Origin of the sequence: Rhizobium brockwellii (assembly GCF_000769405.2) — a bacterium.
Lineage (GTDB): Bacteria > Pseudomonadota > Alphaproteobacteria > Rhizobiales > Rhizobiaceae > Rhizobium > Rhizobium brockwellii.
In genome coordinates, this window is the sequence record NZ_CP053439.1 from 3,530,001 (window position 1) to 3,758,729 (window position 228,729).

The 228,729-nt window shown below is 61.8% G+C and carries 205 protein-coding genes, 2 tRNA genes, 1 other RNA gene and 1 pseudogene (1 of these 209 cut by a window edge); 123 read left to right on the forward strand and 86 right to left on the reverse strand.

Annotation, left to right across the window (positions count from 1 at the left end; all coding sequences use genetic code 11):
- Positions 1-124 precede the first annotated feature (124 nt).
- From RLCC275e_RS17490 to RLCC275e_RS17570, 17 genes are all read left to right on the forward strand, one after another.
- Positions 125-463 carry a hypothetical protein gene (locus tag RLCC275e_RS17490; protein WP_033179791.1) on the forward strand — a complete coding sequence of 113 codons (339 nt, stop codon included), beginning with the start codon at positions 125-127 and terminating at the stop codon, positions 461-463.
- Between the two features lie 139 nt (positions 464-602).
- Positions 603-809 carry a hypothetical protein gene (locus tag RLCC275e_RS17495; RefSeq protein ID WP_003542611.1) on the forward strand — a complete coding sequence of 69 codons (207 nt, stop codon included), beginning with the start codon at positions 603-605 and terminating at the stop codon, positions 807-809.
- Positions 810-969: 160 nt separating this feature from the next.
- The gene (locus RLCC275e_RS17500; protein ID WP_033179790.1) at positions 970-1,776 is read left to right on the forward strand and encodes a pseudouridine synthase; all 807 of its coding nucleotides are present in this window, start codon (positions 970-972) and stop codon (positions 1,774-1,776) included.
- A 14-nt stretch (positions 1,777-1,790) separates the two neighbouring features.
- Positions 1,791-2,477, forward strand: coding sequence for a phosphoribosyltransferase (locus RLCC275e_RS17505; protein WP_033180627.1), 687 nt, complete (start codon positions 1,791-1,793; stop codon positions 2,475-2,477).
- Between the two features lie 103 nt (positions 2,478-2,580).
- Positions 2,581-4,323 (forward strand): SLC13 family permease, encoded by a 1,743-nt coding sequence (locus tag RLCC275e_RS17510; RefSeq protein ID WP_033179789.1) that lies wholly within the window; start codon positions 2,581-2,583, stop codon positions 4,321-4,323.
- An 81-nt stretch (positions 4,324-4,404) separates the two neighbouring features.
- Complete coding sequence (locus RLCC275e_RS17515) at positions 4,405-5,349, forward strand: phosphoribosylaminoimidazolesuccinocarboxamide synthase (protein WP_033179788.1); 945 nt, start codon at positions 4,405-4,407, stop codon at positions 5,347-5,349.
- 107 nt (positions 5,350-5,456) lie between these two features.
- Positions 5,457-6,059, forward strand: a complete 603-nt coding sequence (locus RLCC275e_RS17520; protein ID WP_033179787.1) for a TetR/AcrR family transcriptional regulator — start codon at positions 5,457-5,459, stop codon at positions 6,057-6,059.
- A 168-nt stretch (positions 6,060-6,227) separates the two neighbouring features.
- On the forward strand, positions 6,228-7,439 hold the full coding sequence (locus tag RLCC275e_RS17525) for an efflux RND transporter periplasmic adaptor subunit (protein WP_033179786.1): 1,212 nt from the start codon (positions 6,228-6,230) through the stop codon (positions 7,437-7,439).
- Between the two features lie 46 nt (positions 7,440-7,485).
- A complete protein-coding gene (locus RLCC275e_RS17530; protein ID WP_033179785.1) occupies positions 7,486-10,596 on the forward strand; it encodes an efflux RND transporter permease subunit in 3,111 nt (1,036 codons plus the stop codon).
- Positions 10,597-10,746: 150 nt separating this feature from the next.
- Positions 10,747-12,180: an efflux transporter outer membrane subunit gene (locus RLCC275e_RS17535; RefSeq protein WP_033179784.1), complete on the forward strand. Its 1,434-nt coding sequence runs from the start codon at positions 10,747-10,749 to the stop codon at positions 12,178-12,180.
- Between the two features lie 175 nt (positions 12,181-12,355).
- Complete coding sequence (locus tag RLCC275e_RS17540; protein WP_033179783.1) at positions 12,356-13,399, forward strand: LacI family DNA-binding transcriptional regulator; 1,044 nt, start codon at positions 12,356-12,358, stop codon at positions 13,397-13,399.
- 107 nt (positions 13,400-13,506) lie between these two features.
- Positions 13,507-14,427, forward strand: coding sequence for a nucleoside hydrolase (locus RLCC275e_RS17545; protein ID WP_033179782.1), 921 nt, complete (start codon positions 13,507-13,509; stop codon positions 14,425-14,427).
- Positions 14,424-16,205, forward strand: coding sequence for an adenine deaminase (locus RLCC275e_RS17550; protein ID WP_033179781.1), 1,782 nt, complete (start codon positions 14,424-14,426; stop codon positions 16,203-16,205). The genes RLCC275e_RS17545 and RLCC275e_RS17550 overlap by 4 nt, the downstream gene beginning before the upstream one ends.
- 375 nt (positions 16,206-16,580) lie before the next feature.
- Positions 16,581-17,513: a metal ABC transporter substrate-binding protein gene (locus tag RLCC275e_RS17555; protein ID WP_033179780.1), complete on the forward strand. Its 933-nt coding sequence runs from the start codon at positions 16,581-16,583 to the stop codon at positions 17,511-17,513.
- A complete protein-coding gene (locus tag RLCC275e_RS17560; RefSeq protein WP_033179779.1) occupies positions 17,510-18,412 on the forward strand; it encodes a manganese/iron ABC transporter ATP-binding protein in 903 nt (300 codons plus the stop codon). The genes RLCC275e_RS17555 and RLCC275e_RS17560 overlap by 4 nt, the downstream gene beginning before the upstream one ends.
- Complete coding sequence (gene sitC / locus RLCC275e_RS17565; RefSeq protein WP_033179778.1) at positions 18,409-19,269, forward strand: iron/manganese ABC transporter permease subunit SitC; 861 nt, start codon at positions 18,409-18,411, stop codon at positions 19,267-19,269. Before RLCC275e_RS17560 ends, sitC begins: the two co-directional genes overlap by 4 nt.
- Entirely contained in the window at positions 19,266-20,111 is an 846-nt protein-coding gene (locus RLCC275e_RS17570; RefSeq protein WP_033179777.1) for a metal ABC transporter permease, read from the forward strand. Before sitC ends, RLCC275e_RS17570 begins: the two co-directional genes overlap by 4 nt.
- Before the next feature lie 82 nt (positions 20,112-20,193).
- Here the strand turns inward: RLCC275e_RS17570 and RLCC275e_RS17575 are convergent, their stop codons facing one another.
- From RLCC275e_RS17575 to RLCC275e_RS17600, 6 genes are all read right to left on the reverse strand, one after another.
- The gene (locus RLCC275e_RS17575; RefSeq protein WP_033179776.1) at positions 20,194-21,363 is read right to left on the reverse strand and encodes a M20 aminoacylase family protein; all 1,170 of its coding nucleotides are present in this window, start codon (positions 21,361-21,363) and stop codon (positions 20,194-20,196) included.
- Positions 21,364-21,577: 214 nt separating this feature from the next.
- Positions 21,578-23,083, reverse strand: coding sequence for a tripartite tricarboxylate transporter permease (locus RLCC275e_RS17580; protein WP_033179775.1), 1,506 nt, complete (start codon positions 23,081-23,083; stop codon positions 21,578-21,580).
- Positions 23,084-23,092: 9 nt separating this feature from the next.
- Entirely contained in the window at positions 23,093-23,554 is a 462-nt protein-coding gene (locus RLCC275e_RS17585) for a tripartite tricarboxylate transporter TctB family protein (RefSeq protein ID WP_033179774.1), read from the reverse strand.
- Positions 23,555-23,758: 204 nt separating this feature from the next.
- Positions 23,759-24,742, reverse strand: a complete 984-nt coding sequence (locus tag RLCC275e_RS17590) for a tripartite tricarboxylate transporter substrate-binding protein (RefSeq protein WP_003552420.1) — start codon at positions 24,740-24,742, stop codon at positions 23,759-23,761.
- A gap of 228 nt (positions 24,743-24,970) precedes the next feature.
- On the reverse strand, positions 24,971-26,305 hold the full coding sequence (locus RLCC275e_RS17595) for a sigma-54-dependent transcriptional regulator (RefSeq protein WP_003552422.1): 1,335 nt from the start codon (positions 26,303-26,305) through the stop codon (positions 24,971-24,973).
- A complete protein-coding gene (locus RLCC275e_RS17600; protein WP_317278812.1) occupies positions 26,302-28,098 on the reverse strand; it encodes a sensor histidine kinase in 1,797 nt (598 codons plus the stop codon). Before RLCC275e_RS17600 ends, RLCC275e_RS17595 begins: the two co-directional genes overlap by 4 nt.
- Positions 28,099-28,289: 191 nt before the next feature.
- On the opposite strand from RLCC275e_RS17600, the gene RLCC275e_RS17605 reads away from it, so the two are divergent.
- A complete protein-coding gene (locus tag RLCC275e_RS17605; protein ID WP_033179772.1) occupies positions 28,290-28,952 on the forward strand; it encodes a sulfite oxidase-like oxidoreductase in 663 nt (220 codons plus the stop codon).
- Here RLCC275e_RS17605 and RLCC275e_RS17610 read toward each other — a convergent pair.
- From RLCC275e_RS17610 to RLCC275e_RS17620, 3 genes are read right to left on the reverse strand one after another with little or no spacing between them, the layout of a single operon-like run.
- Complete coding sequence (locus RLCC275e_RS17610) at positions 28,937-29,569, reverse strand: hypothetical protein (RefSeq protein WP_033179771.1); 633 nt, start codon at positions 29,567-29,569, stop codon at positions 28,937-28,939. The genes RLCC275e_RS17605 and RLCC275e_RS17610 overlap by 16 nt on opposite strands.
- Before the next feature lie 50 nt (positions 29,570-29,619).
- Complete coding sequence (locus tag RLCC275e_RS17615; RefSeq protein WP_033179770.1) at positions 29,620-30,366, reverse strand: CbtA family protein; 747 nt, start codon at positions 30,364-30,366, stop codon at positions 29,620-29,622.
- A 26-nt stretch (positions 30,367-30,392) separates the two neighbouring features.
- Complete coding sequence (locus RLCC275e_RS17620) at positions 30,393-30,602, reverse strand: CbtB domain-containing protein (RefSeq protein WP_033179769.1); 210 nt, start codon at positions 30,600-30,602, stop codon at positions 30,393-30,395.
- 233 nt (positions 30,603-30,835) lie between these two features.
- On the opposite strand from RLCC275e_RS17620, the gene RLCC275e_RS17625 reads away from it, so the two are divergent.
- Together RLCC275e_RS17625 and RLCC275e_RS17630 are read left to right on the forward strand one after the other, a co-directional pair.
- Complete coding sequence (locus RLCC275e_RS17625) at positions 30,836-31,390, forward strand: histidine phosphatase family protein (RefSeq protein WP_033179768.1); 555 nt, start codon at positions 30,836-30,838, stop codon at positions 31,388-31,390.
- A 458-nt stretch (positions 31,391-31,848) separates the two neighbouring features.
- Positions 31,849-33,420, forward strand: a complete 1,572-nt coding sequence (locus RLCC275e_RS17630; protein ID WP_033179767.1) for a putative bifunctional diguanylate cyclase/phosphodiesterase — start codon at positions 31,849-31,851, stop codon at positions 33,418-33,420.
- A 70-nt stretch (positions 33,421-33,490) separates the two neighbouring features.
- Here RLCC275e_RS17630 and RLCC275e_RS17635 read toward each other — a convergent pair whose 3' ends face one another.
- Positions 33,491-35,092: an inorganic phosphate transporter gene (locus RLCC275e_RS17635; RefSeq protein WP_033179766.1), complete on the reverse strand. Its 1,602-nt coding sequence runs from the start codon at positions 35,090-35,092 to the stop codon at positions 33,491-33,493.
- A 292-nt stretch (positions 35,093-35,384) separates the two neighbouring features.
- On the opposite strand from RLCC275e_RS17635, the gene RLCC275e_RS17640 reads away from it, so the two are divergent.
- The 3 genes and pseudogenes from RLCC275e_RS17640 (at position 35,385) to RLCC275e_RS17650 (ending at position 39,376) form a co-directional block, all read left to right on the forward strand.
- Entirely contained in the window at positions 35,385-36,563 is a 1,179-nt protein-coding gene (locus tag RLCC275e_RS17640; protein ID WP_033179765.1) for an acetate/propionate family kinase, read from the forward strand.
- Positions 36,564-36,634: 71 nt separating this feature from the next.
- Positions 36,635-39,019, forward strand: a complete 2,385-nt coding sequence (locus RLCC275e_RS17645; RefSeq protein ID WP_033179764.1) for a phosphoketolase family protein — start codon at positions 36,635-36,637, stop codon at positions 39,017-39,019.
- 79 nt (positions 39,020-39,098) lie between these two features.
- Positions 39,099-39,376 (forward strand): annotated as a pseudogene (locus tag RLCC275e_RS17650) (hypothetical protein).
- Between the two features lie 69 nt (positions 39,377-39,445).
- On the opposite strand, the gene RLCC275e_RS17655 reads toward RLCC275e_RS17650, so the two are convergent.
- On the reverse strand, positions 39,446-40,336 hold the full coding sequence (locus RLCC275e_RS17655) for a helix-turn-helix domain-containing protein (protein ID WP_033179762.1): 891 nt from the start codon (positions 40,334-40,336) through the stop codon (positions 39,446-39,448).
- Positions 40,337-40,463: 127 nt separating this feature from the next.
- Here RLCC275e_RS17655 and pobA point away from each other — a divergent pair, with 127 nt between their 5' ends.
- The 7 genes from pobA (at position 40,464) to RLCC275e_RS17690 (ending at position 47,658) form a co-directional block, all read left to right on the forward strand.
- Positions 40,464-41,636 carry a 4-hydroxybenzoate 3-monooxygenase gene (gene pobA / locus RLCC275e_RS17660; RefSeq protein WP_033179761.1) on the forward strand — a complete coding sequence of 391 codons (1,173 nt, stop codon included), beginning with the start codon at positions 40,464-40,466 and terminating at the stop codon, positions 41,634-41,636.
- A 209-nt stretch (positions 41,637-41,845) separates the two neighbouring features.
- Positions 41,846-43,018, forward strand: coding sequence for an ABC transporter substrate-binding protein (locus tag RLCC275e_RS17665; protein WP_033179760.1), 1,173 nt, complete (start codon positions 41,846-41,848; stop codon positions 43,016-43,018).
- Between the two features lie 70 nt (positions 43,019-43,088).
- Positions 43,089-43,952 carry a branched-chain amino acid ABC transporter permease gene (locus RLCC275e_RS17670; RefSeq protein WP_033179759.1) on the forward strand — a complete coding sequence of 288 codons (864 nt, stop codon included), beginning with the start codon at positions 43,089-43,091 and terminating at the stop codon, positions 43,950-43,952.
- Position 43,953: 1 nt separating this feature from the next.
- Positions 43,954-44,958 (forward strand): branched-chain amino acid ABC transporter permease, encoded by a 1,005-nt coding sequence (locus tag RLCC275e_RS17675; RefSeq protein ID WP_033179758.1) that lies wholly within the window; start codon positions 43,954-43,956, stop codon positions 44,956-44,958.
- Positions 44,955-45,719: an ABC transporter ATP-binding protein gene (locus RLCC275e_RS17680; protein WP_033179757.1), complete on the forward strand. Its 765-nt coding sequence runs from the start codon at positions 44,955-44,957 to the stop codon at positions 45,717-45,719. The genes RLCC275e_RS17675 and RLCC275e_RS17680 overlap by 4 nt, the downstream gene beginning before the upstream one ends.
- Positions 45,700-46,416 carry an ABC transporter ATP-binding protein gene (locus tag RLCC275e_RS17685; RefSeq protein ID WP_033179756.1) on the forward strand — a complete coding sequence of 239 codons (717 nt, stop codon included), beginning with the start codon at positions 45,700-45,702 and terminating at the stop codon, positions 46,414-46,416. Before RLCC275e_RS17680 ends, RLCC275e_RS17685 begins: the two co-directional genes overlap by 20 nt.
- 408 nt (positions 46,417-46,824) lie before the next feature.
- On the forward strand, positions 46,825-47,658 hold the full coding sequence (locus RLCC275e_RS17690; RefSeq protein ID WP_033180626.1) for a cadherin-like domain-containing protein: 834 nt from the start codon (positions 46,825-46,827) through the stop codon (positions 47,656-47,658).
- A 446-nt stretch (positions 47,659-48,104) separates the two neighbouring features.
- Here the strand turns inward: RLCC275e_RS17690 and RLCC275e_RS17695 are convergent.
- From RLCC275e_RS17695 to RLCC275e_RS17705, 3 genes are all read right to left on the reverse strand, one after another.
- Positions 48,105-48,181 (reverse strand) — tRNA-Met (locus RLCC275e_RS17695).
- Between the two features lie 135 nt (positions 48,182-48,316).
- Complete coding sequence (gene mnmA / locus RLCC275e_RS17700; RefSeq protein WP_033179755.1) at positions 48,317-49,516, reverse strand: tRNA 2-thiouridine(34) synthase MnmA; 1,200 nt, start codon at positions 49,514-49,516, stop codon at positions 48,317-48,319.
- 447 nt (positions 49,517-49,963) lie between these two features.
- The gene (locus RLCC275e_RS17705; protein ID WP_130712108.1) at positions 49,964-52,117 is read right to left on the reverse strand and encodes a putative bifunctional diguanylate cyclase/phosphodiesterase; all 2,154 of its coding nucleotides are present in this window, start codon (positions 52,115-52,117) and stop codon (positions 49,964-49,966) included.
- Positions 52,118-52,281: 164 nt separating this feature from the next.
- Between RLCC275e_RS17705 and RLCC275e_RS17710 the strand changes: the two genes are divergently transcribed.
- Positions 52,282-52,545, forward strand: coding sequence for a hypothetical protein (locus RLCC275e_RS17710; protein ID WP_033179754.1), 264 nt, complete (start codon positions 52,282-52,284; stop codon positions 52,543-52,545).
- Positions 52,546-52,621: 76 nt separating this feature from the next.
- Here the strand turns inward: RLCC275e_RS17710 and serA are convergent, their stop codons facing one another.
- The 15 genes from serA to ybgC form a co-directional block, all read right to left on the reverse strand.
- Complete coding sequence (gene serA, locus RLCC275e_RS17715) at positions 52,622-54,217, reverse strand: phosphoglycerate dehydrogenase (protein ID WP_003542699.1); 1,596 nt, start codon at positions 54,215-54,217, stop codon at positions 52,622-52,624.
- Between the two features lie 84 nt (positions 54,218-54,301).
- Positions 54,302-55,480: a phosphoserine transaminase gene (locus RLCC275e_RS17720; RefSeq protein ID WP_033179753.1), complete on the reverse strand. Its 1,179-nt coding sequence runs from the start codon at positions 55,478-55,480 to the stop codon at positions 54,302-54,304.
- Between the two features lie 188 nt (positions 55,481-55,668).
- Positions 55,669-56,505, reverse strand: coding sequence for an outer membrane protein (locus RLCC275e_RS17725; protein ID WP_003552497.1), 837 nt, complete (start codon positions 56,503-56,505; stop codon positions 55,669-55,671).
- Between the two features lie 395 nt (positions 56,506-56,900).
- Complete coding sequence (locus RLCC275e_RS17730) at positions 56,901-57,140, reverse strand: hypothetical protein (RefSeq protein WP_033179752.1); 240 nt, start codon at positions 57,138-57,140, stop codon at positions 56,901-56,903.
- A 171-nt stretch (positions 57,141-57,311) separates the two neighbouring features.
- Positions 57,312-58,664 (reverse strand): phosphoglucosamine mutase, encoded by a 1,353-nt coding sequence (gene glmM / locus RLCC275e_RS17735; RefSeq protein ID WP_003552499.1) that lies wholly within the window; start codon positions 58,662-58,664, stop codon positions 57,312-57,314.
- A 241-nt stretch (positions 58,665-58,905) separates the two neighbouring features.
- Positions 58,906-60,837 (reverse strand): ATP-dependent zinc metalloprotease FtsH, encoded by a 1,932-nt coding sequence (gene ftsH / locus RLCC275e_RS17740; protein ID WP_017961979.1) that lies wholly within the window; start codon positions 60,835-60,837, stop codon positions 58,906-58,908.
- Positions 60,838-60,933: 96 nt separating this feature from the next.
- Positions 60,934-62,391: a tRNA lysidine(34) synthetase TilS gene (tilS, locus tag RLCC275e_RS17745; RefSeq protein ID WP_033179751.1), complete on the reverse strand. Its 1,458-nt coding sequence runs from the start codon at positions 62,389-62,391 to the stop codon at positions 60,934-60,936.
- Between the two features lie 11 nt (positions 62,392-62,402).
- Positions 62,403-63,389 (reverse strand): tol-pal system protein YbgF, encoded by a 987-nt coding sequence (gene ybgF, locus RLCC275e_RS17750; RefSeq protein ID WP_033179750.1) that lies wholly within the window; start codon positions 63,387-63,389, stop codon positions 62,403-62,405.
- Positions 63,390-63,552: 163 nt separating this feature from the next.
- Positions 63,553-64,086 (reverse strand): peptidoglycan-associated lipoprotein Pal, encoded by a 534-nt coding sequence (gene pal / locus RLCC275e_RS17755; protein WP_012758849.1) that lies wholly within the window; start codon positions 64,084-64,086, stop codon positions 63,553-63,555.
- A gap of 152 nt (positions 64,087-64,238) precedes the next feature.
- Positions 64,239-65,546, reverse strand: coding sequence for a Tol-Pal system beta propeller repeat protein TolB (gene tolB, locus RLCC275e_RS17760; protein WP_012758850.1), 1,308 nt, complete (start codon positions 65,544-65,546; stop codon positions 64,239-64,241).
- Positions 65,547-65,566: 20 nt separating this feature from the next.
- Complete coding sequence (tolA, locus tag RLCC275e_RS17765) at positions 65,567-65,980, reverse strand: cell envelope integrity protein TolA (RefSeq protein ID WP_033179749.1); 414 nt, start codon at positions 65,978-65,980, stop codon at positions 65,567-65,569.
- Complete coding sequence (gene tolA / locus RLCC275e_RS17770; protein WP_017995085.1) at positions 65,981-67,120, reverse strand: cell envelope integrity protein TolA; 1,140 nt, start codon at positions 67,118-67,120, stop codon at positions 65,981-65,983. It lies immediately after the preceding gene.
- Between the two features lie 8 nt (positions 67,121-67,128).
- On the reverse strand, positions 67,129-67,584 hold the full coding sequence (gene tolR, locus RLCC275e_RS17775; protein WP_003542730.1) for a protein TolR: 456 nt from the start codon (positions 67,582-67,584) through the stop codon (positions 67,129-67,131).
- Positions 67,585-67,602: 18 nt separating this feature from the next.
- The gene (gene tolQ, locus RLCC275e_RS17780; RefSeq protein WP_003552507.1) at positions 67,603-68,322 is read right to left on the reverse strand and encodes a protein TolQ; all 720 of its coding nucleotides are present in this window, start codon (positions 68,320-68,322) and stop codon (positions 67,603-67,605) included.
- Between the two features lie 375 nt (positions 68,323-68,697).
- Positions 68,698-69,153 (reverse strand): tol-pal system-associated acyl-CoA thioesterase, encoded by a 456-nt coding sequence (gene ybgC / locus RLCC275e_RS17785; protein ID WP_003552508.1) that lies wholly within the window; start codon positions 69,151-69,153, stop codon positions 68,698-68,700.
- Positions 69,154-69,272: 119 nt separating this feature from the next.
- Here ybgC and RLCC275e_RS17790 point away from each other — a divergent pair, with 119 nt between their 5' ends.
- The 7 genes from RLCC275e_RS17790 (at position 69,273) to RLCC275e_RS17820 (ending at position 75,729) form a co-directional block, all read left to right on the forward strand.
- A complete protein-coding gene (locus tag RLCC275e_RS17790) occupies positions 69,273-70,493 on the forward strand; it encodes an NAD-dependent epimerase/dehydratase family protein (RefSeq protein WP_033179747.1) in 1,221 nt (406 codons plus the stop codon).
- Positions 70,494-70,677: 184 nt separating this feature from the next.
- Entirely contained in the window at positions 70,678-71,517 is an 840-nt protein-coding gene (locus RLCC275e_RS17795; protein WP_033179746.1) for a glycosyltransferase, read from the forward strand.
- Complete coding sequence (locus RLCC275e_RS17800; protein ID WP_033179745.1) at positions 71,514-72,431, forward strand: NAD-dependent epimerase/dehydratase family protein; 918 nt, start codon at positions 71,514-71,516, stop codon at positions 72,429-72,431. Before RLCC275e_RS17795 ends, RLCC275e_RS17800 begins: the two co-directional genes overlap by 4 nt.
- Before the next feature lie 59 nt (positions 72,432-72,490).
- Positions 72,491-73,192 (forward strand): AAA family ATPase, encoded by a 702-nt coding sequence (locus RLCC275e_RS17805; RefSeq protein WP_033179744.1) that lies wholly within the window; start codon positions 72,491-72,493, stop codon positions 73,190-73,192.
- A gap of 111 nt (positions 73,193-73,303) precedes the next feature.
- Positions 73,304-73,891: a 5-formyltetrahydrofolate cyclo-ligase gene (locus tag RLCC275e_RS17810; protein WP_033179743.1), complete on the forward strand. Its 588-nt coding sequence runs from the start codon at positions 73,304-73,306 to the stop codon at positions 73,889-73,891.
- Between the two features lie 3 nt (positions 73,892-73,894).
- Positions 73,895-74,719: a TIGR00282 family metallophosphoesterase gene (locus RLCC275e_RS17815; RefSeq protein WP_130707859.1), complete on the forward strand. Its 825-nt coding sequence runs from the start codon at positions 73,895-73,897 to the stop codon at positions 74,717-74,719.
- A gap of 164 nt (positions 74,720-74,883) precedes the next feature.
- A complete protein-coding gene (locus tag RLCC275e_RS17820; protein ID WP_033179741.1) occupies positions 74,884-75,729 on the forward strand; it encodes an MBL fold metallo-hydrolase in 846 nt (281 codons plus the stop codon).
- A gap of 137 nt (positions 75,730-75,866) precedes the next feature.
- On the opposite strand, the gene RLCC275e_RS17825 is transcribed toward RLCC275e_RS17820, so the two are convergent.
- The gene (locus tag RLCC275e_RS17825; protein WP_018445919.1) at positions 75,867-76,370 is read right to left on the reverse strand and encodes a pyridoxamine 5'-phosphate oxidase family protein; all 504 of its coding nucleotides are present in this window, start codon (positions 76,368-76,370) and stop codon (positions 75,867-75,869) included.
- Between the two features lie 141 nt (positions 76,371-76,511).
- Between RLCC275e_RS17825 and RLCC275e_RS17830 the strand changes: the two genes are divergently transcribed.
- Positions 76,512-77,258, forward strand: a complete 747-nt coding sequence (locus RLCC275e_RS17830; protein WP_003552534.1) for a YebC/PmpR family DNA-binding transcriptional regulator — start codon at positions 76,512-76,514, stop codon at positions 77,256-77,258.
- Positions 77,259-77,354: 96 nt separating this feature from the next.
- Here RLCC275e_RS17830 and RLCC275e_RS17835 read toward each other — a convergent pair whose 3' ends face one another.
- Both RLCC275e_RS17835 and RLCC275e_RS17840 read right to left on the reverse strand, forming a co-directional pair.
- Positions 77,355-78,356 carry an LLM class flavin-dependent oxidoreductase gene (locus RLCC275e_RS17835; RefSeq protein WP_033179740.1) on the reverse strand — a complete coding sequence of 334 codons (1,002 nt, stop codon included), beginning with the start codon at positions 78,354-78,356 and terminating at the stop codon, positions 77,355-77,357.
- Between the two features lie 126 nt (positions 78,357-78,482).
- Positions 78,483-80,798, reverse strand: coding sequence for a methyl-accepting chemotaxis protein (locus RLCC275e_RS17840; protein WP_033179739.1), 2,316 nt, complete (start codon positions 80,796-80,798; stop codon positions 78,483-78,485).
- A 244-nt stretch (positions 80,799-81,042) separates the two neighbouring features.
- Here RLCC275e_RS17840 and ruvC point away from each other — a divergent pair, with 244 nt between their 5' ends.
- The 8 genes from ruvC (at position 81,043) to RLCC275e_RS17880 (ending at position 86,096) form a co-directional block, all read left to right on the forward strand.
- Positions 81,043-81,552, forward strand: coding sequence for a crossover junction endodeoxyribonuclease RuvC (gene ruvC, locus RLCC275e_RS17845; RefSeq protein WP_033179738.1), 510 nt, complete (start codon positions 81,043-81,045; stop codon positions 81,550-81,552).
- Positions 81,553-81,606: 54 nt separating this feature from the next.
- Positions 81,607-81,870 carry an AbrB/MazE/SpoVT family DNA-binding domain-containing protein gene (locus RLCC275e_RS17850; protein WP_003552542.1) on the forward strand — a complete coding sequence of 88 codons (264 nt, stop codon included), beginning with the start codon at positions 81,607-81,609 and terminating at the stop codon, positions 81,868-81,870.
- Complete coding sequence (locus RLCC275e_RS17855; protein ID WP_017995094.1) at positions 81,851-82,267, forward strand: type II toxin-antitoxin system VapC family toxin; 417 nt, start codon at positions 81,851-81,853, stop codon at positions 82,265-82,267. The genes RLCC275e_RS17850 and RLCC275e_RS17855 overlap by 20 nt, the downstream gene beginning before the upstream one ends.
- A gap of 13 nt (positions 82,268-82,280) precedes the next feature.
- Entirely contained in the window at positions 82,281-82,895 is a 615-nt protein-coding gene (gene ruvA, locus RLCC275e_RS17860) for a Holliday junction branch migration protein RuvA (RefSeq protein WP_033179737.1), read from the forward strand.
- 83 nt (positions 82,896-82,978) lie between these two features.
- Positions 82,979-84,019 carry a Holliday junction branch migration DNA helicase RuvB gene (ruvB, locus tag RLCC275e_RS17865; protein WP_003552548.1) on the forward strand — a complete coding sequence of 347 codons (1,041 nt, stop codon included), beginning with the start codon at positions 82,979-82,981 and terminating at the stop codon, positions 84,017-84,019.
- Positions 84,020-84,922, forward strand: coding sequence for a metallophosphoesterase (locus tag RLCC275e_RS17870; RefSeq protein ID WP_033179736.1), 903 nt, complete (start codon positions 84,020-84,022; stop codon positions 84,920-84,922).
- Between the two features lie 6 nt (positions 84,923-84,928).
- A complete protein-coding gene (locus RLCC275e_RS17875; RefSeq protein ID WP_033179735.1) occupies positions 84,929-85,441 on the forward strand; it encodes an NUDIX hydrolase in 513 nt (170 codons plus the stop codon).
- Between the two features lie 91 nt (positions 85,442-85,532).
- Entirely contained in the window at positions 85,533-86,096 is a 564-nt protein-coding gene (locus RLCC275e_RS17880) for a DinB family protein (protein ID WP_033179734.1), read from the forward strand.
- Positions 86,097-86,146: 50 nt separating this feature from the next.
- On the opposite strand, the gene RLCC275e_RS17885 is transcribed toward RLCC275e_RS17880, so the two are convergent.
- Both RLCC275e_RS17885 and mprF read right to left on the reverse strand, forming a co-directional pair.
- Positions 86,147-87,529: a virulence factor family protein gene (locus RLCC275e_RS17885; protein ID WP_033179733.1), complete on the reverse strand. Its 1,383-nt coding sequence runs from the start codon at positions 87,527-87,529 to the stop codon at positions 86,147-86,149.
- Positions 87,526-90,129 carry a bifunctional lysylphosphatidylglycerol flippase/synthetase MprF gene (gene mprF, locus RLCC275e_RS17890; RefSeq protein WP_033179732.1) on the reverse strand — a complete coding sequence of 868 codons (2,604 nt, stop codon included), beginning with the start codon at positions 90,127-90,129 and terminating at the stop codon, positions 87,526-87,528. Before mprF ends, RLCC275e_RS17885 begins: the two co-directional genes overlap by 4 nt.
- A gap of 237 nt (positions 90,130-90,366) precedes the next feature.
- Between mprF and RLCC275e_RS17895 the strand changes: the two genes are divergently transcribed.
- Positions 90,367-90,744: a DoxX family protein gene (locus RLCC275e_RS17895; RefSeq protein ID WP_033179731.1), complete on the forward strand. Its 378-nt coding sequence runs from the start codon at positions 90,367-90,369 to the stop codon at positions 90,742-90,744.
- 6 nt (positions 90,745-90,750) lie between these two features.
- On the opposite strand, the gene RLCC275e_RS17900 is transcribed toward RLCC275e_RS17895, so the two are convergent.
- From RLCC275e_RS17900 to RLCC275e_RS17910, 3 genes are all read right to left on the reverse strand, one after another.
- On the reverse strand, positions 90,751-92,862 hold the full coding sequence (locus RLCC275e_RS17900; RefSeq protein ID WP_033179730.1) for a mechanosensitive ion channel family protein: 2,112 nt from the start codon (positions 92,860-92,862) through the stop codon (positions 90,751-90,753).
- Positions 92,863-93,068: 206 nt separating this feature from the next.
- Positions 93,069-94,100, reverse strand: coding sequence for a phosphogluconate dehydrogenase (NAD(+)-dependent, decarboxylating) (gene gnd, locus RLCC275e_RS17905; RefSeq protein ID WP_003552565.1), 1,032 nt, complete (start codon positions 94,098-94,100; stop codon positions 93,069-93,071).
- A gap of 136 nt (positions 94,101-94,236) precedes the next feature.
- Complete coding sequence (locus RLCC275e_RS17910) at positions 94,237-94,719, reverse strand: SRPBCC domain-containing protein (RefSeq protein WP_033179729.1); 483 nt, start codon at positions 94,717-94,719, stop codon at positions 94,237-94,239.
- Between the two features lie 69 nt (positions 94,720-94,788).
- Here RLCC275e_RS17910 and RLCC275e_RS17915 point away from each other — a divergent pair, with 69 nt between their 5' ends.
- From RLCC275e_RS17915 to RLCC275e_RS17930, 4 genes are all read left to right on the forward strand, one after another.
- A complete protein-coding gene (locus RLCC275e_RS17915; protein ID WP_033179728.1) occupies positions 94,789-95,121 on the forward strand; it encodes an ArsR/SmtB family transcription factor in 333 nt (110 codons plus the stop codon).
- Between the two features lie 76 nt (positions 95,122-95,197).
- Positions 95,198-95,734 carry a helix-turn-helix transcriptional regulator gene (locus RLCC275e_RS17920; protein WP_033179727.1) on the forward strand — a complete coding sequence of 179 codons (537 nt, stop codon included), beginning with the start codon at positions 95,198-95,200 and terminating at the stop codon, positions 95,732-95,734.
- Positions 95,735-95,831: 97 nt separating this feature from the next.
- A complete protein-coding gene (locus RLCC275e_RS17925; protein ID WP_033179726.1) occupies positions 95,832-96,815 on the forward strand; it encodes an NAD-dependent epimerase/dehydratase family protein in 984 nt (327 codons plus the stop codon).
- Between the two features lie 245 nt (positions 96,816-97,060).
- Positions 97,061-98,548: an esterase-like activity of phytase family protein gene (locus RLCC275e_RS17930; RefSeq protein ID WP_033179725.1), complete on the forward strand. Its 1,488-nt coding sequence runs from the start codon at positions 97,061-97,063 to the stop codon at positions 98,546-98,548.
- 81 nt (positions 98,549-98,629) lie between these two features.
- Here RLCC275e_RS17930 and ssrS read toward each other — a convergent pair.
- The 3 genes from ssrS to RLCC275e_RS17945 form a co-directional block, all read right to left on the reverse strand.
- A non-coding RNA gene (gene ssrS, locus RLCC275e_RS17935) (6S RNA) lies at positions 98,630-98,788 on the reverse strand.
- A 69-nt stretch (positions 98,789-98,857) separates the two neighbouring features.
- Complete coding sequence (locus tag RLCC275e_RS17940; RefSeq protein ID WP_033179724.1) at positions 98,858-99,235, reverse strand: cell division protein ZapA; 378 nt, start codon at positions 99,233-99,235, stop codon at positions 98,858-98,860.
- Positions 99,236-99,250: 15 nt separating this feature from the next.
- Positions 99,251-99,526, reverse strand: coding sequence for a DUF4164 domain-containing protein (locus RLCC275e_RS17945; protein ID WP_012758879.1), 276 nt, complete (start codon positions 99,524-99,526; stop codon positions 99,251-99,253).
- A gap of 322 nt (positions 99,527-99,848) precedes the next feature.
- Here RLCC275e_RS17945 and tkt point away from each other — a divergent pair, with 322 nt between their 5' ends.
- The 8 genes from tkt to RLCC275e_RS17985 all read left to right on the forward strand — a co-directional run bounded on the left by tkt (position 99,849) and on the right by RLCC275e_RS17985 (position 109,919).
- Positions 99,849-101,822 carry a transketolase gene (gene tkt, locus RLCC275e_RS17950; RefSeq protein WP_033179723.1) on the forward strand — a complete coding sequence of 658 codons (1,974 nt, stop codon included), beginning with the start codon at positions 99,849-99,851 and terminating at the stop codon, positions 101,820-101,822.
- A gap of 85 nt (positions 101,823-101,907) precedes the next feature.
- Entirely contained in the window at positions 101,908-102,918 is a 1,011-nt protein-coding gene (gap, locus tag RLCC275e_RS17955; protein ID WP_033180625.1) for a type I glyceraldehyde-3-phosphate dehydrogenase, read from the forward strand.
- A 247-nt stretch (positions 102,919-103,165) separates the two neighbouring features.
- Positions 103,166-103,480, forward strand: a complete 315-nt coding sequence (locus tag RLCC275e_RS17960; RefSeq protein WP_003552580.1) for a hypothetical protein — start codon at positions 103,166-103,168, stop codon at positions 103,478-103,480.
- Between the two features lie 191 nt (positions 103,481-103,671).
- Entirely contained in the window at positions 103,672-103,851 is a 180-nt protein-coding gene (locus RLCC275e_RS17965) for a hypothetical protein (RefSeq protein WP_033179722.1), read from the forward strand.
- Positions 103,852-104,341: 490 nt separating this feature from the next.
- Positions 104,342-106,216, forward strand: a complete 1,875-nt coding sequence (locus RLCC275e_RS17970) for a potassium/proton antiporter (RefSeq protein ID WP_033179721.1) — start codon at positions 104,342-104,344, stop codon at positions 106,214-106,216.
- Positions 106,217-106,286: 70 nt separating this feature from the next.
- A complete protein-coding gene (locus RLCC275e_RS17975) occupies positions 106,287-107,492 on the forward strand; it encodes a phosphoglycerate kinase (protein WP_171816883.1) in 1,206 nt (401 codons plus the stop codon).
- Positions 107,493-107,813: 321 nt separating this feature from the next.
- Positions 107,814-108,839 carry a class I fructose-bisphosphate aldolase gene (locus RLCC275e_RS17980; RefSeq protein ID WP_033179719.1) on the forward strand — a complete coding sequence of 342 codons (1,026 nt, stop codon included), beginning with the start codon at positions 107,814-107,816 and terminating at the stop codon, positions 108,837-108,839.
- Between the two features lie 156 nt (positions 108,840-108,995).
- Complete coding sequence (locus tag RLCC275e_RS17985; RefSeq protein WP_033179718.1) at positions 108,996-109,919, forward strand: PhzF family phenazine biosynthesis protein; 924 nt, start codon at positions 108,996-108,998, stop codon at positions 109,917-109,919.
- Between the two features lie 46 nt (positions 109,920-109,965).
- On the opposite strand, the gene RLCC275e_RS17990 is transcribed toward RLCC275e_RS17985, so the two are convergent.
- Entirely contained in the window at positions 109,966-110,130 is a 165-nt protein-coding gene (locus RLCC275e_RS17990) for a hypothetical protein (RefSeq protein WP_003542801.1), read from the reverse strand.
- Positions 110,131-110,303: 173 nt separating this feature from the next.
- Between RLCC275e_RS17990 and RLCC275e_RS17995 the strand changes: the two genes are divergently transcribed.
- From RLCC275e_RS17995 to rcdA, 3 genes are all read left to right on the forward strand, one after another.
- The gene (locus RLCC275e_RS17995) at positions 110,304-111,602 is read left to right on the forward strand and encodes an MFS transporter (protein ID WP_033179717.1); all 1,299 of its coding nucleotides are present in this window, start codon (positions 110,304-110,306) and stop codon (positions 111,600-111,602) included.
- 41 nt (positions 111,603-111,643) lie between these two features.
- Positions 111,644-111,835, forward strand: a complete 192-nt coding sequence (locus tag RLCC275e_RS18000) for a DUF1192 domain-containing protein (RefSeq protein WP_033179716.1) — start codon at positions 111,644-111,646, stop codon at positions 111,833-111,835.
- A gap of 390 nt (positions 111,836-112,225) precedes the next feature.
- Positions 112,226-112,741 (forward strand): protease adaptor protein RcdA, encoded by a 516-nt coding sequence (rcdA, locus tag RLCC275e_RS18005; protein ID WP_003542804.1) that lies wholly within the window; start codon positions 112,226-112,228, stop codon positions 112,739-112,741.
- A 190-nt stretch (positions 112,742-112,931) separates the two neighbouring features.
- Here the strand turns inward: rcdA and rpmE are convergent, their stop codons facing one another.
- On the reverse strand, positions 112,932-113,153 hold the full coding sequence (rpmE, locus tag RLCC275e_RS18010; RefSeq protein ID WP_003542805.1) for a 50S ribosomal protein L31: 222 nt from the start codon (positions 113,151-113,153) through the stop codon (positions 112,932-112,934).
- A gap of 192 nt (positions 113,154-113,345) precedes the next feature.
- Here rpmE and RLCC275e_RS18015 point away from each other — a divergent pair, with 192 nt between their 5' ends.
- The 5 genes from RLCC275e_RS18015 (at position 113,346) to RLCC275e_RS18035 (ending at position 118,593) form a co-directional block, all read left to right on the forward strand.
- Positions 113,346-115,148 carry an ABC transporter transmembrane domain-containing protein gene (locus tag RLCC275e_RS18015; RefSeq protein ID WP_033179715.1) on the forward strand — a complete coding sequence of 601 codons (1,803 nt, stop codon included), beginning with the start codon at positions 113,346-113,348 and terminating at the stop codon, positions 115,146-115,148.
- A 142-nt stretch (positions 115,149-115,290) separates the two neighbouring features.
- The gene (locus RLCC275e_RS18020; RefSeq protein WP_003552599.1) at positions 115,291-116,283 is read left to right on the forward strand and encodes a Bug family tripartite tricarboxylate transporter substrate binding protein; all 993 of its coding nucleotides are present in this window, start codon (positions 115,291-115,293) and stop codon (positions 116,281-116,283) included.
- A 272-nt stretch (positions 116,284-116,555) separates the two neighbouring features.
- On the forward strand, positions 116,556-116,744 hold the full coding sequence (locus tag RLCC275e_RS18025; RefSeq protein ID WP_003552601.1) for a YegP family protein: 189 nt from the start codon (positions 116,556-116,558) through the stop codon (positions 116,742-116,744).
- 270 nt (positions 116,745-117,014) lie between these two features.
- A complete protein-coding gene (locus RLCC275e_RS18030; RefSeq protein ID WP_003552603.1) occupies positions 117,015-117,353 on the forward strand; it encodes a YciI family protein in 339 nt (112 codons plus the stop codon).
- A 7-nt stretch (positions 117,354-117,360) separates the two neighbouring features.
- Positions 117,361-118,593 (forward strand): RNA polymerase sigma factor, encoded by a 1,233-nt coding sequence (locus tag RLCC275e_RS18035; protein WP_003552605.1) that lies wholly within the window; start codon positions 117,361-117,363, stop codon positions 118,591-118,593.
- A gap of 18 nt (positions 118,594-118,611) precedes the next feature.
- Here the strand turns inward: RLCC275e_RS18035 and RLCC275e_RS18040 are convergent, their stop codons facing one another.
- The 3 genes from RLCC275e_RS18040 to RLCC275e_RS18050 form a co-directional block, all read right to left on the reverse strand.
- Positions 118,612-119,643 (reverse strand): peptidoglycan -binding protein, encoded by a 1,032-nt coding sequence (locus RLCC275e_RS18040; protein ID WP_003552607.1) that lies wholly within the window; start codon positions 119,641-119,643, stop codon positions 118,612-118,614.
- A 3-nt stretch (positions 119,644-119,646) separates the two neighbouring features.
- Positions 119,647-120,753 carry a MotA/TolQ/ExbB proton channel family protein gene (locus RLCC275e_RS18045; RefSeq protein WP_003552609.1) on the reverse strand — a complete coding sequence of 369 codons (1,107 nt, stop codon included), beginning with the start codon at positions 120,751-120,753 and terminating at the stop codon, positions 119,647-119,649.
- A gap of 111 nt (positions 120,754-120,864) precedes the next feature.
- Positions 120,865-121,665 (reverse strand): inositol monophosphatase family protein, encoded by an 801-nt coding sequence (locus RLCC275e_RS18050; protein WP_033179714.1) that lies wholly within the window; start codon positions 121,663-121,665, stop codon positions 120,865-120,867.
- A gap of 218 nt (positions 121,666-121,883) precedes the next feature.
- Here RLCC275e_RS18050 and RLCC275e_RS18055 point away from each other — a divergent pair, with 218 nt between their 5' ends.
- Positions 121,884-122,462, forward strand: coding sequence for a TetR/AcrR family transcriptional regulator (locus RLCC275e_RS18055; protein WP_033179713.1), 579 nt, complete (start codon positions 121,884-121,886; stop codon positions 122,460-122,462).
- 74 nt (positions 122,463-122,536) lie between these two features.
- Positions 122,537-123,277 (forward strand): 3-oxoacyl-ACP reductase family protein, encoded by a 741-nt coding sequence (locus RLCC275e_RS18060; protein WP_003552616.1) that lies wholly within the window; start codon positions 122,537-122,539, stop codon positions 123,275-123,277.
- Positions 123,278-123,358: 81 nt separating this feature from the next.
- On the opposite strand, the gene RLCC275e_RS18065 is transcribed toward RLCC275e_RS18060, so the two are convergent.
- The 10 genes from RLCC275e_RS18065 to RLCC275e_RS18110 all read right to left on the reverse strand — a co-directional run bounded on the left by RLCC275e_RS18065 (position 123,359) and on the right by RLCC275e_RS18110 (position 135,115).
- The gene (locus RLCC275e_RS18065; RefSeq protein ID WP_033179712.1) at positions 123,359-124,456 is read right to left on the reverse strand and encodes a protein-glutamate methylesterase/protein-glutamine glutaminase; all 1,098 of its coding nucleotides are present in this window, start codon (positions 124,454-124,456) and stop codon (positions 123,359-123,361) included.
- Between the two features lie 61 nt (positions 124,457-124,517).
- Entirely contained in the window at positions 124,518-125,375 is an 858-nt protein-coding gene (locus tag RLCC275e_RS18070) for a CheR family methyltransferase (protein WP_003552620.1), read from the reverse strand.
- A gap of 30 nt (positions 125,376-125,405) precedes the next feature.
- On the reverse strand, positions 125,406-125,888 hold the full coding sequence (locus tag RLCC275e_RS18075) for a chemotaxis protein CheW (protein ID WP_003552622.1): 483 nt from the start codon (positions 125,886-125,888) through the stop codon (positions 125,406-125,408).
- Positions 125,885-127,702, reverse strand: a complete 1,818-nt coding sequence (locus RLCC275e_RS18080; RefSeq protein WP_033179711.1) for a methyl-accepting chemotaxis protein — start codon at positions 127,700-127,702, stop codon at positions 125,885-125,887. The genes RLCC275e_RS18075 and RLCC275e_RS18080 overlap by 4 nt, the downstream gene beginning before the upstream one ends.
- A 195-nt stretch (positions 127,703-127,897) precedes the next feature.
- Complete coding sequence (locus tag RLCC275e_RS18085) at positions 127,898-129,820, reverse strand: HAMP domain-containing methyl-accepting chemotaxis protein (RefSeq protein ID WP_003552625.1); 1,923 nt, start codon at positions 129,818-129,820, stop codon at positions 127,898-127,900.
- A 296-nt stretch (positions 129,821-130,116) separates the two neighbouring features.
- The gene (locus RLCC275e_RS18090) at positions 130,117-131,826 is read right to left on the reverse strand and encodes a methyl-accepting chemotaxis protein (RefSeq protein ID WP_130712110.1); all 1,710 of its coding nucleotides are present in this window, start codon (positions 131,824-131,826) and stop codon (positions 130,117-130,119) included.
- Between the two features lie 31 nt (positions 131,827-131,857).
- Positions 131,858-132,370, reverse strand: coding sequence for a chemotaxis protein CheW (locus RLCC275e_RS18095; protein ID WP_033179709.1), 513 nt, complete (start codon positions 132,368-132,370; stop codon positions 131,858-131,860).
- On the reverse strand, positions 132,367-134,424 hold the full coding sequence (locus tag RLCC275e_RS18100; RefSeq protein WP_033179708.1) for a chemotaxis protein CheA: 2,058 nt from the start codon (positions 134,422-134,424) through the stop codon (positions 132,367-132,369). Before RLCC275e_RS18100 ends, RLCC275e_RS18095 begins: the two co-directional genes overlap by 4 nt.
- Positions 134,421-134,789 carry a response regulator gene (locus tag RLCC275e_RS18105; RefSeq protein WP_033179707.1) on the reverse strand — a complete coding sequence of 123 codons (369 nt, stop codon included), beginning with the start codon at positions 134,787-134,789 and terminating at the stop codon, positions 134,421-134,423. Before RLCC275e_RS18105 ends, RLCC275e_RS18100 begins: the two co-directional genes overlap by 4 nt.
- Positions 134,786-135,115, reverse strand: coding sequence for an STAS domain-containing protein (locus RLCC275e_RS18110; RefSeq protein ID WP_033179706.1), 330 nt, complete (start codon positions 135,113-135,115; stop codon positions 134,786-134,788). Before RLCC275e_RS18110 ends, RLCC275e_RS18105 begins: the two co-directional genes overlap by 4 nt.
- A 342-nt stretch (positions 135,116-135,457) precedes the next feature.
- Between RLCC275e_RS18110 and RLCC275e_RS18115 the strand changes: the two genes are divergently transcribed.
- On the forward strand, positions 135,458-137,200 hold the full coding sequence (locus tag RLCC275e_RS18115; protein ID WP_033179705.1) for a methyl-accepting chemotaxis protein: 1,743 nt from the start codon (positions 135,458-135,460) through the stop codon (positions 137,198-137,200).
- Positions 137,201-137,215: 15 nt separating this feature from the next.
- On the opposite strand, the gene RLCC275e_RS18120 is transcribed toward RLCC275e_RS18115, so the two are convergent.
- Both RLCC275e_RS18120 and RLCC275e_RS18125 read right to left on the reverse strand, forming a co-directional pair.
- The gene (locus tag RLCC275e_RS18120) at positions 137,216-138,298 is read right to left on the reverse strand and encodes a tetratricopeptide repeat protein (protein WP_130707861.1); all 1,083 of its coding nucleotides are present in this window, start codon (positions 138,296-138,298) and stop codon (positions 137,216-137,218) included.
- Between the two features lie 10 nt (positions 138,299-138,308).
- Positions 138,309-138,962, reverse strand: a complete 654-nt coding sequence (locus RLCC275e_RS18125; protein WP_033179704.1) for a thiamine phosphate synthase — start codon at positions 138,960-138,962, stop codon at positions 138,309-138,311.
- Between the two features lie 107 nt (positions 138,963-139,069).
- Here RLCC275e_RS18125 and RLCC275e_RS18130 point away from each other — a divergent pair, with 107 nt between their 5' ends.
- Both RLCC275e_RS18130 and RLCC275e_RS18135 read left to right on the forward strand, forming a co-directional pair.
- On the forward strand, positions 139,070-139,834 hold the full coding sequence (locus RLCC275e_RS18130) for a sulfite exporter TauE/SafE family protein (protein ID WP_003552644.1): 765 nt from the start codon (positions 139,070-139,072) through the stop codon (positions 139,832-139,834).
- A gap of 181 nt (positions 139,835-140,015) precedes the next feature.
- A complete protein-coding gene (locus RLCC275e_RS18135; RefSeq protein ID WP_003552646.1) occupies positions 140,016-140,276 on the forward strand; it encodes an ArsR/SmtB family transcription factor in 261 nt (86 codons plus the stop codon).
- A 206-nt stretch (positions 140,277-140,482) separates the two neighbouring features.
- Here RLCC275e_RS18135 and RLCC275e_RS18140 read toward each other — a convergent pair whose 3' ends face one another.
- Positions 140,483-140,656 (reverse strand): YdcH family protein, encoded by a 174-nt coding sequence (locus RLCC275e_RS18140; protein WP_003552648.1) that lies wholly within the window; start codon positions 140,654-140,656, stop codon positions 140,483-140,485.
- Between the two features lie 228 nt (positions 140,657-140,884).
- On the opposite strand from RLCC275e_RS18140, the gene RLCC275e_RS18145 reads away from it, so the two are divergent.
- From RLCC275e_RS18145 to RLCC275e_RS18170, 6 genes are all read left to right on the forward strand, one after another.
- Positions 140,885-141,088, forward strand: a complete 204-nt coding sequence (locus RLCC275e_RS18145) for a YdcH family protein (RefSeq protein WP_003552650.1) — start codon at positions 140,885-140,887, stop codon at positions 141,086-141,088.
- Positions 141,089-141,106: 18 nt separating this feature from the next.
- Positions 141,107-141,601: a 5-(carboxyamino)imidazole ribonucleotide mutase gene (gene purE / locus RLCC275e_RS18150; RefSeq protein WP_003552651.1), complete on the forward strand. Its 495-nt coding sequence runs from the start codon at positions 141,107-141,109 to the stop codon at positions 141,599-141,601.
- Complete coding sequence (locus tag RLCC275e_RS18155; protein ID WP_003552653.1) at positions 141,598-142,674, forward strand: 5-(carboxyamino)imidazole ribonucleotide synthase; 1,077 nt, start codon at positions 141,598-141,600, stop codon at positions 142,672-142,674. Before purE ends, RLCC275e_RS18155 begins: the two co-directional genes overlap by 4 nt.
- 164 nt (positions 142,675-142,838) lie before the next feature.
- Positions 142,839-142,964 (forward strand): type B 50S ribosomal protein L36, encoded by a 126-nt coding sequence (gene ykgO / locus RLCC275e_RS18160; protein ID WP_003542835.1) that lies wholly within the window; start codon positions 142,839-142,841, stop codon positions 142,962-142,964.
- A 112-nt stretch (positions 142,965-143,076) separates the two neighbouring features.
- Positions 143,077-143,712 (forward strand): tetratricopeptide repeat protein, encoded by a 636-nt coding sequence (locus tag RLCC275e_RS18165; protein WP_003552654.1) that lies wholly within the window; start codon positions 143,077-143,079, stop codon positions 143,710-143,712.
- 109 nt (positions 143,713-143,821) lie between these two features.
- On the forward strand, positions 143,822-144,898 hold the full coding sequence (locus RLCC275e_RS18170; RefSeq protein ID WP_033179703.1) for an alpha/beta hydrolase: 1,077 nt from the start codon (positions 143,822-143,824) through the stop codon (positions 144,896-144,898).
- A gap of 49 nt (positions 144,899-144,947) precedes the next feature.
- Here the strand turns inward: RLCC275e_RS18170 and RLCC275e_RS18175 are convergent, their stop codons facing one another.
- Complete coding sequence (locus RLCC275e_RS18175) at positions 144,948-145,664, reverse strand: SDR family oxidoreductase (RefSeq protein ID WP_003552658.1); 717 nt, start codon at positions 145,662-145,664, stop codon at positions 144,948-144,950.
- A 116-nt stretch (positions 145,665-145,780) separates the two neighbouring features.
- Between RLCC275e_RS18175 and RLCC275e_RS18180 the strand changes: the two genes are divergently transcribed.
- The 3 genes from RLCC275e_RS18180 to RLCC275e_RS18190 all read left to right on the forward strand — a co-directional run bounded on the left by RLCC275e_RS18180 (position 145,781) and on the right by RLCC275e_RS18190 (position 149,639).
- On the forward strand, positions 145,781-146,638 hold the full coding sequence (locus RLCC275e_RS18180) for a helix-turn-helix transcriptional regulator (protein ID WP_033179702.1): 858 nt from the start codon (positions 145,781-145,783) through the stop codon (positions 146,636-146,638).
- Positions 146,639-146,772: 134 nt separating this feature from the next.
- Positions 146,773-148,509, forward strand: coding sequence for a gamma-glutamyltransferase (gene ggt, locus RLCC275e_RS18185; protein WP_033179701.1), 1,737 nt, complete (start codon positions 146,773-146,775; stop codon positions 148,507-148,509).
- Between the two features lie 155 nt (positions 148,510-148,664).
- Positions 148,665-149,639: a threonine ammonia-lyase gene (locus RLCC275e_RS18190; RefSeq protein ID WP_033179700.1), complete on the forward strand. Its 975-nt coding sequence runs from the start codon at positions 148,665-148,667 to the stop codon at positions 149,637-149,639.
- Between the two features lie 66 nt (positions 149,640-149,705).
- Here the strand turns inward: RLCC275e_RS18190 and RLCC275e_RS18195 are convergent, their stop codons facing one another.
- A complete protein-coding gene (locus RLCC275e_RS18195; RefSeq protein ID WP_033179699.1) occupies positions 149,706-150,503 on the reverse strand; it encodes an SDR family NAD(P)-dependent oxidoreductase in 798 nt (265 codons plus the stop codon).
- Between the two features lie 127 nt (positions 150,504-150,630).
- On the opposite strand from RLCC275e_RS18195, the gene RLCC275e_RS18200 reads away from it, so the two are divergent.
- Positions 150,631-151,575 (forward strand): GlxA family transcriptional regulator, encoded by a 945-nt coding sequence (locus tag RLCC275e_RS18200; protein ID WP_033180622.1) that lies wholly within the window; start codon positions 150,631-150,633, stop codon positions 151,573-151,575.
- Positions 151,576-151,713: 138 nt separating this feature from the next.
- Here the strand turns inward: RLCC275e_RS18200 and RLCC275e_RS18205 are convergent, their stop codons facing one another.
- The gene (locus RLCC275e_RS18205; RefSeq protein WP_033179698.1) at positions 151,714-152,520 is read right to left on the reverse strand and encodes a phytanoyl-CoA dioxygenase family protein; all 807 of its coding nucleotides are present in this window, start codon (positions 152,518-152,520) and stop codon (positions 151,714-151,716) included.
- A gap of 216 nt (positions 152,521-152,736) precedes the next feature.
- Positions 152,737-153,648, reverse strand: a complete 912-nt coding sequence (locus RLCC275e_RS18210) for a LysR substrate-binding domain-containing protein (RefSeq protein WP_033179697.1) — start codon at positions 153,646-153,648, stop codon at positions 152,737-152,739.
- 117 nt (positions 153,649-153,765) lie between these two features.
- On the opposite strand from RLCC275e_RS18210, the gene RLCC275e_RS18215 reads away from it, so the two are divergent.
- From RLCC275e_RS18215 to RLCC275e_RS18225, 3 genes are read left to right on the forward strand one after another with little or no spacing between them, the layout of a single operon-like run.
- Entirely contained in the window at positions 153,766-154,185 is a 420-nt protein-coding gene (locus RLCC275e_RS18215; protein WP_033179696.1) for a tautomerase family protein, read from the forward strand.
- Positions 154,182-154,586 (forward strand): cupin domain-containing protein, encoded by a 405-nt coding sequence (locus RLCC275e_RS18220; RefSeq protein ID WP_033179695.1) that lies wholly within the window; start codon positions 154,182-154,184, stop codon positions 154,584-154,586. The genes RLCC275e_RS18215 and RLCC275e_RS18220 overlap by 4 nt, the downstream gene beginning before the upstream one ends.
- Positions 154,583-155,140: a DUF4865 family protein gene (locus tag RLCC275e_RS18225; RefSeq protein ID WP_033180621.1), complete on the forward strand. Its 558-nt coding sequence runs from the start codon at positions 154,583-154,585 to the stop codon at positions 155,138-155,140. Before RLCC275e_RS18220 ends, RLCC275e_RS18225 begins: the two co-directional genes overlap by 4 nt.
- Positions 155,141-155,142: 2 nt before the next feature.
- Here RLCC275e_RS18225 and RLCC275e_RS18230 read toward each other — a convergent pair whose 3' ends face one another.
- The 3 genes from RLCC275e_RS18230 to RLCC275e_RS18240 form a co-directional block, all read right to left on the reverse strand.
- On the reverse strand, positions 155,143-155,778 hold the full coding sequence (locus RLCC275e_RS18230) for a LysE family translocator (protein ID WP_130707862.1): 636 nt from the start codon (positions 155,776-155,778) through the stop codon (positions 155,143-155,145).
- A gap of 140 nt (positions 155,779-155,918) precedes the next feature.
- Complete coding sequence (gene pyk / locus RLCC275e_RS18235) at positions 155,919-157,358, reverse strand: pyruvate kinase (RefSeq protein ID WP_033179694.1); 1,440 nt, start codon at positions 157,356-157,358, stop codon at positions 155,919-155,921.
- Positions 157,358-157,843: a DUF1036 domain-containing protein gene (locus tag RLCC275e_RS18240; protein WP_017967841.1), complete on the reverse strand. Its 486-nt coding sequence runs from the start codon at positions 157,841-157,843 to the stop codon at positions 157,358-157,360. The genes pyk and RLCC275e_RS18240 overlap by 1 nt, the downstream gene beginning before the upstream one ends.
- 201 nt (positions 157,844-158,044) lie before the next feature.
- On the opposite strand from RLCC275e_RS18240, the gene RLCC275e_RS18245 reads away from it, so the two are divergent.
- The 3 genes from RLCC275e_RS18245 (at position 158,045) to RLCC275e_RS18255 (ending at position 159,544) form a co-directional block, all read left to right on the forward strand.
- Positions 158,045-158,833, forward strand: coding sequence for an N-formylglutamate amidohydrolase (locus RLCC275e_RS18245; RefSeq protein WP_033179693.1), 789 nt, complete (start codon positions 158,045-158,047; stop codon positions 158,831-158,833).
- A 50-nt stretch (positions 158,834-158,883) separates the two neighbouring features.
- Entirely contained in the window at positions 158,884-159,189 is a 306-nt protein-coding gene (locus RLCC275e_RS18250; RefSeq protein WP_033179692.1) for a DUF1244 domain-containing protein, read from the forward strand.
- Positions 159,190-159,280: 91 nt separating this feature from the next.
- Positions 159,281-159,544, forward strand: a complete 264-nt coding sequence (locus RLCC275e_RS18255) for a DUF2312 domain-containing protein (RefSeq protein ID WP_003542853.1) — start codon at positions 159,281-159,283, stop codon at positions 159,542-159,544.
- Positions 159,545-159,705: 161 nt separating this feature from the next.
- Here the strand turns inward: RLCC275e_RS18255 and RLCC275e_RS18260 are convergent, their stop codons facing one another.
- Both RLCC275e_RS18260 and RLCC275e_RS18265 read right to left on the reverse strand, forming a co-directional pair.
- Positions 159,706-161,553, reverse strand: a complete 1,848-nt coding sequence (locus RLCC275e_RS18260) for a peptidoglycan L,D-endopeptidase MepK (RefSeq protein ID WP_033179691.1) — start codon at positions 161,551-161,553, stop codon at positions 159,706-159,708.
- Positions 161,554-161,731: 178 nt separating this feature from the next.
- Positions 161,732-163,279, reverse strand: coding sequence for a sigma-54-dependent transcriptional regulator (locus RLCC275e_RS18265; RefSeq protein WP_033179690.1), 1,548 nt, complete (start codon positions 163,277-163,279; stop codon positions 161,732-161,734).
- A 311-nt stretch (positions 163,280-163,590) separates the two neighbouring features.
- On the opposite strand from RLCC275e_RS18265, the gene RLCC275e_RS18270 reads away from it, so the two are divergent.
- The 12 genes from RLCC275e_RS18270 (at position 163,591) to RLCC275e_RS18325 (ending at position 175,164) form a co-directional block, all read left to right on the forward strand.
- The gene (locus RLCC275e_RS18270; protein WP_033179689.1) at positions 163,591-165,447 is read left to right on the forward strand and encodes a M3 family oligoendopeptidase; all 1,857 of its coding nucleotides are present in this window, start codon (positions 163,591-163,593) and stop codon (positions 165,445-165,447) included.
- Positions 165,448-165,534: 87 nt separating this feature from the next.
- The gene (locus RLCC275e_RS18275; protein ID WP_033180620.1) at positions 165,535-166,695 is read left to right on the forward strand and encodes an aminodeoxychorismate synthase component I; all 1,161 of its coding nucleotides are present in this window, start codon (positions 165,535-165,537) and stop codon (positions 166,693-166,695) included.
- Complete coding sequence (locus RLCC275e_RS18280) at positions 166,692-167,321, forward strand: aminotransferase class IV family protein (protein ID WP_033180619.1); 630 nt, start codon at positions 166,692-166,694, stop codon at positions 167,319-167,321. The genes RLCC275e_RS18275 and RLCC275e_RS18280 overlap by 4 nt, the downstream gene beginning before the upstream one ends.
- A gap of 2 nt (positions 167,322-167,323) precedes the next feature.
- Entirely contained in the window at positions 167,324-167,608 is a 285-nt protein-coding gene (locus RLCC275e_RS18285) for a YciI family protein (protein ID WP_033179688.1), read from the forward strand.
- A gap of 17 nt (positions 167,609-167,625) precedes the next feature.
- On the forward strand, positions 167,626-167,820 hold the full coding sequence (locus RLCC275e_RS18290) for a hypothetical protein (RefSeq protein ID WP_033179687.1): 195 nt from the start codon (positions 167,626-167,628) through the stop codon (positions 167,818-167,820).
- Between the two features lie 31 nt (positions 167,821-167,851).
- Positions 167,852-169,303, forward strand: a complete 1,452-nt coding sequence (locus RLCC275e_RS18295; RefSeq protein WP_003552702.1) for a homospermidine synthase — start codon at positions 167,852-167,854, stop codon at positions 169,301-169,303.
- Positions 169,304-169,475: 172 nt separating this feature from the next.
- On the forward strand, positions 169,476-169,844 hold the full coding sequence (gene omp10 / locus RLCC275e_RS18300; RefSeq protein ID WP_033179686.1) for an outer membrane lipoprotein Omp10: 369 nt from the start codon (positions 169,476-169,478) through the stop codon (positions 169,842-169,844).
- 32 nt (positions 169,845-169,876) lie between these two features.
- Positions 169,877-170,197: a hypothetical protein gene (locus RLCC275e_RS18305; protein WP_130707863.1), complete on the forward strand. Its 321-nt coding sequence runs from the start codon at positions 169,877-169,879 to the stop codon at positions 170,195-170,197.
- 174 nt (positions 170,198-170,371) lie between these two features.
- On the forward strand, positions 170,372-172,327 hold the full coding sequence (locus tag RLCC275e_RS18310; protein WP_033179684.1) for a bifunctional metallophosphatase/5'-nucleotidase: 1,956 nt from the start codon (positions 170,372-170,374) through the stop codon (positions 172,325-172,327).
- Positions 172,328-172,451: 124 nt separating this feature from the next.
- Positions 172,452-173,486, forward strand: a complete 1,035-nt coding sequence (gene hemH / locus RLCC275e_RS18315; RefSeq protein WP_033179683.1) for a ferrochelatase — start codon at positions 172,452-172,454, stop codon at positions 173,484-173,486.
- A gap of 178 nt (positions 173,487-173,664) precedes the next feature.
- Positions 173,665-174,705, forward strand: a complete 1,041-nt coding sequence (locus RLCC275e_RS18320; protein ID WP_011653489.1) for an SPFH domain-containing protein — start codon at positions 173,665-173,667, stop codon at positions 174,703-174,705.
- Between the two features lie 3 nt (positions 174,706-174,708).
- Positions 174,709-175,164, forward strand: coding sequence for an NfeD family protein (locus tag RLCC275e_RS18325; RefSeq protein WP_003542867.1), 456 nt, complete (start codon positions 174,709-174,711; stop codon positions 175,162-175,164).
- A gap of 28 nt (positions 175,165-175,192) precedes the next feature.
- Here RLCC275e_RS18325 and RLCC275e_RS18330 read toward each other — a convergent pair whose 3' ends face one another.
- Positions 175,193-176,188: a KpsF/GutQ family sugar-phosphate isomerase gene (locus RLCC275e_RS18330; protein WP_033179682.1), complete on the reverse strand. Its 996-nt coding sequence runs from the start codon at positions 176,186-176,188 to the stop codon at positions 175,193-175,195.
- A gap of 157 nt (positions 176,189-176,345) precedes the next feature.
- Here RLCC275e_RS18330 and RLCC275e_RS18335 point away from each other — a divergent pair, with 157 nt between their 5' ends.
- Positions 176,346-177,884, forward strand: coding sequence for an outer membrane beta-barrel protein (locus RLCC275e_RS18335; protein ID WP_033179681.1), 1,539 nt, complete (start codon positions 176,346-176,348; stop codon positions 177,882-177,884).
- A 111-nt stretch (positions 177,885-177,995) separates the two neighbouring features.
- On the opposite strand, the gene galU is transcribed toward RLCC275e_RS18335, so the two are convergent.
- Positions 177,996-178,883: a UTP--glucose-1-phosphate uridylyltransferase GalU gene (gene galU, locus RLCC275e_RS18340; protein WP_003542870.1), complete on the reverse strand. Its 888-nt coding sequence runs from the start codon at positions 178,881-178,883 to the stop codon at positions 177,996-177,998.
- A gap of 204 nt (positions 178,884-179,087) precedes the next feature.
- Between galU and RLCC275e_RS18345 the strand changes: the two genes are divergently transcribed.
- Positions 179,088-180,311, forward strand: a complete 1,224-nt coding sequence (locus tag RLCC275e_RS18345) for a lytic murein transglycosylase (protein ID WP_033179680.1) — start codon at positions 179,088-179,090, stop codon at positions 180,309-180,311.
- A 272-nt stretch (positions 180,312-180,583) separates the two neighbouring features.
- Positions 180,584-181,822, forward strand: a complete 1,239-nt coding sequence (locus tag RLCC275e_RS18350; RefSeq protein ID WP_171816882.1) for an SGNH/GDSL hydrolase family protein — start codon at positions 180,584-180,586, stop codon at positions 181,820-181,822.
- 32 nt (positions 181,823-181,854) lie between these two features.
- Here the strand turns inward: RLCC275e_RS18350 and RLCC275e_RS18355 are convergent, their stop codons facing one another.
- The 3 genes from RLCC275e_RS18355 to gltB form a co-directional block, all read right to left on the reverse strand.
- Positions 181,855-182,487 carry a hypothetical protein gene (locus tag RLCC275e_RS18355; RefSeq protein WP_033179679.1) on the reverse strand — a complete coding sequence of 211 codons (633 nt, stop codon included), beginning with the start codon at positions 182,485-182,487 and terminating at the stop codon, positions 181,855-181,857.
- Between the two features lie 265 nt (positions 182,488-182,752).
- Positions 182,753-184,207, reverse strand: coding sequence for a glutamate synthase subunit beta (locus tag RLCC275e_RS18360; RefSeq protein ID WP_033179678.1), 1,455 nt, complete (start codon positions 184,205-184,207; stop codon positions 182,753-182,755).
- Positions 184,208-184,433: 226 nt separating this feature from the next.
- Positions 184,434-189,158 (reverse strand): glutamate synthase large subunit, encoded by a 4,725-nt coding sequence (gene gltB / locus RLCC275e_RS18365; protein WP_171816881.1) that lies wholly within the window; start codon positions 189,156-189,158, stop codon positions 184,434-184,436.
- A 538-nt stretch (positions 189,159-189,696) separates the two neighbouring features.
- Here gltB and RLCC275e_RS18370 point away from each other — a divergent pair.
- Positions 189,697-190,749 carry a threonine aldolase family protein gene (locus RLCC275e_RS18370; protein WP_033179677.1) on the forward strand — a complete coding sequence of 351 codons (1,053 nt, stop codon included), beginning with the start codon at positions 189,697-189,699 and terminating at the stop codon, positions 190,747-190,749.
- 55 nt (positions 190,750-190,804) lie between these two features.
- Here the strand turns inward: RLCC275e_RS18370 and RLCC275e_RS18375 are convergent, their stop codons facing one another.
- A complete protein-coding gene (locus RLCC275e_RS18375; RefSeq protein ID WP_003552730.1) occupies positions 190,805-191,659 on the reverse strand; it encodes a LysR substrate-binding domain-containing protein in 855 nt (284 codons plus the stop codon).
- Positions 191,660-191,747: 88 nt separating this feature from the next.
- Here RLCC275e_RS18375 and RLCC275e_RS18380 point away from each other — a divergent pair, with 88 nt between their 5' ends.
- Positions 191,748-192,752: a bile acid:sodium symporter family protein gene (locus tag RLCC275e_RS18380; protein WP_003552732.1), complete on the forward strand. Its 1,005-nt coding sequence runs from the start codon at positions 191,748-191,750 to the stop codon at positions 192,750-192,752.
- A gap of 60 nt (positions 192,753-192,812) precedes the next feature.
- Here RLCC275e_RS18380 and RLCC275e_RS18385 read toward each other — a convergent pair whose 3' ends face one another.
- On the reverse strand, positions 192,813-193,283 hold the full coding sequence (locus tag RLCC275e_RS18385; protein ID WP_033179676.1) for an Hsp20 family protein: 471 nt from the start codon (positions 193,281-193,283) through the stop codon (positions 192,813-192,815).
- A 405-nt stretch (positions 193,284-193,688) separates the two neighbouring features.
- On the opposite strand from RLCC275e_RS18385, the gene RLCC275e_RS18390 reads away from it, so the two are divergent.
- Positions 193,689-194,663: an alpha/beta fold hydrolase gene (locus RLCC275e_RS18390; RefSeq protein WP_033180616.1), complete on the forward strand. Its 975-nt coding sequence runs from the start codon at positions 193,689-193,691 to the stop codon at positions 194,661-194,663.
- 27 nt (positions 194,664-194,690) lie between these two features.
- Here the strand turns inward: RLCC275e_RS18390 and hisN are convergent, their stop codons facing one another.
- Both hisN and RLCC275e_RS18400 read right to left on the reverse strand, forming a co-directional pair.
- Entirely contained in the window at positions 194,691-195,464 is a 774-nt protein-coding gene (gene hisN, locus RLCC275e_RS18395; protein ID WP_003542881.1) for a histidinol-phosphatase, read from the reverse strand.
- 276 nt (positions 195,465-195,740) lie between these two features.
- Entirely contained in the window at positions 195,741-196,622 is an 882-nt protein-coding gene (locus RLCC275e_RS18400) for an N-formylglutamate amidohydrolase (RefSeq protein WP_011653502.1), read from the reverse strand.
- A gap of 187 nt (positions 196,623-196,809) precedes the next feature.
- On the opposite strand from RLCC275e_RS18400, the gene cpdR1 reads away from it, so the two are divergent.
- The 4 genes from cpdR1 to RLCC275e_RS18420 all read left to right on the forward strand — a co-directional run bounded on the left by cpdR1 (position 196,810) and on the right by RLCC275e_RS18420 (position 200,092).
- Complete coding sequence (cpdR1, locus tag RLCC275e_RS18405; protein WP_003542883.1) at positions 196,810-197,172, forward strand: response regulator CpdR1; 363 nt, start codon at positions 196,810-196,812, stop codon at positions 197,170-197,172.
- Between the two features lie 84 nt (positions 197,173-197,256).
- Positions 197,257-197,331, forward strand: a tRNA-Val gene (locus RLCC275e_RS18410).
- Positions 197,332-198,116: 785 nt separating this feature from the next.
- Positions 198,117-199,160, forward strand: coding sequence for a porin (locus tag RLCC275e_RS18415; protein ID WP_033179675.1), 1,044 nt, complete (start codon positions 198,117-198,119; stop codon positions 199,158-199,160).
- Positions 199,161-199,597: 437 nt separating this feature from the next.
- Positions 199,598-200,092, forward strand: coding sequence for a hypothetical protein (locus tag RLCC275e_RS18420; RefSeq protein ID WP_245485048.1), 495 nt, complete (start codon positions 199,598-199,600; stop codon positions 200,090-200,092).
- Positions 200,093-200,098: 6 nt separating this feature from the next.
- On the opposite strand, the gene RLCC275e_RS18425 is transcribed toward RLCC275e_RS18420, so the two are convergent.
- Complete coding sequence (locus RLCC275e_RS18425; protein WP_033180615.1) at positions 200,099-200,824, reverse strand: hypothetical protein; 726 nt, start codon at positions 200,822-200,824, stop codon at positions 200,099-200,101.
- 232 nt (positions 200,825-201,056) lie between these two features.
- Between RLCC275e_RS18425 and RLCC275e_RS18430 the strand changes: the two genes are divergently transcribed.
- Entirely contained in the window at positions 201,057-201,569 is a 513-nt protein-coding gene (locus tag RLCC275e_RS18430) for an MgtC/SapB family protein (RefSeq protein ID WP_033179673.1), read from the forward strand.
- A gap of 75 nt (positions 201,570-201,644) precedes the next feature.
- Here RLCC275e_RS18430 and RLCC275e_RS18435 read toward each other — a convergent pair whose 3' ends face one another.
- Positions 201,645-201,821: a hypothetical protein gene (locus RLCC275e_RS18435; RefSeq protein ID WP_164902904.1), complete on the reverse strand. Its 177-nt coding sequence runs from the start codon at positions 201,819-201,821 to the stop codon at positions 201,645-201,647.
- Positions 201,822-201,879: 58 nt separating this feature from the next.
- Positions 201,880-202,110 carry a hypothetical protein gene (locus RLCC275e_RS18440; protein ID WP_033179672.1) on the reverse strand — a complete coding sequence of 77 codons (231 nt, stop codon included), beginning with the start codon at positions 202,108-202,110 and terminating at the stop codon, positions 201,880-201,882.
- Positions 202,111-202,463: 353 nt separating this feature from the next.
- On the opposite strand from RLCC275e_RS18440, the gene RLCC275e_RS18445 reads away from it, so the two are divergent.
- Positions 202,464-203,555: a DUF475 domain-containing protein gene (locus RLCC275e_RS18445; protein WP_033179671.1), complete on the forward strand. Its 1,092-nt coding sequence runs from the start codon at positions 202,464-202,466 to the stop codon at positions 203,553-203,555.
- Between the two features lie 104 nt (positions 203,556-203,659).
- Here the strand turns inward: RLCC275e_RS18445 and RLCC275e_RS18450 are convergent, their stop codons facing one another.
- From RLCC275e_RS18450 to RLCC275e_RS18480, 7 genes are all read right to left on the reverse strand, one after another.
- Complete coding sequence (locus RLCC275e_RS18450) at positions 203,660-203,830, reverse strand: hypothetical protein (protein ID WP_164902903.1); 171 nt, start codon at positions 203,828-203,830, stop codon at positions 203,660-203,662.
- A gap of 260 nt (positions 203,831-204,090) precedes the next feature.
- Complete coding sequence (locus RLCC275e_RS18455) at positions 204,091-205,608, reverse strand: tripartite tricarboxylate transporter permease (protein WP_033180614.1); 1,518 nt, start codon at positions 205,606-205,608, stop codon at positions 204,091-204,093.
- A gap of 88 nt (positions 205,609-205,696) precedes the next feature.
- The gene (locus tag RLCC275e_RS18460; RefSeq protein WP_033179670.1) at positions 205,697-206,188 is read right to left on the reverse strand and encodes a tripartite tricarboxylate transporter TctB family protein; all 492 of its coding nucleotides are present in this window, start codon (positions 206,186-206,188) and stop codon (positions 205,697-205,699) included.
- Positions 206,185-207,129: a Bug family tripartite tricarboxylate transporter substrate binding protein gene (locus tag RLCC275e_RS18465; protein WP_033179669.1), complete on the reverse strand. Its 945-nt coding sequence runs from the start codon at positions 207,127-207,129 to the stop codon at positions 206,185-206,187. Before RLCC275e_RS18465 ends, RLCC275e_RS18460 begins: the two co-directional genes overlap by 4 nt.
- A 374-nt stretch (positions 207,130-207,503) precedes the next feature.
- A complete protein-coding gene (locus RLCC275e_RS18470) occupies positions 207,504-208,550 on the reverse strand; it encodes an ABC transporter substrate-binding protein (protein ID WP_033179668.1) in 1,047 nt (348 codons plus the stop codon).
- Between the two features lie 89 nt (positions 208,551-208,639).
- Positions 208,640-209,152, reverse strand: coding sequence for a GNAT family N-acetyltransferase (locus RLCC275e_RS18475; protein ID WP_033179667.1), 513 nt, complete (start codon positions 209,150-209,152; stop codon positions 208,640-208,642).
- A gap of 183 nt (positions 209,153-209,335) precedes the next feature.
- Positions 209,336-210,205 (reverse strand): ornithine carbamoyltransferase, encoded by an 870-nt coding sequence (locus RLCC275e_RS18480; RefSeq protein ID WP_033179666.1) that lies wholly within the window; start codon positions 210,203-210,205, stop codon positions 209,336-209,338.
- 435 nt (positions 210,206-210,640) lie between these two features.
- On the opposite strand from RLCC275e_RS18480, the gene RLCC275e_RS18485 reads away from it, so the two are divergent.
- The 10 genes from RLCC275e_RS18485 to glgC all read left to right on the forward strand — a co-directional run.
- Positions 210,641-212,509 carry an adenylate/guanylate cyclase domain-containing protein gene (locus RLCC275e_RS18485; RefSeq protein WP_033179665.1) on the forward strand — a complete coding sequence of 623 codons (1,869 nt, stop codon included), beginning with the start codon at positions 210,641-210,643 and terminating at the stop codon, positions 212,507-212,509.
- Positions 212,510-212,602: 93 nt separating this feature from the next.
- Entirely contained in the window at positions 212,603-213,280 is a 678-nt protein-coding gene (locus RLCC275e_RS18490) for a response regulator (RefSeq protein ID WP_033179664.1), read from the forward strand.
- Complete coding sequence (locus RLCC275e_RS18495) at positions 213,277-214,659, forward strand: sensor histidine kinase (RefSeq protein WP_033179663.1); 1,383 nt, start codon at positions 213,277-213,279, stop codon at positions 214,657-214,659. Before RLCC275e_RS18490 ends, RLCC275e_RS18495 begins: the two co-directional genes overlap by 4 nt.
- Positions 214,660-214,766: 107 nt before the next feature.
- Complete coding sequence (locus RLCC275e_RS18500; RefSeq protein ID WP_033179662.1) at positions 214,767-218,093, forward strand: transglutaminase family protein; 3,327 nt, start codon at positions 214,767-214,769, stop codon at positions 218,091-218,093.
- Positions 218,094-218,131: 38 nt separating this feature from the next.
- Positions 218,132-220,549, forward strand: a complete 2,418-nt coding sequence (locus RLCC275e_RS18505; protein WP_033179661.1) for a circularly permuted type 2 ATP-grasp protein — start codon at positions 218,132-218,134, stop codon at positions 220,547-220,549.
- A gap of 5 nt (positions 220,550-220,554) precedes the next feature.
- Positions 220,555-221,433 carry a transglutaminase family protein gene (locus RLCC275e_RS18510; protein WP_033180613.1) on the forward strand — a complete coding sequence of 293 codons (879 nt, stop codon included), beginning with the start codon at positions 220,555-220,557 and terminating at the stop codon, positions 221,431-221,433.
- Positions 221,434-221,549: 116 nt separating this feature from the next.
- Positions 221,550-222,749 carry a pilus assembly protein gene (locus tag RLCC275e_RS18515; RefSeq protein WP_033179660.1) on the forward strand — a complete coding sequence of 400 codons (1,200 nt, stop codon included), beginning with the start codon at positions 221,550-221,552 and terminating at the stop codon, positions 222,747-222,749.
- A 275-nt stretch (positions 222,750-223,024) separates the two neighbouring features.
- Positions 223,025-225,487 carry a glycogen/starch/alpha-glucan phosphorylase gene (locus tag RLCC275e_RS18520; protein ID WP_012758980.1) on the forward strand — a complete coding sequence of 821 codons (2,463 nt, stop codon included), beginning with the start codon at positions 223,025-223,027 and terminating at the stop codon, positions 225,485-225,487.
- Positions 225,484-227,691 carry a 1,4-alpha-glucan branching protein GlgB gene (glgB, locus tag RLCC275e_RS18525; protein ID WP_033179659.1) on the forward strand — a complete coding sequence of 736 codons (2,208 nt, stop codon included), beginning with the start codon at positions 225,484-225,486 and terminating at the stop codon, positions 227,689-227,691. Before RLCC275e_RS18520 ends, glgB begins: the two co-directional genes overlap by 4 nt.
- Positions 227,692-227,710: 19 nt before the next feature.
- On the forward strand, positions 227,711-228,729 hold the 5' portion of the coding sequence (glgC, locus tag RLCC275e_RS18530) for a glucose-1-phosphate adenylyltransferase (RefSeq protein WP_017995188.1). Its footprint extends 244 nt past the window's final position; only the first 1,019 of its 1,263 coding nucleotides appear in the window; its start codon is at positions 227,711-227,713; its stop codon lies beyond the right edge, outside the window.

Consider the following 228,729-nt stretch of genomic DNA (forward strand, 5'->3'; position numbering starts at 1 on the left):
TTAACGGAGGATTAAAGCGCGTCCGACGGCGGACTTTAAATTTCCGTCACAAATCAGCGGCTAAGATTTCGGAACCTATCACCGAGTTGGGTGTTGTCTTTCCCATTGAAGGAAGGAGACCGACATGGCTGCCAATACCGATGATATCAGAGCATCTGTCAGCAAGGACATCGCCGCACTCCAGCAGGAAGTCTCGCGCCTGCAGAAGATGATTTCCGCGCAGGGCGCCGAAGCCTATTACGAAGTGCGCGGCCGCGCCGGCAAGGCTTATGACGAAGCCCTGCCCCGGGCAAAGAACGCCGTCGCCCAGATCCGGGCAGAAGGTGTCGCTGCCGCCGACGCCGCCCGCGAGCATCCGACCGCAACGACCACGGCTCTGGTGCTTGCAGGCGCCATTGGCTTCATTGCCGGATACCTGCTTTCCGGTAGTCCGCAGCCGCAGCCTCGCCATTGGTGGCGCTGAACACGCCACATCCATCATAAACCGGCTTTTACGCACCCGCCGATCCGTTTTTCGGCAGGGTGCGTGAATGCTTATGTCTTAGAAAAACCAATTTTTAATGTGAGCTATGGGAACATAAAAAAATGAAGGGAGGACTACCATGGAAAACAAGCGGGCCAACTGCATTATCGAAGTCAGCGTCGACAGCGCCAATGGCCGCTATGCGGTCGGCATCATGAATATGCGCCAGGCACTCGATTTGCCGGAAATGCCTAGTCTGTCCTACACACATCCGGACCCGGTCAAGGCCGCCGCCGGTATCGTCGTCAGCCGTAAGGAACTGGCCGGCTTCATGGCCTGCCGCTGAGGCAGCGCCACCCTGTCAAGCCGTGACGGCGCTTTATCCCAAAGCGCTGGGCCTTTTTTTGCGGCGCCTGTTATTCCCCCTCGTTTTTCATTTGCCTTGCTGGCATCCTTGCGCCGTTCATGCCAAAAAAGCGGCACCAAAAGCAGGACAAGGATGACAGATGAGGGAGCGGCGCCCACCGCACAAGACGCGTGAGCGGACAAAGCCCGGAGATAACGCAGCGGCCAAGCGGGTCACCCTTCCCCGTGCCCTTTCCAAGCTCGGTTATTGCTCCCGCACGCAGGCCGAACGCCTGATTGCCGAAAATCGTGTTGCCGTCGACGGCCGTATCGTCAGCGATACCTCCGAATGGGTCGATCTTGCCAAGGTAAGCATCAGCATCAACGGCCTCGTCATTGCTGCCGAAGCGAAAATCTATCTGATGCTCAACAAGCCCCGCGGTCTCGTCACCACTCGCCACGATCCAGAAGGCAGGCCGACGGTCTATGATTGTCTCAGGGATTTCGACATCCCGCATCTCTCTCCCGTCGGCCGGCTCGACAAAGCGAGCGAGGGCCTGCTGCTTTTCACCAACGACACCGAATTCGCCCAGATCCTGCTCGATCCGGTCACGCATGTGACGAAGACCTATCATGTCCAGATCGACCGCCTCATGGACGACGAGGACATTGCCGCAATGACATCGGGCATCCGCCACGACGGCGAGTTGCTGACGGCGACCGCCGCGCGGCGCCTGCGCCAGGGCGACAGGAATTCATGGATCGAGGTCGAGCTCGACGAGGGCCGCAACCGCCAGATCCGCCGCATGCTGGAGGCGCTCGGAACCGAATGCTTGCGTCTCGTGCGCGTCGCAATCGGCGAGCTCGAACTCGGCGAACTGCCGAAAGGCGCCGTGCGCGCGCTGACCGAACCGGAATTGCAGGCGCTACGCCGGAGAACCGGCATGGAAAGGACGAGACGCAATTGACCGGTGTGACGGAGATGGCACCGCACGATTTCTGGCAGGAGATTCACCCGCCCGGCACCTTTGCCGTCGATGGGGAATTCGCCTCGTTCTATGTCGCCATGCTTGAAGACGGCCGCCAGCTTCGCCTGCCGATCCGTGAGCTGGCGGATGGCGATCACGCTCTCGCCTCGCTGATCGTCAACCAGGCAAGCTTCGCCGTGCTCGATGCGCTCGCCGAAAGCCTCGCCGAAAAGATCAGGCCCAAGAGCATCGATGTCGTCGCCGGCCTGCCGACGCTCGGCTTGACGCTGGCCGCCGCCGTGGCGCAGAAGCTCGGCCATAGCCGCTACGTTCCGCTCGGCACCTCGCGCAAATTCTGGTATCGCGACGAGCTCTCCGTCGCCCTGTCTTCGATCACCACGCCGACACAGCAGAAACGTCTCTATATCGACCCACGCATGCTGCCGCTGCTTCAGGGACGGCGTGTCGCCCTCATCGATGACGTCATTTCCAGCGGCGCCTCGATCGTTGCCGGCCTGCATCTGCTGATGGCCTGCGGCATCGAACCCGTCGTCATCGGTGCGGCCATGCTGCAATCGGAGCGCTGGCGCGAAAGCCTTGCAGCCGCCGGGCCGCAATGGAGCGCGTGCACCGTCGGCGTCTTCGCAACCCCCATCCTGCAGCGGGACGCCACGGGCCGGTGGCAGGCACCACCAGCCTGACGCGCGATATGAGGATTGCTCAACCCTCGCCTGAAGGCACCTCTGTACAGCGCATGAGGAACGATTACAGTCCCGCCTGATCGATGAAACAACGGACCCGCCCATGTCGTTCGAGCAAGCATCCCTGCTGATCCTTCTGCTGGCGATGCTCATTCTCTTGTCGCTCGATCGCATCCGCATCGAGGTGGTCTCGATCGCCGGACTGCTTGGCGGCTATGCGCTCGGCCTCTATCCCGCTGATCAGATTTTCACCGGCTTCGCCAGTCCCGTCGTCATCACCGTCGTCGAGATCCTGCTGATCGTCCAGGTGCTGGCGCGCACCAAGCTCTTCGACAGGCTCGCCGCCCGCTTCGCGGCCGCAAGACCCAGGGACTTCAAGGTCATCGCCGGCACTTCCGCGCTTGCCGGCTTCATGTCCATCTTCATGAACAATATCGGCGCCTTTGCGATCACCTTGCCGGTAACGCTACGTCTCGGCACGGCCCTGACGATCCCCCGCCGCCAGCTCGTCATGCCGGTCTCGTTCGCGGCCCTGCTCGGTGGCCTCGTTTCGCTGATCGGCACACCGGCCAACCTGCTCGTCAGCGATGCGCTCGCCAAGGCGACCGGAACCGGCTTTCACTTCTTCGATTTCGCTTATGTCGGCCTGCCGGTCGCCGTCGCCGGCATTCTGCTCATCGCCTTTCGCGTGCAGCGCCTGTTTCCGGAACCCGACGAAACACCGTCAACGACCTCTCCGGCTACGCGCCGCATCGTCGTCGAGCGCCGCATCCCCGACGTTTCGCCGCTGATCGGCGTGCGGCTTTCCGATTGTCCAGTGCGTTTCGGCATCAAGCCGCACGCGCTGATCCGCGACGACAATTTCGTCTTCGGTCCACTCGACCAGTTGGTGATCGAACCGGGCGACGTGCTGCTTGCCGAAGGCGCCGATACGGTCTTTGCCGGCCTTGCCGCCACACAGGCGTTGATCGCCGACGCCCACTCGGATGGTCTGCAGCCGGATTTAAGCCGTGTCGAAGCCGTCGTCATGCCGGAAAGCACGTTGGTCGGTTCGCGCGTGCGCTCGCTTGAAGTCTTCCATTCTCGTGGCGTTGCAGTCACCGCTCTTTCCATGCGCGCGCCGCGCATCGAGGGCCGCTTCCTCGACCTGCAATTGTCGATCGGCGATATATTGACGCTGGAGGGGCCACGCATTGCAATCGGAGAAGCGTTGGAGGAAAGCGAGTGCCTGCCGCTCGCCTCGACAGCAGCGGCCGAACCAGCCTTCTTCTCCTGGCGGCCCTTCGCGCTCTTTGCCTGCGGCGTCGCCGCCTCGGCGGCCGGCCTGCGTCCCGACGTCGCTTTTGCCGGCGTCGTACTCGTGCTCGCTTTGCTCAATCATCTGAACATCCGTCAGGCGATGGCCGATCTCAATTGGCCGATCATCATCATGCTGGCGGCGATGATCCCGATCGGCCAGGCGGTGGCCAGCACCGGAGCGGCCGAAACCATTGCCGGCTGGCTGAGCCTCGTCGTGCCGATCACTCATCCGCTCTCCGGCATCGCCCTCATCCTCTTCCTCGCCATGGCATTGACGCCTTTCGTCAACAACGCGACGGTCGCAATCATCCTGGCGCCGATCGCACTGGAATTCGCAAAAGCCGGCCGGCATACGCCGGACGCCTATCTGATCGCGGTCGCCGCCGGCGCGTCGCTCGATTTCCTGACGCCCTTCGGCCATCACAACAACACGCTGGCAATGGGCATCGGCGGCTACCGCTTCCGTGACTTCCTGCGCGCCGGCTGGCCGCTTGCCGTCACAACTTACGGCCTCGCCCTGCTTCTTACCGGTCTGTTCTGGCTGTGAGATACGCGATCGGCTTGACTTCCCCAGCAATGAAACTAGAGCAGGAAGTCTTCACCCAATAATGAAGGACAGTCGAGCGCCGTGCGAATTCTCTCCGAAGCCCATTTCCCGGAATTGCCGAACTATTATCGCGGCAAGGTGCGCGAGAATTACGATCTTCCGGACGGACGCCGGATTATTATCAGCACCGACCGGCTGAGCGCCTTCGACCGCATTCTCACCTGCATCCCCTATAAGGGCGAGGTGCTGACGCAGACAGCGCGCTACTGGTTCGAGGCGACGAAGGACATCTGCCCGAACCACGTTCTCGACTATCCCGATCCGAATGTCGTCATCGGCAAGCGGCTCGACATCCTGCCGGTCGAGATCGTCGTGCGCGGTTATCTCGCCGGCACCACCGGCACCTCGATCCTGACGCTTTATAAAAAGGGTGAGCGCGACATGTACGGCATGCGTCTGCCCGATGGCATGCGCGACAACCAGATCCTGCCCGAACCTGTCATCACGCCGACCAGCAAGGAATTCGACGGCGGCCACGATGAACCGCTGACGCCGGCCGAAATCGTCACGCGTGGCCTTCTGACGAAAGAGCAATGGCAGACGCTGTCGACATATGCGCTCGCCCTCTTTGCCCGCGGCCAGGAGGTGGCGGCGAAAAACGGGCTGATCCTGGTCGATACCAAATACGAGTTCGGCACCGACGGTGACGGCAACATTATCCTCGCCGACGAGATCCATACGCCGGACAGCAGTCGCTACTGGCTTGCCGCAAGCTATCCGGCAAGCTTTGCCGCCGGGAAACGCCCGGAAAGTTTCGACAAGGATTTCGTTCGCGCCTGGGTGGCGGAGCGCTGCGACCCCTATAAGGACGAGATCCCGGAAATCCCCGCCGAACTGATCGAGCAGACCTCGGCCGTCTATATCAAAGCCTACGAGGCGATCACCGGCGAGCGCTTTGTCCCAGATGATAGCGGCGAGACGCCGCTTGCCCGTGTCCGAAACAACCTCGCTCCCTATTTTCCTTGAAAAGGCGACAGACGAAAGCCGCCGGCCCGATCATCAGCTTGCGGCATTCCTTCCAATCGCGCTAGCATCGAAAAAAGGGGTATCGGGCTCAGCCCGGCGGGGAACAGATGGTAAGAAGGCCAAGACGCAAGGCCGAGGAAACGCGGGAAGACATTCTCTCCATGGCGGAGATGCTGTTTCGCGAGCGCGGCTTCGTTGCGGTGTCGATCGCCGATATCGCCGGCGCGCTCCACATGTCGCCCGCCAATGTCTTCAAGCATTTCCGTTCCAAGGTCGCGCTGGTCGATGCGATCGCCGGACGCCATCTCGACGATGCCGCCGAGCGCTTCGCCGCCTTCGATGAGAAGCTGCCGCCGAGGGAACAACTGCTCCGCTTCATCCTGCGCCTGCTGGAAAGCCACCTGCAGGACATCCAGAAGAACCCTTACATCTTCGAAATGGTGCTTTCGACGATTGAAGCCAAACTCGAGGCCGGCAATCGCTATCGCGCCCGCATCGAAGCGAAGCTCGGCGAAATCATCCGCGAAGGCATGGCGGAGGGACGTTATCATTGCCGCGATCCAAAGAGCGCGGCACATACGGTCGCAGATGTCCTGGCCTGCGTGCTGCACCCTGTCATGATCGCCCGCGACGACAAGGAGACGCTCGTGCATCGCGCCGAAAAAATCGTGTGTTTCGTCGATGCCGCACTGCAAAATAGCGCTTGCTAAGTGATGATTGCTGAATTACGTCACTTCGTAAAGCTTTTCTTAAATTCGGATAACGGCATTTGAAGCCAAACCAATCCTGACGCTTATATAAGCCTGCGCTCGGCCCAGCCGAGCCCGTGGGCCGAGCGCGTGGATTGAACGGCGATTGCCACCGCACAGGAATTCAGCATGATACGGCGTGCCCTCCTCATCTCCTCGGCTCTGGCATTCGCAGCCCTTCTCGCCGCCTGCAGCGACAATGGCTCCAAGCCCGCCGGCAATGCGGGCGCAGGCGCGGCACAACAGGCGTCCCCCGTCGGCGTGATCACGCTGACCAAGGGCACGTTCCCGATCACCACGATCCTGCCCGGCCGTGCCGAGACATTTCAGACAGCCGATATCCGGCCGCAGGTGAGCGGCCTCATCCGTGAGATCGCCTTCAAGGAAGGCGGCGAAATCAAGAAGGGCGACCTTCTCTACCAGATCGAGGATGCACCCTATATCGCTGCCGTCGAGCAGGCCAAGGCGGCAATCTCCAAGGCGCAAGCCAGCGTGCCGAGCGCTGAAAGCAATCTCGACCGCTACCAGCGCCTCGTCGGCAGTGGCGCCACCCAGATCGAATTCGAAACTGCCAAGACGACGCTGCTCCAGGCCAAGGCGGAAGTCGAGTCGGCAAAGGCCTCGCTTTCCGCTGCACAGATCGACCTCGACCACACCAGGATCGTCGCCCCTTTCGATGGCATCATCGACCAGACGGCCGTTAATGTCGGCAACGTCGTCTCTGCCAACCAGACGACGGCGCTGACGACGATCCGCCAGCTCGATCCGATCTACATCTCGCTGACGGAATCGAGCACCAACCTCTTGAAGCTGCGCGATGCGATGGCCGCTGGCGACATCAAGGGCGAAGCCAATGTCGTCTTCCATCTGATCCTCGAAAACGGCAAGGAATACAACCAGCAGGGCAAGCTCGACATGTCGAAGCAGGTGGTCAGCGAGACCACCGGCACATTCATCATCCGCGTGCTCTTTCCCAATCCCGACCGTATCGTGCTGCCGGGCATGTATGTCCGCGCAACCGTCGAGCTCGGCGCCGAGGCCGGTTATTCGCTCCCGCAGCTGGCGACGAGCCGTGACGCCAACGGCCGGCTGACGGCACAATTCGTTTCCGCCGACGGCAAGGTCGAAACCCGCGCCTTTGAGAACAGCTCGCCCTCCAACAATTCCTGGCTCGTGACCGACGGCATCAAGGACGGCGATCAGCTGATCGTCAGCGGCCTGCAGTCGATCACCGCAGGTATGCCGGTGAAGCCGGTCCCGATGAAGATCAACGACAACGGCGTGGTCGTGCCTGCCGAGCAGCCCGCGGCCGGTGACGCGCAGAAGCCTGCAGCGAAGTAATCGCTGAGCCCCGCTCGTCACCGTCTCAGCCGCACAGGAACAACCGATGGCCAAGTTTTTCATCCGACGTCCGATTTTCGCCTGGGTCATTGCGATCACCATCATGCTCGCCGGCCTGCTGGCGATCTTCACGCTGTCGATCTCGCAATATCCCGACATCGCCCCGACGACGGTTCGCATCAACGCCACATATCGCGGTGCCAGCGCCGAGACTGTCGAGAAATCGGTGACGACGATCATCGAGGATGGCATGACCGGCCTCGACGATCTCACTTATATGACCTCGACCTCATCGACGGGTTCGGCCAGCATACAGCTCACCTTCGGAACGAGCGCCGACCCCGATATCGCCCAGGTGCAGGTGCAGAACAAGCTGCAGCTGGTTCAGTCGCAGCTTCCAAGCGACGTCATCGATGCCGGCATCAGCGTCACCCGCTCGACCTCGAGCATCCTTCTCGTCGGCTCGCTTGTTTCGACCGACGGCAAACGCAACTCCGTCGACCTTGGCAATATCATGTCGACCTCGATCGAGGATCAGATCCAGCGCCTGGAAGGCGTCGGCAGCATCAATGTCTTCGGTTCGGGATACGCCATGCGCGTCTGGCTCGATCCGTTCAAGCTGCTGAAATACCAGTTGACGCCGAGCGACGTGACGTCAGCCATCCAGGCGCAGAACACCCAGGTCTCCGTCGGTTCGCTCGGCGCCCAGCCGACTATCCCCGGCCAGCAGATCAACGTCACCATCACCGCCCAAAGCCAGCTGACTACCGTTGCCGATTTCGAGCACATCATCCTGAAGGTCGAAAAGGACGGCGCGACGGTGCGCTTGAGCGACGTCTCGCGCATCGAGATCGGCCAGGAAAGCTACGGCGGCAGTTCGCGGTACAACGGCCAGCCGTCGACCGGTTTTGCCGTCAACCTTGCGATCGGCGCCAACGCCATCGATACCGCCGCCCGCGTGCGCTCCGCCCTCGAGGTCATCGGCCGCGGCCTGCCGGCAGGCGTGGAGATCACCTATCCCTACGACACCACGCCCTTCGTAGAACTGTCGATCGAGAAGGTCGTGCATACGCTGATCGAGGCGATCGTACTCGTCTTCGTGGTGCTGCTCGTCTTCCTGCAGAACCTGCGGGCGACGCTGATCCCGACGATTGCCGTTCCCGTGGTGCTGCTCGGCACATTCGGGGTGCTGGCGGTCACTGGCTACTCGATCAATACCTTGACGATGTTCGCCATGGTGCTGGCAATCGGCCTTCTCGTCGACGACGCCATCGTCGTCGTCGAAAACGTCGAACGCATCATGTCCGAAGAAAAGCTTTCGCCGCTCGAAGCGACGGAAAAATCGATGGGCGAGATCACCGGCGCCATCGTCGGCATCGCGCTCGTCCTCACCGCCGTCTTCATTCCGATGGCCTTCTTCGGCGGTTCGACCGGCATCATCTATCGCCAGTTCTCGATCACCATCGTCTCGGCCATGCTGCTGTCGGCGCTGGTCGCCCTCGTGCTGACGCCCGCACTTTGCGCCACGATGCTGAAGCCGGTCGGCGAACACAGGAAGCACCGCGTCGGCGACTGGTTCAACCGCAACTTCACGCGCTCGACCAACGGCTATATCAGCGCCATCGGCTATCTGCTGAAACGGCCGATCCGCGTCATGCTCGTCTTCCTTCTGGTCGGCGCCGGTTGCGCCTATCTCTTCACCCGCCTGCCGAGCTCCTTCCTGCCGCAGGAAGACCAGGGCGTGCTGCTGACCATCGTCACCACGCCGCCGGGCTCGACCACGCAGCAGACCCAGGCAGTCGTCGAAAAGGTCGAGAAATATTATCGTGAAAACGAGAAGGACGCCGTCGATTCCGTATTCGGCGCGCTCGGCTTCGGCTTTAGCGGTTCCGGCCAGAACAGTGCCATCGTCTTCACCAAGCTCAAGGATTTCGCACAGCGCACCGATCCGACGCTGAGCGCTCAATCGGTCGTCAACCGTGCGCTGCGCAGCTTCTTTGCGATCCGCGAGGCGCAGGTCTTCGCGCTGCTGCCGCCGGCGATCCAGGGTCTCGGCGTGTCGAGCGGCTTCTCCATGTATCTCGTCGACACAGGCGGCCACGGCAACGACGCCCTGACGGCCGCCTCCAAGCGGCTGATCCAGATGGGCAATAGCTCGGGCAAGATCGTGGCGCTGCGCAGCAGCAACAAGGAAGTCGAGCCGCAGATGCGCATCGTGCTCGATCAGGAGAAGATCGGCGCCATGGGCGTCGACATCGCCTCGGTCAATTCGATGCTGTCGATCATCTTCACCGGCCGCGACGTCAACGACTTCACGCTCAACGGTGAGATCAAGCCGGTCTACGTCGAGGGGGATGCGCCCTTCCGCATGCAACCGAGCGACCTCAACCACTGGTACGCCCGCAACAATGACGGCGAAATGGTGCCCTTCTCCGCCTTCACCCGCACGGAGTGGGTGAAGGGTGCGCCCTCGCTTGCCCGCTTCAACGCCGTCAGCGCCATTCCGCTTGACGGCGCATCTGCTCCCGGGGTTTCCTCCGGCGATGCGATGAACGAAATGGAGGCACTGACCAATGAGCTCGGCGGCGGTTATACGGTCGCCTGGCAGGGCATCTCCTATCAGGAGCGGCTATCCGGTTCGCAGGCGCCGATGCTCTACGCGATCTCAGTGCTGGTCGTCTTCCTCTGCCTGGCAGCGCTTTACGAAAGCTGGTCGATCCCGTTCTCGGTGATCATGGCGGTACCTGTCGGCATCCTCGGGGCGCTGACGGCGGCAACCCTGTTCGGCCAGGCGAACGACGTCTATTTCAAGGTCGGCTTGCTCACAACCATCGGGCTGGCGGCGAAGAACGCCATCCTGATTGTCGAATTCGCCAAGGACCGCATGGAAAGCGGCATGGGGCTCTACGAGGCGACATTGGAAGCGGCGCGATTGCGCCTGCGGCCTATCATCATGACCTCGCTTGCCTTCATTCTCGGCGTCGTGCCGCTGGCGATCGCGACAGGCGCGGGCTCGGCGGCACAGAATGCCATCGGCATCGGCGTTCTCGGCGGCATGCTGGCGGCGACAATGCTCGGAATTTTCTTCGTGCCGTCGTTTTTCGTCGTCATTCGACGCATCTTTGCCACACGCGGCAAAAATGCGGCAGGACTGTGATATAAATGCACTGTGATAATGCAGTTGCCGTTGCTACATTGCGCCCGAATGCTTCGGAATGGTGTTTTTGGTAGAACGAGGCGCGGCGGCCGATAGTGAAGCATGAAGCTTTGGACAAGAATTGACTTGCTCGAGTACAGGATGAAATGAATGGTATCTCTTCGTTTTGCCACACCGGCATTATTGTTATTGTTGTCGGGCTGCGTTGTGGGCCCGGATCATGTTCCTCCTGAGATGCCGCTGCCCGCCAAATTCGGAGAGGGTGGAACCAAGAGCGATGGCGATGTTACCACCGTGGCCTGGTGGAGCGCCTTCAGAGACCGCAAGCTTGACGGCCTCGTCCAGTCCGGCCTGGACCAGAACCTGTCAATCCAGCAGGCAATCGAACGCATAAATGCGGCGTCCGCCAACGTCACCGTCGCAGGAGCCGGCGCCCTGCCGAACCTGACCGTCGGCGCCTCGCACACGATCAGCGGCCAGAAGGGCGAGCTGCGCACGCAGTTCGACACGCGCAACACCAGCGGCGGCGAAGCACAGCTGACCTGGCTGCTCGATATTTTCGGCCTCTACAAGCGCAACACCGAGAGCGCTCTCGCTTCGCTCGATTCTGCTTACGCATCGGCAGACGTTGCCAAGCTGACCCTCGTGCAGGACCTGGTCTCGAGCTATATCGACGTTCGCTATTATCAGCAGCGCCTGGCGCTTTCGAAGGCCAACCTGAAGTCCCGTCAGGAAACTTACGAACTGACCAAGTTCCAGCTAGAAGCCGGCGCCGCCTCGCGGCTCGACGTCGTTCAGGCCGAAGGCCTGGTGCAGTCGACGCTCGCCGAAATTCCCGGCCTCGAAACCAACATACGCATTTCGGCCCATCACATCGCCACGCTGCTCGGCCTGCCGGCCGCAACCCTTGTCGATGATCTGCTGAAGGGCTATGGCCAGCCGGTATTCCGCGGCGGCATCACCTCCGGCATCCCGGCCGACCTGATCCGCAACCGTCCCGACATCCGAGTGGCGGAACGCGACCTCGCGGCCGCAACGGCCCAGATCGGCGTGGCCCAGGCGCAGCTCTATCCGAGCATATCGCTCAGCGGCTCGATCTCGCCGGCCTACATCAACCAGCGTGGCATCCATGGCGGCCTGACGCCCTGGTCCTTCGGCCCCACCCTCAACCTGCCGATCTTCGATGGCGGTACCCTGCGCGCCGGCGTGAAGACGGCGCAGTCCAATGCCGCGACGGCCTATCTCAACTGGAAGTCGACGGTACTGACCGCAATTGAACAGGTCGAGAATGCACTTTCGGCTGTCCGGCGCGACGCCCGCACGGTTTCGGCGCTTCAAGCCCAGGTGAAGACCACGCAGGAAACGCTCGAACTTTCGACCGCATCCTATAAGGACGGTGCTTCTTCGCTGCTCGACGTTCTTGACGCCCAGCGCCAGGTTTCGCTCGCCCAGGCAAGCCTTGCCGCAGCCGTCCAGCAGATGGCCAAGGACTACGTATCGCTGAACATCGCAGTCGGCGGCGGCTTCGCCCCCGGCGGCAAGACCACCGCACCGGCGGCGAAGGTTGTGGCCGTCAGGGGCTGACAGCTGCTTCAATCGACCTGAGAAGTACAAAGCCTCGCGATCGTCTCGCGGGGCTTTTTCTTATCCGCGGCGTGCCGCAACCGAATAATTGCGCATAAGATGAATTCGGATTCGACATGCGGAAAAAGCCGAGCTATTAATCTGATTAAACGATTAATCAGAATGATCGTCAGTCATGACAGCATCGCGCCCGGGACCGAACCTCAACAGGATAGCGACGTCGCTCGGCGTCTCCGTCGCCACGGTCTCCAATGCGCTTTCCGGCAAAGGCCGGGTCTCCGGTCAATTGGTCGAACGAATTCGCGAGCATGCAGCCGAGCTCGGTTACGTCCCGAGCCAGGCCGGCCGGGCGCTGCGGACCGGCCGCAGCGGCGTTCTCGGCCTGGTGCTGCCCGATATAGCCAATCCGCTGTTCCCGAAGATCGCACAGGCGATCGAATTCGCCGCCTCCGCCGCCGGTTACGGCGTCCTGATCGCCGATTCCCGCGGCGATGTCGCCGCCCAGACCGAGGCGATCAACCGGCTGGTCGAGCGCGGCGTTGACGGCATGGTCATCATTCCCCGCCGCGGCACCCGCATTTCGTCCGCCGCCTGTCCCGTCGCCATCATCGACACTCCCTCGACGCCTGGCAACACCGTTTCCGCCGACCACTGGCAGGGCGGGCTCGAAATCGCCGGCCATCTCGCAGGCCTCGGCCATCGCCGTATCCTCATCATCGGCAACAATCAGGAATCCAACGTCCAGAACGACCGCGCCGGCGGCATCCGCTCCGGCATGCGCCCGGGCATGCATTCGGAAACCCTGTGGATCGACCAGTTGGAGCAGGAGAACGGCAGCGGCTGCCCGCTCGGTCTCGCCGAAAAGGTCAGCCAAGGTTTCACCGCCTTCGCAGCCCTTTCCGACCTGCAGGCGCTGCGCGCGCTGACGGAGTTGCAGCAGGCGGGCATCAACATTCCCACCGATGTCAGCGTCACCGGCTTCGACGACCTCATCTGGTCGTCTGTTGTTACGCCGTCGCTGACGACGGTCCGGATGGACATGGATAGGATTGCCGAAATTGCCGTGTCGGCGCTGGTGGATACCATAAAAACAAGCAGCATCCGGGAGGGCGTGCTTGTTACCGCGAAGATCAAACGCGTCGCCATGCAGCTGATCGTCCGTCAATCATCCGGGCCTGCGAAACCGCCACAAAAGACTTCAGAGATGGAGAACATGTAAGATGAAAAAAGCTTTCATTGCCTCGGCAACCCCCCTCCTCGATACCGCGCTCGCCTTCGATCTGCCGGTTGCCGACGCGGCAAGCCTCAAACGGTTCGGGTGAAATCATGGGCGTCTGGATCGACACTGACATGGGCTTCGACGACATCGCCGCCATTCTGGTGGTGGTGCAGTCTGAATTCGAGATCGACGGTCTATCGCTGGTCTTCGGCAATACGCCGCTGCCGCAGGTGAGGATAAACGCCGCCGGCGCCGCCAGTGCCTTCGGCTGGAAATTCCCCATCCACACCGGCCGCGCCATGCCCGTGCTCGGCAAGCTCGAAACCGCTCAGGCGATCCTCGGTGAAACCGGCATCCCCACGTCAGGCAAGAGCCTGCCGAAGGCAGCAGCCCCTGCCGAAAGCGACGCCTTCGCAGCACTCTGCCGTTGGCTGGAGCGTAAAGGCCAGCACCGCATCCTGGCGCTTGGCCCGCTCACCAACATCGCCGCCGTGGCGCTTGCCCGGCCCGATCTTGCCGCCCGCATCACCGAACTCGTCTGGATGGGCGGCGGTGTCACATCAGGCAACCATACGGCCTCCGCCGAATTCAATGCGCTTGCTGATCCCGAGGCCCTGTCGATCGTCATCGCCCACGGCCTGCCGCTGCGCATGGTCGATCTCGACCTCTGCCGCAAGGTGCTGGCAAGACCCGAGGATGCCGAGCCGGTGCGCAATGCCGGCGGCGCCAATGCCGAACTCATCGCCGATATGCTCTCGGGTTATATCCGCATCGGCACCAGCCGCGGCCGCCCGGCCATGGCAATCTACGACCCTTCCGCCGCCGTCGCCTTCGTCGCTCCAGATATCGTCAGCTTCCGCCCCGCCCGTATCGACGTCGAGCTACAGGGCGCCTTGACCCGTGGGCGCACCGTTGTCGAGACCCGCGCCACGCATGCGACCTTCAATGCCCAATTCGCCGCCGACATCGATGCCGACATGGCGCGTGTCATCATTCTCACCGCTTTGGTCAACGAGGCCCGCAAATGAACGCCATTCCGCGTCAAGAACCCGCCGATCTCAATGATCCCGCCTTGCGCGCCCGCGCCGTCGCTGCTGCGCGCGGCGATGCCCCCTTCGACATGCTGATCACCGGCGGCCGGCTGCTCGATGCGGTGACGGGCCTGATCCGGCAAGCCGATATCGGCCTCGTCGGCGCGCTGATATCAAGCGTCCATGCCCCGGCAAGCCGCACGGATGCCGCCGAGGTCATCGATGCTGCGGGCAGTATCCTGACACCCGGCCTGATCGACACGCACATGCATATCGAAAGTTCGATGGTGACACCCGCCGCATATGCGAGCGCCGTCTTGCCGCGCGGCGTCACCACGATCGTCTGGGATCCGCATGAATTCGGCAACGTCCATGGGCTCGACGGCGTGCGCTGGGCGATCGAGGCGGCGCGCAGCCTGCCGCTGCGCGTCATCCTGCTCGCGCCCTCCTGCGTGCCCTCCGCGCCGGGCCTGGAACAGGCCGGCGCCGATTTTGATGCCTCCGTCATCGCCGAGATGCTGCACTCCGCCGCCATCGGCGGCGTCGCCGAAGTCATGAACATGCGCGGCGTCATCGACGGCGATCCGCGCATGACTGATATCGTCAATGCCGGCCTTGCCGCCGGCAAGCTCGTCTGCGGCCACGCCCGTGGCCTCGAAGGCGCAGATCTCAACGCCTTCATGGCATCGGGCATCACCTCCGACCATGAATTGACCTCCGGCGCCGATCTCCTCGCCAAGCTTACCGCCGGCCTGACGATCGAACTGCGCGGCTCGCACGACCACCTGCTGAAGGAGTTCGTCGAGGTGCTGAACGGTCTCGGCCATCTGCCCCCGACCGTCACGCTCTGCACCGACGACGTCTTTCCCGACGAACTCCAGGAAGGCGGCGGCCTCGACGACGTCATCAGGCGCCTGGTGCGCTACGGCATGAAGCCGGAATGGGCCATCCGCGCCGCGACCTTCAACGCCGCACACCGTCTGCAGCGTTCCGATCTCGGCCTCGTCGCCGCCGGCCGCCGTGCCGATATCGTGCTCTTCGAAGACCTCGCGGAATTCCGGGCGCGGCTCGTCATATCAGGCGGCCGTATCGTTGCCCGCAACGGCAGCATGGAGGCGGCCGTCCAGCAGATTGATACGGCACCGCTTGTCAATTCGGTGAAGCTGCCGCCGCTGACCGAGAATGATTTCCGCATTCCGGCGAAGGGCGAGCGCGTCCGCGTCGCCACCATCGACCGCCCGCGCTTCACGCAATGGGGCGAGGCCGAAACCGAGGTCAGGGACGGTTTCGTCGTGCCGCCGGCCGGCAGCGCCATGATTTCAGTCGCCCATCGCCACGGCAAAGCAGATGCTACCCCGCGTATCGGCTTCCTCACCGGCTGGGGTGAATGGCGCGGCGCCTTCTGTACCACCGTTTCGCACGACAGCCACAACCTCACCGTCTTCGGCGGCAATGCGGGCGACATGGCGCTCGCCGCCAACGCTGTCATATCAGCCGGCGGCGGCATGGCGGTCGCCAAAGACGGCAGGATCGAGGCGCTCCTCCCGCTGCCGCTCTCCGGCCTGGTGACGGATACATCGCTGAAGGACACCGCCCTGGCCTTCGCCGGCATCCGCAACGCGATGGAAAAAATCGTCGACTGGAAACCACCCTATCGGGTCTTCAAGGCCTGCTTCGGCGCAACACTCGCCTGCAATGCCGGCCCGCACCAGACCGATCGTGGGATTGCCGATGTGGTGACCGGCAAGGTGCTGGAAAGTCCTGTTCTAAGTTAGATAGTGAGAGCACATGCCGTCCGAAAACCGCTTTCCCTTTTCGGCATCATGCTCTGAGATCTTGTAGACCGCGGAAAGCGCAGCTCCGCCAGCAAGCGTGCCGTGTGCCCCCAACGCCTAACCGGTCGAACTATGCGCCGTTACGGCAAATCCCGGTATGGGTTGTTCGATGAGGTTGACCGCAGCCAGCCCGTCGGGTCCTGCTGCCGTCATTTTCGGTACCTGGTTCGGATCGTTGTTGCAAATCATTCTCAATTGCACAATACTCGAAGTAAGGGTCGTCAAGCATCTTTTGCAAATCATTCTGAATCGCAACTTGTTCGACTCTCCGCGGCATTTGCAATTCGGTCGCAATAGCAGAAAGAGGGGAAATATATGTTCTATAGGGAAAGACGGTCGGTCCTGGCCGGAATGATAGGGGTGGCATTTGCGGCCGTGCTGGTTGCCTTTCCCGCCGTTGCCCAACAGACAACCAATTCGAAGTTCAAGGTGGTGACGACCTTCACGGTGATTGCCGACATGGCAAAAAACGTGGCCGGTGATGCCGCGATCGTGGAATCGATCACCAAGCCGGGCGCGGAGATCCACAATTATGCGCCGACGCCGGGCGACCTCCAGCGGGCCCAAGGTGCACAGCTCATTATCTGGAACGGGCTCAATCTCGAGCGCTGGTTCGAAAAGTTCTTCCAGAACCTGCACGACGTCCCCGGTGCCGTCGTCTCCGATGGCATCGAACCGATGGGCATCTCGGAAGGCCCCTACGAAGGCAAGCCCAATCCCCATGCCTGGATGTCGCCGAAGAACGCCCTGATCTACGTCGACAATATCCGTGATGCTTTCGCAAAGTATGATCCGGCGAATGCGGAGACCTACAAGGCTAACGCCGAGGCCTACAAGCAGAAGATCGAAGCGACGATCACTCCAATCCGCGCCACCCTCGACAAAATTCCCGAGGACAAGCGCTGGCTGGTCTCGAGCGAGGGCGCCTTTTCCTATCTTGCACGCGATTTCGGGCTGAAGGAACTCTATCTCTGGCCGATCAATGCCGACCAGCAAGGCACGCCCCAACAGGTTCGCAAGGTGATCGATGCGGTCGAGGAAAACAAGATTCCAACCGTCTTCAGCGAAAGCACCGTTTCCGATAAACCGGCCCGGCAGGTGGCGCGCGAAACCGGCGCGCATTATGGCGGCGTACTCTATGTCGACTCGCTGAGCGAAGCCGACGGCCCGGTGCCAACCTATATCGATCTTCTGCGCGTGACCTCCGATACCGTTGCGAAGGGTCTCGCCGATGGGTTGTCGCAATGACCGTGCTTAACAGTCTTGTCCGCCCCGCATCCTCGGATGCGGGATCGGGGATCACGGTGAAGGATGCGACCGTCACTTACCGCAACGGACATACGGCCCTGAGGGATGCGAGCTTCCAGATCCCCACGGGCACGATCGCCGCGTTGGTCGGTGTCAACGGTTCAGGCAAGTCGACGCTCTTCAAGTCGATCATGGGTTTCGTGCGTCTCGCCAGGGGCCACATTCGCGTGCTTGGCATGCCGGTCGAAGAGGCGCTGCGCAAGAACCTCGTCGCCTATGTGCCGCAATCGGAAGAAGTCGACTGGAACTTCCCGGTGCTGGTCGAGGATGTCGTGATGATGGGCCGCTACGGCCACATGGGCATGATGCGCATCCCGAAGGCCGCAGACCACGAGGCAGTGGCGTCCGCGCTCGCCCGCGTCGCCATGAGCGAGTTTCGCAAGCGCCAGATCGGCGAACTCTCCGGCGGCCAGAGGAAGCGGGTCTTCTTGGCGCGCGCACTGGCGCAGGACGGCCGGGTCATTCTGCTCGATGAACCCTTTACCGGCGTCGACGTAAAAACCGAGGACCAGATCATCAAGCTCCTGCGCGAACTGCGGGATGAAGGCCGCGTCATGCTGGTCTCCACTCACAGTCTCGGCTCCGTGCCGGAGTTCTGCGACCGGACCATCCTGATCAAGGGCACGGTGCTCGCCTACGGCCCGACCGTCGAGACTTTTACGCAGGAAAATCTGGAAAAGGCATTTGGCGGCGTGCTGCGACATTTCGTGTTGAGCGAAGCGCAGAACGGCAGGCCAACGTCGATCGGCGTCATACCCGATGATGAGCGCCCGCTGATCCTGCAGGGTGGCGAAGCGACTGCCCGGAGGTCCGATAGTGTCAACGGGGGCCGGGAATGATAGCCGACCTCCTGCAACCCTTCACCTACGAATACATGCTCAATGCCATGTGGGTGTCCGCCCTTGTCGGCAGCGTCTGCGCTTTCCTCTCCTGTTATCTGATGCTGAAAGGCTGGTCGCTGATCGGCGACGCGCTCTCGCACGCGATCGTTCCCGGCGTTGCCGGCGCCTATATGCTTGGACTTCCCTTTTCGATCGGAGCCTTCTTTTCCGGAGGGCTCGCTGCCGCAGCGATGCTTTTCCTCAACCAGCGCACCAGGCTGAAGGAAGATGCCATCATCGGCCTGATCTTCTCCTCCTTCTTCGGGCTGGGCCTGTTCATGGTTTCGCTCAAGCCTATGGCGGTCAACATCCAGACGATCGTGCTCGGCAACATTCTCGCCATCACGCCCGAGGATACGCTGCAACTCGCCATCATCGGCTTCGTGTCGCTCACCGTCCTGCTCGTCAAATGGAAGGACCTGATGGTCACTTTCTTCGATGAGAGCCATGCCCGATCGATCGGTCTCAATCCGACCGCTCTCAAGGTCATTTTCTTCACGCTGCTGTCTGCCTCCACCGTCGCGGCGCTGCAGACCGTCGGTGCATTCCTCGTCATCTGCATGGTGGTGACGCCCGGAGCGACCGCCTATCTGCTGACCGACCGCTTCCCGCGGCTGCTTGTGATCGCGGTCATCATCGGATCGATGACCAGTTTCGTCGGCGCTTATGCGAGTTACTTCCTCGATGGCGCGACAGGCGGCATCATCGTCGTGCTGCAGACGGCAATCTTCCTGATCGCGTTCTTCTTCGCACCCAAACACGGCATGCTGGCGGCGCGCAGACGCGCCGCGCAGGCGCTGGAGGCAGCGCCATGAACATGGTCGAGACGCTTCTTTCGCCTTTCCAGTTCGGCTTCATGGTCAATGCGCTGGTGATCTCGGTGCTGGTCGCAATCCCGATGGCGCTGTTGTCCTGCTTCCTGGTTCTGAAAGGCTGGTCTCTGATGGGAGACGCCATCAGCCACGCCGTCTTTCCCGGCGTTGTCATCGCCTATATCGTCGGCATACCCTTCGCGATCGGCGCCTTCGTGGCCGGCATGTTTTGCGCTATCGCCACCGGTTTCCTGAAAGATAACAGCCGTATCAAACAGGATACGGTGATGGGCATCGTCTTCTCCGGCATGTTCGGGCTCGGACTGGTTCTTTATGTGAAGATCCAGTCCGACGTGCATCTCGACCACATCCTGTTCGGCGACATGCTCGGTGTCTCCTGGCGCGACATCGGGCAGTCGGCCGTCATCGCTGCGATTACAGCTGTCATTCTTGGTGTGAAATGGAAGGACTTCCTGCTGCACGCCTTCGACCCCGCCCAGGCGAGAGCGGTGGGCCTCAGGATCAACCTGCTGCATTACGGCCTTCTCGCCCTCATCTCGCTGACGATCGTCGGCGCCTTGCAGGCGGTAGGCATCATCCTTTCGATCGCCATGCTGATTGCGCCGGGAGCCATCGCCTTCCTGCTCACCCGCAAGTTCAGCACGATGCTGCTCCTCTCCGTCGCCATTGCCGTGATCGGTTCCTTTGTCGGCGTCTACCTGTCCTTCTTCATCGACAGCGCGCCGGCGCCGACCATTGTGCTTGTGCTGGCGATCGGCTTCGTGTGCGCCTTCATCCATGCCACGCGCGGGACAGCAAGGGTTGAGGAATCGCCGATGGATTGATGGACATTGACGAATGTAACAATTTGAACTGCTGCCTAATTCCTAAAACCGATTCCGATTTAGGCAATTAGGCAGCAGATAATCAAACCTTCAATTCTCGCTCGACCAGCGCCACCCAATAGGCCGCCCCATATCCCAGCGCTTCATCGTTGAAATCATAGGCCGTGTTGTGATGCAGAGCCCCATCCACTGCCGGGCCGTTGCCGAGCCAGACGTAACAGCCCGGCGCGTTCTGGGCGAAGAAGGCGAAATCGTCGCCTGCCGTCGACGGGGGAAAGCTTGTCTGCACCTTCCCGCCGAAGACCGAGCCGGCCACTGCCAGCGCCCGTGCGGTCGCATCCGCGTCATTGATGACAGGCGGAATCCGCCGCTCGAATACATAGTCCACAGCAATTCCGTACATGGCCGCAGTGCCATGCGCCAATCGTCCGATCTCGGTCTCCAACTGGTCGCGCACATTGGGTGAATAGGCCCGCGCCGTCCCACCGATCTCGACGATATCAGGAATGACGTTCAGCGCCTTCGGGTCGCCCGCCTGCAGGAAACAGGCGCTGACGACGGCCGGCTGCAGCGGGTCGACCACCCGTCCGACGATCGTCTGCAGTGATGACAGGAAGGTGCCGGCGGCCGTGATCGGATCGCGGCCGAGATGCGGCTTGGCGCCGTGCGTGCCGGTCCCACGGAAGGTCATGCGCCAGCTGTCGGAGGAGGCAAGCTGCGACCCCTCGACCACGGCGATCTCATCGACCGCAAGCCCGGGCATGTTATGCAGCCCATAGACGGCATCGCAGGGGAAAAGCGTGAACAGCCCCTCCTCGACCATGCGCCTTGCTCCGCCTCGCCCTTCCTCGGCCGGCTGGAAGATGAAATGCACCGTGCCGGAAAAATCCCGCGTTGCCGCAAGATGCCGCGCGGCGCCAAGCAGCATCGCCGTATGACCGTCATGGCCGCAGGCATGCATCTTTCCGGGCACGGTCGATTTATAGGGCCGCTCCGCCATTTCAGGCATGGCGAGCGCATCCATGTCGGCGCGCAGCCCGATCCTGCGTTTGCCGTTGCCGAGCTGCAGCATGCCGACCACGCCGGTGCCGCCGAGACCGCGATGCACCGTGATGCCGGCTTCCTCGAGAAGCCTCGCAACGATGCCGGCGGTGCGCTCCTCCTCGAAACCGAGTTCGGGATGGGCATGCAGGTCGCGGCGCAAGGCGGTCAGAAACGGCAGATCGTCCTTGATCCGGGCGGGAATGCTCATCGGGCAATGCTCCTGGGGCCTGGATATCCTGTCATGCGAAACGGGCGCCCAATCGGCGCCCGCATCAGATCATTCTTTGTTTATCAAACGACCCACAAGTTCAACCCCAGAACAGGATGATTTTAGGCCGTCCCAAAAATCTGAATCCTGTTCTCAATTAAAGAGTTAGAGCATGATATCGTCCGAAAACCGCTCACACTTTCGACATCATGCTCTACGCCTCCTCGACGAACACCTCCTCGCGCTTCTTCTTGACGCTCGGCAGGAAGACGACGATCAGCACGGCGACCGCAATGGCGAGAAGAGTGGCGCTGATCGGCCGCGTGACGAAGGTGGTCGGATCGCCGCGCGACAGGATCATCGCGCGCCGGAGGTTCTCTTCGAGTAGAGGCCCAAGCACGAAGCCGAGCAGAAGCGGCGCGGGTTCGCAGCGAAGCTTCGCCAGCACGTAGCCGATAAGCCCGAAGAAGGAGACGGCGTAGAGATCGTAGACGTTGGCGTTGACGCTGTAGACCCCGATCGAGCAGAAGGCCATGATGATCGGGAAGAGCACGTAGTAGGGCACGGTCAAGAGCTTCACCCAGAGCCCGATCAGCGGCAGGTTGAGGATGACCAGCATCAGGTTGCCGATCCACATCGAGGCGATGATGCCCCAGAACAGCGCCGGCTGCTCGGTGGCGACGTTCGGACCGGGCACGATGCCCTGGATGATCATCGCCCCGACCATCAGCGCCATCACGGGGTTGGCGGGAATGCCGAGCGTCAGCAGCGGAATGAACGAGGTCTGCGCGCCGGCATTGTTTGCCGATTCCGGCCCTGCGACGCCGGCAACCGCACCCTTGCCGAATTCCTCCGGCGTCTTCGACATCCGCTTTTCCACCGTATAGGAGGCGAAGGAGGCAAGGATGGCGCCACCGCCCGGCAGGATGCCGAGCGCCGAACCGATCGCCGTACCGCGAATGACCGGTGCGATCATCTCCTTGAATTCCTGGCGGGACGGCAAAAGGCCGGTGACCTTGGCCATCAGCACCGTGCGTGTCGACTCGCCCTCGAGGTTGCGCAGGATTTCGGCCACCCCGAACACGCCGACGGCAAGCGCCACGAAGTTCAGCCCGTCGGCATATTCACGGATGCCGAGCGTGAAGCGCGGTGTGCCGGTATAGATGTCGGTGCCGACGAGGCCGAGTAGCAGCCCGAGCGCCACCATCGCCAGCGCCTTGACGACAGAACCATGCGCGAGAGCGATCGAGGAAACGAGGCCGACGATCATCAGCGAGAAATATTCCGCCGAGCCGAATTGCAGCGCGATTGCGGTGAGCGGCGGCGCGAAGATCGCGACCAGGAAGGTTGACACGGTACCGGCGAAGAACGAGCCGAGCGCCGCGATTGCAAGCGCTGCCCCCGCCCTGCCCTTGCGGGCCATCTGGTAGCCGTCGATCGCGGTGACGGCCGAGGAGGATTCGCCCGGCATGTTGATCAGGATCGCCGTCGTCGAGCCGCCATACTGGGCGCCGTAATAGATGCCGGCGAGCATGATCAGCGAGGAAACCGGTTCGAGCTGGAAGGTGATCGGCAAAAGCATGGCGATCGTCGCCGTGGCGCCGATCCCGGGCAGCACGCCAATCAGCGTGCCGAGCAGCACGCCGATCAGGCAGAAGAACAGGTTTTCCGGAGTGCCGGCTGTTGCAAAGCCGAGCGCAAGATTGCTGAAAAGATCCATCATCGTCTCCTAGAACCGGACCCAGGGGCCGAAGCGCTCGAACGGCAGCCCGAGCCCGTAGCTGAAGACCCCAACCGAAAAGATCGTCAGCAGCAGCGACAGCACGATCGCGAGGAATACGTTCATCTTTTGCGATGCGAAGCAGGCGATGAAGGCGGTGAGGAACAGTGACGGTGCAAATCCCAGACCGCGCACCGTCAGCCCGAAGAATACCGGTGCCGGCAGGATGAAGAGCATGCCGCGCCAGGCAAACGCGTCGATCGGCTCGCCCTCGACGCGGAGGGCCTGAATGAAGATGATCGCGCCGAGAAGCACGAGCACCGCGGCAAGCACCAGCGGAAAATAACCGGGCCCCATGCGCACTGCCGTGCCGAGGTCGAGCCCCAGCGACTGGATGGCGAAGAAAGCGCCGGTCGCGATGAAAAGCGCGCCGCAAATCGCATTGGTGGTATCGAAACTGATGGATTTCATGGTGTCTCCTGGGGAGATGGTTCGTGCTGCTGCGATTGCCCTCATCCGTCTGCCGGCACCTTCTCACCGCATGCGCGGAGAAGGGAAAATGCTGCAAGCCCTTCGCCCCTTGCAGCCGTTGGGTGACGCAAGTCCCCTCTCCCCGCTCACGGGGAGAGGGTTAGGGTGAAGGGCTTATCCGGCATGTCCTGACGAGGATAATCCTCAGTCGGCATATTCGCCGGCGGCCTCGATCACCGTTTTCCAGCGGACGATCTCGCTTTCGAGCTTGGCCTTCAGCGCCGCCGGCGTCGCATCGGCGTCGGAGGATGGCGCAGTGCCGAGCTCGGCGAAGCGGGCGCCGACATTTGGATCCTTCAGCGCCACCTGCAGCGACTTCGACAGACGTTCGTTGATCTCAGCCGGCGTACCCTTCGGCGTATAGATGCCGTGCCAGATACCGACTTCGAAACCCGGCAGCCCGGCTTCGACGGCCGTCGGAATGTCCTTCATCACGTCGAGCCGTTTGGGCGAGGTCACGGCATAGGCCTTGATCGTGCCGCCCTGGATCTGCTTCGTCGTGTTGGTCGTCTGGTCGCACATGACGTCGACCTGGCCGCCGAGCAGATCGGTCATGGCAGGGCCGGTGCCCTTGTAGGGAACGGTCGTCAGCGGCGTCTGGATGGCGCTCATGAACATCATGCCGCAGAGATGCGAAGCCGCACCGATGCCGGCATTGGCCACCGTCACCTTGTCCTTGTTGGCCTTGATGTAGTCGATCAGCCCCTTGAGGTCGGTCGGCTCCATGTCCTTGCGGGCAACGATCGTCATCGGCACCTCGGTGACGAGGCCGACATAGTCGAAGGCGCCGAGCGTGTCGTAGGCGAGCTTGCGGTAGAGCGTGGCGCTGGTCGCCATGCCGATATGGTGCAGCAGTATGGTGTAGCCGTCGGGATCGGCACTCGCCACGCGGCCGGCGCCGAGCGTGCCGCCGGCGCCGCCGACATTTTCGACGACGATCTGCTGGCCGAGATCCTTCGACATGGATTCGGCGACCAGGCGCGCAACGGTATCCGTCGGGCCGCCGGCCGCAAACGGCACGACCATGGTGATGGTGCGCTCGGGATAGGTCTGCGCCGAAGCGGCGGCGGCGAGAAGAGAGACCGCGGCAGCCGCGGTCAGGCCGAGCATGGCCTTCAGAATTTTCATCGTTTCCTCCCTGATGAAATAAGCAAGCCCGCCGACACATCCTCCGCGCCGGTTCGGATAACCTATTTGCCGCCTGGAAAAATCGACCCGCAATCATCGCAGTCGCTTTCGAAAGACGATTTTACAACAGTGCGATGCAGCATGGGTCGATTTGGAAACAAACAGCTCTGGCGATGGGTGGAAATCCACCCATCGCACCGCGAGATTGCAGCGCCGCCCAGCTCCGAGCTAGCTTTCGGTTGTCAGCATCCGCTTATCGAGACCGTATTTCTGCATCTTTTCGTAGAGTGTCTTCCGGGAAATGCCGAGCGACTCATAGACCGGCCTGAGGCTGCCGCCATGCGCCACCAGCGCGCTGGCAATGACCCCGCGTTCGAATTCGGCGACGCGCTCCGCAAGCCCGGTCGCCTCCTCGGCTTGGCGCCCGCCATTGTCGAGACCGAGGACCAGACGGTCTGCGGCATTCCTCAATTCACGCACATTGCCGGGCCAGTCGCGCTGAGCGATGTCGGAAATCACGTCCGGCGGCACGACCATCTCGTCCCGGCCGTAGCGGGCAGCCGCCTCCCGCACCAGCTGCAGGAAAAGCAGCGGAACATCCGCCCGCCGCTGCGACAGCGACGGCACGTGCAGCGTCGCGACATTCAGCCGATAGAAGAGGTCGGCGCGGAAACGCCCGGCCGCCACCTCCGCCTCCAGATCGACCTTGCTCGTGGCGATAAAGCGCACGTCGAGGGCCACCACTTCGTTCGATCCGAGCCTGGAGATGACCCGTTCCTGCAGCACCCGCAGGAACTTTGCCTGCAGGTCGAAGGGCATGGAGCCGATCTCGTCGAGCAGGATCGTGCCGCCGCGCCCATGTTCGAATTTTCCATAACGCGGCCTTACCGCACCCGGAAATGCCCCCACCTCATGGCCGAAGAGCTCGCTCTCGATCAGGTTTGCCGGCAGTGCGGCACAATTGATCGCGATGAACGGCCGGCTCGCCCGGGCGCTGATGTCATGGAGCGCCCGCGCCACCACCTCCTTGCCGGCCCCGGTCTCGCCGACGATCAGCGTATCGGCGTCGCTCGCCCCGATCGCCCGGATGCGGTAGCGCAGATCCACCATCACCTGCGTGCGCCCCGGCAGCCGCGCCTCGATATCGTCGCGCTTGCCGGCAACCGCCTTCAGCAGCCGGTTTTCGAGCACCAGGCCGCGCCGCTCCATCGCCCGGCGGATGACCCCGGCAAGCATCTCGGGCGTGAATGGCTTCTCGATGAAATCATAGGCGCCTTCGCGCATCGCCTTCACCGCAAGCTGAACGTCGCCGTGGCCGGTGACGAGAATGACCGGCACCTCCGGGTCGAGCTCACGGATCTTCTGCATCAGCGTCATGCCGTCGATGCCGGGCATGCGGATATCGCTGACGACGACGCCGGGAAAGCTGTAGCCGATCAGTTCCAGCACGTGGTCGCCGTTCGAATAGGTCTCGACGCTGAAGCCGGAGAGCTCCAGCGCCTGCGCCGTCGAGCGGCGCAGTTCCTCCTCGTCGTCAACCAGCAGGATCTTTGCATCATTCATTCCGCTGCCTCCGGCATCAATCCTGCCGCCGATTGCAGCTCGATGCGGAACACCGCGCCTCCTTCGGGATGATTGGCAGCAGTCAGGCTGCCGCCGAAATCCTTGATGATGTTGTAGGAAATCGAAAGCCCGAGGCCGAGCCCCTTGCCGACGCCCTTCGTCGTGAAGAACGGGTCGAAGATACGTTCGGCGATCGCCGCCGGCACGCCCGGTCCATGGTCCCGCACCGTCAGCACCACCTTTCCGGCCTCCTCGAAGGCCGAAACCTCGATGCGCCGATCATCCAGCCCTTCCACCGCATCGGCCGCATTCGAGATCACGTTCACCAGCACCTGCTGCAGACGCACCGAACCGGCGCGCACCACCGGCGGACGCGGCCCGAGAGCGAGCAGCAGTTCGGCATCCGCCGCCTTCAGCCGCCAGGCGATGATCTCCAGCGTATCGCGCATCGCCTCGTCGAGGGAAACGGGACCGAGCTTCTCGTTCGGCTTGCGGGCGAAGTTGCGCAGGTGCCGGCTGATCGCAGCCATACGGTCGATCAGCCCGCCGATACGGCGGATATTGTCCCGCGCCTCCTCCGTCCGCCCACGGTCGATGAGAACGGAGGCGCTGTCCGTATAGGTCTTGGCAGCGGCGAGCGGCTGGTTGAACTCGTGCGAAAGCGCAGCCGACATCTGCCCCAGCCCGGCAAGCTTGCCCGCCTGGATGAGGTCCGCTTGCGTCTGTCGAAGCTGCTGCTCGGTCAGCCGCCGCTCGGCGATCTCCTCTTCGATGCGGCTGTTGACGCGGGCAAGATCGGCCGTGCGCTCATCGACGCGCCTCTCCAGCTCGTTGCGGGCCTCGGCCTGCATCTGCATGCGCTCGGCAAGCCGCGCCCGCCGCTGGCGAAGGACGGCCACCGTAAGCCCGGCAATGCACAGGATGAGAAACACGGCAGCAAGCGCCGTGCGCGCCTGGGCGCGGATGGAACTCGTCTCCATCAGCACGTTCACCGTCCAGTCCTCGGCCGGCATGTAATGCGAGAGCACCAGATATTCGCTCGAACCGCGCTCGCTGGCCAGCGTCATCAGCTCATGCTGCTCGAAGTGGTGACGCGTCACCGGCAACGCCGCCAGCCTGGCATTGGCATAACGCCGCGAGGCCTCGGTGCGGGCGACACGGTCGGCCGTCAGCGGCAGGATCGCGCCGTAGAGCCATTCCGGGCTGCCGGACATGAAAATGATGCCCTCGGGATCGGAGACGAAAATCCTGTATTCGCCGCCGCCCCAGGAGGATTCGATCGTGTCGATATCGACCTTGAAGACGATGACGCCACGAATATCCGCATCGATCCGGATCGGCGCGGCGAAATAATAGCCGCGCTTCAGCGAGGTTGTGCCGAGCGCATAGAACCGCGCCTGCCGGCCTTCAATCGCATCCTGGAAATAGGGCCTGTAGCTGAAATTCTGTCCGACGAAGCTTCCCGGCCCATCGTAATTGCTGGCCGCGATCGTCTCTCCGTCTGGCTTGACCACATAGATATCGGAGGATTTCAGCAGCCCGTTGATCTCCTTGAGATAGAGATTGGCCGCATCGCGCAGCGCCGCATCCTCAGGCGCGCTCACCAGTTCCTTGATGTCGTCGTGATCGGCGATCAGCGCCGGCAACGCCTCGTAGCGGTTGAGATGGCCGCTGAGTGCCGAAACGGCAAGGCGCAGCGCCGTTCCTGCCTGCGCCGAGGCTTCCTCCATATAGGCGCGCGTCGCAATCGCGCTCCCATAGGTGAAGAAGGAGAAGATGATCAGCGGCACCACCAGCAACGCCGCTATCGCACGATATTTCGAAGACAGAACCGGCTCCTCCCCTTTCTGCCTCCACTCCCCAGCGAGGCATACCCGACGGACCGAGTTTAGAGGGGTGGGTAGGGATTTCCAAGGGGCCGTCGAAACTTGACACCCGGCAGGGGTGGATGTCCTATTGCTGCACCGCAAGGAGGCCCCCGCCCATGAGCGACGACCAGACGCCCGCCGATAACAAACTCACCACATCCAAGCGCCGCTGGGCGGCAGAGGGCAAGTTCCTGACCGGCCGTATCAGCCGTCCCGAAGCCGAGCGCCTGCCGCCCGGCCAGCACCTCGTTAAGAACTGGCCGGTGCTCGATCTCGGCCAGCAGCCTGTCATCTCGACCGATACCTGGCGGCTCGAGGTGCGCGGCCTCGTCGAAACGCCGCTCACCCTCACCTGGGCCGACTTCCAGGCGATCGAACAGAGCACGGGGGTGAGCGATATCCACTGCGTCACCACATGGTCGCGCTACGACAACAAATGGAAGGGCGTTTCGACGCGCAATCTGCTCGACCTCGCCATGCCGAAGCCGCAAGCAGCTTACGTCATGCTGACGAGTTATGACGGCTATACCACCAACCTGCCGCTCGCCGATTTCGCCGCAGAGGATGCGATCCTCGCCACCGCCTGGGAAGGCCTGCCGCTGACGCGGGAGCATGGCGGCCCGATGCGCCTCGTCGTGCCGCATCTCTATTTCTGGAAAAGCGCCAAATGGCTGCGCCGCATCGAGCTGATGCCCGCCGATCAGGCCGGCTTCTGGGAAAAGAACGGCTACCACATCTATGGCGATCCGTGGCGCGAGCAGCGCTATTCCGACGATTGAGCTTTCGGCCGCGAGAAACGGCGAAGTGTAAACGCGCCAAGTCCGAACAACGCGGCAAGCCCCGTCAGCGACGCCATGCTGGCGGCATGGAATGGTATCCCGCTCCAGCGCGGCTTAACGATATCGGCCGTGTTGAAGGCCTCGCCGCTGAAGCGGCAGGTGATGAGCGCAAGACCGCGCCGCACCATATCGGCATCGACCGCGGAAATGATTTCATCCGCCGCAGCCCTCTCCCGCGGCATCTCGCGCATCGAAAGCAAGACGGCCTTGGTCGCTGCCAGATAGGCATGGGCGCATTCGTTGAACGGGCTTGCCTCATCCGTCACGCTGCCCGGCATCCAGCCCCACAGACAGTAAGAATACTGGATTTCGGCATAGTTCAGCACGCGCCGGAAAGGCTCGTTCGTATCGACTGCGCGGGATGCAAGGTCGATAATCCCACTGCGATAGTCAGACATGACAGCCATCTCGCCGTGGGAAATCTCCGGGATATCCAGGCCCGCATGGCTGCCGCCATCGCTGCGGCTATGAGCAAGAGCGCTTCCGGCAGCCACACAAAAAACGGCAGCCGCTGCAAATGCCGCCGACAGGAGTGGTATGGTTTTGCCGATTTTCATGCTTGCTCGAAAAGTTAAGGGCGCCGGCAAAGCGGCGCCCTTCGATGCCTTCAGTGAAATGCCGTGGCCGGCCGGCTGCGTTGTCCACCCCTGACCGCAAGTCGCTTTTCCGCCAGCGCCCCGAAGGCGAGGCCGAGCGTTGCCCAGAGGATCACATGCATGCCGAGTGAGGTCGTGCGGAACCGCCAGAGCACCATCGCCGAGAAGTTCTCCGGCACCTCGTTGATCGGCGGCAGCAGATAGAGCACGACGCCGATGAAGACGAGATAGACGATGCCGGCGATGATCGCGCCGTTCCAGAGACCGAAACGCTCGGAAAGGCGGCGCGACAGCACCACTGCGGCAACCAGCGCCGCAAGCGAGACGACGATCATCAGGAAGAACAGCTCGGTCCTGACGCCGATCGTGTCGGGATTGCCGACCGCCGGCGGATTGGCCGGATACTTGATACTGGGAACGACGACGACCGCCACGAAGGCGGCAATGGCGATGACGGCCGAGGTGCCGCGCGCCGAAAGGCTGCTGAAACGGCCGTGTACGAAAGCGAAGGCAAGTGCGAAGAGCCCGCCGACGGCGACGCTGTAGGCCATGACGCCGGTGAAAAGGCCGAGACCGGCTTGCGTGGCGCGGCTGACGATTTCAGGTTCGGCAGCTTCGCCGGCCGCCTGGGCGCTCGCCTCCTCAAAGGCGATCGCCGCATCGACCAGCGGCTCACCGAAGGTATGGGCGAAAGCGAAAACGAGGATACCAGCAATCAGGCCCGCGAGCATGCCGCGAAGCAGAAGGTTTCCAACCATGTCAGGAACTCCGATCGCGAAGCGCTTTAGTGGCAGGGAAAGCCGAGGAGATGGCGACCGTCATGCACGAATTCGTGCACATACATGCCGTTGAACATCGCCATCGCACCTTCCTCGGTGCCGACGAAATAGAGGACGATGAGCATTAGCAGGCCGCCGAAGATCGCCCAAGGCAGGATCTCGCCTACAGGGATCGGCGCCGGTACAGCAACGGGCGCGAAAGTGGTGTCAGACATGTATTCCTCCGGGAATGACGCGTTCAGTCGAAAGAGTGCTTGTGCAGTAGGGTCTGACTTCCAGCGCGAAGAGCTTTCGACACGCTGGTCACAGTGGCGCGACCGCGCCGGACTTACACCGGCTTCCAAACCCGCAACAGCACGGTTATATCTGCACGCCGAAGAGACTGTCAACGAAACTTCACAAGCCGGCGAAGGACGCTGTCGCCGCATTCCGGGAGACAAGAACGGCTGTGAACACGCGCCTCACCTGGATCTGCCATGGCGGGACGGCAGCAAGCCGCAAGGCCCTGTTCCCGCTCGACGAACCGCTGGAGGACAAGGCAGTAGAGGAGGCCGGCAGGATGATCGCCCCGCCCCGCGCCGACCGTATAGCCACGAGCCCCGCCTTGCGCGCCCGTCAGACTGCTGACGCGCTCGGCTTCGAAGCCCAAATAGATCAGGCGCTTCGCGATTGCGACCATGGCCGCTGGGCCGGCAGGTCGATCACGACGATCGGGACCGAAGAACCCGAAAACCTCATGGGGTGGATGAGCGATCCGGAAGCGGCCCCGCATGGCGGCGAGAGCCTTGTTGATCTGCGCAAGCGCATCGCCGGCTGGATGGATGGCCAGGCCGTCCTCGACGGTCACGTCATTGCAATCAGCCATGCGGCCGTCATCCGGGCAGCGATCGTGCATGTGCTTCAGGCGCCGCTCTCCTCCTTCTGGTTGAGCGACGTCGAGCCGCTTTCCGTCATCAGCATGACCAGCAACAAACAGCGCTGGTCTCTGCGCTTCCAGCATTAGAGACTGCTGATCTTATCCAGCTTTGCACAAGCAAATCGCGTCATCTCTGTTGAACCCGGCTTTGCGGGGACTACTTCCTTGTCCCAAGGAGATGGAAGAATGACATATGATTGGAGTGGCGAGCGCACGCGACGCCTGCGTTTCATACGTGTCGCCACAGTCACGGTTCTGGTCGGTCTCATCATCAGCGTTCCACTGCTGATCGTCACCGCCTGAAGCACGAGAAAGGGCGAGCGATGCATTTGCACGCTCGCCTTCGTTTTTTTCCCGCATGAGCCAGTCTCCGGAACCATGAAGGCGACCGCGCTGACAAACGACGCCCTGGTTCCCCACAAGCCCCCTCGCGTGTCTCTGCGGCACAGCAACAGGCTGCCGCCTCCGATAATTCGCCTTCTGGTTTCAACAAACATTTCAGACTTTCGTGATATTTCCGCGAAGGTGGAGATGGAGAAGGCATAATGCCGGTGTTTTTCCAAAGCAGAGCCGGACGGCAATGCGTGTCGATCGTGGTGTCTGGCGTGACCCTCTGGCTTCTCGGCACGCTGCTACAGCTCGACGACAGCCTAGTCGCCTTCATGACCGGTTTCGGCGAGTACGGCGCCGACAAGCTCGTTCTAGCGCTCGGCATCGCCGGCGCCATGAGCTTCATCTATTCGGTGCTGCGCATCGCCGACCTGCGTAAGGAAATGGACTTGCGCGCCGCCGCCCAGGCAAAGGCCGATTGGACCGCAACCCACGACCATCTGACCAAGCTGCCGAACCGCTACGCCTTCGAGCGCAAGATCCTCTCACGGCCAATCAAGGACGACGAGGCCGAAATCGAGGAGTGGGACCGCAACGTCACCATCTTCTCCGTTGACCTCGACGGCTTCAAGAAGGTCAATGACCTCGTCGGCCACAAGGGCGGCGACATCCTGTTGATCGAAGTTGCCAGACGCATCTGCGCGCTCGGCAATGCCGATTGCGTCTATCGCTTCGGCGGCGACGAATTCATCATCGTCGCATTCGCCCTGACGGCGCAGCGCGAGGAGCGTTTTGCCAAGCTGCTGATCCAGGCCGTCACCCGGCCGATCCATATCGATGGCTTTGCCGTCGAAGTCGGCGCCAGCGTCGGCTATGACCGCTGGGCCGAGGGGGCCGAACCGCTGGAAGATGCCGCCCACCGTGCCGACCTTGCAATGTACGAGGCGAAATCACGCGGGCCCAACCATTATTTCGTCTTCGAACCTTCGATGCAGGACAAGGTAACGGAACGCGCCGCACTGGAAACCAGGCTGCGCGCCGCAATCTCCAACAAGGCGATCAGGCCCTTCTATCAGCCGCTAATCGACCTGAAGACCGGTCAGCTTTGCGGCTTTGAGGCGCTCGCGCGCTGGATTGGCGACGACGGTATCTATATTCCGCCGCCAGTCTTCATCGATATTGCCGAGGAAACCGGCATGATCACCGCATTGTTCGAGGACCTTCTCACCCAGGCCTGCAGCGACGCCCTCACCTGGCCGGAGCATGTGATTTTGTCCTTCAACGTCTCGCCGGTGCAGATGGAAGACAAATTGCTGACGTCGCGCATTCTCAAGGTCCTTTCGGCAAGCCGGCTGCCGCCGCAGCGCCTGGAAGTGGAGATCACCGAAAACGCGCTGATCCAGGATCCCGCCGTCGCCGCCGCCATTCTCGACGAGCTGCACGCCGCCGGCATCCAGATCGCACTCGACGATTTCGGCACGGGCTATTCGAGCCTCGCCCAGCTCTCCCGCTATCGTTTCGACAAGATCAAGATCGACAAAAGCTTCATCGCCACCTATCGCGACGACGAGCGCCAGGAAAAGATCGTCCGCGCCATGCTCGGCCTCGGCAGGAGCCTCAACATCAAGACGACTGCGGAAGGCATCGAGGAGCACGGCCAGCTCGCCTTCCTGCTGCAGCTCGGCTGCGACATCGGCCAGGGCTATCTCTTCGGCAAGGCGATGCCCGCCGCCGAGGCGGGCATCTTCATCAGCGATCGCAATACCAAATTGGCCTCGACGGGCTGACGGAACGCTCTACCTTTTGTTTTGACGCAATTCCCGGCAAAACCGCTTCGCGCTTTGCCGGGAATTTGCTTTAAAAAACCTGGCGCATGATCACGAACAGCACGAAGGCGATCGCGATCGAGGCCGGCAGCGTCAACACCCAGGCCATCAGCATGTTACGCACGGTCGACCATTGCAGGCCGGAACCGTTGGCCGCCATGGTGCCGGCAACGCCTGACGACAGCACATGCGTGGTCGAGACCGGCAGGCCGAGATGGTCGGCGGAAGCGATGGTGACCATCGCCACGACTTCAGCTGCCGCGCCCTGACCATAGGTCAGATGCGTCTTGCCGATCTTTTCGCCGACGGTAACGACGATGCGCTTCCAGCCCACCATCGTTCCGAGGCCAAGCGCAATCGCGACCGCCACCTTCACCCAGAGCGGGATGAACTTGGTCGCGTTGTCGACTGCCTTGTGGTAATTCGTCACCGCCGCCAGGTCGCCGGCATCCATCGGCAGCAGCTTCTGCTTGTCGATCAGCTTCAGCGCCTCGCCGATCAGGTAGATGTCGTTGCGGACGTTGCCGACGAGATTGGTCGGCACCGCTTCGAGCGTCGGGAAGCCGGCGACTTCGGCGCTCGTCTGGTGGATATATTGCTGCAGGGCCGGCGTCGTCGCATCCGTCCATGTCTTGTTCTTGACGGCGTCGCTGACTTCGGCCTTGTAGTCCGCGACCGTAACGCCCGGCTTCACATATTTGCCGAGTGCGGTTTCCACCTGGGCTGATGCCGACTTGTAGGCTTCGAGATAGTTGACATCCGGCGTGCGGTTCAGCGCGAAAGCCGTCGGCACCAGGCCGATCAGGATCAGCATGATGAGGCCCATGCCCTTCTGGCCGTCGTTGGAGCCGTGGGCGAAGCTGACGCCGGTGCAGGTGAAGATCAGGATGGCACGGATCCAGAGCGGCGGCGGCTGGTTGCCCTTCGGTTCGGCATAGAGCGCCTTGTTGCGCACCAGAAGCTTCATGACCAGCAGGAGAACAGCGGACAGGCCGAAGCCGATCAGCGGAGAGATCAAAAGCGACAGGCCAATATTGGTCGCCTGCGACCAGTCGACGCCGCTTGTCGCAGTGCCTGCCGGTGCCAGGAACTGGTTGGCGAGGCCGACGCCGATGATCGAGCCGACCAGCGTGTGAGAGCTCGACGACGGCAGGCCGAGATACCAGGTGCCGAGGTTCCAGACGATCGCGGCAATCAGCAGCGCGAAAACCATGGCAAGGCCGGAACCGGAGCCGACCTGTAGGATCAATTCCACTGGCAGCAGTGCCAGAATGCCGAAGGCGACGGCACCGCTCGAGGTCAGCACGCCGAGGAAGTTGAAGAAGCCGGACCAGATGACGGCGAATTCCGCCGGCATGGAACGGGTGTAGATCACGGTGGCAACGGCATTGGCCGTATCATGGAAGCCGTTGACGAACTCGAAGCCGAGCGCGATGAGCAGCGCAAGCCCTAGAAGAATCCAGGGAACGGCAACTGCGGTCGTCAGGTCGCGGGCGAGTGCATAGGCGACATATCCAAGGCCGCAAACCAGAACGAGTGCGAACACCGGCAAGAACCACTTGCCGGCCGAATTCGAACTGTGAAGCGGGTGGGAAGCGTCGCTATGAACCTGGCTGGGGGCAATATCGGCCATGGCATAGTTCCTTATTCCGTTTTGCAAATTTGCCTTTTGTTAATAAATCCGCCGCGTGAAGCTCTCATGACGCCCCGACTGAACCGCCCGTAAGCCACTGATGCTGGGCGATATTGACGGTGATGCGCCTGGTACCGTCGCCTCCATAAAAGATGCCGCGTAGCGATCTCAAGCGGCGGACGATGGTTGTCTAGGCAATGACAAAAGCGCGCCCCGAGCGAATAAATCCTTCCCGCCTGGACATCCGACGCTAAGTTCGGTCATCTCACACCCGCGCGGAGTCTTGGAAGACATGTCATCGACCGACCTGCTGCTGACCTTCAACACCGGCTCCTCGACCGTTAAGATCGGCATCTTCGCGATAGACGGCGCCGAGGCACGGCGCATCGGCAAGGGCGTGATCGATTTCCGCGCCGAACCGCTGTCGCTCGGCCTGACGAAAGGATCGCAGATAGTCGAGATGCCGTTGAAGGCCGCGGTGACCGAAGATCTGCACGGCGTCATCGATGAGACCTTCGCGCGTCTCGCCGATCATTTCGACATGACCGCCGCGCGCGCTGCCGGCCACCGCGTCGTCCATGGCGGCGACCGGTTTACCAGGGCGATCGTCCTCGACGACACCGCAATCGATGCCGTCGATGCGCTGACCCCGCTGGCACCCCTGCACCAGCCGCAGGCGCTGCGTTTCATCCGCGCGCTCAAGCATCTGAAACCGCATCTTGCCCAAACGGCCTCCTTCGATACCGCCTTTCATGCGACGCAGGACGATCTCGTTCGCCGCTTCGCCATTCCCCGTACGCTTCATGACGAGGGCATCAAGCGTTACGGCTTCCACGGCCTTTCCTATAAATTCACCGCCGGAGAGCTTCGCCGCAAGGCGCCGCGCGCGGCAAAGGTGGTCGTCGCCCATCTCGGTAGCGGCGCCAGCCTCTGCGCATTGGATGACGGCGTCAGCCGCGATTGCAGCATGGGCTTTTCGACGCTCGATGGCATCCCGATGGCGACGCGCCCAGGCTGGCTCGATCCCGGCGTCATTCTGCATCTGGCCGGTCAAAGGAAACAATCCTTCAAGGAGATCGAGGACCTGCTCTATCATCGCAGCGGCCTGCTCGGCGTCTCCGGCATCAGCGCCGATACGCGCGAGCTGTTGAAGGACGGCCGGCCGGAGGCGCGCCAGGCGATCGAGCTATTCACGCTGCGCATTGCCGGCGAAATCGGCCGCATGGCGGCAACGCTTGGTGGCCTTGACGCCATCGTCTTCACCGCCGGCATCGGCGAGCATCAACCGGAGATCCGCGCCGGCGTGGCCAAGCGGCTGTTCTGGCTTGGCCTTGCAACCGACGAAAGGGCCAATGCTGCCAATGATTTCACCATCAGTACGCGGGAAAGCCGCATCGCCGCCCATGTCATCGCCACCGATGAGGAGCAGATCATCGCCGAGGAGGCACTGTCCGTTCTTCGCAGTGACTGATCCAGATCAACGGCTTGCCGGCATCCGCCGGTAGAATTGACGTTGAAGACGTTTTCGAACGGGAGAAACCCATGGAAAAGCATGTCTCGACCGCTGCCCTGACCGATGCCGAACTCACCCTGATCGACCGCTATTGGCGCGCCGCCAATTATCTCTCCATCGGCCAGATCTATCTGCTGACCAATCCGCTGTTGCGCGAGCCGCTGAAACCAGAGCACATCAAGCCCCGCCTGCTCGGCCACTGGGGCACAACACCCGGCCTCAACTTCATCTATGCGCATCTGAACCGTCTCATCCGCGCCCGCGACCTCGATATCATCTATATGTGCGGCCCCGGCCATGGCGGGCCGGGCATGGTCGCCAACACCTATCTCGAAGGCATCTACAGCGAGATCTATCCCGATATTTCCGAGGATGCCGAAGGCATGCGCAAGCTCTTCCGGCAATTCTCCTTCCCCGGCGGCATTCCGAGCCACGCGGCACCCGAGACACCGGGCTCGATCCACGAGGGCGGCGAACTCGGTTACGCCCTCGTCCATGCCTATGGCGCCGCCTTCGACAATCCCGATCTGATCGTTGCCTGCGTCGTCGGCGACGGCGAAGCCGAAACCGGGCCACTGGCCGCGAGCTGGCATTCCAACAAGTTTCTGAACCCTGCCCGCGATGGCGCCGTGCTGCCGATCCTGCATCTGAACGGCTACAAGATCGCCAATCCCACCATTCTTGGCCGCGCCAGTCACGAGGATTTGCAGAGCCTCTTTGAAGGCTACGGCTATGAGCCCTTCTTCGTCGAGGGTCACGAGCCGCGCGATATGCACCAGCAGATGGCCGCAACCTTCGACAGGGTCTTCGACCGCATTCGCGAAATCCAGGAGGAAGCCCGCAATGGCAAGGCGCCCGATATCTGCCCGCGCTGGCCGATGATCGTGCTGCGCAGCCCGAAGGGCTGGACAGGACCGAAGGAAGTCGACGGCAAGAAGGTCGAAGGCTTCTGGCGCGCCCACCAGGTGCCGGTCTCCAACTGCCGCGAGAATGAAGGGCATCGCAAGATCCTCGAGGACTGGATGCGCAGCTATGATCCGAAAGACCTGTTCGGCAGCGACGGCCGGCTGAAACCCGAGCTGCGGGCGCTCGCCCCTGTCGGCCAGCGCCGCATGGGCGCCAATCCGCACGCCAATGGCGGTTTGCTGCGCAAGGAACTCGATGTTCCCGATATCCGCGACTATGCGGTCGATATTGGCAAGCACGGTAGCGCCATGGTGCAGTCGACGGAAATCCTCGGCCACTACTTGCGCGACACGATGAAGCGCAACGCCGATGCCGCCAACTTCCGTATCTTCGGCCCCGACGAGACGGAATCGAACCGCCTCGGCAGCGTCTTCGAAGTCACTGACCGTGTCTGGATGGAGGGTATCGAACCCTACGACGTCCACTTGTCTCGGGATGGACGTGTCATGGAGGTGCTGAGCGAACATCTCTGCCAGGGCTGGCTGGAAGGCTACCTGCTGACTGGCCGCCACGGCCTGTTCTCCTGCTACGAGGCCTTCATCCACATCATCGATTCCATGTTCAACCAGCACGCCAAATGGCTGAAGGTGACGCGGGAACTCGAGTGGAGAAAGCCGATCTCGTCGCTGAATTACCTGCTGACCTCGCATGTCTGGCGTCAGGACCACAACGGCTTCAGCCATCAGGACCCCGGTTTCGTCGACCTCGTCGCTAACAAGAAGGCCGATATCGTCCGCATCTACCTGCCGCCGGATGCCAACACCCTGCTCTGGGTCGGCGACCATTGCCTGCGCACCTATGACCGCATCAATGTCATCGTCGCCGGCAAGCAGCCGGAGCCGCAATGGCTATCGATGGACGAGGCGGTGAAACATTGCGAGGCCGGCATCGGCATCTGGCACTGGGCGAGCAATGAGGACGACACCATCCTGCCCGATCTCGTCATGGCCTGCGCCGGCGACGTGCCGACCATGGAGACGCTCGCCGCCGTCGATCTGCTGCGCCAGGCCATTCCCGAGCTGAAGATCCGCACCGTCAACGTCGTCGATCTCCTGGCACTGCAATCCAGGGATCAGCATCCGCACGGCCTGACCGACGAGGCATTCGATGCGATCTTCACCGCCGACAAGCCTGTCATTTTCGCCTATCACGGCTATCCCTATCTCATCCACCGCCTGACCTACAAACGCACCAACCACCGCAACATCCACGTCCGCGGCTTCATCGAGGAAGGCACGACGACCACACCCTTCGACATGACCGTCCTCAACGAACTCGACCGCTTCCACCTCGCTATCGAAGCGATCGAGCGTGTCCCGGGCCTGAAGGAAAGAGCAGGAGAAGCGCTCGCCGCCTTCCGCGGTAAGCTTGCGGAACATCACGACTATGTCCGCGAATATGGTGAGGACATGCCGGAGGTGCGGAACTGGACATGGCCGACGGCGTGAAGCGAAAACCAAACAGAATCGCGCGAACCTGTTCGGCGGAGACCATCCGGCGGGAGCAACCGTCAAGCAACGTCTAAAGTTGGTGAAAACGATCGAGGCGCTGTTCCAGAACGACCATAACGTAGGCTATGTGTCTTGGGAAAGCTCTAAGCCACTGACCGAGGAAACGACATGAAGGGTTTCGCTGCCACGCTCACCGCCGCCCGGCTGGAAAAGGCGCTCGCCTTCTACATGACGCCCGAAGCCCAGCCGGATGGCTCAGCCGATGCCGTCAAGCCAGCTGGGGAACGCGAGGCATACGAGGCCCGTGCCGGCGAACGCGCCCGCAACACGGAAGATGGCGCCGAAGCCTGGTAAGGCGATCCCCACCGGGTGTCCTCGCGGATGCCTGTCCGCGAATGCGTCGCACCCGGAACGCCGGAACCCCTATGCATGTTCGAGCCGGACTTTTTCCTTCATGCGCCAGACCCGCGGCGTTTCTCCCGTATATTTAAAAAAGAAGCGCGAGAAATAGGCGGGATCGGCAAAGCCAAGCCGAAATCCGATCTCCTGAACGCTGCCGAGCGTAAAAACCAGCTGGCGTTTCGCCTCTTCGACGAGTTTGCCGGCGATCAGTTCATGGGGAGTGTTGCCGGTCATCGACCGGACGATGCGGGTGAGATGCGTTGGCGAAACCCCAAGCTCTCTGGCGTAGAAAGACGCGGGTTTGTGTGATCGGAAATGTTGCTGAATGAGCTCGCTCAGCATTTCCATCCGCCGCTCTTTCTCGTTGGGCGGAAGTTCATGCGTATTCCCCTCATGGGAAATCCTCGCCGTCAGCCGCAGCGCCAGGGCGACATAGGCGGCCAACGCCTCGTTGCGGCCGCTGCGGCGGTTTTCGAATTCGTCGCCCAGCCGCCTCAACGTCTGCATGACATAGACGGCCTCGTCATGATCGGGATCGAGCGACGTCAGATGCGGCGCCGCCAGCCATTCGCCGAGCTGGCTCCGGTCGCCGGGCGGATGGCTGAGATGGGATCTCAACAGGGTGATCACCAGGCCGTCGATATCGCGTGAAAAACGAAAGCCGTGATTGAGCCCGGGCGGCACGGTAATGATGGCCGGCGGGCAGATAGCATGGCTCTTTTCACCGAAGATCGCGTCGCCCGAACCGCCTTCGATGTACAATATCTGAAAGAAACTCTCGTGACGGTGGGGGCGAATCTCCCATTGATGCAAGCTGCTGCGAGAGCGAATTGTTTCGCAATGCACCCAAAAGTCCGGTTCTCGCCCGGTCTTTTCGCCGTAGAGTTCGTAAGTAGGGACCTGTCTGCTCATGGGGCTCCGTGGGGCTTCTCCGGCACCAATGTTCGATTAGTGCAATTTTTAGGTTGGGATGTCCATTGCTGCGGCGAGCGCGGCGCGGCAGAATCTGACAAAACGCAAAAATGCAGGGAGGAAGCATTTGCGAACTCAGGTCGCCATCATCGGTTCAGGACCATCCGGCCTGCTGCTCGGCCAGCTTCTGACCGAAGCCGGTATCGATAATGTCATTCTCGACCGTGTGAACAAGAATTACATCCTCGGCCGGGTTCGTGCCGGCGTTCTGGAAGAAGGCACCGTCGGGCTGCTGGATCAGGCCAAATCAGGCGCGAGGCTGCATGCCGAAGGCCTGCCGCATGACGGTTTCTCGCTGGCCTTCGACGGACGCGACCATCGCATCAACCTTCACGAATTGACCGGCGGCAGGCGCGTCACGGTTTATGGGCAGACCGAAGTGACACGCGATCTTATGGAGCGGCGTGAAGCGAGCGGCTCCCTGTCGATCTACGATGCCGTCGATGTCGCGCCGCATGACTTCGACGGCCTGTCTCCCTTCGTCACCTATGTGAAAGACGGTGTTGCCAAGCGCATCGATTGCGATTTCATCGCCGGCTGCGACGGGTTTCACGGCGCCAGCCGCAAGGCCGTCCCGGAACGCGCGATCAGGAGTCTCGAAAAGGTCTATCCCTTCGGCTGGCTGGGGATCCTTGCCGACGTGGCGCCTGTCAGCCATGAGCTGATCTACGCCAACCATCCAAGGGGCTTTGCGCTCTGTTCAATGCGCTCGGCCACCCGGAGCCGCTACTACATCCAATGTGCGCTCGACGAGAAGATCGACGACTGGAGCGACGACCGATTCTGGGATGAACTAAGACGGCGCCTGCCGGTGCATCATGCCGAGGCATTGGCGACCGCGCCGTCCTTCGAGAAATCGATCGCGCCGCTGCGCTCCTTCGTCGCCGAGCCGATGCGTTTCGGTCGGCTTTTTCTGGTCGGCGACGCCGCCCATATTGTCCCGCCGACCGGGGCCAAGGGATTGAACCTTGCCGCCAGCGACGTCCATTACCTTTTCTCCGGGCTGATCGAGCATTACCGCGAAGGCTCGAATAGTGGCATCGACGCTTACTCGCAGAAGGCGCTCGCCCGTGTGTGGAAGGCCGTGCGGTTTTCCTGGTGGATGACGACGATGATGCATCGTTTTCCGGATACCGGGGATTTTGACCAGAAGATCCAGGAGGCGGAGCTCGACTATCTTACCCACTCCCGCGCCGCCTCGACGGCGCTTGCGGAGAACTATGTGGGACTGCCATTCTGATAGGATTGTCTGAGGTGGGCCATGGAACAGAATTCGACCGTAGAACCGGCCGCGGATAGTACCGCTCTTCGACACACAATCATAATTGTACAGTTATGGATTGCGGTACTTATTTCATTTTACATCACCACTTCGCATGACAGGTTAGCGCTAAATTTCTAGCGGCTAGCATATACGGCGCCGGAGTGCGCCAAAAAGGGAGAGAGAGAATGAAGAAGCTAATTCTGGCGGCCATTGCGGCAGTCACCATGGGCACGAGCGCCCATGCCGACACCATCAAAGTCGGGGTCATCGGACCGTTCTCCGGTCCGTTCGCGCTCCAGGGTAAGAACTTCAAGGCCGGCATCGACGCCTATATGGCGGTCAATGGCAACACGGTCGGCAACGACACGGTCGAGATCGTCTATCGCGACGTGCCACAGGCCGATCCCGCCCAATCCAAGGCGCTGGCGCAGGAACTGATTGTCAAGGAAAAGGTCCAATATCTTGCCGGCTTCTATTTCACGCCCGATGCCATGGCGGTGACGCCGATCCTGAAGCAGGGCAACGTGCCGATGGTCATCATGAACGCCGCCACCTCGGCGATCGTCACCAAGAGCCCGCTCGTCGTCCGTACCTCGTTTACCACATGGCAGACCTCGACGCCGATCGCCAAGGTCGCCTTCGACGGCGGCGTCAAGAAGGTGATTTCGGTCGTCAGTGACTACGGCCCCGGCATCGACGCCGAGAACGCGTTCAAGGCCGGCTTCGAGAAGGCCGGCGGCCAGGTGGTCGAGGCGATCCGCATGCCGCTTGCGACCAACGATTTCAGCCCGATCATGCAGCGCATCAAGGATTCCGGCGCCGAGGGCGTGTTCGCCTTCCTGCCCTCCGGTCCGACGACGCTCGGCTTCGTCAAGGCTTACAACGACAATGGCCTGAAGGCTGCCGGCATCAAGTTCTTCGCGCCGGGTGACCTGACCCAGGAATCCGATCTGCCGGCGCTCGGCGATGCGGCACTCGGCATCCAGACGACCTTCCACTACGCCGTGTCGCACGATTCTCCCGAGAACAAGGCTTTCGTCGAGGCGGCAACCAAGGCGATCGGCAACAAGGCCGAACTCTCCTTCCCCGCAGTCAGCGCCTATGACGGCATGTATGTCATCTATAAGATGATCGAGGCAACGGGCGGCAAACAGGATGCTGAGAAGGCCGTCGATGCGGTCAAGGGCCTTACCTGGACAAGCCCGCGCGGCCCGGTTTCGATCGATCCGGAAAGCCGTCACATCACACAGAACATCTATCTGCGCGAAGTGACGAAAGCCGATGACGGGACCTACATCAACAAGGAGGTCCAGACCTTCGAGAAGCAGGGCGATCCGGGCCTGGCGGCCGTCAAGTAACATCGAGCGTCAAGACAAGCGACGGGCTTGGCCTGCGATCAGGCCGAGCCCGTCGAAGCAAGGTATTTCCATGCAGACAGTCTTCAGCATAGCCGTCGACGCCCTTGCCTATGGCATGGTGCTGTTCGTGATCTCGATTGGCCTTTCGGTGACCATGGGGCTGATGCGTGTCGTCAACCTCGCCCATGGCGCCTTCGCGATGATCGGCGGCTATATCGCCTCCTATGTCGCCCATGACCTCGGCCTTGGTTATGCTGCAGCGGTCATCGCCGCCATTGTCATCACCATCATCGTCGCCATTCCGATCGAGCGTTTTCTCTACCGCCGGATCTACGGCGCGCCGGAACTGACCCAGGTGCTGATGACCATCGGCATCACCTTCTGCGTCATCGGCATCGCCAATTATGTGATGGGGCCAACGCTGAAGACCATTCCGCTGCCCGCTGCGCTGCAGGGTTCGGCCGATCTCGGCTTCCGCACCATTCCCGTTCACCGGCTTTTCGTCATCCTCTGCGGCCTCGCCGTGGCGCTCGCCCTCTGGTTTACGATCGACAGGACGAGCTTCGGCGTCAAGTTGCGTGCCTCCGTCGATGATGCGGCGATGGCGGCGGCACTCGGCGTGCGCACCGAGATCATCTATGCGGTGAGCTTTGCCGTTGCCGTCGGGCTTGCCGCCTTCGGCGGCGTGGTCGGGGCCGAACTCCTGCCCGTCGAACCCTATTACGCGCTACGCTACATGGTCACCTTCCTGGTCGTCGTCTCCGTCGGCGGCGCGGGCTCCATTCCGGGCGCGCTGATTGCCTGCCTGCTGCTGGGCGCGATCGATACGACCGGGCGGTATCTGATGCCGGAATTCGGCGAATTCTTCTTCTATCTCGCCGTGATCGCAATCATCTGCGTCTTCCCGCGCGGCCTTGCCGGAAGGGCGAAATAGGATGGCGCTTGTCATGAACGACGAAAACCAACGTCTCCAACATCGGCGCGGATTCATCCGCCGCGATCTCGCCGGAATAGCGGTCATCTTAGTTATTGCCGCGATCGGCTATTTCGCCTTCCCCGATAATCTCGCCCTTCTGACCCGGATGATCACGATCGCGCTGCTCGTCTTGTCGCTCGATCTGGTGACAGGCTATTGCGGCGTCGCAACGCTCGGCCATGCCGCACTTTTCGGCTCCGGCGCCTATGCCGCCGGGATCCTGTCGGCGCATTACGGCATTAATGACCCGCTGCTGATGATGCTGGCCGGCATATTAGGCGGCGCGCTTGCCGGGCTGCTCTGCGGCGCCATCATCCTACGTGCGCATGGATTGCCGCAGCTGGTGCTGTCGATTGCGCTGATCAACCTCTTCCATGAATTCGCCAACAAGGCCTCATCCTGGACAGGCGGCAGCGACGGACTTTCCGGCATTGCGCCGGATCCGGTCTTCGGCCTCTTCGAATTCGATCTCTACGGTCACACCGCCTTCTTCTTCGGAATGGCGCTGCTGCTGATCGTCTTCGTGCTGCTGAGGGTCTTGGTTCGCTCGCCCTTCGGCATGCTCTGCCGCGCCATCAAGCAGGACCCACTGCGCATCCGCGCCATGGGCGCTTCGCCGAAGGCAGCTCTGATCAGGATGTACGCGATCTCCGGCGCCGTTGCCGGTGTTGGCGGCGCCTTGAACGCGATTTCGACACAGGTCGTCGGCCTCGACAGCCTGTCTTTCACGCAGTCGGCCGAAGCGCTTGTGATGCTGGTGCTCGGCGGCACCGGTTCTCTCTTCGGGGCACTTTCCGGCACTGTCATCTTCATGCTCTTCGAGGACTACGTCTCCGCCGCCAATCCCTTCCATTGGCTGACCATGGTCGGTGCGCTGCTGATCGCCGTCGTGCTCTTTGCGCCGAAAGGTCTCTATGGCACATCAGCAGCCTTCGTTAGCCGCCGCGGGGAGCAGCGCTCATGAGCCCGGTCTTCGAAGTCGCCAATCTCAAGAAAGCCTTCGGCGGCCTTGCCGTCACCAATAATGTCTCGCTCACGATGTCGCCTGGCGATCGCATCGCGCTGATCGGCCCGAACGGCGCCGGCAAGACCACCTTCGTCAACCTCGTGACCGGTAATCTATCGCCCGATTCCGGCGAGGTTCGCCTCGGCGGCGAGATGGTGACGAAGGTCGATGCGATCGGCAGGGTCAGACGCGGCCTTGTCCGCTCCTTTCAGGTGACGCGGCTCTTCCAGGACATGACGCCGGCCGAACATGTGGGACTTGCCGTCCTTCAGCGCGATGGAAAGACCGGGCACATGTTCGGCAATTTCCTGCGTATGCCCGATGTCATGGCGGAGGTCGACGATCTGCTTGGAAAACTCGGACTGGCTTTCCTGATGCATCGCAAGGTCAGCGAAATCGCCTATGGCCAGCAGCGGCTTCTCGAGATCGCCGTGGCGCTGGCATTGAAGCCGAAGGTTCTGCTGCTCGACGAGCCGGCAGCCGGCGTGCCACAGAGCGATACCGGCCGCATCGAGCAGGCGCTGGCCGATCTGCCCGCCGATCTCGCCGTGCTGATGATCGAACACGACATGGATCTCGTCTTCCGTTTTGCCAGACGCGTTATCGTGCTTGCATCAGGCGCGGTCATCTTCGATGGCCTCCCCGAAGACGTCACCAAGGATGCGCGCGTGCGCGAGGCCTATCTCGGGAGCTATGCCAATGCCAGCCATATCGCTTGAGGTCGAAAATCTGTCGGCCGGATATGGACCGACGAAAGTGCTCGAAGGCATTTCCTTCTCCGTGCCGGCGGGTGCTCGGCTTGCCGTTCTCGGCCGCAACGGCATGGGCAAGACCACGCTGCTGGCAACGCTTGCCGGCCAGACCAGGCGATACGAGGGCAGCATCCGCCTCGGCGATTCGGATGTCAGCGCAGCACCGAGCGCGACGCGCGCGCATAAGGGCCTCGGATATGTGCCGCAGGCACGCTGTGTCTTCCCGACGCTGACGGTCGAGGAGAACCTTTTCGTCGGCTTGAAGGCGCGGCCGACGACAGCGCTGGACGAAGCCTATGCCATGTTCCCGCGCCTGAAGGAGCGACGCCGCAACCTCGGCAGCCAACTCTCCGGCGGCGAGCAGCAGATGCTCTCCACGGCCCGCACCATTCTCGGCCGCCCCTCCGTCCTGTTGCTCGACGAACCGCTGGAGGGCCTCGCCCCCGTTATCTGCGAGGAACTGATGGCCGCCTTCGCCGACCTCGCCAGGACGGGAGACATGACCATCCTGCTGGTCGAGCAGCGCATCCAGAGCGCGCTCGATTTCGCCGATCAAGTCGTCATTCTCGAACGAGGACGGCTGGCCTGGACCGGAACGCCGGAAAATCTCACCAGGGATCACGAGGCCATCGAGAGCCTGCTCGGGGTCGGCGGCCTGCATTGATGGGATGATCGGCAGAAGCTCAGGCTCTGCTGATTGCTCTCCTTTCGCCTTCAAGATTGCTCTTGGCGCGCCGAGCAATTCATGCAGTATATCGTCATGACGACATCATGATTGACCCGACATTATTATCATGGCTGAAATTTTTCCGCTGGCCGAATTGATGGATCGCCTGAAAAGACGAGAAACACCATGATTGATGAAGCGGCAGCAACATAAGACAAGACGTAAATCCTGGTTCATAAACAGGATCGACGTTTATGCCGCTCCCTTTACTTGAATAGTTGAGCTGTAATCGACCGGAATGTGTGACGTTGAGGGGCGGAATTGCTCTGACGCTCCATCAATTTCGGTTGCCAGATACCCGATAGGGTTGCATAGTCGAGAAGAACATCAAACGGGGGGATGGAAATGGCAAACCACAAGCCGGTCGCAGGTGATGTATACCAGCCTATTTTCAACATCGACAACCCGATCGACGGCAACATCCTGGACAATACCAGTTCAGTGGATGCCGACGGAGATCAGGTGCGTCTCAACTTCGTCAATGGACAGCGAATTCCGCAACCGGCCGATCCGAACGGGCCTGCCACGACCACCACAGTCGAGGGAAAATACGGCACTCTGACCGTCTATTCCAACGGTAACTACACCTATGAGCTCGATCACACCAACCCGGTGGTATCAGTGCTCGGCCCGGGAGACCAACTCGTCGACCAATTCAATTTCAAGATCTCGGATGGCAAAGGCGCCACCGACTTCGGCTTGCTCAATATCGCGGTCGACTTGCCGGAGCACGGCGACGTCTTCGTGAATTTCGAGGATGTCGGCAAATACGACTTCCCCACAGGCTACAAGGGCTTTGATTGGGGCGCCTGGCACGATGGTGACGACGCGACCGTGCGGGAAGAAGCGGATGGCAACCACTATCTGGGAGGGGGCGTATTCTGGACACCCATCCAAGCCGCCGATGGCGGCCACTTTCAGATCGAGCAATTCAGTGTCGCAAACGGCACGTCGGACTATGACAACGTTCTGACGATCGAAGGTAAGCTGAACGGCGATACCGTATTCTTGGTCACGGTCAACGTCACCGCCGACAGCATTCATGACCCGCAAGTGATTGATCTCAGCGCCTACGGCGAAATCGACTCTCTCGTGCTCGACACCGAACCCGTCATCAACGAAACGAGCGGCCCGGATTATTACGGCGCGCAATACGACAACTTTCATTTCATCGTTTGACGGAGGGGAAAGGGCGTCGTATCGCCGAAATCTTTGCACCTTCGCCGAGCACGCTCTGCTGCAGCTATCTGATACCAATATCTTGCGATAGCTGACCGGCTTGCGTCTTGCTAGCATAGGATCGTGCGAGGAGGCACGGTTATGCTGGGATGGAGGAAATGATGCAGCCAGTCGGGATGAGGTTAGCGGCGGTCATGTTCTCGCTTGCCGTATGGGCTATTATTATCGCTGTCGCATCCCACCTTTGGGTGACGAAGATGCCTGGATTGCTTTTGACGCTGTACAGATAGGCCTGTCCTCGGCGTTGGCGGAAATCTGCAGATCAGGGGCCGAACTGGTTTTGCCCCCTCGCCGCGACGGTTGGCGCTGCAATCAATGTGCTACCACGGCCGCCAGAACCGGCCCAAAATCGAGCCACAAAAATCGCTAATTCTGCAATGAGGAGATGGTAGCGGAGGAGGGATTTGAACCCCCGACACAAGGATTATGATTCCTCTGCTCTGACCTACTGAGCTACTCCGCCACTGGTCAACGATACCCGCTCGCGAAGCGATGCCGGTTCGTGGGATGAGCGGCTTATAAGGTGCGCTTCGGCTTTGTGTCAAGCGCATGATCGAGAAAAACGGTGGGCTTTGCCGGCCGTTGTTACCTATGGGTTTCAGGCGGCGACGGGGCTGGCCAAAAGGGCCTTCAGGCACGCTTCCGCCGAAGGCTCGCGCTCGGAACGTTCGATGAAGCCACCGCCGAAGACGCGGGCGTTGTCGCCGGGCGCGGAATAAAGCGCGCAGGCCTGGCCGGGCGCGATACCCGCCTCGCCGACCGTCAGATCGACATAGGTGCCTGTTGCATCTACATGCAGCACGGCGGGCGCCGGCGCCCGTGTCGAGCGGACCTTGGCGTAGCAGGCAAAGCCCTTGCCGGACGCGGCTTCCGAAAGCGTCTCGTCGCCCAGCCAGTTGACGTCGCGCAGGTAGACGCGGTGCGTTTCCAGCGCCTCCTTCGGCCCGACGATGACGCGGCGCGAGCGGGCGTCGAGAAAGACGACATAGAGCGGCTCGCCGGTGGCGATGCCGATGCCGCGGCGCTGGCCGATCGTGAAGTGCAAGATGCCTTCATGGGTGCCGAGCACGCGGCCGTCGAGATGGACGATCTCACCGGCGAGCGCCGCATTCGGCTTCAGCTTGGTGATGACGTCGGAATATTTGCCCTGCGGCACGAAGCAGATGTCCTGGCTGTCGGCCTTCTTGGCGACGACGAGGCCCATCTCTTCGGCAAGCCTGCGGGTCTCCGCCTTCGGCAGGCCGCCTAGGGGAAAGCGGAGATAGTCGATCTGTTCCTGCGTCGTGGCGAAGAGGAAGTAGCTCTGGTCACGGTCGGCGTCAGCCGGGCGGAAAAGCGCGCGGCGGCCGGGATTTTCCGGCGAAGGGTTCGGTCCCGAGCGAATATAGTGGCCGGTCGCCAGCGCATCGGCGCCAAGCTCCTTGGCAGTCGCCAGCAGATCAGCGAATTTGACGGTCTGGTTGCAGGAAACGCAAGGGATCGGCGTTTCGCCCGCCACGTAGCTTTCGGCGAAGGGATTGATCACCGTCTCGCGAAAGCGCTTTTCGTAATCGAGCACGTAATGCGGGATGCCGAGCGTTTCGCAGACGCGGCGCGCATCGTCGATATCCTGGCCGGCGCAGCAGGAGCCGGCGCGGTGAACAGCGGCGCCATGATCGTAAAGCTGCAGCGTGATGCCGAGCACGTCGTAACCCTGGTGTTTCAGAAGACCGGCGACGACAGATGAATCGACGCCGCCCGACATGGCGACGACGACACGGGTCTCTTCCGGCTTCTTGTCAAAATCCAGTGTGTTCAACGATGGTGCCATTCTGCTTGGGTCACGATCCGCCCTTGCGCTGCAATTGCGGCGGATTGCTGATCTCCGGCGGGATCGGCCGCCGTCTCTCGATGAGGCACCGATATAGAAAGGATTGTCCTTGGGCGCAAGGGGCAGCCTTCTGGCACCGATAATTCGCATTCCCGCGTGAAGAGAAGGCGCAGCCAAAGCCGCGCCTTGGAAGCGGGGGTGCGGCTCAGGTGCCGATCAGCTTGTTGCAGGCGAATGCAATGCCCGGATTGGCGATGATGGCGGTTACGAGCGCCAGTCCGATCATCGAGAATGAAAAGCGTTTCATAAACATCCTCCTTTCCAGCCCACGACAATTATGCGGCTTCGCTCGCCTTTCTCAAAATGACGAATGCTTGATGGCATCCGGCGGCATGCCTTTCCCCGACGCCACTCCCAGCTGTCGCTTAAGCGCTTCTATCTGCGTGACGAAGCCGTCTTCTGAGCGCGACCGTGGATCAGCGCTTCTGCCTCGTGCTGCGGCATCGGCCGGCCGAGCAGATAGCCCTGCACCTCACTGAAACCTTCTGCGCGCAGCTTCTGCAACTGCTCTTCCGTCTCGATCCCTTCGGCCAACGTCGTCGCGTTGAAGCCGGAACCGATGCCGACGACGGCGCGCACGATGGCGAGATTGCCGGCATCCGTCTCGATACCCGAAACGAAGCTGCGGTCGAGCTTGATCTTGTCGAAGGGGAAGGATCGGAGATAACTCAGCGACGAATAGCCGGTGCCGAAATCGTCGATGGCGATGCGGACGCCGAGCTCCTTCAGTGCACGCAGCCGCGGCAGGCTTTGGTCGGCATCGGTCAGGAATACGGATTCGGTGACTTCGATTTCAAGCCGGTCGGCATTGAGGCCCGTCTCGTCGAGCGCCGCGACCACGGTCGAAAGCAGGCTCGCATGCCGAAACTGGCTGACGGAGAGATTGACGGCGATCCTCAGACGGGCGGGCCAGCCGGCAGCCGCGCGGCAGGCTTCCCGGATCACCCAGTCGCCGATCGGCACGATAAGGCCGGTTTCCTCGGCGAGCGGAATGAATTCCATCGGCGCCACCAGCCCGCGCTTGGGATGGCGCCAGCGGATCAGCGCCTCGAAGCCGCCGATGCCGTCATTGTCGAGCTGCACGATCGGCTGGTAGTGCAGCTCGAACTGGCGCTTCTCCAGCGCCTCCCACAGTTCGGCTGTCATCACGTGCCGGCGCTCGGCGGCGAGCCGCATCTCCGTCTCGTAGAAACGATAGGTCGAGCGCCCACTCTCCTTGGCGGCATAGAGCGCCAGATCCGCATGCCGCATCAGCACATCCGCGCCACCGGCATGGTCGGGCGCCAAGGCGATGCCGATACTGCAGGTAACATGCTCCCGGGCGCCGTCGAGATCGAAGGCATGGCTAAGAGTTTGCAGCAGCCGCTGCGCAAAACGCCCTGCCCGCTCCGGTTCGACGAGCTCCAATACGACGGCGAATTCGTCACCGCCGAGACGGGCGACGAGATCGCCCTCCTCCGCCAGTTGCAGCAGTCGCTCCGACACTTGGCAAAGCAGCGCGTCGCCAGCGGCATGTCCCTTGCTGTCATTGATATGCTTGAAGTGATCGACGTCGATATAAAGCAGCGCGATCGGGCTGTCGGCGGTCGCCTCGACCGCCCGCCGGTTGATATGTTTGGAAAATGCCGCCCGGTTCGGCAGGCCGGTGAGCGGATCATGCATGGCGAGATGGGCAAGCTTTGCCTCGACGGCGCGCTCCTCCGTCACGTCCTGCGAGATGCCGAGCAGATAACGCGGCGCATGGCCCTCCGGCGTCGGCAGGGCGCGCTTGACGGTGCGCAGGAGGCGCGGCGCACCATCGGCGCGCAGCATGCTCTCCTCGAAGCTGATCGCCGTATTGGCTTCGAAGGCCCGGCGATCCTGCTCGCGGAAGGCGTCTGTCTGACTGGGGGGAAACAGCGCCCGGTCGGTTCGGCCGACCACCTGCTCCGCCCTCATGCCGACGATGTCGCCGCAGGCCTCGTTGAAGAGAACGTAAAGTCCGTCCGCTTCCATGTCCTTGACGAAGACGCCGACCGGCAGGTTGTCGACGATGCTGTCGAGAAGCGAGCGCGTATCGCTGATCTGGCGTCTGGCGGCATTGACCTCGGTACGATCCTGCACGATCGCCAGGATTGCGGCCCGGCCCTCGAAACGCACTTCTCGGCCATAGGTCAGCACTTCGAAGGTCTCGCCGCTCGCCTTGAGGTGAACCCAACGCTCCGCCTTTTCCATGTCGGTACGGCCGCTGACGGCGTCGACCATCCGTTCCCGCTCATGCTCAGGGCGGATATCCAGAACCGTCATGCGCCGGTATTCGTCCGCGCCGTAGCCGTAAAGTGCTGCCGCCGCCTCGTTGACGATGAGAAAGCGCAACGATGCCGGATCATAGACCCACATCGGCGACGGATGCGTTGCAAACAATGACCGGAAGTCGTCGTTTAATGCTTCGGTCTGCTCGGTCTTCTGCAAGGGGGCCATGGAATTTCGCGTGCGGTTGATGCCGATGTCAGGGGTATACTGAGAAAAGTTAAATAAAATCAGAATCATACTCAGGGTTAAACTTTAGGCTTCCGCCTTCAGAATGTGCAAAGCGGCGGTCTGCCATCACGATCTCGGCCCTCGATTAAATAATTTAGGCGCCATGGAACAATTCCGTTGATCGTGCGTTGCGGGGTGATCGATGTCGCATTCGAATTGCTGAGGAGGGTTTCATGGGCAGGTTCGGCACGACGACGGATTACAGCAGAATCAGACACTGGATCGAAGAGCGCGGCGGCCATCCCGCCCGGATCAACAACGCACCGGACAGCGAAACCGTCCGCGTCGATTTTTCCTCGAAACCGGAAGAGATTTCCTGGGACGAATTCTTTCAGGGCCTCGACGGTAGCAGGCTCGCCTTCCTTCACCGCACCAAGGCTGAAGACGACGTTGTCCGTTTCGGAAAAATCCTCCGCCGGAAACGTCGGCACCACTAAATTCATCGGTTCCTGACATGAAAAAACCCGGCGCTGTTTCCAGCGCCGGGTTTTTCATGTCCTCGGGAAGAAAAACTCAGTCGATATTGAAGGTCAGCGGCTTTGCCTGGCGAACCGCCTGGTGGGCCGTCAACTCAGCAAGCACGGCGTCATCAACCTTGCCGTCGACATAGAGCAGCGCAATGGCGTCGCCGCCCTGCTTGTCACGGCCGAGCTGGAAGTTGGCGATGTTGACGCCGGCAGCACCAAGCGTCGTGCCGATGAAGCCGATCATGCCGGGAACGTCGGTATTGGTGATGTAGATCATGTGCGAGCCGACATCGGCATCGAGGTTGATACCCTTGATCTGGATGAAGCGCGGCTTGCCGTCCGAAAACACCGTGCCGGCGACCGAGCGCGTCATGCTTTCGGTGGTCACCGTCAGCTTGATATAGCCGTCGAAGACGCCTGTCTTGTCGCGCTTGACCTCGGAAAGCACAATGCCCTTTTCCTTGATCATGATCGGCGCCGAAACCATGTTGACGTCGGCGACCTGTGGGCGGATGAGGCCGGCGAGCACAGCACTCGTCAGCGCCCGAGTATTCATGTTGGCGGTGATGCCATCATAGAGAATTTCGATTTCCTTGATCGGCTCTTCGGTGACTTGGCCGACGAAGGCGCCGAGAACGTCGGCAAGACGGATGAAGGGCTTCAGGATCGGCGCTTCCTCAGCCGTGATCGACGGCATGTTGATGGCGTTGGAAACCGCACCATTGACGAGGTAATCCGCCATCTGTTCGGCCACCTGCAAAGCGACGTTCTCCTGCGCCTCGGTCGTCGAGGCGCCGAGATGCGGCGTGCAGACGACGTTCGGCAGGCCGAAGAGCGGACTTTCCTTGGCGGGCTCGACCTCGAACACGTCGAAGGCGGCACCCGCGACATGGCCGGACTTGATGGCCTCCGCAAGCGCTGCCTCATCGACCAGGCCGCCGCGGGCGCAGTTGATGATGCGCACGCCCGGCTTGGTCTTTGCCAGCGCTTCCTTGTTGAGGATGCCGCGCGTCTTGTCGGTCATCGGCACATGCAGCGTGATGAAGTCGGCGCGGGCGAAAAGCTCTTCCAGCTCGACCTTGGTGACGCCCATCTCCTCGGCGCGCTCCTTGGAGAGGAACGGATCGTAGGCGACGACGTGCATCTTCAGGCCGATGGCGCGGGCGCAGACGATCGAGCCGATATTGCCGGCGCCGATGACGCCGAGCGTCTTGCCGGTTATCTCGACGCCCATGAATTTCGACTTCTCCCACTTGCCGGCCTGCGTCGAGGTATCAGCTGCCGGAAGCTGGCGAGCAACGGCGAACATCAGCGCGATCGCGTGTTCGGCTGTCGTGATCGAGTTGCCGAAGGGCGTGTTCATGACGATGATGCCGCGACGCGAGGCGGCCGGGATATCGACATTGTCGACGCCGATGCCGGCGCGGCCGACGACCTTGAGGTTCGTCGCCCCCTCGATGATCTTTTCCGTCACCTTGGTCGCGGAGCGGATGGCTAAGCCATCATACTTGCCGATGACTTCGAGCAGACGGTCTTTGTCCTTGCCGAGCTGCGGTTCGAAATCGACTTCGACGCCGCGGTCGCGGAAAATCTGGACGGCGGTTTCCGACAATTCGTCGGATACGAGAACGCGAGGTGCCATGAGGGCCTCCTTCAAAAGTGTTCAGCGATGAATAAAATCGGGAATGCTGGGCTCCGCCCTGTGGCGGAGCCGGATGCGATCGCCTCAGGCAGCAGCCTGGGTGAACTGCGCCTTCTGCGTTTCGAAGGCCCAGGAAAGCCAGGGCATCAGCTTCTGCATGTCGGATGCCTCGATCGTGGCGCCGGCCCAGATGCGCAGGCCGGACGGCGCGTCGCGGTAATGGCCGACGTCATAGGCGACACCTTCCTTTTCCAGCAGGCCGACCAGACCCTTGGCGAAATTCGCCTGGCCGTCGTCGTCAAGCGCTGCGATGTCCTTGTCGACGATCTTCAGGCAGACGGAGGTGTTGGAGGCCGTCTCCGCCTTGACGGCGAGATTGGCGATCCAGTCGTTTGCCGCAACGAAATCGTGGATGACCTTGGCATTGGCATCGGCACGCGCGATCAGCCCCTTGAGGCCGCCGAGTTGCTTGGCCCAGACAAGCGCATCGATATAGTCTTCGACGCAGAGCATCGACGGCGTGTTGATCGTCTCGCCCTGGAAGATGCCTTCCGTCAGCTTGCCGCCCGAGGTCATGCGGAAGATCTTCGGCAGCGGCCAGGCCGGTGTGTAGGTGACCAGACGCTCGACGGCGCGCGGCGAAAGAATGATGACACCGTGCGCGCCCTCGCCGCCCAGAACCTTTTGCCAGGAGAAGGTGACGACGTCGAGCTTGGCGAAATCGAGTTCCTGCGCAAAAGCGGCCGAGGTGGCATCGCAGATCGTCAGGCCCTTGCGATTGGCAGGGATGAAATCGGCATTCGGCACGCGCACACCCGAGGTGGTGCCGTTCCAGGTGAAGACGACATCGCGATCGAAATCGACGGTCGACAGATCCGGAAGCTCGCCGTAACCGGCTTCGAGCTTGCGCACATCCTTGAGCTTCAGCTGTTTGACGACATCGGTGACCCAGCCGGCGCCGAAGCTTTCCCAGGCAAGCATATCGACGCCACGTTCACCGAGCAGCGACCAGAGCGCCATTTCGACGGCGCCGGTGTCGGAGGCCGGAACGATGCCAATGCGGTAATCCGCCGGCACGTCGAGAATTTCGCGGGTGAGATCAATGGCCTGCTTGAGCTTAACCTTACCGACCTTCGCGCGGTGCGAACGGCCAAGGGCCGCGTCGGAGAGTGCGTCGAGCGACCAACCGGGGCGCTTCGAGCAGGGGCCAGAAGAAAAATGGGTATTGTGCGGACGGATGTCCGGCTTTGCGGTCTTCGCCATGATGCTATCCTCTCAGATAGAAAGCCCTTCGTTGGGGAAGGGTGTCCCGCCGCCGTGTTTATGGATGAGGCGGGTCATAGTCAAGATCGAAGTGTCGCGGTCGGAAGATATTTTGACGCAGGCGAGATGGCTGCAAAGCAAAAAAGCCGCCCTGTTCGGGGCGGCTTTCAGATGGAACCGGATCGAACCTATTTGTAGACCGGCTGCTGCAGCGGGATTTCCGGTGGCGGTTCGTAGCTCGCCTGGGCGCAACCGCCGAAGAGATAACGCGCGCCGACGCGGGCTTCGTGAACGCTGAGACCCTTGTCGCGGCCCGGGCCGCCATTCTCGGCGTAGCCGAACATGTTGCCGCCGTCGATGTGCAGGTAGCGATAGCCGACATCGGCCTTGACGTTGCAGGTCACGTCGATCGAGGCGCCGGCCATCAGGGCGTAGGTGAAGCGCCAGTTGCCCTTGCCGCCATGGGTGACCTGGTCGTCGCAGAAGCTGCCGTCATCGGCGCAGGCGACGTTGCGCAGGTTCTTCCACTTGACGTAGGAACCGCCGATACCGGCGCCGACATAAGGCGTGACGTAGCCGTAGGTGCCGAGATCGACATAGGCATTGGCGAGCAGCGTATAAGCGGTCAGCGAGGAGCGGTCGCTCGAGGTGCAATCCACCAACGGGAAGCCGCACTGCCCGACTGTCGAGCCCTTGAAATCCGCCTGGGTAAGATAGTCGAAGGTCAGATCGGTGCGCAGATAGCTGTTGATCTGGTAACCGACACCGCCGCCGACCGTCCATGCATCGTCCAGGTCGGCACGGTCGAAATCGACTTCCGTGGCGTTGCTGCCCTGGAAATAGCGGGCGCCGCGCAGATCGGTGAAGGCATAACCGACATCGCCGCGCAGGTACCAGCCGGTCGCTTCGGTGACCGTCACCTCAGGCGGCTGCTCCGGGATAGGCTCAGCAGGGGCGAGGTCCGCGGAATAGGCGTTTGTCGCGATCAACAATGCGGCAAATATGCCGGACAAGCTTCTTTTCATGGATCCCACTCCAAAATCTCGTTGCGTCGGCAGGCTCAATCGCCGCCAATCTGGTACGCTTCGTATGGATAATGAATTGGAAACGTTAAAAGCTGCTTAACTATAAATAGGAAGAAACGTTAAGAGAGAGATTGGCAGCAAGTTCCGCGATACAGTGAAGCTCCGCCAAAGGCCGGCAGCCCCGGACTTGCCGAAGATCGCCAGCCGCGACGCCAAGAACCCCGCCTCTTCAAATCGCCCCTGCATAATTCCTTAAATCGGAATCGATTTAAGGATAAAATTATGCAGCAACCAAAGTGTTACAGCGTCCTTTGCCCGTCTGAAAAGACGGGCGGCGCTGTAAGTTGGTTTCCTTCGCCATCAAGTCGGTCGGCTTCATTCGGCGAACCCTGCTCTTACTTCCATTGCGTCGCGTTTTCGGCGGCGCAGCCGTACGGTGGTAAGGAGGTGCCAAAGGTCGTTTTGAGCTTGGCGCAGCCCCAGGCATTGATCGGGCCTGGCATGGCATTGTTGAGCGTGATGCCGATTTCATCGTAAGGGCTGTCGGTGTTGGTGATGTAGCGATACCAGCGGAAACCGGCAAAGACGACGAATGCGAGAGCGATCGTCAGCAGCAGGCGCACCAATTTTTTCATGATATTTCCTTTGAATGCAAACGCCGCCGTGTAGCATCCGTATGTTGAGGTTGACAGCGCTGCTAACGGTTCCGGCAGGAGGTCCATTCGGAGTGGATCTTCGAACTAAGGCGCCGATAACGAAAAAGCCGGCACTTGCGCACCGGCTTTTGACGTTTCGCCCCGAAAAAATCAGGCGGCAGTCCGGACGTTCGAGATCGTGCCGATCAGTTCGTTGACGATTCGCTCGATCTGGGCGCGGTCGTCACCCTCGGCCATGACGCGGATCAACGGCTCGGTGCCCGAGGGGCGGATGACGAGGCGGCCGTTCCTGGCGAGTTCGGCTTCGGCGTCGGCGATCGCCTTCTGCACCTGGATATCCTCCAGCGGCTTGCCACCACTGATGCGGACATTACGCAGCAGCTGCGGCACCGGCTCGAAGCGGCGGCAGACCTCACTGACAGTTCTTCCGGTGCGCTTGACTGCGGCTAGGATCTGCAGCGCCGCGACAAGACCGTCGCCGGTCGTGCCGTAATCCGAAAGCACGATGTGGCCGGACTGCTCGCCGCCGACATTGTAGTTGTGCTGGCGCATATGCTCGACGACGTAGCGGTCACCGACCTTAGTCCGGGCAAGGCCGAGGCCCTTGTCATCGAGGAAACGCTCGAGGCCGAGATTGGACATGACGGTCGCAACGATACCATTGCCGCGCAGCTGCTGGCTCTCGGCCCAGCTCTCGGCGATGACGGCCATCAGCTGGTCGCCGTCGACGATCGAGCCGTTCTCGTCGACGATGATGACGCGGTCCGCATCGCCATCGAGCGCGATGCCGATATCGGCGCGCACCTCGTCGACCTTCTTCTGCAACGCGACGGGGCTGGTGGAACCGCAATTGAGATTGATGTTGGTGCCGTTCGGCTCGTTGCCGATGGTGACGACCTCGGCGCCGAGCTCCCAGAGCACGGCCGGCGCCACCTTATAGGCAGCCCCATTGGCGCAATCGATGGCGATCCTCAGGCCCTGCAGCGTCACGTCGCGCGGCAGCGTGCGCTTGGCATGTTCTATATAGCGGTCATGCACCCCGTCGACGCGCTTGGCGCGGCCGATATCGTCGGATTTGGCAAGCCGTGCGTTCAGGTCCTTTTCGAGCAGATCCTCGATCTCGGCCTCGATGTCGTCTGAAAGCTTATAGCCGTCAGGGCCGAAGAGCTTGATGCCGTTATCCTCGTAAGGATTGTGCGAAGCGGAGATCATCACGCCGAGATCGGCCCGCAACGAGCGCGTCAGCATGGCCACAGCTGGTGTCGGGATCGGGCCGAGAATAAAGGCATCGAGGCCTGCGGCCGTGAAGCCCGCGACCATGGCGTTCTCCAGCATATAGCCGGAAAGGCGCGTATCCTTGCCGATGACGACGCGGTGGCGGTGGTTGCCGCGGCGGAAGATCGTGCCGGCGGCAATGCCGACCCGCATGGCGAGATCCGGCGTCATCGGGAAGACGTTGGATTGGCCGCGAATGCCGTCCGTACCGAAATAGCGTCTTTTCATCTGCACTCCTGTGCTTTCCGCGCGCCATTCAAGGCAGCGCACCGTTCCAAGCGAATCCGGCTTCAGTGGAATGTCGTCAATCCAGCAGCGTGATTCATGCTTGCCTCAATTCAGCGGAATGCCACAAAATGCGGCGAACGGCACGTAAATTAGCAAGAAAAATGATTATATCCCGTTACCAATGGAAAAGGCCGGATCTCCCACTTCGGAAATCCGGCCTTGTTCAAGGTAGTGCCGTTATTCAATGCGGCTGCGGTTCGAGGCCGCCTTCGGGCTCGTCACCCTTGGTGGCAGGCCGTGCGCCGGCCTTCGGAACGGCCGAGCCACGGCTTGGCGGCGAATCATCACCGAGATCGCGGGAAGGCTTTTCGCCGCGGATCAGCGCCTTGATCTCTTCGCCGGTCAGTGTCTCGTATTCGAGCAGACCTTCGGCAAGCACGACAAATTCGTCGTGCTTTTCCGTCAGGATCGTGCGGGCCTGCGTATAGGCTTCGTCGATCAGGCGGCGCACTTCATTGTCGATCTTCTGCGCGGTTGCTTCCGAAACATTCTTCGACTGCGAAACCGAGTGGCCGAGGAAGACTTCCTGCTGGTTCTCGCCATAGGCGACCTGACCGAGCTGATCGGAAAAGCCCCACTGCGTGACCATGGCGCGGGCAAGCTTCGTGGCCTGCTCAATGTCGGAGGAGGCACCCGAAGTGATGTTTTCCTTGCCGAAGGTGAGCTCTTCGGCAACGCGGCCGCCCATCATGATGCAGAGGCGTGAGACCATCCACTTGTAGCTCATCGAGTAGCGGTCGCCCTCGGGAAGCTGCATGACCATGCCGAGCGCACGGCCGCGCGGAATGATCGTCGCCTTGTGCAGCGGATCGGCGACGGCGACATTGAGCGCGGTCATCGCGTGTCCGGCCTCATGGTAAGCGGTGAGCTTCTTTTCCGCCTCGGTCATCGCCGAGGAACGGCGCTCGGCGCCCATCATGATCTTGTCCTTGGCGTCCTCGAATTCCTGCATGGTGACGACGCGCTTGTTGCGGCGGGCTGCCATGAGGGCGGCCTCGTTGACGAGGTTCATCAGGTCGGCGCCGGAGAAACCGGGCGTACCGCGGGCGAGGATCTTGAGATCGACATTCGGCGCCAGCGGAACGTTGCGGGCATGCACCTTGAGAATGCGCTCGCGGCCGACGATGTCGGGGTTCGGCACCACGACCTGACGGTCGAAACGGCCGGGACGCAACAGCGCCGGATCGAGAACGTCAGGACGGTTGGTGGCGGCGATCAGGATCACGCCTTCATTCGCCTCGAAGCCGTCCATTTCGACCAGCAGCTGGTTCAGCGTCTGCTCGCGTTCGTCATTGCCGCCGCCGAGACCGGCGCCGCGATGGCGGCCGACGGCATCGATTTCGTCGATGAAGATGATGCAAGGCGCGTTCTTCTTCGCCTGCTCGAACATATCGCGCACACGGCTTGCACCGACGCCGACGAACATTTCGACGAAGTCGGAACCTGAAATGGTGAAGAAGGGCACATTGGCTTCGCCGGCAACCGAGCGGGCGAGCAGCGTCTTGCCGGTGCCCGGAGGGCCGACGAGCAGCACGCCGCGCGGGATCTTGCCGCCGAGACGCTGGAACTTCTGCGGATCACGCAGGAATTCGACGATTTCCTCGAGATCCTGCTTGGCCTCGTCGACACCGGCAACGTCTTCGAAAGTCACGCGGCCATGCGCTTCGGTGAGCAGCTTGGCCTTGGACTTGCCGAAGCCCATCGCCCCGCGTGAGCCGCCCTGCATCTGCCGCATGAAGAACAGCCAGACGCCGAGAATCAGAAGCATCGGCAAAAGCGTGCCGAGATAGCTGAGGAAACCCGAAGAGCCGTCCGTTTCAGGACGGGCGGAAACCAGGACATTCTTCGATTGCAGGCGATCGAGCAGACTGTCGTCGATCACAGGCGAATAGGTCTGGAAAGTGGTGCCATTTTCAACATAGCTTCCTGAGAGACGGTTGCCCGTGACCACGACATCCTTCACGCGGCCCGCATCGACCTCACGCAGAAACTGCGAATAAGGGATTTCGCGGGAGCCCGTCTGCGCCGGCGCCGTCTGAAACATACTGAAAAGGGCGATCAGCAGAAGCGCTATGATCGCCCACAAGGCGAAATTACGTAAGTTAGGGTTCATTGAACTCCCCAGCATGGAACAGCCGCCTCATGGCGACCGTCTTATTCGTATCTAACATAGGGTTGCGCCGTGCGATTGCCAAGGCGACACCCCAGGTCAGATGGTTTTTCCGTCAATACTTCTTAAAGGCAGCCTCGCATAGGGCGCCGTCGCGAAAACCGCCGAAAGCCTGTTGGCAAAGATGAAGTCAAATCGTGTCAAAAAGCGGTCGAAGGGTGCGAAATAGGGTGTTAGTTCGACCATCCGGGCGGATTCCTCAGATAAAAGGTTTCCTTCGGCGGATAAAACCGGCGCCGCAGCGATGGCGCGCTTCAGTGCACCCTTGGGAAGGTCCCTGCCCAACCCTCCCTCATTCCTGTGCTCGTCACAGGAATCCAGCGCGCCCAAGTCCTTGGGCGCGGGAGACTCTTCACGCATTGTTGAGTCATTCACCGCGCCGACGCGCGGTGGCTGGATTCCTGTGACGAGCAGAGGAATGAGGGAGGCTCCGGCCTGGGCTTCCACCCCTATAGTCGTTCCAGACCTATTTACGGCCTCGAACCTGCCATCCCAAACCCCAGCCTCTCCCGGCCGCAGAACCAGGGGCAATATCCCCCGGCTCTCGCGCGCCAGATAAAGCCCGTCGCGCCTGATATCGAACACCACCCTGCCGGCAGTCATTCGTCCAAGCCTGCTGCCGGTGGCAAATGTGAGAACCCGCTCCATATGCCCCCTCCCCGGCGCAAACGGCTGTCCACCGAAAACGGCTGTCAGACGGGCGAGCACATAGTCGAGGACTGCGCGATCCTGCCGCAACCCGTCAGGCATCACCTGCCCGAGCAGGCCGCCGTGAAGCCGGAAATGACGATCCAGCCATTCGGCTCCTCTGGACGACAGTGCCAGGCGCTCCTCCCAGGCTGCGCTGATATCCTTCTCCATGCCTGCATCGGCCGAAAGCTGCCGGCGCATCCGCACACGCTCGTACTTCATATCCTCGTTGCTGGGATCGTCGATCCACGGCACACCCCGCTCGTTCAGGAAAGCGCGGATATCCGCCCGGGTGGAGAAAAGAAGCGGCCGTAAAATCCAGAAACGCCGGTCGAAGAGCAGCGCATCTGCAATACCGGTCGAAACCTGCTCCGTTCGCATCCCACGCATCTGCAGTGTTTCGCGCTGATCGTCGAACGTATGGCCAGTGACGATGAGATCGGCCTCGAAACTTTCGGCGGCGGTCGCAAGCAAGCCATAACGTGCCTCGCGGGCCGCAACCATGATACCGGTTTTCGGCTTGTCGCCCTGCCAGATCATGATGATGTGGGGAATGCCGAGCGATGCGCAGAGGGCAGCGACGTCACGCGCCTCGTCTGCGGAGCCGGCGCGCAACGCATGATCGACGGTTGCAGCGTAAAGGGAAATCTTGAGATGGGGCGCGGCCTTCACAGCTTCATCGAGGAGGAGAAGCAGGCCGGTGGAATCGCTGCCGCCTGATATCGCGACGAGAATGCGCGCGGGGCTTTGAAGCGACGTGAGAAACTGGAGGATCGCCAGTTGAGGCGATGCGGCTTCTGGAGACATCCCGGAAGACCTTAGCAGGCGAGGCGCTTCTGTTCGCTCGCAACCTTGCTTATGACGGCGCGAGAGGCCTTCGGATAACGCTTCGACACTTCGCGCAGCGTCGCGCAGGCCGTCTCGGTATTGTCGAGGGCGGCAAGCGACATACCGAGCTTCAGCAGCATTTCCGGCGCCTTTTCCGATGTGCCGTATTTCTGATGCGCATTGAGGAAGGTCTTGGCCGCCTCATTGTACTTGCCCTGCGAATAGAGCGCTTCGCCGAGCCAGAAATTGGCGTCCGCTGCCCGCGCGCTGCTCGGGTAGTGGGTGATGTACTGCGTGAATTCCTGCTCGGCCGTGCTGTAATCACCGGATAGCACGTGGCCATAAGCGGCCTTGTACTGGTCGGCCTCGCTGCCGAGCGAGGCGGTCTGCTGCGGCGTTTTTGTGTTGGCATCGGGAATCGGCCCGGAACCGACCGTGGCATTCTCGTCGACACTTCCGCCGATCGGATTGCCGTTCTGATCGAAATCGATCGAGCCGAGCTCCTTCGGCGGCTGGCCGAGGCCGCTATTCTCAGGCACGCTGGTGGAGGGAGCCGTTTCGGCTCCCTGCGGTGCTTGAATCACCTTGGCGATGTCGTCGCCTCCGGAGGCTGCCGGAGCGGCATCGGTCTCGCTCTTCTTGACAGGGGCCTTGGCGCCGCCGCCGGCACCGGTCTTTTCGAGCTGCTGGAAGCGGAATTCATTGTCTTCCTGCTGCTTGCGGATCGTCTCCTGCATCTGCAGAAGCTGAAAGCTCATCTCTTCGATCCGGCCGTTTAGCTGCCGCAACTGCTCTTCGAGCTGCTGCACGCGGACCTCTGCATCGCCGCTCTGCACCTTGATGACGGGCGGCGCCGCCTGGTTTTCCGCGGATCGGCCGCCGAGATGTAGCCCGAAGAACGAGGCCGAATAGGCCGCCCGTTCGCTTCCGGTCACAGCCGCGAGGCAGAGCATGCCTGCCACGACAAATTTCTTCATATGTATCGTCCTGTCCCAGTGATTCTTCGCACCTCGATGGCACGAACAGGAGATTTTTCCAATTGCTTTCAAAAAGCAACGGAGTCTGGCCAAAGTGTGGTCAAAAAGAAAAGGCGGCCCCTGAGGGGACCGCCTTTCGAAAAAGCGAAGTGTTGCTCGGCAATTACATGCCGGCGCCGCCAAGCACGGTAACCGCGCGGCGGTTCTGCGACCAGCAGGAAATATCGTCGCAGACGGCGACCGGACGTTCCTTGCCGTAGGAGATCGTCTTCAGGCGCTGCGCCGGGACGCCGCGCGAAGCGAGATAGTCCTTGGCGGCAGCAGCACGGCGGGCGCCGAGCGCGAGGTTGTATTCGCGCGTGCCGCGTTCGTCGGCATGGCCTTCGACGGTGATCTGGTAATTCGGGTAGCGGCCGAGCCACTGGGCCTGACGGTCGAGCGTCTGCGAGGCATCGGCGCGGATCGACGAGGAGTCGGTGTCAAAGAAGATGCGGTCGCCGACATTGACAGTGAAGTCCTGGGCCGAGCCCGGCGTTGCAGCGCCGCCAGCACCGCTGCCGAGGCCGAGGTCGCCGGCGCTGTTCGGCGGCTTCTTGGCGCAGCTTGCGAGCGCGAGGCCGGCGATAAGCGCTATCATGACGGGGTTGCGGGCGAAATTCTGCATGCGGCTCATTGCCGGGGTATGAATTCGGCTCATGGCCGGTCTCCTTGCGATTTCATCAGGGTTTCCGGACAGTAACCGCACTCGGTTAACCGCCCCTCAAAGATTATGGTTAACAATTTGCTATTTTGTCCCTTGGCCGCTCGGTTCCATGACTTTGGGGCGACAAGAAGGCAGCAGCACATCGCCTATTCCATAAGCGGCGACCAGGCGGGGTCGGAGCCGTAGGTCGGCGTCTTCACGAGCTGCTCGTTGTAACCGGTCAGATCGATCGAATAGAGCTGCGGACCGCCCGAACCCGCCGCCTGGCGGAAGAACATCAGCACGCGGCCGTTCGGCGCCCAGGTCGGACCCTCATTGTGGAAGCCGGTCGTCAGGATGCGCTCGCCGGACCCATCCGGCTTCATCACGCCGATCGAGAACTTGCCACCGGCCTGTTTGGTGAAGGCGATGAGATCGCCGCGCGGCGACCAGACCGGCGTCGAATAGGAGCCGTCGCCGAAGGAAATACGGGTCTGGCCGGAACCATCGGCGTTCATCACGTAGATCTGCGGCTTTCCGCCGCGGTCGCTTTCGAAGCTGACGCGTGCGCCGTCAGGCGAATAGGAGGGCGACGTGTCGATCGCCGCCGTCGAGGTCAGCCGCGTCGTGGTGCGCGAGCGCAGGTCCATCGTATAGATGTTGGAATTGGCATCCTGCTGCAGGCTCATGATCACCTTTTGACCATCAGGCGAAAAGCGCGGCGAGAAGGTCATGCCGGGGAAATTGCCGACGACCTCGCGCTGCCCGGTTTCCAGCTGAAGCAGATAGACCCGCGGCTGCTGGTTGGCAAAGGACATGTAAGTGACTTCCTGCCGGCTCGGCGAGAAGCGCGGCGTCAGCACGAGATCGCTGCCATCCGTCAGCATGCGCACGTTGAAGCCGTCCTGATCCATGATCGCCAGTTGGCGCTTGCGCTGCTGCTTGGTGCCGGATTCGGAGACGAAGACGACGCGGGTGTCGAAATAACCTTCCTCACCAGTGATCTGCTTGTAGATCGCATCGGCGATGATGTGAGCCACACGGCGCCAGTTCTCCGGCTGCGTATAGAACTGTTGACCGGTCATCTGCTGCCCGGCGAACGGGTCCCAGAGCCGGAATTCGGCGCGAAGACGGCCATCCGCTTCCTTGGTAACCCGGCCGGTAACCAGCGCCTGTGCATTGATGACCTTCCAGTCCTCGAACCGCGGCGAAGCGTCGGGATTAGAAATCTTCTCGATGAAGGCGGTTTTGTTGATGGGTGCGAAGAGACCGGACCGCTGCAAGTCGGCGGCGATGACTTGCGAGACCTGCGCCCCCATGTCGCCCTGGAAGTCAGTCACCGCAATCGGCATCGGCTGGACATTGCCTTTTCGGATGTCGAGGGTGACCAGCGCGTTGGCCGGCGTTGCAAAGACGGCAGCGGTCATCAGACCGACTGCAACCAAAATGGCGCGAAAAAAGGAACACTTTGTCATACCAAACAGCCTTTCAGCATCTATGGAGTCGGATCGCCGGATTCAAAGTGCAGGACGACCTCGTTCCAGGATTCGTATTTTTCTTTCGGGGGCATCGGGAATGGCGACGAGCGCTGTACCGCCTGGAGAGCCGCGGCCGACAGGCCTTCTCGAGCAGCTTCGTTGTCGCCCGAGGCTGTTACCTCGGGTGAACCAACGATCGCCCCATTCTTGTCGAGCCGCAGATGGACGGTGATCGCAACTCTGCTGCCCCTCGCCTGCCCGGGAGGAACATTGAAGGAGGAAGCAATTGCGTGCTGGAAATCCATGGCTGACTTCTTGGAGGTCGCCGCGTCGACCGACTGTGCCAACGCCTCAGGCGCACAAGCCAGAATCGCTCCAAGCATGATGGCGGCTGCAAAAGACTTGTTGCCATGGGACAGATCCGTCAGCATCTAGATTCCCATAGAACTCGGATCGAAATTCAGGTCGAACTCATTCCAAGCCTCATACTTGTCCTTCGGAAGCATCGAGAAAGGGGCGGACTTCATGACAGCTCTATAGGCCCCGCCTTCCAACGCACGGCGTGTGGCATCGCTGCTACTGCCGCCCGATGACTCGACTTCTGGCTGACCAATAATATTACCATCCTTGTCGAGTTTCATGTGCACCTTGATGACCATGCCGGAAAGGCCTTCCATCCCCGGGGTGACAAGCCAATTGCCCTCGATCAAGCCGCGCACCGCATCTTCTTCGCTCTGGCTGAGCTTGGAACCACCGTTGCTCTTCTTCGCGCCGAGCGATGCCTCCTGCGTCGAACGCTTGGCGCCGCCAGCGGAAGGGTCGGTCTTGTTCAGCAACGCCGCAACCTCGTCGGCATTGAAATCGCTCTTCATCGCCGAAGCGGATTTCGCCGTTTCCTGCTTCTTGTCCGCCTTCTTCTTGTCGGTCGGCACGTCGGCGGTCTTCGGCTGGTCCGGGGTCTTTTCCGGAGGCTTTTCGGCGGGCTTCTGTGGTTCCGGCGGCTTCACCTGCGGCTTGGCGACGGGGGTCGGTACATTGTCCGGCAACGCCTCGGCGTCCGGCTTCGGCGGTTCCTCCGGCTTGGCCTGCTCTTCCGGCGGTTTTTCCTCAGGCTTCGGCGGCGTCACTTCGACGGGCTTCGGCGGCGGAATGGAAGCCACTTCTTTCGGCTGCTCGACTTCCGTTTCCTCCTTGACGATGTCCTTGACATCATTCGGCTTCGGATCGGTCTTCGGCATCGGCTTTTCGCTCGAATTCGCCGCGGCAGCCTCGCTATTGCTGGGCTTGGCGTTCGGCACCGGAGGCGTTTTCAGGTCGACATTGTTGTCGCCGGCGTTCTCCGCCGGTTGCGCGATCGGCGGCCGCGTCGTTGGCACGGGCGCGGAAGTCTCCTTCTTCGGAGCCTTCTTGTCGCCCTGCTGCATCTGGGTAATGGATTCCACCGGCACCAGATCGACCGGCATGGCCTCGAAATCCTCCACCTTGAAGGATTCCGGAGCGCCGAGCGACACCATCGCCCAGGTGAGCACCAGGCCGTGCAAAACAGCAGATGTGATGACACTGGCCTTCATTTTGAGCGCTATTGGTCCTTCTTCTGCTGCGTCACGAGGCCGATATTCTTGAAGCCTGCGCCCTGGATACGGGCCATGACGTCGGCGATGACGCCGTAGGGCGCTGTCGCGTCGCCGCGCACGAAGATACGTTCGTTATAACCGGTGGTGGCGATCGCCTCGAGCTTGGCGGCGATCTCCGCTGCCGGGATCGGCGTTTCCTGCAGGAACACCTCGCCGTCATTCTTGACGGAGATGGTAATCGGCTGCGTCTCGGAATTCAGCGCCTTGGCCTGCGTTTCCGGCAGGTCGATCGGCACGCCGACGGTCATCATCGGTGCCGCGACCATGAAGATGATCAAAAGCACCAGCATGACGTCGACGAGCGGCGTCACGTTGATTTCAGAAATTACGGCCCTGTTCCGACCGCCGCGACGACGGCGTCCGCCGCCCCCGCCGCCATTGCCTCCAACAGCCATACCCATGTCAGAATACTCCGTTGGTTACTGAGCGGCAGCGCGCGGCTGCAGTTTCTCGTCGATCTGGCGCGAAAGTATGGCGGAGAATTCATCCGCAAAACCTTCCATGCGACCCGAAAGCTTGCCGGCATCGGCAGAGAACTTGTTGTAGGCGATAACCGCGGGGATAGCGGCGACGAGGCCGATCGCGGTGGCAAGCAGCGCTTCGGCGATACCGGGCGCAACCACCGCAAGGTTGGTCGACTTCGAACCGGCGATCGCCTGGAACGAAGTCATGATGCCGACGACCGTGCCGAACAGACCGATGAACGGACCGGCCGAGCCGATGGTCGCCAGCGATCCAAGGCGGGCGCCGAGAAATTCGGTTTCACGGGCGAGCGTCACGTCCATCGCGCGGTCGATACGCATCTGCAGGCCGATCGGCGAGCGGGCGCCGCGTTCAAAAGATTTCTTCCACTCGCGCATCGCGGCCACGAAGATCGCCGCGAGCCCGGTATTGCTGCGTTCCGACAGCGAGCGGTAGAGTTCTTCCAGCGACTGGCCCGACCAGAACACCTGTTCGAACTTGTCGAACTGGCGCCTTGCGCGGCCATATGCCAGATATTTGTCGATGACGATCGCCCACGTCCATACCGAGGCTGCGATGAGCCCGAGCATGACGAGCTTGACGACGATGCCGGCCTGCATGAAAAGCGACCAGAGGCTGACGTCCGTCGTTGCTGCTGCCAATCCTACTTGTTCCATTGGTCCAAAATCCCCGAATCCAAACGCCCGGTGCTGGACCGGGCGGCACAAACTGATCTCGCAAGAAGTGTCCGGCGGCCGCCGCCCAAAGCCCTGGTCAAACTTCCAAGCTCATCTTCCGCCTTCTTGCCGTCAAATTTGGTCAAAGGAAGGCGTGCACCGCACAAACTCCGACTTTCCCAGTAAGACACTATTATGGTTAATACATCGTTAGTGCCGGACTGTGACAGTAAGCCTGTGTTTGGAAGATTTCGTTCCATGGATTACTTGACCGGAGCAAGGTCCGGCTGCCGAAAGAGCGCTCATCCTGCGGCGCGGGAATTCCTTCACATAAAACTCAAGTTCTGACAAGACCTGAATTTCAGGCGATTCTCACTACAACGGCGTACTGCCCTCCAGGAATTTCACCGCCAGTGTTTCCGGCAGCCGCCTCGGCCGCCCCCGAGCGTTGATGACGGCGATGATCACCTTGGCGGCGATCAGCAGCGTTTCGCCCGAGCGAATCTGCTGATTGAGAACCATCTTGGCGCCGCCGGCTTTTTCCGTATGCGTCAGGATCGTCAGCACATCGTCCATGCGCGCCGGGCTCTTGAAGTCGATCTCCATGCGGTGGACGACGAAAACCAGCCCCTCCTCGTCGGCGCTGACGAGTTCGCGCTGCTCGACGCCGAGGCAGCGCAGATAATCGGTTCGGCCGCGCTCCAGGAAATGCAGGTAGCGGGCGTGATAGACCAGACCGGAAAAGTCCGTATCTTCATAATAAACCCGCTGGACAAGGCGGTGTCCGGTCTCAGTCAGCTCTCCCGAAATGGAAAAAGGGCGTTCCGTCATAATTTTCTCCAAACTGAGGTGCCCTCTTTGGCGCAACGCTTCCGGACAGGCAAGCATTGAATGATTGTCACAATTCCTAACTATTCCCGATAATGAGCGACCAATCAGGAGACGGTGCGATGAAGATTGCGGTTATGGGCGGAGACGGTTTCATTGGTTGGCCAACGTCGCTGCATCTCTCCGATGCCGGGCATGATATCCATATCCTCGACAATCTCTCGCGCCGCTGGATCGACACCGAACTTGGCGTTCAGTCGCTGACCCCGATGGATTCGATCCAGGAGCGCACCCGCATCTGGCATTCCGAAACCGGGCGCCGCATCCACTTCAATCTGATCGATCTCGCCAAGGATTACGAACTCCTGAAGAACTGGCTTTCCGAACACCGCCCGGATGCCGTCATCCATTTCGCCGAACAGCGGGCCGCGCCCTATTCGATGAAGAGCGACCGCCACAAGAACTACACGGTCAACAACAATGTCAGCGCCACGCACAACCTGCTGAACGCGCTGACGGAACTCAATCTCGATGCCCATCTCATCCATCTCGGCACCATGGGCGTCTACGGCTATTCGACGGTCGGGGCGGCGATCCCCGAGGGCTACTTGCCGGTCGGCATCGAAACCGCCGGCGGCGAGACGGTCAGCCAGGAAATCCTCTACCCCTCCAATCCCGGCTCGATCTATCACATGACCAAGTGCCTGGATCAGCTTCTCTTCCAGTTCTACGCGCGGAATGACGGCCTGAGGATCACCGATCTGCACCAGGGCATCGTCTGGGGCACGCATACCGAGCAGACGCGCCGCCACGCGCAGCTGATCAACCGTTTCGACTATGACGGCGATTACGGCACGGTGCTGAACCGCTTCCTCATCCAGGCGGCGATCGGCTATCCACTGACGGTGCACGGCACCGGCGGCCAGACCCGTGCCTTCATCCATATCCAGGATTCGGTGCGCTGCATCGAGCTGGCGCTGAAAAATCCGCCGGCGCGCGGCGCCCGCGTCGAGATCTTCAACCAGATGACGGAAACCCACCGGGTGCGTGACCTCGCCGAGATGATCGCCAGGATGAGCGGCGCCAGGATTGCCTGGCTGCCCAACCCGCGCAAGGAAGCCGCAGAAAACGAGTTGATCGTCCGGAACGAAAAATTCCGCGATCTCGGCCTCGACCCGATCACGCTGGAAGCAGGCCTGCTCGGCGAAATCGTCGACGTGGCGAAGAAATTCGCCTATCGCGTCGACCGCTCGCGCGTGCCTGCCGTCTCCGCCTGGACCAAGGACATCGCTGCGACGATCAATCACGATCCGGAAGGCAAGCGGCTGAAGTCGGTGTCGTGAGTGAGCGAGTTCGCATTGGAAGGCTCAACTGGAACTCCCTCATTCCTGTGCCTCTCACAGGAATCCAGCCACGGCGCGTCCGCGCCGTGAATGATGCTATTCATACATCGCAAAAGCCTTTCGTGCCCAAGGACTTGGGCGCACTGGATTCCTGTGACAAGCACAGGAATGAGGGAGTGTGGCAATGGTGCACGTAACCACGCAGCCGCCTCATCGCTTCGCTTATGTCACACTCGTCACCAATGCCGATTACGCCATGGGCGCGACCGCGCTTGCCTGCTCCCTGCGCCGAACCGACACTGGGGCTGACATCGTCATTCTCCACACCGGCGGCGTCGATGCAGCCGCACTCGTGCCCCTGAAGGCGCTCGACTGCCGCCTGATCGAGGTCGAGCACCTGCCGCTGTCTGCGGCCTTCAACGAACGCCATGCGCGTGGGCAGCTCCATTCGGCAGCCCCTTTCACCAAGGGCCGCAAGCCGGATTTCCATTCGCCGCTCGACAATTTCTGCAAGCTCAGGCTCTGGCAGCTCACCGAATACCAGCGCTGCGTCTTCATCGATGCCGACGCCCTCGTGCTGAAGAATGTCGACAGGCTCTTCCTCTATCCGGAATTTTCCGCTGCCCCCAATGTCTACGAAAGCCTCGTCGACTTCCGCCGCATGAATTCCGGCGTCTTCGTCGCCACGCCTTCGCAAGACACGTTCCGGCACATGCTCGAAAGGCTCGACAGGCCGGACACGTTCTGGCGGCGCACCGATCAGACCTTTCTCGAGACGTTCTTCCCGGATTGGCACGGCCTGCCGGTTTATTTCAACATGCTGCAATATGTATGGTTCACCATGCCGGACCTTTGGGACTGGAAGAGCATTTCGATCCTGCATTACCAGTATGAAAAACCGTGGGAAAAGGATCATCCCAAGGCAGCGCGACTACAACCTTTGATCGATCTGTGGCACCGTTTCCACGATGGCGGCGATGTGCCTGAGATCACGGCGCTGGACAATCCGGAAGGGACAGCATGAAGGTACTGGTATCGGGTGGAACGGGTCTCGTCGGCCGGTATGTCGTCGAGGAGCTGCTGGTCGCCGGATATCAGGTGATCGTCGGCGGACGCCGCGCGCCGCTGCCGCGCCTCTTCTCCCGCCCGGTCGAGTTCGCAGCGCTTTCGCTCGAACCCGACAAGGATCAGATCGACGCCTTCGACGACGCCTATTTCTTCGTCCACGCCGCCTTCAGCCACATTCCGGGCAAATATCGTGGCGGCGAGGGCGACGATCCGAAGACCTTCCACAGGTTGAACCTCGACGGCACCGTCCGGCTTTTCGAAGCCTCCAAACGCGCCGGCACACGCCGCTGCGTCTTCCTGTCCAGCCGCGCCGCCTATGGCGAACATCCCGAGGGAACCGAACTGACGGAGGCGATGCTGGCCAAGCCTGAAACACTTTACGGCCAGGTCAAGCTCGATGCCGAACGCGCGCTTGACCACCTCTCCACGCCGGGTTTTGCCGGCGTCAGCCTGAGGGCAACCGGCGTCTATGGCGATCTCTCGCCGAACAAATGGGACGGCCTCATCGCCGATTACCTCGCCGGCCGGCCGGTTGTTGCCCGTCGGGGAACGGAAGTTCACGGCCGCGACCTCGGTCGGGCGGTGAGGGTGATGCTGGAAACGGAAAGCACCCGCATCTCCGGCGAGGTCTTCAACGTCTCGGACATCTCGGTCGACACGCGCGATATCCTTTCACCAATCCGTCGCGAGACGGGCTGTCGGCACGCGCTGCCGGCCCCTGCCGATAGCGCCGCGCTCAATCCCATGAGCACTGCGAAAATCCGCACGCTCGGCTGGGCATCCGGCGGAGCGCATCTATTCGAGGAGACGATGCAGCAGCTGGCCGCGGCACTGCCTAAATCCCCAAGACACAGGTCCACGCAAGCCTGACGTTGCAGAATGCCTCGAATTGCAATCGGGGGCCCGAATTAAAAATCGGGGGATTGTCCATGCAGGTCGCAACCACGTCTGCCTCCATCATCTTGCGCGGCACGTCTTCGACGGCAGCCGTTTCAATCGGCGGAAGCGAGACCGATCAAGGCGTGCTGAAGCTGCAGCGCGCCACCCAGGCGCTGCAGCAGATGCGCCAGACCTTGGCGAACTCGGGAGACGAGGCCAAGGCGAAGGCGCAACGCAAGCTCGAAGAGGCAAAGCAGCAGTTGGAGATGCTGCGTAGCTCAAACATGGCTCCTGAGGTGGTCGCCCGTCTGGCCGCCGAACTGGCGCGCAAGGTCGGCACCGCCGCCTCCGAATTCGCATCATCAGTCGCGACCGGCAGCCCGGCAACAGCGGTTTCGATGGATGCAACCACGGGTGCAGCGGCCGTCGCAATCAGCGGGGCCGATGCGGCGCTGACGGATACCGCAGGAGAAACTGCGGCCGGCGAGACCGGCTCGCAGGAACCGGACGCCGCCACCAACGCCCGCAACGCCTATGCGAGCGTCGCCGAGGATGCCCCGAAATTCTCGGGCATTTCGGCCGATGATCGCGAAACGATGGAAGAGTTCAAGGCGGTCGTGCGCGAACTCAAACAAGTGCTCGACAAGGCGATGCGCGAGTTGCGGCAGCAAGACCGGCAGGCCGGAGCCGTTTCTGATATGGCAGGCTTCTCCATCGGCGCCGCGACTATACCGACAAGCATCGTCATCTGACGATCCGCCGCGGGCGAGGCGTCAAACGCGCGTGATATCGTCGCGTCCGGCATTTGCATCAGACATCGAGCCGTCTATGCTCGGTCAAATCTCTCAGAACCGGCAGATCGAATGACTTCTAGAGAATTGAAAGCGCAGCTGCGCAACGAACGGCTGTCCGCACGCGACGCCATCCCCGCCGAGAAACGCGCCTCCAAAAGCCTCGCAATGGCCGAACATGCCGGCGAGGCCGTCGGTTTTGCGCTGGGTACGATCGTCTCCGGCTTCCTGCCGATCCGTTCGGAAGCCGACCTCAGGCCGCTGATGGCACGCTTTGCCGTGCGCGGTGCGCGGCTCTGCGTGCCGGCGATCCTCGATCGGCAGACCATCGTCTTTCGCGAGCTGGCGGAAGGTGCGCCCCTCGTCGATACCGGTTTCGGCACGGTCGGCCCCGGCGCCGATGCCGTCATTCTTGATCCCGAGATCATGCTGGTGCCGCTTTCGGCCTTCGATGCCCGCGGCCACCGCATCGGCTACGGCGCCGGCCACTACGACCGCGCCATCAGCCGGCTAAGGCAAAAAGGCCTGCATCCGAAGCTGATCGGCATTGCATTCGACTGCCAGGAAGTGGCACATGTGCCCGCTGAGCCGCACGACATGAGCCTGGATGCCATCCTGACAGAAAGCGGCCTTCGCTTTTTTGCCTCTTGGATTGGATAGGGAATGCGGCTGCTTTTTCTGGGTGACATGGTCGGCAAGACGGGACGCACGGCGGTCTGGGACCGTCTTCCAGGCCTGGTTTCCGACCTCAAGCTCGATTTCATCATCGTCAACGGCGAGAATGCCGCCGGCGGCTTCGGCATCACCGAGGACATCTTTCTGGAAACGATCAATGCCGGCGCCGATGTGGTGACGACAGGCAATCACGTCTGGGACCAGAAGGAAGCCGTCGCTTTTGCCGGCCGGCACGATCAGTTCCTGCGTCCCGCCAACTATCCGCAAGGCACGCCCGGCCGCGGATCCGGCCTTTTCTATGCCAGGAACGGTGCGCGCGTGCTCGTCGCCAACGTCATGGGCCGGGTCTTCATGCATCCCGAACTCGACGACCCCTTCAAATCGGCAGAGGTCATCCTTGCCGCCTGCCCGCTGAAGGAACAGGCCGATGCGATCATCTTCGATTTTCATGCGGAGGCGACCAGCGAGAAGCAGTGTTTCGGCCATTTCGTCGACGGCCGCGCCAGCTTCGTCGTCGGCACCCACACGCATGTACCAACGGCCGACGCACAGATCCTGAACGGCGGAACCGCCTATATGTCGGATGCCGGCATGTGCGGCGACTACGACTCCTCCCTCGGCATGGACAAGGAGGAGCCGCTCAACCGCTTCATCTCCAAGATGCCGAAGGGCCGCATGGAAGCCGCGAACGGCCCGGCGACAATCTGCGGCGTTGGCGTGGAGATCTCGGATACCACGGGACTTGCCGAAAAGATCGCGCCGCTCCGGCTCGGGCCCCGATTGGCAGAGACGGTGCCGGAGTTCTGGCGGTAACGGGCAACGCGCGGCCGTCCAACACGCAATTGTGAGAACCCGCCGTCTGGACCCCTGCGGCCTCATGCCGCATCCTCTCCGCAACTCGCGCATAACCCCGAAAATCGAAATCGATTTTCGGGGTTATGCGCCGGTTGAAGGTGATAGAGCGCCGGAGGGGTGGCATGAAGCCGCGATATCTTGTCCTCGCTATCGCATGCCTTGCGGCCTTGGCGGCGCCGAATCTTGCCGGGGCACAAGAGCAGCGGCCACCGGTCAGCCAGTGCCAGGCGATCGCGCAAACCATCCCCAAGGCGACCTTCGCAAGTTTTTCAGGCGCCTCGCCGCTAGTGCCTGCCGTCTCCGAGGGCGAGGACGTCAAACTGACCTTCCTCGGCCACTCCACCTTCGAGATCGAAACGCCATCAGGCATCGTCATCGCAACCGACTATAATGGCTGGTACAGGCCGGCAACGCCGCCCGATGTCGTGACCATGAACAAAGCGCACACGACCCATTATACGCTGACCCCCGATCCCGGCATCAAGCATGTGCTGCACGGGTGGAGCGACATTCCGGGCGAGAAGGCCAACATCAATCTCGTCGTCGGCGATGCCTATATCCGCAACGTTACGACGGATATCCGCTTCAGCTACGGTCTCGGCGGCGCGCATGAGAACGGCAACTCCATCTTCATCTTCGAGATTGCCGGCCTATGCATCGGCCATCTCGGCCACCTGCATTACGAGCTGACGGATGCCCATTATACCGAGATCGGCCGCCTCGACGTGGTCATGGTCCCGGTCGATGGCGGCCTGACCATGGGCGCCGACAGCATGAGCCGCGTCATCAAGCGGCTACGCTCGTCGTTGATCCTGCCGATGCACCGACGCGGCCCGCCAGTTGAAGCCTTCGTCTCGATGTTCGGCAAGGATTTCGACGTCGCCAATGCGCCCGATGACAGTATCACCGTCTCCATGCGCACTCTGCCGAAAAAGCCGCTGATCTATGTGCTGAAGGGTGTGCGGTAAAAAGGCCCGGCGGTTTTCCTTCTACAGCGCCGCGCGTCTTTTCAGACGCGCAAAGGACGCTGTAGCACTTTGAATTCCTGCGTAATTTTATCCTTAAATCGATTCCGATTTAAGGAATTATGCAGGAGCACTGCACGTCAAGCGAACTGCAGGTGACGCTTGATGCCGACATCCGGCATCTTGTCGTCGTCGAGATTGGCTTTGGCGATCTCCCAGCCGAACTTCAGCTTGTTGCCTGTGGAAACCCAGATCTCGGCATCGTCGACATGGAGGGACAGCATGGTGAGCTTGGGGTCCTTCTTGCCGCCGTCATACCAGGCCGCGACGATCGAGCTCCAATATTCCTCGATCTTGGAGGGGTCAGGATGCACCTCGATCACACCGGCGAGGCAGGCGTGATAGTCGTGATCCTTGCCGACAACGCAGAAATGCGCGCGGCTACCGGGCTTGATGGCGCGCACGATGTCGGCGTCGGTTTTGGTGTAGAACCAGATGGTGTTGGTGGTGGGATCGGCATGCGGCGCCATCGGCTGCATGTGCATGTCCAGTCCGGAAATTCCGAGCATACCGGCATGAACATCGTTGACCTGATCCCAGAGTTGGCGTGCTGGATGTTCCTGCGCCTCGCTGAGACTTGCCATGATCGTTCCTTTCCGTTGGATGGAGTTCGGTTGAAACGTCATCCCCTCGCCTTTGTTCCGAACTGCTTTTTCCTTGAACGGGTGCCGTTTCGCTCTTATAAGGCGGCCCATTCCGAACAATGAGACGTGAACAGGGGTGCCATGGCTGGCCATTCACAGTTTAAAAACATCATGCACCGCAAAGGCCGTCAGGATGCCGTGCGGTCGAAAATGTTCTCCAAGCTTGCGCGCGAAATCACCGTTGCCGCCAAGGCCGGCCTGCCCGACCCGACGATGAACGCCCGCCTTCGCCTGGCGATCCAGAACGCCAAGGCCCAGTCCATGCCGAAGGACAATATCGACCGCGCCATCAAGAAGGCAGCCGGCGCCGACGGCGAAAATTACGATGAAGTCCGCTATGAGGGCTACGGCCCCGGCGGCACGGCAATCATCGTCGAGGCCCTGACCGACAACCGCAACCGCACCGCCTCCAACGTTCGCTCGAGCTTCACCAAGGCCGGCGGCGCTCTTGGCGAAACCGGTTCCGTTTCCTTCTCCTTCGACCATGTCGGCGAAATCACCTACAAGCTTTCCGTCGGCGATGCCGACAAGGTGATGGAAGCCGCGATCGAAGCCGGCGCCGATGACGTCGAGACCGACGAAGATGGCCACTACATCACCTGCGGCTTCGAAGCCCTCGGCGAAGTGGCGAAAGCGCTGGAATCGAGCCTCGGCGAAGCCGAAACCGTCAAGGCCGTCTGGCGTGCCCAGAACAACGTGCCGGTAGACGAGGAAAAAGCCCAGTCACTGCTAAAACTCATCGACAGCCTGGAAGACGATGACGACGTGCAGAACGTCTATTCCAACTTCGAAGTCTCGGAAGAAGTGCTGGCGAAGCTCTCGGCCTGATCCCCTCAGGCAGGTGTCAAAACCCGGCTGCAATGCCGGGTTTTTTCTTGCCGGAAAGGTGGCGCCGTCAGAGTGCCCCCTCGCGCGCGCCCTGCCCTACGCGGCGGCTCGCATGAAATTTCCCAGCCCCGCGAAAAGTTCCACCGATGTCAGCCGCGCCTCGATGTCGTGGATCGGCATCGAGATGATCACCTCGTCGGCCTGCGTTTCCTGTAGAAACTCCGTCAGTTTCGCCTCGGCCGTCTTCGGCGAGCCGACCACGGCATAACGGAGCGTGTGTTCGACATTCATCTTCTCCATCGGCGACCAGAAGTCCCCCATATCGGCCACCGGACGCGGAAACGGGCCGCGGACATTGCGGCGCAGATTAACGAACTGCTGCTGGGCAGAGGTGAAATGATAGCGTGCCTCCTCGTCCGTCGCCGCCACCGCGCCCATCACGCCGACCATCACATGCGGCTTGTCGAGCGTCGCCGAGGGCTGGAAGCGGTCACGGTAGATCGCGATCGCATCGAGCAGCATGTCGGGGGCGAAATGCGAGGCGAAGGCATAGGGAAGCCCAAGCATGCCGGCGAGCTGAGCGCTATAGAGACTGGAGCCGAGTAGCCAGATCGGGATATGCGAGCCATAACCGGGAACCGCGAGGATCGCCTGGTTCTCGACCGGCGTATCGAGGAGTTGCTGCAGTTCCACCACGTCGTTCGGGAAGCTGTTTGCACCGGCCTCGAGATTGCGCCGCAGCGCCTGTGCCGTGCGCATATCCGTTCCCGGCGCTCGCCCGAGGCCGAGATCGATGCGGCCGGGGAAGAGCGCCTCCAGCGTGCCGAACTGCTCGGCGATGACCAGCGGCGAATGGTTGGGCAGCATGATGCCGCCGGAGCCGATGCGGATGCGCTTTGTCGCAGCCCCGACATGACCGATAACAACGGCGGTGGCAGCGCTGGCGATCCCCGGCATGCCGTGATGTTCGGCAAGCCAGAAGCGCTTGTAACCGAATTCCTCGGCCTTCACAGCCATGCGCGCCGAGCCATCGAGGGACTGGCGCACGGTGCTGCCTTCGGCAACGGGGGAAAGGTCGAGTATGGAGAAGGGAACCATGGGAAACCTGCCGGGCAGTTGAACGATGCCGTCTATGTAGGTTCGCGCCCGCACCATTCCAAACCATGCGCGCAAACAAAAAGAGCCGCGCGAGCGCGACCCTTCTGCAATGTTAGAATCGATAATTTACCGATGACGGCGCAGCACATGCACCTCGGCGCTCGGCTGGTGGTGGCCGGGCGGCAGCGTGAAATTGCCGAGCTGGCGGTCCATTTCCAGGGCTTCCGTCGCCAGCCGGTGGATCGCCGCCGTCGTCTCTTCGACCATCGAGGCGTTCTGCTGCGTCATCGCGTCGAGTTCGGCAACGGCGCTATTGATCTCGCGCAGCGTATTGGCCTCCTCGCGGGTCGCACTCATGATCTCGTTGATCTGCCCGTTGATCGCCTCGACATGGGCGCCGATGCCCGTCAGGGCGACACCCGCTTTTTCCACAAGCGTAACGCCGCTTTCGACCTCATGCGTCGATTTCTGCAGCAGGCTGGAGATCTCCTTGGCCGCACTCGACGAACGCTGGGCAAGCTCACGCACTTCCATGGCGACGACGGCGAAGCCCTTGCCGGATTCACCGGCGCGCGCTGCCTCGACACCGGCATTGAGCGCCAGGAGGTTGGTCTGGAAGGCGATGTCGTCGATGACCGAGATGATCGTGTTGATCTGGCGCGAGGAGGCCTGGATTGCCTCCATCGCCGCGATCGTCTCGCGCATGATCTGGCCGGAGCCGGTCGTCTCCTTCTTGGCGTCGCGGGCGATGCGCTCGGCCTGTTCGGCCCGCGCGATCTGCTGGCGGACCGACTGGGTGATGGCGCTGATCGCATTCGCGGTCTCGGTGATCGAGCCGGCCTGGCGCTCGGTGCGCCCGGCAAGTTCGTCGGCACCGGTGCGCATCTCCTCGGAGCCGGCGCGCACCGCCATCGAGTTACCGCCGATCGCCGTCATGGTTTCGCTGAGCGTCGCCAGCGCCTCGTTGAAATTGACGCGCAGGCTTTCAAGCTCGTTCGGGAAGCGGGTATCGATCTGATAGGCGAGATCGCCGTTCGCCAGATGATGCAGGCCCTCGTCAATCGCCTCGACCACCTGCTGCAGCGTCTTCGCCTCGGCCTCACGCTCGGCCAGATTCTGCTGGCGGTCGTGCTCGGCCTGCAAACGCGTCTCTTCGCTGGCAGCTTCGAGCTCGCGGCTTTCGATCAGCGAGTGGCGGAAGCGGTCGAGCGCGTTGGCCATCGTGCCGATTTCATCCTTGCGGTTCAGGCTGTCGATCTCGCTGTCGAGCTTGCCATCGGCGACATCGCGGGTGACGCCGGCAAGCCGCGCAAGCGGCGAAAACAGCAAATTGGTGACGAACCCGGTGGCAAGCGCCATGACGACGAGCACGCCGATGCCGATCATCGTCAGCAGGGTGGCGATCTCGATCGAGCCGGCATTGAGGTCGCTCAGAAGCACGCTCTCGACCACGAGGAAGCGGTCGCCGCGATAGTCGATGCCGCGGACATAGGCGCGGGCCGCGCCATCTGCCCGGCTGAAATCGGCAACCGTCATCGCCGAACTGGCAAGCGCGTTCTTGACGAAGGTGAAGGGTGTCGCGTCGAGCGTCGCAAGCTTGCCGCTCGCGTCGAGACCGACGGCGGAGCCATCGCCGGAGACGATCGCCGCCCGCGCCGTGCTACCCTGGACGATGCCCTTGGCGAGGATGCCGGCGACGATCTCGTCGCGCACCTTAAAGAGAATGATGCCCTTGGCCGCCCCAAGCTTAACGATCGGCACGGCATAGAAGATCGCCGACTTGCCACTGCCGGCATCGACGCGAAGGCCGGAAAAGCCTGTCGGCGCGGCGTCATCGGTCGCCTTGGCGGTATTCTCGATCGCCTTGGCGAAAGCGATGCCGGCGCCGGTCGCCTTCCAGGCGTCCGACTTCAGATTTTCGGCGAAATCATCTTCCTTCTTGTAGGAATAGAGTACGGTACCCTCGAGATCGACAATCAGCAGATCGCTGAAGGCCGTATCCTCGAGGTCGCGGGCGACTTCGCCCTGCGTCTTTTCGTGGCTCGAATAATAAAAGCCGCTCGGCCCTTCCGGCTTGATGAGCTTCTCGCGGTGGTCGGCGGGGTTGGGGTTGCTCGCTATGAAAACCTTCTTCAGCTCGGCACGGGCATCGCCCGCGGTCTTCTCGATGGTCTTCCAGCCGCTCTTCAGATTGGTGATCGACATCTGCAGCGCCTCAATGCGCGCGATGGAATTGGCCTGGTTTTCAAGCTGCGTCAGTTGGTCCTGCAGCATGTCGCCGCGAAAAATCAGCACACTTTCCTTAGCCTTCAGCGCCTGCTCGTCGGAAATGCGGCTGCTGGCGAAATAGGCAAGCACATCGATGACCGCAATCGACAGCAAGGTCATCAGAATGAATGTGACGATGACCTTGAAGGACAGGGACTGAAATCTCCGAGCCATGTACGACGAACCCCTTCTGAACGCGCCTGCCAGCGCGGGCACGCTGCGCATGCCTGATCAACTGACCTGTAAACAGAACATCGGGGACCTAAATCTTCGCGAAAAGAAGCCCCTCTCGTATTCGATGACTAGAATTCAGGCATCTGTTTTAATTCGCGGTAAATGGCGGGGCCGAAATCCAGGAATGTTTTTGTTTTGTTCACATGTCGGTGGCAGTTAATTCGTAATCGCTATAGGTTGAACCATGCAAAATACGATTCGCATCGTCGGCATCGATCCCGGGCTTCGCCGCACCGGCTGGGGAATCATCGAGACATCAGGCAATTCGCTGCGGTTTGTGGCATCCGGAACCGTGACCTCCGATGGCGACATGGACCTTGCCTCCCGCCTTTGCCAGTTGCACGACGGCCTGGCGGAAATCGTCCACAGCTACAAGCCGGATGAGGCCGCCGTCGAACAAACCTTCGTCAACAAGGATGCGGTGGCGACCCTGAAGCTTGGCCAGGCCCGCGGCATCGCCATGCTGGTGCCGGCGCGCGCCGGGCTGCCGGTCTCCGAATATGCCCCGAACGCCGTGAAGAAGGCAGTCATCGGCGTCGGCCACGGCGAAAAGCAGCAGATCCACATGATGCTGAAGATCCTGATGCCGAAGGCCGAATTCAAGGGCAACGACGCCGCCGACGCCCTGGCGATCGCCATCTGCCATGCGCATAATCGCGGCAGCAACCGGATGCGGCAGGCGCTGGCCGGCTAATCTGTTCTTGACTTGTTCCCATTCGATGATAAGTAATACCTCGGAGGTATTACCATGCGCGTGACGGAAAAAGGCCAGGTGACCATTCCCAAGGACATCCGAGACCGTTTGAAGATCGGCCCCGGATCCGAGGTGGATTTCGTTGCCGATGAAAAGGGTGCCCGCCTCGTTGTCCTATCCAGCAGGATAGAGCCATCACAGGACGATTTTGAGTCCTGGCTCGGCAGTATGAGCGGGACCCTCGACACCAGCGGCATGACGACCGATGAGTTCATGGAATGGTTGAGGGGACCACGTGATGACCTCAGTCCTCGTTGATACGAACATCTTCATCGATATTTTCGGGCCGGATAATCCTTTCAGGGAATGGTCCGCGCGGGCGTTGAGCATATTGCGCCCGGATTCGCAATTCATCATGACACCGGTCGTCTGGGCGGAGTTGGCAAGCATGACCCCGCGCGAGGAAACCCTCGCATTTCTCCTGTCGCGACTGAACCTGATCCGCGAGGCCCTGCCGTTTCCCGCCGCGTACCGGGCCGGCATGGCCCACGCGCAGTACCGGAGAAGCGGCGGCCTGCGCGATCGCACCCTGCCGGATTTTTTCATCGGGGCGCACGCCCTCGTTCGATCGCACCGCCTTCTGACGCGCGATGGCGCGCGCTACCGCTCCTATTTCCCTGAATTGGACATCATTTCTCCCGAAACGCATCCTTGAGAGACCGCGACCCATGATCGGCAAGCTGAAAGGCACCATAGACGAGATCGGCGAAGACTATGTGCTCGTCGATGTACACGGCGTCTGCTACGTCGCCCATTGCTCGGCCCGCACCCTGTCGAAGCTTGGCTCGACTGGTGAGGCCTGCGTGCTGTTTATCGAAACCTATGTGCGCGAGGACCAGCTGAAGCTCTTCGGTTTCATGACCGCGCTGGAGCGGGAATGGTTCAACCTGCTCCAGAGCGTTCAAGGCGTCGGCGCCAAGGTGGCGCTCGCCGTGCTCTCGACGCTGACCCCAGGCGAACTTGCCAATGCGATCGCCCTGCAGGATCGCACCGCAGTCTCCCGTGCGCCGGGCGTCGGTCCCAAGGTGGCGATGCGCCTCGTCACCGAACTCAAGAACCGGGCGCCTGCCTTTGCCGGCGAAGCGATCAATATCGCTCTCAAGCAGGAACTCGGCGAAGGCGTCGCGGCCGCCCCGGTCGCCGACGCGGTATCTGCATTGACCAACCTCGGCTATTCCCGCGACCAGGCCGCCAATGCGGTTGCCGCGGCAATGAAGACAGCGGGTGATCACGCCGACAGCGCCAAGCTGATCAGGCTGGGATTGAAGGAACTGGCGCGGTGAAAAGCCGCAAAACCGATGATGGGATGTCGAGGCAGCCGTTTTTTGGTGTATTGGTGTGACAGGATTGAAAACGGAATGAGAGCATGAGCGAACCCGCCCGCCTGATATCGCCGGAAAAGCGGGGCGAAGACCTTGATATCACGTTGCGCCCGCAATCGCTGGACGAGTTCACCGGCCAGGCGGAAGCGCGCGCCAATCTCAAGGTCTTCATCGAGGCGGCGAAAAACCGCGGCGAAGCGCTGGACCATGTGCTCTTCGTCGGTCCGCCGGGCCTTGGCAAGACGACGCTGGCGCAGATCATGGCCAAAGAGCTCGGCGTCAACTTCCGCTCGACGTCGGGCCCGGTGATCGCCAAGGCCGGCGATCTCGCTGCCCTGCTCACCAATCTCGAGGAGCGCGACGTGCTCTTCATCGACGAGATCCATCGCCTCAACCCCGCCGTCGAGGAAATCCTCTATCCGGCCATGGAAGATTTCCAGCTCGACCTCATCATCGGGGAAGGCCCTGCGGCTCGCTCGGTGAAGATCGACTTGTCGAAATTCACACTGGTGGCGGCCACCACCCGCCTCGGCCTGTTGACGACGCCGCTGCGCGACCGCTTTGGCATTCCGGTGCGCCTGAGCTTCTACACCGTCGAGGAGCTGGAACTGATCGTGCGCCGTGGCGCGCGGCTGATGAACCTGCCGATCACTGAGGAGGGCGCCCGCGAGATCGCAAGACGTGCCCGTGGCACTCCGCGCATCGCCGGCCGGCTGTTGCGGCGCGTGCGCGACTTTGCCGAGGTGGCAAGGGCGGAGGCCGTCACCCGCGAGATCGCCGACGAGGCGCTGACCCGCCTGCTGGTCGACAATGTCGGCTTCGACCAGCTCGACAAACGTTACCTCAATATGATCGCGGTCAATTTCGGCGGCGGCCCGGTCGGCATCGAAACCATTGCCGCCGGCCTTTCCGAGCCGCGCGACGCGATCGAGGACATCATCGAGCCCTACATGATCCAGCAGGGTTTCATTCAGCGCACGCCACGCGGCCGTGTCCTGACCGCAATCGCGTGGAAACATCTGGGAATGCAACCACCTAAGGATATGGAGGCTGCGCAGTTCCGGCTGTTCCAGGAGGACAATTGAGTGATCACCCGCCGCGGATTTTTCAAGGTTCTCGGCGGCAGTGTCGCAGGCGTCATGTCGCTCGGTGGTTATGCCTTTGCTTATGAACCGCTCGCGCGTCTCTCCATCACCCGCTACCAGCTGACGCCGCCGGGCTGGACGCCAGGGCTCAAGCTGCGCGTCGTCGCGCTCGCCGATCTCCATGCCTGTGAACCCTGGATGTCGGCAGGCCGTATTGCCGCGATCTGCCACAGGGCGAATGAACTCGAAGGCGACGTCACCGTCCTGCTCGGCGATTACGCGGCCGGCATGAACATGGTGACGCAATACGTGCATTCGAGCCAATGGTCGAAGGCGCTCTCTACCTTGCAGGCCCCTCTCGGCGTCCATGCGATCATGGGCAACCACGATTGGTGGGAGGACAGGACCGCTCAGAAGAACGGCGGGATGGAAACATTCGGACACCGAGCCCTCGCCGACGTCGGCATCCCGGTCTACGGCAACCACGCCGTTCGGCTCGAAAAGGATGGCCGCGGCTTTTGGCTCGCAGGCCTCGAAGATCAGCTGGCGCTGCTGCCCGGCCGGAAGTGGGGCCGCACGCAGATGCTCGGCCTCGACGATCTCGATGGAACGATGGCTCAGGTGACGGACGATGCGCCCGTCATTCTGCTCGCTCATGAGCCAGATATCTTTCCGCGCGTGCCGGAGCGCGTCTCGTTGACGCTATCGGGCCACACGCACGGCGGACAGATCCGTTTCCTCGGCCGTTCGCCTATCGTGCCCTCGCGCTACGGCAACCGCTACGCCTATGGCCATATGATCGAGGAGGGGCGTAATATCATCGTCTCCGGTGGCCTCGGCTGCTCCATCGCGCCGGTGCGCTTCGGCGTGCCGCCGGAAATTGTCGTCATCGATCTTGGATAGAATGGCATGGCCAAGCGCACTCTCATCCGCCTGAATGCGGGCGCTGAGCGTTTCAACTATCGCATTGCCGGCCTCGGCTTTCGCGATGGCCACGTGCTCGTTCATCGCGCCGTGCATGAGCCCTTCTGGACCTTTCCGGGCGGCAGGGCGGAAGTCGGCGAGACGTCGGAGGAAACGCTCAAACGGGAGATGGTCGAGGAACTGGGCGTTGAGGTGACCGTCCATCGCCTGCTCTGGATCGTCGAAAATTTTTTCCACTACGAACAGCGCGACTGGCATGAACTCGGGCTTTATTACCTGTTGGAGATTCCGCCGGAATTCCCCTTCCAGCCGGGCGAGATCATCCACCGGGTCGAGGACGGCGACAACCATCTCGAATTCAAATGGGTGCTTGCGACGCGGGAGGCCCTGACCGCACTCGACATCCCGCCCTATTTCATCGCCGATGAAATCGAAACCCTACCCGTTGCGCCACGTCATCTCGTCTGGCGGGACGGCGATCTCGACGGCAAAGACTGACGCAAGCAATTCAAAGTGTTACAGCGTCCTCCGCGTGCCTCAAAAGGCGCGCGGCGCTGTAGCCAAAAGCGCTTAAAGAGGAGATGCGCCGATGCCGACCTTCGATCCTGTCAGGCCATTCCGCAAACTTGCCTATAACAACGCCCTTGCCAACCGCCGGCTGCTTCAGGCCTGCGCGACATTGAAGCCCGGCGAATTCGAAGCGCCGCGCACAAGCTTCTTCCCCTCGATCAAGGAAACCTTGAACCACACCATCACCGTCGACTGGTTCTATATCGACGGCCTGGAAGGCGGCACGCTCGGACTCAAGGCCTTCGAGGTCGACGAACCATTCCATGACGTTTCCTCGCTGGCAGACGCGCAGGCGAAGGTCGATCAGCGCCTGGTGGCACTTTGCGAGGCCCTAACGCCGGAGAAGCTCACCTCGACAATCAGCCTCCATCGCGGCGCCCGCATCCAGGAAGAGCGGATGGAAGACGTGCTCGGCCACCTCTTCCAGCATCAGACCCATCATCGCGGACAGGTGCATGCGATGCTCTCCGGCACCAGCGTCGCTCCGCCGCAACTCGACGAATTCATCGTTGCCGACGATGCGCGGTTTCGCGGCGCAGAACTCCCCGCTCTCGGCTGGAGCGAAGAAACGCTGATGCGCTGATTTCAAAGTGTTAAAGCGTCCTTAGCGCGTCCTATCGGACGCGCTGCGCATTAATCCTGCAGCCGCCTCTTCAGGCCGTCGATGATCGTCTTCGTGAGAAGGTCGTAATTCTCGTCGAAGTGATGATCGCCCGGCAGTTCGATGACCTCGGCGCCGCTATCCTTCAGTGCCGGACAGGCGACATCGTCATCGTCGTCCTTGCCGTAGATGCATTGCACGAGCTTCGGATCGATGTTCTTCAGATCGCCGACGGGATCGCCTCCCGCTCCTTCCGTCTTCTGGCCGAGCCAGCCGAGAACAGAGATGACGTAGTCAACTTCGTGCGAAAGTGACAGCAGCGACAATTGTGCGACCGCCGACTTTTCGGCTGGCTTGAGGAGCTGGTAAGTAGCCGGCACGACATCGGCACCGAAGGAATAACCGATGAGCAGCACATGCTTCACCTTCCACTGCTTACGGTAGAAATCGATGATCTTCGAAAGATCGGCGGCTGTCTCCTCCGGCTTGCGCTCCTTCCAGAAATAGTGGAGCGAATCGACGCCGACGACCGGAATACCTTCCTTCTGCAGCGTGCCGCCGACCTCCTTGTCGATGTCGCGCCAGCCGCCGTCGCCGGAATAGATCACCGCCATCGTATCGAAGGCCGGCGTTGCCTCGAGCACAGCCAGCGGCAGGCCGAGCGGGTTGCCGAAGGCGCCGGAGGCGGTGACGAGATCGTCGAGCGTATCGGCAAACGCCGTCTGCGCATCGTCGGTGGAATCGCGGATCTCGATCGCGTCATGGGCCTTCTTCAGCGCCTCGGCATGCGCCCGACCATCCTTGTTGGCATCAGGCGTGAAGACGGTAACGATCGGGTCCGGCAACACGCCGTCGCTGAGGCCATAGACGGTGCGTTCGCCGACCACTTGCTTGGACGCCGGCGTGCAAAGCTCCTTGGCAAGCGGAATGCCGGCGACCGGATTAACGGCAAGTGTCTGGCCGATCGTCGCATCCGGCGTTTGCGCGGCGATCGCCAGCGCTAAGGCCCCGCCCTCGCCGATACCGGCGACGATCGGCAGGTGATAGGCGTTGTTGCCGGTCGCGCGCTGCACCTGCTGGCTCAGCGATTCGATGTCGGACACCATGTAGACGCAGCCGTCGTTGAGGCTGACGTCATACTGGCTGAGCGCCTGGATATAGGATGGAAAGTCAACGCCGATGACGACGGCGCCTTCGGCGACCAACCTGTCGGCTTCGGCTTTCTCATAGTCGCCCCAGCCGGCGGCATCCGAGATCAGCATCACCGTGCCCTTCACCTCCCCTTCCGGCAGGAAGATGTGCGGCGACGGGATGAGCCCGGTTTCGAAGCTCTGCGTGGTCTCTTCGGCGGCGTCAGCCGGTGCGGCCGCGAGCATGCAGGCGCATGCCGTGGCAAGAAGGATTGTTCTGATCATTTTCTCACTACCCCTTTCAATCCGCCCCCAATCAGAAATGTCGCGTCCATCAACGCGATCATCGGATTGCCCCCTCCTGAGACCGCAAGATAGCGCGGTTGCCAGTGCGGATGAAACTTGGATTTGAATGCCCGAAGGCCTTTGAAGTTATAGAAGCGCTCGCCGTGTTCGAAGACGGTGCTGCCGATGCGGTCCCAGACGGGCGCCGCCTCGCGTTTCGACATGCCGGAGAGAGGCGCCATGCCGAGATTGAAGTGGGTGAAACCCTGCCCTCGCAGATATTCCATGATCTGCACGAAGAGAAAGTCCATCGAGCCCTTCGGCGCGTCCGGCGAGAAGCGCATGAGATCGATCGTGCCCTCCTGTCTGGATTCGGTCACTAGGATATTGGCGAAGGCGACGATCCTGCCGTCCTTTTTCAGGATGCCGACCGGCTGCGAGGAGACATAATCGAAATCGAACGCGCCGAGCGAGAAGCCCTTTTCCTTGGCATTGTGATGCTCGAGCCAGGCCGTCGAAACCGCGGCAAGATCATCGATGACCGAAGACACGTCCTGCGGTTCGACGACGGCGAATTCCAGCCCGTCGCGCTGGGCGCGGCTTGCCGTCTGGCGAAGGTTCGCCCATTTGCCGCCCTTCATCTCGAAGGTCCTGAGATCGGCCACCGCCAGTTCGCCGAGCTTGAAGGCGCGCAGGCCGGCATCGGCGCAATGGGACAGCAGCGCCGGCGATATCTGATAGAACACGGCCCGGCAGCCGGCGGCGCGCGCCGCTTCGACGAAACGCCAGACGAGTTCCTGCACGGCGCGATGGTCGCCGACCGGATCGAACAGCGCGATCCAGGAGCGGCCCTGCCGGCCATACATGATGAAGGCATCGCCGTTTTCCGAGAACATGATGCTCTTGTCGCCCATGCGCACAAGATTGGCATCGGCATTGCCCTGCTTCATGACGATCTCGACGGCACGCGCCAGCGCCTCGTCCGTCGCCTGCTCCGGCCGGAAGCTCGCCGGTCGGAGCAGGCTGAAGACGGCGATCGCCGACGAAATGATGGTGATGCCGAGCACGGCGCGCAGCCCGCGCGGCGCCTCGGCGGTGAATTCGAACTGCCACCAGAGCTGGTTGCTGTATTCGACGTCGCGATAGACGAAGAGCAGGATGACGACAGCCCCGACGACGATCACGGCGATCGCCATCAGCCAGGACGCCGTCAGCGCCTGGTTGAGCAGCGAGGCCTGGCGGGTAAAGAGCCGGCGGCTGACGAAGAGCCCGAAGATGAGGAAGGCAAGAAAAGCCGCTTCGACAAGCGCGATCGCCTTCAGCAGCGACAAGGTCAGCGCGGCAAGCGCCGAGAACACGGCGACCCACCAGGCGCCGTCGAGCCGCTGGCCGAGGCCGCGCGCGGCGACGACGAGTGCCAACCCCAGCAGGCTGGAGAGGAAATGCGCCCCTTCGACCATCGGCAGCGGCAGATAGTTGGAGAGGAATTCGAGGTTCTGGTCCGGCGTAGGCGTGACGCTCGAAAACACCAGCATGACGCCGAGCAGCAGCGCGAGAGCCGACAGCAGCTGCGGCATCAGCCGTCCGCCGATGCGCCGCATGCTGGAGGCGGCCGGATGGTCGACGAAACGACGCAGCTCCGCCGCCGAGACCGCGAGTACAGCGATCAGCAGCGGCAACACATGGTAGACCAGCCGGTAGAGCACCAGCGATCCGAGCACGGCATCGATGTTCACCGCGCTGCCGAGCGAGGCGATGATCACGGTCTCGAACACACCGAGCCCGGCCGGAACATGGCTGAGCACGCCGAGACCGACGGCGATCGCATAGACGGCGAGGAAGACCGGCCAGCCGATGGCTGTCTGCGGCAGCAGCACATAGAGCACCGACGCCGAGGCGGCGATATCGAAGGCTGTGACCAGGAACTGCCGCGACCAGGTACGCGAATCCGGCAGGCGGATTGCCACAGGGCCAAGATCGAGCACGCGCCCGTCACGGCCGATGATCATCACCGCGCCCAGAATGGCGACGATCGAACCGGCGATCAGCCGAAGAAGGAAGGGGCTGATGCCGACGAGCGGGCCGATCTCGTCGGCGATGACGATGAGGGCGATCGCCGCGACGCCCGCAAGCCCCAATCCGAAGGACAACGTGACGAAGGCGATGATGCGGCCGATATCCTCCGGCGAGAGCCCGAGACGCGTATAGGCGCGGTAGCGGATCGCGCCGCCCGAAAGCGCGCCGAAGCCGGCGGTATTGCCGACGGCATAGGCGCTGAACGCGGTCAGCGCGACATGCGGAAAGGGCAGCTTCTTGCCGATATATTCGATGGCGTTGAGATCGTAGAAGATCAGTGCGAGGAAACTGAGCGCCGTGAAGAACAACGCAAGCAGGATCGAACTCGGCCTGGTGGCGGCGAGCGCACTAACGACGTCGTCATAGCGCACCTCGTTGGTGAGCTGCATAATCGCGTAACCGACGAGGCAGAAGACCACCAGTGATGCGGCCGCCAGCAGCGGCGTTCTGTACCGTCTGAACAGCCCACCAAAAGAAAACCCGTCCGTTTCTTCAATCTCTTCCAAATTGCCGTGCCCCGACATTCTCGTACCCTGCTGCAACTGCCAGCTTGGCGGGAATCATTTCAGATGACGTAACATGAAAGGCATATAAGCTCTATGAAGCCATGCCGCCGCTACCCCAGCCCCGCCGCCTGCGCCTCAATCATCCTCAATTGGGGCGAATTTGCGCAGGCGGGCGGCGCAGCACATTGCATTTTCGTAAGCTTCGGCAGAGCCTTGCGCTCGATGGAGAGTTGAGACGCGGGAGAAAGGTTCGATATGCAGGATGGTTCGGCCTTCGTGATGCTTGCTCTCGGCCGCCTGCTGCTCGGCGGCCTCTATGTCGCTGGCGGCGTTCATCATTTTTTCGTCATCGTGCCGCTGACCGAGGCGATCGAAGCCCGCGGCCTCCCTTTTGCGAAATGGGTGCTGGTCTTGGGCAGCATGTTCCAGATCGTCGCCGGCATCCTGCTGATGCTCGGCCTTTTTGTCGCGGCAGCGGCATTCGGTCTCATCGTCTTCACGTTAGCGGCCACCGTCATGCTGCTGAATTTCTGGGACATGCAGGGAACGGCGCGCGACAGCGCCATCAATACCTGGAAAACCAATATGGCAATCATCGGCGGCCTGCTGATCGCAGCAGCCGGCGCAATGTGAAGCGGTTCATGCCACCGGCTCGCTGCTCGCCCGTGCATGCGCGGCGTAACGCGCGACGGCAGCATCCACCTCCGCGTCGCGATCGCCTGCCACCTGCACCGTCGGCACGGCGAATTCGATACCGTTTTCCTGGAAGGCATTGCGGATCATCGCCAGCGCATTGCGGCGGATGACGAATTGCTCGCCGGGCTTCGTCATCATCGACAGCCGGATTTCGATCGCGAATTCGCCGAACTGCTCAACACCCTTCATCTTCAGCGTCTCGATGATATGAGGACCGAATTCCGGATTTTCGAGCAGCGTCTGGCCGATCTGCTTGATCACCTTCTTCGCCTTGACGAGATCGGTGTCGTATTTGACGTTGAGGCTGATCTTGTCGATCGTCCAATCGCGATTGAGGTTCTTCACCGCGCCGAGTTCACCGAACGGCACCGTCGTCAGCGGTCCGCGATGATGCCTGAGCTTCACCGAGCGCAAGCTGAAGGCCTCGACCACACCCTTGTGGCTGCCGCTTTCGATGTATTCGCCGATGCGGAAGGCATCGTCCCAGAGATAGAACATGCCGCTGATGACGTCTTTGACGATCGTCTGCGCGCCGAAACCGACCGCGACGCCGACGACGCCGGCGCCGGCGATCAGCGGCCCGATTTCGATACCGAGGCCGGAGAGCACCATCAGAACGGCGATGACGACAATGACGACGGCAAGGATATTGCGGAAGATCGGCAAGAGCGTCTGTATCCGCGCGCGTTTGGCCTTCTCCTCATCCGTTGCTCCGCCATCCACGGATGAATCGAGCAGCTTGCCGTCGATATAGGCCTTGATGACATGCCAGAGCAGATCGGCGGCAAGCAGGATGACGATGCCGCCGATCACGCCGCGCGCGATCTTGTCGATCATCGTTTCGCCCGCGGCCATGGTATCGGCACCGACGCCGAGCATATGCCCAAGCCAGATGGCGGCAACGGCAATGATCAGCGCCCGCACGCCACGGTCAAGCAGCACGGCTGCAATGCGGCGCGTGGCAAGGAAGCTCGCTTCGGTCTGCTGCAGCGATTTTACCGCAATCGTCGAGACGGCAAGCACGCGCGGCAGCAGCAGCACGTAAATGCCGAGCCAGAGCAGCCAGTTGAAGCCTGCGACCCAGAGGCTCCAGAGCAACAGGAAATAGACGGTGAGCGCCCAGGAGGTCCCGTGACCACGCTTCTCGTCCTTGTGCGGCCGCGACCAGACTGCCTCGATGGCGATCAACAACAGGCCGATGCCCAGGATATAGCCGACGAGGAGCCGCACGCTCGCAGAATAACCGAGCGGCTCCATCGACTGGATCACCGCCCAGCCGAAAATGAAATAGATGACGAAAGTCGCACAGCGCCGATACCAGAAGAATGCAACCGCACGCACCGGCATGATCGGAGCGGGGTTACCCTGCCGTTCCTCCTCCATCCGCGCCAGCCCGATGAGATCGACCAGTACGCCGCCGAGACAAATCGTGAAACGCTGGACCACAAGCGCGACAACGCAAACGATCGCTATGCTCTGGCTGACCGGCGGCCAGCTGACGCTGAGAAGAGCAAGTGCCGTCGCCATCGCGAAGATCAGCGCCGGGATGACGCGCGGGGCGAGATGCATGCCCGCCATCTGCGCCGCCTGGCGGCGGCGGCGGAAGGCATACCGGGCAATGCGCTCGACGATGGTGCCGAGCAGGAAAATCGCCAGAAACTGCGCCACCATGCGCGACCAGCCGGTGGCGGCGATTTCACCGAAGAACAGCGAAGAAGCATGGCCGACCTGCGAGGGCAATGTCATCGCCGCATCGGAGACCATCGAGACGTGCCGGCGGGCGTGCTGGAGCAGACCTGACAGCACCGACATCTGGTCGCTGGCCGCCGAATCGCTCGCGGGTGCTGCCGCCATTTGCGTCGACATCCATTGTTTGACCTGAGGAGTCTGCATCAGCTCCATCATCTGACGCACCTCGGCCGGCGGGGCGGACGCGGCCGGCATTTGCGCTGGCGGCGTCTGGGAAAAGCCAGGCGAAACCGCCGAAAAAAGCGCAAGCAATGCCAGTATGCCGAATATGACGGCCTTCAAGCCCCTTGCCATGCCACGCTCCATGACCGCCTCCAATGAAATGTCGGTCGCTTGTGCAAAGCAGCGCCGACATTTTGCAATGGATACTCGCGACCGTTGCCGCCAGCAAGCAGTAGGAAAACCATACTGATGGCTAGGAAAGGTCAACGTCGCCGCCTCTTCGAAACGAAACGCCGCGCTCGATTTCAGAATGACGGCTTTGTCGGAACGGTGAGTGAAGTCGCTCGCCTTCAGGATTTCGCGGCCGGTTTTTCCACGTGGCCGCCGAAGCCCGCGCGCATCGCCGACAGCACCTTGTTGGCGAATTCGTCATTGTCGCGCGAGGAGAAGCGACCGTAGAGCGCAGCGCTCAGCACCGGCGTCGGCACGCTTTCGTCGATTGCCGCCATGATCGTCCAGCGGCCTTCGCCGCTGTCCGAGACGCGGCCGGCATATTTCGAAAGTGCGGGATCGGCATGCAGCGCATCGGCCGTAAGATCGAGCAGCCAGGAGGTGATGACGCTGCCGCGGCGCCAGACTTCGGCGACATCCTGCAGGTTGAAATCATATTGGAAATGTTCCGGATGGGCGAGCGGTGCGGTCTCCGCATCGGCCTCGTGCGAGGCGGCGCCGATATTGGCGTGCTTCAGAATATTGATACCTTCGGCATAGGCGGCCATCAGGCCGTATTCGATGCCGTTATGCACCATCTTCACGAAATGACCGGCGCCATGCGGGCCGCAATGCAGGTAACCCTGCTCGGCGGTGCTGGCCGCAGCCGCCTCGGCGCTCCGGTTCGGCGAGGCTTCCGTCTTGCCGACACCGGGCGCCAGCGTCGCGAAGATCGGGGAAAGGTGTTCGACGATGCCCTTCTCGCCGCCAATCATCAGGCAATAACCGCGCTCGAGGCCGAAGACGCCGCCGCTTGTGCCGACATCGACATAGTGGATGCCCTTGGTGATAAGGTCGGCGCCGCGGCGGATGTCGTCATGGTAATAAGAGTTTCCGCCGTCAATGACGATATCGCCATTCTCAAGCAGCGGCACCAGGCTCGCCAGCACCTTGTCGACGATCGCCGCTGGCAGCATCAGCCAGATGGCGCGTGGATGGGTGAGCTTCGAGACAAATTCCTGGAGCGAAGCACTGCCGATCGCACCGAGGCCTGCGAGCTCGGCAACGCTTTCCGGCCTGGCGTCGTAGACGACGCATTCGTGACCGCCTCGCATCAAGCGCTGGACCATATAATTGCCCATGCGGCCCAAACCAACCATGCCAAGCTGCATAATGAATCTCCTGGAAACCGAAATGAAGTATCGAATCCGGAAATTAGCACCCGCAGTGTGACAGGCAAGCGAAGTCTCGCTGATATTGGCGAATGCGACGATTGCGCCGCCAATCTCCTTGAGACCGACGCACTCGTCAAACATCAGGCGCGCTGGCCGGCTCTCCCTTCATTTCGCTAAGGAACATGCCCTCGCGCAGATTGATGCCGTATTCCACGAAAGCCTTCATGCTGCAGAGCATCTGCGTCCAGCCTTCGCAGTTGAGATAGGTGCCGCGCCGACCGGCATCGTCTTCGCGCCAGCCGGTCTCGGCGATCGTCACCAGCGTGCCGCCATCCTCCAGCGGCTTGAAGTTCATCTCGACCAGCGTCTTGTACTTCGCCTCGTCTTCGCCAGTGCCGCCATCCCAGCGCAGCACGATGCGGCTTTCCGGCACCAGTTCGACCACCTCGACCGGCGCATCCTTCCACCAGGTCACCGTCGTGCCCTTCACGAGCGGTGCGCTCGCTCCGCCGATCGAGGTGAAATAGCTGCTGAGCTTCTTCGGGTTGACGACGGCATCGAACACCTCTGCAACGGGGCGGCCGACACGGCCGGAAATGCGGATTCCGAGAGACATGACACTTCTCCTCTTCTCCAATGTGTCTGTTCCATTGTCCTTGGCGCCATTATGTTATAAAAACATAACATGTCAAGCGAATCAACCGACGACCCCGTTTTCAAGGCGCTGGCGCATCATCGCCGCCGCGAAATCCTCGATCTGCTGAAGGATGGCCCCCGAACCACAGGGACCCTTTGCGAGATGTTTCCGCAGATGGATCGCTGTACGGTGATGCTGCATCTGAAGGTACTGGAGGAGGCCGACCTGGTCGTCGCCAGGAAGGAAGGCCGCGAGCGCTGGAACCACCTGAACAGCCTGCCGATCAAGCACATCTATGACCGCTGGATCAGCACCTATGCCGGCCATTCCCTGTCAATTCTCGACCGGCTGAAAGGCGACCTCGAGGGCCAGCCCGAATAATAATCCAGCCGCCCAACAGCTTGCTTGCCGGCCAGCCGAAGCGCTATGCCGGCCAAAACGGCACGGGATCAGGCAGATGACGATATCGGGCGCCGGCATACGCCGCATGCGGCTGCTGCGCAGCATCAAGCAGGAACATCTCGCCGAACTCCTCGGCGTCAACCAGGCGACGGTCTCACGCTGGGAGCGTAATCAGCTCGCCCTGTCGGCCGAACAGGCGGCCAAGCTGGAACGGATTTTCAGCTCACCGCAACATGCAGTCGTCGATGCGGCGCTGAAGCAGCTGGTCGAGGATTCCGTCCGGCCGGTGCATCTGATCTGCGACCGCACCCACCGGCTGCTCGCCGCCTCTCGCCCGCGGCAGACGGAGTGGCGGGCGCCGCTCGGCGCCTTTCTCGGCCGTTCGCTGTTCTCCTACGCCTCCACCGAAATCGCCGCCGCCGAGCAGTCGCTGGAGGAGCGCGGCTGGCATGAGGGCAGGCTCTCGTCGCTGATCCTCGATACCGGCGCCAACGGCAATGCGCTTCTGCCGATCGCCGCCGGCCGCGTGATCTGGGAACGGATCATGCTTTCCGATGGCAGCGCCGGCCGCCTCGTCACGACCATCGGCTGAGCCTGCAGCTTTCCTGCATTCCCCTGCATAATTTATGCGTTGTCTGAAAACCTTAGTCTTTATAGCGTCCGCCGCCGAACGGTCAGGAGACGATGTGATGACGATATTGGTAACGGGAAGTGCCGGCCATCTCGGCGAGGCGCTGATGCGAACCCTGAGGGCGGAAAGCGGCTGGGTGCGCGGCATCGATATCAAGCCCTCGGTTTTTACCGACATGGTCGGCTCGATCAGTGATCGCGCCTTCGTCCGCCGGGCAATGTCAGGCATCCGCCACGTCATCCATGCCGCAACGCTGCACAAACCGCATGTGGCAACCCACGGCAATTACGATTTCCTCGACACCAATGCCGCCGGCACCCTGAACCTGCTCGAAGAATCGGTCGCCGCAGGCGTTGTAAGCTTCATCTTCACCAGCACCACCAGCACCTTCGGTGCCGCATTGACGCCGGCTGCCGGCGAACCGGCGGCATGGGTGACCGAGGACGTACTTCCCGTCGCGAAAAACATTTACGGCGTAACGAAACTCGCCGCCGAAGGCCTGTGCGAACTCTTCGCCCGCAAATCCGGCCTGCCGGTCGCCATTCTCAGGACGTCGCGTTTCTTTCCCGAAAATGACGACGATCCTGACATTCGCAACGGCTATTCGGCAGAGAATGCCCAGGCCAACGAGCTTCTTCACCGCCGCGTGGACATCAGCGATGTGGTCGGCGCCCATCTGCTGGCGCTGGAAAAGGCGCCGGCAATCGGCTTTGGCCGCTATATCATCTCCGCCACGACGCCGTTTTCGGCAATTGATCTTGCCGCGATCCGGCGCGACGCGCCTCCCGTCGTCGAACAACTGTTTCCGGGTGCAGGCGCTCTTTACGCATCACGCGGCTGGAAGATGTTTCCTTCGCTCGACCGCGTCTACGTCAACGAACGCGCAAGACGGGAACTCGGCTGGCAGCCGCGATATAATTTCCGTTTCGTGCTCGATTGCCTGCGCGACAACAGGGAGTGGCGAAGCCCTTTGGCGTTGGATGTCGGCTCCAAAGGTTATCACGACGAGGTCTTTGCCGAAGGACCTTACCCGGTCGGATAGAGGAGCGAGCTGCAATGCGGACACGCGAAAGCCCGACTTCCTCTCCAGCATGGCGCCTTCGCTGAGAAGTGTCATCCAGATATCATGATCCCGTCATAGACCGTCTGCCGGGGATATGGGGCGACGAAATCCAGGGCGTGTTGTGCCATCGGGAATCGAATCCAGGCCGGGGTGTCATTTGAAGCGGTGTCCAGCCTGCGGGCGGAAGCCGTTTCGAGAACGCTTTTGACCGAGAGGGTATTTCCATGAAGAATTTCAGACCTTACGCATCGCGGCTGTTCGCCGCGGTTCTCGCCGCATCCGCCGCCGTGCCAGTCGTCGCAATGGCCGAGAATTCCGCCACCGTCGGTGGCCTCACCTTCGTCAACAAGGGCCTCGTCGGCATCGGGCGTATCCCGGCCAACCAGCGTGACAAATTCGGCGAGACCTTCGGTTCCGGCTCGGGCATGGCACTCGATCCCGCCGCCTGGAGCCGCGACGGCGCCAGCTACAAGGGCACGCTCTACCTGCTGCCCGACCGCGGTTACAACGCCGTCGGCACCGTCGACTATCGGCCGCGCCTGAACACCATCTCGATCGGCCTGACGCCGACCGCTCCGGGTGCGGCACCCGAGGCAGGCAAGGAACAGTCGGGCGTCGACGCAAAGCTCGTCGATTCCACGCTCTTTGTCGATGACAAGGGTGGCGACATGACGGGTCTCGACCCAGAATCCGGCGTCCGCCCCGCTGCCGGCGATTTTCCGCCGCTGCCGCAGGCGACGAACGGCAAGATCGCGCTCGACAATGAAGCCATCATCCGCATGGCCGACGGCAGCATGTTCGTCAGCGACGAATACGGGCCTTACATCTATCACTTCTCTGCTGACGGCCACCTGCTGTCTGCCACCCAGCCGCCGAAGGCGCTTTTGCCGATGCGCAAGGGTGCGTTGAGCTTTGCCTCCAACAATCCCGGCCCCGGTGCCTCCGCTCCGGACCCGAAAGATCCGGAGACCGGCCGCCAGAACAACCAGGGTCTCGAAGGCATGGCGATGACGCCGGATGGTAAGTTCATCATATCAGTGCTGCAATCGGCCGCCCGCCAGGACGGCGGCGATTCCGGCTCGACCCGGCAGAATACCCGCGCGCTGATCTATGACGCCGCCGATCCCGATCACCTGAAACTGGTGCACGAATATGTCGTGCCGCTGCCGGTCTTCAAGGACGCCAAGGACAAGACGACGATCGCCGCTGAGAGCGAAATCGTCGCTCTTTCCGACAAGACTTTCCTGATGCTCGCCCGTGACAGCGGCAACGGCCAGGGCCTGAAAGGCGACAGCTCGCTCTACCGCAAGGTCGACATCGTCGACGTTTCCGCCGCGACCGACATCGCCGGCAGCGATTTCGATGCCGGCAAGCCGATCGCCCAGAAGGGCGTCATCGATCCCTCACTGACGCCGGCGACGCTAACAACCTTCATCGACCTCAACGACAAGGCCGATCTCACCCGCTTCAGCCTGCACAACGGCGCACCGAACGACAAGAACAATCTGTCGGAAAAATGGGAAGCCATGGGTCTTGCGAGCGTTCTCGACCCGAACCTGCCGGACGACTATTTCCTGTTCGTCGCCAATGACAACGACTTTTTGACGCAGGATGGTTTCCAGGTGGGTGCCACCTACAAGGCAGACGGCGGTGCCGACGTCGACACCATGTTTCAGGTCTTCCAGGTCAGCCTTCCTGGCCTGAAGAAGTAACGGACGCGCAAAAGGGGTGGACGCGCAAGCTGCGCGCTCGCCCTGTCGATCCGGCGTCTTCGCTGAAAATGGAAGGAAAGGGTGCGATCCACGACCACCGATGGATGTTTACGATCCTGGGTGCCTACAAACGTAGGTGGGCGCCGTGTGTCCAGGCCCACGGGCCTGGCCAGGGACAGCTCCCTTTGGATCGAGTATGGCCCCAGGGATTGTGGTTCCTGTCGAGAGGCGCAGACCGCATGGCGATATATAAGGTTGTTTGCGCTGGTGCGCCAGTGGCGACGGAAGGCAGCCGCTATTTAATTGAGATCAATTGAGTTCGGGGGCGGAGCGGCCATTCAGCTTGTCGGTGATGCCGCGGATGCGGCTCGACACTTCACTCAACGCTGCGGCAAGATTTTCCTCGGTCCGGGCGGTCGCGGCTAGCACCGTATCGCGATTGCCGCGCAGCGTCTCGAGCTCGGACTCCAATCCGGCGACGCGGCGCGTCAACTCGGCAATCTCGTCCGTGATCATAATGCCGGCCATGACGGTGATCCTCAGATCGCCGATTTCGCCGAACTGATCCTTGAGATGGCCGACATAGCGGTCGAAACGGATGGCGAGATCGGTCAGGTGATCCTCCTGCCCTTCCTCGCAGGCCATGCGATAGGCCTTGCCGTCGATCGTTACCGTCACCTGCGCCATGCCAAACTCTTTCTATCAGCGATCCAGAACTGCGCGGATCGTTTCCATCGCCGTCACCAGCCGCCGCGATACCTCGCGATTGACCTCTTCCAGCCGGTTGGCGCGGAATTCGGCTTGGTCGAGCTCCTGCGCCAGCCGCGAGCGGTCGGCGTGCACACGCCGCACCTCGCCCTCGATCTCGCCCTGCTCTCGCTGCCGTTCGACGCGCATATCGACGGCGTTTTCGAGGCTCGATATCGCCTGTCTCAATTCGTTGAGCGCTGCTTCCATGGTTTTGCCTGTGGGCATCATGTCTTTCCGATTCCCGCGCAGGATCCGCGAATCGGCACGCCGCGCCGATCCTGCGATTTCAAAAGGATATGCAGCTCGCCGACGGCCCGTCAATAAATCCTGTCACTTGCCCACCGGCCTATCCTGTGGATGAGCGTTCTACACATCGGTTTCGTCATTTGTACAATCACGTGATCAAATGTCAAAAATCGCCGCTGTCAGCCCGGATTTGGCCTGCCATTTATTGACTTGCCCGTCCCAACTGCTATGTCTCTGCCGCTTTCACTCGATGGTCTTGGAGGCTCGAGGCCATCCCCCGACACCCGGAACTTGCGGAAAAGCCATGACCTCTCCCGAACAACACGACCGGATGGCGAATGCGATCCGTTTTCTCGCCATGGATGCCGTTGAAAAGGCGAACTCCGGCCACCCGGGCATGCCGATGGGCATGGCCGACGTGGCAACGGTCCTGTTCACCAAATATCTGAAGTTCGATCCGAAGAAGCCGCATTGGCCGAACCGCGATCGCTTCGTGCTGTCGGCCGGCCATGGCTCGATGCTGCTCTATTCGGTGCTGTATCTGACCGGCTATCCTGACATGACGATCGAAGATCTGAAGCAGTTCCGCCAGCTCGGTTCGAAGACCGCCGGCCATCCGGAATACGGTCACGCGACCGGCATCGAAACGACGACCGGTCCGCTCGGCCAGGGTATTGCCAATTCCGTCGGCATGGCGATTGCAGAACGCAAGCTGCGGGAGGAGTTCGGCTCCGATCTCCAGGATCACTATACCTATGCGATCTGCGGCGACGGCTGCCTGATGGAGGGTATCAGCCATGAAGCCATCGCGCTCGCCGGCCACCTGAAGCTCAACAAGCTCGTCCTTTTCTGGGACAACAACTCGATCACCATCGACGGCGCTGTCTCTCTGTCGGACTCCACCGATCAGATCGCCCGCTTCAAGGCCGTACACTGGAACACAATCGAGATCGACGGTCACGATCAGGCCGCGATCGCCGACGCGATCGAAGCTGCCCACAAGTCCGACCGCCCGACCTTCATCGCCTGCAAGACGATCATCGGCTTCGGCGCCCCGAACAAGCAGGGCACCCACAAGGTCCACGGCAACCCGCTCGGCGCCGAGGAAATTGCGGCCACCCGCAAGGCGCTGAACTGGGAAGCCGAAGCCTTCGTCATCCCGTCGGATGTCCTTGACAGCTGGCGTGCAGCCGGCGCCCGCTCCGTCGACCTCGTCAAATCCTGGGAAGACGGCCTCGCCAAGGCTCCGGCCAAAGCCGAGTTCAGCCGCCGCATGGCAGGCGAACTGCCGGAAGGTTTCGACGCCGCGATCAGCGCATATAAAAAGAAGCTCGCCGAGACCAAGCCGACGGTCGCGACCCGCAAGGCTTCGGAAGACGCGCTCGAGGTCATCAACGGCTTCCTGCCGGAAACGCTCGGCGGCTCCGCCGACCTGACGCCGTCGAACAACACCAAGACTAGCCAGATGCATTCGATCACGCCGACGGATTTCGCCGGTCGTTATATGCATTGGGGCATCCGCGAGCATGGCATGGCGTCTGCCATGAACGGCATTGCGCTGCATGGCGGCCTCATCCCCTATAGCGGCGGCTTCCTGATCTTCTCGGATTATTGCCGCCCGCCGATCCGCCTTGCTTCGCTGATGGGCATCCGCGTCATTCACGTCCTGACGCATGACTCTATCGGCGTCGGCGAAGACGGCCCGACGCACCAGCCGGTCGAACAGCTCGCCGGTCTGCGCGCCATCCCGAACCTGATGGTCTTCCGTCCGGCCGACGCCACGGAAACGGCGGAATGCTGGCAGATCGCCATCAAGACGCACAACCGTCCCTCGGGCCTTGCTCTGACGCGTCAGAACCTGCTCGCAGCCCGCACCGAATACAGCGAAAAGAACCTGTGCGAACAGGGCGCCTATGTGCTCGCCGGCAATGCCGACGCCAAGGTGACGATCTTCGCCTCCGGCTCCGAGGTCGAAATCGCCGTTGCAGCCCGCACGGCACTCGAAGCCAAGGGCGTCACCGTCCGTGTCGTATCGGTTCCCTGCACGGAACTGTTCTTCGAGCAGCCGGAAGCCTATCGCAAGGAAATCCTCGGCAACTCGCCGGTCAAGATCGCCGTCGAAGCCGCCGTTCGCGAAGGCTGGGATGCGTTCATCGGACCGGAAGGCACCTTCATCGGCATGAAGAGCTTCGGCGCTTCCGGCCCGGTCAAGGAGGTCTACAAGCATTTCGGCATCACCGCTGACGCCGTCGTTGCGGCCGCGGAAGCAAAGCTTTAATGAGGGCGCCTTGAGGCGCTCTCCATCTCCTCAATTCCAGGCCCTCACTCACTATCGGGCCATACTCTATCGGGAGTGAATGAACATGACAGTCAAGGTTGCCATCAACGGTTTCGGCCGCATCGGCCGCAACGTCCTTCGCGCCATCGTCGAATCCGGCCGCACCGACATCGAAGTCGTCGCCATCAACGATCTCGGCCCGGTTGAAACCAACGCCCATCTGCTGCGCTACGACTCGATCCACGGCCGCTTCCCGGCAACGGTGAAGGTCGAGGGCGACTCGATCATCGTCGGCAACGGCAAGCCGATCAAGGTCACGGCGATCAAGGATCCGGCAACGCTGCCGCACCGCGAACTCGGCGTCGACATCGCGATGGAATGCACCGGCATCTTCACCGCCCGCGACAAGGCTGCCGCTCATCTGACGGCCGGCGCCAAGCGCGTCATCGTCTCGGCGCCCGCCGATGGCGCCGACCTGACGGTCGTCTTCGGTGTCAACCATGACCAGCTCACCAAGGACCACTTGGTCATCTCCAACGCGTCCTGCACCACCAACTGCCTGGTACCGGTCGTGAAGGTTCTCGACGACGCCGTCGGCATCGACCACGGCTTCATGACGACCATCCACTCCTATACCGGCGACCAGCCGACGCTCGACACGATGCACAAGGACCTGTATCGCGCCCGCGCTGCTGCCTTGTCGATGATCCCGACCTCGACGGGTGCAGCCAAGGCAGTCGGCCTCGTTCTGCCGCATCTGAAGGGCAAGCTCGACGGCACCTCGATCCGCGTTCCGACCCCGAACGTTTCCGTCGTCGACTTCAAGTTCGTCGCCAAGAAGGCGACCAGCGTTGGCGAAATCAACGAAGCCATCATGGCTGCTGCCAACGGCAAGCTGAAGGGTATCCTCGGCTACACCGACGAGCCACTCGTCTCTCGTGACTTCAACCACGACAGCCACTCCTCGATCCTCGCAACCGATCAGACCAAGGTCATGGAAGGCAACTTCGTGCGCGTCCTGTCCTGGTACGACAACGAGTGGGGCTTCTCCAGCCGCATGTCCGACACGGCAGTCGCTTTCGCCAAGCTCATCTGAGCGCTCTTGAGGCATCGACATGCTAGCGGCCCGGGAAACCGGGCCGCTTTTTGTTGCCGTGCCTCCGAACAAAACCGGCCTCCCCGCACTGGCATCTTTTCGTCCTTTGGCCGGATGAGATCTGCTAGAATACATCACCCTGGACATTCGAAATGCCCAGTTTCCTCGCGCATTGGCCATCGGCCAGGCGTAGCCACGCCAATACCGTGCGGCAGCACTGTCGCCCGCATGAAAATGAGAGAGATGGATGGATTACTTTACCGTTGAAATCGCCGGCCGCGCCGTTGCCAGTTTCCGCTCGGAAAATCACGAGGAAGCGACGCATTTCTTCGAGGCTGAAGACTTTCGCGACGATCTGACAGTCCTGGAATCCGAAGGCAAGCCTCTCTGGGACCGCAAAGCGGCCCTGAGCCTGCGCAAGGCGACCACCGAGGAAGCAAGCGAAGTCGAGCATGCCTATGAATTCGACGACGATCCGGAACGGACGATCGAGGACGAGTTCGTCGTTTTCCTGGTCCCAGTCGCGGATCTGACCGACGAGGGCGAGGACACAGAAGACTGACCAACGATCCGCACCGGGTTCGATATGGCGCCGCCGTTCTCAGGACAGGATGGCGGTGCAGTTGAGGCTGCCTCGGGTTCGAATTCGATCGGCGTCTCTGCACGAATTGGTAATCCGCTGGCCAAGCGTGCTAGATTGAGGAAATGCGCAGCGCTGCACAATGGCTAAAATGAGCCAAGTGGAGGTGATAAATGGCAGAGGCACAAAAACGCTTGTCCCACACCACCCTCAAACGGCGGCAACGGTTTCACCCTAAGCGGGACGTCAGACCTGCCGTGCTGGCAAAGGCCAATCGTCTGGTCATCTGGGTCGCCGCGTTCATTGGCCTCTCGTTTCTCGCCATTGTCATACTTGAGGCAGTGTTAGGATAGCGGCGCAAGAGCCGGCCGCTTCTGGCACAAAACTACAGCCGGCTGCTCTCGCTCGGCGGCCGGCATGTCCACCCGATATCGAAATCTCTCAGCGCTCATTTTCCCTCTCCGCATCCGCGCGTGCAATTCAGGCTTCCCGTCATTGGACAAGGCAAACGGGCCGGGTGAAACGAGGAGTGGGTCTTATTCTGTTGCCATTCGCAGATACCGGCAGGAAAAATCCATGCCTGTCTTTTTTGCCCTGCTCTCGCCTGATTTTCCTATACATTCCTTATAGAGAATTTCTCCCGTAGCATTCCGTGTCGGTTGGCCGTCCGGCAGCCGTTCAGCAGCATGAAGCAGCATCGCGACGAGGTTAAGCCGCAAGGCCTACCCTTCTCTGAAGTTTTGCCGTTTACTGACGGATCGCCGCGCGTGACGGAGGGGTTGAATAGAGGCGGATCGGCCGGGGCCGCTGCGTTCGCGAAGCAGTCGATGGAAAGGGGTGGGCATGGAAGCGTTCTATATCGTGGTGCTGGTTTCGACGGCGCTCGTGCTTCTTGCCGCATTTTCGAGCCTGCTCGCCTTCCGCTTCGGCGCCCCCCTGCTGCTGCTCTTCCTGATGATCGGCCTTGCTGCCGGCGTCGATGGCCTCGGCATCGAGTTCAGCAACAATTATCTCGCCTATATTCTAGGCTCCATCGCGCTGGCCATCATCCTCTTCGATTCCGGCTTCGGCACGCCGATGCAGGCCTTCCGGCTCGCGGCCGTGCCCTCTCTGGCGCTCGCCTCGGTCGGCGTGCTGATCACCGCCTCGCTCTTTGCCTTCGCGGCCATGTGGCTTTTGAATTTCACCTGGCTGGAAGGCCTGCTACTCGGCTCGATCGTCGCATCGACAGATGCCGCCGCCGTCTTCTTCCTGCTGCGCATCGGCGGCATCAACATCCGCGACAAGGTGCGCTCGACGCTGGAAGTCGAATCCGGCACCAACGATCCGATGGCGATCTTCCTCACCATTGCCCTCGTCGAGGTGCTGGCGAGCGGCGAGCGTTACGCCGGCATCAATATCGGCATGCTCGCCATGTTCGTGCAGCAGATGGGCCTCGGCGTCATTCTCGGCCTGCTTGGCGGCATGATGATCGTGCTGATCGTCAGCAGGCTCGATACCGATCGCGGCCTGACGCCGATCTTCGTGCTGGCGCTCGCTCTTCTCGTCTTTTCCTTCACCGGCGCGGTCGGTGGCAGCGGCTTCCTCGCCGTCTATGTCGCCGGCATTTACGCCGGAAACCGCAAGATGCAGGCGATCGGCACCATCAAACGCTTCCAGGACGGCATGACCTGGCTGGCGCAGATCATCATGTTCCTGGTGCTCGGACTGCTCGCCACGCCGTCGCAATTTCCTGTCATCATCGTGCCCGCCATCCTGCTTGCCCTCTTCCTGATCTTCGTCGCCCGGCCGTTGGCGGTCTGGCTGTCGCTGCTTCCCTTCGATTATACGCAACAGGAAATCGGCTTCGTCGCTTGGGTCGGCCTGCGCGGCGCCGTCTCCATCCTGCTTGCCATCATGCCGATCCTCGGCGGGCTCGAGAACGGCCAAATCTATTTCAACACCGCCTTCATCATCGTGCTGGTCTCGCTGCTCCTCCAGGGCTGGACGATCAAGCCCGTCGCCAAGAAGCTCGGGCTGATCATTCCGCCGCGCATCGGCGCCGTCGACAAGGTCGAGGTCGACCTGCCTGGGGCGGCTAACCACGAGTTGCTCTCCTACCGCGTCATCAAGGATAGCCCGGTGCTGCGGGGCGAGCGTATTCCGCGCTGGGCGACACCCTCGCTCGTCATCCGCGACGGCAAGTCGATGCGCTACCAATATGCAGGGCGGCTGCGCGAGCATGATCTCGTCTACCTCTTCATCGTGCCGAGCTATTCCCGCTTGCTCGACCGGCTTTTCGCCAGCCGGGCGCCTGTCGACGACGACGATGCCGAATTCTTCGGGGCCTTCGCGCTCTCCCCCGCCCGTCCTGCCGCCGATCTCGACGCCGCCTATGGCCCCGGCCTGCTCAACGAATCCGAAAAGGGCCTGACGATCGCCGAATTGATGCGGCAGCGCCTCGGCGGCAAGGCCGATTATGCCGACCGCGTCCGCCTCGGCTCGATCATCCTTATCGTCCGCGATCTCGACGAGCACGATCACATCACCTCCGTCGGCATGTCGCTCGAAGCAGTCGAACCGGCAATTACGCTGCCGATCTTCCTCAATCTCAAGGACATCACCCAGCGCATCCGCGACCGGCTGAACGGACGCAGGAACAGGGAAACCGCAGCCTCCGAAAGCACGCCGAAACCGCCGGCCGGACGCGACGAAGGCACACGCGAAAACGGCCGCTGAACGCCTTGCGTCTCGAATGATCCTTGCTATGTTCGGCGCAACTTTCGCCAACCACGACAGGATCCTCCCCATGCCCTCTTTCAAGACCCTCGACGATCTTTCCGACATCCGCGGCAAGCGCGTTCTCGTCCGCGTCGACCTCAACGTCCCGGTGAAAGACGGCAAGGTCACCGATGTGACGCGCATCGAGCGTGTGGCGCCGACCATCCTCGAACTGTCCGAAAAGGGTGCCAAGGTGATCCTGCTCGCCCATTTCGGCCGGCCGAAGGATGGCCCTTCGGCGGAGCTGTCGCTGTCGCTGATTGCCCCTTCCGTCGAGGAAGTGCTTGATCATGCCGTGCTGACGGCCTCCGATTGCATCGGCGAGGCCGCTGCCTCTGCCGTTGCCGCGATGAATGACGGCGATATCCTGCTTTTGGAAAACACCCGCTTCCACAAGGGCGAGGAAAACAACGACTCCGACTTCACCAAGGCGCTTGCCGCCAACGGCGATATCTATGTCAACGACGCCTTTTCGGCCGCCCACCGCGCCCATGCCTCAACCGAGGGTCTTGCCCACCACCTGCCGGCCTATGCCGGCCGCACCATGCAGGCAGAACTGGAAGCGCTGGAAAAGGGCCTCGGCGAACCGGCTCGCCCTGTCGTCGCGATCGTCGGCGGCGCCAAGGTCTCCACCAAGATCGACCTCTTGATGAACCTCGTGAAGAAGGTCGATGCGCTCGTCATCGGCGGCGGCATGGCCAATACCTTCATCGCCGCACGCGGCACCAATGTCGGCAAGTCGCTCTGCGAACATGATCTCGCTGAAACCGCCAAGCAGATCATGATCGAGGCCGCCACCGCCGGCTGCGCCATCATCCTTCCGGAGGATGGCGTGATCGCCCGCGAGTTCAAGGCGGGCGCCGCCAACGAGACGGTCGATATCAATGCCATCCCCGCCGATGCCATGGTGCTCGATGTAGGCCCGAAATCCGTCGAGGCCATCAACGCCTGGATCGAGCGCGCTGCAACCCTGGTCTGGAACGGCCCGCTCGGCGCCTTCGAAATCGAACCCTTCGATGCCGCAACCGTCGCTACCGCGAAATACGCCGCTGGGCGCACGGTAGCCGGCAAGCTCACCTCCGTTGCCGGCGGCGGCGACACCGTCTCGGCGCTCAACCATGCCGGCGTTGCCGACGATTTCACCTACGTCTCGACCGCCGGCGGCGCCTTCCTCGAATGGATGGAAGGGAAAGAGCTTCCCGGTGTCGCCGTCCTCAACGCCGCTGCTACATAATTCCTTAAATCGGAACCGATTGAAGGACATAATTATGCAGCCATTCAAAGTGCCAAGCGTCCTTTGCGCGTCTGAAAGGCGCGCGGCGCTGTAGTAATCCGCAAGACTGATTTCGCAGATTTTACATGTCGATAGACCGCGGAAGAAAAACAGCTTCCGCGGTCTTTTGCTCAAAGGACGAAAAAAATCCCAACTTTCAAACGATTGAATTGAATTCAATCGTTTCAATGACTTAGCCTTCCATTTTCCTGCCTATAAACTTCTGGTATCCGCGTTCTATATTCCTGAAGTGCCGATGTTTATTGTTGTGGAGAGAACGAGATGAGCGAACGACTGGAAGACATTGCAGTGCAGATGGTTACGGGCGGCCGGGGGCTGCTCGCCGCCGATGAATCGACCTCCACCATCAAGAAGCGTTTCGACGCGATCAACCTCGATTCGACCGAAACGAGCCGGCGGGACTACCGGGAGATGCTCTTCCGCTCCGACGAGGCGATGAAGAAATATATCTCCGGCGTCATCCTCTTCGAAGAGACGTTGTTCCAGAAGGCCGCGGACGGCACGCCCTTCGTCGATGTCATCCGCGCAGCCGGCGCCATCCCCGGCATCAAGGTCGATACCGGCGCCAAGCCGATGGCCAAATATCCCGCTGAAACCATCACCGAAGGCCTCGACGGTCTCGGCGAGCGCCTTGCCAGATATTATGAAGCCGGCGCCCGCTTCGCCAAATGGCGCGGCGTCATCGCCATCTCGTCGACCTTGCCGACCCGCGGTTCCGTCCGCGCCAACGCTCAGGCGCTTGCTCGTTATGCTGCACTTTGCCAGGAAGCCGGAATCGTTCCGATCGTCGAGCCGGAATGCCTGATGGACGGCAAACCGGGCGACCACAATATCGACCGCTGCGCCGAAGTGACCGAATCCACGCTGCGCATCGTCTTCGAGGAACTGGCCGATGCCCGCGTCAACCTCGAAGGCATGATCCTCAAGCCGAACATGGTGATCGACGGCAAGAACGCCCGCAAGGCCTCGGTCGCGGAAGTTGCCGAGCACACCGTCAAGGTGCTGAAGGCGACCGTTCCGCCCGCCGTTCCCGGCATCGCCTTCCTCTCCGGCGGCCAGACGACCGAAGAAGCGACAGCCCATCTCTCGGCGATCAATGCCAGCGGCGACCTGCCATGGTTCGTCACCTTCTCCTACGGCCGCGCCCTGCAGGACAGCGCGCTCAAGGCCTGGAACGGCAAGCAGGAAAACGTCGCCGCCGGCCAGCGCGAATTCACCCACCGCGCCGAGATGAACAGCCTCGCCGCCAAGGGCAACTGGAAGAAGGACCTGGAAAAAGCCGCCTGATTTTTTGGAGCCTTGAACTTTGGGCAGGGAGGGGCGAACGCAGCTTCCCGCCCTCTCCGCCGTTTCCTTTCCTCTCATTGTCACGGCGACAAGAAACCGCTTCGTTCCCTCGAAAACCGTGACTACTCATAGCGCCCTGTCACAACAGGAGCCGCCATGAACACCCTCTCCTACGTCACCGTCGATGTCTTCACCTCCACCCGCTTCGAGGGCAATCCGCTTGCCGTCATCTCCGATGCGCGCGGTCTGAGCGATGCAGCGATGCAAAAGATCGCCACCGAGTTCAACTATTCCGAAGTCACGTTCGTCCTGCCGCCGGGAGACCCGCAAAATTCCGCCCGCGTGCGCATCTTCACGCCGACGATGGAAATACCCTTCGCCGGCCATCCGAATGTCGGCACGGCTTATGTGCTCGGCCGGCAGGCGGAGATCTTCGGCAAGCTGGTCGGCGATACGCTGCGTTTCGAGGAAAAGGCCGGCATCGTCGAAGTCAGCCTGAAACGCGAGGGCGGAAGGGTTGCTGCTGCCGCCATCCGCGCGCCACAGCCGCTGACGATCGGCGACACCATTGCCGCCCAAACCGTCGCCAGCTGCGTCTCGATCGACCCCGGCGCCATCGTCAACACCACCCATGCCCCAGTCTTTGTCTCCGTCGGCCTGAACTTCGCCGTTGCAGAAGTGAACGGGCTCGAAGCGCTGGCCGCTGCCCGCCCAAACCTTGCCGGGTTCCAGGCAGCTGCCGGCCGCCAGACGACCAGCGGCCACGACTTCTCGCTCTTCCTCTATGTGCGAACAGCCGAAAATCCATGGAAGATCCGCGCCCGCATGTTCGCGCCGCTCGACAACGTGCCCGAAGATCCGGCAACGGGCAGCGCTTCAGCCGCGCTCGGCGCCTATCTCGTCTCGCTGGCGCCGGAGGCCGACATGAATGTCCGCATCAACATTGAACAGGGCATCGAAATGGGCCGCCGCAGCGTCATCACTCTTGATGTCGTGAAATCCGACGGCATCGTCACAGATGTCGTCATCTCCGGAGGCTGCGTTTCCGTCATGCGCGGAGAGATCAGTTTGCAGGACTGACGGTAGCAGGTCGGCCGTAATCCCCGGGGTACATGCAATCCAAGGATTACATCAGGAAATCGCGCGAAAGCAGAGCCACTGCCCAGACGGCGAAAGCGATCAGCGCGAGCTTCCAGAAATCCATCCGTCGCCTGAGGCCGGGAAGTCCGAGCGGCTTGATCACCTGTATCGCCATGGCAAGGATGAGCAGCAAGGCTATCAGCTTTGTCATGCTTTATTTTTTCCGTTTTTCGGAATGTCACAGGACGGACATTTTTCCGCGCGAACAAGAGGATCTCGACACGCCGTAAAGATATTCCGGGGCACAATCAATCATCTTGAGGCTGGGCTGAGGCAGGTCTTGCCTTATGTCCATTGCAAATCGCTAAGACCGAGTCTGGGGAAATGAAGAGAAATCTGCTGTCCGTCGCCGCGTTGCTCTTTGGCACGCTCTTCCTTTTCATGGGCAACGGCCTGCAGGGCATCCTGCTCCCCGTGCGCGGCAATCTCGAAGGCTACGCAACGACGACGCTCGGCCTGCTCGGCACTTCGTGGGCGGGGGGCTTCGTCATCGGCTGCCTGATTGCACCGAAGATCGTGCGCCGCGTCGGCCATGTGCGTGCCTTTTCGGGCTTCATCTCGATCATCGCCATCATCGCGCTGGTCAGCGGTATCATCATCGATCCAGTCTGGTGGGTGGTCTTGCGCGCCGTCACCGGCTTCTCCACCGCCGGTACGTCGATGATCATCGAAAGCTGGCTGAACGAGCGCGCCAGCAACGAGAGCCGCGGCGCGATCTTCTCGCTCTATATCGGCATCACATTGCTTGGCGTCGTGGGCGGCCAGATGATGATCCCACTCGAGGATGTGCGCACGCCGGTGCTGTTCATGATCTGCGGCATCTTCTATTGCATCGCCATGCTGCCGACGACGCTGTCGACCGCTGCTTCGCCGCAGCCGTTGAAGGCGGTGCGCCTCGACCTACCGGCGCTCTATCGCAACTCGCCGGTCTCCTGCCTGGGCATCCTGCTCGTCGGCATCGCCAACGGGGCTTACGGCACGCTCGGCGCCGTCTTCGGCGCCGGCGCCGGCCTCTCCGACACCAACATAGCCGTCATGATGAGCGCCACCATCTTCGCCGGGGCCGTGATGCAGCTGCCGGCCGGCCGGCTTTCCGACCGCATCGACCGGCGCTACGTGCTCGCCGCCATGTCGGGGATCGCCGCCCTTGCGGGCTTGCTGATCTTTCTCTTCCACCCAACGTCCCCCGCCTTGCTGATCGGGCTTGTGGTCCTCTACGGCGCGGTGGCGAATACGCTCTATCCGATCGCCGTCGCCCACGCGAACGACTTCGCGGCCTCGGAGGATTTCGTCAAGGTCTCCGGCGGCTTGCTGCTGCTTTACGGCATCGGCACGATGATCGGCCCGACGCTCAGCGGTCCCGTCATGTCGGCGATCACCCCGCATGCGCTTTTCCTAGTCACCGCCATCGCCCATGTGCTGATCACCGTTTACGCCATCATCAGGAGCCGCATCCGCGCCGCCGTGCCTGCCAGCGACCGCGACGCCTACACGACGATCCCTACCGGCACCTCGCAGATGCTGACACCGCAAAGCATGTCGCTTGCCGATCGCGGCGCCGGCAAACCTCCCGAAACCGAAAAGTCTCCCGAAAGCGGCGATCCTGCTGTAAAGTTCGGCTAGAACAATTCCAGCAAAAGTGCGCAGCGAACGGAGGACGAGCCATGAGCTTCATCGATGACGACCGGCCGCAGAAGAAAGTCGCCCACGAGGTCGGCGCCGATCTCTCCATGCTTTCGGTCGACGAGTTGAAGGCCCGGGTAGAATTGCTGAAGACGGAGATCGCCCGTCTCGAGGCCGAAGCCGGTCGCAAGGCCTCCGGGCGGCAGGCGGCGGAAAGCTTCTTCCGCACCTGATCCGTTAAAACCCCAAAAAACAAGACTATGGGCCGATAAAACAGCCCGCCCCAAGTCTTAATTCAGCACAATGTTAATAAAATATTAAGCTTTATAAGGTATTACTATATTCATCCGGATTTCCTCTGGATCTCAGACAGTTTCCCAAGCGGTGAATTGGTCTGATTTTTCTCCCTGTTTTACCTTGAGAGCCGCGTTTGCGGCTCTTCTTTTTCCTATGGCCGGCGCACTTCCACGAAACTGTGGAGATTAACCCTTTCTTAAGAAACGGCTTGCGCATTTGGGCTAATGATACCATCTTAAAGTCATAAAGACCGGGCCTGGAAACTTTTCCGTCGGTGCCGGCGTTACCTGAATATATGTAGCTGCGTGCGAACAGGGACTATTGCGATGTCGGAAGTTGGATTGAACACGATCAGTTTTGCAGGCCGCGCCGCTGCATCCTCGCAGTTCAAGGCACTTTACGCGGAAGGCATGTCGCTGGTCGAAGAGACTGCCGCCTATCTCGACGGCCAGGGCCGTGCCGCCTCCAAGGTTCTGCCGCGTATGGCCTCGGTTCTCTACGCCGCGGAATCGATGCGTCTCACCACCCGCCTGATGCAGATGGCTTCCTGGCTGCTGTTGCAGCGTGCCGTCAACAATGGCGAAATGTCCCGTGACCAGGTGCTGGCCGAAAAGAACAAGGTTCGCCTCGATGGCTTCAACGTCGACCGCGCCGCGCCCGGCTGGGGTGATCTGCCCGAATCCTTCCGCGACCTCGTCGAACGCTCGCTGCGTCTGCAGAACCGCATTGCCTTGCTCGACCGCGAGATCTACCGCCCGTCCGAAGCAGTGATCGTTCATGATAATCAGAACAGCGTCCAGGCCCAGCTTTCCCTGCTGCAGACCGCCTTCGGCAACAACTGACCGGATCCGGAAGAATTCGATATAAACCGGCTGCGTCTTACGCGGCCGGTTTTTTGTTTGCCGCTGAACACCGGCATTCCTGAAGCATCCTTTGCGCGTACAAAAAAGACGCGCGGCGCTGTGAGCCATTGCGAACGCAAAAAAGCCCGGCGAAACCGGGCTCTCTTCGAATTCCGTCGAGCAGAAGCGATTAGAGGCCGAGGCCGCCGAAACGCTTGTTGAACTTGGAAACGCGGCCACCGCGGTCCATGAGCTGCTGGTTGCCGCCGGTCCAGGCCGGATGCGACTTGGAATCGATTTCGAGGTTCATGACAGCGCCTTCCGAACCCCAGGTCGAGCGGGTTTCGTACTCAGTGCCATCGGTCATGACCACCTTGATCATGTGATATTCGGGATGGATGCCTGCCTTCATAACAATCTTCCTGCGATACCGGAGTTCAATTTGCCGCATGCAGTTGCGGCCAACGAACCGATTGAATAAATGAAGCCGCAGTCGGATGGCTACGGCTTCCCATTAGGATGCGGTGCCTATACATGAAGGACGCCTAGATAACAAGAGCCAACAGGCCGCATTGCGCGGGTCCTGCGGGCGATCGGAGACGATTTGGCAGAGCAGGCACGGGCTGAGGAAAACAAGAAGCGATCGCTGCGACCGCTCGGCAGGCTGACACCCTATGTCATGCGTTACCGCGGCCTGGTGGCCGGTGCGCTGATGTCGCTGGCGCTTGCCGCCATCACCTCGCTGGCGCTGCCGCTCGCCGTGCGCCGCATGATCGATCACGGCTTCACCCAGTCGGACGGCCGCTTCATCAACAGCTACTTCGCCATGCTGATGGTCATGGCCATCGTGCTCGCGGTCGCCAGCGCGCTGCGCTATTATTTCGTCATCACCATCGGCGAGCGCATTGTCGCCGATCTTCGCCGTGACGTCTTTGCCCATGTGACGCGGCTGTCGCCCTCCTTCTTCGACGTCAACCAGTCCGGAGAGATCGTCTCGCGGCTGACCGCCGATACGACGCAGATCAAGTCCGCCGTCGGCGCCACCGCCTCGGTGGCGCTGAGGAACCTCATCCTCTGTATCGGCGCCATGGGCATGATGATCGTCACCTCGCCGAAGCTTTCGAGCCTCGTCATTGGAGCGATCCCGCTGATCGTCTTCCCGCTCGTCGCCTTCGGCCGCTCGGTGCGCAAACGCTCACGCGCCGCCCAGGATACGCTCGCCGATGCCTCTGCCTTCGCCAACGAGACGATCGCCGCGACCCGCACCGTCCAGGCCTTCAACGGCGAAGACGCCGCGGCAACGCGTTACGGCACCGCCGTCGAATCCGCCTATGAGGCTGCCCGCGCCGCCATTCGCTCGCGCGCGCTGCTGACCGGGATCGCCATCACGCTGATCTTCGGCAGTGTCGTCGCCGTGCTCTGGGTCGGCGCCCATAGCGTGCTTGCCGGCACGCTTTCGGCCGGCACGCTCGGCCAGTTTCTGCTCTATGCCGTCATCTCCGCCGGTTCGCTGGGCGCACTGTCGGAGGTCTGGGGCGAAATTTCGCAGGCAGCCGGCGCCGCAGACCGGCTGACCGAGCTTCTCGACGAGGTTTCGCCGATCACAGCCCCCGCCAGCCCTGAGCCGCTTCCGTCGCCCAGCCGCGGCCGCGTCGAATTCTCAGGCGTGCATTTTGCGTATCCTTCGCGCCCCGGCAAATCGGCGCTGCATGGCTTAAGCTTCGCGATCACGCCAGGTGAGACCGTCGCCATCGTCGGTCCTTCCGGTGCCGGCAAGAGCACCGTCTTTTCGCTGCTGCTGCGCTTCTACGATCCGCAGCAGGGCAGCGTGAAGATCGATGGTGTCGACGCGCAGCTGACGACGCCCGACGAGCTGCGCCAGCGCATCGCCATCGTGCCGCAGGATGTCACCATCTTTGCCGCCTCGATCCATGACAACATCGCCTTCGGCCGTCCCGGCGCCTCGCGTGACGAAGTCCGCGCCGCAGCCCTTGCCGCGCAGGCCGACGAATTCATCGCCCGGCTGGACCAGGGCTACGAGACCGAGGTCGGCGAACGCGGCATCACGCTCTCCGGCGGCCAGCGCCAGCGCATCGCCATCGCCCGCGCCATCCTGAAGAACGCCCCGGTGCTGCTGCTCGACGAGGCGACCTCGGCGCTTGACGCCGAAAGCGAGACGCTGGTGCAGAAGGCGCTCGACGGCCTGGTGGACGGCCGCACGACGCTCGTCATCGCCCATCGCCTGGCAACCGTGCTGAAGGCCGACCGCATTCTCGTCATGGATCAGGGCCGGGTCGTCGAAGAGGGCACGCATCAGAGCCTGATCCGTCACGGCGGCATCTATGCGCGGCTGGCGCGGCTGCAATTCGACGCCGCCAATGAGGATGTGCTCGACGCCGCGAAATAGCCGGCGCGCACTTTCCCGCCAACAGCGACTAAAGTCTGAACCCGCCACGCCTCTCTGCGGTTGTCTTTCGCGCGTCCTGCCCTAACCTCTTCATTCCCCGGGGTGGGGATATTGCTGCTGAAATCCTTGGGAGGAGATAGGAATGGCGCTTTCCGATATGACGCGACGCACGGGCCTTGCGCTCGGTTTCGCTGTGCTTGCGGCCCTTGCCGTCGGCGCGTCTGCCGCGGCTGCGGATTTTCCCGATCGTACGATCACCATGGTCGTGCCCTTCGCGGCCGGCGGCTCGACCGATGTCGTCGCCCGCATCATCGCACAGAAGATGTCGGAGGATCTCGGCCAACAAGTGATCGTCCAGAACGTCGCCGGCGCCGGCGGCAATCTCGGCGCCGGTAACGTCGCCCGCGCCGAACCGGATGGCTACACCATCCTGATGGGCACGGTCGCGACCCACGCCCTCAATCCGCTGATCCTGAAATCGACGCCATATGATGCAGAAAAGGATTTCGCACCGATCTCGCTGCTCGTCGTCGTGCCGAATGTGCTGGTCGTCAATCCGGAACTGCCGGCAAAGACCGTGCAGGAGCTGGTCGCGCTGCTGAAGGCCGAGCCCGACAAATACAGCTACGCCTCGTCGGGAAACGGCACGCCGTTGCATCTTTCCGGCGAACTCTTCAAGTCCATGGCCGGCGTCAGCATGCAGCACATCCCCTATAAGGGCGCCGGTCCGGCATTGAACGACGTCATCGGCAACCAGGTGCCGATCATGTTCGACAACCTGCCCTCCTCGTCGAGCCACATCAAGGCCGGCACTCTGCGGGCGCTGGCGGTGACCACGGCCGAGCGTGCGCCGTCCTTCCCCGACGTACCGACCGTCGCCGAGTCAGGCATTCCAGGTTACGAGACCTATACCTGGAACGCGCTTTTCGCCCCGGCCAAGACGCCGAACGAAGTGGTGATGCGCCTCAACGCCTCGGCTAAAAAGGCGCTCGCCGACCCAGCCGTCGCTGAACGCATGAAGGAATTCAGCGCCACCATCGTCGGCTCGACGCCGGAAGAACTCGCCACCCACGTGAAGGCCGAACTCGCCAAATGGGGACCGGTCGTCAAGGGCGCCAACATCCAGATGGAGTGATGCCGAAAAGTGTAAGCGGTTTTCGGATGACATCATGCTCTATTCTTTAAATGAGGACAGGATTCAGATTTTAGCCCGACCCGGCCTGAAATCATCCTGTTCTCGGGCATAGGCGCTGGCGCCCTCATTCGCTTGCGTCCAATGGAAACGGTGACAATTGGACGCTAAGCAACCCAATCCTGATTAAGGCAGTGGAAAAGCTCGCCATTTTGATCTAGCCTCCGCTAAGCTGATGGTTGCAATTCAGCGTTTTGGGATTTCGGGAGACATCTATGTATAAATTCGAAGTCTATAAGGATAAGGCCGGCGAGTTCCGCTTCCGCTTCAAAGCATCGAACGGGGAAGCCATGTTCTCGTCAGAGGGCTACAAGGCGAAGGCGTCCGCCATGAGTGCCATCGAATCCATAAAGAAGAACACGCCAAGCGCCGAAATCGTCGACCAGACGAAGGCCGAATCCTGAGCAGACCGGCAGCGGCGGCGTGATTGCCGCCCTGCCCTTTCGCGCCCGTAAGCAGCGCCGGCGCCCCTGAGCTCGGCCGGCTTGCTTGCGATTTCGGGCGCCATTTTTCTTTTTCGCATATTTTTTGAAAGCCATGTCGAAACGACCGGTGGCCGCGCCTCATTGTTTCGGGACGGCCGCGCCGCCCCGCCGGGCTGCACGGTTTTCGGGATATCGATCCCCGACATCGGGGGCCCGGATCAACGTCAGCAACGAGATCAGGAGTTTTCCATGCAATATGCTCTCATCATCCGCGAAGCCGCCGAGGATTTCGCCCGCCGCGACGATCCCACCTATCGTGACGGCTGGGTCGCCTACAGCCAGGCGCTCGCCCAGGCCGGGATCATGACTGGCGGCGCCGGGCTGACAGGCCCGGAGACTGGCACGATCGTGCGCCGCAAAGGCGAGGACCATGATGTTCAGGACGGTCCCTACCCGGAAGGCAAGGAACAGCTCGGCGGCTTTTATTTGATCGACGTTCCCGATATGGACACCGCGCTCGAATGGGCGACCCGCGTTCCGATCTCCGACAAGGGTTCGGTCGAGGTGCGCCCGCGCCTGCAGATGTGAGGCGGCAATGCCGCCCGATGCCGGACGCGCTGCCGAAAAGGTGGCGCGTCAGTCCTACGGCAAGCTGATCGCCTTCCTCGCCGCCCGCTCGCGCGACGTGCCGGCGGCAGAGGATGCATTGTCGGAAGCGTTGGCTTCGGCTCTTCGCGTCTGGCCGGAACGCGGCGTTCCCGGCAATCCGGAAGCCTGGCTGCTGGTGGCTGCCCGCCGCAACCTCATGCAGGCGGCCCGCCACCGCACCGTCGAGGCCAATGCGCAAACGACGATATCGGTCGCCTTCGAGGAGGCTGAGGAACGCATGAACGCGGCCGGCAGCGCCGTCTTTCCCGATGAGCGGCTGAAGCTGCTCTTCGCCTGCACCCATCCCGCCATCGACAGCTCCGTGCATACAGCGCTGATGCTGCAGACCGTTCTCGGCATCGAAGCAAAGACCATCGCCCGATCGTTCGTCGTTTCACCCGAGGCGATGAGCCAGCGGCTGGTGCGGGCCAAGCTGAAGATCCGCGATGCCGGCATTCCCTTCGTCGTTCCGCCCCGTCCCGCCTTGCCCGGGCGGTTGGCGGCGGTGCTTTCGGCGATCTACGCAGCTTACGGTCTTGGCTGGGACGGTCTCGACGGAGAGAACGAACGCCATTCGCTTGCTGGCGAGGCGATCTGGCTCGGCCGCGCGCTTCTGGCGGTGCTGCCGGACGAGCCGGAAGCGGTCGGGCTGCTCTCCTTGATGCTTCACTGCGAAGCCCGCCGCAGCGCCCGGCGCGACGGTAGCGGCCGATATGTGCCGCTGGACGAGCAGGATACGGCCGCGTGGAACGCTATCATGATTGCAGAGGCGGATGCGCTGCTGCGCAAGGCCGGCAGCTTCGACCGTTTCGGCCCCTTCCAGTGCCAGGCGGCGATCCAGTCCGTGCATGCAGCGCGCCGGCTGTCGGGAACGACCGACTGGCAGGCGCTGACGACACTCTACGCGGCGCTGGTAATGATGAAGCCGACGCTGGGTGCACGCGTCAGCCAAGCTGCGGTGATCGGCCGGGCCTTGAGCGCCGCTGCCGGCCTGGAGGGGCTCGACAAGCTCGATCCGCGCGACATAGCAAGCTACCAGCCCTACTGGGCGGTGCGTGCCTTTCTGCTGACCCGGGCCGGCGATGATACCGCGGCAGCCGATGCCTATATGACGGCGATCGGCCTCAGCGACAGCCCCGCCGTGCGCGATTTTCTCGCGGGCCGCCTGAAGGGCATGTAGCAGGGAATGTCCAGCTGATCATTTCTCGGTCAGCTTCAGCTCGATGCGGCGGTTGGTAGATCGCGCATCCGGCGTTTCCCCCGGCGCAATCGGCTGGAACTCGCCGAAGCCGGCAGCAACCAGCCGGTCGGCCGGCACGCCTTGTGCGATCAGGAACTTGACGACCGAAATCGCGCGCGCCGAGGAGAGCTCCCAATTGTCGCGATAGCGGCCCGTTCCGGCGAGCGGCACATTATCCGTATGGCCGTCGACGCGCAGCACCCAATTTATCTCCGGCGGAATTTCCTTGGCGAGATCGAGAAGGGCCGCGCCAAGCTTCGCCATCTCGGTCTGCCCTTCCGGGTTGAGATCGGCGCCGCCCGAGGGAAACAGCACTTCCGACTGGAAGACGAACCGGTCGCCGACGATGCGGATATTCTCGCGGTCCGAGAGGATCTCACGCAGACGGCCGAAGAAGTCGGAACGGTAACGGTTCAGCTCCTGGACACGGGCAGCGAGCGCCACGTTGAGGCGGCTGCCGAGGTCGGCGATCTTGGTCTGAGAGACCCGGTCTTTATCCTCCGACGCCTGAAGGGCTGCTTCGACGGCGGCAATCTGGCTGCGAAGCGCTGCGATCTGCTGGTTTAGCAGTTCGACCTGGCTGAGCGCTCGTTCGCTCACCTGCTTCTGCTCGTCGAGCTCCTGTGTCATCGAGCCGATCCGCTTCTGCGCCGCATCCTGACCGCCCGAACCGGCATTCAGCAGCGCTTGCAGCCGCGACCGGTCGCCTTCGGCGCTAGCAAGCGAGGCCTGCAGATTGGCGACCGAATCCTGGAGATCCTGGTTGCTGCCCTTTTCAAGCGCAAGAAGCTGCGTCAGCTCGTTGATCTGACTGTTAAGACGGCTGAGCACCTCATCGCGTCCGGTGATCTCACGGCTGAGTATGAACTGCCCGACGACGAAGACTGTCAGCAGGAACATAATGGAGATGAGCAACGTCGACAGCGCGTCGACGAAGCCCGGCCAATAATCGACCGTGCGTTCGCGGCGTCGGTTGCGGGCTAGAGCCATGGCTTACTTGCCCTCGCTCTTTTCTGCCTGGCTGACGCGGTCGCGCAAACGCTCGCCCCTCTCGCCTGCGCGCTCCTGCACGCCGATGCGTTCGGCAAGCCGATCGAGCGTGCGGCGCATCGCCTTCGCCTCATCCTGCTGTGCCTCGATCCAGTCGCGCAGCATCTGCTGCTCGTTGCGCATGTTCTTGACGAGACCTTGAATGCCTTCGGCAAGGCTCGCCATGGCGGCGACGGAGCGCTGGCTGCCGGCACCACCCTCTTCAGAGACCTTGCGCAGATAGTCGGAGAGCGCGCGCATATCGTCCGACGAAGCACCGGAAACGGCCTCGAGAGCCGGGGCAAGATGATCGGAGCCGACATCTGTGACCGAGGAGAGCCAGTTTTCCAGCTCCATATAGAAGCGGTTTTGCGCGCGGCCGGCCTGGAGGTCGAGGAAGCCGAGAATGAGCGAACCGGAAAGGCCGAGCAGCGAGGAGGAGAAGGCCTGGCCCATGCCCGAAAGCGGCGTGGAAAGCCCTTCCTTCAGCGCCGAGAGCACGTCCCCGGTGCCGTTCGAGCCGGCATCGAGCGACTGGATGACAATGCTTATCGAACCAATCGTGCCGATGAGGCCCCAGAAGGTGCCGAGCAGGCCGAGGAAGACCAAGAGGCCGATCAGGTAGCGTGAAACATCGCGCGATTCGTCGAGGCGGCTGGCAATCGAATCGAGGATCGAGCGCAGCGCCGTCGTCGACAGCGACGCTGAGGACTTGCGACTGCCGAGCAGCGCCCGCATTGGCGCAAGCAGCCGCGGATTGCGGTTGACCTTGTCGACGCTGCCGGCGGCGCGGAAGGAATTAAACCAGCGTACCTCGGGGCGAAGCGCCAGTACATGGTTGAAAACAAGGATGATTCCGACGCCAAGAACACCGACGATCAGGCCGTTGAGGCCCGGATTGTGCATGAAGGCGGTCTGCGTCTGGCGGAAGAGGATGGCGGCGATAAAGCCGACGATGACGAGGAAAAGCAGCATCGTCCAGAGGAAGGGCATGGGACTCGAAAGCCTGTTGGCATAAGTGCCAGCCGTCTTTTCGGTGGAGCCGATCTCCGCCACATTCACATTTTCCATAGGGTCGCTGCCTCCGGAGTCATTGCTGGCGGAGACTAGAGCAACATTGTGCCGAATTGAAGTATGCCGGGGCGAAAACCGTGACTTTACAACAGCCAGATTTTCGTTCGGTCACTTGGCGGGAACCGGCCGCTTGACGACTTCGATCAGCGCCTTGTGGATGATCTCGTTGCCGGCGACGATCGTGCCGCTCTCCAGCATCGTGGCGCCGCCGTCCCAGTCGGTGGCGAAGCCGCCGGCTTCGCGGATGAGCAGGATGCCGGCCGCCACGTCCCAGGGCGCAAGCTCCGCTTCCCAGAAACCGTCGAAGCGCCCTGCCGCGACATAGGCGAGATCAAGCGTCGGCGAGCCCAAGCGGCGGATGCCCGCCACTTCGCCCATTACGTGGCGAAGCTCGACCAGGAACTTGCCGTGATTGCGCTTGCCGAGCGCCGGTACGCCACAGCCGATGACGCAATCCGACAGCGCCCGGCGCGCAGCGACGCGCAGGCGCCGGTCATTGAGGAAGGCGCCGCCGCCGCGCTCGGCGGTATAAAGTTCGTCGGTTGCCGGATTGAAAACAACGGCGGCAACGATCTCGCCATTGCGTTCGAGCGCGATCGAGACAGCGAAGGCTGGGATGCCGTGCAAAAAGTTCGTCGTACCGTCGAGCGGGTCGACGATCCAGCGATGCGCGCCGTCGGTGCCCTTGATTTCCTCGCTTTCCTCGCCGAGGAAGCCATAGGTCGGACGCGCCTTGAGCAACTCTTCCCTGACGATCTTTTCGGCCTTGCGGTCGGCGGTGGAAACGAAGTCGCCCGGTCCTTTCACGGAAACCTGCAGGTTCTGCACTTCGCCGAAATCACGTCCCAGCGACTTTCCTGCCTTGAGGGCAGCCTGAACCATGACATTGAGAAGAGCTGAACGGGCCATCGGCGCATTTTTCCTTGGGACTGATACGGGGCGCGCGCGCTGCCAGGGGCGGGAAGTGTCCCTGAACATGCATGACAGGCAGCGCTGCGAAGATTGGCGGCCTCAAGACCACAAAATCAGGGAAATTTCAAGGGCAGGCGCGCATGGCTGCCCTGCGGCGCCGGAAACCATCAATTTTATTCTGGACAGATTAGTCCAATAAGAGTAGAAGCCTGGTCATGGCACGACACAAGGAATTCGATCGCGACACCGCCCTTCATGCCGCCATCGGCGTATTTACCGAGCACGGCTATGAAGGCACCTCGACCGAAGAATTGCTGACGGCGATGAAGATCAGCCGGCAAAGCATGTACGACACCTTCGGCGACAAGCGCGGTCTCTATCTGGAAGCGCTGAAGCGCTACAATGTAGAGAGCATCGACAAGATCATCGCCGATCTTCGCGGCGAAGGCCGGCCGATCGAGGCGCTGGAAGGCGCTCTTGTCGCCTTCGCCTCGCGTCCCGCTGCCGAGGCCCGGCGCGGCTGCCTCGGTGTCAGCGCCATCTGTGAATTCGGCCGCACCGATGCCGAGGTCGCAGCCCTGACCGACAGCGCCGGCCACGCGCTTCACGCGGCGATCGAGAGCCTTCTCAGGGAGGCTCGCAGGACCGGAGATCTCGCAGCAGATATCGATATCGCCGACGCCATTCCGTTTCTCGGCGCTGCGCTGTCAGGCATGAAAGTCAGCGCCCGGAACGGCGCCCCACCCGCGACGCTCCGGGGTATCGCACACATGGCAATCAGAAGCCTCCGCTGACGAGGGGACAACTCCGAACCGGCCCTTTCATGGGCAATTCTAGACTGATCAATCCAGAAAAAAAGGAAACCTGCATGTCTCAATCCCTTTCCACCAAGATCGCCCTCGTTACCGGCGGCGCGCGCGGCATCGGTGCCGCTATCGTCCGAAGGCTCGCTGCTGATGGCGCCGCCGTCGCCTTCACCTATTCCAGCTCCGAGCACAAGGCGAAGGCGATCATCGCCGAATTGGAGGCTCTTGGCGGCAGGGCGCTGGCGATCCGGGCCGACAGCGCCGATGCGAAGGCCGTACAGGATGCCGTCGCGTTGACAGCCGGGACCTTTGGCGGTCTCGACATTCTCGTCAGCAATGCCGGCATTCTCATCCTCAACCCGCTCGACGACTATTCGCTCGAAGATTTCGACCGGATGTTCGCCGTCAACGTCCGCGCTGCCTTCGTCGGTATCCAGGCAGCGGCAAGACATATGAAGGAAGGCGGCCGCATCATCACCATCGGCAGCGTCACCGCCGATCGCAGCGGCTTTCCGACCTCCGCAGTCTACAGCATGACGAAGGGCGCAATCGCCTCGATGACCCGCGGCCTCGCCCGCGATCTCGGCCCACGCGGCATCACCGTCAACAACATCCAGCCCGGCCCGACGGCGACCGACATGAACTCCAATGAAGACGATCATGAGCGCCTCAAGCCACTGATGGCGCTTGGCCGCTTGGGTGAGGACCGCGAGATTGCCGGCCTCGCCGCCTATCTCGCCAGTGCCGAGGCCGCCTTCGTCACCGGCGCCAGCCTGACGATCGACGGCGGTTATCTCGCCTGAATACAGAACCTGCACGGCTATGATCAAAAGCCGGCGGCATCCTGCGATACCGCCGGCCTCAGCCCGTCCGTTGAAACCGATTTAAAACTTCTGCTGCGTTATCAAAACTTCGCGAGCGATCTGATCGAGCGGCAGGATACGGTCGACGCCGCCTTTGGCGATCGCCTCCTTCGGCATGCCGAAAACGACTGAACTCGCCTCGTCCTGCGCCACCGTGTAGGCGCCGGCCTGATGCATTTCCAGCATGCCGCGCGCGCCGTCGTCGCCCATGCCGGTCATGATGATGCCCATGGCGTTCGAGCCGGCCGAGCGCGCCGCCGAGCGGAAGAGTACGTCGACGGAAGGCCGGTGTCGCGACACCAGTGGCCCGGTCTTGACGCTGACATAGTAGCGCGCACCCTGGCGCTCGAGCAGCATGTGCTTGTCGCCTGGTGCGATCAGCACATGGCCGCGCAGCACCGGATCGCCATCGACGGCTTCCTTGACCTCGACCTCGCAAAGCCCGTTCAGCCGCTTGGCAAAGGCGGCAGTGAATTTCTCCGGCATATGCTGGACGATCACCATGCCAGGCGCATTGGCCGGCAATTCCTCCAGGAACTCGCGCAGCGCTTCGGTGCCGCCGGTGGAGGCGCCGACGCAGACGACCATCTCGGTCGTCTTGGCCATGGCCCGCCCCGTCGGCGGCGGCAGCATCGCATCCGCAGTCAGCTTCTTGGCCGGCCCCTCCATTGAGGCGGAGCGGATGGTTCCAGCGGCGCGGCGCACATTGGAAAGCCGCGCCTGCGCGGCGCTCTTGACGACTTCGCGAATACGCATTGCATCGTCGGAAAGGCTGTCGGCAGCCCCGATCTTCGATTTCAGGATGACGTCGACGGCGCCGGCCTCCAGCGCCTGGAGCAGCGTTTCCGATCCCGCCTCCGTCAGCGACGAGCACATCACGACGGGGATCGGCCGTTGCGACATCAGCTTGCGCAGGAAGGTGATGCCGTCCATGCGCGGCATTTCCACATCGAGCGTGATGACATCGGGGATCTCATCCTGCAGCTTCCGCGCTGCCATGAAGGGGTCGGATGCGACCGCCATGATCTCGATATCGGGATCCTGCTCCAGCACATGGGTCAGCGTCTGGCGGATGCTGGCGGAATCGTCGATGATGAGAACGCGAATTTTCTTGGCCATGAGTGCCCCTAATGCATGCCGTCCAGAAGCGCGCAGCGGTTTTGGGATGACGCGATGCGCTTTAGATACGCTGAAACACCGTATTCGAGACCTGCTTCAACGGCAGATCGAAGCCGGTGATCGATTCGGAATGGCCGATGAACATGTAGCCGCCCTTCGCCAGGCAGGCACAGAGGCGGTTGAGAACCCCAGCCTGAGTCTGCTTGTCGAAGTAGATTAGCACGTTGCGGCAGAAGACGACGTTCATCAACTCGCCGATCGCGTATTTCTCGTCCATCAGGTTCATGCGGGCAAAACCGATCTTGCTGCGCAGTTTCGGCGTAATACGCACCTCCCGCCGACCCGGCTGCTTGGCTGTCAGCACGTATTTGCGCTGCAGATCGCGCGGCACAGGCGCAATCAAATCTTCCGGGTAGATGCCCCGGCGCGCCGTCTGCAGCACATCGGTGGAAAGGTCGGTCGCCAGAACGCTGTAGGAGACGTCGTTGCGGCCTTCGGCGAATTCCGCCAGCACCATCGCCATCGTGTAGGGTTCCGCTCCCGTCGAGCAGGCCGAACTCCAGGTGCGGATAGTGCGAACGCCGCTATTGGCGATCGCTGGCAGCGCTACCGTCTGCAGATAGTCGAAATGCTTGGCTTCGCGGAAGAAGTCGGTCTTATTCGTCGTCACCACGTCGATCAGGTAGACGGTTTCCTGGTCGAGGCCGTCATGATTGAACAGGAAATCGCAATAATCGTCGAAGGTCGCATGGTTGGTTGCGCGAAGGCGGCGCCTCAACCGTCCTTCGAGCATCGTCAGCTTGGTCGGCGGCATCTTGATGCCGCTATAGTCGTAGATGAACCGGGCAAGCTTGTCGAAATTGCGCTTGCTGATCCGGTCACCCGGCAATTGGGTTTCCACCGCTGCTGCCATACTCATAGAATGCAGTACTCCGAGTTGATGCGCGGGTCAGGCCGCTGATTGCAGTGCCGAGGCGTCCTCGCGCGACAGCAAGCGTGCAAGGTCGATGATGACGACGAAGCCGTTTTCACGGCGAACGACGCCGGCGATATAGTCCGAGCGCCAGCGCACGCCGATATCGGGCGCCGCCTCGATCTGCTCGCGCCGGAATGGCGTGACCTCGAAGACGCGGTCGGCGACGAGGCCGAGGGTGAGGAGCCGGTTTTCCATCGGCACGTCGAGGACGAGCACCCGCGTGTGCGGCGTCGGCACGGTCTTCGTCATGCCGAGCTTCAGGCGAAGATCGATCGTCGGCACGCCCTGCCCGCGCACGTCGCGCAGGCCGAGCAGATAATCGGGACCATTCGGAATCTTGAAAGCTTCCGCATAGTCGAGGATTTCCCGTACCACCTCCACCGGCACGGCGAAGATCTCATCGCCGAGGCTGAAGGTCACGAATTGCGCTTCCAGGGATGTCGTGGCCATGATCATGCGCTTTCCTTGAATTCGGCGTCCCCATCATCGGGACCACCCATGGAGAGATCGAGAGCGAAGCCTTTCGCCCGCGCCTGCTGGCCGGCGACGCTGTTGGCGGCGGGCTTCTTGGGCGTAGACTTGCGGCCGGCGGCGAGAGCCGGGCTGCGAACCGTCATCCTGGCGGCCGGCGTGCGGGACTGGCGGTTGCCTGCAGTATCGACCTTAAAGAATGCGATCGAGGCCTGCAATTCTTCCGCTTGGGTCGCGAGCTCTTCCGAGGTTGCCGACATCTGCTCGGAGGCGCCGGCATTCTGCTGCGTCACCTTGTCGAGCTGCTGGATCGCTTCGTTGATCTGCGAAGCGCCGACATCCTGTTCGCGGCAGGCCGCGCTGATCTCGGAGACCAGTTCCGCCGTCTTGCGAATATCGGGCACCAGCCGGCCAAGCATGTCACCGGCTTCCTGAGCGGCCTTGACCGTATCGCCCGACATAGAGCTGATTTCGGCAGCCGCCGACTGGCTGCGTTCGGCAAGCTTGCGCACTTCCGAGGCGACGACCGCAAACCCTTTGCCGTGCTCGCCGGCGCGCGCCGCTTCGACGGCGGCGTTGAGGGCGAGAAGGTCAGTCTGGCGGGCGATTTCCTGGACGATGCCGATCTTCTCGGCAATGGTCCGCATCGCCTGTACGGCGCGCGTCACCGCGTCACCACTGGCTTCCGCGTCCTTGGCCGACTGACGGGCAATCTTCTCGGTCTGGGCGGCGTTATCGGCATTCTGCTTGATGTTGGCCGCCATCTCTTCCATCGAGGCGGAAGCCTCTTCGGCCGAAGCCGCCTGTTCGGTGGCGCCCTGCGATACCTGCTCGGAGCTCGAGGACAGTTCCTGGCTGCCGGCCGAAACATTTTCTGCGGCCGCGACCGCATCGGCGACGACGCCGCGAAGGCGCTCGACCATCTGTTCGAGCGCAATACCGAGCGTATCCTTCTCCGACAGCGGTTTCGGGGACACCGTCAGGTCGCCATTCGCGATCTGGTTGGCAATCGTCGCGGTGCTGCGAAGATTCGCCGTCATCCGGCTCATCGAATGAACGAGATCACGGATTTCGTCATTGCTTTTGTGCTCGATGTTCTGTTCGAGGTCGCCAATGCTGACGGCATCAGCAAGATTGACGGCACGCTTCAGGCCGCGCGAGATGTTGAGCAGGATCCAGATCGCGGCTGCCGATGAGAGGATGATCAGGCCGATCGTCATCATGATAAGAAGATTGCGCGACTGGGCATACTGCTCATTCGTGGCTGCATCCGTTTCGGCGACGTTGCCGGTCACCGTATCGTTCAGTTTGGTCAGGATGCCGAGCAGTTGAGTCGTCACCTGCTGGCCTTCGCCCATCGAAATGACGCCGGCCTGGGCGTTGGATTCGGTGGTGTTCTGCCTGGCAAGGTCGGCGACATGATCCTGCAGCGCCGTCCACTTGCCGTAGAGTTCGCCGAATTGTGTCATGCCGGACTTGATCTCCGGATCGTCGGAAGCGGCGAGCCGCCCCTGGAGCGTCGTGATGAGCTCGCGCTGCTGCGAAATCTCGTCGACATAGCCGGTGATCTTGCTAGCGTCAGTATTGATGATCGCATCCTTCTCGGCGCGGATGGAGCGCATCACGGCATCGGAGAGATCGCCGGAATCGCGCAGATTGGCGACCGGACCGGCAACCATGACCGAGATGTCGCTGTTCAGCGACGAGAGATTGTAAATCGAAAGACCGGCCATGGCGCAGGTCAGGAGAACGATGAAACCGAACACCAGGCTCAGTTTGAGTTTGATTGTGAAGCGCATTTCCAAGTCCCCGTTGGTACCGCAGCGGATATCCCGCCAAATCGCACATCGTGCCGTCGTAAAAACGCTTCATGCGTCACCGGCAAGCCGGCATGACCAGGTGCGTCCATGCACCGGTTCAATCGAGGAGCCGCTGTCCACCGCGGCCCCAGTTTTTGCACCCCAAAGCTTTATCCGCCTCCCCCGGGATAGCGGTTACGCGCTTTCGCGGAAATCATCATCAGCCGTATCCGGCCCGCCCATCGACAGGTCGAGGGCAAAGCCCTTCACGCGGGCCTGCTGGCCCGCGACCGTATTGGCCGGCGCCTTGCCGACCGGTTTGCGCGGTGCGGCCGGAGCCCGACCGCGGGCGGTGAGTTTTACAGCCGGCGCGCGCTCGCGGCGCCCGCCTGCCATATCGACCTTGAAGAAGGCGATCGACGTCTGCAGCTCTTCGGCCTGGGAGGCGAGTTCCTCGGAGGTCGCCGACATCTGCTCAGAGGCGCCGGCATTCTGTTGCGTCACCTTGTCGAGTTGCTGGATCGCTTCGTTGATCTGCGAAGCCCCGATATCCTGTTCGCGGCAGGCCGCGCTGATCTCGGAAACCAGTTCCGCCGTCTTGCGGATATCCGGCACGAGCCGGCCGAGCATTTCCCCCGCTTCCTGGGCGGCCGTCACGGTATCGGTCGACATGGCGCTGATTTCGGCAGCCGCCGACTGGCTGCGTTCGGCAAGCTTGCGCACCTCCGAGGCGACCACCGCAAATCCCTTGCCATGTTCCCCTGCACGAGCAGCTTCGACGGCGGCGTTCAAAGCCAGCAGATCGGTCTGGCGGGCGATTTCCTGGACGATGCCGATCTTCTGGGCGATCGTGCGCATGGCGTCGACAGCACGGGAGACGGCTTCACCGCTGACTTCCGCATCCTTGGCCGACTGACGGGCGATCTTTTCGGTCTGGGCGGCGTTATCGGCGTTCTGCTTGATGTTGGCCGCCATCTCTTCCATCGAGGCGGAAGCCTCTTCGGCCGAAGCCGCCTGTTCGGTGGCGCCCTGCGATACCTGCTCGGAGCTTGCCGAAAGTTCCTGGCTGCCGGAAGAGACGTTCTCGGCGGCGGAGATCGCATCAGCAACGACGCCACGCAGCCGTTCGACCATCTGTTCGAGCGCGATGCCCAGCGCATCCTTGTCGGAGAGCGGCTTTGGAGACACCGTCAGGTCGCCGTTTGCGATCTGATCAGCGATGCCGGCGGTGGTCCGCAGGTTGGAGATCATGCTCTGCATCGCGATGCCGAGCGCATCCTTGTCCGAAAGCGGCTTGGCATCGGTGCTGAGGTCACCTATGGCGATCTGATCGGCAAGTGCTGCCGTGGCACGCAGATTGGCAGTCATCGTATTGACCGTATTGATGAGATCCTTGATCTCGTCATTGGTCTTGACATCGACCTTCTGGTTGAGATCGCCGATTGCGACCGCATTTGCGACGGCCGTGATCTTCCTCAAGCCATTGTTGATTCCAAGCGTGATCCAGAGCGCAGCACCGAGCGCGATGAGCACGGCGATGCCGGAAGCAGTGGTGAGGATCAGCTTCGTTGAGGTGTAGAGATTGGTGTTCGATTGGTTGGTCGCCTGCATGCCCTTGCGCTGGATCTCGGTAAGCGCGGAGATCGCATCGCCCATGTCGCCGGTCATCGCCCGGAGGTCGCCGAGTGAAAGCGCCAGCGCGCCGGCCTTGTCGCCCTTGGCGTCAAGCTGCTGCAGCTCGGCGGATTTTTCACGGAATTTCCCGCCGACCGTCCGCAGCTTCTCCCAATGGGGCTTGCCTTCCGGCAAGGCGATCGCAAGGCCGGCATCGACGGCATCGAACATGACCTGCAGGTTCTGGTCGGCTTCCTTGTAGAAGCCGGCAGCCGCGTCAGGATCGGTGGAAAGCAGAGCGTTCTTCTGAGCGCGGATGGCGTTGACTTCGGCAATATTGGCGTTCAGCGCCAGTTCCAGGCGGCGCACAGAGCCATCGATCATCTTGCCGCTCGCCTCGTTCAAGGTGCCGAGGCTCAGGCTTCCATAAACCGCGATGCCGATCAGCAGCAGCGTCATGATGCCGAAGGCGAGACCCAGTTTGAGCTTGATGGTGAATCGCATGTGATACCCCCTATTTGCGGTCAAAACGAATGGATAGAGACACGTCCCGTCAGCGGGACGTCGAGCTTGAAAGTGATGTGTCTGAAAAGGGGGAAAGCGACTACATTCACTTCCCGGCAGCCGGACATCTATCGATCGCAGCGCCAACGCCTACATGCGTTGGGGGATATTCCCCCCTCGGGCCGCCGGAGCAGCCCGAGGGACCAGTTTGAGGCGAAGGCGCTCAAGCGCTTTCCCCGGGAGAGCTTGGCCTCTTCCTGAAGGAGCGCTTATGCGCTTTCCCCAGGGGAGCGCGCCTATGCGCTCTCCCTGAAATCGTCGTCGCTGGCGTCTGGACCACCCATCGACATATCGAGAGCAAAGCCCTTGAGACGCTGCTGCTGAGCCGAAACCGTCTGGCCGCGGCCTTGGCTGTAAGCCTGCGGGCCGGGCTTGCGGCCAGCGGCCGGGGCCTTGAGCACCTTGGTCGAAGCCTTTGGCTGCGCTTTGTGGGCGCCGGACCGTGCGCTGCCTGCCGTATCGACCTTGAAGAAGGCGATTGACGTCTGCAGTTCCTCTGCCTGGGAGGCGAGCTCCTCTGAGGTTGCCGACATCTGCTCGGAGGCGCCGGCATTCTGCTGCGTCACCTTGTCGAGCTGCTGGATCGCTTCATTGATCTGCGAGGCGCCGATATCCTGTTCGCGGCAGGCCGCACTGATCTCGGAGACCAGTTCCGCCGTCTTGCGGATATCGGGCACCAGCCGGCCGAGCATATCGCCGGCATCGGCGGCAGCCTTGACGGTATCGCTCGACATCGAGCTGATTTCGGCAGCCGCCGACTGGCTGCGTTCGGCAAGCTTGCGCACCTCCGAGGCGACCACCGCAAATCCCTTGCCATGTTCCCCTGCACGAGCAGCTTCGACGGCGGCGTTCAAAGCCAGCAGATCGGTCTGGCGGGCGATTTCCTGGACGATGCCGATCTTCTGGGCGATCGTGCGCATGGCGTCGACAGCACGGGAGACGGCTTCACCGCTGACTTCCGCATCCTTGGCCGACTGACGGGCGATCTTTTCGGTCTGGGCGGCGTTATCGGCGTTCTGCTTGATATTGGCGGCCATCTGCTCCATCGAGGCGGAAGCCTCTTCGGCCGAAGCCGCCTGTTCGGTGGCGCCCTGCGATACCTGCTCGGAGCTCGAGGACAGTTCCTGGCTGCCCGAAGAGACGTTGTCGGCGGCCGACAGTGCGTCGGCAACGACGCCACGCAGACGTTCGATCATGCTATTGACATTGCCCAGAAGTTCGCCGATTTCGTCATGGCTGGTGATATCAGCCATCTTCGTCAGATCACCTTCCGACACTTCGCGAACCACAGTGTTGGCCCGGCTGAGGCCTTTGCTGATCGTGCTGGCGATCCAGAAGGCAGTAATGGCCGCAACCAACAGGGCAACGGCAGCCACCGCCATCATCATCGTGCGTGTGGTCGCATACTGCGCGTCGGCGCTATCGTCGGCAGCCTTCATGCGCTGCTTTTCAAGTGCCAGGATTTCGCTAAGCGTCGCGTCGATGTCGTTGGCAGCGGCCCGCGCCGCCGTCACGGAGATGGTATTTGCGCCTTCGGCATTGCCGGCCTTCACATAGTCGCGGATCTGATCGTCAGCCGCATTGAAGGTCTTCGAAAGTTCGGCGATGCGCGCCCAGCGCGCCTTGCCTTCTTCCGTTGCCAGCGCCAGCACCTGACCGAAGGCATCGATGAACTCCTTGCGGGCCTGATTGCCTTTCGTGATCGCACCCGCCATTTCGTCGGCAGTGCGGGCGGTGAGCAGGTTCTTCTGCTGGCGGATAGCCTCGAGCTGGGCAATGTTGATTTGCTGGGCGAGGTCGAGGCGGGCTGCCGGACCGGCGAGGAGATTGCCAATCGTGTCGTTCAGCGATCCAAGGCTGAAGATGCCGTAGGCAGCGGTGCCCATCAGCATGAGAATGATGAAGGTGAACGCGGTCACCAGTTTTGTCTTGATTGTCAATCGCATCGGTCTAACCCCAACTTTAACGCAGCCGACATCAGCTGACGGCTCCCGCCGCATCGTGCCTCGATGAAAAGATCGCCTGCAGATTGGGGAGAATGATGAATTCTCCGCCCCTCTTCACCAGGCAGTTGATGTAATCGGCGCGCCAGCGCATGCCGATGCTCGGCGGCGCCTCGCTCGCGGACTTTGCAAGTGTCGTCACTTCGTTCACCTTGTCGGTTCTGAGGCCGACGAGCGTCTGCTCGCCCTGCAGGTCGATCTCGATGACGATGATGCGGCTGTCGATCGTCGCCTCTGCTGCTTCCATCCCGAAGGCGAGACGCAGATCGGCGAGTGGAATGACCTTGCCGCGGAAGTTGATGACGCTGGCGACGAAGGGCTGGCTGCCCGGCACCGCGGTCTCAGGAAGCAGGTCGAGGATTTCCTGGACGATGACCGCTTCCAGCGCGAAGGTTTCGCCATTGAGATCAAAGGTCAGGACCTCGACTTCCTCGGCATAGCTCCAGTGATTGTCGAATCGTTCGGCTGTTGCTGCTGCTGCACTCATCCTGCTACACGCAATTGCGCCTCCTGTTGCTGACCCGCGGCAACCAGGTGCCCGACGTCGAGAATGAGAGCGACGCTGCCGTCGCCGAGAATGGTGGCGCCCGAGAAGGTCGCGACGTTATTGTGCAATTTCGACATCGACTTGATGACCGTCTGGTGGTCGCCGATGATCTGGTCGACGACGAGGCCGACGCGCTCCGTGCCGGTCGAGATGACGACGACCTTCTGATGCACGTCGGGCTTGGTGCCGGTGCGGAAGAGGTCGCGCAGACGCAGGAACGGCACCAGGCTGTCGCGCAGCGAGATGAAGCTGCGGCCGCGCGAGCGGAGATCTTCCTCGAGCGACAGTTCGAGGCATTCCTCGACCGCCGAGAGCGGGATGACGTAACGGCCGGAGCCGACGCGCACCAGCAGGCCGTCGATGATGGCGAGCGTCAGCGGGATGCGCAGCGACACTTCCGAACCCTGTCCCGGCACGCTGACGATGTCGATTGCGCCGCGGAGCGCTTCGACCGTCTTCTTGACCACGTCCATGCCGACGCCGCGGCCGGACAGATTGGTGATCGCTGCTGCCGTCGAGAAGCCGGGGGCGAAGATCAGCTGCAGCAGCTCGGAGTCCGAAAGCGGCTGGCCGGGCTGAATAAGGCCGGAGGATTCGGCCTTGGCGCGAACCCGCTCACGATTGATGCCGCGGCCGTCATCCTTGATCGAGATGATCACTTCGCCGCCGGCCTGGCGGGCCGAAAGCGTCACCGTGCCGGCTTCGGTCTTGCCGGAGGCAAGGCGGTCGGCGGGCGTTTCGAGGCCGTGATCGATCGAGTTGCGCACCAGATGCACAAGCGGATCGGCCAGACGCTCGATCACGGTTTTGTCGACTTCGGTGCTCTCACCCTCCGTCACCAGTTCGATCACCTTGCCGGTCTCGCGGGCGAGATCGTGAACGAGGCGACGAAAACGGGAGAACAGGGTGGCGACCGGCACCATGCGCAGCACCATCATCGTGTCGCGCAATTCGCCGGAGAGGCGTTCGATTTCTTCCGAGACGGAGCGCAGCGCGATATCGGCGCTGGCACTGGCCAGCTGGCTGAGGCGCGATTGCGCGATGACGAGCTCTCCGACGCGGTCCATCAGCTCATCGAGACGTTCGGCCGGAACGCGGACATTCTCGGCCGCCTTCGCCTGGCTGACGGCGGTGGGCGCCTCGCGCTTGGCCGGAACCGCCTCGACAGGGCGGAATTCCGGGACGGCGGTCGGCGAAGCGGGCGCCGCCGATACCGCGGCGACAGCGGCAGGTGCAGCCTTTTCCTCGACCGGAGCGGCAGTTGCCGCTGCCTGCCCGCCGATCTCCTCGACGCTGAGTTCCATATCGTCGAGCACGAAGATGAAGACGTCATCGATCGCCGAGCGGTCCTGCTCGCTGGTCAGCGTCACGTCCCAGGAAATGTGGAGTTCCGTCGGAGCCAGCGCGTCGAGGGGCGGAATGGCCGAGGTGTTGGCGCGCACGGTGCATTCGCCGAGATCGCGCAGCTCGTCCAGCAGGCCGAGCGGGTTGGTGCCGTTGGCCATCGAATTGGCGGGCAGGCTGAAGCGGATGCGCCAGCTGTTCTTCTTCTTCGCCGCTGCCTCGCGCACGGCTGCGGGTGCGGCAACAGCGGCAGACGCTGCTGCTGGCGCCGCTTCCTTGCCGCCGACGGCAGCTTGCAGCTGAGCCAGAAGCTTATGCCCGGTATCGCCGTGATCGGCGTCCGGCTGGTCGACCAGGGCCCGCATATGGTCCTGGGCGGCGAGAACGGCGGCGACGAGTTCGCTGGTCGCCGCGACCTCGCCCTTGCGGACGCGGTCGAAGGCTGTTTCGCAATGATGGGTGAAGGCGGCGAGCGCCTCGAAACCAAACATCGCGCCGGAGCCCTTGAGCGTGTGGAGCCCGCGGAACACGGCGTCGACGAGATCCCTGTTGTCGAGCTGGTGGGTCAGGTCGAGAAGACCGGCCTCGATCGCTTCGAGGCATTCGGCGGCCTCCGTGCGGAATACGGCGACGGGATCCAGCGTGCTCATCGTCCGAGAACCTTCTTCACGATCTTCACCAGGCTTTCCGGGTCGAACGGCTTGGTCAACCAGCCCGTCGCGCCGGCGGCCTTGGCGCGCGCCTTGAGATCGGCGTCCGATTCCGTCGTCAAGAAGATGATCGGAACGCCGGCCTGCGCCGGCAGCTTGCGCAGTTCCTCGATCATCGTCAGCCCGTCCATGACAGGCATGTTGAGATCGGTCACGATCAGATCGAAGCTGCTGCCCTTGGCTGTCGCGAGGCCCTCTGCCCCGTTGACCGCCTCGGTGACGCTATAGCCGGCATTGGTCAGCGTGACCTTGGTGGTCAGACGAATGCTGGCGGAATCATCGACAGTCAGGATACTTGCACTCATAACGTCACCTCTTTATGCAACCAGAACTTTGCGTCTTCGTGATCGAAGGATTCGATGAAACCTGCGCGCTCAAGTACCTTCAGGACAGAGCCACTGGCCGGCGAAGAAAGCTTGAACGTCTTTCCCTTGGCCTTTGCTTGGCGGCGCGAGGATTCGATGAGTTGAACGAAACTCAGATCCGCTTCCGCGCCTTCGGGAATGCTGATGATGATTGTATCATTGCTATGAAATTCATCGGTAAACTTTGAATATAGTTCGGACACGTTACGAATGCTGAGCACGTCCGGCAAATTTATAGATTCGCAATATTGGTTCTGAGTATCCAATGCAGCCTCCTGGGCCAGAGAAATACTTGATGACCTTAAAAGGACTCTCACGGCAGCGTTAATGCGGAGTAAACAGCGGTTGTAGGAAACTGCCGTATAGCGCATTCCGAGACTCCCAATTATCATCCGGGATAAGTTGTATTTTTTCCTCAAATTTTAGAAATAAATAAAGTAAAAACAGTAAGTTGAATTACACCACACGACAGTGACGCTTTCACCGGCGCGCCATCAACATCTTTCGTTAATCACAACGCTGGCGAGTCCCGTCGCGTTTACCGGACGTTTCCATCCTGCCCGTAAAAATAGAGTCGAATTGCCTGTATTTTAAGAAAAGGTATAAAGGTGGCACACGCTCTGGTATCGTCGAACGCTGTAGCCTACACGTCGGGGCGGGACATCAGCCAGACCCTGGAATCTGCTCGTAGCCAGGTGGAAGAACGTTTCCTCGAAGGCGGCACCGTGCTGCTCTCGGTGATGGATGTCCTCAACCGTCTGTTGAACTCGCTCGAGAGCGTCACCACGACGCTCGACAACAAGGAGGCAAGTGACACCAGCGCCGATCTCCGCGCCACGGTGGAGAGCCTGATGGCGCTGCCCGTCACCGAGGAAAACCGCCAGCAGGCGCTCGTCTCGCTGGCGCATACCGGCAGGGAGTTGCGCAAGCACGTCGCCGACATGCAGGAGACGATGCGTTATCTCAGAACCTTCGCGGTGACCGTGAAGATCACCGGTGCCGGCCTTGCCGAATTCGCCGGCTTCGCCCAGGAGATCCTGGAGCGCATCTATTCCGGCACCGATGAGGTCAACCGTTTCGCCACGCATCTCGACAGTCTTGATAAGGAGGTCAAGCTCGCCGCCTCCTTTGGCGCCAGCGTTTCCAAGGGCTATGCCGATACCGTTCCGGCCGTCGCCGGAGCCCTGCGCGATGATGCCGCCAAGATCGCTGGACATCGCAAGGATCTCGGCGTCATCGCCCGCGAGGTCGGCGCAATTGCCCGCGCCGTTCAGAGCAAGGTCGCCTCGACGCTGTCTGCCCTGCAGATCGGCGATATCACCCGCCAGCGCATCGAGCATGTGCAGGCCACCTTTTCGCTGCTTGAAGACTTCTTTGCCGGCGAGGATGGCGCAAGGCTCGACGCCGGCGCGCGTCAGCGCCTCCAGAACGTCATTCACCATCTGACGGCGTCGCAGATGAGCGACATGTGCGCAAATTTCCAGCGGGATTCCGAGAACGTCGTCAAGACGATCGCAAGTTTCGATCACGACATGCGGGAGATTCTCAAGCTGCGCGATCAGATGAGCGGTCAGAGTGGCGAGGCCGGCGGCAACTTCATGCGCGCGCTGGAATCCAGCGTTTCGGCGGCCCATGAAATCGTCAGGCAGGTCGATACGGCAAGCCGCCAGGCCGACCAGGTGAGCCAGTCGACGATCGGTACCGCGGCCAAACTCTCCGAAGCGATCGGCAACATCCGCGCCGTCAAGACCGACATTCACTATATGGCTTTGAATACCAACCTGCGCTGCAGCCGCCTCGGCGAGGAAGGCAGGTCGATCAACGTCGTCACCGCCGAGCTGCGCATCTTCGCCGGCAAGCTCGACGATTCCGCCGACGCCATCGTCAATGGCCTGCCGGCGCTCGAAGCCGCGGCCGGGCGCGTCGCCCCCGCCACGGATGCCGGAGCCGGCAATCTCGGAGAAAGCCTGACGTCGGCCGTCGGCAACATCCGCTCCGCAGCCAACGTGATGGAAAACGAGCTGAAGGTCCTCGCCGAGAACGGTCGCGAGGTCGCCACCAAGATCAGCCTGCTGATCGGCAAGCTCGATTTCCAGCATAATCTCGGCGAAGTCCTTGCTGGCTGCGCCGATATGCTCGAAAGCGTCGCCGGCACCGATGTCGCCGATATCTCCGATCTCGCTGAGACGATCGCGCCGCTCGACCGCAAGATCTTCAAGCACTATACGATGGTCCAGGAGCGCAGCATTCACCGCGGCATCATTCCGGCGAGCGAGGACAGCACCCCCACTCCCGCCGAGACCGCCAAAGCCGAAAACGACGAGGATCTTTTCGCCGACGCGCTTTTCTAAATTAGAATACGGCCGCTATCGCCGTCGGAACTTGTTGGCGGCATCGATCGCCGCCTTCTGCTGATTGTCCTCGATGCCGAGATAGAAATCCTCGAGCGCCGGATCGGAGAGCCCGGCCCGGCGCGACAGCACGTACCACTTCGCCGCCTCGATCGGATTGGGCGCCGTGCCGATCGCGTTGATATAGAGATGGGCGAGCTTGTTCTGCGCGGCGACATTTCCGCCATTGGCGGCAAGTTTCAGCCATTCGAAGCCCTTGACGTAATCCTTCGGCCCGCCGACGCCGTTGACGAGCCAAATGCCGAGATCGAGCTGGGCCGTGTCGAAGCCGGCGCGCGCCGCGCGTGCCATCCACTCGCGGGCGAGCTTTGTCTTTTCCTCCGGCAGGTCCTTCAGCGTCGCATAGATCTGCGCCACGGCATATTGCGAATCGGCAATGCCCTGCTCGGCCGATTTCTCGTAGAACGGCAGCGCCAGCTTCAGTCCCTTCTCGCCGGGATTGTCGGCGACGAGAAGCTGCGCCCAGTTGAATTCCGCCGAAGGATTACCGGCCTCGGCCGCCTTGCGCATATAGTCGTCGGCCTTGACCTTGTCACGCGGCACGCCCTCGCCTTCCATCAGGATCAGCGCATATTTGAACATCGCCGCCCCGTCGCCGCCTTCGGCCGCCTTGCCGTACCAGAAGGCGGCGTTCTTCACGTCCTTCTTGACGCCGAGGCCCTGCGAGAGGATTTCGCCGATCAGCGTCTGCGCTGCCGGATCGCCGAGCTGGGCGCGCGGCAGCGCCTTGTCCATCGCCGTCAGGTAATAGCCGCGCTGGAAGGCGCCGTAAGCCTCGTCGATCGGCCCGGTGTAATCCTTCTCCGGCGGCAGGTCCGGCAGCTTCGCGCCCATGCGGTCGAACACGCCGACGCCATCGGAGGGCTGCACGCCCGGGCTGGAAGTCCGGTCGGTGCGGAAGGTCGAAGCCGGAGCGGTGCCTGGCTGGCTGATGACGCTGTCCGGCGCCTGCGCCAAGGCGACATTCGGCCCGGCCGCAACGAGGGCTGCCACACTGGCAAAGATATATTTCAAAAGGCGGGCGGGCGGGATCGGCATGAGCGCGATATCAATCCTCAAACCGTGGCGCTTTTTCGTCAAGCAACGCATTGATTTCGGCAACGACAGACGGCGCCCGGGCGGGATCGCCGAAGATCGCCAGCCGCAGCGCCACGAACTCCGCTCCGGTTTCGGCGACGGCGAGCGCCGAGGCCGGATCGGTGCCGCCCATGACGATGCAGGGGATCTCGATCATCGAGGCCCACCATTCGCCGAGCGCCAGGTTCTTCGGGTGCGCCTCCGGCTTGATGTCGCCGTCGAGCTTGCCGAAGAAAATATAGTCCGGCCTGACTTCGCCGATCTCCAGCGCATGGTGTCGGTCGGCCGCGTTGCCGCCGCCGATGATCAGCTTCGGCGCGTGTTTGTCGATCGCTTCCGAAAGCGCCTCGGCATTGCTGGAAAGATGCAGGCCGTCAGCCTTCGCCCGGCCTGCGACACGGCTGTCGCCTGATATCAGCGCGGCGGCGCCAGCGTGCTGGATCAACGGTACCAGCTTTTCGGCATGTTTCTGGAAGGTGCCGTCGTCGAGCCCGTATTGCGGCACGATCACCGAGGCGACATCGCCGCCCTTCAGCGCGTCGGCGACGATCTTTGCCTGTTCATCGGCATCGGCGATATCGGGCACGATGAGCACAAGGCGGCAGCGATTTTCCGGTTCGGTCATCAGGTCTTTCCGTTTCCTGCAAATTCCCCTTCCAAATGAGGGATCCGCACTCGTTTTGTGTGAGTAGTTCCGTTAGACGAGACTGGCAAGAGGAGAGCGTCGAAAGCATGCCGCAGGATTTGTCATTCTACTACGCCGCCGTGCCCGCCGTTCTGCTGGTGGGCCTCGCAAAGGGCGGCATGGGCGACGCTTTGTCGCTGATCGGCCTGCCCTTCCTCGCCCTCGTCGTTTCGCCGGTCGAGGCAGCCGCCATCCTGCTGCCGATCCTGGTCTTCATGGACATGATCTCGCTCGTCATCTGGCGCAAACATGGCGACTGGGCGACGCTGAAAATCATGCTGCCGGGTGCGATCTTCGGTATCGCCCTGGGCTGGGCGACCTCGGCGCTGGTTCCGGGCAACATGCTGCGCATCGTCATCGGCGCGGTGACCATCCTCTTTTGCCTGCGCTATTTCTGGAACAGTTTCGGCCCGGGCGCCAGCAAGGTGATCCCGCCGCGCGGTCAGCGGCCGGTGGCCGCCAGCCTCTGGGGCACATTTTCCGGTTATGGCAGCTTCGTCGCCCATGCCGGCGGTGCGCCCTTCCAGATCTATGCCCTGCCGCTCAAATTGCAGCCACGCGAATATACCGGCACCAGCGTGCGCTTCTTCGCGATCCTCAACGCCATCAAGCTGATCCCCTATTTCGCGCTCGGCCAACTCGACACCCAGAACCTTGCGACCTCCGCGACGCTTCTGCCCTTTGCCCCGCTCGCCACCATCGCCGGCGCCTGGTGTGTGCGCCGCATGAAGCCACAGATCTTCTATCCCTTCATGTATGCGATGGCGCTGATCGCCGCCTTTCTGATCGTACGCGAGGGCCTCGGCTGGTAGAAACCGCTGACGCATGTCGCGCAAAACTGTGCAGCGGTTTTGCGCTAACGACATGCGTAAAAACAAAGACCTAAAGCACGACGAGCGAATCTGAAGGATCGCGACGCGCTTTGGAAATCACGGCACGCTGCAATGCACAATTTCCTTGCTGACGCGGCCGGTTTGACGTAGCGTTCCCGCCATGTCGAACACGGACCCTTTCTCTGCGATTGCCGATCCGAACCGGCGGTTTCTGCTGGAGGAATTGCGTCGCGCGCCACGGACGGTCAATGAGCTCGCCGAAGGCCTGCCGATCAGCCGTCCTGCTGTGTCGCAGCACCTGAAGGCGCTTCTCGACAGCAATCTCGTCTCCGTGACCTCGGAAGGTACAAAACGCATCTACGCGGTCAACAACCGCGGCTTCGACAAGCTCAATTTATGGCTGGATCAGTTCTGGGCCTGATGCATGTTCTCATGCGATCTGTGAATACGCTGTGAATCATAAGACCGCGATGTGAGACGTGGCGGACCCAAAAGCGCCAGCCACGATGCCGGATGCATCGGGCTGGCGCAAATCTGGTGTCAAATCACCGGTTCTTGCTGATTTTTGGTGGAATGGATGGATTTACCTTGTTGCGCAAGATGATCGTCCGGCGACCCTTGGGAAGATTAGTGGACGGATGACTTAAGACGCTGAATCTCGTCCTTGATGCGCAACTTGCGACGCTTGCAATCGGCAAGTGCCGTATCGGAAATAGAGGGAGATGTTCTGAGCGCGTGCAACTCCTCCTCGAGAGCAACGTGCTTTTTCTGGAGTGACTCAAGATGAGCTTGAACAGTCATATGACCCTTCCTTCCTCTTACCCTCCCCGGCCAACATCGTCGGGGATCAAGGTGTCAACGGGCGGGACTGTGACACATTTTTGAAGGCTTGTCGAAGGCCAAAAGATGAAGACTGGATGGCAATTTCATGATCAAGACTAACTAGCCGTTACCTGTATTTGATGATAGGAGCTTGCGGAAATCATCGGCAGATCGGACAAGGTCCAGGGACGATAACGGGGAATGTATATGGCCGATCAGGAACAGGCGGAAATCAGGCTCATAGTGGCGCGGCTGCGCCAGGAGCACGAGGATTTCGACGCCGCGATCAACGCCATGATCCAGACCGGATGCGACGCTCTGCGGATCCAGCGCATGAAAAAGAAGAAGCTCGTCATCAAGGACAGGCTCTCCAGGCTGGAAGATCAGATCATCCCTGACATCATCGCCTGAGAGGGAATAGCAGCAACGATGACAGACAGACCACCCGTCGCCATCATCATGGGCAGCCAGTCAGACTGGGAGACCATGAAAAACGCCGCCGACACGCTGGAGGCGCTGGAAATTCCCTATGACGCGCGCATCATTTCGGCGCACCGTACAGTCGACCGGCTGGTCAATTTCGCCAAGGGCGCACGCGCGGAGGGCTTCAAGGTCATCATCGCCGGCGCCGGCGGCGCTGCCCACCTGCCGGGCATGACCGCCTCGCTGACACCGCTGCCGGTTTTCGGCGTGCCGGTCCAGTCGAAAGCCCTGTCCGGCCAGGATAGCCTCCTTTCCATCGTACAGATGCCGGCCGGTATTCCGGTCGGCACGCTCGCCATCGGCAAGGCTGGTGCGGTCAACGCCGCCCTTCTCGCTGCCGCCGTACTTGCCCTTTCCGACGAAGAAATTGCCGACCGGCTCGACGAATGGCGCGAGCGCCAGAGTGCTGCCGTCGCCGAATACCCGATGGACGACCTATGACGGCAACAACGATCGGCATTATCGGCGGCGGCCAGCTCGGCCGCATGCTGGCGATTGCCGCCGCTAGGTTGAATTTTCGCACTGTCATCCTCGAGCCGCAGGCGGACTGCCCGGCCGCCCAGCTCGCCAACCGGCAGATTACCGCTGCCTATGACGACCCGGCGGCACTCGCCGAACTCGCCGATATCTGCGACGTCGTCACCTACGAATTCGAAAACGTGCCCGTCGCAGCCGCCGAAAAGCTCTCGGCGAGCGTGTCGGTCTATCCGCCGCCGAAGGCGCTGGAAGCCGCCCAGGACCGCCTCGTCGAAAAGCGCTTTCTCAATGGTTGCGGCATATCAACCGCCCGTTTCCACGCAATCGACAGCCAGGCCGATCTCGAGACGGCACTGAAGGATTTCGGCGGCCAGGGCGTGCTGAAGACCCGCCGTCTCGGTTATGACGGCAAGGGCCAGAAGGTTTTCCGTTCGGACGCCGACAGCCCGGATGGCGCCTATGCCGCACTTGGCGGCGTGCCGCTCATCCTCGAAAGCTTCGTCGCTTTCGAGCGCGAGGTCTCGATCATCGCCGCCCGCGCCACCGACGGGACGGTCGTCTGCTTCGATCCCGCCGAGAATGTCCACCGCAACGGCATCCTCCACACCTCGACGGTTCCCGCCACGATCTCGGCGCCGACGGCGGACGCCGCGCGGCAATCGGCCGAGAAAATTCTCGCCGCCTTGAACTACGTCGGCGTCATCGGCATCGAATTCTTCGTGCTTGCCGATGGCGGCCTGATCGCCAACGAGATGGCGCCGCGTGTCCACAACTCAGGTCACTGGACGGAAGCCGCCTGCGCCGTCAGCCAGTTCGAGCAGCATATCCGCGCCGTCGCCGGCCTGCCGCTTGGCAGTGCCGAGCGTCATTCCGACTGCGTCATGCAGAACCTGATCGGCGACGATATCCTTGCGGTTCCCGACTGGCTGCGGCGCCCCGATACGCTGGTTCATCTCTATGGCAAGACCGAGTGGCGCCCCGGCCGCAAGATGGGCCATGTCACCACCTTGACGCCGAAATCGTCGGTTTTGGCCTGAGAAAACACCCGCGCACCTTGGGAAAAACACCTTCATGTGGTTGACACGGAAAAGGTGACGGGGTATCTGCTCCCCCACCTAAACAGCGCGCCCGATGGCGCGCTTTTGATTGTTAAAGATACGGGCGAATGTGAATTCCCCCATAGAGATCGCGGATCAAAAAAATGAAGATCAAGAATTCGCTCAAGTCGCTCAAGGCTCGTCACCGTGACAACCGTCTGGTTCGCCGCAAGGGCCGCATGTACATCATCAACAAGCTGAACCCGCGCTTCAAGGCTCGTCAGGGCTGATTTCGCGCGTCCGGATCGCCCTGCCGCGTGCGCTTGCACCGGCAGATATATCCGGTGGGTCGCTACGGTGATCACGTCAAATTTGTTTGATCTTCGGCGCTGGCGGGCTAATATGTCCGCCATGCGCTTTTTTGCTTTGACATCAGCGGCGCTGCCGCTCGCCCTCATTCTCCTCACCTCCTCCTTTCCGGTCGCCGCCGCGGAAAAGCCGGCCGCCGCCATGAAAAAGGACGTCATCGTCGAGCAGACGGATGTCAACAGTTCGCCGAAGCAGCACCTCGACCAGCTCTTCAGCCAGTTGAAGCGTGAACGCGACCCCGACAAGGCCAGCGGCATCGCTAATGAAATCCGCATGGAATGGAACGATTCCGGCAGTGCCACCGTCAATCTGCTGATGCAGTGGGCCGACAAGGCGATCGAGGAAAAGCGAAATCCCGCCGCCCTCGATTTCCTCGACGAGGCGATCGCGCTGAAACCCGATTATGCCGAAAGCTGGAACCGCCGCGCCACGCTGAATTTCGTCATGGGCAATTATCGCAAGTCGATGTCCGACATCGAACGTGTGCTCGATCTCGAGCCGCGCCATTTCGGCGCGCTCTCCGGCATGGCGGCGATCCTCAGCAATTCCGGAAACGACCAGCTGACCTTGAAGGCTTGGGAACGTTTCCTCGATGTCTATCCCGCCGAACGCACCGCGCAGGAACAGGCCAACACGCTTGCGGAAAAACTCGCCGGCAACCGCACCTGATTCCGGGCGGCGGCCTTGACGTCGGATCGTGCCGCGCAATCTTAGAATAGAGCGGGAACGATGCGGTGCCCGCTCGCAGGTCATCCCGCAATTATCGCTTGTTGAGATCATGCTTGCAGAAGTTTCCGCTCTTCTCGCCCCGCTCGCCGCCGCCATCGGTTACTCCACTTATAAGGCAAGGCAATTCGAACACGCCTATCCGAATATCGGCGAACTGACCGATGTCGGCGGCTACCGCATGAATGCCGTTCACGTCCCGCCACCAGAAAATGCGGATCTGCCGGCTCTGGTCTTCATTCACGGCGCCAGCGGCAATCTGCTCGACCAGGTCGTGGCCTTCCGCGCCGCACTCGAAGGCCGGGCGGAAATGCTGTTCGTCGATCGCCCCGGTCATGGCTATTCCGAACGCGGCGGTCCTGAGAACGCCGTCCCCTCCGGCCAGGCAGATGCAATCGCCAGACTGATGGAGAAGCGCGGCATCGAAAAGGCGATCATCATCGGCCATTCTTTCGGCGGCGCGATCACCGCCGCCTTCGGCCTGCGCCATCCTGACAAAACCGCCGGCCTGCTCTTCCTCGCGCCCGCCACTCATCCATGGCCAGGCGGCATCGACTGGTATTATCATGTGGCAACCGTGCCGGTCCTCGGCTGGCTGTTCAACCACGCATTCGTCGTGCCGCTCGGGCTCAGCCGGCTGGAGCGCGGCACGCTGAACGTCTTCCGTCCCAATCCTCGCCCGGCCGACTACATCGAAAAAACCGGTCCGTCGCTGGTGCTGCGCCCCGACGCCTTCCACAACAATGCCGCCGATTTTAAAAGACTGCTCGCCTATGTGAAGGAGCAGTCGCTGCTCTATTCGCTGATCACCGCCCCGACCGTCATCATAACAGGCGACAGCGACGAGATCGTCTGGGAACACCTGCACTCGCGCGGCCTTGCCCGCGATATATCGGGCTCCGAACTCATCACCGTCAGCGGCGTCGGCCACAAGCCGGATTATCTCGCGACCGATGTCGCCATCGCCGCCATGGAGAAGATATCAGGCAAGCCGCGCGACCTGCAGGCGATCGCCCGCAGGGCCGAAGAAAGGCTTGCTACCGCCTCACATGATCGGACGGCCGCAGCCATACCGTCGTTAGGGCCGACAGGACCGCGCGCCTTTTCAGAGGTACAGAGGACGCTGTAGCACTTTGAATGCTGCATAATTTTGTCCTCAGCATCGTCCGAAACCTGCCTCAGGCGCCGAGACTGACGCCACCATCGCAGGTGATGACATGGCCACTCATAAATCCGTTTCCGATCAGGAAGGCAATCGCCTCCGCAATATCCTCCGGCCTGCCGACACGGCCGACCGGCGTGCGGCCGGCGAAATCCGTAAAGACGTTATCGCGCTGCTCGGGCGGCAGGAAACTCCACCACGGCGTATCGACGACCCCGGGGGAAACGCCGTTGACGCGCAGCGGCTTCAATTCGGCGGCAAGCACCGGCACCATCGCCTCGATGCCGGCATTGACGGCCGCAAGTCCGGCCGTGCCAGGCATCGCTGCCTGCGCGCTGACCGCCGAAACGAAGGTGATGCTGCCGCCCGGCAGCAACAGCGGCAGTGCCGCCTGGGCTGCTGCGGCATGCGGAATGAGCTTTGTCTGAAACCCGGCAAGCAGATCCGCCATGTCGAGCGTCGCAAAAGGTCCGGCGCCATGACCGCTGCCCATCGCCAGCACGAGATGACCGAATGCGCCGATCCCGGCAAAAGCCTCCCCGAGGCCGGAAAGCTCCGTCGCATCGAGCACCAGGCTGCGTAGTTCGCCCTCGAGCGATGCCGTCGCCGCAGCAAGCTTTTCGCCGTCGCGGCCCGCAATGGTAACGGTATACCCCTGTTTCAAAAGTAATTTCGCCGTGGCGAGGCCGATGCCGGAAGAACCGCCGATGACGACCACATGCTGCAAAGACATAGTGCTGCTCCTTGAATTGATCGAGCCGCAGACACTTCAACCACCTGCGACACGTCAATCATGCGCGGCTCGGAAACGGCAAACAGTTCCAGTTTTATCCTGGTATCGATACTGATATGATCGCTCCCATGGACCAAAGACCCGGTACATTCGAAGCCCGTCGCCGTGAATTCGCAGCCTTTCTGCGTTCCCGTCGCGAGCGGCTGACGCCCTCCGAGGTTGGCCTGCCGGAGGGTTTTCGCCGGCGTACGCCGGGTCTCCGCCGCGAGGAGCTCGCCATGCTCGCCGGCGTCGGCACCACCTGGTACACCTGGCTGGAACAGGGCCGTGACATCAGGCCCTCCATGCAGGTGCTCAATGCCCTTGCCGATGCGCTGCGCCTCGACGAGGCCGAGCGCCGGCATCTCTTCATCCTCAACAATCGGCAAGTGCCTCAGGCAATCTCGTCCGCACCCGAATGTGTCGACGAGCCGCTGCAGCGCATGCTCGCCAACCTGACACACCAGCCGGCCTATGTGCTCGGCCGCCGGTGGGACGTGCTCGCCTGGAACCGTGCCGCCGAGGTGCTGTTCGGCGGTTACGACACGCTCGACCGCGACGAGCGCAATACCATGCATCGCCTCTTTGCCGACCCCGCGCATCGCAAGCTGCTCGTCGACTGGGAAGCCGTTGCCCGCGTCTCGCTGGCGATGTTTCGCGCCGACAGTGCGCGTTATGCCGGCGATCCGGATTTCGATCGGCTGATCGCGCTGCTGAAACAGGCAAGCCCTGAATTTCGTGATTGGTGGCAGCGCCACGAGGTCGTCAATCCGCTGTCCGGCATCAAGCGCATCGACCATCCAGTCAAGGGCCGCATGTCCTTCGAACATACCGGCCTGACACTGACCAGTCGGCCGGAGATGAAACTCATCGTCTATACGCCGCTCGATGACGACGACACCAACCGGAAACTCGCCGAACTGCTGACGCTCTAGGTTTCTTTACGCAGGTCGTCGTCGCAAACTCGCGACATACTTTTGCGCCACATGTTTTAAAGCCAACCCCTTGCATTGCCTCGGGCTGTCGCAGCCCCATATGTTTTTCATCATTGTCCATAGGAGGGGAAATCGTGGGCCGCCTGCATATTGGGACAATCTCCGTCATATCAGCATTGTCGCTGAGCCTGACCTCGGCTTTTGCTGCCTCGCCTGCACCCGTCGAAGCCGAGCACGGCATGGTCGTCACCGCCCAGCATCTGGCGACCGATGTCGGCGTCGAGGTGCTGAAAAGCGGCGGCAACGCCGTCGATGCGGCGGTCGCCGTCGGTTATGCGCTGGCGGTGGTCTATCCCTCGGCCGGCAATCTCGGTGGCGGCGGCTTCATGACCATCCGCCTGAAGGACGGCACCAAGACCTTCCTCGATTTCCGCGAACGCGCGCCGCTTGCCGCAACGAAGACCATGTATCTCGACGCCAAGGGCGATATCGTGCCGCGCGCCAGCCTCGACGGTTATCTTGCCGTCGGCGTGCCGGGCTCCGTCCTGGGCTTCGAGACCGCGCGCGAGAAATACGGCACCAAGTCGCGCGAAGAACTGATCGCACCGGCGCTCCGCTTCGCCAAGGAAGGTTTCACGCTGGAACAGGGCGACGCCGCAAGTTTCGCAGGCAACGCCAAGCGCCTCGCCAAGGATGAAGCCACTGCAAAGATCTTCCTGAAACCGGACGGCAAACCCTATGCATCCGGCGAAAAACTCCAGCAACCGGACCTTGCCGCCGTCCTGGAAGGCATTTCCGAAAAAGGCCCCGACGCCTTCTATAAGGCCGCGCCCGCCGAGGCGATCGTCAAGGCGAGCCAGGCCAAGGGCGGTATCCTCGCCAAGGAGGATTTCGAGCAATATACCGTGCGCGAATTGAAGCCGATCGAGTGCAATTACCGCGGCTACGACATCATCTCTTCGCCGCCACCGTCTTCCGGCGGCGTCATCATCTGCGAGATCCTCAACGTTCTGGAAGGATACCCGCTTTCCTATCTCGGCTATAACTCGGCCGAAACCGTGCACATCATGGTCGAGGCGATGCGCTATGCCTATGTCGACCGCAATGCTGCACTCGGCGATCCCGATTTCGTCGAGAACCCGATCACAAAGCTGCTCGACAAGAAGTATGCTTTGGAGATCGCCGCCAAGATCGACCCTTACAAGGCCGGCACCTCGGCGAACCTGAAGCCGCTCGGCGGCAAGGAAAGCACCGAGACCACGCATTATTCGATCATCGACGACGAGGGCAATGCGGTCGCCGTCACCTATACGCTGAATGGCTCCTTCGGTGCCGCGGTCGTAGCGCCCGGCACCGGTGTCCTGCTCAACAACGAGATGGACGACTTCACCTCCAAGCCCGGCGTGCCAAACCTCTACGGACTGGTGCAGGGCGAGGCAAATGCCATCGCCCCGAAGAAGACGCCGCTCTCCTCGATGAGCCCGACGATCGTCACTCGGGACGGCAAACCCTTTATGGTGATCGGCAGCCCCGGCGGCTCGCGCATCATTACCATCACGCTGGAAGCGATCCTCAATGTCCTCGATTTCGGCATGGATATCAGTCAGGCGGTCAACGCCCCGCGTCTCCACCACCAATGGCAGCCGGACAAGGTCTTTCTCGAACCCTATGCACTTTCGCCGGATACGGAAAAGACGCTCGCCGCCATGGGCTACAGCTTCGATGGCGGCAATGACACGCCGCAATGGGGCCAGGCCGCCGGCATCCTCGTCGGCGGCAAAAGCCTTGCGGCCATCGCAAAAGGCGGCGGTGCCCGCTACAACGGCGCCATGGATAGCCGCGCAGCGGAAGGGTCGGCAAGCGGCTACTGACGCTTCGGGATCGCCTGATCAAACGGTCGGCGGAAGCGCAACGCGGCTCGAGAAGCAGCGGTGGAACCATTCATGTCACCGTGACAAAGTCGCCGTTCACAATTGGCTTGCCGCGCCCTATGCATAGTCGAACCCGCAAGCAGAAAGATTCCCGAATGGCCAGCATTGAAATGATTGTCGCAGCTCGCGCCCGTCTGCGCGGTCATATCAGGCGCACGCCGCTTCTCTCCTCCCCTTTCCTCGATGAGATCGCCGGCCGGCGTCTGTTCGTGAAAGCGGAATGTCTGCAGCATTCCGGCTCGTTCAAGTTTCGCGGCGGCTGGTCGGCCGTCTCCGGCCTCGATGCTGCGGTACGCTCGAAGGGCGTCATCGCCTTCTCCTCCGGCAACCACGCCCAGGGCGTTGCGCTTGCGGCCAAGCTGCACGGCGTGCCCTCCGTCATCATCATGCCGAGCGATGCCCCGAAGCTGAAGATCGCCAACACCCGCGCCTTCGGCGCTGAAGTGGTGCTCTACGACCGCGTCAACGAGGATCGCGACGAGATCGGCGCGAGGCTTTCAGCCGAGCGCGGCCTGACGCTGATCAAGCCCTTCGACGAACCGCTTGTCATCGCCGGTCAGGGCACGACCGGTCTCGAAATCTCCGAGCAGGCTGGGGAGGAGGGCGTGACATCAGCCGAAGTCCTCGTTCCCTGCGGCGGCGGCGGATTGACCTCCGGCATCGCGCTCGCCCTTGAAGCCAGCTCCCCCGGCTTTCGCGTCCGTCCCTGCGAGCCCAGGGATTTCGACGACACGACCCGCTCGCTCGCCTCCGGCAAGATCGAACGCAACGCGGCGGTATCGGGCTCGATCTGCGATGCGATCGTCACGCCGCAGCCGGGCAACATCACCTTCCCGATCCTCAAGCGCCTCGCCGGTGCCGGCATCGTCGTCACCGACGAGGAGGCGCTGCGCGCCATGGCACTTGCCTTCTCGCGATTGAAGATCGTCGTCGAGCCCGGCGGTGCCGTGGCGCTCGCCGCCGCCCTCTTCCATGGCAATGCCCTGGAAAGCGACACGGCCGTCGTGGTCACCTCCGGCGGCAATGTCGATCCCGATATCTTCGCCACGGCTCTGGAACGTTTCGGCTGAACATCGTGCAAGTGAACGCCATCGACCATCCGCAGCAGAGCCGCGGATGGTTTCTATCTGTGATCGTTATGCGCTCTTGTAGCGTTTCGCCGGCGCGGTGCGAGATAGGTTCGGCATCAGTGCCTGGCGCGCCTGCTCGTAAGCTGCAAGCTGGCCGGCATCTTCGAGCGACGGGATCGTCGCGAACTCGCCCTGCTCGAGGCCTGCAAGCGACGCATCGACCATATCCTCCGCCGACATCACGATCTCATTGGGCAGATGCTCGACCGGCGTGCCGGCGATGTCCCAGAATTCTGTCGCAGTGGCGCCAGGCAGAACGGCCTGAATGCGGATATTCTTCGCTGCCAGCTCATGCTTCAGCGACTGGCTGAAGGCGAACACGAAGGCTTTCGTACCGCCATAGACGCCGTTCAGCAGCTCCGGCGCGATCGCGACAATGGACGCAATATTGATGATCGTGCCGCCGCCACGCGCGACGAAGCCGGGAACGGCGGCATAGGTCAGCCGCATCAGCGCCGTCACGTTGAGCTCAATCATCTCCTGCATCTTATCGACATCGGCGGCAAGCAGCGGTGCCGTTCCGCCGACGCCGGCATTGTTGACCAGAAGCGTGATGCTCCGGTCTTCCTTCAGCACGCTTTCGACGCGAGCAAGGCCGGCCTTGTTGCCAAGATCGGCGACGACGGTCTCGATCGTCCGTCCGGTCTCATCACTCAACCGACTTGCAAGCGCCTGCAGCCGCTCACCGTTGCGGGCAACGAGGATGAGATTGTAACCCTGCTTTGCCAGCCTGTGGGCATAAATTGCGCCGATGCCCGAGGATGCGCCGGTTACCAGCGCCGTGCCCTTATGTTCCAGTGTCATGATCCGTCTCCTTGCATGCGCCGGCCCGATGCCTTGCGCTTGAGGAGATTCTTACGCCCGATTGTGAAAGTCCTAAATGTCATATATACCACCTTTCAGGACATCCTCTTTTCAGGACGCGATGGTCATGCAGCAAATCGGCTTTCTTCTCTACCCCGGCTTCCAGATCATGAGCCTCGCTGCCGTCTCGGCCTTCGAGTTCGCCAATATCGAACTCGAGGAAAAGGTCTACGAGGTCCGCTATCTCTCCGAACACGGCGGGCCGATTGCCAATTCGCTTGGCATCGTGATGGAGACGGAGGCCTTTGGGGACCCGGCCCTCGACACGCTGATCGTAGCGGGAGCCCCCGGCATCAGACTGCCGAATGCGGCGGAAACCGACTTTGTTCGCGCCGCCCTGCCCGCCACACGTCGCCTGGCGTCGATCTGCACCGGCGCCTTCTTTCTTGCCGAAGCCGGCATCCTCGACGGCCGCCGCGCAACGACACACTGGTATGTCTCCCGCGAGCTGCAAAGCCGCTATCCCAAGATAAAAATAGAGGAGGACCGGATCTTCATCATCGATGGTTCCGTCTGGACATCCGCGGGCATGACAGCCGGTCTCGATCTGGCTTTGGCGATGGTTGAGAAGGATCACGGCTTCGAGGTAGCACGCGCCGTTTCGCGCATGCTCGTCGTCTATCATCGCCGCTCCGGCGGCCAGTCGCAATTTTCCGCCCTTCTGGAACTGGAGCCCAAATCCGACCGCATCCAGAAGGCGCTCGCCCACGCCCGCAGCAATCTGAAATCGGCGCTTTCAGTCGAGGACTTGGCGGAAGCGGCCCATCTCAGCCCCCGCCAGTTCAGCCGCGCCTTCCGCGCCGAAACCGGACAATCGCCGGCCAAGGCCGTCGAGAACCTGCGGCTGGAAGCGGCCCGCCTGATGATGGAGCAGGGCCGCCACCCGATCGATGTCGTTGCCCGCGAAACCGGCTTTGCCGACCGCGAGCGCATGCGCCGCGCCTTCCTGCGCGCCTTCGGCCAGCCACCGCAGGCAATCCGGCGCGCCGCCCTGCAGGAACTGCAGACGTGATGCACCCGGCCTACTGCATAATTCCTTAAATCGGAATCGATTTAAGGAATTATGCAGCAATTCAAAGTGCTACAGCGTCCTTTGCGCGTCTGAAAAGACGCGCGGCGCTGTAGGCGGGCAGGATGCATCCTGTTCTCGTTAACCCTCCTGAAGCGCTCGGCGGATTGCGATCTCGACCGGCGAATAGGCGCCATCCTCCCGTTCGAGCCGAAGCGGTTCGCAAGGTGCAAGGCCGGGCTGCGCCATGAAGCGCGGCTGCTTGCCGCGATGCATCTGCGCCGCATGGATGAGGAACGGATGGCACAGATAGACCGTACCCGCCCGTCCCGTCGCCAATGCCAGCGGCCGCTCCTCCCCGACATGATCTAGCCAGAGGTGGGCCATCCCCGCCTCACCCGCCGGCGCCAGGAGGCGGGCGATATCCTGGTGCGAACCGACGCGGATACGGGTCGGCGCATCCTCCTCCCCGACATCCGAAAACAGGAAGAGCATCAGCAACGCCCGCCCGCGCGAGGTGATGTTCACCCGCCAGGCGGAAAAGTCCCGTTGCTCGTTCGGATCGGAAGCCTCGCTGGGAAAGCTCAGATCGACATGCCAACCGGCATCGCCGGGATCATTGGGATGGGGGAAGCGCACCGGAAAACTGCCAAGCCCATCGCGCGGCTCCCAGCGACCGGTGCCGACGAGCTGATCGAAGGCCGAATGCAATACTGGCGTGTTGACGGCTTTCTCAAACGGCCCGCCGCCGTAACCGGCAAGCCGCACGACGGGCTGCGTCCACGTCCCTGGATCATCCGCAGCGAAGGGAATATCGCGCCACATGATGGCACGGGCTTCCTCGGCCAATGCGCGGGGAAAAGCGTCGTCGATCCTGACGAAACCGTCCTCGATGAATTGCTCGATCTGCGCAGCACTCAGTGCCGGCGGGTAAACATCTGATGTCATGAAATATCTCTCTATCGCCAATCCTGCCGACTCTTTCCTTGGCCAGATGCAGGGTGGTTACAGTCCACGGCAACGCACCAGCCACAAAGGCTGGTCAGCGGCCACATCTTCTGATGCCCGAAGGCAGAGCTTTAGAGGCCCAAGAAGAAGACCGAAGCGATATTGAGGGTGAACGTCTTCATAACAATCCGAGGCTACCGCCACACGTCCGACGGGTCAATGCGGAGATGTCAGGCCACCACCCCCGCGCAACGCGCCATGCACCGACTGTAGCACGAGTTCGGCAAGCCGGGCCGCAGCCGGCTGCGGTTCGGCATCCGCCCGATGCAGGACCAGACCGAGCTTCGGCAAATCCGGCAGGCCGATTGTCTCCGGCGCCAGCGGCCGGACCTTCGCCGGCAGGCCGATCGGCGTGCGGATGGTGAGACCGAGGCCAGCCGCCGTCGCAGCCCAAAGACCGCCGAGACTGGGACTGACGAAGGAGAGCCGCCAGGAGATTCCCGCCTCATCCAGCGCCTTGGTCGCTGCACTGCGCAGCAGGCATGGCGCCTCCAGCGAGGCAAGCGGCATCGGCTCACCGCTTGCTGCTTGCCAGGCCGGCTGCCCCTCGGAAGGTCCGATCCAGCGCATCGGCACTTCGCCGATCCGCTCGCAATGCGCCGTTAGCGTGCCGTCACTCCAGGCAAGCGCGAGATCGAGCTTGCCCGATGTGACGCGCTCGAGCAGCTCGGCATTGCGCACCACCCGCGCTTCGATCCGGACCTTCGGGTGGGCACGCGCAAAGCGGCCGAGCACGTCAGGCAGCAGGGTTTCGCCGAAGTCCTCCTGCAGGCCGAGCCGCACCCAGCCTTCGAGCTCGACGCTGTTGACGGCCGCAGCCGCCTCGTCGTTGAGCTCCAGCAGCCGCCTGGCATAGCCGAGCATCGTCTCGCCGGCATCGGTCAGCGCCAGCCCGCGCCCCGCCTTGCGGAAGATCGGCGTGCCCGCCTGCTCCTCCAGCCTCTTCAGCTGCGCACTAACTGCCGAGGTCGAACGCCCGAGCCGCTCGGCCGCCTTGGCAAAATTGCCGAGCTCCATGCCGGTCGAAAAAGTTCGAAGCACTTCGAGATCGAAGATCGTCCGTCGCATTAAATAGTCCTATTTTTCAGGATCGTTCATCCATAAAATTCTGATTTTCAGCACCATCGTGCCGTGCGATGTTCCTGCTGTCAAGGCCGATCGACGGCCTGAACCATGGAGATCCCGATGCCCTTCGTTCGCATTTCCCTTCGCAAAGGCAAGTCGCCGGACTACCTCATGGCGCTGGCCGACAACATCCAGCGCGCCCTGGTCGAGACCTTCGACGTGCCCGAAAACGACCGCTTCCAGGCCATCCACCAGCATGACGAGAACGAATTAATCTTCGACCGCAGCTATCTCGCCGGCCCGCGCTCGGACGACTTCGTCTATATCTCGATCACGATCGGCAGGCCTCGCACCGGCGAGATGAAGGCGGCGCTCTATCGGCGGCTCGCAGATCTCCTGGCGCAATCCCCCGGCCTCCGGCCCGAGGACGTAATGGTCGTCATCAGCACCAGCGCACCGGAGGACTGGTCCTTCGGTAATGGTATTGCCCAGATGACCGACCCAGACTGGCGGCTTCGTGTGGCTGGAGGCCGACAATGAGCGCTTCGAACCCGAAGACCATGACTATCAGACGCCCTGGCAAGGCGGTCCGCTCGCCGGAGGGCGTCGCAACTTCGCCTTTCTGGGTCGAGATGCTGCTCGAAGGCAGCGCCGACGGCGAGAACACCGCAATGCGCGCGACACTCGATCCCGGCACCATCACCCGCTGGCACACACATCCCAGAGGCCAGTTGCTCTATGTGCTTTCGGGGCATGGGTTGGTGCAGAACGAGAACGGCCCGGTCGAAGCATTGCGTGCCGGCGATGCCGTCTGGTTTGCACCCGGCGAGCGTCACTGGCATGGCGCGACCGATGACAGCCCCTTCAGCTATATCAGTATCCAGCCGATGGAAAACGGCAGCGTCGTCGAATGGCTGCAGCCGGTGGAGGCACGGTCATGATCGCCATGCAGTACAGCTTCACCCTGCCCACCGATTACGATATGTCGATCATCGACCGCCGCATCCGCGACAAGGGGCCGATGCTCGACGGCTTTCCCAATCTCGGCTTCAAAGCCTATCTCAGTGCCCGCAAGGGCGAGTTCGGCAGCCGCGACAATCTCTATGCGCCCTTCTATCTCTGGCAGAAGCCGGAAGGGGCAAGCGACTTCCTCTGTGGGCCGGGCTTCGAGACGCTGACCGGCGCCTTCGGCTGGCCACGGGTGAGGACTTGGATCGTCTGGCGGTCGGAAGTCTCATCCGACATCGCCGCAGCCAGATTCGCAACACGCGATATCCTGCAAACGGAGCCCTACGCACCGCTCGCCGACATTCGCCGCGCCGAAAGCGTAGCGGCCGAAGCCGACCTGGCGACGGGCGGTGCATTTGCCTCGGTCTGCGGCTTCGAACCGACGAGCTGGACGCGGGTACGCTTCAGGCTTTGGCGGGAGCTTCCCGAGATCCGCGAGCACACGCAAGCCTATCGCGTCGGTCACCTATCCCTGGCTCGACCCTGAACTCAGACGGTTGCCCGGCGATAGAGGGCCAGCGAGCCGGCAAGCGCCAGTAGCGCGCCACCGCAGGCCCGCTCCAGCCACATGGCGCCCGAGGTTTTCAGGAAACGCACCGCCTGCGAGCCGAAGAAGGCATAGCCGAACATGATGAGGAAATCGAGCGCGGCAAAGACCAGCGCAAGCAGCGCATATTGTGTTGCCTGCGGCAGGGTCGGGTCGATGAACTGCGGCAGGAAGGCCGAGAAGAACAGGTAGCCCTTCGGATTGGTCGCCGCGACCATGAAACTCTTCAGCCCGATCGAAAAGGGCGAAGTCGCGCCCGCGGGCGCTTCGGACTTCAAAGCCGCATCGATCGTGCCCTTCGAACGCAGCAGCATGATACCGAGAAAGGCGAGATAGGCGGCACCCGCCCATTTCAGCATCGAGAACCAGAATTCCGATGCGGCGAGCAGCGCACCGAGCCCGATCGCAACGGCGCCGATCAGCACGAAATCGGACAACACCGCGCCGATCATGCCGGCAACTGCCCAGCGCAGACCATGCCGAGAACCGTTGGTCAGCGCCAACAACACCGTTGGCCCCGGCGTCGCGATGCCGACAAAAGAAACGGCTGCAAAAGCCAGAAGCGTGACGATATCCATGATGCACCTCCGAAGCCGGAGCATGTCCAGCTCCAGGGAGCGAAACTTGCATGCGTCGCCGAGCTTGGCAATGCCAGTCCCTCAACGAAAAAGCCCGCCGCCTCTTCGGGGCAGCGGACTTTCGAAGGCATGCGATTGGATCAGACGCCGCTCTGGCCGTCGGAGCCGATATAGGCAATGCGGATCATGTTGGTGGCGCCGGGCGTACCGAGCGGCACACCGGCCGAGATGATGATGCGATCGCCCGGCTTGCCGAAGCCTTCGTCCGCGACGATGCGGCAGGCGCGGTTGACCATGTCGTCGAGATCGGTCGCGTCATGGGTGACGACGCAATGCAGGCCCCAGACGACGGCAAGGCGGCGCGCCGTCTTGATGATCGGCGACAGCGCCAGGATCGGCACCTGCGGACGCTCACGCGAGGCACGGAGGCCTGTCGTGCCCGACGAGGTATAACAGACGATCGCCGACAGCTTCAGCGTTTCGGCGATCTGACGGGCGGCAAGCGAGATCGCATCGGCGCCGGTCGCTTCCGGCTGGGCGCGCTGGGCGTAGATAATGCCGGGATAATGCGGCTCACGCTCGATGGCGGTGGCAATCGACGCCATCGTCGTGACGGCTTCGACGGGATAGTCGCCCGAGGCCGACTCGGCCGAGAGCATGACGGCATCCGCGCCCTCGAAGACGGCGGTCGCGACGTCGGAAACTTCGGCGCGTGTCGGCACCGGCGCTGAAATCATCGATTCCAGCATCTGCGTGGCGACGACCACCGGCTTGCCCGAACGGCGGCAGGCGCGGATCAGTTGCTTCTGGATGCCGGGAACCGATTCGAGCGGCATTTCGACGCCGAGATCGCCGCGGGCGACCATCAATGCGTCTGACAGTTCGATGATTTCCTCGATGCGCTCGAGAGCCTGCGGCTTTTCGATCTTCGACATCAGGCCGACACGGCCACGGGCGATCTTGCGCACTTCGGCAAGGTCGTCGGGACGCTGGACGAAGGAAAGCGCCACCCAGTCGACATCGTCAGTGGCAAGCACGGCGTCGAGGTCGGCGCGGTCCTTGTCCGTCAGCGCGCCGACGCTGAGCAGCGTGTCGGGAAGGCTGACGCCCTTGCGGTCGGAGATGCGCGTGCCCGAAATAACAGTCGTGACGATGCTCTTGCCGTCACATTTTTCTGCGCGCAGGGCGAGCTTGCCGTCATCGATCAGCAGACGGTGGCCGGGCTGTACCGACTCCAGGATCTCGGGGTGCGGCAGATAGACGCGGCTCTGGTCGCCGAGGGCTTCGTTATTATCGAGCGTGAAGGTCTGGCCGGGCTTCAGATCCACCTTGCCGTCGACGAACTTGCCGACACGCAGTTTCGGTCCCTGCAGGTCGGCGAGAATGCCGATCGGCCGGCCGGAGCGCGCCTCGACCGAGCGGATGCGCTGGATGAGCATACGCATCATGTCGTGGCTCGCATGGCTCATATTGATGCGGAAGACATCGGCACCCGCCTGGTGCAGCTTCTCGATCATCGATTCCTCGGAGGAGGCTGGCCCGAGGGTGGCGAGGATTTTAACTTTGCGATTACGCTTCATCAATTCTGGCTTTCTTGCGTCCCTGGGGTGTCGGAGAGTTGAACCATCCAGCTACCCTGGCGGCCCGTATCATATTCCTTGAATCCCATCTTCTGGTAACCGCGGGCATAACAATCCTGCACACCCGTGATCTTGAATTCGTTTTCCGCCACGCACATCTGCACGTCACCCGTCCATCGTCCTCCCCGGGCGGCGTCCTCTGCGTAGAGGTAGTAATAGCGCGACTGCAATTCTCCCTCGATCAGCGTGGCGCAGGTCGTTGCCGGCACCTGCCACCAGCCCTCCGTCACCCAGCCATCCTTGGCCCGGTATCCGATCGCGACGCCGACGAGATTCTGCGTTCCGTTGCAGACGCGAAAATCGGCGCGTGCGGCATCTGCGATGAAAAATGGCATGGCGGCTGCAAGAGCGAACAAAGCGAGACGGACCAGCGGTCCGGACCGCGTGAGGAAACTTGGCGCGGCTTGGATCAACACGGCTCCCAAATAGCTCCACGGTTATTCGTATCCGTGTCTTCTTGCGCCGCCGTCAAGCGAAAGTCAACGCAATGCTAATCGATTATATTTCCTTTCATAAACCACCCGTCAGGCGTCCGGCTCAGCCTCTCGCCACCTGCAACGCTTGAACCCATCGCAGGTGCATGCGATCACTGCGCCCGACGGCGCAATGACGAACGGCAATTCCTGATGGACGACTTCCAATCCTTCGAAATCCTATCCGGCAAACATGACAAAGGCATGGTGATCCTCGCAGATCATGCGATGAACCGCCTTCCAGGGCGATATGGCAGGCTCGGACTGCCCGACGCAGCTTTCGCCCGCCACATCGCCTATGACATCGGCATCGAGGGCCTGACGCGGCAGCTCTCGGCGAAACTCGGCGTTCCCGCCGTGCTCGGCGGCTTTTCCCGCCTGCTGATCGATCCGAACCGCGGCGAAGACGATCCGACGCTGATCATGAAGATCTCCGACGGCGCCGTCATATCAGGCAATCATCCGATCACGCCGCAGGAATGGGACTACCGCATCGAAACCTTCCATCGCCCCTATCACGACGCTGTGGCCGCAACGATCGACAGCGTGGCGAATGCCACCGGCAGGGCGCCGCTGGTGCTGTCGCTGCATTCCTTCACGCCGGCCTGGAAAGGCATTCCCCGTCCCTGGCACGCCGCCGTGCTCTGGGACAGCGACCATCGCGCCGTCGGCCCGCTGCTCGACATGCTACGCGCCGACCCCGATCTCGCCGTCGGCGACAACGAACCCTATGACGGCGCGCTGAAGGGCGATACCATGTACCGCCATTGCATGATCACCGGCATTCCGCATGCGCTGCTCGAGGTGCGCCAGGATCTGATCGGAGACGAGACCGGCATATCCGCATGGGCCGAGCGCCTGGCGCCGATCTTTGCGGCGATGAATGCCGATCCCGCTCTGCATGGATACGACGTTCATCTGTCGCGTACCGGCCCCTATTGAACGAAGGGCCTCATTTAACGAAAGCCCCCGCTTTAACGAAAGGAAGCGAGATGACCGCGCTCAGCAAGGAACAACAGACCGAATTCGAAGCTGCCGCCTTCCGCCGCCTCGTCGCACATCTTCGCGAACGCAGCGACGTTCAGAACATCGATCTGATGAATCTGGCCGACTTCTGCCGCAACTGCCTGTCGAACTGGTATCGCGAAGCCGCCGAGGCCGAAGGTGTCCCGGTTACCAGGGACGAATCGCGCGAAATGGTCTATGGCATGTCCTATGAGGACTGGAAGAATCTTCACCAGAACGAGGCCTCGCCTGTGCAAAAGGCTGCTTTTGAACTGAACAACCCACACAAATAGCTTGGCTGGCCTCGAACAGGCTTGACCGTGACGCCGCTTCGCGGCAGTCACTGGCATCCAAAATTGATCACCAAAAAACCAGGAGAACACGATGTCTGATGCTCATGGCGTCGCCCGCGATCAGCTTCGCGCTTTCATCGAGCGCATTGAACGGCTGGAAGAAGAAAAGAAGACCATCGCCGACGACATCAAGGACGTCTATGGCGAGGCCAAGGGAATGGGCTTCGATACCAAGATCCTGAAGAAGGTCGTGGCGCTGCGCAAGAAGGACGAGCAGGAACGCATGGAAGAGGAAGCAATCCTCGACACCTACCTGCTCGCGCTCGGCATGATCGAGTCGCCGCCGGAGGGCTGATCCGCTCACATCGCCGATATCGACAAGCCGCCGAGCCTTTCGGCGGCTTTTCTTTTGCGCGCCATGCGCAAGGCGGGACGGCCATCTTCCCCGATCGAAACAGCAAAAAGAAAAACCGCCGGATCGCTCCGGCGGTTTTCGATATTCCGTAATCGGCAGGCTCAGTTCATGTTGAACTTGCGCACTTCCATGAAGTTCACAGCCGTGCCGCTGAAGCGGGCCGGATCGACCGAAGCGGTCTTAATGTTAAAGCCCTCGGCATAGACGGCGGTCGGCTGGGCGCGCATCGTCTGGCTGACGAACCGCGGCGCCTTGACCTGCTTGGAAGCCATTTCCAGGCGGGCATTGGTGAGCGCCCACTGCGATATCATCTTTTCCGTGAGCTTCGGTTCGGTGCGAACCGTCGTGCGGCTGGCATCCGCTGCTGCGGCTTCCTTATGCGTCGGGCGACCACCCTTGGCAGGAAGCCCCTGCGCCACGGCGCTTTCGGCAGCCGGTTCGTCGAAGCCGTCGCCAAAGCTTGCCGACTTGGTCATCGGCGCCAATGCTGCGAGTTCGAGCGGCGGCTTTGCGGCAGGCGCCTTTTGCGTCATCGCGGCGTTGATCGCCTGCTCAACCGTCTGCGGCGGCGCCTTCGACGCGATCTGGCTTTCCCCTTCGTTCCGCTGCTGGTCGAGCGCATCGGCCACGGCGGGAGACAGTGCGTCCTGATCGGCCTCGTCGGCCTCTGCTTCCGGATCGGCCTCGGCCGCGGCAAGAAGGTTCTCGGCAACGGAAGGGCGTTCGATTGGCGTCGGAACCGGCAGCCCATTCGCGCCCGTCAGCACGGGATCGGCCAATGCAACCTCAGCATCGCCAGGCGCGCGGCGCTGGCCGAGAAGCGAGGGAACCGGAATGCTGTAGGCGCTGAGATCGGCGAAATGCTGCGGCTGGGCCTGATCCGCCGGAAGGGCCGCGGCAAGAGCCTGCTGTGCGGCATTACCCGAAGGCGGCGCGACGAGCGCGCTCGCCACTTCGCTGCCCGTCGGCTGGTTGCTGAATGCCGGGCGCACCTGCGGCACCGGCGCGTTCAGATCGGCGACTTCGGTCTGCTGCGGCTCGGCAGGAGCAGCAGGCTCGGCCTTAGGCGGCGTCGCCTTGGCGACGGCAACAGGCGTGGAATCGTCCGACTCGTCTTCCTGCTCGTCCGCTCCGCCGCCGAAGAGTGCTTCGAACAGCGTCTTATGCTTCGGCGCCGATTCGGAAGCGCTGGCGATCTCGATCTGCGTGCCGCTGACGCGGCGCTTGTAGTCGGCCATTGCCTGCTGATAACCCGGCAGCGGTTTGCCATCGGCCGGAATATGGATGGTGTTGCCGTTCGGGAAGAGCCGGACAAGCTCGTCGCGGCTCATGCGCGGCCAGGCGCGAACGCCGCCGACATCCATATGAACGAAGGGCGAACCCGATTTCGGATAGAAGCCGACGCCGCCCACCTGCATCTTCATGCCGATGCCGCGCAGCGTCGCCAGCTTGACGTCGGGAATGAAGAAGTCCATCGCCTTGCCGAGCATATGCTGGCTCTTTTCGGCGACGCCGGAATTGCGCGAACGGCCGCGCAGCATCTCGTTGGTTCCCGGCGAACGGAAACCGCAGACGACGTTGATGTAGTCCCTCGAACCGCTCTGGCGATAGACTTCCCAGATCAGGTCGAACAGGCGCGGGTCCATCTTCGTCGGTTGGTTCTTGCGCCAGTCGCGCAGGAAGCGGTTCAGCTGCTCCAGACCCTTAGGGTCGAACTTGCCGTTACGCTTGTAGGTGATGACGGCCTTTTCGCCGGTATGAATGAAATAGAGCTTGAGGCTGCGGGTGTCGCCCGCTGCCTGCGAAGGCGTACCAACGAATACCGGTGAGGAAACCGCCAGCACAAGAAGGGCGGCCGCTACCGTCCTTATTGCCTTTCCGCAAATGTCGGCGCACAACAAACGCCAGCTCAAGCGCGAAGGCTTGGAATTCCCATTCAGATTCGGCAACTCGATCCCCGTCAGACAGACAATGTCCCGTACTGTCTCAGATGACTGTCAAATGCGGTCACACGATGGCAAAAATGCCACACATGATCAACCTTTTCTTTACATAGTGAACGCGCCACTAACAAGTGGTTTATGACTAGTAACAAAACGTGGTTGCCTTAATCTTAATGAAAAGCGATTAAGCCGCATCTTTCTGGGGATTGTCAGGGTCTATGCCGTAGTCCTTGAGCTTGCGATAAAGTGTGGATCGGCCGATACCGAGCTTGCGCGCTACTTGACTCATCTGCCCGCGATAGAATTTGAGTGCGAATCGGATGAGCTCCTCCTCGACATCGGCAAGCCTACGCACATCTCCGGCAGGATTGACGCTGGCGATCGCGTTTTCCGAGGCCTCGGACAGACGGTGGTGGTGCACCTCTCCCGACATCGACGCCCTGAAGTCCTCGCCATAGCCATCGTCGGGATCGAGGCCGGTATTGTCGGCAACGAGCGCCAGGTGATCCACCACATCGTATTCCGGAAGCTGGGCGGCGATCTGCGGGAAATCCGCTTCGGTCAGCTCGGGCCCTTCGGCCAGAACGACCGCGCGGAAGATCGCGTTTTCAAGCTGGCGGATATTGCCCGGCCAGTCATAGGCGGTCAGCAACGCCAGCGTGCCGGCATTCACCGTCATGCGGCGACCACTCTTCTGCTCGCTGGAGAAGCGCTCGGCAAAGACGCGCACCAGATTCGGAATGTCTTCTTTGCGTTTGCGCAGAGCCGGAATGGTGATCGGGAAGACATTGAGGCGATAATAGAGATCCTCGCGGAAATGGCCGTTCTTGACCTCCTCGATCAGATCCTTGTTGGTCGCCGAGATCAGTCGGACATTGACCTTGTGCGCGGTGCGCGCACCGACGGTCTCGATCTCGCCCTGCTGCACGGCACGCAAGAGCTTTACCTGTACTTCAAGCGGCAGATCGCCGATCTCGTCGAGGAAGATGGTGCCGCCATCGGCTTCCATGAATTTGCCGATATGGCGCTCGGTCGCGCCGGTAAACGCACCCTTCTCGTGACCGAAGAGAATGCTCTCGACCAGATTATGCGGGATCGCCCCGCAATTGACGGTGACGAAAGGCTTGTTCGAGCGGTCGCCGCCAGATTGGATGGCGCGCGCCACCAGCTCCTTGCCAACGCCGGATTCGCCTTCGAGCACGACAGGAATGTTGGACTGAGCCGCCCGCTGGGCGAGATCGATGACGCGGAGCATCGCCGGGCTTGCCGAGACGATATCGTCGAAGCCGACCGAACCTGAGCGCGACCGGCGTCCGGCTCGCGCCTTGACCTCGCGCTGGTCGAGCTTCATCGCGTTCGAAATCGAAGTGGCGATGCGTTCGGGCGAGACCGGCTTGACGACGAAATCGAAGGCGCCGGCGCGCATTGCCTGCACCACCGTTTCAATGCCGCCCTGCCCCGTCTGCACAATGACGGGGATCTGCGTGCCGAATTCGTGAAGCGCATCGAGGAATTCGAGGCCGGTCATCTCCGGCATCATCAGGTCGAGTACGATGACGTTGAAAAGGCCGCTGTCGCGTTTGACCATTTCCAGGCCGATGCGGCCGTTTTCCGCCTGGTGCACGACATGGCCGTGACGCTCGATTGCGTTCTTGAGCAGACGGCGCTGCACGGGGTCGTCTTCGACCACGAGGATTTGCCCTGCTCCCTTGAGCTCATTGTAACCGGTCATTGTCGCCTCACTTCATGCGAAACCATAAAGCGCACTCTGACAGGAAGGCTTGAACATCCAGTTTTGAGAAACAATTGCATTTTAACGATTGGAACGGGTCATTTTCGTGCCGAAGCGACGCCTTTCATGCGCCGAAAACCCCTTGATGCGAGGCCTTCGCACGCTTACAGCGCCGCGCGTCTTTTCAGACGCGCAAAGGACGCTGTAACACTTTGAATCGACGCATCGTGTTTTCCGAAAATCGATTCCGATTTTCGGGCCGATGCGGTAGACAATCAGACCTGTTATGAAAGTGGAGAGGAATTGCGTCCATGAAAATCAAGCTCCCGCACGCCGGCTTTCTTTTATCTCCAGCTGTGCCAGCTGGGGCCGCCGACCCGGCGCTCGGCGATCTGCCGGTCTGGAAGCTACAGGATCTTTATCCCTCCGCTACCTCCACCGCCTTCGTCGCCGACATGGAAAAGGCCGGCAAGGCCGCAATCGCCTTTGAAGAAAAGTGGAAGAGCAAACTCACGGAGGCGGCGGCGAAGACCGGCGCTGAGGGCATCGGCGCGGCCCTGAAGGAATATGAGGCGCTGGACGACATCATCGGCCGCCTCGGCTCCTTTGCCGGCCTTACCTATTTCTCCGACACCACCAACCCGACAAACGGCAAGCTCTATGGCGACGTACAGGCCAAGATTACCGAATTTTCCGGCCATCTCCTGTTTTTCGCGCTGGAACTGAATCGCATCGACGACGCGGTGATAGACGCCTGCATCGCGAATGATCCCGCCGCTGGGCACTATCGTCCTTGGCTGCTCGACCTCAGGAAGGATAAGCCCTACCAGCTCGACGACAGGCTGGAACAGCTCTTCCTCGAGAAGTCGATGACATCGGCCGCCGCCTTCAACCGCCTCTTCGACGAAACCATGGCGGAACTTCGCTACGACATCGATGGCGAGAAAGTGCCGCTCGAAGTGGCGCTGAACAGGCTGCAGGAAAAGGATCCTGAGGCGCGCCGCAAGGCGGCCATGGCGCTCGCTGAAACCTTCAAGGCGAATATCCGCACCTTCACGCTGATCACCAACACGCTTGCCAAGGACAAGGAGATCGCCGACCGCTGGCGCGGCTTCGAGGACATCGCCGACAGCCGCCACCTGGCAAACCGTGTCGAGCGCGAGGTCGTCGATGCGCTGGCCGCGGCCGTCCGCGAAGCCTATCCCCGCCTTTCGCATCGCTATTACAAGATGAAGGCGAAATGGCTCGGCATGGAGCAGATGAATTTCTGGGACCGCAACGCGCCCCTTCCGGAAACCTCCAGCGCCATCATCTCCTGGCCGGAGGCGAAGGATACGGTGCTGTCGGCTTATTGCAATTTTGCCCCGGAGATGGCTGATATCGCCAGGCGCTTCTTCGACGAACAATGGATCGATGCCCCGGTCCGTCCCGGCAAGGCGCCAGGCGCCTTCGCCCATCCGACGGTTCCCTCGGCCCATCCCTATGTGCTCGTCAATTACATGGGCAAGCCGCGCGACGTGATGACGCTTGCCCATGAACTCGGGCACGGTGTGCATCAGGTTCTCGCCGGCGCACAAGGGGCACTGATGTGCCAGACGCCGCTGACGCTTGCCGAAACCGCGTCGGTCTTCGGCGAGATGCTGACCTTCCGCGCGCTGCTGGAAAAGACCACCGACAAACGCGAGCGCAAGGCGATGCTTGCCCAGAAAGTCGAGGACATGATCAACACGGTCGTGCGCCAGATCGCCTTCTATGAATTCGAGCGCAAGCTCCACACCGCCCGCAAATCAGGTGAACTGACGGCCGACGACATCGGCGAACTCTGGCTCTCCGTCCAGTCGGAAAGCCTCGGGCCGGCGATCAGCATTTCCGAGGGATACGAGACCTACTGGGCTTATATCCCCCATTTCATCCACTCGCCCTTTTATGTCTACGCCTATGCCTTCGGCGATTGCCTGGTAAATTCGCTCTATGCCGTCTACCAGAAAGCCGAGAAGGGCTTCCAGGAGAAGTATTTCGAACTGCTGAGGGCCGGCGGCACCAAGCATCACTCGGAACTGCTGAAGCCTTTCGGCCTCGACGCCACCGATCCGTCCTTCTGGAGCCAGGGCCTGTCGATGATCGAAGGGCTGATCGATGAGCTGGAAGCGTTAGATAGAGCGGCCTGATCAGCCCTGTCCCCACGCTCTTCCCGCATGCGAGAAGAGGTGCCGGCAGGCGGACGAGGGATCGCGCTCCAAGAAAAGACGCCGCCGATGGCCGAAACCCAACCCACTATTCTCTTCCGCGACGACGTGACCGGACAGGTGATGCTCTTTGCCGAGCCGGCAGAGATCATCGTTGCCAGGACGCGCGCCGAGTTCTTTGCAGGCCTTGCCCGGATGGAGCAGGCCAAGGCCGCAGGCAAATGGCTTGCCGGCTACATGGCCTATGAGGCCGGATACCTCTTCGAGGAAAAACTCGCTCCCTTCGCCAGGGAACATCGCGACACCCCGCTCATCTGTTTCGGCGTCTTCGACGCTCCGCAGCCGGATACGCATCCGCTTGCCCAGCCAAAACAGCGCCTCGAAAACGAGGAATTCCTCACCGCTCCGAAAGCCGCCTGGGATTTCCCTATATATAAGGAGCGCTTCGACCGCCTCCACCAGCACCTACGGCTCGGCGACGCCTATCAGGCGAACCTCACCATGCCGGTCGAGGCCCGCTGGAACGGCGATCCCCGTGCCGCCTTCTGGTCGCTGATCGAACGCCAGCCGGTTAAATACGGCGCACTGGTCGATCTCGGCGGCCCAATTATCCTTTCGCGTTCGCCCGAACTTTTCTTCCGCACCGATGAACAGGGCTGGATCGAGACCCATCCGATGAAGGGCACGGCAAAACGCGGCACGACTGCCGCCGAGGATGCCGAGATCATCGAGGCGATGCGCAGCGATATCAAGACGCAGGCGGAAAACCGCATGATCGTCGATCTGCTGCGCAACGATATCTCCCGCATCACCGAGGTCGGCACGCTCGACGTCCCGAAGCTCTTCGACATCGAGACCTATCCGACCGTCCACCAGATGGTGAGCCATGTCCAGGCAAGGCTCCGCCCCGATCTTTCGATCCGCGACATCTTCTCCGCACTCTTCCCCTGCGGTTCGATCACCGGCGCGCCAAAGATGCGGGCAATGGAAATCCTCCATGCGCTCGAGGATGCCCCGCGCGACGCCTATTGCGGCGCGATCGGCATGATCTCGCCCACCGGCGCCATGCGTTTCTCCGTCGCCATCCGCACCATCACGCTTTTTGAGGGCGGCAGGGCCGTCTTCAATGTCGGCGGCGGCATCGTCTTCGATTCGACCGCCGAGGCCGAATATGAGGAATGCCTGCTCAAGGCCCGCTTCGCTGTCGGCGACCAATGGATTGCGCGATGATCGATTTTTCGCTGATCGAGACGCTGCGCTGGCAGCCTGGCGAGGGCTTCATCCGGCTGCGGCTGCATCTCGCCCGGCTTTCCCGCTCCGCCCGTCGCCTTGGATTCCCGCAGCCGACCGCCGCGGCAGCGAAGCTCGAAGCAGCCGTTGCAGATGCCGCCGGTCCGCGCCGCATCCGCCTGACCTTCGACGCGCAAGGCCATATCGAAATAACGAGTGCCGCCTTCGTTCCGTTGGCACCGGACACGGTCTGGACCGTCCGTTTCGCCGAGACTCGCCTCGATTCCGCCGACACGCTGCTCCGCGTCAAGACCACGCGCCGTGCCGTCTACGAGGCCGCACGCGCCGAATACAGGCCTGATGAGGCCGATGAAGTCATCCTTTTGAACGAACGCGGCGAAGTCTGCGAGGGCACCATCACCTCGATCTTCCTGGACGATGGAACCGGTATCCTCCGCACCCCGCCCATCTCCTGCGGCCTGCTTGCCGGCGTGCTGCGGACCGAGCTCATCTGCCGGCGCCAGGCCCGTGTCGGCCGCATCACGCTTGCCGATCTCGATGCCGGCACGTTTTATATCGGCAACTCGCTGCGCGGCCTGATCCGCGCAAACCTCGTCAGGAGCTGACCATGTTCATTCTCTCCCTCACCTATGTGAAACCCAACGATGAAGCCGACAGGCACATGGAGCCACACATGGCCTGGGTGAAAGAGGGTTATGCCAAGGGCTGGTTTCTGGCTTCCGGCCGCAAGGTGCCGCGTACCGGCGGCGTCATCCTCGCGATCGGCGAGCGCGCCGCGATTGAGGCCTATGTCGCCGCCGATCCCTTCACCCTCCATGGCATCGCCGAATACGACATCACCGAGCTTGCCGTCACGACGGCGGTCGAAGGACTGGAAATCCTGAAGGGCTGAATTTAGAGGAGCCGATCATGGATGATCTCGCAGCCCATCTGAAAGAGCTCGAATCCACGCGGGCTGCCGATCCCCAGGACGGTTTCGCCGCCCTATCGCCGCTCGATATTTGGCCTTTCCCCGTCAACGCTCTTTATTGTGACGTCGTTTTATGGTTAGAGCCGGTCACCTCGCACTCTCTGCGGCAATTTCAAAACAATTCTTCGGGCTGAACGCCTTCGTCCCCTTCCACAGGAGAAAAGAATGACGGAACAGAATTATCCGGTATATGCCGAAATTACCGGTCCGATCGTAATGATTGGCTTTGGCTCCATCGGCCGCGGCACCCTGCCCCTGATCGAGCGCCATTTCAAATTCGACAAGAGCCGGATGGTCGTCATCGACCCTCGTGAAGAGCCTTCCGACATGGAGATCCTGAAGAAGCACGGTGTTCGCCACATCAAGGAATATGTCACCAAGGACAATTACAAGGAACTGCTGAAGCCGCTGCTGACGGAAGGCGAAGGTCAGGGTTTCTGCGTCAACCTCTCGGTCGACACCTCCTCGCTCGACATCATCAAGCTCTGCCGTAAACTCGACGTTCCCTATGTCGACACCGTCGTCGAGCCCTGGCTCGGCTTCTATTTCGACAAAGGCATGAGCAATGCCGACCGCACCAACTATGCGCTGCGCGAAACCATGCGCAAGGAAAAGGCGAAGAACCCGGGCGGTGCCACCGCCGTCTCCACCTGCGGCGCCAATCCGGGCATGGTCTCCTGGTTCGTCAAGCAGGCGCTCGTCAACCTCGCCAACGACATCGGCCTCAAGTTCGAGGAGCCGGACCAGCACGATCGCGAAGGCTGGGCAAAGCTGATGAAGAAGGTCGGCGTCAAGGGCATTCACATCGCCGAGCGCGACACCCAGCGCACCAAGCATCCGAAGCCGCTCAACGTCTTCTGGAACACCTGGTCCGTCGAAGGCTTCATCTCTGAAGGCCTGCAGCCGGCTGAACTCGGCTGGGGCACGCATGAAGAGTGGATGCCGAAAAACGCCAAGAAGCACAAGAAGGGCAACAAGGCGGCGATCTACCTGGAGCAGCCGGGCGCCAACACCCGCGTGCGCACCTGGTGCCCGACGCCCGGCCCGCAATATGGCTTCCTCGTCACCCACAACGAGTCGATCTCGATCGCCGACTTTTTCACGGTCCGCGACAAGGACGGCGAAGTGACCTTCCGCCCGACCTGCCATTATGCCTACCATCCGGCCAACGACGCCGTGCTCTCGCTGCACGAGATGTTCGGCAATGGCGGTACGCCGCAGCCGGTCCATCACGTTCTCGACGAGGACGAATTGGAGGATGGCATCGACGAACTCGGCGTCCTGCTCTACGGCCATGAGAAGAATGCCTACTGGTATGGCTCGCGCCTGTCGCTGGAAGAAACACGCCGCATCGCGCCCTATCAGAACGCTACCGGCCTGCAGGTGACCTCCGCCGTTCTCGCCGGCATGGTCTGGGCGCTGGAAAACCCGAATGCCGGCATCGTCGAAGCCGACGAGATCGATTACAAGCGCTGCCTCGAAGTGCAGATGCCTTATCTCGGCCCGGTCGAGGGCCACTACACCGATTGGACTCCGCTCGACGGCCGCCCGGGCCTCTTCCCCGAGGATATCGACACCAAGGATCCCTGGCAGTTCAGGAACATTCTCGTTCGCTGAGATTGTCTGCACGGCTTTTGACAATGCCCGCCGCAAGGCGGGCATTTTTGTAACGCCGGCTGTCTAAATGCCGCTCGCCGCCCCACCAAGGCTTGCCTTCACGCCGGGCGCGCGCCATGTTTTGCCCGAACTTGGCGGCTGTCCGCCGCGCCGATTCGCCGGGAGAAGCCTTATGAAAATCAGAACTGGTCTCGTTCTTGTCGGTGCAGCGGCCGCTCTTGCCGCCTGCGTTTCATCGGAGCCGCGTCGCTTGCCGGTTGCAACCACGCCCGCCGCCACCGGCGTCGAAGGCAACTGGAGCGATCCGAACGGCATCGTTTCCACCTTCCAGGGCGGTAGCTTCACTACCCGCACCACCGACAGCAACCAGCTTCTTGCCTCGGGCACCTATATCAATACCTCACCGACCCTGGTCGAGATCAACATGACCTCACTGGTGCGCAAGACCCAGTCCAAGGTCAATTGCGCCCTCGTCAACCCGAGCCAGCTCAATTGCACCTCCGATTCCGGCGCACAGTTCACGCTTTCCCGCCGCGGCTGAAAGATGCGGCGATAGGCTAGACTAAGCACACCATGCGGGCCCTCGCCTCTTATCTCGTCCTGCTGCTGGCTATGCCGCTTGCGGCACTTGCGGTCGTTTCGCCGGCCAATGTCTATCGTGCCCAGGGCGTCGCCGCTCCCGATTGCGACGGGCCGCTGCAGGTGCTGATCTTCGCAGTGCCTGCCATCCTCATCTATGACGCAGGCGCGCTCCTTGCCTATCGGGCCGGCCGGCGCTTTCATCGCCTCGTTTCCGTTCTCTGCTTGATCATCGCGCTCGCCACGGTTCCGAATATTGCCGAGGCCGTGCACGAACTCTATCGAAACGCCGCCGACGGCGAATGCCTGGGATAGGAACTCGGCTTTTTTCCCCTGCCCCCTTGGAAAGCGCCTCGCCTGGCCCAGCTTTCTCTTGCGGTCGTGCATCGTCTGATGGAACATCCGCAGGCCGGGAAACCGCCCCGGCGCATAATGAAAGGGATCGGCGAGGGATCAGGGGGATCTTTCGCCTCAATCAGGAGAACAGGGATGACGAAGTCTTTCAGCTTCGGTCTTTTGACCGCGTCCATGCTGGCGCTGAGCGCGGGCGCCGCCTTTGCGGATTACGAACTCAATATTCTTCATATCAACGATTTTCATTCGCGCATCGAATCGATCAACAAATTCGACTCCACCTGCTCGGCCGAGGAGGAAGGCAAGAAGGAATGCTTCGGTGGCGCCGCCCGCCTGAAGACCGCGATCGACCAGCGCCGTCAGGCGCTATCCGGCAAGAACGTCCTCCTCCTCAATGCCGGCGACAATTTCCAGGGCTCGCTCTTCTATACGACCTACAAGGGAGCAGCCGAAGCCGAATTCCTGAACCTGATGAAGTTCGACGCCATGACCGTCGGCAACCATGAATTCGACGACAGCGAAGACGGGCTTGCGACCTTCCTCGACAAGGTGCAGTTCCCTGTCGTGACGGCGAACGTCAAGGCGACCGCTGCCTCCAAGCTCGGCGACCGCATCAAGCCCTCACTGGTGCTCGATGTCGGCGGCCAGAAGATCGGCATCGTCGGCGCCGTCACCAATGACACGGCAGAGCTTTCCTCCCCCGGCCCGAACGTCACGATCGCCGATGACGTCCAGAGCATTACGTCAGCCGTTCAGGATCTGAAGGGTCAGGGCGTCAACAAGATCATCGCGCTGACCCATGTCGGTTATCCCCGCGATCTCGCCCTGATCGCCAAGATTCCCGATGTCGATGTCGTCGTCGGCGGCCATTCCCACAGCCTGCTCTCCAACACCGACCCCAAGGCTGAAGGCCCCTACCCGACGATGGTCGACAATCCCGGCGGCTACAAGGTGCCGGTCGTCCAGGCTGCATCCTACAGCAAGTATCTCGGCGACCTCGTCGTCAATTTCGACGATAGCGGCGTGGTCAAGGATGCCAAGGGCGATCCGATCTTGATCGATTCCACCTTCACGCCCGATCCGGCCGTCATCGCCCGTATCGCCGAACTGGCAAAACCGATCGAGGAACTGCGCAAAAAGGTGATCGGCTCTTCCGAAAGCCCGATCGAAGGCGACCGCAAGGTCTGCCGCGTCAAGGAGTGCTCGATGGGCAATCTGGTGGCCGACGCCATGCTTGATCGCACCAAGAACCAGGGCGTCACTATCGCCGTTCAGAACGGCGGCGGCCTGCGTGCGTCGATCGACGGCGGCGAGATCACCCAGGGCGAGGTCATCACCGTCCTGCCTTTCCAGAACACGCTCGCTACGTTTGAGCTGACCGGCGCAAACGTCGTCAAGGCGCTCGAAAACGGCGTCAGCCAGATCGACCAGGGCGCCGGCCGCTTCCCGCAGGTCGCCGGCCTGAAATTCTCCTTCGACCAGTCGAAGCCCGTCGGCAGCCGTGTCAGCGACGTTCAGGTGAAGGACGGCGACAATTTCGCTCCGATCGACCCGGCCAAGACCTACAAGGTCGCCACCAACAACTTCATGCGGGGCGGCGGCGACGGCTATACGATCTTCAAGGAAGGCCAGAACGCCTATGATTTCGGCCCGGATCTTGCCGACGTGACCGCCGAATACGTCGCCGCGCATTCGCCTTACAAGCCCTACACAGATGGCCGCGTCACGGAACTGGCGCAGGCAGCGCCCGCTCCCTCCGCTTCCGAGCCGGCGCCTGCCGCACCGGCTGCTCCGGCCCCCTCTACCGAACCCACCCCCGCACCCGCTGCACCCACACCTGCTGCCCCGGCGCCAGCAGCACCGGCTCCAGCACCCGCGCCCACCACGGAACCGGCACCGGCACCGGCAGCCTCCACACCTGCCGCGACGACGCCTTCCACCCACGTCATCGCCGCGGGCGACACCTTCTGGGATCTTGCCGTGACCTTCTATGGCGACGGCACGCTGTGGCGGAAGCTTTCGGATGCCAATGGAAAGCCGAACCCGCGTCACCTGACGGTCGGCAAGGAGATCGAAGTCCCCGCCAAGTAAGACGATTTGTCTCGATGCCACTGGCCGGTCCGGGGTTTTCCGGGCCGGCTTTTCTTTCTATAGGGTGAACCACGATCTCCAGGCTGCGTATGAGCCGACGGGACAAATGAACGTTGGGGCCAGAATGACAACAGATATTTCACTCCGCCCGGCCGATCATCCGGCCGTCAAATTTGGTAAGGTCGGTGTGCTGCTGGTCAATCTCGGCACGCCTGATGGCACTGATTATACCTCGATGCGCCGCTATCTCAGGGAATTCCTGACCGATCGCCGCGTCATCGAATGGTCGCCCTGGAGGTGGTATCCGATCCTGTTCGGCATCGTGCTCAACACCCGCCCGCAGAAGGTCGGTAAGGCCTATGAGCTGATCTGGAACAAGGAGAAGAACGAAAGTTATCTGCGCACCTACACCCGCAACCAGTCGGAGCTGATGGCCGAGCGCCTGAAGGATCTTGATAACGTCAAGGTCGACTGGGCGATGCGCTACGGCACGCCGTCGATCGCCTCGCGCATCGACGCGCTGAAAGAAGAAGGCTGCGACCGGATTGTGCTCTTCCCGCTCTATCCGCAATATGCGGCGGCGACGACCGCCACCGTCAACGACAAGGCCTTCCAGAAGCTGCTCTCGATGCGCTGGCAGCCGGCGCTGCGCACCGTTCCCGCCTATCATGACGACGAGACTTATATCGAAGCGCTCGCCGCGTCCGTCGAAAGGCATCTTTCGGCCCTCGACTGGAAGCCCGAGATGCTGCTCGCCTCCTTCCACGGCATACCGATGTCCTATTTCAAGCAGGGCGACCCCTACCACTGTCAGTGCCAGAAGACCGGCCGGCTGCTGCGCGAACGGCTCGGGCTCACCAAAGAAAACTTCATGGTCACCTTCCAGTCCCGCTTCGGGCCGGAGGAATGGCTGCAGCCCTATACCGACAAGACGGTGGAGAAACTCGGCAAGGACGGCGTCAAACGCATCGCCGTCATCAATCCCGGCTTCGTCTCCGACTGTCTGGAGACGCTGGAGGAGATCGCCGAACAGGCTGCCCATTCCTTCCACGAAAACGGCGGCGAGAAGTTCACGCATATCCCCTGCCTCAACGATGGCGAAGACGGCATGAAGGTGCTGGAAAAGGTCGTCCGCCGCGAACTGCAGGGCTGGATCTAGGAAACCATCTTCAGAAATTTACGCCGCACGGATAGTCGGCGACGACCCGACGGACCTTACCGTCCTTTCGCTTGGAAGGTGCGGCAGCCGTGCGTCATTTCCTCCTCGCAAAGAACATGCTAACTCACCACATCAGTGGTGTAGGTGGGCGCGAATGCGCCGATAGGAGGAATTTTTCATGCTGTTCGGCGGCTTCGACATCGTCGTGATCGTACTGGTCATCTTCGTCATCCTGGTACTCTTTGCCGGGATCAAGACCGTGCCGCAGGGCTACCGCTATACGATCGAGCGCTTCGGGCGTTATACCCGCACGCTGGAGCCGGGCCTCAACCTCATCACCCCCTTCATCGAGCGCGTCGGCGCCAAGTTGAACGTCATGGAGCAGGTGCTGAACGTGCCGACCCAGGAGGTGATCACCAAGGATAATGCCTCGGTTTCTGCCGATGCCGTCTCCTTTTACCAGGTGCTGAACGCCGCCCAGGCTGCCTATCAGGTCTCCAACCTCGAAAACGCCATCCTCAATCTGACGATGACCAACATCCGCTCGGTCATGGGTTCGATGGATCTCGACGAATTGCTCTCCAACCGCGATGCGATCAACGACCGGCTGTTGCGCGTCGTCGACGAAGCCGTGCATCCCTGGGGCATTAAGGTCACCCGCGTCGAGATCAAGGACATTCAGCCGCCGCGCGACCTCGTCGATGCGATGGCCCGCCAGATGAAGGCCGAGCGCGAGAAGCGCGCCCAGGTGCTGGAGGCCGAAGGCTCGCGCAATGCGCAGATTCTGAGGGCCGAAGGCGCCAAACAATCCGCCATCCTGCAGGCCGAAGGCCAGCGGGAAGCCGCCTTCCGCAACGCCGAAGCCCGCGAACGCCTGGCCGAGGCCGAAGCCAAGGCGACGAAGATGGTCTCTGAAGCGATCGCCGCCGGTGACATCCAGGCGATCAACTATTTCGTCGCCCAGAAATATACCGAGGCGCTCACCTCGATCGGTTCGGCGCCCAATTCCAAGATCGTGATGATGCCGATGGAAGCCTCTTCCATCCTGAGCTCGCTCGGTGGTATCGGCGCCATTGCCCGCGAAGTCTTCGGCGATGCCGGCAACAGCCCGTCAACGCCGCTGCCGGTACCGCCGCGTCCGCGCCCCGCACCGGCGCGCTCGACGCCGCCGATCAATCCATCGACCCCCAATCCTTTCAATCCCGAGCAGGAGCGCTAAGCCATGCTGGCGAAGATCGTCGCCGAACTCGGTCCGTGGAGTTGGTGGGTCGCGGGCCTCGTGCTGCTCGCCGCGGAAATGATCGTTCCCGGCTTCTTCCTGGTCTGGATTGGCCTTGCCGCCTTGATCGTCGGCGCGCTGTCGCTGCTTTTCTGGGACAGCGCCTTCTGGGTCTGGGAGTTGCAGGCAATCCTTTTTGCGCTTCTCGCCGTTGCCACGACCTTCGCCGGCCGCCGGCTGACGTTGCGCAATGCGACGACCGACGAGCCCTTTCTCAATCAGCGCGGCGCCAGCCTCGTCGGCCGCACGGCGACGCTGCACGAACCGATCCGCGAAGGTCGCGGCCGCATTCGCCTCGACGATACGCTATGGCAGGTGATGGGACCGGACCTGCCCGTCGGAACGCAGGTGAAGGTGGTGTCGAGCAACGGCCGCGACCTGACGGTCGAGCCGGTCTGATCAAATAACTCTGATCAAACGAACCTGATCAGGCGACGCCGATCCGCAGCAGGTCGTGGAAATGCACCAGCCCGACCGGCCGGCGGTCGTCGTCGATGACGATCAGCGCACCTATGTGATGCTGGTTGAGCAGCGCCAGGGCTGCGGTTGCCAGCACCGTCTGCTTCACCGTCTTCGGCGTCCGCGTCATGATGTCGTCGACGGCAAGCTCGGCAAGATTGCGCGTCAGGTTGCGTGCCATATCGCCTTCGGTGACGATGCCGCAGAGCCGCCCATCCTCATCAAGCACGCCGACGCAGCCGAAATGCTTGCGCGACAGCACCGTGATCGCCTCCGGCATCGGTGTACCCTTGGCAACGAGCGGCAGCCGCTCGCCGGTATGCATGACATCGCCGACATGCATCAGGCTCGCGCCCAGCTTGCCGCCCGGATGGAAGACGTGAAAATCCGTGGCGGTAAAGCCGCGCGCCTCCAAAAGCGCCACCGCCAACGCGTCGCCGATTGCAAGCTGCATCAGCGTCGAGGTCGTCGGCGCCAGCCCATTGGGGCAGGCCTCCTGTTCGTTCGGCATCAGGAGGACGATATCGGCGGCGGCCGCAAGCGAGGAACCTTCGCTGCAGGTGATCGCGATCAGCGGAATGGAGAAGCGTCGCGTGAAGGAAATGATACTTTTGAGCTCGGCGCTCTCGCCGCCTTTGGAAATTGCCAGCACGACGTCATCGCGCGCGATCATGCCGAGATCGCCGTGATTGGCCTCTGCCGCATGCACGAAAAAGGCGGGCGTTCCTGTTGAAGCGAATGTTGCCGCGAGCTTGGCACCGATATGCCCGCTCTTGCCGACGCCGGTGACGATCACGCGCCCGGAGATGTCGCCGATGACTTCGACGGCCCGCGTGAAAGGGCCGGCCAATCCATCGTCAAAAGCCCGTTCGAGCGCTTCAAGACCGCGTCTTTCGGTCTCTATCGTACGTTTTGCCGACTCGAGCACGCTGTTTTCAACGAGGTTGATCGCTCTTCTGTTCATGAAGTTGCGTTAGACCTTTTCACTTTCCAAGTCCACCCCGCACTCTTTCCGACCCGCAGTCTTTCCGAATTGTGAACAGCGCCCCCGACGGCAACGAATGGTTAACCACAAGGCTTTACCTTTGGGTAAGAACCGAAAGCATGTCAGGCGCGATTGCATGGGCCAGCCAAAACAGACGAGCAGTGTGACGCCGCTCCGCGCCATGAGCCGTGCCGTCTATTTTGCCGTGCTGGGTACCCTGCTTCTCAGCCAGACGGCAGCCTTCGCGCAGTCCGCCTCGCAGCCGGCAAACAGCCGCTCCACCGCCTCTCAGGACAATCGCGCCACCAACAATGCCGCATCGGCCGCCGGTTTCGATGACGAGACCGGCGATACCACCACTCCTGCGGCAAACGGCGCGACTGTGAACGCGGACGATGCCCAGCAGCGGCCCGCCATACCGGATGCACAGGCCGGCGACGACATTACCGGCTCCATCCTCGACGAGGACATACGCCGGCTGAACACCCGCGAAGCGCCGATCGATGAGACGTTGCCGCGCCGCAGGGCTGCCGAGAGCGCCTCGACAGAGGAAACGCCAGGAATCCCGATCGGCACTTTCGTGCTCCGCCCGAGCGTCACCCAGAGCATCAACACCGAGACCACTAAGGACGGCAATACCAGGCAGCGGCGTGCTTTTCTGGAAACGGATGCGGCAGCGACACTGACTTCCGACTGGGGTCGGCACCAGCTGACCGTCACCTCGGAAGGCGCCTGGCAGCGGAATATCAGCGGCGAGGGCGAGGAGCAGCCTTCCTTTAAAGTCAACGGCGATCTCAGGCTGGATCTTCCCGACGAGACGACCGCGCACCTTACCGCTGGCTATAATTTCTACCGCGAGGATACAGACGATCCCGACGCCATCGCCGATGCCGCACAGCAGTCGGACGTGCAGGAATTTTCGGCCGGCGCCTCCATCCAACGCGATTTCGGCATCCTGCGCGGCACGACGGCCCTGGCGCTGACCCGCTCGATCTATTCGGATGCCAAGCTTGCGAACGGCACCACCATCGCCCTCAGCGACCGTAACCAGACGACGGGCACGCTGCGCGGCCGCGTCGGCTACGAACTGTCTCCCGCGCTCATCCCCTTCATCGAGGCAACGATCGGCCGTTCGGTCTATGACGAAACCCGCGACTCCGCCGGTTACGAGCGCTCCGGCCATAGCTATGGCGCCAAGGCAGGCGTCGAGGTCGATCTCGGTGAAAAGCTGAAGGGTGAAGTCGGCGTCGGCTATGAGATGGCGGATTTTGAAGACAGCCGGCTATCCTCGATCGATACCGCCACGCTCGATGCGAGCCTGCTCTGGTCGCCGATCCGTGGCACCGATGTCAATCTCGACCTGCAGACGAGCATCCAGCCCTCGACCACGGCAGGCGAAAGCGGCTACGTCTCGCACGCGCTGACGACGACGGTCACCCACCAACTGCGCGACAATCTGGTCGGGACGATGATCGGCGGGGTCATATGGCGCGATTATCCCACGGACAGCACCATCAACGACGAGCTCGTCTATACCGCTGCGACCGGCCTGACCTGGAACATCAACCGCTATCTCGATCTGACCAGCACACTCGGCTACGAGCTGACGACGCGCAAGGAAGGCAGCGATTCGCAGCAATGGCGAGCCGGCGTCGGTCTCAAGCTGAAACGCTAACGCAACTGCAGCAAAAGTGCGGGAGCGGTATGCATCGGGAAATTGGAAGCGCCGCGCGTCCGATAGGAAGCGCGGCGCTCTATCACTTTGAATCTGCGCTGAGCGGAAGCCTTACTTCAGGCCGGCAAGCAGTTCCCTGAAGCCGCCTTCGACGGAGGGGCGGATATCGGCACGTTCGAGGGCGAAGGCGACGTTTGCCAGGATGAAGCCGTCCTTCGCGCCGCAGTCGTAAGTCGCGCCGCGGAAGTGGTAACCGGCGAAATCCTGTTCCTTCAGCAGTTTCAGCATACCGTCAGTGAGCTGGATCTCGTTGCCGGCGCCGCGCTCTTGGGTTTCGAGGATCTTGAAGATCTCAGGTTGCAGGATATAGCGGCCGTTGATGAAGAAATTGGAAGGCGCCGTCCCCTTGGCAGGCTTTTCCACCATGCCGGTGATGCGGAAGCCGTCGCCGATCGCCTCGCCGACGCCGACGATGCCGTATTTATGCGCCTGATCCGGCGCGCATTCCTCGACGGCGATGATATTACCGCCGCTCTGGGCATAGAGATCGATCATGCCCTTCATGCAGCCCTTGTCACCCTTCATGATCATATCGGGCAGCAGCAGCGCGAAGGGCTCGTCGCCGACGATCTCACGGGCGCACCATACGGCGTGGCCGAGGCCGAGCGGCTCCTGCTGGCGGGTGAAGCTCACCGTGCCGGCCTTCGGCAATTGCTGGGCGAGAAGGGTAATTTCCGCCTTCTTGGCGCGCTCGCGCAGCGTCTGCTCCAGCTCGAAATGAATGTCGAAATAATCTTCGATGACGTGCTTGTTGCGTCCGGTGACGAAGACCAGATGTTCGATCCCGGCCTCGATCGCCTCATCGACGACATATTGAATGATTGGCTTGTCGACGACGGTCAACATTTCCTTCGGAACAGCCTTTGTCGCCGGCAGGAATCGCGTTCCCAACCCGGCAACCGGAAATACTGCTTTACGAACTTTGTTGTGTTGAGCCACACCCGGCCTCCTGCTTCGATCACATCGCTTTGGAAATAGAGCTTTTTAGCTTTAACTAGTATAGAATTGCTACTGTTTTGCAAATGGTGACCGCGGCGGATCGCCATGGTAAAGAATTTGTTGACTCCGTTCCTGTAGTCTCGGGTCTGGGCGGAAATGATGCCCCGCTGCACCAGAAACTGAAGATGACGGATACGACTGTCGATGACCCAGAATCACAAAAACTCCCTTCGTGGTCTTGCTCTCGCCCTCGTTGTCGCTGCCCAGGTGGCACTGGTCCCCGACAACGCGAAAGCTGATTCCCGCTTCCAGAAATGGATCGCGGATTTTTACCAAACTGCCGCTCAGAGTGGCATCAGTAAGGCAACCTATCAAAAGGCCTTTTCCGGGGTGAGCGAGCCCGATCCGACCGTGCTCGAAAAGGCCGCCTACCAGCCGGAATTCACCTCGAAGATCTGGGACTATGTCGATTCCCGCGTCAACCCCTATACGGTCAAAATCGGCCGCGAGATGGCCGCCAAGCACGCAAGGACGCTCGCTGCAATCGAGCAGCGTTTCGGCGTCGACAAGACCATTTTGCTGGCCATCTGGTCGATGGAATCGAATTACGGCGCGGTTCTCGACAAGGACGACCGGCTGCACTACGTGCCGCGCGCCCTTGCAACGCTTGCCTATGCTGATCCGAGCCGCGCCAAATTCGCCAAGAAGCAGCTGGTCGCCGCGCTGAAGATCCTGCAGAACGGCGACGTGCCGGCACGCGAGATGACCGGCTCCTGGGCCGGCGCGATGGGCCACACTCAGTTCATTCCGACAAGCTACCTGCTTTATGCCGTCGATGCCGACGGCAACGGCCATCGCGATATCTGGAATTCTGTGCCTGACGCGCTGGCGACCTCGGCCAATCTCCTGATGAAGAACGGCTGGGACACCGGCAAGACCTGGGGCTACGAGGTGGTCGTTCCCGCCGCAGCCGCCAAGCAGGCCGGCAAGAGCCACACGCTGGCCCAATGGGCGGCACTCGGCCTGACACGTCCGAACGGCAAGGCTTTCCGCGAGAGCGCCACCAAGGCCGTGCTGAAGATGCCGGCCGGGCCCAGTGGCCCAGGCTTCCTGATGACCGCCAACTTCTACACCATCAAGAACTACAATGCCTCGGATAGCTACGCGCTTGCCGTCGGCCTGCTGGCCGACCAGATCGCCGGCTACGGCGGCATGCAGCAGCGTTGGCCGCGCCCGGACGGCGCACTCGACATTACCGAGAAATTCGAGCTGCAGACCCGTTTGAAGACGCTCGGCTATTACAGTGGCGAGGTCGACGGTAATTTCGGCTCGGGTTCGAAGGCGGCGATATCAGCCGTGCAGTCGCGCATCGGCATGCAGCCGGACGGCGAGCCCTCGCTGCCGCTTCTGAACGCACTTCGTCGCTAGATCAGGATGATTTTAGGCCCGATCGGCCTAAAATCTGAATCCTGATCTAAATCAAAGAAGTAGAGCATGATGTCGTCCGAAAACCGCGCACACTTTTCGGCATCATGCTCTAGAGTTCGCGTCGGTTCGGGAATCATGCAGGGCGCTTCAAATCATTGTCTCATGCAGGTCGCCCCGTCCTGGCGCGCAGTTTTGGCGAACCCGCATTGGAAGCGGCAGAACCGTGACCTAGATATGAGTGGGAGTGGACGCTGGCCTGCCCTGCGTGCAAGATGCCGGCAGATGCGGAACTGCCCATGACGAAGAAAATTGATCGGACCCGTAAAATCCGTTGGCTCGTGCTCGCCCTGGCGGCGGCTTCGCTATGCCTTGGCGTGTCTGCGCCGGTGCATGTCGCCGAAGCCCAGGAGCAGCGCTATCAGCGCCGGTCGATCTTCGATTTCTTCCTTGGCCGGCGCTATCTCGACGACGCCCCGCAGGCCCCTGACGTCCAGCAGCCGAGACGCCAGCAGCGCAAACGCCCGCCGGCGCAGAAAGCCATCGTCAATACCCGCACCGCGCCGCCGGTCCGCGCTCCCGTTGAGGAGGAGCCGGCCGTACAGAAACTTGGCGACGCCCGAAAGATCCTGATCGTCGGCGATTTTCTGGCCAGCGGCCTCGGCGACGGCCTCACCGCCGCCTTCGAGACCTCGCCGGGTGTCGTCGTCGAAGCCCGCGGCAACGTCTCATCGGGTCTTGTCCGCGACGATTATTATGACTGGCCGGAACAGCTGCCGAAGATGATCGACGAGCTGAAGCCGGCAATGGTCGTCGTCATGATCGGTGCCAACGACCGCCAGCAGATGGTGACCGACACCGCCAAGGAAAAATTCCGCACCGATGGCTGGTTCACCGAATACCGCCGCCGCGTGCTTTCCTTCGGCAAAGAGGTCACTGACCGCAAGATCCCGCTGCTCTGGGTCGGTCTTCCCGCCTTCGAATCCGATTCGATGACGGCCGATGCCGTTCAGATGAACCAGCTCTACCGCAACCAGGTCGAAAGCGTCGGCGGTGAATTCGTCGATATCTGGGATGGTTTCGTCGACGAAAACGGCAACTTCATCGTCACCGGTTCGGATGTGAACGGCCAGCAGGTGCGCCTGCGCACCTCCGATGGCATCAACCTTACCCAGGCTGGCCGGCGTAAGCTTGCCTTCTATGTGGAAAAACCGGCCCGGCGTCTGCTCGGCGCCCAGGCAAGCCCCGATCTGGTCCGCCTCGACTCCAGCAATCTGCCCGGCCTCGGCCTTCCCGCCAATCCGGTCGAACATACCGTGCCGATCAGCCTCTCCGATCCCAATCTCGACGGCGGCGGCGAGCTTCTCGGCGCCAGGCCGCCGCCTATGGCTTTGACGCGGTCGCCGCGCGACCTGCTGGTCGAGCAGGGCGAAATGACGCCAGCACCTCCCGGCCGCGTTGACGATTACCGCCTGCCTGCCGTAAAGGCGCCGGCCGAAGTCTCGGTCAAATAAAGGCTGCGAGGCTGCCCTCCACTTCCTCCCGTTTACTTCACCGTCGCCTGCGGCCAGCTCAGATAATAGTAGTTCGCGCCGATCAGGCCGAAAAAAGCATTGCTGTCGTTCGTCTGGTCGACATAGCTGCCGTTTTCCTTGACGAAGGCGCCATCGGCGCCACGCTCCAGATGCGCATCGAGGAAGTCGCTCCAGCCGCTGACATCGATATCCTGGCCGTCCTTGCTCTCCGTGTCCGCCTCATCGGGATCGTCGACATCCCAGGCGCTGACGGACACACCCTGCGTCGGATCGGTGATGGTGAGCGTGCCCGCTTCCAGGGCAGCCAGCATGTCGTGAGCCTTGCCGCTCTCGCCTTCGGCCGCAGCCGCATCCTGCAGCTGCTGCTTCAGCATCGACATGAAGGAGGAACTGGTGACGTCGGCGCTGTCGTCAGTCGTGTCGGACTCATCAGACGTGTCGCTTTGGGTCGAAAGCGTGTCGAGCAGCCCGGAAAGGGCCTGGTTGGAAAGAAGCGAGGAAGAGCTCGGATCGAGCCCGTAGCTGCTCAGAATGCTGGCGGCCGACGAACTCTGCGTATCCTGCGCGCTGTCGTCGGGGCCGCGAAGGTTTTTCAGGGCATATTGGGCCGAAACCAGCCGCGTGCTGTCAAGTGCGGAAACCATTTGAAATGTCCTTGTCGATCATTCGCGGCCTCACGCCGCGGCCGATGGTGAAATGCGTTACGGCCAAAACGGCGGGGCACCTCCGCTTCGGTAGCCGCTGGCTGCTTCTCAGCCCGCGTCCGGCGAAATCTCGCTTCCCGGCATTGCCTGAGGCTTGCGGCGCACGGCCTCCGCGTCAAGCGGTCGCACTACAGTGCGGCGTACATGAAAAAAACTCCGCCGGAGCGGCGGAGTTCGTGTCTTCGGGAGGGTGTGCGGCCGACGGTCAGTTCGGCAGGACGGTCGAGCCCATCAATTCCTCGTCGATGGCGCGCGCTGCCTGCCGGCCTTCACGGATCGCCCAGACCACCAGCGATTGGCCACGGCGTACATCGCCTGCCGTCCAAAACTTGTCGACCGAAGTCTTGTAGTCGCGATCGTTGGCGACGACGTTGGTCGAGCCGCGCTTGTCGGTGTTGAGCGTCAGCTTGCCGTCGAGCTCCTTCAGTACGCTTCCGGTAAACGGGCCGCGGAAACCGATGGCGATGAAGGCGAGATCGGCCCGGATGACGAATTCCGTGCCTGGAACCGGCCGCCGGCGCTCGTCGACCTCGCAGCACTTGACGCCGGTCAGCACACCGTCTTCGCCGACGAATTCAAGAGTGGCCACCTGGAATTCACGCACGGCGCCCTCGGCCTGCGAGGAAGAGGTGCGCATCTTCGTCGCCCAGAAGGGCCAGACGGCAAGCTTGTCTTCCTTCTCCGGCGGCTGCGGCCGGATGTCGAGCTGGGTGACCCTGACGGCGCCTTGGCGGAACGCCGTGCCAACACAGTCCGAAGCCGTATCGCCACCGCCGACCACGACGATATGTTTGGCGCCGGCAAGGATCGGATCCGACGGCCAGCCGACGCTGTCGATGTTTTCACGCCCGACGCGGCGGTTTTGCTGCACCAGATAGGGCATCGCATCATGCACGCCCGCAAGTTCGGTGCCCGGAATGCCCGCCTCGCGCGGCGTCTCGGAGCCGCCGCAGTAAAGCACGGCGTCGTGATCGATGAGCAATTGCTCGACCTTGACGTCGACGCCGACATTGACGCCGCAATGGAAGGTGACGCCCTCGCCCTTCATCTGCTCGACGCGGCGGTCGATGAAGTTCTTCTCCATCTTGAAATCGGGAATGCCGTAACGCAGCAGTCCGCCCGGCTTGGTCTCGCGCTCATAGAGATGCACCTCGTGACCGGCGCGGCCGAGCTGCTGGGCGGCCGCCATGCCGGCGGGGCCGGAGCCGATGACGGCGACCTTCTTGCCGGTATGGACCGTGGCCGGCTGCGGACGGATGAAGCCGAGCTCATAGGCCTTGTCGGCGATCGCCTGCTCGACCGTCTTGATGGCGACCGGCGCATCCTCGAGGTTCAACGTGCAGGCTTCCTCGCAGGGCGCCGGGCAGACGCGACCGGTGAACTCAGGGAAGTTGTTGGTCGAATGCAGGTTCTGGATCGCCGCTTCCCAGTTGTTGTTGTAGACGAGGTCGTTCCAATCGGGAATCTGGTTGTGAACAGGGCAGCCGGTCGGGCCGTGGCAATAGGGGATGCCACAGTCCATGCAGCGTGCGGCCTGTTTCTGCACTTCCGGGTCCGACATCGGGATCGTGAACTCGCGGAAATGACGGATACGATCCGACGCCGGCTGGTACTTCGCCACCTGCCGGTCGATTTCCAGAAACCCTGTTACCTTACCCATATTTTCGTCCCTTACCCTCATGACCGCCTCACCGCAGCCAATCTGTCTATCGTCAGTCCCGGTACCCGGGGCAAGTTGCTTGTCTTGACCGTCATTGGACCATATCCCCTGCAAGACATCCGTGCGATCTGAACAGCTTTCGCCGTCGGCGTGATCGTCACGGGTCATCGAGATATTTTCGTCACCCGTCACCTGCAGTCGTCAGGTGACGGATGTCCGGTGCAATTTATTCCGCGGCGATGCCCATCCGACTGCGCTCCATTTCCTCGAGCGCCCGACGGTATTCGACCGGCATGACCTTGCGGAATTTCGGACGATAGTCGGCCCAGTTGTCGAGAATCTCAGTGGCGCGGGCCGAGCCCGTATAATGCAGATGGTTGGAGATCAGCTGGTAGAGGCGCTCCTCGTCATGGCGCGTCATGTCGCCAGAGACGTCGACGCGTCCCTTGTGCATGAGGTCACCGCCGTGATGATGCAGCTTCTCCAGCATGTCGTCCTCCTCGGGCACCGGCTCGAGCTCGACCATTGCCATGTTGCAGCGGCTGGCGAAATCACCGGTTTCATCGAGTACATAGGCAACACCGCCGGACATGCCGGCCGCGAAGTTGCGCCCCGTGGCGCCGAGCACGACGACGACGCCGCCGGTCATGTATTCGCAGCCATGGTCGCCGACACCCTCGACGATGGCGATCGCGCCCGAATTGCGCACGGCGAAACGTTCGCCCGCCACACCGCGGAAATAGCACTCGCCCTCGGTCGCACCATAAAGCACGGTGTTACCGACGATGATGGAGTCCTCGGCCACGATCCTCGAATTCTCCGGCGGCCGGATGATGATCTTGCCGCCTGAAAGGCCCTTGCCGACATAGTCGTTGCCGTCGCCGATCAGGTTGAAGGTGACGCCGCGCGCCAGGAAGGCGCCGAAGCTCTGACCTGCCGTGCCGCGAAGTGTCACGTTGATCGTGTCTTCCTTCAGACCGCGATGGCGATAACGCTTGGCGACCTCGCCGGAAAGCATCGCGCCCACCGAACGGTCGACGTTCTTGATGCCGACCTCGAAGGCGACGGGTGTCTTGGCCGTCAGTGCCGGCTGCGCCTGTTCGATCAGCACGCGGTCGAGAATGTCGTCGATCGGGTGCTTCTGCCGGCTCGTCCAGAAGGTCTCTTCCTTGGGAGCGTCAACCTTGTGGAAGATACGGCTGAAATCAAGGCCCTTCGCCTTCCAGTGCGACAGCATCTCGTCCTTCTCCAGCAGCTCCGAGGCGCCGATGATCTCGTCAAGCCGGGTGAACCCGAGTGAGGCGAGGATTTCGCGCACTTCGTTGGCGACGAAGAAGAAATAGTTGATGACGTGCTCCGGCGCGCCCTTGAAGCGCTTGCGCAGCACCGGATCCTGGGTCGCCACACCAACAGGACAGGTGTTGAGATGGCACTTGCGCATCATGATGCAGCCGGCGGCAATCAGCGGCGCGGTGGCAAAGCCGAACTCGTCGGCTCCAAGCAGCGCCCCGATAATGACGTCGCGGCCGGTCTTCAGCCCGCCGTCCACCTGCAGGGCAACGCGCGAGCGCAGCCCGTTCAGCACCAGCGTCTGCTGGGTCTCGGCAAGGCCGATTTCCCAAGGGCTGCCGGCATGTTTGAGCGACGTCAGCGGCGACGCACCCGTGCCGCCGTCGAAGCCGGCGACCGTGATGTGGTCGGCGCGTGCCTTGGCGACACCGGCGGCAACCGTGCCGACGCCGACTTCAGAGACGAGCTTGACCGAAACGTCGGCGGTCGGGTTGACGTTCTTCAGATCGTAGATCAGCTGCGCCAGATCTTCGATGGAATAGATGTCGTGATGCGGCGGCGGCGAAATCAGGCCAACACCCGGCGTCGAATGGCGGGTCTTGGCAACGGTCGCGTCAACCTTGTGACCCGGCAGCTGACCGCCTTCGCCAGGCTTGGCGCCTTGCGCCACCTTGATCTGCAGCACGTCGGCATTGACGAGATATTCGGTGGTCACCCCGAAGCGGCCTGACGCGATCTGCTTGATCGCCGAACGTTCCGGGTTCATCGAACCATCGGCCAGCGGCATGTAGCGGTCGGATTCCTCGCCGCCCTCGCCGGTGTTCGACTTGCCACCGATCCGGTTCATGGCGATCGCCAGCGTCGTATGCGCCTCCCTTGAGATCGAGCCGAACGACATCGCCCCCGTCGAGAAACGCCTGACGATATCAGCCGCCGGCTCGACCTCGTCGATCGATATCGGCTTGCGGCCGAGCGCCTCGGCGCTCTTCATCTTGAAGAGCCCGCGGATCGTGTTCATGCGCAGCGCCGAGTTGTTCACCATCTCGGCGAATTCCTGGTAACGGTCCTCGGCATTGCCGCGCACGGCATGCTGAAGGGCGGCGACCGCATCCGGCGTCCAGGCATGGCTTTCGCCGCGCATGCGATAGGCATACTCGCCGCCGATATCGAGCGTCGTCGCAAGGATCGGGTCGGCGCCGAAGGCCGCGGTGTGGCGGGCGACGGTCTCAGCGGCGATTGCCTCGAGGCCAACGCCTTCGATCATGGTCGCGGTTCCGAAGAAATACTTGTCGATGAACTCCGACTGCAGGCCGATCGCATCGAAAATCTGCGCGCCGCAATAAGACTGATAGGTCGAGATACCCATCTTCGACATGACCTTGAGGATGCCTTTGCCGACCGCCTTGATGTAGCGGTAGACGATTTCGGTGGCATCCACTTCCTTCGGGAATTCGCCCTTGGCATGCATGTCGAGCAGCGTGTCGAAGGCGAGATACGGGTTGATCGCCTCGGCGCCGTAGCCGGCGAGCAGGCAAAAATGGTGCACTTCGCGCGGTTCGCCGGTCTCGACGACGAGGCCGACCGAGGTGCGAAGCCCCTTGCGGATCAGGTGATGGTGCACGGCAGCCGTTGCCAGCAGTGCCGGAATCGCGATCCGGTCCGGCCCGATCTGGCGGTCGGAGAGCACGATAATGTTATAGCCGCCCTTGACCGCCGCTTCCGCGCGCTCGCAGAGCCGGTCGAGCATCTCGGGCATGCCTTCGGCGCCACGTTCGATATCATAGGTGAAATCGAGCGTCTTGGTGTCAAAACGGTCTTCGGTATGACCGATCGAGCGGATCTTTTCGAGATCGCCATTGGTCAGGATCGGCTGGCGCACTTCGAGCCGCTTGGCGTTGGCCGCGCCCTCATGGTCGAGAATGTTCGGCCGCGGCCCGATGAAGGAAACCAGGCTCATCACCAGTTCCTCGCGGATCGGGTCGATCGGCGGATTGGTGACCTGCGCGAAGTTCTGCTTGAAATAGGTGTAGAGCAGCTTCGACTTTTCCGACATGGCCGAGATCGGCGTATCCGTGCCCATCGAACCGATCGCCTCCTGGCCCGTTGTCGCCATAGGCGACATCAGGATGCGGGTATCCTCGAGCGTGTAGCCGAAGGCCTGCTGGCGGTCGAGCAGCGACACGTCGCGGCGCAGCGCCCGCGGTTCCACCGGCTTCAGGTCTTCGAGGATGAGCTGCGTGCGGTTGAGCCAGCTGCGATAGGGATGGGCCGTCGCCAGTTGCGACTTCACCTCGTCGTCTGAGATGATCCGGCCTTCTTCCATGTCGATCAGCAGCATCTTGCCCGGCTGCAAGCGCCACTTCTGGATGATGATCTCTTCCGGAACCGGCAGCACGCCGGCTTCGGACGCCATGATGACGCGATCATCATTGGTGACGAGGTAGCGCGCCGGCCGCAGGCCGTTGCGGTCGAGCGTCGCGCCGATCTGCTTGCCGTCGGTGAAGGCGACCGCGGCCGGCCCGTCCCAGGGCTCCATCAGTGCGGCATGATATTCGTAGAAGGCCTTGCGTTCGGCGGCCATCGACTGGTTGCCGGCCCAGGCTTCCGGGATCAGCATCATTACCGCATGCGCCATCGAATAACCGCCGCGCACCAAGAATTCGAGTGCATTGTCGAAGCAGGCGGTGTCCGACTGCCCCTCGTAGGAGATCGGCCAGAGCTTGGAGATATCCTCGCCGAACAGCGGCGAGGAGACCGACGCCTGGCGCGCCGCCATCCAGTTGACGTTGCCGCGCAGCGTATTGATCTCGCCATTATGGGCGACCATGCGATAGGGATGCGCGAGCTTCCACGACGGGAATGTGTTGGTCGAGAAGCGCTGGTGCACCAGGGCGACCGCGCTTTCGAAACGCGGGTCTGACAGGTCCCTGTAATAGACGCCGACCTGATAGGCCAGGAACATGCCCTTGTAGACCACCGTCGCCGACGACAGCGATACCGGATAGAAATTGCTCTCTTCGCCGTCGAACTCGTCATAGATGCGGTTGGAGATTACCTTGCGCAGCGTGAACAGCCGGCGCTCGAACTCGTCGTTGTTTTCGGCATCCTCGCCGGCGCCGATGAAGACCTGCACATGATGCGGCTCGGTTGCGGCAATGGCCGGCGCCTTGGAGAGCGAGGAATTATCGACCGGCACATCGCGGAAGCCGATGAAGACCTGACCTTCCTCGGTGATGACGTCCTTGATCACCTTCTTGAAGTGTTCGATCTGCTTTTCATCGCGCGGCATGAAGATATGGCCGACGCCGTATTCGCCGACAGGCGGCAGGGTGATGCCCTGCTCGGCCATCTCCTCGCGGAAGAAACGGTCGGGGATCTGCACCAGGATGCCGGCGCCGTCACCCATCAGCGGATCGGCGCCGACGGCGCCGCGATGCGTCAGGTTCTCGAGGATGAACAGGCCATCCTTGACGATTTGGTGCGACTTCTGGCCCTTCATATGCGCGACGAAGCCGACGCCGCAGGCATCATGTTCGTTGCGCGGATCGTAGAGGCCCTGTTTCTTCGGCAGGCCGGAGGCGGATTTGGAGATATTGGCCGTCGCGCGCAGCTCTTCAGCAGCAAACCGGTCAACTTCCATGGATGGCGTCTTCGTCATCATCTTTCCTCCTGTCGAAGCCCGCAGTGCCGCGGGCGGCTTTTCGTCCCACGCCGCAACCCGAAGATAGGTTCGGCGCGTGACAGCGCTGTTGCATTGTGAAGATCGGCCGCAGACATCTGCTTTAAAGGAAAGCAAACCGTCGCGTTCCGCGCCTGCCATTCGCCTCCGCGCGCCGCCCTTGAGGCTTGACGCTCGGAAGAACTATAGCGTGAAAGCCGGTCTGTTCCAGGGCTTTCGGCGCCTCTTCGGTCATAAAGGCCAAAATAGGACAGCAACACTGTCCTAATTCATCAGTTCTATGCCAGAAAGCATTCGGCTCTGCAAGAGCGCTCCGTCAAAAAACGTCAATTTGCGACGGAAGATTGCCTGCGTAGCGGCGATGACGAAAGAAAATTACGCTGTGACGTATTATTTTGTTAATTGATTGCGTAGTTCAATTTCCGTGATGTGTCGCGGGCGACAACCTTGATCCTGTGAAGCTTTGGCGTAATGTCCGCTGCGGACTTGCCAACCCCTTCCCTTCTCACGGTTTCCCCACATGTTCTTTGCTTCCGATAACTGGGCCGGCGCCCACAAATCCATTGCCGAACGTCTGCTGACGGAATCGACCGGCTTTGCCGCCGCCTATGGCGCCGGCGATCTCGACAGAAAGGTCGAAGCCCGTTTTTCCGAGATCTTCGAGCGTGAGGTTTCGATCTTCTTCGTCGCCACCGGCACAGCCGCCAACTCGCTGTCGCTGGCAAGCGTCCAGCGCCCCGGCGGCATAACCTTCTGCCATTCGGAAGCCCATGTGATCGAGGACGAATGCGGTGCGCCGGAATTTTTCTCCGGCGCCGCCCGTCTCGTTGCCGTTGACGGCGAAGCCGGCAAGATCGACCCGGCGAAGCTTTCGGCGAAGATCGCAAGCTTTCCCGAGGACGCCGTCCATCACGGCCGCGCCAGCGCCGTGACCATCACCCAGGCGACCGAGATCGGCACCGTCTATTCCCTGCCGGAGATCGGCGAGATCGCCGCCATATCAAGGAAACGCAATCTGCCGCTCCACATGGATGGCGCCCGCTTCGCCAACGCCCTGGTCGCACTCGGCGCCACCCCGGCCGAGATGACCTGGAAGCGCGGCGTCGACATGCTGTCCTTCGGCGGCACCAAGAACGGCTGCTGGTGTGCCGAAGCGATCGTCTTCTTCAATCCGGATCAAGCCCGGGAAATGCCGTTCATCCGCAAGCGCGCCGCCCAGCTCTTCTCCAAGTCGCGTTTCATCGCCGCCCAGTTCGATGCCTATTTCGAAGATGGCCTCTGGCTCGATCTCGCCCGCCATTCGAACGGCATGGCCGACCGGCTGCGCTCCGGCATCGGCACGAGCAACTCGGCTCGCCTGGCCTGGCCGACCGCATCCAACGAAGTTTTTGCCGTCGTCAGCAAAAGTGCCGCAAAAATTGCGGAGGAAAAGGGCGCGAAATTTTACGAATGGCCAGTCCCGGCGGCAACGCCCGAACTTGTTTCCGAAAGCGAAACCCTGATCCGTCTCGTCACCAGTTTCGCGACGACCGAAGCTGATGTCGATGGCTTCTTGAAGTGCCTGGCCGCCTGATCGCCTGCCGGAAAGGCTTGCCGGCCCGGCAGGCCTTTCGGTGACGGGCAAGGATTCACGCCGACCGCAATCCCCTCACCTTTTGCAGAATATCCTCGGATAGTGCCGAGACCAGAGCTTGGTCCGCGCCCTTACGCGGCACCAGCACGAATTCCACATCTTCCAGCACCGGAAGTTTTCCCGCAGCGATCTCCTTCAGGCCGGACGGCGCCATGCTGCGCGGTTGCACCAGCACGCCCATCCCGGCTCGCGCCGCCGCCGTCAGCCCGCTCAGGCTGCCGCAGGTGCAGACGATCCTCCACGGCACCCCGTTTCGCCCGAGTGCTTCGAGCGCGATCACCCGGGTGACGCTCGGCGGCGGAAAGGCGATCAGCGGCAAAGGGCCGGAGGCAAGCACGCGCTCGGGATCGCGTGCCAGCCAAACGAGCGGCTCTCGATAGACGAGTTTTCCGCGCGCATCGCCGAGCCGGCGCTTGGCAAGCACCAGATCGATCTCGCCATTGTCCTGCATCTCGTAAAGAACGCCGGAAAGCGCAACCGTCAGTTCGAGGTCGACCGAGGGGTGCGAACGCACGAAATCCTCCAGCACCGCCGGCAGCTGGCTGGTGACGAAATCCTCCGATACGCCGAGCCGCAGACTGCCGCGCAGGCTGTTGCTCTTAAACAGCGACTGGACCTGCCCCTCGATCGAAAGCATGGCACGCGCATGCGACAGCAGCGCCTCGCCATCGCCGGTCAACATCACCTTATGGGTGTCGCGCGCCAGCAGCCTGCGCCCGAGCGTCGTCTCCAGCCGCTGGATGTGCTGGCTGACCGTCGACTGCCCGAGGCCGAGCCTTTCTGCGGCGAGCGTGAAACTGCCCATCTGTTCGACGGTAACGAAACTGCGCAATTGCGAAAGGTCCAACATGATCCGGCTTCTCGATAACTGTTATTCCTTGCATCCTGGATCATAATGGACGACAGAACAATGACTGTTTTCACGCCGCGAGACCGCCATGCGCCGCTTTCTGCCCGATACATTCACCATCCTGCTTGTCTGCACCGTCATCCTCGCCTCGTTGCTGCCGGCGCGCGGCACATTCGCGGATTATTTCGGCATCGCCACCGATCTTGCCATCGCGCTTCTGTTCTTCCTGCATGGCGCCCGCCTGTCGCGCGACGTGGTCATCGCAGGCTTGCTGCACTGGCGCCTGCATATCGTCATCCTGCTGACGACCTTCGGCATCTTCCCGTTGCTCGGCATGGCACTCGGGCTGATCCCCGACACGATCCTGCCGCAGCCGCTTTATCTCGGCATCCTCTTCCTCTGCGTGCTGCCGTCGACGGTGCAGTCGTCGATCGCCTTCACCTCGATGGCGGGCGGCAACGTGCCCGCCGCCATCTGCTCGGCCTCGGCATCCAACATCTTCGGTATGTTCCTGACGCCGCTGCTCGTCGGCCTGCTGTTTTCCGTCGGCGGCCATGGCGGCTTCTCCTTTGACGCGTTGGAGCAGATCCTGCTGCAGCTGCTTGCCCCCTTCATCGTCGGCCAGATCCTGCAGCCCTGGATCGGCGACTGGATCCGCGCCAAGAAGAAGATCCTGATGCCTGTCGACCGCGGCTCGATCCTGATGGTCGTCTATCTCGCCTTCAGCACGGCGGTGGTGGAAGGGCTGTGGCACACCTTCTCGATCGCCGATATCGCCGTCGTCATCGTCGCCGACATGGTCCTGCTGGCAATTGTCCTGGTTCTGACGATGTTCGGCAGCCGCTGGCTGGGCTTCAACAAGGCCGACCAGATCACCATCACCTTCTGCGGCTCGAAGAAGAGCCTCGCAAGCGGCGTGCCGATGGCCAACGTCATCTTCGCCGGCCAGTCGATCGGCGCGATCGTGCTTCCGCTGATGCTGTTCCACCAGATCCAGCTGATGGTCTGCGCCGTCATCGCCCAGAAATACGCCGCCGCCGCGGCCCGCCGCGCAACGGACAAGGAAATCGACGAGGCAACCAGCCCGGCCTGAGCCGAAATAAAAAACGGCGCCCCATAGGAGCGCCGTTCGTTTTATCCGATAAGGATGTGATTAGCCGTCGATGATCTGCGCCTCGATGGCCTTCGGAGCCTCGACCGGTTCTGCGGCAATCGCGATCTTGCGGGGCTTCATGGCCTCGGGAATATTGCGCAGAAGGTCGATGTGCAGAAGGCCGTTCTTCAGCGAAGCGGCGGTCACCTCGACATGGTCGGCGAGCTGGAAGCGGCGCTCGAAGGCGCGCTTGGCAATGCCGCGGTAGAGGAATTCGCCGCTTTCGGCAGGTTCCTCGTTCTTTTCACCCTTCACGGACAGCACAAGGGCATGGGCTTCGATCGAAAGTTCGGTCTCGTCGAAACCGGCAACGGCCATGGTGATGCGATAGGTGTTTTCACCGGTGCGCTCGATATTATAGGGCGGATAGGTCTGCGCCTGCTCCGGCTGGGCAAGGCTGTCGAGCATGGTGAAGAGCCGGTCGAAACCGACGGTCGAACGATAAAGGGGAGAGAAGTCTACGTGACGCATGATGTCCTCCTGTGGAAGCGACGTGTTGCGATAAAGTGCCCCTGAGACCCCATCTTTGGCGGCCTTGGGACGGTTGCGCAGGCCCTGTTCGGCACCCGCAGAAAGGAAATGGTGATGGGATTCGAGGAGTTCAAGACCTTTTCGAAGTCGCCTTGATCGACCCGTGAACCGCGTATGAACGACCGGTTCGGAGCACGTTCAGGCGCCTTCGCCTAGGAATTTAGGCGTCGGGTGAAATCTGGTCCCGATGGCTGAAGTGCATCGTCCCTTCTTCTTCAGCCTCAACTTCGGCCGGCCGCGAGCACCCTCATGCTCCTGCCGGCCCTTTTCCCCACCGCTTTCCAAGCCGGATGCCATGCGCTATCCCTGATGCGAAGCAGTCAGCAGCGGCGCATTGGCAAAGTCATGGATCAGGTTCTCTATTCGACGCCCGATAATCCCGCCCCGGAAAACCGCACGGAGGGGTTCTTCGAAACCCATGACGGCCACCAGCTGCGATACGCCGTCTTCCGCTCGAGCGGCCAGATTGCCAAGGGCACCGTCGTCATCCTGCACGGCCGAAACGAATATATCGAGAAATATTTCGAGACGATCCGCGACCTGACGGGCAAAGGACTCTGGGTCGCGACCTTCGATATGCGCGGCCAGGGCGGCTCGCCCCGGCTCCTGAAGAGCCGCAACCATGGCCACATCCGCCGCTTTGCCGATTACGAGCGTGATCTCGACACCTTCCTCGAAAAGGTGGTGCTGCCGGATACCCGCCTGCCCTTCTATCTGCTCGCCCATTCCACCGGCGGCCTGATCGCGCTGTCGGCCGCGCCCTATCTCACCACCCGTATCGATCGCATGGTGCTGTCGGCGCCCTTCATCGGCCTGACCGGCCAGTCGGCCTCGCCCCGCGTCATCCGCGCTCTCGCCGGCACGCTGACGGCCCTCGGCCTCGGCTTCCTGCCGCTGACCTCCAAGCTGAAGGAGCCGAACTTCAGCGACAATCCGCTGACCTCGGACGAACACCGTTTCGAGCGCAATGTCGCAATGATGAAGGCTCATCCGGAACTGACGCTCGGGCCGCCGACAGCCCGCTGGCTGATCGAGGCCTTTCGCACGATGGACCGGGTCACCTCGCCCTACCATCTCTTCTCGATCACCATCCCGACCATCGTTATCGCCCCGACGCGTGACGGTGTCGTGCCCTACACGGCGCAGGAGCGGCTTTCGCGTTATTTCCGCGCCGGTCAATTGGTGCCGATCAACGGCGCCCGTCACGAGATCTTCCAAGAACGGGATATCTACCGCGCCGCCGCCCTTGCCGCTTTCCACGCCTTCATTCCCGGCAGCGATGCCGAAGAAAACCAGGACGTCGCCGCCCTCGGCACGTAGTCCGGATCGGCTTTATCGACCGGGGGATCAGCGCTGCAGGATGGCGATTGCCTGTTCGTAGACTGCCCGGCTGCCGGCAGCGATGATCGAGCCGCCGTTTTCCGGCCGTCCGCCGTCCCAGGTGGTGATGATGCCGCCGGCCCCCTCGATGACGGGAATGATGCCGCCGACGTCATAGGGTTTCAGGCTGTTTTCGACGACCAGATCGATATGGCCGGCGGCAAGCAGCGCATAGGCATAGCAGTCGCAGCCGTAGCGGAAGAGCCGCACCTGGCTCTCGATCTCGCGGTATTTCTCCATCTCCTCGCCGGCAAAGAGATGCGGCGAGGTGGTGAACAGGATGGCGTTCGAAAGCGCGTCGCACTGGCGCGTCGCCAGGCGCCGCTCGCCCTCCGGCCCGGTATAGATCGAGCCGTTCTGATCGGCGAAATAACGCTCGCCGGTAAAGGGTTGTTCGATCATGCCCATGATCGCCCTGCCATCTTTCTGCAGGCCGATCAGCGTTCCCCATACCGGCACACCGGAGATGAAGGCGCGTGTGCCGTCGATCGGATCGATCACCCAGACATATTCGCGGTCGAGCCCGACATTGCCATGTTCCTCGCCGAGAATGCCGTGGCCAGGGAAATTCTCCTCGATCAGCGCCCGGATGGCGAGTTCGGCCGCCCGGTCGCCCTCCGTCACCGGGTCGAAACCGGAGGAAAGCTTGTTCGTGACATCGAGGCCGGAGCGGAAGCGCGGAAGCGTCTCGGCTCGGGCGGCCTCCGCCAGGCGGTTGAAGAACGAACGGTCAGGAAACATGATGGATCCGTTTGGCTGGCGGGAATGGCGCTTTTCATAGCGAAAAGCAACGGGAATGCAAACGCAGCAGGCAATTTGGTTCTAACTGCCCAAAGATATCGCACCGCAATATATTGCTTGACATTTGTGCAATGCAATAGTAGCGTCTTCATACAGTCTTCTGACTGTAAATACCCTCCTTGGGTGTTTCCTCCCTAGACTTAGCCGCGCTCACAAGCGCGGTTTTTTTTGGCCGGGAAGACGACGGCCAGACGTCAGCGAAATCGAAAAAGAGATCTATTCGGCGGCCAGCGCCCGCTCGCCGGCAAATTTCTCGACATACTCCGCCATCTGCTGCATGAAGTCCGTGACGGCGTCGGCCACTGCAGCGAAATCCTCGCGCTTCTCCAGCGTCAGCTCGTCGACATAGATCGCCCGGTTCACCTCGATCTGCAGCGCGTGCAGGCCGCGCGAGGGGCGGCCGTAATGTTCGGTGATGAAGCCGCCGGCATAGGGCTTGTTGCGGATCGCAGCGAAGCCCATTTCCTCGAGGATGGCGATGGCGGCGCGCGAAAGTTCAGCCGAAGCGCTGGTGCCGTAGCGATCACCAATGATGAAATCAGGTCGCGCAGTGCTGCCGGCAACGCGCACATTGCCGGGCATCGAGTGGCAGTCGATCAACACGCCGAAGCCGAACTGTACATGCGTTCGCGCGATCAGACGGCGGAGCGCCGCATGATAGGGTTTGTAGACCGCTTCGACGCGGTCGAGCCCCTCCTGCACCGGCAGGCGCCGCGCATAGATCTCCATGTTCTCGGCGACGATGCGCGGAATGGTGCCGAGCCCGCCGGCGACCCTGAGCGAATTGACATTGGCATAGGGCGGCAGCAACCCGTCGAACATCCGCGGATCGAGCTCGTAAGGCTCGCGATTGACGTCGAGATAGGCGCGCGGGAAGTTGGCTGCCAGCAACGGCGCGCCGAGTGCGACGGCCGAGCCGAAGAGCTCGTCTACATAGTGATCCTCGGAACGGCGGATGGCGATGCCTTCCAGCCTGGACTGGGCGATAAATTCCGGTGGATAAATGCGGCCGCTATGGGGGGAGTTGTAGACGAAGGGAATGGTCTGCGACACGGGCTCATGGACCTCAAAAAGCTCGTATTCGCGTATTTCCGGCACTTTCGGCCCTCTTTACCATGTCATGAACTGACTGCTTGGCCCATGTTGCCAGTTGCCCGGTCGCAAGTCCATACTATGTAGGAGGGACGGCGGTCACGCACAGGCAATTCACCGGTTGTTTACCGGATAAAGACTAGTGTAAACGGCTGGCAGCCCACCAAAAACCTATGGATCGCGGTCTGGATTGATGACTCAGAAGATACTTCTCGCCGAAGACGACAACGACATGCGCCGCTTCCTGGTGAAAGCGCTCGAAAAGGCCGGCTACAAGGTCCTTTCCTATGACAATGGCGCCAGCGCCTATGACCGGCTGCGCGAGGAGCCGTTTTCCCTGCTGCTGACCGATATCGTCATGCCCGAGATGGACGGCATCGAGCTGGCGCGCCGCGCCACCGAGCTCGACCCCGACCTGAAGGTGATGTTCATCACCGGTTTTGCCGCCGTGGCGCTGAACCCTGATTCGAAGGCGCCGAAGGATGCCAAGGTCCTTTCCAAGCCTTTTCACCTGCGCGATCTCGTCGACGAGGTCAACAAGATGCTTGCCGCGTAAGGCTTGCAGGACGGCGCGTCACAAAACTGAAAAAAGCCTATTGACGGCTCCGAAGGTTTTGTGATCTATGCGCCGCCATCGGATGGGCGTGTAGCTCAGCGGGAGAGCACTACGTTGACATCGTAGGGGTCACAGGTTCAATCCCTGTCACGCCCACCATCCGATCTCCCTGACATCGTTGACAAATCCCCGCCTTGGGGATTTTCTGTTTCCTGAGCCTGGCACGCGCTGCAGATCCAGCACTTTGCGGAGCGAGGGCTTGAACGTGATTGGTCCGCGACCATGATCCGGGCCGGCCTCCTCGGCTTCGGGCATATGCAGTTTCATGTCGTCGAACCCATTAGCATCAGGCTTTGGCTAATTCGATCACGATCCTCGCGGCTGGGGTAGCGATCCTCTGGGACGATTTCAAAAATCCCTAGCGAGACGACCGCTCTTCCCCAAAGCGCGTGGCAGATCTTCGTCGCTTCCCGTCGAGGCGACATTCGCCAGTCACCGATCACTGCCAGTAAGAAGCTGTGGCCCGACATCGGTATGTCCTGGGGTATGTCCTGGCAAAACATGCTGCTTGTCGAGCTTTTGTCCGATTCGTGCCGATCGCAGTGATGGCGTATTCGCATATGAGGACGTGCTCACGCGATCATCAATTGCATATCGTTGCTGAAGTTCAGCCCCTCGTTGCTCAGGCATGCAGAAGCGCGGTTTTGTGACTGACAGATGACGAGTTTATGACAAAATCCGTGTGATTTCAGCAACATAGCAATACCCTCTCGCTGTCACGATCGACAATGCCGTTGCAGTGCAACATACCCTATGTAACTTCCGCGGCGAGGCAGGCACCGAGCCAAAAAGGTGCCGCTTCGGTCACACGGGTTGAAGACACGTAGGGACTGCCGAGGGCAGACGGTCTTCATCCTCTTTGCATCTGAACTGGAGGTTATTCCATGAACATCAAGGGCCTTCTTCTCGGCTCCGCTGCTGCACTTGCAGCAGTATCCGGCGCTCAGGCTGCCGACGCTATCGTTGCTGCCGAGCCGGAACCGGTTGAATACGTTCGCGTCTGCGACGCTTACGGCACCGGCTACTTCTACATCCCGGGCACCGAAACCTGCCTCAAGATCAACGGTTACATTCGTTTCCAGGTTGACGTTGCTCCGAACGCCAGCTCGATCGGCGCCGGCGGCGGTGGTTCTGTCGCCAACGACTCGGACTGGGATGCCCGTACGCGTGGTCAGGTTCAGTTTACGGCCAAGAGCGACACTGAATATGGTCCGCTGACCGGCGTCATCGTCATGCAGTTCAATGCTGACAACGCTTCTGCCCAGAAGGCCCAGCTGGACTCTGCTTACCTCGACATCGCCGGCTTCCGCGCTGGTCTGTTCTACAGCTGGTGGGACGATGGTCTCTCCGGCGAAACGGACGATATCGGTTCTCCGGTAACGCTGCACAACTCTATCCGTTATCAGTACGAAACCGACGCCTTCTACGCTGGCGTCAGCGTTGACGAGCTGGAAGACAGCCCGTTCTATGATGGCGAAACCGCCAACAACGTCGGCGTTGCAGTCGGTCTCGGCGGCAAGGCTGGTGCATTCAGCTACCAGATCACTGCTGGTTATGACACCGACAACGAAGAAGGTGCCGTCCGCGCTATGGGTACGGTTGCTGTTGGTCCGGGCACGCTCGGCCTCGCAGTCGTCTACGCGACCAACCCGAACGCCTATTACAACAAGGCTGAATGGGCGATCGCCGCTGAATACGCCATCAAGGCGACCGACAAGCTGAAGATCACCCCGGCCGTTCAGTACTACGACAACTACGGCGTCACTGCCGGCGAGTTCAACGACGACGTTAGCGCCTGGAAAGCCGGCGTAACGATCGACTACCAGATCGTTGAAAACCTCTCGGCAAAGGTTTCGGTTCAGTACCTCGATCCGGACAATGCTGAAGACGTAACCTCGGGCTTCTTCCGCCTGCAGCGCGCGTTCTGACAAAAGGCTGCCGGCTAGAACAGGATGTCGTCCGAAACCGCTCACACTTTTCGGCATCACGCTCTGGACCGGCAGCTATGAATTCCTGATCTGACTGACCTCCGATCGGGAAAGAATGGGCCTGGACTTCCCTGCCTGGGCCCATTCCCCTTGACCAGACATGCGTCCAAAACGGCACGCTCGATGAGTGCCTTGCCCTGTCGTGTCACATCGGTTCGTTGCCGATGTCCGGCAGCCTATGTCATTGCTGAACCTTGTAACCAGCAAGCTCAACCAACTTTTTACTTATCTGCCGCCGATCGCCGAGCTAGCCCTGCGGCCGAAAAAAATTCGCGCCTCAGCAATAACGGCGCCAAATTCGGACACAGAACAATGCCATGGCGAACCGAGGGTGAGGTAGTGATTCGACTCGCCACGACATGGGGTTTGAAATCGAAATGAAGTTATCCGCGCTTGCTGCTGCCGCAATTTTTTCCGCCGTCCTCGCCTTGCCGGCCTCTGCCGCGCCGGCCGCGCCCGTCGAGACCTTTCCCGGTGCGCCCGGCGTCATTACCCTTTCCGGCAAATGCGCCAAGCTGGTCGTTGCCAAATTCGACGCCACCAAGGGCTGCAAGAACGAGCTTGCCAGCGTCACGCTGGCCAATGGCTTGGTGACCTTCATCTTCTCCTCGGACGGCAAGGCGCTCGGCTTCCAGGGCGACGGCAGCGGCATCAAGCCCGCCTCCAACGGCAATGCCCGCCTGCCGCTCAGCCTCGTCACGACAGGTGTCGGCAACAAGATGACCGGAGAGGTCAAGGTTGCCGGCTTCTGCACCTTCGGCAATCCCTATGCCGGCAAGCCGATCGCGATCGAATGCACCGCCGAGAGCAAGGATTCCTCGTTTACCGGCAGCTTCCGTACCGGCGGCAAGCTGGTGAAAAAGGGTAAGTAGCCGCCCTCAGGCGCACCAGGCGCCGCCGGCGGCCCCTGGCTTGCGTGCCAGGCCCTCGTTGATCAGCTGCGCGCCGAAAGAGCGCCCGTCGCGCGAGACGACGCGCGGCGCGCCAGAGGGCTCGCCCTTGCCCGCAGCATTCATGGTGAAGGGGCCGGCGTTCAGAAGCGCCAGCAGCCGCGACTTGGCGGCAAAGGCCACCCGGCGCTCGCCGTCACAGCGCGCCTGGTCGACCACCGGGCTCGCCATGTCGGCAATCACGATCTTTTCGCCCTTGTACCAGAAGACGCCGCCGTCGCCGACGCAATTGATATGGGCGCCCTGCCCGCAATAGCCGAAGGCGACTGTCCCGGTTTCCGAAACGGCCGGGGAGGCTGGGGACGGCACTGCCTTTATCGGCTGGATCATCGGCGTCGGGATCGCCGCCGGCGGCAGCGATTGCGACTGTGGCAGCGGCACTGCGACTTTCGGCGTGGGTGCGGCAAGCGCAACCTGCTTCGCCGACACGTCCTTCCTGACGACGGGCCTTGGCTCCGCCGTTTCCCGCGTGATCGACGTCGATTGCCTTGCAAGCATCGGCTGGATGCTCTTCCAATGGTCGTGGACGACGATGCCGCCGATCGCGGCAATGCCGATCACCGCCCAGGGCAGCAATCCGCCACCGCTGCTGCGCGCTTTGCTCTTTCCTCTCGCCGGCGCCTTGCGGCGGCCGCGTGTCGCTGTCTTGGCCATCTGTCCGATTCCCGTGAGGCCGGGATTATCGCTGCCCAATCCTTTCCGAAAGGTTGGCGCGGCGACAGGATGATGCCTGGTTCGCTGAACTTTCTCTCCAATGACATGAAAGCGCTGGCGCGGACCGGAGAGACCAACGGGACGGCCGAAACGCATGAGGGAAAAAAGCTGAACAAATTCCGTGCTCAGACGTTAGCCAGCGAAAAATTCCATCTATTCCGGGGAAAAATCCATGGATCTCATCATCGCCGACATGATACCGGCGTCGCGTATCCACTATCCCGTCATCTTCGCCCGCCTCTTCGGCGCCATCGTCTTCGGCGGGCTGATCGGCTTCGAACGCGAGGCACGCGACCGCCCGGCGGGCTTCCGCACCCATATTCTGATCAGTCTTGCCGCTGCCCTCTTCGCCATCATCTCGATCGAGGCCGTGCACATGCCGGGTTTTACCGATGACGAGCAGGTGCGCATCGATCCGCTGCGCGTCATCGAAGCCGTCACCGCCGGCGTCGCCTTCCTTGCCGCCGGCATGATCGTCTTTGCCAGAGGTCGGGTGCACGGGCTGACGACAGGTGCCGGCATGTGGCTCTCCGGCGCGATAGGCCTCGCCATGGGCTTCGGCTATTGGCCGATCGCCTTCTTCACGACGATCGTCGCCATCTGCGTACTCTTCGCCTTCGGCAAACTCGAACAACGGTTCGGCTTTAATTCCGGACAGCGTGTCGATCGCGATGAACAGAAATAGAAAAGCAAAGCGCCCGGCATTATGCCGGGCGCTCGTGTTGTCGGCGTGCCCTTCTGTGGGTCACTCGGCTGTTGGTCATTCAGCGCGTGTAGCCGAAGGATCGCTTTTCCCAACCGATGCGGTGCCGCCGATGGCGGAGAGCGGCTTCTGGCGTTTGCCGATATTGATGCGCTCGTCCGCCGCCTCGCGGACGGCCTGCCATTCATTTTCGTGCCGGATGAAGATCTCGCGGGGCACAAAGTTGATCGTCATATGTTTCTCACCCTGTTTCAAAACTACTGTCATCGCCCAAGGGCTTGCGGAATAGCCGTTATTTCTTGGTCTCTGCATTGCCCTTGATGTCGGGGCCACCCTTGGAAAGATCGGCGCCGGTAACATGGGCCGGCACGTGAATGTCGTGATAAACGCCGGGAGTCAGGGTCAGATCGACATGGTGCGGCGGCAGCACCTGCGCCTTCTGCATGCGGTTCGGCTTCGCCCGCTTCATGCGGTCGGACGCCTCCGTGCGTTTGTCGGGAACATGGGTCGAAGTGTGCATCATCGGCCTCCTTTTTTAAGCTCAACCTCGGCCTAACGGGTGGGCATCGGGATGGTTCCAAAAAAATCATCCAATCCCGGTGTGGTGAACACCCTTGACTGGCCCGCGAAGTTCATTACCTAGAACCTATCCCGCAGCCTTCCAGACATCGGCTGACGGGGAACTTTGGTGCCGGGCCCCTCTGGCGAGAGTTTTTACGGCGCTCTCGTGATGTCGGTACCGCCTGCAGCTTAGCCGGCGGATTTTTCATCGATGAACAAGCTCACCATGCCTGACCCGCGTGCCCGTTGTGGCGTGCGGCGTCTTTTCAATTTGTCCACCCTCTTCGACACGATTTGCGGCCGCGAGGTGCGGCCATGAACCAGACTGTGACCTCTAAGTCCTCGCTCAGCTATTTCCGCTGGGCTTTCATCGTCACTGCCCTCGGCCTCGTTCTCGGCGCCGTGCTCGGCTGGCAGACGACCGGCACAATCGGCGGCATGGCGACCGTCTTCTTCATCTGCACGGTGCTTGCAGTGCTGGAGATATCGCTTTCCTTCGACAATGCCATCGTCAACGCCAACAAGCTGAAGGAGATGACGCCGGTCTGGCAGAAACGCTTCCTCACCTGGGGCATCATCATTGCCGTCTTCGGCATGCGCATCGTCTTCCCGCTGGCGATCGTCGCGATCGCGGCACAGATCGGCCCCTGGGATGCTCTGGTGCTTGCCGCCCGCGAGCCTGCCGAATATGCCCGCATCATGAACGACGCGCATCTGCCGATCGCAGCCTTCGGCGGCACCTTCCTGATGATGGTCGGGCTCAACTACTTCTTCAATCACGAGAAGCAGGTGCATTGGATAGGCGGTCTTGAAAAGATGATGGCGCGTTCCGCCACCATCAAGGGTATCGAGATCGCCTTCGTGCTGGCGCTAATGCTGGTTTTCTCCTGGCTGATCGGCGGCGAGGAAGCCACCGTCTTCGTCCATTGCGCCATCTACGGCCTGCTCACCTTCCTCGCGGTCGAGGTGGTCGGCGGGCTGCTCGATGCCTCGCAGCAGACGATGAGCGCTGCCGCCAAGGGTGGCCTCGGCGCCTTCATCTATCTGGAAGTGCTGGACGCCAGCTTCTCCTTCGACGGCGTCATCGGCGCCTTCGCGCTGACGCAGAACCTCTTCGTCATTGCCATCGGTCTCGGCATCGGCGCTATGTATGTGCGCTCGATGACAATCATGTTGGTGGAGAAGGGAACGCTTGCCGAATATCGCTACCTCGAACATGGCGCCTTCTATGCCATCCTGATCCTCTCGGTGATCATGTATGCGCAGACCATGGTGCACATCCCCGAAGTCATCACCGGACTCGGCGGCGCGGCCTTGATCGGCCTGTCCCTCTGGTCATCCATCCGCCACAACAGGCGCGAAAAGGTCGAGGATCACGTCGCCCGGCAGGAGGAGCTTCACGCCTGACATCGGGTGTCACAGCGCGCCGCGCTGCTGCATCCGTAGGGATAAAAATAAAGCCCGCGACCATCCGGTTGCGGGCTAATTCATTCATGCATGGTTTGAAGGTGTTAGCGGGAGACCCGACCGAAAGAGGCTGGGTCGATGCCGAGTTTCGTCAGATCGTTGGCGCGCGGGCGACGGCCGGCTTCAACAGCAGCGCTGACGGCATTTGCAGCCCCAAGGACGGCGAATGCGCGGCCAAAGAAGCCAGTACGGATTGAATTGCGAAGTGCGGACATTGTCCTTTTCCTCTTGCTCTATGATTGACTGTCCATAGGTGGCGTCACGCATAGACCTCCACAATGCTCAGAAAATCACCTCAGCCATGCAAAAACAGCAGGCCGGCACATGTTTCCATGGCCGGCCTCGAGGGAGGGGGTGGGTCGTCTTTTTGTTCTTAGCGCCGTGCATCCTTTGGGACGCACAAAGGACGCTCTAACACTTTGAAATCTGCGCATCGTGCTTTCCGAAAAGCGATTCCGATTTTCGGGCCGATGCGCTAGTCTTCGTTTGCCGCCAGTTGCGACAGCACCTGGCCCCTGCCCCGCAGCCGCAGGATCAGCGGGATGAGGAAGGCGGCGGCTGCAACGATGAGCAGGCCTGCCGCGATCGGCGACATGACAAGCGTCGTGACATCGCCCTGGCTGATCGCCAGCGCCCGGCGCAGCTGCTGTTCGGCAAGCGGCCCGAGGATCAGGCCGACGACAGCAGGCGCGATCGGATAGCCGAAGAGCCGCATCACATAGCCGAGCAGGCCAAAAGTGAGCAGCATGCCGAGTTCGAACACCGACGGATTGGCGCCGATCGTCCCGAGCGTCGCAAACAGCAGAATACCGGCATAGAGCCATGGCTTCGGGATTGTCAGCAGCTTTACCCAGAGCCCGATCATCGGCAGGTTCAGCACCAGAAGCATCGCATTGGCGATGAGCAGGCTGGCGATCAGCCCCCAGACGAGTTGCGGATTGGTGGCAAACAGCAGCGGCCCCGGCTGCAGCCCGTATTGCTGGAAGCCGGCAAGCATGATCGCCGCCGTCGCGGTCGTCGGCAGGCCGAGTGTCAGAAGCGGCACCAGCGTGCCGGCGGCCGAAGCGTTGTTCGCAGCCTCAGGACCGGCCACGCCCTCGATTGCGCCATGGCCGAACTCTTCCGGGTTTTTCGCCAGCCGCTTTTCGGTCGCATAGGAGAGGAAAGTTCCGATTTCAGCGCCGCCCGCCGGCATCGCGCCGATCGGGAAACCGATCAGCGTGCCGCGCAGCCACGGTTTCCATGAGCGTGACCAGTCCTCAGCGGTCATCCAGAGCGAACCCTTGACCGCCTCGACCTTCTCCGCGATCCGGTTGCCCTGCGCGGCGATATAAAGCGTCTCGCCGATCGCAAACATCGCCACCGCCAAGGTCGTTACCTCGACGCCGTCGAGCAGGTCGGGAATGCCGAAGGAAAGCCTGGCCTGCCCCGTCTGCTGATCGATGCCGACCATGGCGAGCGCGAAACCGATGAACAGCGAGGTCAGGCCCCTGAGCGCCGAATCGCCGAAAGCCGAGGAGACGGTGACGAAGGCAAGCACCATCAGCGCGAAATATTCGCGCGGCCCGAAGACCAGCGCCAGCTTGACGATATAGGGAGCGATGAAGGCAAGCCCGAGCGTGGCGATCAGGCCGGCGACGAAGGAGCCGATCGCCGCCGTCGCCAGCGCCGGTCCGCCGCGCCCGGCGCGCGCCATCTTGTTGCCCTCGAGCGCGGTGACGATCGAGGCGCTTTCACCCGGCGTGTTGAGCAGGATCGAGGTCGTCGAACCGCCATACATGCCGCCGTAATAGATGCCGGCGAACATGATCAGCGAGCCGCCGGGATCGAGCTTGTAGGTGACAGGCAACAGCAGCGCCACGGTAAGTGCCGGGCCGATGCCGGGAAGCACGCCGACGGCAGTGCCGAGCGTCACGCCGACCAGCGCATAAACCAGGTTCATCGGCTGCATTGCAACCAGGATACCCTGCCATAGGAATTCGAATGTGCTCATCTTGGTGCCCCAAGCGGCGTTCCGGACCATCCCATTTCGGGGTCAGGCGCCGCGCAAAATCAAAAGAGCTGACAGCGCGTCCGCGCGGTCAGAAGAACAGATGTTCGAGCGGGCCGGCCGGCAGCGTCAGTTGTAGCAGCTGCGAGAAGATCGCCCAGACGACGAAGCTGAGGACGATGCCAAGCGGCAGCGAGATCCAGAGCTTGCGCTTGCCGAAGCCGCGTGCCGTCAGCGCGAAGAGGATGCCGGTCGCGATCGAGAAGCCGGCGACGCGCAAAAGCAGCATCTGGCCGGCAAGACCGGCGACGATCCAGATGACGGGTGCGACTTCCTGCGGGTCACGTTCGGGAAAATCGCCGCGCCAGGCTTCGAAGGCGGTCCAGATCCCAAGACAGAAGAGGCCGAACGCCACCACTTGAGGCACTGTCGCCGGACCGATGCGGTCGTATTGCGCAATCGTTTTCAGATGGGAGGCATCCCAGGCCATCACGCCGGCGACGACGAAGAGGAAAACGGCAATGATGAACGCCGCCCAATCAGGGCGGCGCTCGGTTGCCGAGGAGGGGTTACCCTCGCTCATTGAACAAGTCCGATATCTTTGAGAATGCCTTCAGTGGCGGCGACATCCTTCTCGAGCTGCGCCTTGAAGGCGTCGCCGGACAGATAGGTATCGGCCCAGCCCTTGGTCTTCAGGGTTTCCTGCCAGGTGGCGGAACTGTGCAGCTTCTCGAAATCGGCAGTGACGGCTGCCACCTGCTCTGCCGACAGACCGGGGGCAGCGGCGACCATGCGCCAGTTCTGGATGGTGACGTCGGTGCCGGCTTCCTTCAGTGTCGGAGCATCGACGCCGTCGATACGCTTATCGCTGGATACGGCGAGAACACGGAGCGTGCCGGATTTCACCTGCGATTCGAATTCGCTATAGCTCGAGACGCCGGCTGTGACCTGGCCGCCGAGAATGGCGGCGAGCGCTTCACCGCCGCCGGAGAAGGCGACATAGTTGATCTTGGTCGGATCGACGCCGGAAGCCTTGGCGATCAGGCCGACGGCGATGTGGTCGGTGCCGCCGGCAGAGCCGCCGCCCCAGGAAACCGCACCCGGATCCTTCTTCAGCGCCGCGACCAGATCGGCCATCGTCTTGATCTCGGACGCGGCAGGAACGACGACGGCCTCATATTCGCCGGTCAGACGGGCGATCGGCGTAACGTCCTTGAGCGTCACCGGCGACTTGTTGGTGAGGATCGCGCCGACCATGACATAGCCGCCGACAATCAGCGAATTCGGGTTGCCGGCAGCCTGGCTGCTGAACTGCGCAAGGCCGATGGTGCCGCCGGCGCCCGGAACGTTCTGGACCTGCACGTTGCCGGAGATCTTCTCCTGCTGCAGCGCGGTCTGCAGCGAACGGGCCGTCTGGTCCCAGCCGCCGCCGGGAGCGGCGGGCGCGATGATGGTGTAATCGGCCGCATAGGCCGGCAGCGCGATGGTCGCTGCGAAAAGGGTTGCGATGAACGTATGCTTCACGATGTGTCCTCCGTCGGCGGCTGAGCAGACCGCCTGTTATTCTCAAGGGAATCAGGAGGAATGGCTGCCAGCGGACGCAAGCGTCCTGAATGACGAGCGGAATACCTCCCAAGGCTTCAGCTCTCCGCCTCCACGGAGAAGAAGTAGCCAAAGCGACCACAACAACCTGTCATTTAGCTGACATCGGTGAGATATCCAGAAGGACGGGACACTTTTTTGCCGTAATTGGCAGCTGCCGATCTAAATCCCGGTTCTTCGCTGCCGGATGGCCAGTACTTCCAGCCGCCGCGAAGCATGGCCGCGAGCCCCATCTGGCGAGAGCTCCAGGCGGAGCGATCCAAAGCGCTATAAGGCGAAGCCCACCGAAAGCGCCTTCACTGCATCCGCAGAACCTCGTTCCAATGCGCGATCAGCCGCGCCCGCTTCACCTGGTCGAGATAGACCATCAGCCCGGGGCTGACCGGCACCGGCCGCAGTTGGGCGCCGAGCAGTTCCTGCAGCGTATTGGCGGTATTCTCCCCTGCCACCTCGGGGCTGACGGCCGGGATCTGCAGCTCGCGCGCCATGATCGTCTGCCCTTCCCTCGACATGAAGAAGGTAAGGTAACGCCGACCGAGCTCCGGATCGGCGGCGGCCTGCGGCACCAGCCCGATCCGCGACATCACCACGGTATAATCCTTCGGCAGCACGATGCCGACATCGGGATAGCGCGACGCCCAGTCGGCCGCATAGGAGCCGAGAATATTGTAGCCGAGCACGAAGCGCCCGTCGGCAACGCGTTCGAGGATCGCCGAACTCGTCGAATAAAGCTTGACGCCGGCAGCCCCCATCGCCCCGATCACCGACCAGATGTCGCCGAACTGCTCCTGGTCGCGCGCCATGAAAAGAAAGCCGACGCCGGAGCGCTCGATATCGTAGGTGCCGATCCGCCCATAGACGTCGTTGCCCTTGCGTTTCAGATAATCGACGAATTCAGCCCGCGAACTCGGCACCGGCTCATGGGCAAAGCTCGGCTTGTGATAGACGAACACCGCCGGCTCGAAGGTGAGCGCATAGGCGGTGTTGCGCCAGTTCGCCCATTTCGGCCATGGCGCACTCATCGGCAGGTTGCTGACCTGCGCATATCCGTCGTTGGAAAGCTTCACCTGCAGGTCCATCGCCGACGAAAAGGCGAAATCCGCCGTCTTCTTGCCGGCATCCGTCTCCCGGACGATGCGGTCGTAAATGTCGCCGGTCAGCATGTCCTCATATTTGACCGCGACATCGGGATTGGCCTCCTGGAAACCCCGGATCATCGGCTGCGCCAGGGGCTCGTCGAGCGAGGAATAAACCGTCAGCACCGGCGCATTGGCATTGCCCGATTTTGCCGGATAGAAGGCCTGATCCGCCAAGGCAAAACCCGGCCAGAACGCCAGCAGCAAGATGAAAGCTCTCCTCATGCAGCAACAATGCCTGAGCACGCCGGGAGGAGCAAGGGCGCGGCCGAGGCGGCAGGCGGTGCGTGACGGGATCACAGTTCCCGCTCGAAGAAGAGCAGGATCTGTTCGAGCTCCGGCGGGACCTTATAGTAAGCATTCCGCTCCCGGAAGCCGAGGCGCCGATAGAGCCCCTGCGCTGCCGTCTGAAAAATGCCGGTGTCAAGCCGCATCGAGTGATAGCCGTCAGCTCTCGCCTGGGTGATCGATGCCTCGCAGAGCGCAACGGCAACACCATGACCGCGAGCGGCGGCCGAGACGAAAAGCCTTTTCATCTCAGCAATGTCAGGCGCCTGCTCGTGATGCATGACGCAGCCGACAGGCTCTCCGTCGAGCCGCGCCACGAAGATCGCGCCCTTCGGCCTTGCGTGAATCTGCGGCAGGTCGATGAGCAGCGCCTCGAACTTTTGCGGATTGTAATAGAGATCGATCACCGACCGATGCTGGGGATAATTGTCATAGAGCCATTGCCGGAATGATCGGCAGAGATCTCGCACGGCGGCGATCTCTGCCGGACTTTTCGCGAGCTCGATCGTCAACTCTCCCATCTGCCAAACCTCCCGATCCCTCACCGCTTCTATCACGAACATACTGCGCGGTGGAGATCGAAGGCCGGATTAGAGCAATACCAGGAAAAGTGCGAAGCGGTTTTCGGACGACATCATGCTCTAACTATATAATGGGGAACAGGATTCAGATTTTAGGCCCACCCGGCCTAAAATCATCCTGTTCTAGGCGGCGAGCCATTCCATCAGCGCATTCTGCGCGTGCAGCAGAAAAGCCTTGGCGTCACGGCTTCGGCAAAGCGGATGCTCCATCGCTTCGGCCGTCACTTCCTGGCCGCGTGTAACCGGCGGGCACGGCAGGAAGATCGCATCCTCCGGCAAACGATCGAGCACATCGGTCCCGATCCGATAGCCGGCGAGTGCGTCCGAGGGGCCATCGCCCGGCCATGAATCGGTGATGACGACATCGGCATCCGATAGCTCGCCCATATCGGTACTCGCGCGGAAGCGTCCGTTGAACAACGCGGCGTCACGGATGTGCCAGCGTTCGGGATAGACCTGCACCACCTCGATCGGCAATACGATCGACGCCTCGGCCCAGGAACGGAGGATATTTGCGTCCGCCGCCACGCCAACGACCTTCAACCTGTCGATCGAGCCGCGCCGGCTGTTGATATAGGCAAGATCGCCGAGCGTCTCGCAAGGGTGGTTGGAGCGTGAGCGCGCATTGATGACAGGCACCGGCGAGACTGCCGCCACTGCCTTCAACGTCGCAAGCTCTTTGGTGCGGATCACCAGCATGTCGAACCAGTTGCCGAGATAACCCGAGAGATCGCCGGTTTCCTCCCTGGTATTGAAGCCGATCGGCACATGCACGCAGATACCACCCATCGCCTGGATGCCGAGATCGAAGGCGGTCGTATTGCGCCAGCCGCCGTCGTCGACAATCAGCGCGACGCGTTTTCCCGCAAGGGTCTGCGGCATCGCACGATCATCCCAGGCTTTTGCCAGTTCACCGGCGCGAGCGACAATCGATCGAAGCCCGACCTCCGGAACATCATGAAACTCCAGAAAATTCCGGGCCGACCCTGTCATCAAAAATCTCCGTCGGGCATGAAACGTCGCCACAATAACCTTCACTGGCCTCACGGCAATCGCCGAAGCAACGGCGAATCACAGTGCATACCGTGTTGGGTTACCTCGCGATTCGTCTTCCAAGCCGTGCCACTGGGTCCGCTCAAGCCTTAAATCGATCGGCGATCAGTATTATGATGCCGATCCGGGAAGTATCGACCGAAGCAGAACACTCTCGCTTTCTCCGATTGGAATCCCCTTTTCATCACAAAGGATTAGGGATCGGCTCAATCCTTCACCCATATAGAGTATTGATGAAGATCGACGACGTTATATGGTCGCGCTGCCGCGCCAAAAACGTCGAAACCGCCCGAATTTCTTATTCGGGGGACGACTTTACGCGACAAAAACTCTATAAAAAGCTAGACTAAACTGGGAAGATCCATGGGAGGGGTCATGGAACGACGACTGAGCGCTATTCTCGCTGCTGATGTCGTCGGCTACAGCCGGCTGATGGGCATCGATGAATCCGGCACGTTGCAGGCGCTGAACCGCCATCGCTGTGAGCTGGTCGATATTCGTATATCAGACTACAAGGGCCGGATCGTCAAACTCACCGGCGACGGCATCCTTGCCGAATTCCAGAGCGTGGTGAATGCGGTCGCCTGCGCCGCCGAGATCCAGCGCAGCATGGCGGCCCGCAACGAGAACGTGCCCAAGGACGAGCGCGTCGAATTCCGCATCGGCATCAATCTCGGAGACGTCGTGGTTGAGAACGGCGACATATTCGGAGATGGCGTCAATCTCGCCGCCAGGCTTGAGCGTATCGCAGCGCCGGGCGGCATCGCTGTGTCGGCCTCGGTGCGCGATCAGGTCGGCTCACGCCTCAATCTCGGCTTCGAATTCATCGGCGAGCATATGCTGAAGAACATCCGGCAGCCTGTTCAGGTCTATACCGTCAGCTTGGCGCCGCCTTCCTCCGCCAGATTGGTCGCGCAGAACCGCAATACCTGCTTCATCGCGGTGCTGCCCTTCACCAATATGAGCGGCGATGCCGATCAGGATTACTTCTCCGACGGCATTACCGAAGATATCATCACCGATCTCTCCAAGATCTCCAGCCTGCACGTCGTGCCGCGCAATACGATCTTCACCTACAAGGGCATATCGGTAAAGGTGAAGCGGCTCGCTCAGGAGCTTGGCGTGCGCTACGTGCTCGAGGGAAGTGTGCGCATCGTCGGCAATCGCGTGCGCATTTCCGGCCAGCTGATCGATACCGCCAATGGCGACCATCTCTGGGCCGAGCGTTACGACCGCGACATGACCGACATCTTCGCCATCCAGGACGAGATCACCCATGCGATCGTCGGCCAGTTGAAGGTGCGTCTGCTGCCGGAAGAGAAGAAGGCGATTGCGACTGAGCCGACCGCCAATGTCGAGGCCTACACCTATTATCTCAGGGGCCGCCAGCTCTCCCACACCTGGACCAAATCCTATCTCCAGCTCGCAAGGCGCATGTTCTGCAAGGCGGTCGAGCTCGATCCGGATTATGCCCGCGCCTACGCCGGCATCGCCGATTGCGACGCGGCGATCCGCGATTGGGCACCTGACGACGTGCCGCTGAGGCGCATCCTCGAGATGAGCGCCCGTGCCCTGGCGCTTGATCCCGACCTTCCCGAAGCCCACGCCTCCCATGGTCTCGCTTTGCATCAGAGCGGCTATGACGATAGGGCGGCCGCGGCCTTCGAACGTGCCCTGGCGCTCGACCCGAACCTCTTCGAGGCGAATTTCCATTATGCCCGGTTCTTCTTCATGCACGGCAACTTTGCCGAATCGGTGCAATATTTCACCCGCGCCGCCGCAATCCGTCCGGACGACTACGTCTCGCCGATCCACCTGATGTCCGCCTACCGCTCGCTCGGCCGGGTGCTGGATACGGAGAACTGGGCGCGCCTCGGCCTGCTGCGCGCCGAACGCGCCCTCAACCTCAATCCGGAAAATTCCGGCCCCGCCCATCGCGGCGCGCTGGCGCTTGCCCACATGGGCGACGCGACAAGGGCACGCGACTGGGCGGCTCGTGCGATCGCCATCGATCCTGATGACATCGTCGCGCAGTATAATCTCGCCTGCGTCTATTCCGTTCTCGGCGACGTCGACCAGGCGATCGATCTGCTGGAGAAGCTGCTGCCGAACAGCTCCGTCTACCATATAAAATGGTTCGACAATGATTCCGATCTCGACAACATCCGCGACGATCCCCGCTTCCGGAAGTTGCTCACCGCCGCAATGATGCAGCGCGAACGGATCGAAAGGACCGGAAGCTAACGCCGGTCTTTCCAGGCGTTCACCCAATCTTCAAAATCGCTGTGACATCGTGTCAGCACCTCTGTAATCTCCTATGAAAACAGGGGGACATCCGTGCGCATCCTGCTCACCGAAGACAATATCGCGCTGGCCGACGGCCTGTCGGCGATCTTGCGCGGCACGGGCCATGCCGTTGATGTCGTGCATGATGGTGCGTCTGCCAATGCGGTCATCGCCGCGGAAAATTTCGATCTGGTGATCCTCGACCTCAACCTACCCGAGATGGACGGGCTCGACGTGCTGCGCGCCATGCGCGCCCGGCAGAACCAGGCGGCCGTTCTCATCCTGACCGCGCGCGGCACGCCGGAAGAGCGGGTGAAGGGTCTCGATCTCGGCGCCGACGATTATCTGATCAAGCCCTTCGACATCGCCGAATTCGAGGCCCGCGTGCGCGTGTTGCTGCGCCGCCAGGCCGGGCTGCGCTCGGCGACGGTCAGCTTCGGCGGCATCTCCTTCGATCTCAATTCCCGCACCTTTTCATCGGGCCCCACGCCGCTCGATATTCCCGCCCGCGAGCTCGGCCTGCTCGAAATCCTCTTCATGCGAGCCGGCAAGGTCGTTGCCAAGGAGGCGATCATTCAATCGCTGACCGCCTTCGACGACGACATTTCCGCAAACGCCATCGAGCAATATGTCAGCCGCCTGCGAAAGCGCCTCTCGCCGCACGGCTTGACCGTGAAGACCGCCCGCGGCATCGGCTATTATCTCGACAAGCTGCCCGAGGCCTCATGAAAGCCGCCTATTCCCTCAGGCGCCGGCTGCTCTTCTGGCTGCTCGTCTCGACAGCCGTCATCGGCACACTGGCGCTCGCCGATACCTATCGCGAGGCTGTCCAGACCTCGAATATCGTTTCCGACCGTGTGCTCGCCGGCTCAGCGCTGGCGATCGCCGAGCGCGTCGTCGTCGCCGAAGACGGCACGCTGCAGGTCGATATCCCCTATGTCGCGCTTGAGATGCTGACTTCGGCCGCGCAGGATCGCGTCTTCTACCGCGTCGACGGCCCGCCGGGCCAATTCATCACCGGCTACCAGTCCCTGCCGGTCCTGAAGAAGACGCCGGGCGATGCGGCCGCCTTCGCCGACGATAGCTTCCGCGACGAGCCGATTCGCATCGCCACGCTCGAACGCTCGGCCTCGACGGGTATCCGGTCCGTACCCTTTGTCGTGACGGTCGCCGAAACCACCATCGCCCGCCGCCAGTTGGCGCAGGCGATTCTCGTCCGCTCCGCACTCCGCCTCGCCTTCATGATCGCGGGCGCGGCCGTCATCGTGTGGATCTCGGTCACGGTGGCGCTCCGCCCGCTCTACAAGCTCGGCGACGCCATCGGCGAACGCAGCCCCGATGACCTGCATCCGATTAAGCAGACCGTGCCGAGCGAGGTCGAGCCGCTGGTCGAAACGGTGAATTCCTTCATGGTCCGCCTGCAGTCGGCGCTGGATGCGCTTCGCCATTTCACCGGCAATGCCAGCCATCAGCTACGCACCCCGCTGGCGATCATCCGCACCCAGCTCGCCCTTTCCGCCCGCGCCGGCTCGCTTGATGAGGCGCAGGCGGCGGCACTGAAGGGCGATCAGGCCGTGGCGCATGCCGAACGCATCCTCGCCCAACTTCTCCTGATGGCGAAGATCGACGCCGCCACCGCCAAGGAGGCACTGACCGCCTCCGCCATCGATCTTGCCGCCATCGCCCAGGAGATCACCGGCGAGCAGATCCCGACGGCCGCCGTCGCCGGCATCGATCTCGGCTTTGAGGGCGAAAGCTCGGCGATGGTCCGCGCCGAGCCGCTGCTGATCGGCGAAATGCTGCGCAACCTTGCCGGCAATGCCATCGCTTATGCCGGCAAGGGAGCCGAGGTCACCGTCCGCATCATCGCCGCGTCAGAGACGATCCGCCTCGAAGTCGAGGACAACGGCCCCGGCATTCCGCGCGAGAAGCTGGAGGCGGTGCGTGGGCGTTTTTCGCGCGGCAATGAGACAGGTGCGCCGGGCGCCGGCCTAGGCCTGCCGATCGTCGATGAAATCGCCAATCTTTTCAACGCCGCCCTGACGCTGGAGCCGGGCAAGGACGGCAGGGGCCTGAAGGCTGCCGTCACATTTACCAAGGCGGCGTAAAGCCGTCGGCCCCTTGACCTTCCACCTTGCTTTCTTTCGCTGCATTGCACACAGTGCTTTTTGGGAACAGCAAGCCGCACGACGATGCGCGCCGGATAAAAAGAAATATGTCGATCAAAGCCAGTATCTATCATCTGACGCACTACACCTATGACAAGCCGGTCCGCCTCGGCCCACAGATCATCCGGCTGAAACCTGCCTCGCATTCGAAGACACGGGTGCTCAGCCACTCGCTGAAGGTCACGCCCTCCAACCATTTCGTCAACCTGCAGCAGGACCCATACGGCAATTACCTTGCCCGCTATGTCTTTCCGGATCCGGTGACGGAGTTCAAGATCGAGGTCGATCTCGTCGCCGACATGACGGTCTATAATCCCTTCGACTTCTTCGTCGAGGAAGAGGCGACCAAGTGGCCCTTCGGATACCCTGAAACGATCCAGGAGGATCTGTCGATCTACATGACGCCGGAGCCGGCCGGTCCGCGCCTGAAGGCGCTGCTGCCGACGCTGGACTGGTCGCCCGACCAGCCGACGGTCGATATGATCGTCGGCTTGAATGCCCGCCTGCAGCGGCAGATCGGCTATGTCATCCGCATGGAAACCGGCGTGCAGACGCCGGAGGAGACGCTGGAAACCGCCAAAGGCTCTTGCCGCGACACCAGCTGGCTGCTCGTCCAGATCCTTCGCCATCTCGGCCTTGCCGCCCGCTTCGTCTCCGGTTACCTCATCCAGCTGACGCCGGACCTGAAGGCGCTCGACGGCCCCTCCGGCACCGAAGTCGATTTCACCGACCTGCATGCCTGGGCAGAAGTCTATCTGCCCGGCGCCGGCTGGGTCGGCCTCGATCCGACCTCCGGCCTGCTGACCGGCGAAAGCCATATCCCGCTTGCCGCCACACCGCATTTCCGAAATGCCGCTCCGATTTCCGGCGGTTATTTCGGCGAGGCCGAAACCGAATTCGCCTTCGACATGAAGGTCTCGCGCGTCGCCGAGCACCCGCGCATCACCAAGCCCTTCTCCGATGAAAGCTGGGACGAACTCAACGAACTCGGCGAGAAGGTCGACCGTGTCCTCGAGGCCGAGGACGTGCATCTGACGATGGGCGGCGAACCGACCTTCGTTTCGATCGACGATTTCCAGTCCGAGGAGTGGAACACCGCCGCGGTCGGCCCGACCAAGCGCGAAAAGGCTGACGTCCTGATCCGCAAGCTGCAAGAACGCTTCGCCCCCGGCGGTTTCCTGCATTACGGCCAGGGCAAATGGTATCCGGGCGAAAGCCTGCCGCGCTGGACCTTCTCGCTCTACTGGCGCCGCGACGGCAAGCCGGTCTGGCAGAACCTCGATCTGGTCGCCGCCGAAGGCAAGGATACCGGCGTCACCGCCGAGGATGCCGAAAAGCTCCTGACGGCGATCGCCAAGGAGCTGGCGATCAAGCCTGACATGGTGCAGCCGGCCTATGAAGATCCGGCCGACTGGATCATCAAGGAAGGCAACCTTCCCGAAAATGTCGATCCGGCGAATTCGAAGCTGAAAGATCCTGAGGAACGCAACCGCATCGCCCGCGTCTTCGCCCGCGGCCTGACCGTCGCGACCGGCTACATTCTTCCGGTCCAGGCATGGAACGCCAAGGCCGCGGAAAGCCGAGTCTGGGTCAGCGAGAAATGGCGCACCCGCCGCGGCAAGATCTTCCTCGTCCCGGGCGACAGTCCGATCGGTTACCGCCTGCCGCTCGGCACGTTGCCCTATGTTGCCCCGGCGCGTTACCCCTATATCCACCCCGCCGATCCGACGATCCCGCGCGAACCGCTGCCTGATGTCTTTGTACCGGCCGGCCGCGCCATGCCGGAAGCCTCTTTCCACGCCGACGAGAGCAATCGCGGCCGTGTCGAACAGACGCTCGGCGAACTCCGCGGTGCCGTGCGCACCGCGATGTCGGTCGAGCCGCGCGACGGCAGGCTCTGCATCTTCATGCCGCCGGTTGAGCGCATCGAGGATTATCTCGAGCTGATCGCCGCAGCCGAAAACGCCGCAGCCGAACTCAAGCTTCCCGTCCATATCGAAGGTTATCCGCCGCCGCAGGACGAGCGCATCAACGTCATCCGCGTCGCCCCGGATCCCGGCGTCATCGAGGTCAACATTCATCCGGCCTCGAACTGGAGGGACTGCGTCGACATTACGACCGCGATCTACGAGGAAGCGCGCGCCACCCGGCTCGGCGCGGACAAGTTCATGATCGACGGTCGCCACACCGGCACCGGCGGCGGCAACCATGTCGTCGTCGGCGCGGCCAATCCGAACAACAGCCCCTTCCTGCGCCGTCCCGATCTCTTGAAGAGCGTGATCCTCCACTGGCAGCGCCATCCCTCACTCTCTTACCTCTTCTCCGGCATGTTCATCGGCCCGACCAGCCAGGCGCCGCGCATCGACGAGGCTCGTCACGACAGTCTCTATGAGCTGGAGATCGCCATGGCGCAGATCGCTGCCCCCGGCAGCGGCCAGCAACCGCTGCCCTGGCTCGTCGACCGCCTGTTCCGCAACCTTTTGACCGATGTCACCGGCAACACCCACCGCGCCGAGATCTGCATCGACAAGCTGTTCTCGCCCGACGGCCCGACCGGACGGCTCGGCCTCATCGAGTTCCGTGGCTTCGAGATGCCGCCGAACGCGCGCATGTCGCTTGCCCAGCAATTGCTGGTGCGCGCGCTGATCGCCCGCTTCTGGGTTAACCCGGTCGATGGCAAATTCGTCCGCTGGGGTACGACCCTGCACGACCGCTTCATGCTGCCGCATTTCGTCTGGGCCGACTTCCTCGACGTGCTTGCCGACCTTCGCCAAAATGGCTTCGACGTCAGCCCGGAATGGTTCAAGGCCCAGCTCGAATTCCGCTTCCCCTTCTGCGGCGAGGTCGAATACGAGGGCTCGAAGCTGGAACTGCGCCAGGCGCTGGAGCCATGGCACGTCATGGGCGAGGAAGGCGCGCCGGGCGGCACCGCCCGCTACGTCGACAGCTCCGTCGAACGCCTTCAGGTGCGGCTCGAAACCAGCAATACCGCGCGTTACACCGTCACCTGCAATGGCCGCACCCTGCCGCTGACGCCGACCGGCACCGCCGGCGTGTCGGTCGCCGGCGTCCGTTACAAGGCGTGGCAACCGTCTTCCGGTCTGCATCCTGTCTTGCCGATCAACACGCCTTTGACTTTCGACATTTATGATACATGGTCGAAGCGTTCGATCGGCGGCTGCATCTATCATGTTGCCCATCCGGGCGGCCGGACCTATGACACCTTCCCGGTCAACAGCAACGAAGCGGAAGCAAGGCGGCTCGCCCGCTTCGAGCCGTGGGGACATACGGCGGGCGGTTATATCCCGCACGCCGAGACGGGTTCGCTTGAATTCCCGCTGACGCTGGATCTGAGGCGGCCCGCCGGAATTTAAGACCGAGGGTTAGCGCCGGGGGTTGGGGTTCAGTTTTGATGGGTAAGAGGCCGGCAGCGGAGCGCAGGGGAGAGGCAGAGGTCCGCATCGGCAAGGGTGCGGCCTTCGGCTACGCGCCGCTTCCTGGCACCGCTGACGAGATGGTCGACAACAAAGGCGCGGTCCGCCCCGTCTGGCAAAATTTCCTCTCGCATCTGAGCGCAATGCCGGCAAAGGATCTCGCCGAGCGTTTTGCCCGCGCCGACCGTTATTTGCGCGATGCCGGCGTCTTCTACCGCGCCTATGGCAGCAAGGGCACCGGCGAACGCGCCTGGCCGATCTCGCATATCCCGGTGCTGATCGACGAGCGCGAATGGAAGACGCTGTCGGCGGGCCTCGTCCAGCGCGCCGACCTGCTGGAGGCGATTGTTGCCGATATCTACGGCGACAACCGGCTGGTGGAGGAAGGGGTCCTGCCGCCGGCGTTGATGGCCGCCAATCCCGAATTCCAGCGCCCGCTCGCCGGCATCCGGCCGGGCTCCGGCCATTATCTGCATTTCTGCGCCTTCGAGATCGGCCGCGGACCTGACGGCAACTGGTGGGTGCTGGCCGACAGGACGCAGGCACCGTCAGGCGCCGGCTTCGCGCTGGAAAGCCGCGTCGCGACGACCCGGGCCTTCTCGGATATCTACGCCGAAACCCCGGTCCACCGCCTCGCCTCCTTCTTCGGCGCCTTCCGCGACGCACTGCAGGGTATGAAGCATTCGGGCGACGACCGCATCGCCGTGCTGACGCCCGGCCCTGCCAACGAGACCTATTACGAGCACGCCTACATCGCCCGCTATCTCGGTCTGATGCTACTCGAAGGCGAGGACCTCACCGTCGTCAAGGGCCGCGTCATGGTGCGCACCGTCGCCGGCCTGAAGCCGATCGGCGTGCTCTGGCGCCGTCTCGATTCGGCTTTTGCCGACCCGCTGGAGCTGAACCAGAATTCGCATATCGGCACGCCCGGCCTGGTGGAAGCGCTGCGCGCCGAAAGCCTCACCATCGTCAATGCGCTCGGCACCGGCGTTCTCGAAACCCGGGCGCTTCTGGCCTTCATGCCGACCATCTGCCACCGTCTGCTGGGGGAAGATCTGCAATTGCCCTCGATCGCCACCTGGTGGTGCGGCCAGAAGGAAGAGCGTGAGCACGTCGCAAAGAACATCGAGAAGATGGTGATCGGCCCGGCCTATTCCCGGGCACCCTTCTTCGACGACAACGGCGAATCCGTGCTCGGCTCGTCGCTGCGTGCGGCCGCCAAGGATTCCATCACCGACTGGCTGAGTTCGGACGGCCCCAAACTGGTCGGCCAGGAGGTCGTCACGCTCTCGACGACGCCCGCCTGGGTGGACGGCAAGCTCGTGCCGCGGCCGATGTCGCTGCGCGTCTTCGCCGCCCGCACCGCAAATGGCTGGCAGATCATGCCCGGCGGTTTTGCCCGCATCGGCTCCGGCGCCGATGTCGCGGCGATCGCCATGCAGTCGGGCGGAGCGGCTGCCGATGTCTGGATCGTCAGCGACAAGCCGGTCGAGCGCCACACGCTGCTGCCGGCCGAGGGCAGCTTCACCCGCAACATGCCGGGCAGCCTGCCGAGCCGGGCAGCCGACAATCTGTTCTGGCTCGGCCGATATATCGAACGCGCCGAAGGCGCGCTGCGCATCCTGCGCGCCTGGCACGCGCGTTACGCCGAAGCTGCCGATCCGAGCCAACCGCTGCTCGCCGATGTCTCCGAGTACCTCACCGCCGTCGATATCGATACCGCCGACCCCGTGCCGGAAACGCTCCTGCGCAACATCGACAGCGCCGTTTATTCGGCGAGCAACATCCGCGACCGTTTCTCCCCGGACGGCTGGCTGGCACTCAACGATCTCGCCAAAACCGCCCGCCGCTTTCATGTCACCGTCGCTGCCGGCGACGACGCCAGCCATGCGATGACGATCCTTCTGCGCAAGCTCGCGGGCTTCGCCGGCCTCGTGCACGAGAACATGTACCGCTTCACCGGCTGGCGCTTCCTCTCGCTCGGCCGCTATATCGAGCGCGGCCTGCACATGACGCGCCTGCTCGGCCACATGTCCGGCCCGGAAGCGCCCGACGGCGCGCTCGACATGCTGCTCGAAATCGGCGACAGCGTCATGACCCACCGCCGCCGCTACAACGTCAACACAGCGCGGCTGACCGTCACCGACCTCTTGGCGCTCGACCCCCTGAACCCCCGCTCGGTCCTCTTCCAGGTGAACGAGATCCACCACGAGGTCGAACAACTGCCGAACGCCCTGATCAACGGCCAGATGTCGCCCTTCTACCGCGAGGCGATGCGGCTCCATTCCGGCCTGGCGGTGATGACGCCGGAGGGCATGGGGGTAGAGGTCTATCAACGGCTCGAACGCGAATTGGAGCAGCTTTCCGATCTGCTCGCCCAGACTTATCTCGGGTGACGGCGATGCTTTACGATCTCTCCCTCCACATGGGTTACATCTACGACGTGCCGGCCTCCGGCGCTCGCCACGTCATGCGCCTGATGCCGCTGTCGCTGACCAATCGACAGCGCCTGGTCGCCGGCTCGATCACCATCTCGCCGACGCCGGACGAGCAGTCGCATTTCGTCGATTTCTTCCATCATCCCACCACCTCCTTCATGCTGCGCGCGCCGCACGAGACGCTCGACATTCGCATGCAAGCCCGCGTGCAGGTGGAAAGCCAGCCGATCGCCGCTGATTTCTCGCCGCTGCTTGCCGACCTGCCGGAGGAGGTCGCCGGCATCTGGTCGCTGGCGCCGGATTCGCCGCACCATTTCCTTGGCGACAGCCCGCGCCTGACCCAAGCCCGCGAGATCGCCGACTATGCGCAAAGCTGGGCCGTGCCTGATCTGACGGCGATGCAGATCGCCCATGCGCTCTGTAGCCGGATCAACAAGGATTTCACCTACGATCCTGACGCGACGACGGTGGACACGACGCCGCTCGAGGCCTTCAGATTGAAGCGCGGCGTCTGCCAGGATTTCACCCACATCATGATCCTGGCGCTTAGAAGCCTCGGCATTCCGGCCGGCTACGTCTCCGGCTTCCTGCGAACCATCCCGCCGCCCGGCAAGGAACGGTTGGAAGGGGCGGACGCCATGCATGCCTGGGTGCGGATCTGGTGCGGTGAGACGAACGGCTGGATCGAGCTCGACCCGACCAACGACATTCCCGCCGGCACGGACCACATCGTGGTCGCCTATGGTCGGGACTATTCCGACGTCGTTCCGGTCATCGGCGTATTGAAAAGTTATGGCGGCCAACGCGCCGTTCAGGCGGTCGACGTGATCCCGCTGAAATAATCCCAAAATTGGAAAAATCCGACGATTCGTTAAAATTGTATTGACGCCGTAAGGACAGCGGAAAGAAGGAGCGTGCGCAATATCACCTCACAGGGCCTCCTATACGGGTGAACATGATGAGCACCTCCTTTTTGCATCCCTGCCTGCGTCGCATGCTTGGCGACCGTGGCGGTAATTTCGGTATAATGACGGCGATCGTATTGCCCGTCCTTTTTGGTGCTGCCGGCATGGCGATCCAGGTGGGCGATCTATTGCTCTCGAAACAGCAATTGCAGGAAGCCGCCGATTCTGCCGCGCTGGCAACCGCGACCGCCCTGGCAAACGGCACGATCCAAACCTCGCAGGCCGAGGCCTTCGCGCGGAATTTCGTCGCCGGACAAATGGCGAATTACCTGCAGAGCGGCATCGATATCAAGAGCACGACGGGCGTCGATGTCCGGACAACGACATCGGGCAAGTCGACATCCTATCAAGTGACGGTTTCACCCGACTACGACATCGCGGTCAATCCGCTGATGCAGACGGTCGGGTTCACGACGCAGAACATTTCAACGTCGAGCACGACGACCAGCGGCAATTCGCAAACCCAAGGCTCTGTCTCCATGTTCCTCGTCCTCGACAGGTCCGGCTCAATGGGCGAGGATACCGCGACGGTCAACGCGTCAGATCCCACGGAAGAATACAATTACGATTGCAGCGAAAAGGACAGATACGGCAACGTAACCAAGAAGAAGACCTGCACCGATACGCGCCCTCACTACTACACCAAAATCGAAGCCCTGAAGCTTGCCGTCGGCACGCTGACGGGCGAGCTCGACGCAGTCGACCCCGAAAAGGAATATGTCCGCACGGGTGCCGTTTCCTACAATATCGAGATGCAGAAAGCGAAAGCGCTGGATTGGGGAACGGCCCACGTCACCAAATATGTCAACAAGCTGACGGCGACCGACGGTACGGACTCTGGCGAGGCATTCAAGACGGCTTATAATAAGCTTGCCGACGCGGCCGAAGACAAGGCGCACGTGGACAAGACGGGACAGGTTCCGACAAAATATATCGTCTTCATGACGGACGGAGACAACAACTATACCTCCGCCGACACCGAAACGAAGACGTGGTGCGACAAGGCGCGCGACGCCAAGATGCAGGTCTATACGATTGCCTTTATGGCGCCGGCGCGTGGCCAGGCTCTGCTGAGCTATTGCGCGACAGCGCCGGGCAACTATTTTCCCGCTGGCGACATGACGGCGCTCCTGAAGGCTTTCAAGGAAATCGGCATGAAAGCATCCAATCAGGTCACGCGTCTGACGAACTGATACAACGCCCAGAGAAATAGGAAACGAAAAGCCGCTCCGGAACAAACCGGTGCGGCTTTTCGTTATGCTCGTTCGGCCCATCAGATCGAGAAAAGCGATTGAAATCAACCCCCTCAACCCGTGTGAGTATGAAGGTTTCGCAAATTTTTCGTTTGCCCAAATCCCTTGTTGCAAGTGCTTAGTAACGATGCATAAACTGTCGCCAGCGCAAGCGACAAATTGATTGAATCAGGCATAACATCCTGAAACAAAATTAAAATTGGCGAGACCTGACGATGAACACTGTTTCCAAGCCGATCATCCCCTCCCCCGCCCCTCGCAGTTCAAGGCCGGAAATTCTCGCTGAAGAAATTATCGAACGTCTGACCTACCGCATCGGCAAGGATGCCAAGGTGGCAAAGCCGCATGACTGGCTGACCGCGACGATCCTGGTGGTGCGCGACCGCATCATCGACAGGTGGATGGCTTCCACCCGCGAGGTTTATGCGACCGGCGCCAAGCGCGTCTATTATCTTTCTCTCGAATTCCTGATCGGCCGCCTGATGCGCGACGCCGTTTCCAACCTCGGCTTGATGGAGGAGGTGCGCGATGCACTCGCCTCGCTCGGCGTCGACGTCAACGTCATTGCCGGCCTGGAGCCGGATGCCGCACTCGGCAACGGCGGCCTCGGCCGTCTGGCTGCCTGTTTCATGGAGAGCATGGCAACGGTCGACGTTCCGGCCTATGGCTACGGCATCCGCTATGTCCACGGCCTCTTCCGCCAGCAGCTGGCCGACGGCTGGCAGGTGGAACTGCCGGAAAACTGGCTCGCCCACGGCAATCCTTGGGAATTCGAACGCCGCGAAAGCGCCTATGAAATCGGCTTCGGCGGCGCCGTCGAATTCATCACCACCCATGACGACCAGCCGCGCTACGTCTGGAAACCGGCCGAGCGCGTCATCGCCGCCGCCTTCGACACGCCGGCCGTCGGCTGGCGCGGCAAGCGCGTCAACACGCTGCGCCTCTGGTCGGCGCAACCGATCGATCCGATCCTGCTCGATGCCTTCAACGCCGGCGACCACATCGGGGCGCTGCGCGAAAGCAACAAGGCCGAAAGCCTGACCCGGGTTCTCTATCCTGCCGACGCCACCCCGGCCGGCCAGGAACTGCGGCTGCGCCAGGAATTCTTCTTCTCGTCGGCCTCGCTGCAGGACATCCTGCGCCGCCATCTGCAGCAATATGACGATTTCACCTCGCTGCCGGACAAGGTGGCGATCCAGCTGAACGACACTCACCCCGCCGTCTCGGTCGCCGAACTCGTGCGTCTGCTCTGTGACGTACACGGAATGGATTTCGACCAAGCCTGGGAAATCACCCGCCAAACCTTCTCCTACACCAACCATACGCTTCTGCCCGAAGCGTTGGAAAGCTGGGCGGTGCCGCTGTTCGAGCGCCTGCTGCCGCGCCACATGCAGATCATCTATGCGATCAATGCCAAGATCCTGATCGACGCCCGTAAGGGCAAGAACTTCTCCGATGGGGAAATCCGCTCGATCTCGCTGATCGATGAAAGCGGCGACCGCCGCGTACGCATGGGCAACCTGGCTTTCGTCGGCTCGCATTCGATCAACGGCGTTTCGGCCCTGCACACCGACCTGATGAAGGTCACGGTCTTTGCCGACCTGCACAAGCTCTATCCTAACCGCATCAACAACAAGACCAACGGCATCACGCCGCGCCGCTGGTTGCAGCAGTGCAATCCCGGTCTCACCGGCCTGATCCGCGAGGCCATCGGCGACGAATTCCTCGATGATGCCGAAAAGCTGCGTGCGCTCGACGTGCATTCCTCCGATCCGGCTTTCCAGCAGAAGTTCGCAGCGGTAAAGCGCGCCAACAAGGTGGCACTCTCCAACCTCGTCGCCAGCCGCATGGGCGTGAAGCTCGATCCGTCGGCGATGTTCGACATCCAGATCAAGCGTATCCACGAATACAAGCGCCAGCTGCTTAATATCATCGAGGCCGTCGCGCTCTACGATCAGATCCGTTCGCATCCCGAGCTCGACTGGGTGCCGCGCGTGAAACTCTTCGCCGGCAAGGCGGCGCCGAGTTATTACAATGCCAAGCTCATCATCAAGCTGATCAACGACGTTTCCCGCACGATCAACAACGATCCGTCGGTACGCGGCCTGCTGAAGATCGTCTTCGTCCCGAACTACAATGTCTCGCTCGCCGAAGTCATGGTTCCGGCCGCCGACCTCTCGGAGCAGATCTCGACCGCCGGCATGGAAGCATCCGGCACCGGCAACATGAAATTCGGCCTCAATGGCGCGCTGACGATCGGCACGCTCGATGGCGCCAATGTCGAGATGCGCGACAATGTCGGCGAGGACAACATCGTCATCTTCGGTCTCAAGGCCGACGAGGTGTCGAAAGTCCGCAGCGATGGCCACAATCCGCGCGCCATCATCGAGGGATCACGCGAACTCGCCCAGGCGCTTGCCGCTATCGGTTCCGGCGTTTTCTCGCCCGATGACCGCAACCGCTATACGTCGCTGATCGACGGCATCTATTCGCATGATTGGTTCATGGTCGCGGCCGATTTCGACGCCTACGCCCAGGCCCAGCGCGAGGTCGACCAGATCTGGACCAACCAGTCCGCCTGGTACACCAAGACGATCAACAATACGGCGCGGATGGGCTGGTTCTCTTCCGATCGTACCATCAGGCAATATGCAGACGAAATCTGGAGAGCCGGATGAAAACGCCGAAGACCGTCCCTGAAGTAAAGCTTTCCTGGGAAATTTCGGCAGATGAAATCACGGCGATCCTTGCCGGCTCGCATTCTAATCCCTTTGCCGTCCTCGGTGTGCACCAGGCGGGCGACGCTTTCGTCGCCCGATGTTTCATCCCTGGCGCGGAGGAGGTGACCGCCATGACGCTCGACGGCAGCGTTATCGGCGAGCTGAAACAGCTCCATGCCGACGGCGTCTTTGCCGGCCCGGTTTCCCTTACAAAGCTCCAGCCGGTGCGTTACCGCGCCCGGCGCGGCGATGCCGAATGGGCTGTCACCGATCCCTACAGCTTCGGTCCGGTGCTCGGACCGATGGACGATTATTTCGCCCGCCAGGGTTCGCATCTGCGCCTATTCGACAAGATGGGCGCCCACCTCATCAAGCATGACGGCGCCCAGGGCATCCATTTCGCCGTCTGGGCGCCGAATGCACAGCGCGTCTCCGTCGTCGGTGATTTCAACAATTGGGACGGCCGCCGCCACGTGATGCGCTTCCGTGCCGACAGCGGCATTTGGGAAATCTTTGCCCCTGACGTACCGATCGGCGTTGCCTACAAGTTCGAGATCCGCGGCCAGGACGGCGTATTGCTGCCGCTGAAGGCAGATCCGTTTGCACGGCGCAGCGAGCTCCGACCGAAGACCGCCTCGATCACCGCCGCCGAGCTGGAGCAGGAGTGGGAAGACGAGGCCCATCTGAAGCACTGGCGCGAGACCGACAAGCGCCGCCAGCCGATCTCGATCTACGAGGTGCATGCCGCCTCCTGGCAACGCCGGCAGGACGGCACGATGCTGTCTTGGGACGAGCTCGCCTCCAGCCTCATCCCCTATTGCACCGACATGGGCTTCACTCATATCGAATTCCTGCCGATCACCGAGTACCCCTACGACCCCTCCTGGGGTTACCAGACGACCGGCCTCTATGCGCCGACCGCTCGTTTCGGCGAGCCGGAGGGTTTTGCCCGTTTCGTCAACGGCTGCCACAAGGTCGGCATCGGCGTCATCCTCGACTGGGTGCCGGCGCATTTTCCGACCGACGAACACGGTCTCGGCTGGTTCGACGGCACGGCGCTCTACGAGCACGAAGATCCGCGCAAGGGCTTCCACCCGGACTGGAGCACGGCGATTTACAATTTCGGCCGCACCGAGGTCGTTTCCTATCTCGTTAACAACGCGCTCTACTGGGCCGAAAAATTCCACCTCGACGGTCTGCGTGTCGATGCCGTCGCTTCGATGCTCTACCTCGATTATTCGCGCAAGCACGGCGAGTGGATCCCGAACGAATATGGCGGCAACGAGAACCTCGAAGCGGTCCGTTTTCTGCAGGATCTCAACATCCGCATCTATGGCAAAAATTCCAACGTCATGACCATCGCCGAGGAATCGACCTCTTGGCCGAAAGTCTCGCAGCCCGTTCATGAAGGCGGCCTCGGTTTTGGCTTCAAGTGGAACATGGGCTTCATGCACGACACGCTGAGCTACATGAGCCGGGATCCTATCTATCGCGGCCACCATCACAACGAACTCACCTTCGGCCTGCTCTACGCCTATTCGGAAAATTTCGTCCTGCCGCTCTCGCATGACGAGGTTGTCCATGGAAAAGGCTCGCTGATCGCCAAGATGCCGGGCGACGACTGGCAGAAATTCGCCAATCTGCGTGCCTACTACGCCTATATGTGGGGCTATCCCGGCAAGAAGCTGCTGTTCATGGGCCAGGAATTCGCCCAGTGGAGCGAGTGGAGCGAAGAGAAGGCACTGGACTGGAACCTGCTTCAGTATCGCATGCACGAGGGCATGCGGCGCCTGGTGCGTGACCTCAATTTCACCTATCGCAGCAAGCCGGCGCTGCATGAGCGTGACTGCGAGGGCGAAGGTTTCGAATGGCTGGTCGCCGACGACCACCAGAATTCCGTCTTTGCCTGGTTGCGCAAGGCCCCGGGCCAGAAGCCGGTCGCCGTCATCACCAATTTCACCCCTGTCTACCGCGAGAATTACTCGATCCGCCTGCCGTCCGCAGGTCGCTGGCGGGAAATCCTGAACACCGATGCCGACATCTACGGCGGCAGCGGCAAGGGCAATGGCGGGCGCGTGCAGGCCGTCGATGCCGGCGGCAATATTACCTGCTCGATTACCTTGCCGCCCTTGGCGACAATCATGCTTGAACCTGAAAATTAGTGACTGGTGGGAGGAGAAAATGGTAGAAAAGCGCGTTCAGCCACTTGCCCGCGATGCAATGGCTTATGTTCTGGCGGGCGGTAGGGGAAGCCGTCTCAAGGAACTCACCGACCGGCGTGCCAAGCCGGCCGTCTATTTCGGCGGCAAGGCCCGCATCATCGATTTCGCCCTGTCGAATGCCCTGAATTCCGGCATTCGCCGTATCGGCGTCGCCACGCAATACAAGGCGCATTCGCTGATCCGCCACATGCAGCGCGGCTGGAATTTCTTCCGCCCCGAGCGTAACGAGAGCTTTGATATTCTGCCGGCCAGCCAGCGCGTTTCCGAGACGCAATGGTATGAAGGCACGGCCGACGCCGTCTATCAGAACATCGACATCATCCAGGATTACGGTGTCGAATACATGGTCATTCTCGCCGGCGACCACGTCTATAAGATGGACTATGAATGGATGCTGCAGCAGCACGTCGATTCCGGCGCCGACGTCACCATCGGCTGCCTGGAAGTGCCGCGCATGGAAGCGGTCGGCTTCGGCGTCATGCATGTCAACGACAAGGACGAGATCATCGCCTTCGTCGAGAAACCGGCCGACCCGCCGCCCATTCCCGACAAGCCAGATTTCGCCCTCGCCTCGATGGGCATCTACGTCTTCCACACCAAGTTCCTGCTCGATGCGCTACGCCGCGACGCCGCCGATCCGACCTCGAGCCGCGACTTCGGCAAGGACATCATCCCCTATATCGTCAAGAACGGTAAGGCGGTCGCCCACCGCTTCGCCAAGTCCTGCGTCCGTTCCGATTTCGAGCACGAGCCCTACTGGCGCGACGTCGGCACGATCGACGCCTATTGGCAGGCCAATATCGACCTGACGGCAATCGTTCCGGAGCTCGATATCTACGACAAGTCCTGGCCGATCTGGACCTATGCCGAGATCACCCCGCCGGCGAAATTCGTCCATGACGACGAGGATCGCCGCGGCTCGGCCACCTCCTCCGTTGTGTCAGGCGATTGCATCATCTCGGGCGCCATGCTCAACAA

Excerpts from the sequence above, each read along its gene's own strand:
- RLCC275e_RS18200 (WP_033180622.1), top strand. The coding sequence starts at position 150,631 with ATGCAGCAAATCGGCTTTCTTCTCTACCCCGGCTTCCAGATCATGAGC.
- gnd (WP_003552565.1), bottom strand. The coding sequence starts at position 94,100 with ATGCAGCTTGGCATGGTTGGTTTGGGCCGCATGGGCAATTATATGGTC.
- RLCC275e_RS17490 (WP_033179791.1), top strand. The coding sequence starts at position 125 with ATGGCTGCCAATACCGATGATATCAGAGCATCTGTCAGCAAGGACATC.
- glmM (WP_003552499.1), bottom strand. The coding sequence starts at position 58,664 with ATGAAAAGACGCTATTTCGGTACGGACGGCATTCGCGGCCAATCCAAC.
- RLCC275e_RS17545 (WP_033179782.1), top strand. The coding sequence starts at position 13,507 with ATGGGCGTCTGGATCGACACTGACATGGGCTTCGACGACATCGCCGCC.
- RLCC275e_RS18480 (WP_033179666.1), bottom strand. The coding sequence starts at position 210,205 with ATGACAGGGTCGGCCCGGAATTTTCTGGAGTTTCATGATGTTCCGGAG.
- RLCC275e_RS17665 (WP_033179760.1), top strand. The coding sequence starts at position 41,846 with ATGAAGAAGCTAATTCTGGCGGCCATTGCGGCAGTCACCATGGGCACG.
- RLCC275e_RS17655 (WP_033179762.1), bottom strand. The coding sequence starts at position 40,336 with ATGAGCAGACAGGTCCCTACTTACGAACTCTACGGCGAAAAGACCGGG.
- RLCC275e_RS17830 (WP_003552534.1), top strand. The coding sequence starts at position 76,512 with ATGGCTGGCCATTCACAGTTTAAAAACATCATGCACCGCAAAGGCCGT.
- RLCC275e_RS17925 (WP_033179726.1), top strand. The coding sequence starts at position 95,832 with ATGACGATATTGGTAACGGGAAGTGCCGGCCATCTCGGCGAGGCGCTG.
- RLCC275e_RS18485 (WP_033179665.1), top strand. The coding sequence starts at position 210,641 with ATGGAACGACGACTGAGCGCTATTCTCGCTGCTGATGTCGTCGGCTAC.
- RLCC275e_RS18475 (WP_033179667.1), bottom strand. The coding sequence starts at position 209,152 with ATGGGAGAGTTGACGATCGAGCTCGCGAAAAGTCCGGCAGAGATCGCC.
- RLCC275e_RS18415 (WP_033179675.1), top strand. The coding sequence starts at position 198,117 with ATGAACATCAAGGGCCTTCTTCTCGGCTCCGCTGCTGCACTTGCAGCA.
- RLCC275e_RS17965 (WP_033179722.1), top strand. The coding sequence starts at position 103,672 with ATGGCAGAGGCACAAAAACGCTTGTCCCACACCACCCTCAAACGGCGG.
- RLCC275e_RS18055 (WP_033179713.1), top strand. The coding sequence starts at position 121,884 with ATGGCACGACACAAGGAATTCGATCGCGACACCGCCCTTCATGCCGCC.
- RLCC275e_RS18350 (WP_171816882.1), top strand. The coding sequence starts at position 180,584 with ATGCCGGCAGATGCGGAACTGCCCATGACGAAGAAAATTGATCGGACC.
- RLCC275e_RS18225 (WP_033180621.1), top strand. The coding sequence starts at position 154,583 with ATGATCGCCATGCAGTACAGCTTCACCCTGCCCACCGATTACGATATG.
- RLCC275e_RS18375 (WP_003552730.1), bottom strand. The coding sequence starts at position 191,659 with ATGTTGGACCTTTCGCAATTGCGCAGTTTCGTTACCGTCGAACAGATG.
- RLCC275e_RS18275 (WP_033180620.1), top strand. The coding sequence starts at position 165,535 with ATGGCCGAAACCCAACCCACTATTCTCTTCCGCGACGACGTGACCGGA.
- RLCC275e_RS18130 (WP_003552644.1), top strand. The coding sequence starts at position 139,070 with ATGCCGCAGGATTTGTCATTCTACTACGCCGCCGTGCCCGCCGTTCTG.
- tolB (WP_012758850.1), bottom strand. The coding sequence starts at position 65,546 with ATGACAAAGTGTTCCTTTTTTCGCGCCATTTTGGTTGCAGTCGGTCTG.
- ybgF (WP_033179750.1), bottom strand. The coding sequence starts at position 63,389 with ATGAAGAAATTTGTCGTGGCAGGCATGCTCTGCCTCGCGGCTGTGACC.
- RLCC275e_RS17995 (WP_033179717.1), top strand. The coding sequence starts at position 110,304 with ATGAAGAGAAATCTGCTGTCCGTCGCCGCGTTGCTCTTTGGCACGCTC.
- RLCC275e_RS17530 (WP_033179785.1), top strand. The coding sequence starts at position 7,486 with ATGGCCAAGTTTTTCATCCGACGTCCGATTTTCGCCTGGGTCATTGCG.
- RLCC275e_RS17675 (WP_033179758.1), top strand. The coding sequence starts at position 43,954 with ATGGCGCTTGTCATGAACGACGAAAACCAACGTCTCCAACATCGGCGC.
- ruvA (WP_033179737.1), top strand. The coding sequence starts at position 82,281 with ATGATCGGCAAGCTGAAAGGCACCATAGACGAGATCGGCGAAGACTAT.
- RLCC275e_RS17840 (WP_033179739.1), bottom strand. The coding sequence starts at position 80,798 with ATGGCTCGGAGATTTCAGTCCCTGTCCTTCAAGGTCATCGTCACATTC.
- RLCC275e_RS18105 (WP_033179707.1), bottom strand. The coding sequence starts at position 134,789 with ATGAGTGCAAGTATCCTGACTGTCGATGATTCCGCCAGCATTCGTCTG.
- ybgC (WP_003552508.1), bottom strand. The coding sequence starts at position 69,153 with ATGACGGAACGCCCTTTTTCCATTTCGGGAGAGCTGACTGAGACCGGA.
- RLCC275e_RS17930 (WP_033179725.1), top strand. The coding sequence starts at position 97,061 with ATGAAGAATTTCAGACCTTACGCATCGCGGCTGTTCGCCGCGGTTCTC.
- RLCC275e_RS18180 (WP_033179702.1), top strand. The coding sequence starts at position 145,781 with ATGATCGCTCCCATGGACCAAAGACCCGGTACATTCGAAGCCCGTCGC.
- RLCC275e_RS18500 (WP_033179662.1), top strand. The coding sequence starts at position 214,767 with ATGTCGATCAAAGCCAGTATCTATCATCTGACGCACTACACCTATGAC.
- tkt (WP_033179723.1), top strand. The coding sequence starts at position 99,849 with ATGACCTCTCCCGAACAACACGACCGGATGGCGAATGCGATCCGTTTT.
- omp10 (WP_033179686.1), top strand. The coding sequence starts at position 169,476 with ATGAAAATCAGAACTGGTCTCGTTCTTGTCGGTGCAGCGGCCGCTCTT.
- RLCC275e_RS17520 (WP_033179787.1), top strand. The coding sequence starts at position 5,457 with ATGGTAAGAAGGCCAAGACGCAAGGCCGAGGAAACGCGGGAAGACATT.
- hemH (WP_033179683.1), top strand. The coding sequence starts at position 172,452 with ATGACAACAGATATTTCACTCCGCCCGGCCGATCATCCGGCCGTCAAA.
- RLCC275e_RS18070 (WP_003552620.1), bottom strand. The coding sequence starts at position 125,375 with ATGAGTATGGCAGCAGCGGTGGAAACCCAATTGCCGGGTGACCGGATC.
- RLCC275e_RS17730 (WP_033179752.1), bottom strand. The coding sequence starts at position 57,140 with ATGAAAAAATTGGTGCGCCTGCTGCTGACGATCGCTCTCGCATTCGTC.
- RLCC275e_RS17690 (WP_033180626.1), top strand. The coding sequence starts at position 46,825 with ATGGCAAACCACAAGCCGGTCGCAGGTGATGTATACCAGCCTATTTTC.
- RLCC275e_RS17555 (WP_033179780.1), top strand. The coding sequence starts at position 16,581 with ATGTTCTATAGGGAAAGACGGTCGGTCCTGGCCGGAATGATAGGGGTG.
- RLCC275e_RS18000 (WP_033179716.1), top strand. The coding sequence starts at position 111,644 with ATGAGCTTCATCGATGACGACCGGCCGCAGAAGAAAGTCGCCCACGAG.
- RLCC275e_RS18025 (WP_003552601.1), top strand. The coding sequence starts at position 116,556 with ATGTATAAATTCGAAGTCTATAAGGATAAGGCCGGCGAGTTCCGCTTC.
- tolA (WP_033179749.1), bottom strand. The coding sequence starts at position 65,980 with ATGCTGACGGATCTGTCCCATGGCAACAAGTCTTTTGCAGCCGCCATC.
- sitC (WP_033179778.1), top strand. The coding sequence starts at position 18,409 with ATGATAGCCGACCTCCTGCAACCCTTCACCTACGAATACATGCTCAAT.
- RLCC275e_RS17610 (WP_033179771.1), bottom strand. The coding sequence starts at position 29,569 with ATGAAAATCGGCAAAACCATACCACTCCTGTCGGCGGCATTTGCAGCG.
- RLCC275e_RS18355 (WP_033179679.1), bottom strand. The coding sequence starts at position 182,487 with ATGGTTTCCGCACTTGACAGCACGCGGCTGGTTTCGGCCCAATATGCC.
- RLCC275e_RS18100 (WP_033179708.1), bottom strand. The coding sequence starts at position 134,424 with ATGAGCACGCTGGATCCCGTCGCCGTATTCCGCACGGAGGCCGCCGAA.
- RLCC275e_RS18505 (WP_033179661.1), top strand. The coding sequence starts at position 218,132 with ATGGGTAAGAGGCCGGCAGCGGAGCGCAGGGGAGAGGCAGAGGTCCGC.
- RLCC275e_RS18290 (WP_033179687.1), top strand. The coding sequence starts at position 167,626 with ATGGATGATCTCGCAGCCCATCTGAAAGAGCTCGAATCCACGCGGGCT.
- RLCC275e_RS18195 (WP_033179699.1), bottom strand. The coding sequence starts at position 150,503 with ATGACACTGGAACATAAGGGCACGGCGCTGGTAACCGGCGCATCCTCG.
- cpdR1 (WP_003542883.1), top strand. The coding sequence starts at position 196,810 with ATGACTCAGAAGATACTTCTCGCCGAAGACGACAACGACATGCGCCGC.
- RLCC275e_RS18220 (WP_033179695.1), top strand. The coding sequence starts at position 154,182 with ATGAGCGCTTCGAACCCGAAGACCATGACTATCAGACGCCCTGGCAAG.
- RLCC275e_RS17825 (WP_018445919.1), bottom strand. The coding sequence starts at position 76,370 with ATGGCAAGTCTCAGCGAGGCGCAGGAACATCCAGCACGCCAACTCTGG.
- RLCC275e_RS18140 (WP_003552648.1), bottom strand. The coding sequence starts at position 140,656 with ATGACTGTTCAAGCTCATCTTGAGTCACTCCAGAAAAAGCACGTTGCT.
- pyk (WP_033179694.1), bottom strand. The coding sequence starts at position 157,358 with ATGAAGCGTAATCGCAAAGTTAAAATCCTCGCCACCCTCGGGCCAGCC.
- RLCC275e_RS18455 (WP_033180614.1), bottom strand. The coding sequence starts at position 205,608 with ATGAGCACATTCGAATTCCTATGGCAGGGTATCCTGGTTGCAATGCAG.
- RLCC275e_RS17900 (WP_033179730.1), bottom strand. The coding sequence starts at position 92,862 with ATGGAGCGTGGCATGGCAAGGGGCTTGAAGGCCGTCATATTCGGCATA.
- RLCC275e_RS18510 (WP_033180613.1), top strand. The coding sequence starts at position 220,555 with ATGCTTTACGATCTCTCCCTCCACATGGGTTACATCTACGACGTGCCG.
- RLCC275e_RS18075 (WP_003552622.1), bottom strand. The coding sequence starts at position 125,888 with ATGATCATGGCCACGACATCCCTGGAAGCGCAATTCGTGACCTTCAGC.
- RLCC275e_RS18335 (WP_033179681.1), top strand. The coding sequence starts at position 176,346 with ATGGGCCAGCCAAAACAGACGAGCAGTGTGACGCCGCTCCGCGCCATG.
- RLCC275e_RS17595 (WP_003552422.1), bottom strand. The coding sequence starts at position 26,305 with ATGAATGATGCAAAGATCCTGCTGGTTGACGACGAGGAGGAACTGCGC.
- RLCC275e_RS17640 (WP_033179765.1), top strand. The coding sequence starts at position 35,385 with ATGTCATCGACCGACCTGCTGCTGACCTTCAACACCGGCTCCTCGACC.
- RLCC275e_RS17945 (WP_012758879.1), bottom strand. The coding sequence starts at position 99,526 with ATGATGCCCACAGGCAAAACCATGGAAGCAGCGCTCAACGAATTGAGA.
- RLCC275e_RS18370 (WP_033179677.1), top strand. The coding sequence starts at position 189,697 with ATGTTCTTTGCTTCCGATAACTGGGCCGGCGCCCACAAATCCATTGCC.
- RLCC275e_RS18495 (WP_033179663.1), top strand. The coding sequence starts at position 213,277 with ATGAAAGCCGCCTATTCCCTCAGGCGCCGGCTGCTCTTCTGGCTGCTC.
- RLCC275e_RS17590 (WP_003552420.1), bottom strand. The coding sequence starts at position 24,742 with ATGAAAATTCTGAAGGCCATGCTCGGCCTGACCGCGGCTGCCGCGGTC.
- RLCC275e_RS18020 (WP_003552599.1), top strand. The coding sequence starts at position 115,291 with ATGGCGCTTTCCGATATGACGCGACGCACGGGCCTTGCGCTCGGTTTC.
- RLCC275e_RS18170 (WP_033179703.1), top strand. The coding sequence starts at position 143,822 with ATGCTTGCAGAAGTTTCCGCTCTTCTCGCCCCGCTCGCCGCCGCCATC.
- RLCC275e_RS17895 (WP_033179731.1), top strand. The coding sequence starts at position 90,367 with ATGCAGGATGGTTCGGCCTTCGTGATGCTTGCTCTCGGCCGCCTGCTG.
- RLCC275e_RS17835 (WP_033179740.1), bottom strand. The coding sequence starts at position 78,356 with ATGGTTCCCTTCTCCATACTCGACCTTTCCCCCGTTGCCGAAGGCAGC.
- RLCC275e_RS17500 (WP_033179790.1), top strand. The coding sequence starts at position 970 with ATGAGGGAGCGGCGCCCACCGCACAAGACGCGTGAGCGGACAAAGCCC.
- hisN (WP_003542881.1), bottom strand. The coding sequence starts at position 195,464 with ATGTTTCCTGACCGTTCGTTCTTCAACCGCCTGGCGGAGGCCGCCCGA.
- RLCC275e_RS17510 (WP_033179789.1), top strand. The coding sequence starts at position 2,581 with ATGTCGTTCGAGCAAGCATCCCTGCTGATCCTTCTGCTGGCGATGCTC.
- RLCC275e_RS17680 (WP_033179757.1), top strand. The coding sequence starts at position 44,955 with ATGAGCCCGGTCTTCGAAGTCGCCAATCTCAAGAAAGCCTTCGGCGGC.
- RLCC275e_RS17725 (WP_003552497.1), bottom strand. The coding sequence starts at position 56,505 with ATGAAAAGAAGCTTGTCCGGCATATTTGCCGCATTGTTGATCGCGACA.
- RLCC275e_RS17885 (WP_033179733.1), bottom strand. The coding sequence starts at position 87,529 with ATGATCAGAACAATCCTTCTTGCCACGGCATGCGCCTGCATGCTCGCG.
- RLCC275e_RS17915 (WP_033179728.1), top strand. The coding sequence starts at position 94,789 with ATGTCAAGCGAATCAACCGACGACCCCGTTTTCAAGGCGCTGGCGCAT.
- RLCC275e_RS18230 (WP_130707862.1), bottom strand. The coding sequence starts at position 155,778 with ATGGATATCGTCACGCTTCTGGCTTTTGCAGCCGTTTCTTTTGTCGGC.
- RLCC275e_RS17850 (WP_003552542.1), top strand. The coding sequence starts at position 81,607 with ATGCGCGTGACGGAAAAAGGCCAGGTGACCATTCCCAAGGACATCCGA.
- glgB (WP_033179659.1), top strand. The coding sequence starts at position 225,484 with ATGAAAACGCCGAAGACCGTCCCTGAAGTAAAGCTTTCCTGGGAAATT.
- RLCC275e_RS18250 (WP_033179692.1), top strand. The coding sequence starts at position 158,884 with ATGACCGCGCTCAGCAAGGAACAACAGACCGAATTCGAAGCTGCCGCC.
- RLCC275e_RS17790 (WP_033179747.1), top strand. The coding sequence starts at position 69,273 with ATGAAGATTGCGGTTATGGGCGGAGACGGTTTCATTGGTTGGCCAACG.
- ruvC (WP_033179738.1), top strand. The coding sequence starts at position 81,043 with ATGCAAAATACGATTCGCATCGTCGGCATCGATCCCGGGCTTCGCCGC.
- RLCC275e_RS18390 (WP_033180616.1), top strand. The coding sequence starts at position 193,689 with ATGGATCAGGTTCTCTATTCGACGCCCGATAATCCCGCCCCGGAAAAC.
- RLCC275e_RS18265 (WP_033179690.1), bottom strand. The coding sequence starts at position 163,279 with ATGACCGGTTACAATGAGCTCAAGGGAGCAGGGCAAATCCTCGTGGTC.
- RLCC275e_RS17970 (WP_033179721.1), top strand. The coding sequence starts at position 104,342 with ATGGAAGCGTTCTATATCGTGGTGCTGGTTTCGACGGCGCTCGTGCTT.
- RLCC275e_RS17575 (WP_033179776.1), bottom strand. The coding sequence starts at position 21,363 with ATGAGCATTCCCGCCCGGATCAAGGACGATCTGCCGTTTCTGACCGCC.
- tolR (WP_003542730.1), bottom strand. The coding sequence starts at position 67,584 with ATGGGTATGGCTGTTGGAGGCAATGGCGGCGGGGGCGGCGGACGCCGT.
- RLCC275e_RS17570 (WP_033179777.1), top strand. The coding sequence starts at position 19,266 with ATGAACATGGTCGAGACGCTTCTTTCGCCTTTCCAGTTCGGCTTCATG.
- RLCC275e_RS18520 (WP_012758980.1), top strand. The coding sequence starts at position 223,025 with ATGAACACTGTTTCCAAGCCGATCATCCCCTCCCCCGCCCCTCGCAGT.
- RLCC275e_RS17720 (WP_033179753.1), bottom strand. The coding sequence starts at position 55,480 with ATGGCGAAGACCGCAAAGCCGGACATCCGTCCGCACAATACCCATTTT.
- RLCC275e_RS17880 (WP_033179734.1), top strand. The coding sequence starts at position 85,533 with ATGCCGACCTTCGATCCTGTCAGGCCATTCCGCAAACTTGCCTATAAC.
- RLCC275e_RS17990 (WP_003542801.1), bottom strand. The coding sequence starts at position 110,130 with ATGACAAAGCTGATAGCCTTGCTGCTCATCCTTGCCATGGCGATACAG.
- RLCC275e_RS18245 (WP_033179693.1), top strand. The coding sequence starts at position 158,045 with ATGGACGACTTCCAATCCTTCGAAATCCTATCCGGCAAACATGACAAA.
- ftsH (WP_017961979.1), bottom strand. The coding sequence starts at position 60,837 with ATGAACCCTAACTTACGTAATTTCGCCTTGTGGGCGATCATAGCGCTT.
- RLCC275e_RS17540 (WP_033179783.1), top strand. The coding sequence starts at position 12,356 with ATGACAGCATCGCGCCCGGGACCGAACCTCAACAGGATAGCGACGTCG.
- RLCC275e_RS17980 (WP_033179719.1), top strand. The coding sequence starts at position 107,814 with ATGAGCGAACGACTGGAAGACATTGCAGTGCAGATGGTTACGGGCGGC.
- RLCC275e_RS18045 (WP_003552609.1), bottom strand. The coding sequence starts at position 120,753 with ATGGAAAATGTGAATGTGGCGGAGATCGGCTCCACCGAAAAGACGGCT.
- RLCC275e_RS18515 (WP_033179660.1), top strand. The coding sequence starts at position 221,550 with ATGAGCACCTCCTTTTTGCATCCCTGCCTGCGTCGCATGCTTGGCGAC.
- RLCC275e_RS17810 (WP_033179743.1), top strand. The coding sequence starts at position 73,304 with ATGACTTCTAGAGAATTGAAAGCGCAGCTGCGCAACGAACGGCTGTCC.
- tilS (WP_033179751.1), bottom strand. The coding sequence starts at position 62,391 with ATGTCTCCAGAAGCCGCATCGCCTCAACTGGCGATCCTCCAGTTTCTC.
- RLCC275e_RS17685 (WP_033179756.1), top strand. The coding sequence starts at position 45,700 with ATGCCAGCCATATCGCTTGAGGTCGAAAATCTGTCGGCCGGATATGGA.
- RLCC275e_RS17710 (WP_033179754.1), top strand. The coding sequence starts at position 52,282 with ATGGGCAGGTTCGGCACGACGACGGATTACAGCAGAATCAGACACTGG.
- RLCC275e_RS18030 (WP_003552603.1), top strand. The coding sequence starts at position 117,015 with ATGCAATATGCTCTCATCATCCGCGAAGCCGCCGAGGATTTCGCCCGC.
- RLCC275e_RS18175 (WP_003552658.1), bottom strand. The coding sequence starts at position 145,664 with ATGTCTTTGCAGCATGTGGTCGTCATCGGCGGTTCTTCCGGCATCGGC.
- RLCC275e_RS18215 (WP_033179696.1), top strand. The coding sequence starts at position 153,766 with ATGCCCTTCGTTCGCATTTCCCTTCGCAAAGGCAAGTCGCCGGACTAC.
- RLCC275e_RS17615 (WP_033179770.1), bottom strand. The coding sequence starts at position 30,366 with ATGGTTGGAAACCTTCTGCTTCGCGGCATGCTCGCGGGCCTGATTGCT.
- RLCC275e_RS18120 (WP_130707861.1), bottom strand. The coding sequence starts at position 138,298 with ATGCCGATCCCGCCCGCCCGCCTTTTGAAATATATCTTTGCCAGTGTG.
- RLCC275e_RS17630 (WP_033179767.1), top strand. The coding sequence starts at position 31,849 with ATGCCGGTGTTTTTCCAAAGCAGAGCCGGACGGCAATGCGTGTCGATC.
- RLCC275e_RS18305 (WP_130707863.1), top strand. The coding sequence starts at position 169,877 with ATGCGGGCCCTCGCCTCTTATCTCGTCCTGCTGCTGGCTATGCCGCTT.
- RLCC275e_RS18095 (WP_033179709.1), bottom strand. The coding sequence starts at position 132,370 with ATGAGTGCAGCAGCAGCAACAGCCGAACGATTCGACAATCACTGGAGC.
- RLCC275e_RS18060 (WP_003552616.1), top strand. The coding sequence starts at position 122,537 with ATGTCTCAATCCCTTTCCACCAAGATCGCCCTCGTTACCGGCGGCGCG.
- RLCC275e_RS18420 (WP_245485048.1), top strand. The coding sequence starts at position 199,598 with ATGAAGTTATCCGCGCTTGCTGCTGCCGCAATTTTTTCCGCCGTCCTC.
- RLCC275e_RS17495 (WP_003542611.1), top strand. The coding sequence starts at position 603 with ATGGAAAACAAGCGGGCCAACTGCATTATCGAAGTCAGCGTCGACAGC.
- tolA (WP_017995085.1), bottom strand. The coding sequence starts at position 67,120 with ATGAAGGCCAGTGTCATCACATCTGCTGTTTTGCACGGCCTGGTGCTC.
- RLCC275e_RS18320 (WP_011653489.1), top strand. The coding sequence starts at position 173,665 with ATGCTGTTCGGCGGCTTCGACATCGTCGTGATCGTACTGGTCATCTTC.
- RLCC275e_RS18280 (WP_033180619.1), top strand. The coding sequence starts at position 166,692 with ATGATCGATTTTTCGCTGATCGAGACGCTGCGCTGGCAGCCTGGCGAG.
- RLCC275e_RS18425 (WP_033180615.1), bottom strand. The coding sequence starts at position 200,824 with ATGGCCAAGACAGCGACACGCGGCCGCCGCAAGGCGCCGGCGAGAGGA.
- RLCC275e_RS17795 (WP_033179746.1), top strand. The coding sequence starts at position 70,678 with ATGGTGCACGTAACCACGCAGCCGCCTCATCGCTTCGCTTATGTCACA.
- RLCC275e_RS18205 (WP_033179698.1), bottom strand. The coding sequence starts at position 152,520 with ATGACATCAGATGTTTACCCGCCGGCACTGAGTGCTGCGCAGATCGAG.
- gltB (WP_171816881.1), bottom strand. The coding sequence starts at position 189,158 with ATGATGACGAAGACGCCATCCATGGAAGTTGACCGGTTTGCTGCTGAA.
- RLCC275e_RS18450 (WP_164902903.1), bottom strand. The coding sequence starts at position 203,830 with ATGTCCGCACTTCGCAATTCAATCCGTACTGGCTTCTTTGGCCGCGCA.
- RLCC275e_RS17975 (WP_171816883.1), top strand. The coding sequence starts at position 106,287 with ATGCCCTCTTTCAAGACCCTCGACGATCTTTCCGACATCCGCGGCAAG.
- RLCC275e_RS17505 (WP_033180627.1), top strand. The coding sequence starts at position 1,791 with ATGGCACCGCACGATTTCTGGCAGGAGATTCACCCGCCCGGCACCTTT.
- RLCC275e_RS17910 (WP_033179729.1), bottom strand. The coding sequence starts at position 94,719 with ATGTCTCTCGGAATCCGCATTTCCGGCCGTGTCGGCCGCCCCGTTGCA.
- RLCC275e_RS18085 (WP_003552625.1), bottom strand. The coding sequence starts at position 129,820 with ATGCGATTCACCATCAAGCTCAAACTGGGTCTCGCCTTCGGCATCATG.
- RLCC275e_RS18460 (WP_033179670.1), bottom strand. The coding sequence starts at position 206,188 with ATGAGCGAGGGTAACCCCTCCTCGGCAACCGAGCGCCGCCCTGATTGG.
- RLCC275e_RS18040 (WP_003552607.1), bottom strand. The coding sequence starts at position 119,643 with ATGGCTCTAGCCCGCAACCGACGCCGCGAACGCACGGTCGATTATTGG.
- RLCC275e_RS18080 (WP_033179711.1), bottom strand. The coding sequence starts at position 127,702 with ATGCGCTTCACAATCAAACTCAAACTGAGCCTGGTGTTCGGTTTCATC.
- RLCC275e_RS18345 (WP_033179680.1), top strand. The coding sequence starts at position 179,088 with ATGACCCAGAATCACAAAAACTCCCTTCGTGGTCTTGCTCTCGCCCTC.
- ykgO (WP_003542835.1), top strand. The coding sequence starts at position 142,839 with ATGAAGATCAAGAATTCGCTCAAGTCGCTCAAGGCTCGTCACCGTGAC.
- RLCC275e_RS17815 (WP_130707859.1), top strand. The coding sequence starts at position 73,895 with ATGCGGCTGCTTTTTCTGGGTGACATGGTCGGCAAGACGGGACGCACG.
- RLCC275e_RS17560 (WP_033179779.1), top strand. The coding sequence starts at position 17,510 with ATGACCGTGCTTAACAGTCTTGTCCGCCCCGCATCCTCGGATGCGGGA.
- RLCC275e_RS18135 (WP_003552646.1), top strand. The coding sequence starts at position 140,016 with ATGTCGAACACGGACCCTTTCTCTGCGATTGCCGATCCGAACCGGCGG.
- RLCC275e_RS18210 (WP_033179697.1), bottom strand. The coding sequence starts at position 153,648 with ATGCGACGGACGATCTTCGATCTCGAAGTGCTTCGAACTTTTTCGACC.
- RLCC275e_RS17525 (WP_033179786.1), top strand. The coding sequence starts at position 6,228 with ATGATACGGCGTGCCCTCCTCATCTCCTCGGCTCTGGCATTCGCAGCC.
- rpmE (WP_003542805.1), bottom strand. The coding sequence starts at position 113,153 with ATGAAGGCAGGCATCCATCCCGAATATCACATGATCAAGGTGGTCATG.
- ruvB (WP_003552548.1), top strand. The coding sequence starts at position 82,979 with ATGAGCGAACCCGCCCGCCTGATATCGCCGGAAAAGCGGGGCGAAGAC.
- mprF (WP_033179732.1), bottom strand. The coding sequence starts at position 90,129 with ATGTCGGGGCACGGCAATTTGGAAGAGATTGAAGAAACGGACGGGTTT.
- RLCC275e_RS17705 (WP_130712108.1), bottom strand. The coding sequence starts at position 52,117 with ATGATTCTGATTTTATTTAACTTTTCTCAGTATACCCCTGACATCGGC.
- RLCC275e_RS18430 (WP_033179673.1), top strand. The coding sequence starts at position 201,057 with ATGGATCTCATCATCGCCGACATGATACCGGCGTCGCGTATCCACTAT.
- RLCC275e_RS17985 (WP_033179718.1), top strand. The coding sequence starts at position 108,996 with ATGAACACCCTCTCCTACGTCACCGTCGATGTCTTCACCTCCACCCGC.
- RLCC275e_RS18435 (WP_164902904.1), bottom strand. The coding sequence starts at position 201,821 with ATGACGATCAACTTTGTGCCCCGCGAGATCTTCATCCGGCACGAAAAT.
- RLCC275e_RS18165 (WP_003552654.1), top strand. The coding sequence starts at position 143,077 with ATGTCCGCCATGCGCTTTTTTGCTTTGACATCAGCGGCGCTGCCGCTC.
- RLCC275e_RS18330 (WP_033179682.1), bottom strand. The coding sequence starts at position 176,188 with ATGAACAGAAGAGCGATCAACCTCGTTGAAAACAGCGTGCTCGAGTCG.
- RLCC275e_RS18255 (WP_003542853.1), top strand. The coding sequence starts at position 159,281 with ATGTCTGATGCTCATGGCGTCGCCCGCGATCAGCTTCGCGCTTTCATC.
- RLCC275e_RS17800 (WP_033179745.1), top strand. The coding sequence starts at position 71,514 with ATGAAGGTACTGGTATCGGGTGGAACGGGTCTCGTCGGCCGGTATGTC.
- RLCC275e_RS17875 (WP_033179735.1), top strand. The coding sequence starts at position 84,929 with ATGGCCAAGCGCACTCTCATCCGCCTGAATGCGGGCGCTGAGCGTTTC.
- RLCC275e_RS17805 (WP_033179744.1), top strand. The coding sequence starts at position 72,491 with ATGCAGGTCGCAACCACGTCTGCCTCCATCATCTTGCGCGGCACGTCT.
- RLCC275e_RS18155 (WP_003552653.1), top strand. The coding sequence starts at position 141,598 with ATGACGGCAACAACGATCGGCATTATCGGCGGCGGCCAGCTCGGCCGC.
- RLCC275e_RS17960 (WP_003552580.1), top strand. The coding sequence starts at position 103,166 with ATGGATTACTTTACCGTTGAAATCGCCGGCCGCGCCGTTGCCAGTTTC.
- RLCC275e_RS18065 (WP_033179712.1), bottom strand. The coding sequence starts at position 124,456 with ATGGCCAAGAAAATTCGCGTTCTCATCATCGACGATTCCGCCAGCATC.
- rcdA (WP_003542804.1), top strand. The coding sequence starts at position 112,226 with ATGTCGGAAGTTGGATTGAACACGATCAGTTTTGCAGGCCGCGCCGCT.
- RLCC275e_RS18035 (WP_003552605.1), top strand. The coding sequence starts at position 117,361 with ATGCCGCCCGATGCCGGACGCGCTGCCGAAAAGGTGGCGCGTCAGTCC.
- RLCC275e_RS18090 (WP_130712110.1), bottom strand. The coding sequence starts at position 131,826 with ATGCGATTGACAATCAAGACAAAACTGGTGACCGCGTTCACCTTCATC.
- RLCC275e_RS17580 (WP_033179775.1), bottom strand. The coding sequence starts at position 23,083 with ATGGATCTTTTCAGCAATCTTGCGCTCGGCTTTGCAACAGCCGGCACT.
- RLCC275e_RS18440 (WP_033179672.1), bottom strand. The coding sequence starts at position 202,110 with ATGATGCACACTTCGACCCATGTTCCCGACAAACGCACGGAGGCGTCC.
- RLCC275e_RS18145 (WP_003552650.1), top strand. The coding sequence starts at position 140,885 with ATGGCCGATCAGGAACAGGCGGAAATCAGGCTCATAGTGGCGCGGCTG.
- RLCC275e_RS17535 (WP_033179784.1), top strand. The coding sequence starts at position 10,747 with ATGGTATCTCTTCGTTTTGCCACACCGGCATTATTGTTATTGTTGTCG.
- RLCC275e_RS18310 (WP_033179684.1), top strand. The coding sequence starts at position 170,372 with ATGACGAAGTCTTTCAGCTTCGGTCTTTTGACCGCGTCCATGCTGGCG.
- RLCC275e_RS18380 (WP_003552732.1), top strand. The coding sequence starts at position 191,748 with ATGCGCCGCTTTCTGCCCGATACATTCACCATCCTGCTTGTCTGCACC.
- RLCC275e_RS17620 (WP_033179769.1), bottom strand. The coding sequence starts at position 30,602 with ATGTCTGACACCACTTTCGCGCCCGTTGCTGTACCGGCGCCGATCCCT.
- RLCC275e_RS18270 (WP_033179689.1), top strand. The coding sequence starts at position 163,591 with ATGAAAATCAAGCTCCCGCACGCCGGCTTTCTTTTATCTCCAGCTGTG.
- RLCC275e_RS18190 (WP_033179700.1), top strand. The coding sequence starts at position 148,665 with ATGGCCAGCATTGAAATGATTGTCGCAGCTCGCGCCCGTCTGCGCGGT.
- RLCC275e_RS17635 (WP_033179766.1), bottom strand. The coding sequence starts at position 35,092 with ATGGCCGATATTGCCCCCAGCCAGGTTCATAGCGACGCTTCCCACCCG.
- gap (WP_033180625.1), top strand. The coding sequence starts at position 101,908 with ATGACAGTCAAGGTTGCCATCAACGGTTTCGGCCGCATCGGCCGCAAC.
- serA (WP_003542699.1), bottom strand. The coding sequence starts at position 54,217 with ATGGCACCTCGCGTTCTCGTATCCGACGAATTGTCGGAAACCGCCGTC.
- RLCC275e_RS18285 (WP_033179688.1), top strand. The coding sequence starts at position 167,324 with ATGTTCATTCTCTCCCTCACCTATGTGAAACCCAACGATGAAGCCGAC.
- RLCC275e_RS17820 (WP_033179741.1), top strand. The coding sequence starts at position 74,884 with ATGAAGCCGCGATATCTTGTCCTCGCTATCGCATGCCTTGCGGCCTTG.
- RLCC275e_RS18445 (WP_033179671.1), top strand. The coding sequence starts at position 202,464 with ATGAACCAGACTGTGACCTCTAAGTCCTCGCTCAGCTATTTCCGCTGG.
- RLCC275e_RS18125 (WP_033179704.1), bottom strand. The coding sequence starts at position 138,962 with ATGACCGAACCGGAAAATCGCTGCCGCCTTGTGCTCATCGTGCCCGAT.
- RLCC275e_RS17670 (WP_033179759.1), top strand. The coding sequence starts at position 43,089 with ATGCAGACAGTCTTCAGCATAGCCGTCGACGCCCTTGCCTATGGCATG.
- RLCC275e_RS18325 (WP_003542867.1), top strand. The coding sequence starts at position 174,709 with ATGCTGGCGAAGATCGTCGCCGAACTCGGTCCGTGGAGTTGGTGGGTC.
- tolQ (WP_003552507.1), bottom strand. The coding sequence starts at position 68,322 with ATGGAACAAGTAGGATTGGCAGCAGCAACGACGGACGTCAGCCTCTGG.
- RLCC275e_RS17550 (WP_033179781.1), top strand. The coding sequence starts at position 14,424 with ATGAACGCCATTCCGCGTCAAGAACCCGCCGATCTCAATGATCCCGCC.
- pal (WP_012758849.1), bottom strand. The coding sequence starts at position 64,086 with ATGAGCCGAATTCATACCCCGGCAATGAGCCGCATGCAGAATTTCGCC.
- RLCC275e_RS17645 (WP_033179764.1), top strand. The coding sequence starts at position 36,635 with ATGGAAAAGCATGTCTCGACCGCTGCCCTGACCGATGCCGAACTCACC.
- purE (WP_003552651.1), top strand. The coding sequence starts at position 141,107 with ATGACAGACAGACCACCCGTCGCCATCATCATGGGCAGCCAGTCAGAC.
- RLCC275e_RS17855 (WP_017995094.1), top strand. The coding sequence starts at position 81,851 with ATGACCTCAGTCCTCGTTGATACGAACATCTTCATCGATATTTTCGGG.
- RLCC275e_RS18295 (WP_003552702.1), top strand. The coding sequence starts at position 167,852 with ATGACGGAACAGAATTATCCGGTATATGCCGAAATTACCGGTCCGATC.
- RLCC275e_RS17940 (WP_033179724.1), bottom strand. The coding sequence starts at position 99,235 with ATGGCGCAGGTGACGGTAACGATCGACGGCAAGGCCTATCGCATGGCC.
- RLCC275e_RS18050 (WP_033179714.1), bottom strand. The coding sequence starts at position 121,665 with ATGGCCCGTTCAGCTCTTCTCAATGTCATGGTTCAGGCTGCCCTCAAG.
- RLCC275e_RS17605 (WP_033179772.1), top strand. The coding sequence starts at position 28,290 with ATGAGCGACGACCAGACGCCCGCCGATAACAAACTCACCACATCCAAG.
- RLCC275e_RS17585 (WP_033179774.1), bottom strand. The coding sequence starts at position 23,554 with ATGAAATCCATCAGTTTCGATACCACCAATGCGATTTGCGGCGCGCTT.
- RLCC275e_RS17920 (WP_033179727.1), top strand. The coding sequence starts at position 95,198 with ATGACGATATCGGGCGCCGGCATACGCCGCATGCGGCTGCTGCGCAGC.
- RLCC275e_RS18385 (WP_033179676.1), bottom strand. The coding sequence starts at position 193,283 with ATGCGTCACGTAGACTTCTCTCCCCTTTATCGTTCGACCGTCGGTTTC.
- RLCC275e_RS18360 (WP_033179678.1), bottom strand. The coding sequence starts at position 184,207 with ATGGGTAAGGTAACAGGGTTTCTGGAAATCGACCGGCAGGTGGCGAAG.